Here is a 230,686-nt window from a genome sequence, read left to right on the forward strand (position 1 = left end):
TTGCTGTCGCTACCATCGCCGTGTTGTCCCTTCCAGTCGGTTCGGCGATGGCCGACAGCTTTTGGCGTAACGTCATCTCGTCCGGTGCAACCACCGGTTCGACTTACCTGACGTTCAAGGATCACAAGCTGATCATTGCCGCACAGGACGATGCCGGCAGTTTTGTTGCCAGTGACGGCGGCATCCGCGGCCCGTACCTGGAAGCCGCGATGCAAAAGGTTCGCGCCGACAACCCTGGCCTGCAGGCCACGGACATGGAACTGGCGAATGCGATCCTGGCAAAGAATGCCGTAGCGTCGGAATAAGTTTTACTGATGAACAAAAATGCCGCTCACATGAGCGGCATTTTTTTTGCCTCACAGGGTTACGTGTCTTGTGGTATTTCAGCGGTAATCATCCACGGGCACGCACGCGCAAAACAGGTTCCGATCCCCGTAAACGTTATCCACCCGATTCACCACCGGCCAATACTTGTGCGCCTTGGTGTGCGCGTCCGGTGTCACCGCTTGTTCGATACTGTACGGCCGCTCCCAAACCCCGGTGATGTCGGCCAGTGTGTGCGGCGACCGTTTCAGCGGGTTGTCCTCGGCCGGCCAGTTGCCATTCTGCACCTCGGTGATTTCTGCGCGAATGCTCAGCATCGCCCCGATAAAGCGGTCGAGCTCAGCCTTCGATTCACTTTCGGTCGGCTCGACCATCAAGGTCCCCGGCACCGGAAACGACATGGTCGGCGCATGGAAGCCATAGTCCATCAGGCGCTTGGCCACGTCCTCTTCGCTGATGCCGGTCAGTGCCTTGAGTGGCCGCAGGTCGAGAATGCATTCGTGAGCCACCCGCTCGTTGCGCCCGGTGTAGAGCACCGGGAATGCACCGGACAAATGCAGCGCCAGGTAATTCGCCGCGAGGATCGCCACTTCGCTGGCGTCTGCCAGTTGCGGCCCCATCATGGCGATGTACATCCAGCTGATCGGCAGAATGCTCGCACTGCCCCAGGGCGCCGCGCTGACTGCGCCGTTCTGCGGCAACGGACCGTCAATTGCCACCACCGGGTGATTGGCCACGAACGGCGCCAGGTGTGCCCGCACACCAATCGGCCCCATGCCAGGCCCGCCACCGCCGTGGGGAATACAGAAGGTCTTGTGCAGGTTCATGTGGGAAACGTCGGCACCAATGTCCGCCGGCCGCGCCAATCCGACTTGCGCATTGAGGTTGGCGCCATCCATGTATACCTGGCCGCCATGGCTGTGGATAACTTCACAGATCTCACTGATGCCTTCCTCATACACGCCGTGGGTCGAAGGATACGTCGCCATCAGGCAAGCGAGTTTGTCTCCGGCAGCCGCCGCTTTTTCCTTCAGGTCATCGAGGTCGACGTTGCCCGCTTCATCGCACTCGACGATCACCACACGCATCCCGGCCATTTGCGCCGAGGCAGGATTGGTCCCGTGGGCCGAGGACGGAATCAGGCAGATGTCCCGCGCACCTTGATGACGACTTTCGTGGTATTTGCGGATCGCCAGCAACCCGGCGTATTCGCCTTGCGCGCCGGAATTGGGCTGCATGCAGATCGCGTCGAAACCAGTGATCGCGCAGAGCCAGCGCTCCAGCTCTTCGATCATCAGTGCATAACCGACCGCCTGCTCTTTTGGCACGAACGGATGGAGATTGGCGAACTGCGGCCAGGTGATCGGGATCATCTCGCTGGTGGCATTGAGTTTCATGGTGCAGGAGCCCAGCGGGATCATGGACTGGTTGAGGGCAAGGTCCTTGTTTTCGAGCTGCTTGAGGTAACGCAGCATTTCGGTTTCGCTGTGATGTGCGCTGAATACCGGGTGACGCAGGTAAGGCGAGGATCGCTGCAGTTCGCCAGGGATGCCGGAAGGAAGCGTTTCAGCGTCCAGTTCGTCTACGTTGATCCCATGATCGGCGCCAAGGAACACATCGAACAGTTTGGCAACGGTGGACTCGTCGGACGTTTCGTCGAGGCTCAGACCCAGCTGACCGCGTCCGAGAATGCGCAAATTGATTTGCGCGGCCTGGGCGCTTTCGATGATCGCCGTCTGAGTGCCGCCGACCTCCAGCGTAAGGGTGTCGAAAAAGTGCGTGTTGAGGCGGGATATGCCGTGGCGTTCCAGGCCCGCCGCGAGGATGCACGTCAATCGATGAACTCGCTGGGCAATACGTTTGAGCCCTTCCGGCCCGTGATAGACCGCATAGAAACTGGCGATATTGGCCAGCAGCACCTGGGCAGTGCAAATGTTCGAATTCGCCTTCTCCCGGCGAATGTGTTGCTCACGGGTTTGCAGGGCCATCCGTAATGCCGTGTTGCCGCGCGCGTCTTTCGAGACGCCGATAATCCGCCCGGGAATCGCCCGTTTGTATTCATCGCGACTGGCAAAAAACGCCGCGTGGGGCCCGCCGTAACCCATGGGCACACCAAACCGCTGGGACGAGCCGAACACCACGTCGGCACCCAACTCTCCCGGTGGCGTCAGCAACAACAGGCTCAGCAGATCGGTGGCGACGCAGGCCAGGGCTTGCTGGGCGTGCAGGTGATCGATCAACGGACGCAGGTCGCGAATCTCGCCGTGGGTGTCGGGATACTGCAGCAGCGCGCCGAATACCTGGTGCTGTTTCAAGTTATCCACAGTGTCGATGATCAGCTCGAAACCGAAACCTTCGGCACGGGTCTGCACCACGGAAATCGTCTGCGGATGACAATTTTCATCCACAAAAAACAGATTGCTCCTGGACTTGGCGACACGCTTGGCCAGGGCCATGGCTTCCGCCGCCGCCGTGGCTTCATCCAGCAGCGAGGCGTTGGCCAGCTCCAGGCCCGTCAGGTCGATGGTCAGTTGCTGGAAATTCAGCAAGGCTTCGAGTCGGCCTTGGGCAATTTCCGGTTGATACGGTGTGTAAGCGGTGTACCAACCGGGATTTTCCAGCACGTTGCGCAGGATGACCGCCGGCGTGATCGTGCCGTGGTAACCCATGCCGATCAGGCTGGTCCAGACCTGGTTCTGCTCGGCGTAACCGCGCAACTTGGCCAGCGCGGCTTCTTCGTCGAGGGCGGGCGGCAGGTCGAGCGCCCGGTTCAGGCGTATCCCCGGCGGCACCGTCTGCTCGATCAGCTCGACGCGGCTACCGACGCCGAGGCTGTCGAGCATCGCCTGCTGCTCGGCGGCATCGGGCCCGAGGTGGCGGCGAAGGAAGGCATTGGGGTCGCGTAACTGGCTCAAGGACGGCAACTGGGACATGACGGGCTCTCTCTGGACTGGCGCTCAGCGTCGATGCAACACGGTCAAACCAGCATAGCAGCCACTGCCTCGGAGCCCTTGAAGATCAAAAGATCGCAGCCTTCGGCAGCGCCTACAGAAATACGCATTCCAATGTAGGCGCTGCCGAAGGCTGCGATCTTTTGATCCAGACCTGCCAGGCAATAAAAAGCCCCGACGGATCGGGGCTTTGGGTGACGCTGTAGACTTACTCGCCGATGGCGGCCTTGTAGCCCGCGGCATCAAGCAGCTTGTCCAGATCGCCAGCGTTACTTGGCTTGAGCTTGAAGATCCAGGCACCGTACGGGTCGGAGTTGAGCAACTCGGGCGAGCCGCTCAGGTCTTCGTTGACCGCAATCACTTCACCGGCTATCGGGGAATAGATGTCGGAAGCGGCTTTGACCGACTCAACGACACCGGCTTGATCTTCAGCAGCGAAGACTTTTCCGACTTCGGTCAGCTCGACGAATACCACATCGCCCAAGGCTTCCTGAGCGTGATCGCTGATGCCCACGGTGACGGTGCCATCGGCTTCCAGACGGGCCCATTCGTGACTTTCGGCAAAACGCAGGTCGGCAGGGATATCGCTCATGTTCTGTGTCCTCAAGAAAATTGTCAGCGGTCTTTGCCCGCCAGAAAAGGTTAGATCAAGGTTTTGCCATGGCGTACGAAGGTCGGTTTGACCACTCGGACCGGGTACCATTTGCCACGGATTTCCACTTCAGCGCGGTCGGCAGTCGCCATCGGCACGCGCGCCAGTGCAATCGACTTGCTAAGCGTAGGAGAGAAACTACCACTGGTGATCTCCCCTTCGCCAACATTGGCGATGCGGACCACTTGATGAGCGCGCAAAACCCCGCGCTCCTCAAGGACCAGACCGACCAGTTTGTGTTGTACGCCGCCGGCGCGTTCGGCTTCCAGGGCAGCACGGCCGATGAACTGACGAGCGGCCGGCTCCCACGCAATGCTCCAGGCCATGTTCGAGGCCAGCGGCGAAACGTCTTGATGAATGTCCTGACCGTAGAGGTTCATGCCGGCTTCGACACGCAACGTATCCCGCGCCCCGAGCCCGATCGGCGAAATACCCGCGCCCACCAGATCGTTGAAGAAGCCCGGCGCCTGATCGGCCGGCAGAATGATTTCCAGCCCGTCTTCGCCGGTGTAACCGGTGCGCGCGATGAACCAGTCACCGTCAGGCTGACCTTCGAACGGCTTGAGTAGCTGGATCAGGTTGCCGCGAGACTGGGTGACCAGCTCAGAGATTTTGTGTCGGGCATGCGGGCCTTGTATGGCCAGCATCGCCAGCTCCGAGCGCTCGATGAGCTGCACATCGAAGCCGACAAGATGAGCCTGCATCCACGCCAGGTCCTGATCGCGGGTAGAGGCGTTGACCACCAGGCGATACCCGTCATCGAGGCGGTAGACGATCATGTCGTCGACGATACCGCCGCGCTCATTGAGCATGGTGCTGTACAAGGCACGGCCGGGGCTGTGCAGGCGCTCGACGTCATTGGCCAGCAAATGCTGAAGCCAGGCCTTGGCCTGAGCGCCGCTGACATCGATCACGGTCATGTGGGATACATCGAAAACCCCGCAGTCGCGGCGCACCTGATGGTGTTCCTCGACCTGCGAGCCGTAATGCAGAGGCATATCCCAACCGCCAAAATCGACCATCTTCGCGCCGAGGGCGAGATGAAGGTCATACAGAGGCGTACGCTGTCCCATGGGTTTCTCCTTCCGGGCGTGGCGAGGGTGCGGGCCAGTGCTGCACGGGGTGAAAGCCTTGAATTAGAAGGCTTTCAGCCGATTTCAGCGACCGGGTCTGTAGGACGGACCGCACCGAATGCCGCGCATTGTAGCCTCAAGGTGTAGGACTGACACCTAGGTGTTTCGATGCGCCGAACGTCGAATCAATCCGATGACCGGTAATAACCCGACCAGAACCAGCGTCAACGCCGGCAACGACGCCCTCGCCCACTCGCCTTCGCTGGTCATTTCAAAGATGCGCACGGCCAGCGTGTCCCAGCCAAACGGGCGCATCAGCAAGGTCGCGGGCATTTCCTTGAGCACATCAACGAACACCAGCAGCGCAGCACTCAATGTGCCGGGCAGCAATAACGGCAGATACACTTTGAAAAACAGTCGTGGCCCACTGACCCCAAGGCTACGTGCCGCTTCGGGCAAAGATGGCCGTATTCGCGCCAAACTGCTTTCCAGCGGCCCATAGGCCACCGCAATGAAACGCACCAGATAGGCCAGCAACAAGGCCGACAGACTGCCCAGCAGTAAAGGTTTTCCGGCTCCGCCCAACCATCCCGACAGCGGAATCACCAGCTCGCGATCCAGATAACTGAAGGCCAGCATGATCGACACCGCCAGCACCGAACCCGGCAACGCATAGCCGAGGTTGGCCAGGCTGACACCGGAGCGAATCGCCCGGGTCGGCGCCAGGCGCCGGGCAAACGCCAGCACCAGCGCAACGCTGACAGTGATCAACGCCGCCATGCCGCCCAGATACAGCGTATGAACAATGAGCCCGGCGTACCGCTCATCCAGGTCGAAGCGCCCGCGCTGCCAGAACCACACCACCAGTTGCAGCACCGGAATGACGAACGCGCAGGCAAACACCAGCCCACACCAACTCATCGCCGCCAACGCCTTGAAACCGCGCAGGTGATACAACGCCTTGACCCGCGGCCGCTCGTTGCTCGCCCGATTGGCACCCCGGGCACGGCGCTCGCCGTACAGCACGAGCATCACCACCAACAGCAACAGACTGGCCAATTGCGTGGCGGTGGAAAGGCTGAAAAAGCCATACCAGGTTTTGTAGATGGCGGTCGTGAAGGTGTCGAAATTGAATACCGACACGGCACCGAAATCCGCCAGGGTTTCCATCAGCGCCAACGCAACGCCAGCACCAATGGCCGGCCGCGCCATCGGCAGGGCGACTCGCCAGAACGCTTGCCACGGCGATTGCCCCAGGACTCGCGCCGCTTCCATCAAGCCTTTGCCCTGCGCGAGGAACGCGGTGCGTGCCAACAGGTAAACGTAGGGATAAAAGACCAGCACCAGAACGAGGATGACACCGCCCGTGGAACGCACTCGCGGCAAACGCAGGCCGGTGCCGAACCATTCGCGCATCAGGGTTTGTACGGGACCGGAGAAATCCAGCAGGCCGACGAAAACGAAAGCCAGCACGTAGGCGGGAATGGCGAACGGCAGCATCAACGCCCAATCCAGCCACTTTCTGCCGGGAAACTCACAAAGGCTGGTGAGCCAGGCAAGACTGACGCCCAACAGCGTGACACCGACACCGACGCCGAACACCAGGGTCAGCGTGTTGCCCAGCAGCCGCGGCATCTGGGTGTCCCAGAGGTGCGACCAGATTTGATGATCGATGGCTTGCCAGGACAGCAACAAAACGCTGAGGGGCAGCAGGACCAGCGCAGCGATGGCGAAGACCAGGGGATACCAGCGGCGTTGGGCGGGGTGGGCCAAGGAGGTCTCTCGCAGGGAAATCGTGAAGTGTAGGGAAAACGCAAAAAGATCGCAGCCTTCGGCAGCTCCTACATTGGGATGGTGTACACCCGGTAGGAGCTGCCGAAGACTGCGATCTTTTGCTCTTTAAAGCCGCAGACTCAGTTCCAGCCAGCTCGATCCATCAAGCGAATCGCTTCGGCCTGACGTTTGCCGGCGACTTCCACAGGCAACGTATCGGCGACGAACTTGCCCCAGGCGGCGACTTCCGCGGACGGCGGTACCGCAGGATTGGCCGGGAATTCCTGGTTCACGTCGGCAAAGATCTTCTGCGCCTCAGGCGTGGTCATCCACTCCACCAGGGCCTTGGCGGCTTCCGGATGCGGCGCGTACTTGGTCAGGCCGATGCCGGACAGGTTCACATGCACGCCACGATCACCCTGATTCGGCCAGAACAGCTTCACCGCCAGATCGGGCTTCTGCTTGTGCAGACGGCCGTAGTAGTAGGTGTTGACGATGCCAACGTCGCATTGGCCGGCGTTGATTGCTTCCAACACCGCGACATCATCGGAGAATACGTCGGTGGACAGGTTGTTGACCCAGCCCTTGAGGATCTTTTCGGTTTTCTCGGCACCATGCACTTCGATCATGGTGGCAGTCAGGGACTGGTTGTAGACCTTCTTCGCCGTACGCAGGCACAGGCGACCTTCCCAATTCTTGTCGGCCAGACCTTCGTAAGTGCTCAACTCGCCCGGCTTCACCCGCTCCGTGGAGTAAGCGATGGTCCGCGCCCGCAGGCTCAGGCCGGTCCAGGCATGAGAAGCCGCGCGGTATTGCAGCGGAATGTTGGCGTCGATGGTTTTCGAGGTGAACGGTTGCAGGATGCCCATCTGCTCCGCTTGCCACAGGTTGCCGGCGTCGACGGTCAGCAGCAGGTCGGCGGTGGCATTCTCGCCCTCGGCCTTGATGCGCTGCATCAGCGGCGCTTCCTTGTCGGTGATGAACTTCACCTGCACACCGGTTTTCGCGGTGTAGGCATCGAACACCGGTTTGATCAGCTCGTCGATACGCGAGGAGTAAACCACCACCTCGTCAGCGGCCTGGGTGGCAGTGCTGCCGATCAGGGTCAGGGCGAGTGCGGTCAGTAGACGCTTCGGTGCCAACATGTGAGCGATCTCTCGATTGGAAAAGTAAGACCAAATGATAAGGACTCACATTTAGGTTCTCAATCGATCAGTTGGCGGAGAAGTTACCAGATGTTGCATGGCATGAGACATGGGATCGTTTTACCGGCCCCTTCGCGGGCAAGCCCGCGATGAGGCCATCAGCCGCAGTGAAAATATCAAGCCTTGGCAAGTGCCGGCAAATCCCCGATCAACCCCAGCGCCTCACGCACAAACAACGCCTTGGCCTCCGGCATCTGGTCAATCATCTTCAACCCGGCATTACGCAGCCAGCGCACCGGCAACGGATCTGCCTGGAACAACCGCTCGAAGCCTTCCATCGCCGCCATCAACGCCAGATTGTGCGGCATGCGCCGACGCTCGTAGCGGCTCAGCACTTTCACGTCGGCCAACCGTTCGCCACGCTCTGCCGCTTGCAGCAGCACTTCGGCGAGCACGGCGGCATCGAGGAAACCGAGGTTCACGCCCTGCCCGGCCAACGGGTGAATGGTGTGCGCCGCATCGCCGATCAGCGCCAGGCCTTCAGCCACGTAGCGCTTTGCATGGCGCTGGCGCAGCGGCACGCACAGCCGTGGATCGGCGCTTAGAACCGAACCCAAACGGCCCTCAAAGGCTTGCTCCAACTCGCGACAGAAACCTTCATCATCCAGCGCCATCAAGCGTTCGGCCTCACTCGGCGTGGTCGACCAGACGATCGAACACCAATCCTGCCGACCGTCCCGCTCCAGAGGCAGAAACGCCAATGGACCATGATCGGTGAACCGTTGCCAGGCCGTCATCTGGTGGGGTTGTGAGCTGCGCACGCTGGTGACGATTGCGTGGTGCAGATAATCCCACTCGCGCGTGGCCACGCCGGTCAGGCGCCGCACCGCCGAGTTGGCACCGTCCGCCGCGATCACCAAAGGCGCACGCAAGGTGCGACCATCGGCCAGGGTCAGCAGCCAGTCGTCACCGGAGCGGCGCATTTGTTCCAGACGCGCATTGGCCAGCATTCCCAGGTCGCAGTCGTGCAAGCGGTCGAGCAAAGCATCCTGAACCACGCGGTTCTCGACGATATGCCCGAGCACCTCGGCGTGAACGCTGGAGGCCGAGAAGTGGATTTGCCCGGTGCCGCTGCCGTCCCAGACGTGCATGTCGGTGTAAGGACTGCTGCGCCGGCTGGCGATGCCATCCCAGACCCCCAGCCGTTCGAGAATCCGCTGGCTGGCGGCCGACAAGGCGCTCACTCGCGGTTCGAACGGCGCCTGCCCGTCGAAGGGTTTGACGCTCATCGGGCTGCCGTCCAGCAGCAGGACTTCCAGCCCGCTGTCCTGCAACGCCAGCGCCAGGGCGCTGCCGACCATTCCGGCCCCGACAATCAGCAGATCTGCGCGCATTTCCATGCTTTAAGCCTGTCTCGCTTGCGGCTTGAGCCGCACGTAAAGGGTTTTCCGGACACGGGCCACCAGGGTGCCGGCGCCGTCGTGGATATCGACCTGCAATTGCGGCAGGTATTTTTCGCCGTTCGCCGTTTGTTGGCGGATCTCGTCGAGCAAGGTTTCGTCGATCCTGAAACTGGCGAACACCGGACCTTTGCCCGGCGAGATGAAATCGATGTCCGCCGCTTTGTCCCAGACGATGAACCGACGGCCGAGGTTTTCCATCAACATCAACATATAGAACGGATCGACCATCGAATACAGGCTGCCACCGAACTGAGTGCCGACGTTATTGCGGTTGTACCAGCCCAACCCCATGGACACCTTGATGTCCCGGAAGTCATCGCTGATGTGCCGCACGCGGACCCCGGCGCCAAGGTACGGCGGGTAGAACGTCATGAACCAGCGCAACAATCGTGCCTTGCCGAACCGGCTCGTCAACCACTCAAGCATCGGGACGCGTACCCAGGCCCATGGCCTGCCGGGCGAACCAACGCTTGGCCGGTGGCAGCAGATCGAGTCCGAGCAGGCCGATGTTTCGGCCCAGCGAGACCAGCGGTTGAGTACTGCCGAACAACCGCGTGACCTGATCGGAAAATCCCACGGTCAGGTTTTGATCCAGACGCTGACGCTCGCGGTAAGCCTGCAAGGTCGCAAAGTCGCCGGGGGCTTTCTCGCTCGCGAGCAGCGCATCCGCCAACGCCTGCGCATCTCGCAGGGACAGGTTGAAACCCTGGCCGGCAATCGGGTGCAGGCTGTGAGCGGCGTTGCCGAGAATCGCCAGATGCGGACGCACCTGCTCTTCGGCTTCAATCAGTGTCAGCGGGTAAAGATGCCGCGCGCCGACCTGTTTCAAGGTGCCGAGGCGATAACCGAACACGCCCTGCAATTCGCTGAGGAAACTGCGTTCATCCAGGGCGGCCAGCCGTTGCGCGTCCATGCCCAGACGGGTCCAGACCAGGGCACAGCGGTTTTCCGGCAGCGGCAACAACGCCATCGGGCCATCGTCGGTGAAACGTTCGAAGGCCATGCCGTTGTGCGCTTCGCTCGGGGTGATGTTGGCGATCAGCGCACTCTGGTTGTACGGGCGTTGTTTGATACCAATCCCCAGTTGCTCGCGCAGGCCGGAACGGCCGCCATCCGCCAGCACCGCGAGGTCGCATTCCAGGGTGGTTTCATCATTGAGGGTCAGGCGATAGCCATCGGTCAGCGGCTCCATGCGCGTGACTTCCGCCGGGCAGCGCCAGGTGACCACGTCCTTGTCCAGACCTTGCCAGAGGCATTGGCCGAGCCAGGCGTTTTCCACCACATAGCCCAGCGCCGGCACGCCCTCTTCCATCGCCGACAATCGCGCGGTGGAGAAACGACCACGGTCGGAGACGTGGATCTGCTTGATCGGCTCCGCGCGGCGGGAGATTTCCTGCCACGCGCCCAACCGTTGATAAATCTGCTTGGCGCCGTAGGACAACGCCGAGGACCGGGCATCATAGCTCGGTTGGTAGGTGTGGCCGGGGGCAAACGGCTCGATCAGCACGATCTTCCAGCCGCGAGCCTTGGCCCCGGCCTGCAGCGCCAATGCCAGGCTCGCGCCGACCAGGCCGCCACCAATGATTGCAAGATTGATTCGACTCATGCCGCTTTTGTCCGCGCTTCAGCCATCAAGGCCTCGATCTCGGCGACCGTTTTCGGTACGCCGCTGGTCAGGATTTCACAGCCGGTTTTGGTGACCACGACGTCGTCCTCGATGCGCACGCCAATGCCGCGCCATTTCTTCGCTACGTTCTGGTTGTCCGGGGCAATGTAGATCCCCGGCTCCACGGTCAGCGCCATGCCGACTTCCAGCACGCGCCATTCGCCGCCGACCTTGTACTCGCCGACGTCATGCACATCCATGCCCAGCCAGTGGCCGGCGCGATGCATGTAAAACGCTTTATAGGCTTCGCTGGCGATCAACTCGTCGACGTCGCCCTGCAACAAACCCAGTTTCACCAGCCCGGCAGTGATGACTTTAACCGTGGCTTCGTGCGCCTGGTTCCAGTGTTTGTTCGGGGCGATTTCGGCAAATGCCGCTTCCTGGGAAGCCAGCACCAACTCGTAGATCGCCTTCTGTTCCGCGGAATACTTGCCGTTGACCGGCCAGGTGCGCGTAATGTCGCTGGCGTAGCAGTCGATCTCGCAACCGGCGTCGATCAGCACCAGATCGCCGTCCTTGAGCACCGCGTCGTTCTGCTGGTAATGCAGGATGCAGCTGTTGCGCCCGGCCGCGACGATCGAACCATAGGCCGGCATCTTCGCCCCGCCCTTGCGGAACTCGTAATCGAGCTCGGCTTCCAGACTGAACTCATGCAACCCGGCCCGGCAGGCCTGCATCGCACGGATATGCGCCTGAGCGGAAATCCGCGCGGCTTCGCGCATCACCTTCACTTCTGCCGCCGATTTATACAGACGCATGTCGTGCAGCAGATGATCCAGGGCAACGAATTCGTTCGGCGGCTGGGCGCCGAGGTGCGCCTTGGAGCGGATCACGTTGATCCAGTCCATCAGGTGCCGATCGAATTCCGGATTGCTGCCCATGGCCGAATACACCCGGTCGCGGCCTTCGATCAGGCCCGGCAGGATGTCGTCGATGTCGGTAATGGGGAAAGCATCATCAGCACCGAAGTCGCGGATCGCGCCTTCCTGACCGGCGCGCAGGCCGTCCCAGAGTTCTCGCTCGGCGTTGCGTTCACGGCAGAACAGCAGGTATTCGCCATGCTCACGACCCGGCATCAGCACGATAACGGCTTGCGGCTCAGGGAAACCGCTGAGGTACTGGAAGTCACTGTCCTGGCGGTAAACGTGCTCGACATCGCGATTGCGGATGGCAACCGCGGCGGCGGGCAAAATGGCGATGCTGTTGGGTTCCATCTGCGCCATCAAGGCCTTGCGGCGACGGCTGTATTCCGATTTCGGGATATGAATCATGGGCAGATGGCTTTTCCTGGCTCGCGATTAATGCAACGACGGTTTGGCGGCAGCCGGCGCGTCCGGCTTTTTGGTTTCGGAGAACAGCAGCAGCGGTGCGACGCGCAGGTACTCCATGACTTCCATGTAGTCGCTTTCGCCATCGTCGGACTCTTCCAGCGCGTCTTGCACCTGGGCGATGGCCGCCAGATCCTGCAACACTTCGGTGGCCTCGGTGCTCAGCATGCTGCTGTCACGGCAGTTCAGGCCGAAACCGCTGAGGAAGCCCTGGCACCATTGGCCCAGTGCCGCGGCACGATCAGCCAGCGGCTCGTCATCGGTCGGCAGCAGCAGAACGACGGTCACGTCGTCGCCGGTGAGCTCGCCCTTGACCATCTCTTGCAGGCCGATCAAGGCATTGCGAACGTTGTCTTGCGGCTCGCCTTCTAGCAGCTCGGCGGCATCGACCAGCCAGCCTTCGGCATCGAAACCGGCACCGGCGCAGCTGCGGCCGAGCAGCAGGCCATGCAGTTCGGCAGGCGAGACGTTATGACCGCTGGAAGTCAGCAGGGTGGCGAAGGCTTTGTACGGGGAATTCTGAATGGGCATGGGCAGCTAGGCGCCAGACGGCGCTATGTCTAGAATGAAGGCCTTGTATCCTACATCGACAGACTCGCCAAGACTATTAAAGGCTGTCCGCCAGCTACCACCCATCAGATGAATCTCAGTGGACAAAATGGAAGACACCGACCTGCAAGCGCTGATGGCCAGACTCGAACTGCTAATTAGCCGAGTCGAGCAACTTAAGAGTCAAAACGGACTCCTACTAGCTCAGGAAAAGACCTGGCGCGAGGAACGCGCGCACCTCATTGAAAAAAACGAAATCGCGCGGCGTAAGGTCGAATCGATGATTTCGCGCCTCAAGGCCCTGGAGCAAGACTCATGAGTTCAAGCAATAGCGTTACCGTGCAGATCCTCGACAAAGAATACTCGATCATCTGCCCCCAGGAAGAGCGCAGCAATCTGGTGAGCGCTGCCCGTTACCTGGACGGCAAGATGCGTGAAATCCGCAGCAGCGGCAAAGTCATCGGCGCCGATCGCATCGCCGTGATGGCCGCGCTGAACATCACGCACGACCTTCTGCATAAGCAAGAAAGTCCGGATGTACAGGTCAGCGGCTCGACCCGTGAGCAGGTTCGCGACCTGCTGGATCGCGTCGATCTGGTGCTTGCCACCGATCCGGACGTCACCAAGGGCTGATTCGCCGGACCGCTTGGGTTATACTCGCAGCACTCCCTGGGGTGCTTGCCAGTTGACCACGTCCCTGAGCCGATTCGCACTACCCTGGAGGCTGCACGTTGGGCTGGTGTGCATGTCCGCTAGACGGAAAGCCTTAAAGCCTACTGCATCTTCCACCTTGAACTTTCGGGTTCAAGGGCTAAGTCAGCAGCGGTTCATCCGGGGAGCCTGATTCCAGTCCGATGCCGGTTCAATACCGGCATCGGCTTTTTTACGGGTACGCTTTGTGTACCCGCACTGCCGAAGCCAGAATCCATGACCGAACCTGCGCTGCTGCCCCGCCCGCAACTTCGACGCATGCTGCGCAAGGCCCGCCGCGCACTGACACCCAGTCAACAGCGCCAGGCCGCTCGCGGGCTGTACAAGCAATTGTCCCAGCAGCCGTTGTTTCGGCGCGCAAAACATATCTCCCTGTACCTGCCCACCGACGGTGAAATCGACCCGCGTCTGTTGCTGCGCGCCGCGCAACGTCGAGGCAAGGCGACTTATTTGCCGGTGCTCAGTGCTTGGCCGCGAACCAAAATGGTGTTCCAGCGAATTCGCCCCGGCGAAAAACTCAGGCCCAACCGTTTTCGCATTCTCGAACCCCGGCACAACCTCGCCCGGCAACGCAAAGTCTGGGCCCTCGACCTGGTGCTGTTGCCGTTGGTGGGATTCGACGATGTCGGCGGGCGACTCGGCATGGGTGGCGGTTTTTACGATCGAAGCCTGGCGTACCTGGCGCGACGGAAAAACTGGCGCAAGCCGACGCTGTTAGGGCTGGCCCATGAATGTCAGAAGGTCGAACGATTGGCTCAAGCGAGCTGGGATGTGCCGCTGCAAGGAACGGTGACGGACAAGGCCTGGTATTACGCAGGCTAGACGCCACTGGAATCAGCGGCGTCGAAAAGCAGGTTCAGCGTTTGAAGGCCGACGGCTGTTGTTGCTGCGCGATTTCAACCGGCGCATCGGTCTTGTTGTTCCACAGGCTTTGGGCATAGCCCGTGGTCACGACGCCAAGGCCGAACAAAATAACCAATATCCATAGTAAATCCGGTTTGCGTTTCATCGATTGCCCCCCAAAGGCACATCAACACGATGACAGCAGCGGTTTCCGTTGTAGGTGTAGGCCGTGCAGCAGCGTCAAGCTTAGAAGGCCGGCATTTTGCGACAACGTGAACCGACACGCAAACGCTGGCGTCAACCGACTGTCGGTTTGTCATAAAATTGCCCGACAACTTGCCCACCCGATTCGCAAGGAGCAAAAACCATGGCCTATTGGCTGATGAAATCCGAGCCCGACGAACTCTCGATCAAAGGTCTGGAGAGGCTTGGCAAAGCGCGCTGGGACGGGGTTCGCAACTACCAGGCGCGGAATTTTCTGAGGGCCATGGCGGTCGGCGACGAGTTCTTCTTCTACCATTCCAGCTGCCCTGAGCCCGGGATTGCCGGGATCGGCAAGATTGTCGAAGCGGCCTATCCGGACCCGACCGCACTGGAGCCCGAGAGTCATTACTACGACCCGAAGGCCACCGCCGAGAAAAACGCCTGGAGTGCGATCGATGTGGCCCACGTCGAAACGTTCACGAACGTCCTGAAACTCGACTACCTGAAACAGCAAACCGCGCTGGCCGAGATGCCCCTGGTGCAGAAAGGTTCGCGGCTGTCAGTGATGCCAGTAACCGCCGAGCAATGGGCGGCGGTCCTCGATTTACGTTAAATAAGGCAGAACCACCCGGTCATTCTCTTTTCCCCGCCCAATAGGGTTAGGCTTGACCCTCAGTTGACTGGCATCAAATCGCCTTGGCGTTTGATCAGCCAGACTAGGACGTAACATACGCAGGATGCTCGCATGTCTACGCACAGCCGCTCTTCGATTTTTTTTGCCGGTTCTTTAATGGTTCTGCTCCTGGCCGCCGGCGGTTTTGGCTACTGGAAGTCGATGCATGACCGTCTGCCCGAAGGCCTGTATGTCGGCAACGGCCGCCTCGAAGCCACCGAAGTGCAGATCGCCAGCAAAACACCGGGGCGACTGGCCGAGGTGCTCGTCGACGAAGGCGACAAAGTCACCAAGGGCCAACTGCTGGCCCGGATGGACACTCGCACCCTTGAAGCCCAACGCCGCCAGGCGGAAGCAGAAGTGTTGCGCACCCGGGAAAACCTCGCCGCCGCACAAGCCAACGTGCAATTGCGCCTGAGCGAACAACTGCTCGCTCAACAGGAACTCAATCGCTCCCAGACGCTGTTCAAGCATGGTTTCGTCAGCGGTCAGATCATCGATCAACAGCAGGCGCGTATCGGCACCGGCAATGCCGCCGTCGCCGCCGCTCGCGCGCAAGAGTCCGCGGTGGGTGCGGCGATTGGCGCCGCTCAGGCACAAGTCGCACAGTTGACCAGCGAAATCGATGACAGCAGTTTGCGAGCCCCCATCGACGGGGTGATCCAGCTGCGCATGGCCGAGCCCGGCGAAGTGTTGGGCGCCGGCGGGCGCGTATTGCTGCTGATCGACCCAAACGATCAATACATGAACCTCTACCTCCCGGCCTCCGTAACCGGGCGCTTGGCCGTTGGCGACGAAGCGCGGATTTTGCTCGATGCCCTGCCTGATCACCCATTGCCGGCAAAAATCAGCTTTGTGGCAGCCAAGTCGCAATTCACCCCTAAAGAAGTCGAGACTCGCGACGAGCGGCAAAAACTGGTATTCCGCGTCAAGTTACGCCTGACTGATCCCAGCGCCCTGCCCCAGGCCAAACCCGGCATGCCCGGTGCCGGCTATGTGCGCACCGCCTCTGTTGGCTGGCCGGCCAATCTGCAATGACCGAACTGGCGGTTCATGCGACCGGCATCAATCATCGCTACGGCAAACAACAGGCGCTGAGTGATATCGCGTTCAGCCTGCCCGCCGGGACCCGTTGCGGCCTGATCGGCCCCGATGGCGCCGGCAAATCGAGCCTGCTGGGGCTGATCGCCGGGGTGAAAACGCTGCAGCAAGGACAATTGGAGGTGCTCGGCGGCTCGATCCAGGATCGTCGCCATCGCAACACCCTCTATGCGCGCATCGCCTTCATGCCCCAAGGCCTGGGCGGCAACCTTTATCCAGAGCTGTCGATCAGCGAGAACATCCACTTTTTCGCTACCCTGTTTGGCCTGTCAAAAGCCGAATGCGATCAGCGCATGCGCAATCTGTTACTGGCTACCGACCTTCTGCGTTTTGCCGATCGCCCCGCCGGCAAACTGTCCGGCGGCATGAAGCAGAAGCTGGGCCTGTGTTGTGCGTTGATCCATGAGCCGGACCTGCTGATCCTCGACGAACCGACCACCGGCGTCGACCCCTTGTCCCGTCGACGTTTCTGGGAGTTGGTAGACGATGTGCGGCGTCAGCGGCCGCAACTGACACTGCTGGTCGCCACCGCGTACATGGAAGAGGCCGAGCAGTTTGAACATTGCCTGATGCTCGACGGCGGCAAGCTGATTGCCACGGGCTTGAGCAAGGAATTGGCGGCAGTCACCTCGAGCGGCAAACTCGACGAAGCCTTCACCCACTATCAGGGCGACAGTACCCACGACAATCAGCCCCTGGTAATTCCGCCTCGAACCGGCACCACCTCCGACATCGCCATCGAAGCCCACGATCTGACCCTGCGTTTCGGCGACTTCACGGCTGTAGACAACGTCAGCTTTGCCATCGGTCGCGGCGAAATTTTCGGCTTCCTCGGCTCCAATGGCTGCGGCAAGACCACCACCATGAAAGTCCTCACCGGGCTGATGCCCGCCAGTGAAGGCAGTGCCACGCTGCTGGGCAACCCGGTGAACGCCAAGGACCTGGCCACCCGCAAACGGGTCGGGTTCATGTCCCAGAGTTTTTCGCTGTATGGCGAACTCAGCGTGCGGCAGAACCTGGATTTGCACGCACGGCTGTTCGATCTGCCAAAAACCGACAGCGCGCAACGCATTGACGAGCTGATCCAGCGCTTCAATCTGGGCAGTGTTTGCGATCAACAGTCCGGGGCGTTGCCTTTGGGCTTGCGCCAACGGCTGTCACTGGCGGTGGCGGTGCTGCATCGTCCGGAAGTATTGATCCTCGACGAACCGACTTCCGGCGTCGATCCGGCGGCACGGGACGACTTTTGGCGACTGCTGATCGAGCTGTCGCGCGAGCAAGGCGTGACGATTTTCCTCTCCACTCATTTCATGAACGAAGCCCAGCGTTGCGATCGCATCTCGCTGATGCACGCTGGCAAAGTGCTTGCCTGCGATACGCCAGCAGCGCTTCAACAGCAGTACAAGGGCGAGACGCTGGAAGCTGCATTCGTCACGTGCCTGGAACAGGCCCAGGACACCCCTGAGCCTTCAAAACCTTCAGAGCCTGCGAATGCGCCCGCCATGCCGGCGCTGCCAACCAAGGATCGCGGTTTCAGCCCAGGACGCCTGTGGGCGGTGGCGAGTCGTGAAGGTAAGGAACTGCTGCGCGACAAAGTGCGGATGGCCTTCGCCCTGCTGGGGGCCATTTTCATGATGGTGATTTTCGGCTACGGCATTTCTCTGGACGTAGAGCAACTCGCCTTCGCCGTCTATGACCAGGATCAGACGCCACAAAGCCGCGCCTATCTGGAAGCCTTTCGCGGCTCTCGGTACTTCGACGAGCAGCCCCCCATCCGCGATGCCAAAGAGCTGCATCGCCGCCTGCAGCGCTCGGAAATCAAACTGGCGCTAGAGATTCCACCCGGTTTTGGCCGGGATCTGTACGCCGGGCGTCAACCGGCCGTGGCAGCCTGGCTCGATGGCGGCATGCCGTTTCGCGCCGAGACCAGCCGTAACTACGTCGAGGCGGTGCACCAGGCCAATATCGAACAACTGGCCGAACAGAGCAGCCCCGCGCGGAACCGGCCAGCCGCCGCCCGACTGGAAACCCGCTTCCGCTACAACCAGGACGTGGTCAGCGTCAACGCCATCGGCCCCGGGGTCATGGCGCTGATCCTGGCGTTCATCCCCGCCATGCTGACGGCGCTGGGCATCGTGCGCGAGAAGGAACTGGGGTCAATCACCAACTTCTATGCCACGCCGCTGACCCGGCTCGAATTTCTGCTGGGCAAACAGGCACCGTATCTGGCTGTCAGCCTGATCAACCTCGCGGTACTGGTCGCGATGAACCGATGGCTGTTCGGGGTGCCGTTCAAGGGCAGCTTCCTGACGCTGACCTTCGGCGGGCTCCTTTATGTGCTGGCGACAACCAGCATGGGCCTGTTGATCTCGGCATTCACCCGAACCCAGATCGCCGCCATTCTCGGCACCATGATCATCACCAGCCTGCCGACCATCCAGTTTTCCGGACTGATCGTGCCGCGCTCATCCCTCGAAGGCGCGGCGGCAGTAATGGGGATGCTGTTTCCAGCCGGTTACTTCCTCGACATCGCCGTCGGCACGTTTACCAAAGCGCTGGACCTGCGACAGTTATGGCCGCAATGCCTCGCATTGTTCGGGTTCTTCCTCGCATTCACCGGGCTCAGCCTGGTCATGCTGAAAAAGCAGGAGGTCTGATGCATAAGCTCGCGCACATCCTGCGCCTGGGTCTCAAGGAACTCACCAGCCTGCGGCATGACAGCGTCCTGCTCCTGTTCCTCTTTTACGCCTTTACGGTTGCGATCTACATGCCGGCGGCGGGCTCGGTGATCGGCGTGCATAACGCCAGCGTGGCCATCGTCGACGAAGATCACAGCCTGCTGTCGCGACAACTGACGCAGGCGCTGCAACCTCCGGAATTCCAACGCCCGGTCCCGCTGCCATATGAGCAACTGGACCAGGTCATGGACAGTGGCCAGTACACCTTTGTCATCAATGTACCGGCGAGTTTTCAGACGGATCTGCTGGCCGGTCGTCAACCCGCCGTGCAAGTCAACGTCGACGCCACCGCCATGAGTCAGGCGTTCATGGGCGCGGGCTACATCGGACGAATTTTCCAGCGCGAATTGTTGAATTACAGCGGCCAGAGCGATGTGGCGAGTAAAGCACCGGCGCTGCTGACCACTCGCGCGATGTTCAACACCAATCTGGAAGGCGGCTGGTTTCTGGCGGTGATCCAGATCGTCAACAACATCACCATCCTTGCCATCATCTTGACCGGCACCGCACTGCTGCGTGAACGCGAACACGGCACCCTCGACCATTTACTGGTGCTGCCGCTGACGGCACTTGAAATCATGCTGGCGAAAATCTGGAGCAACATGCTGGTGGTGGTGCTGTGCACCTGGCTGTCGCTGGAGGTCATTGTCAAAGGCGCGCTGGGCGTGCCGCTGGCCGGCTCCCTGAGCCTGTTTCTGCTGGTGACCGCGGTTTACCTGTTCGCCAGCACGGCGCTGGGGATTTTTCTCGCGACCCTGGCTCGCTCAACGCCCCAATTCGGTCTGCTGGCGATTCCAGTGATCATCCCGATGTTGCTGCTGTCCGGTGGCAGCACGCCGCTGGACAGCATGCCGCAATGGCTGCAGTGGGTGATGCAGGGCTCGCCGTCGACGCATTTTGTCAGCCTGAGCGCCGCGATACTGTTTCGCGACGCCGGCATCACTGTCGTCTGGCCCGATTTGCTGGCGCTTACGGCCATCGGCCTGCTGTTTTTCGCGATTGCGCTGATGCGGTTTCGCAAGAGCCTGGCGTCCTGAGAGACCGTGTCGCCCCTATTGCGAGATGGCTCGCGAAGAGGCTCCCCCGACGGCAAAGGACTTACTGAATGATGAGGTTGTTGAACAACAAATCCTCAACCACCGGCTTGCCGGTTTCATCGTTCATGATCTGCTGGGTCTGCTTCAACGCTTCCTGACGCAGCTTTTCCTTGGCCTCGACGTTGTTCATCGCCTCGGTCGTCTGCTGGGCAAACAGCGCCACCAGCTGATTACGAATCAGCGGCTCGTTGGCTTTCACCAGCTGGGTCGCTTCATCGCCCGTCACCCGCAGTGCCACATCAGCCTTGTAGACCTTGAGCTTCGGCGTGCCGTCCAGCCCATAGTTACCCACGAACGGCGGGCTCAGGGTGATGTAGTTAACCTTTGGGGCTGCACCTTCTTTGGCTTCTTCAGCCACTGCTGCCACAGGCAGAGACAGGGCCAGCAACAACATGATCCACGCTTTCACAATTCGCTCCTTATCCGGTTTGCGGCCTAGCATAACGACCCGCCACGCAAGCACAAGCTTATGGCTGACTATCAGGGCGGGGCATGCTCGTTGACCCGTCGACTCACACACCTACACTTATCGGCCATCACTCCCAAAGGAATAGCCCTGATGAAAGCCGTGCTGTGCAAAGCCTTCGGCCCTGCCGAATCGCTGGTGCTGGAAGAGGTCGCCAGCCCTGTCGCGAAGAAGAATGAAATCCTACTGGAGGTGCACGCCGCCGGGGTGAATTTCCCGGACACGCTGATCATCGAGGGCAAATACCAGTTCAAGCCGCCCTTCCCGTTTTCCCCGGGTGGCGAAGCGGCCGGCGTGGTCAGCGCAGTGGGCGAGAAAGTCAGCCACCTGAAAGTCGGTGACCGGGTCATGGCGCTGACCGGTTGGGGCAGTTTCGCCGAGCAGGTCGCCGTTCCAGGCTACAACGTGCTGCCGATCCCGCCCTCCATGGACTTCAACACCGCCGCGGCTTTCAGCATGACGTACGGCACCTCGATGCACGCGCTCAAGCAACGCGGCAACCTGCAACCGGGTGAAACCCTGCTGGTGCTGGGTGCGTCCGGCGGTGTTGGCCTGGCCGCCGTGGAAATCGGCAAAGCCATGGGCGCCCGCGTGATCGCCGCCGCCAGCAGCGCCGAAAAGCTAGCGGTGGCCAAGGCTGCGGGCGCCGATGAACTGATCAACTACAGCGAAACCAGCCTCAAGGACGAAATCAAACGCCTGACCGACGGCCAGGGCGCCGACGTGATCTACGACCCGGTCGGTGGCGACCTGTTCGACCAGGCCATCCGCGCCATTGCCTGGAACGGCCGGTTACTGGTGGTCGGCTTCGCCAGCGGGCGCATTCCGGAATTTCCTGTGAACCTCGCACTGCTCAAGGGCGCAGCGGTGGTTGGCGTGTTCTGGGGTTCGTTTGCTCAACGCCAGCCGCAGGACAACGCGGCGAACTTCCAGCAGCTGTTTAGCTGGTTTGCCGAGGGCAAGTTGAAGCCGCTGGTGTCGCAGGTGTATCCGCTGAGCAATGCGGCGCAAGCGATCAATGATCTTGGCCAGCGCAAGGCGGTCGGGAAAGTGGTGGTGCAGGTTCGCTGAATCGTAGCAGGATGCAAAAAGGCCAGAACAACTGATGAGGTTGCTCTGGCCTTTTCGATACATGACTGGATAACAGACATCGCTCCAGGTTTTCAATCAAAGCAACTCGCGAATTTCCTCCGGTAGAAAACGCACATACCGTGACGCCTGATGCGTATTACAACGCCGAATAATCGAAGGCACGCTCTTGTTGAGTTTAGCGATGAGCTCCAGACGTCTCGCCTCCGGCAATTGCGTAGGGGCAAGAGAGTGGGTCAGGTAACTGCGCGTCCAGCTGAACACCGGCATGTCCACCCACGAGTAGTCTGCAAGCCGCAGTGCTGCCTTGGCGACCTCACCACAACTCAACTTTTTCAACTCCTCGTTGGCATGAATCGGCATCTTGTCGTCCAGCCTGAACACCATCGGCGCGACCACCTGGATTTGCGCGGGTCGCTCGATGGAAACCTCCCAAGGCTTGTATCGCCATTGGCTCACCGCCGTTCGGGAGGCTTCGACAAGGTCGGGATGAGCGTCCTTTGAAGCCTCTACCTGATTCACCGATCCGTCGGCATGGACGGTAAAACTGACATTCAGCGCGCCGGTTATACCGCTTCGGGAAAGTGCTACAGGGTAAACCGGCTTGGGATTGTTCTCCGGAATCAGGAACACCTCGCCAGCCCTGACTTCGATGGACAAAACCAACAAAAGCACACACAAAAACCACCGCATAACTCCCACTCCTTCGCGACTGAAAAGCCAGATCTGGCAACCGCAGAAAGGTTAAGGCTCGATGATTTTTTACATAACGCCATGGCTTCCCCTTTAGACGCAGGACGTTTCCCAAAGCCCTGCCCTACTCCGGACAAAAGCACGTCATCAAGGATCGTCAGGTAACAATTCCCACAGCGCCCTTCATTTATACCTGAGCGACATGTTCGTAAAAGAACATGTGATCTCCAACATTTCCGCTGTTTCGTCGATGCGAACCAGTGCTATTTTCGGTAACGAAACTGTAACATTCGCATCCGCAGTCAAAACAAGAAAACTGGAGCTCTTGAATGTTTGCTTTCTTTCGTCCTGCCGCACATCAGGCTCCATTGCCTGAAGAAAAAATAGACAGCGCCTACCGACGTCATCGCTGGCAGATCTTCGCCGGCATCTTCATCGGCTACGCGGGTTACTACCTGCTGCGCAAAAACTTCTCCCTGGCCATGCCCTATCTGATCGAGGAGGGTTACACCCGCGGTGAGCTGGGCCTGGCGTTGTCGGCCATTGCTATCGCCTACGGCTTGTCCAAGTTCCTGATGGGCATTGTCTCCGACCGTTCCAACCCGCGTTTCTTCCTGCCATTCGGCTTGCTGGTTTCGGCCGGTGTGATGTTCATTTTCGGTTTCGCGCCCTGGGCCACGTCCAGCGTGACCATCATGTTCATCCTGCTGTTTATCAATGGCTGGGCGCAGGGCATGGGTTGGCCGCCGAGTGGACGGACCATGGTGCACTGGTGGTCGCAGAAGGAACGCGGTGGCGTGGTGTCGTTGTGGAACGTGGCGCATAACGTGGGCGGTGGCCTGATTGGTCCGCTGTTCCTGCTGGGTATGGGCCTGTTCAATGACTGGCACGCAGCGTTCTATGTGCCGGCTGCAGTGGCCATGGCCGTCGCGGTGTTTGCTTTCGCCACCATGCGTGACACGCCGCAATCGGTCGGCCTGCCACCGATCGAGAAGTACAAGAACGATTACCCGGAAGGCTACGACGCCAGTCACGAAGAAGAATTCAGCGCCAAGGAAATCTTCGTCAAATACGTGCTGCGCAACAAAATGCTCTGGTACATCGCAATGGCCAACGTCTTTGTCTACCTGCTGCGCTACGGCGTGCTGGACTGGGCACCGACCTACCTCAAGGAAGCCAAGGGCTTCAGCGTGGACAAAACCTCGTGGGCGTATTTCCTCTACGAGTGGGCAGGTATTCCCGGGACACTGTTGTGCGGCTGGATGTCGGACAAGATCTTCCGTGGCAACCGTGGCCTGACCGGCATGGTGTTCATGGCGCTGGTGACCGTAGCGACACTGGTGTATTGGCTCAACCCGGCCGGCAACCCGACGGTCGACATGATTGCGCTGATCTCGATCGGTTTCCTGATCTACGGTCCGGTGATGCTGATCGGCTTGCAAGCGCTGGAACTGGCACCGAAGAAGGCCGCTGGTACGGCTGCGGGCTTCACCGGTCTGTTCGGTTACCTGGGGGGTTCGGTCGCGGCCAGTGCAGCCATGGGCTACACCGTGGACCATTTCGGCTGGGACGGCGGTTTCGTCTTGCTGATCGGTGCGTGCCTGCTGGCGATGGCGTTCCTTGCGCCAACGTTGTGGCACAAGCAGATCGCCAGTCAGACCCGCGAAGCCATCGCCTGATCGCTTTTTGATTTGCAGCGCTTGAGCCGCGCCTCCAGATTCCGGTCTGGCATGGCGTGGCTACGCAGGGCGTTGGCGGTCTGCTCGACATAATCGCGAGTGGTGCCGTAACGCCCGCAAGCGTTTTCGAACACGTGGCTCAGTACGTGATCCGGCAAGTTGCCGGCGTAGCTGGGCAGGTGTCGCTCTAACACGAATCCCAATGCCTGAACCTGGCTTCCGTCTTCGAGACGGCAGTTGAGCCAGTGTGGGCGATAGGACGGGAATGGCATTTCGCGTTGCCATAATGCATACAGCGAAGCTTCGAGTTGCTCTTCAGGCAAACGATAAGCGAAGCCGCTGCAAGAGCCGCCGCGATCCAGGCCAAACACCAGCCCTGGCACTTCCGGCGTGCCGCGATGTTCGTGGGACCACAGATACAAACCGCGATGATAGCCATGCACCCGACCGCGAACGCGTTCAACTGCCGCGCATTCAGGGCGCCAGATCAGCGAGCCATAAGCGAACAGCCAGACCGGCCCACCCTTGTGGCGCGCCATGGTCGACTGCATCGAACTGAGCAATTGTTCGTGTGTAAGCTGCGGCCCCAGATCGAGCCGCGGAGGATAAGCCAGATTCATGAAAGCAGATTCAATGGCGCTCATGGCGAATAGCGTTCAGCTCCCCGCGGGTGATGATTACTTAATAGAACGCACCGCTGTAACAATAAGGCACATATGTTTTAAGGCAATTTAAGTGCCATGGCACAGTTTTAGATAATTGCCTGAATGACATATAACCTACCGGCATTTATATAAATTTATAAATACCGATCGGCTATATATGAAGTTATAACGATTGAACGCGCGGATCAATATCGCGATTCAAGCGCGCGGCGCGTACGCAAACACATCCGCACGCATCTGATGAGCATCCATCCCCGCTTCCACCAGCGCATCCAGCGTGCCGTAGACCATTGCCGGAGAACCGCTGGCGTAGACATGCAGCGCTTTCAAATCCGGGAAATCCTCACACACCGCCTCATGCAGCATCCCGCAGCGCCCCGGCCAGCCACATTGATCGCTGACGACTTTATGCAGGAACAGATTGGGCAGTTTCAGCCATTCATCCCAATGTTCGATCTCATAAAAGTCTTCGGGACGACGCACCCCCCAATACAGATGCACCGGATGCTTGAAGCCCGAAGCCCGGCAATGTTCGATCAGGCTGTGGATCTGGCCCATGCCCGTACCCGCAGCGATCAACACCAACGGCCCATCCGGCAATTCCGCCAGGTGGGTATCACCGAACGGCATTTCGATCCGCACCATCGGATTGCGTTGCAGCTGTTCGATCAGGCTCAGCGCACTGCTTTCGCGCGCCAGTACATGGATTTCCAGATCGCGCCCGCTGTGGGGCGCCGAGGCCAGGGAGAAAGCGGACTTCTCGCCGCTTTCCCGCTCGATCATCAAATACTGACCGGCGTGATAACGCGGCGGCTTGCCCGCCGGTGCGCGCAGGCGCACGCGCCAGGTGTCGCCGCCGACGTCCCTGCACTCAATGACCTGACATGACAAGCTGCGCACCGGCAATTCTCCCTGCGCAAGCACGCCATCCCACAGCACGATGCAGTCTTCCAGCGGCTCTGCTATGCAAGTGTAGAACTCGCCATGGTCGCGCACATCGCCGGCCTGTTCGACCCGTCCTTCCACCAGCAGCGCGGCGCACACGTGGCAATTGCCGTTGCGGCAGCTTTGAGGGCATTCATAGCCCAGACGGCGTGCGCCATCGAGAATCCGCTCGCCGGGCAGAATCTCAAGCACCGCTCCGGAGGGCTGCAAGGTTACACGCATCAATCTATTCCTAACTGATTCCAGATGGCATCGATCCGCTGGGTCACGGCATCATCCTTGACGATCACCCGGCCCCACTCGCGCGTGGTTTCGCCCGGCCATTTATGCGTGGCATCGAGCCCCATTTTCGACCCCAGGCCGGAGACCGGCGAGGCGAAATCGAGGTAGTCGATCGGCGTGTTGTCGATCATCACCGTGTCGCGCTTGGGGTCCATGCGCGTGGTGATGGCCCAGATCACGTCGTTCCAGTCCCGTGCATTGATATCGTCATCCGTGACAATAACGAACTTGGTGTACATGAACTGTCGCAAAAACGACCAGACACCGAGCATTACCCGCTTGGCATGGCCGGGATACGACTTCTTCATGGTCACGATGGCCATGCGGTACGAGCAACCTTCCGGCGGCAGGTAGAAATCGGTGATCTCCGGGAACTGCTTCTGCAGGATCGGCACGAACACTTCGTTCAGCGCCACGCCGAGGATCGCCGGTTCATCCGGCGGACGACCGGTGTAGGTGCTGTGGTAGATCGGTTTGATCCGATGGGTAATGCGCTCGACGGTGAACACCGGGAAGCTGTCGACTTCGTTGTAGTAGCCGGTGTGATCGCCGTAGGGACCTTCGTCGGCCATTTCGCCGGGATGAATCACACCTTCGAGGATGATTTCGGCGGTGGCCGGCACTTGCAGGTCGTTGCCGCGGCACTTCACCAGTTCGGTGCGGTTGCCACGCAGCAGGCCGGCGAACGCGTATTCAGAGAGGCTGTCCGGCACCGGCGTTACGGCGCCGAGAATGGTCGCCGGGTCGGCGCCAAGCGCTACAGACACCGGGAACGGCTGGCCCGGATGCTTCTCGCACCACTCGCGGTAATCCAGCGCGCCGCCACGGTGACTCAGCCAACGCATGATGACCTTATTACGGCCGATCACTTGCTGACGGTAGATGCCGAGGTTCTGGCGGTCCTTGTTCGGACCCTTGGTGACGGTCAGGCCCCAAGTGATCAGCGGGGCGACGTCGCCGGGCCAGCAGGTCTGCACCGGCAGCATCGCGAGATCGACGTCTTCGCCTTCGATGACCACTTCCTGGCACACCGCGTCTTTGACGACCTTGGGCGCCATGGCGATGATCTTGCGGAAGATCGGCAGCTTGGACCAAGCGTCTTTCAGGCCTTTCGGTGGCTCGGGCTCCTTGAGGAACGCCAGAAGCTTGCCGATCTCGCGCAGTTCGCTCACCGCTTCGGCGCCCATGCCCATGGCCACCCGCTCGGGGGTGCCGAACAGGTTGCCCAGAACCGGGATGTCGTAGCCGGTGGGGTTCTCGAACAACAGCGCCGGGCCTTTGGCCCGTAGCGTGCGGTCGCAGACTTCCGTCATCTCCAGCACTGGAGAGACGGGAATCTGGATGCGTTTCAACTCTCCGCGCTGCTCAAGTTGCTGCACGAAATCCCGAAGGTCCTTGAATTTCATTGAAGATGCCACCCCGAAAATAGGCGTACATCCTACCTGCTCTGGCGTTAAAACAGCACGATCAATTGTGATTTGCACCCAGCAGCATCGGCGTAAACAGCGGGCTCAGCCGGGCGCTGCCAGTGTCCGAGAGATGATCCTCATCCTTGTACTTCGAATGCCCATTGACCTCGATGCCGCAGACGTTGTCCGCACACATCAGTGGCGTTGGGTCAATGACGTGCACGCCGGGGTCGGCGGCGCTCATCGAATCGAACAAGCCGCCGAGAAAATGCTGGCGAGCCAGGTGCTCATCGAGCGGGCGCCCCAGTCCGTCGGCCGAACGCCCGATCCGGGCAAGACTCGTCAGCCGGCTGATGGCGCCCTTGCGCTGCAGCGGCACTTCCTTGAACAGCCAGACTTGCGCGCCCGTAGCCCTGATCGCCGCCACCCTCGCTTCGATCGCCGAAGCCATGCGCGCCTCAGCCTGAGCCGTATTGTCGCGGGAGTTAAGCAAGACCTTTTTGTCGCCGTCTTCACGACCGTAAACGTAAAGACTCCAGTTGGATGCCAGCACCACGTCCTTGATCTGCAGGCGACGAACCTGCTCCATGGTCTGTTCGTTGAAGTCCTTGCAGCGCTGGCGCGGGTCATCGCTGAGGACCGGCGGACAGGCGCTCATGCTGTAAAGCCACACCGAGCGACCCTCGCGCCTGGCGCCACTTTCAATGGCTGGCATCAACGCCGCGGCATGGCTATCGCCCCAGACCAGTCGGGTGGCCGGGACCTCCTGATTGCCACCGAGCAGACAGGCCTTGTCGAACGTCTTGTCCTTGGTCACCAGCATGCATTTCATCTGCCCGGCGCGCCATTCCCTGGCCTGCGCATATTCCAGCGCTTTGCCGCTCAGACGCTGGGGGAAACCCTCCTGCGAACGCACGACGGAGCCCGTCACCGCGAGGACAGCCATCGCCATCAAGCCGCCGACCAGCACGGGTTTGCGTCCGGCCAGCAGGCGTTTATCACGGAACGGCAGCTCGACGAAGCGCCAGCTCAACCAGGCCAGGCCCAGCGCCAGCAGTATCCAGCCTGCAGCCTCCCAGGGCTGAATACCGTCGATCGAAATGGCATTGGCATAGACGTAGACCGGCCAATGCCACAGATAGAAGGAATAGGAGAGCAAACCGATCCAGACGAACACGCGAGCACTCAACAGCTGGCCGGCCCAGGTCGAACCCTGCCCGCCCGACCAGATCAGCGCGGTGGCACCGAGTACCGGCAACAACGCTGCCCAGCCTGGAAACACCGTCCCCCGGTCAAACGTGAACACCGCCAGTAGCACAGCCGCCAACCCGGCAGCACCCACAGACTGAGCGAGCCAGGGTCGAACAGCGTGTTTGCGCGCAGGCAGGACCGCGAGCATCGCGCCGCATAACAACTCCCAGGCACGCGTTGGCAGCGAAAAGAAAGTGAAGTCGGGTTTACGATCGATATATGCGATGTTCAGCCCGAAGGAGATCAACAGCACAGCAAACAGCATCCAGCGCCAATGGCGAACATGGCGCATCAACAACACCATCAACAGCGGAAAGAAGATGTAGTACTGCTCCTCAACGGCCAGGGACCAGGTATGAAGCAACGGCTTCAAATCCGACGCCGGCTGGAAGTAACCGTCTTCGCGCATGAACAGAATGTTTGAAATGAACAGCGCCTGATAACGCACCGTCCTCCCCAGCTCGGAGAAGTCCTTGGCGGTCAGCAATAACCAGCCCAGTGCCAGTGTGACCAACAGCACCACGCTCAGCGCCGGAATGATGCGTCGTGCACGGCGCGCCCAGAAATCGACGAAGCTGAAACGCTGCGCACTGATCTCACGGAACAGGATGCTGGTAATCAGGAACCCGGAAATGACAAAGAAAACATCAACGCCAACGAAGCCACCGCTGAACGTGCTGAAACCGAAGTGAAAGAGCACGACCGGAATAACGGCCAGAGCCCGCAAGCCGTCAATGTCACGGCGACTGCCAAATGTATGCATAACGTCCCTTGTCGTATCCGATACAAAACCGATTCGAAAGGGACATCGCGGCGAGGTGAAAGTTATCAATCAAGACACAAATCTCATGCACAAAAAAAAAGCGCCCTGTTCGGGGCGCTCTTTTTTGCAGCGGACTGCGTGTTACTTGCGTTTCATCGACAGGAAGAACTCGTCGTTGGTCTTGGTCGTTTTCAGCTTGTCGACCAGGAACTCGATGGCGGCGATTTCGTCCATCGGGTGCAGCAGCTTGCGCAGGATCCACATGCGCTGCAACTCGTCGTCGGCGGTCAGCAACTCTTCGCGGCGAGTGCCGGAACGGTTGATGTTGATGGCCGGGAAGACGCGTTTTTCAGCGATACGACGATCCAGCGGCAGTTCCATGTTGCCCGTGCCTTTGAATTCTTCGTAGATCACTTCGTCCATCTTCGAACCGGTTTCAACCAGTGCGGTGGCGATGATGGTCAGCGAACCGCCTTCTTCGATGTTCCGCGCAGCGCCGAAGAAACGTTTCGGTTTCTCCAGGGCATGGGCATCGACACCACCGGTGAGCACTTTGCCGGAGCTCGGGATCACGGTGTTGTAGGCGCGAGCCAGACGGGTGATGGAGTCGAGCAGGATCACTACGTCTTTCTTGTGTTCGACCAGGCGCTTGGCCTTCTCGATCACCATTTCGGCAACCTGCACGTGGCGGGTCGGCGGCTCGTCGAACGTCGAGGCAACCACTTCGCCGCGCACGGTGCGCTGCATTTCGGTCACTTCTTCCGGACGTTCGTCGATCAGCAACACGATCAGGTGAACTTCAGGGTTGTTACGTGCGATGTTCGCCGCGATGTTCTGCAGCATGATCGTTTTACCGGCTTTCGGCGGTGCAACGATCAGACCGCGCTGGCCTTTGCCGATCGGGGCGCACAGGTCGATGACACGACCGGTCAAGTCTTCGGTGGAACCGTTGCCGGCTTCCATCTTCATGCGCACGGTCGGGAACAGCGGGGTCAGGTTCTCGAAGAGAATCTTGTTTTTCGCGTTCTCGGGACGATCGTAGTTGATCGTGTCGACCTTGAGCAGCGCGAAATAACGCTCGCCTTCCTTCGGAGGGCGGATCTTGCCAACGATGGTGTCACCGGTGCGCAAGTTGAAGCGGCGGATCTGGCTCGGCGAGACGTAGATATCGTCCGGGCCGGCGAGATAGGAAGCGTCAGCGGAGCGCAGGAAGCCGAAGCCGTCCTGGAGAATCTCCAGCACGCCATCACCGGAGATTTCCTCGCCGCTTTTAGCGTGCTTTTTGAGCAGGGAGAAAATCACGTCCTGCTTGCGCGAACGGGCCATATTTTCTATGCCCATCTGTTCGGCCAATTCGAGCAGTTCGGTAATCGGCTTTTGCTTGAGTTCAGTCAGATTCATATAGGAATGACGTAATCATTTATGGAGGGGGGGAAATTAAGCTTTTGGCTTAATGAGGCCGCGCCGCAGAGAAGGCGACAGGATCGCGTACTTATTCGAAAAGGAGTGCGTCGGCGACGGCTAGCAGGGGGCAATGGAGAAACCAGTGCGGGGCCGAATGTACCACCTGAGTTTCGGAGCGTCTAGCCCTCAATAACGAAAAAGCCCCGCAATATGCGGGGCCTTTTTTCGGACACTTTACAGCGACGCTTAGATGTTGGCGTCGAGGAAAGCCGCCAGTTGCGACTTCGACAGTGCGCCGACCTTGGTCGCTTCAACGTTGCCGTTCTTGAACAGCATCAGGGTCGGGATGCCACGCACGCCATGCTTGGCCGGGGTTTCCTGGTTTTCGTCGATGTTCAGTTTGGCAACGGTCAGCTTGCCTTTGTAGGTTTCAGCAATCTCGTCCAGAACAGGAGCGATCATTTTGCAAGGGCCGCACCATTCAGCCCAGTAGTCGACCAGTACAGCGCCTTCGGCCTTGAGTACGTCGGCCTCGAAGCTAGCGTCGCTAACGTGTTTGATAAGATCGCTGCTCATGGAAGTCTCCAGGTTGTAAGCAAAAAAACGTGGCCCATCATAGCCGCCCTTCCTTCGTTCAGGAAGGTGCAGATGATTGAGTCTCGCTATGGTGGTGCATGAGTTTGGGTATAGCTCAAGTCAGGACGTGGCGGGAGCAACGAAGGCAATCCCGGTGCGCAGGGCGGCGTTGCGCACATGTTCGTGCATGGCCTTCTGCGCCGCGCCGGACGAGCGCCGGGCCAGCGCGCGGAGTATTTTACGATGCTCCTGCCAGGTTTCCATGGCTCGCTCTGCCCGGATGAACGGTAGCTTCTGGCTCTCCAGAAAGATGTCGGCGCTGGCGCTGAGAATGCTCAGCATCGCCTGATTGCCGCTGGCCAGCAGGATGCGCCGGTGGAATTCGAAGTCCAGGCGTGCCGCCGCCTCAAAATCGCCCACCTTCAATTCATTGCGCATCGCAGCGACGTTGTCCTCCAAAGCATCGAGCTCATCGGTGCTCAACGTCACTGCAGCCAGCCCGGCGGCAAAACCTTCAAGGGCATAGCGCAACTGGAAGATGTCCAGCGGCGAAGCCTGGGCCGCGAACGGCCAGCCCGGCGTCGCATCGAATCGCGGCAATTCCACCGGTGCCTGCACGAACACGCCCTTGCCCGGCTGAATGCTGATCACACCCAACGCACTCAATGACGACAACGCCTCGCGCAACGACGCCCGACTCACCCCCAACTGCACCGCCAGGTCACGTTGCGAGGGCAAGGCATCCCCCGGCCCGAATCCTTGCTCGGCGATCAATTTGCGGATGGCTTGCAGCGCCACTTCAGGTACGGCTCGGGAGATCGAGTTCATGGTTTTCAGACGAACCAGGCGAATGAGCGGCTAGTTTTAAAGCTATTCGCGGCGCCCGGCAAGTCGTGCCCCACCGGGGTTCGGCGATGACCAACGATGCGCTATCGGAGTGCGAAACGCTGCGCGACTGTTCAGACCAGTAAGACCGTACAACGCCAGCAAAACCGTGGCTTCGCACCGCTAAACCCCGATGTTGGCATGGCCCGTGCTCTGTCGATCCGCAGAAATCATTCCTCGCCGATCCGGAGATTTGCCATGACCCTGCGTTACAGCGCCCTCCTCGCTTCCCTGTTTGCCAGCCTGATGCTGAGCCAGATGCCCGCCCACGCCGACGGCCTGGACGAGGTGGTCAAGCGCGGCGTCCTCAAGGTGGCCGTGCCTCAGGACTTCCCGCCGTTCGGCTCGGTCGGTCCGGACATGAAACCCCGCGGCCTCGATATCGACACCGCGAAACTGCTGGCCGACCAGCTCCAGGTCAAACTTGAGCTGACGCCGGTCAACAGCACCAACCGCATCCCGTTCCTCACCACCGGTAAAGTCGACCTGGTGATTTCCAGCCTCGGCAAGAACCCCGAGCGCGAGAAAGTCATCGATTTTTCCAGCGCCTATGCGCCGTTCTACCTCGCTGTGTTCGGCCCGCCGGACGCCGATATCAAAGGCCTGGACGACCTCAAGGGCAAAACCGTCAGCGTCACCCGTGGCGCCATCGAAGACATCGAGCTGACCAAGGTTGCCCCCGAAGGCGTGACCATCAAGCGCTTCGAGGACAACAACTCGACCATCGCCGCCTACCTCGCCGGCCAGGTCGACCTGATCGCCAGCGGCAACGTGGTGATGGTGGCGATCAGCGAGAAAAACCCGAAACGCGTGCCGGCACTGAAAGTGAAGCTCAAGGATTCGCCGGTCTACGTGGGTGTGAACAAGAACGAGCCGGCGTTGCTGGGCAAGGTCAATCAGATCCTCGCCACTGCCAAGACCGACGGCGCGCTGGAAAAGAATTCACAGACCTGGCTCAAAGAGCCGCTGCCGGCCGATCTCTGATCGTCGCTCGGGAGACTCGATATGTCTTATCAGTTCGACTTCATACCGGTGGTGCAAAACACCGACCTGCTGTTGCGCGGTGCGCTGTTCACCCTTGAACTGACGGCCATCGGCGCGGTGCTCGGCGTGGGCCTGGGCATCGTCGGGGCGCTGGTGCGGGCCTGGAACATCCGCCCGTTCTCGGCGATTTTCGGGGTCTACGTCGAGTTGATCCGCAACACGCCGTTTCTGGTGCAGCTGTTTTTCATCTTCTTCGGTTTGCCATCGCTGGGCGTGCAGATTTCCGAATGGCAGGCCGCGGAGCTGGCCATGGTGGTCAACCTCGGGGCTTATTCCACCGAGATCATCCGCGCTGGCATTCAAGCGATTCCCCGTGGGCAACTGGAAGCCGCTGCAGCGTTGGCGATGACCCGGCTCGAAGCCTTCCGCCACGTGATCCTGCTGCCAGCGCTGGGCAAAGTGTGGCCGGCGCTGAGCAGCCAGATCATCATCGTCATGCTCGGCTCGGCGGTCTGCTCGCAGATCGCCACCGAAGAACTGAGTTTTGCCGCCAACTTCATTCAGTCGCGCAACTTCCGCGCCTTTGAAACCTATGCCCTGACCACATTGCTTTACCTGTGCATGGCGCTGCTGATCCGTCAGTTACTGAACTGGATCGGCCGTCGCTACATAGCAAGGAGCGGCCAATGAGCGATTTCACCTTCTGGGACATCGTGCGCAACCTGCTCACAGGCCTGCAATGGACGCTGGCGCTGTCGCTGGTGGCGTTTATCGGCGGCGGGTTGATCGGCTTGCTGATCATGGTCATGCGCATCTCAAAGAAAGCCCTGCCGCGCAGTTTCGCCCGCACCTACATCGAGCTGTTTCAGGGCACGCCGCTGTTGATGCAGCTGTTTCTGGTGTTCTTCGGTGTGGCATTGGCCGGCCTGGAGATTTCGCCGTGGATGGCAGCGGCGATAGCCCTGACGCTGTTCACCAGCGCTTACCTGGCGGAGATCTGGCGCGGTTGCGTCGAGTCTATCCCCCACGGTCAGTGGGAAGCCTCGTCAAGCCTGGCACTCAACCCGCTGGAGCAACTGCGCTACGTGATCCTGCCACAAGCCTTGCGCATCGCCGTGGCACCGACCGTGGGCTTCTCGGTGCAAGTGGTCAAAGGCACCGCCGTGACCTCGATCATCGGCTTCACCGAGCTGACCAAGACCGGCGGCATGCTCGCCAACGCAACCTTCGAACCGTTCATGGTCTACGGCCTCGTGGCCCTCGGTTACTTCCTGCTCTGCTACCCCTTGTCCCTCAGTGCGCGCTACCTGGAAAGGAGACTGCATGCCTCTGCTTAGAATTTCCGCCCTGCATAAATATTACGGCGACCACCATGTGCTCAAAGGCATCGACCTGAGCGTCGAGGAAGGCCAGGTGGTGGCGATCATCGGCCGCAGCGGCTCGGGCAAATCGACGTTGCTGCGCACGTTGAATGGCCTAGAGTCGATCAACGACGGGGTCATCGAAGTCGATGGCGAATACCTCGATGCCGCCCGCGCCGACCTGCGCAGCCTGCGGCAGAAAGTCGGGATGGTGTTTCAGCAGTTCAACCTGTTCCCGCACCTGACCGTGGGCGAAAACGTGATGCTCGCGCCCCAGGTGGTACAGAAAGTGCCCAAGGCCAGAGCGGCGGAGTTGGCGCGGGAGATGCTGGAACGGGTCGGGCTCGGCGAGAAGTTTGATGCCTTCCCGGATCGGCTGTCCGGCGGGCAACAACAGCGCGTGGCGATTGCCCGTGCGCTGGCGATGTCACCCAAGGTGTTGCTGTGTGACGAGATCACCTCGGCGCTGGACCCGGAATTGGTCAATGAGGTGCTGAGCGTGGTTCGGCAATTGGCCAAAGAGGGTATGACGCTGATCATGGTCACCCATGAAATGCGCTTTGCCCGGGAGGTTGGGGATAAGTTGGTGTTCATGCATCTGGGGAAGGTGCATGAGGTCGGGGATCCGAAGATTCTGTTCGCGAATCCGCAGACGGCGGAGCTGGCGAATTTCATTGGTACTGTGGAAGCGACAGCCTGAAAGCTCTTTAAGGTCTGTGATGGCCTCATCGCGGGCTTGCCCGCGATTGACCGCGCTGCGGTCATCTACAGGGTTGCGCAGGATCAAGGGTTTGAACACTGCGCGTTGGCGTCAGCGTTTGATCGTGGCACGATGTCTGGGTTATCGACCGAGACCCCCTGACCATGCCGCAATCCCAAGCCAAGAATCTGTCCCTGATCGCCGCAATCGACCTGGGCTCCAACAGCTTTCACATGGTCGTGGCCAAGGCCCAGAACGGCGAAATCCGTATTCTCGAGCGTCTCGGGGAGAAGGTCCAGCTGGCCGCGGGCATCGACGAAGAGCGCCAGCTCAGTGAAGAATCCATGCAGCGCGGGCTCGATTGCCTCAAGCGCTTCGCCCAACTGATCAACGGTATGCCCCAGGGCGCCGTGCGGATCGTCGGCACCAACGCCCTGCGTGAAGCCCGCAACCGCAACGAATTCATCCACCGCGCCGAAGAAATCCTCGGTCACCCGGTAGAAGTCATCTCCGGCCGTGAAGAAGCGCGCCTGATCTACCTCGGTGTGTCCCACACCCTCGCCGACACCCCGGGCAAGCGCCTGGTGGCCGACATCGGCGGCGGCAGTACTGAATTCATCATCGGCCAGCGCTTCGAACCGCTGCTGCGCGAAAGCCTGCAAATGGGTTGCGTCAGCTACACCCAGCGCTATTTCAAGGACGGCAAGATCACCCCGGCCCGCTACGCCCAGGCGTACACGGCGGCGCGGCTGGAGATCATGAGCATTGAACACGCCCTGCACCGCCTGACCTGGGATGAAGCCATCGGCTCCTCGGGCACCATCCGCGCCATCGGCCTGGCGCTGAAGGCCGGCGGTCATGGCTCGGGCGAGGTCAACGCCCAGGGCCTGGCCTGGCTCAAGCGCAAGCTGATCAAACTCGGCGACGTCGAGAAAATCGACTTCGAGGGCATCAAGCCTGACCGCCGGGCGATTTTCCCGGCCGGCCTGGCCATTCTCGAAGCAATCTTCGATGCCCTCGAACTCCAGCGCATGGACCACTGTGAAGGCGCCCTGCGCGAAGGCGTGCTCTATGACCTGCTGGGCCGTCATCATCATGAAGACGTCCGTGAGCGCACGCTCAGCTCGCTGATGGAGCGTTACCACGTCGATCTGGAGCAAGCGGCGCGGGTCGAGCGCAAGGCGCTGCATGCCTTCGATCAGGTGGCCGAGGATTGGGATCTGGATGACGGCGTCTGGCGCGAGTTGCTGGGCTGGGCCGCCAAGGTCCATGAAGTGGGCCTGGACATCGCTCACTATCAGTATCACAAACACGGTTCGTACCTGATCGAGCACTCGGACCTTGCCGGGTTCTCCCGCGAAGACCAATTGATGCTCGCGCTACTGGTGCGCGGCCACCGCCGCAATATTCCCAAGGACCGGTTTGCCGATTTTGGCGACGATGGCATCAAGCTGATTCGCCTGTGCGTACTGCTGCGCTTTGCGATCCTGTTCCATCACATCCGCGGCACCCAGGAAATGCCTCAGGTGGTGTTGCACGCCAATGGCCACAGCCTGGATGTGCAGTTCCCGGAGAACTGGCTGGACGAAAACCAGCTGACCCAGGCCGACTTCGCCCTGGAAGCGGAGTGGCTGACGCGGGTCGGTTTCACCCTGAACGTCCGCTAAAAACCCGGAGCGAACACAATCCCTGTGGCGAGGGAGCTTGCTCCCGCTGGGGTGCGAAGCGCCCCCAAAAGAGGGACTGCTGCGCAGTCCAGCGGGAGCAAGCTCCCTCGCCACAGGCATCTCGCTACAAACAAAAATGGCGATCCGCAGGGATCGCCATTTTTTATGCAGCGTGCAGGGTCAACGCACAGCCAGAATCGGACTGCCCAACCGCTCCAGCAACGTGGCCTGCGCACTGCGCGGGTTCTGGTTGCCGGTTGGCGTGTTGCGGATGTAACGACCGTCCGCCTGCAGGCTCCAGCTGTGAGTATTGTCGGTCAGGTAAAGCTCCAGCTCTTTCTTGACCCGCATGATCAGCTTCTTGCCTTCCACCGGGAAGCAAGTCTCGACGCGCTTGTCGAGGTTGCGCTCCATCCAATCGGCACTGGACAGGAACATCTGCTCGTCACCGCCATTCAAGAAGTAGAAGACTCGCGTGTGCTCCAGGAAGCGACCGATGATCGAGCGCACGTGGATGTTGTGCGAAACCCCGGCGATGCCTGGACGCAGGCAGCACATGCCACGCACCACCAGATCGATGCGCACGCCTGACTGGCTGGCCTTGTACAACGCACGGATGATCTTCGGATCGGTCAGCGAGTTGAACTTGGCGATGATATGCGCCGGTTTGCCATCGAGGGCGAACTGAGTCTCACGGGCAATCATGTCGAGCATGCCCTTCTTCAACGTGAACGGCGCGTGCAGCAGCTTCTTCATGCGCAGGGTCTTGCCCATGCCGATCAGCTGGCTGAACAGTTTGCCGACGTCTTCGCACAAGGCGTCATCGGAGGTCAGCAAGCTGTAGTCGGTGTACAAACGGGCGTTGGCGGCGTGGTAGTTACCCGTACCCAAGTGGGCGTAACGCACAATCTCGCCGGCCTCGCGACGCAGGATCAGCATCATCTTGGCGTGGGTCTTGAAGCCGACCACGCCGTAGATCACCACCGCACCGGCCGCCTGCAGACGGCTGGCCAGTTGCAGGTTGGACTCTTCGTCGAACCGCGCACGCAATTCGATCACCGCAGTGACTTCCTTGCCGTTACGCGCCGCATCCACCAGCGCATCAACGATTTCCGAGTTGGCGCCGGAGCGGTACAGCGTCTGACGGACCGCCAGTACATGCGGGTCCTTGGCAGCCTGGCGCAGCAAATCGACGACAGGCGTAAACGACTCGAACGGGTGCAGCAGCAGGATGTCCTGCTTGCTGATCACGCTGAAAATGTTCTCGCTGTTCTGCAGCAGTTTCGGGATCTGCGGCGTGAACGGCAGGTATTGCAGCTCGCGCTGACTGTCGAGGCCGGTGATGCTGAACAGACGGGTCAGGTTGACCGGGCCGTTGACCTGGTACAACTCGGTCTCGTGCAGGTTGAACTGCTTGAGCAAGTAATCGGACAGGTGTTTCGGGCAGGTATCGGCCACTTCCAGGCGTACCGCGTCACCGTAGCGACGGGAGAACAGTTCGCCGCGCAGGGCGCGGGCCAGGTCTTCCACGTCTTCGGTGTCGACGGCCAGGTCGGCGTTTCGGGTCAGGCGGAACTGGTAGCAGCCCTTGACCTTCATGCCCTGGAACAGGTCATCGGCGTGCGCGTGGATCATCGACGACAGGAATACATAGTTGTCGCCAGTGCCGCCGACTTCTTCCGGGACCTTGATGATACGAGGCAACAGACGCGGCGCCGGGATGATCGCCAGACCGGAATCGCGACCGAAGGCGTCGATGCCTTCGAGCTCGACGATAAAGTTCAGGCTCTTGTTCACCAGCAACGGGAACGGGTGCGTCGGGTCGAGGCCGATCGGGGTGATGATCGGCGCGATCTCGTCGCGAAAATAACGGCGAACCCAGGTCTTGAGCTTAGTGGTCCAGTAACGGCGACGGATGAAGCGGACCTGATGTTTCTCCAGTTCCGGCAACAGAATGTCGTTGAGGATCGCGTACTGGCGGTCTACGTAACCGTGCACCAGTTCGCTGATCCGGGCCAGGGCCTGGTGCGGTTGCAGACCATCGGCGCCGGCCTGTTCACGGGCGAAGGTGATCTGCTTCTTGAGGCCGGCCACACGAATTTCGAAGAACTCGTCCAGGTTGCTGGAGAAAATCAGCAGGAACTTCAGCCGCTCCAGCAACGGGTAGGACTCATCCAGCGCCTGTTCCAGTACGCGGATATTGAACTGCAGTTGCGAGAGCTCGCGATGGATGTACAGGCTGCTGTCATCCAGGCCTGGAACGACAATCGCTGGCGCCGCCGGCGCGGTTTCGACCACCACCGCGGGCGGAGCAGGCTCCAGCACCGGCGGGGTTTCGGCGATCTGCTCCACCACAGGTTGAGCCTCTTGTACTGCAACTTCAGTGAGTCCTTCGGTATTCATCGAATGTTCCTGGGAGGGCTATTTTTGCTCTCGTAACAGTTGAGCAGCACGAACGGCAAAGTAAGTCAGGATGCCATCAGCGCCTGCACGTTTAAAAGCGGTCAGGGATTCGAGGATAACCCCTTCGCTCAACCAGCCATTCTGGATCGCCGCCATGTGCATGGCGTATTCACCGCTGACCTGATAGACAAAGGTCGGCACTTTGAATTCTTCCTTGACCCGGTAAAGGATGTCCAGGTACGGCATGCCTGGCTTGACCATGACCATGTCCGCGCCTTCTGACAAGTCCGCCGCCACTTCGTGCAGGGCTTCGTTGCTGTTGGCCGGGTCCATCTGATAGGAGGCCTTGTTGGCCTTGCCCAGGTTCAGCGCCGACCCCACCGCATCGCGGAACGGGCCGTAATAGGCGCTGGCGTACTTCGCCGAATAGGCCATGATCCGCACGTTGACGTGATCGGCCAGTTCAAGGGCTTCGCGGATCGCCTGGATGCGACCGTCCATCATGTCCGACGGGGCCACCACCTGAGCGCCGGCTTCGGCGTGGGACAGGGCCTGCCTGACCAGCGCATCGACGGTGATGTCGTTCTGCACATAGCCTTCTTCGTCGAGGATGCCGTCCTGACCGTGGGTGGTGAACGGGTCCAGCGCGACGTCGGTGATCACGCCCAGTTCAGGGAACTGCGCACGCAGCGCGCGGGTGGCGCGCTGGGCAATGCCCTCGGGATTCCAGGCTTCGGCAGCGTCCAGCGACTTGAGTTCGGGCGGCGTGACCGGGAACAGCGCCACGGCCGGAATGCCCAGCTCGACCCACTTGGCCGCTTCTTCCAGCAACAGGTCGATGGTCAGGCGTTCAACGCCAGGCATCGAGGCCACCGCTTCACGACGGTTTTCACCCTCGAGCACGAACACCGGCAGGATCAGGTCATCGACGGTCAGGACGTTTTCACGTACCAGTCGACGCGAAAAATCATCACGTCGGTTACGACGCAGACGGGTTCCTGGGAACAAACGGTTGGCGGGGGTAAAGCTCACGGCAGACTCCTGAGCCCGCGCTAACGGGCGAGCGTGACAGTTATAAGCGGCCATTATGACCAACGTATTACAGTTATGTGCACCCCTGTGACAGGTAGTCGCATTCCATTGTCCTTGTAGGAAATGTTCACGTCGAGACACATTTGGACACTTTCATGAATGTGCACGAAGGGTTAGGCTGCGCGTTCATTTCGCCAGCACCCAGACAATGCTCCAACAACTTCTGCATGACTTCGGCTACTTTGCCCTTTTTCTCGGCACGTTCTTCGAAGGCGAAACCATTCTGGTGCTCGCGGGCTTCCTCGCGTTCCGTGGATACATGGACATCAACCTGGTGGTGGTCGTGGCTTTTTTCGGCAGCTATGCCGGCGATCAGCTGTGGTACTTCCTGGGACGCAAGCACGGCCGCAAGCTGCTGGCGCGCAAGCCACGCTGGCAGTTGATGGGTGATCGGGCGCTGGAGCACATCCGCAGGCATCCGGACATCTGGGTGCTGAGCTTCCGCTTTGTCTACGGTTTGCGCACGGTGATGCCGGTGGCGATCGGCCTGTCAGGCTATCCGCCAGGACGTTACTTGCTGCTGAACGGGATTGGTGCCGCGATCTGGGCAAGCGCCCTGGCCGCCGCCGCCTATCACTTCGGCGCGGTGCTCGAAGGCATGCTGGGCAGCGTCAAGAAGTACGAGCTATGGGTGCTCGGCGCCCTGCTGGTGCTGGGCGTCGTGCTGTGGTTGCGCCGACGCTTCAAGAACGCCCGTCTGGCGAAGCAGGTCTACGCCGACGAGCAGGCCTTGAAAGCCGAACAGGCCAAGGCCGCCGAGGTCAAGACGCCAACCGAGTGATGCGGTTTCTGCAACAGTAGAGACCGATCCCGCTGAGCAGGCTGTAACTCAGCAGGCCGACCCAGCCCACCGCGCTGGCCGGCCACAGCCCCACCAGCGGCGCCAGCCACACCAGCGGCACATTCGATGCCAGGCGCAGCAGCTCCAGCTTCAACGCCCACGGGCGATTCTCCAGGGCCACGCCCAACGTAAACAAACCCAAGGCCACCGCACTCCAGCCGAGCACCAATGCGGAGGTCGGCAGATGCGGCTCGAAGTTCATCAAGTAGCTGCCCAGCGCGATGTAGACGCAGAACTGCAACAGGACGTAAACCTGCTGACGCCCATCCAGCGGTACTTCGAATTTGCGAAACTGACTCAGGTCCGGTTTGTTCATCGGGTACTTTTGCGCCACGTCCGCCGGCCGCCAACCGGTGCGCATGAACCAGATCCGCAGCTTGTCCCAGGTGCTTTCAGCCCGCCGCGCGTCCTCCCAGAGCTGCGCGTAAACCTGCACGTTTGCCCATAACGGATTCCAGCTCGCCAGTGGCGTGGTCACGCCGAAAATCACCGGCTCGTTGTCGTCTTCTTCCTGGAACGAGCCAAACAGACGGTCCCAAATTATGAACACCCCGCCGTAGTTGCGATCCATGTAGAGAGCGTTCTGTGCATGGTGGGCCCGATGATTGGAAGGTGTGACGAAGAACCACTCGAACCAGCCGAGCTTGGGAATGTGCCGCGTATGCACCCAGAATTGGTACAGCAGATTCAACGCGGCGACGCTGATGAACACCAGCAGCGGCACGCCGAGCACGGCCATCGGCAGGTAGAAAATCCAGCTCAGCAGAAACCCGGTACTGGTCTGGCGCAACGCTGTGGAGAGGTTGTAGTCCTCGCTCTGGTGATGCACCGAATGCGCTGCCCAGAGGATATTGCGTTCGTGACCCATGCGATGCAGCCAGTAGTAGCAGAAGTCATAGAGGACAAAGGCAAACACCCAGACCCAGACACTGTCGGCCGAGAGCTCGAACAGTGCCAGGTGCTTGAGGGCAAATGCGTACGTCACCAGCCCCACACCCTTGGTCAACAGGCCCGTCGTGGTGGACAGCACGCCGGTGCTGATGCTGTTGATCGCGTCGGCCACCCGATAATTGCTCACCCCGCGCCAGCGGTCGGCCAGCAGTTCGACGGCAATCAGCACAAAGAAGAACGGCACCGCATACAGAATGAAGTCCATGACGCGCCCTGATCGGAATCTTGAGGACAGATCCTATGTTTAGCCGCGAATTAACCCTATGGCAACGAGTGACAAATTAGTGGACATTTAACGCCATGAATCTGGAGAAAAACCCATGAGCAAAAAAATTGCAGTGATCCTTTCCGGCTGTGGCGTCTACGACGGCGCCGAGATCCACGAGAGTGTGATCACCCTCCTGCGCCTGGACCAGCGTGGCGCTCAGGTGCAGTGCTTTGCCCCCAACATCGCACAGCTGCATGTGATCAACCACCTGACTGGCGAAGAGATGCCCGAATCACGCAATGTGCTGGTGGAGTCGGCGCGGATCGCCCGGGGCAATATCAAGGATCTCCGTGAAGCCGACGTCGAAGACTTCGACGCGCTGATCGTGCCCGGTGGTTTTGGCGCGGCGAAAAACCTGTCGAACTTCGCGATCGAAGGCGCCGGCTGCACCGTTCAACCGGAAGTCCTGGCGCTGGCTGAAGCGTTTGCCGAAGCGGGTAAACCGGTCGGGCTGATCTGCATCTCCCCGGCACTGGCCGCGAAGATCTATGGGCCGGGCGTGACCTGTACCATCGGCAACGATACCGACACTGCCGCTGCGATGAACAAAATGGGCGCGACCCACACGGACTGCGCGGTGACTGACATCGTTGAAGACAAGGCGCGCAAACTGGTGAGCACGCCGGCGTACATGCTGGCGCAATCGATCAGCGAAGCCGCGTCCGGCATCAACAAACTGGTCGACCGCGTCCTCGAACTGACCCACGAAAACGACGCCTGACGGATGGCATAAGGAGCTTTTGTGGCGAGGGAGCTTGCTCCCGCTCGTTTTGGGTCTGCTTCGCACCCCAGCGGGAGCAAGCTCCCTCGCCACAGGAACAGGGTCCGTTCAGGGCTTGCGCGTTAGCCGCGTAAGAATCCGGTCCAGCGCATTGGCAAACGCCTGCTTCTCCCGCTCGCCAAACGGTGCCGGCCCGCCGCTCATCTGCCCCTGTTCACGCAAGTCGGTGAACAGGTTGCGCACCGCCAGCCGATCACCCATGTTCTGCGCGTCGAACTCCTTGCCCCGCGGGTCCAGCGCTGCAACGCCTTTTTTCACTAGCCGGTCGGCCAGTGGCACGTCGCTGCAGATCACCAGCTCGCCGGGCACCGCGTGCTCCACCAGATAGTCGTCCGCCGCATCCGGGCCACTCGGCACCACAATCAGCTTCACCAGCGCCAACCCAGGCTTGATCTGCGGCTGCCCCGCCACCAGCACCACTTCGAACTGACGCTTGAGGGCGAACTTAACCACCAGATCCTTGGCCGCCCGAGGGCAGGCGTCGGCATCGATCCACACACGCATTGGGTTTGACCTCTCCAAAAAAATCGCGAGCAGGCTCGCTCCCACAGGTTATACGCCATCCTGTGGGAGCGAGCCTGCTCGCGATTGTGAGCGCAGCGAATGCTTTCAAGAAACAGACACCCGCCGCTTCTCCGCCATCCAGCTACGCCCATACAACACAATGATCGCAATGATCGCCACCGCCTGAGCACTCAGCGAATACGCATCAGCATGGATGCCCAGCCAGTCGAACTCAAAGAACGGCACCGGCCGCGTGCCGAAGATACCGGCTTCCTGCAATGCCTTCACGCCGTGACCGGCAAACACCACCGACAGTGCGCACAGCAACCCGGCATTGATGCTGAAGAACAGCGACAGCGGCAGTTTCGCCGAGCCCCGCAGGATCACCCACGCCAGGCCCACCAGCAGCACCAGCGCCGTGGCACCGCCAGCCAATACCGCGTTATGCCCCGCTGGTCCCGCCTGCAACCACAAGGTCTCGTAGAACAGGATCACCTCAAACAACTCGCGATACACCGAGAAAAACGCCAGCGTCGCAAAGCCGAAACGTCCCCCGCCGCCCACCAGGCTGCTCTTGATGTAATCCTGCCAGGCCGCTGCGTGGCGACGGTCGTGCATCCACACGCCGAGCCAGAGCACCATAACCGCGGCGAACAACGCCGTCGCGCCTTCCAGCAATTCACGCTGCGAGCCGCTGACGTCGATCACAAACGCCGCCAGCGCCCATGTTGCCAGACCGGCCACCAGCGCCAGGCCCCAACCGACGTTGACACTGCGCACCGCCGATTGCTGGCCAGTGTTGCGCAGGAACGCAAGGATCGCCGCCAGCACCAGAATCGCTTCCAGACCTTCGCGCAACAGAATCAGCAGACCGGAAATGTAGCTCAGGGACCAGCTCAAACCATCACTGCCGAGCAGGCTGGCAGATTCTTTCAACCTGGCTTTGGCCGCGTCCAGACGTTTCTGGACCTCGGCCACCGGCAGGCCGTCCTGCAACGACTGACGGTAAGCCATCAGGGATTTTTCAGTGTCTTTGCGCACGTTGGCGTCGACATTGTCCAGGGAGCTTTCGACCAGCTCGAAACCTTCCAGGTACGCCGCTACCGACAGGTCATAGGCCTGATCGTGATCGCCGGCGCGATAGGCCGCGACGCTTTTGTCCAGTGTTGCAGCGGTGTAGTCGAGCAATTGCGCCGGGCCACGCTTGACCTGCGGCGGTTGCGAACGCTGGGCGCGGAAGGTCGCTGCCGCTTGCGGGCCTTCGGCGGCCAGCACTTCCGCCGGGGTCTGACGGGCGAGGTCGGCGATGTTGTAGGTTTTATCGGATGTTGCCGCGGCCGGATCAGCACTGAAACTGGCGATGTAAGTGGCGAGGTCCCAACGCTGACGGTCGTCCAACTGATCGGCGAAGGCTGGCATGTCGGTGCCTTCCACGCCCATCCCCAAGGTGTTGTAGATCGCGTAGAGGCTCAATCGGTCCTGGCGCGCGACATCGCGCAGATTGGCCGGCGGCGGCGTCAGACCGACACCGGCCGGGCCATCGCCGGCCCCGGCATCGCCATGGCAGACCGAACAATGCTGGGCGTACAGCGGCGCCCCCCGGGTCGGGTCCGGCGTAATGATCGGCGCCTGACTGACTTCATAAGCCACGGCCAGCTTCGCTCCCAGCTGCCGAGCCTGCCGGGCGACGTCTGCGCCGTTCTGACGAGCGGCGATGGCGCTGTGCAGCGTGCTGACGCCCTGCTCCAACCCAGCCTTTTCCGCTTTGTCCGGCATGGCGGCGATCAAGCCTTGCAACACCTTGGTAAATTCCAGTTGCTCGCGGTACTCGGATTCATTGATGACCTTGCCCGCTTGTACCGATTGCGGGTAGTCCGCACCGATGTAATCGAGCAAATGCAGCGCTTGCGGCGCGCCTTCCACGGTGTCGGCCAGCAGATGGGAACTGCACAAGGCAAACAGTGGCAACACCAGCCAGGCCAGGAAACGGGACGGGGCAGTCATGAATGAATCTCAATTGGAAATACGAAGTAACACATTGTTCACTTCGAATGACTTTCGCTCAAGCTTTGTTGTGTGAAACGCCGCATGAAGCCTCGATTTTCGTCGCTGCCCGATGATGGCACTTTCTATAAAAACGCAACTAAAAAGCCATTACGTAGCCACCATCCCTGTTTATAATGCCGCGCCTGTAATTGATCGACATGGCACTCAAGCTCCTCTGCTCATGAGGAATTGGCAGGACGCCCGTCTGCGCCGATAGGTCTCAACAGCCCGACCAGCAAGCACGGCTGCATACATTCAGGGAAGAAGTACTATGGCCTCCCGCGCCTTAACCTTGATCGCGCTCAGCGCTGTCACTTTGCTCTCCGGCTGTTCGGCATTCCGCAACTACGACTCGGAACTCGCACAAACCAACCAGCAGCTGGCTTCCGGCAATGTCGACGCCGCGCTGACCCTGCTGGAAAAGAACAACACCGGCGAAGACAAGGACCTGCTGTATTACTTCGAGAAAGGTGAACTGCTGCGCGCCAAGGGCGACTTGTCCGGCAGCCAGAACGCCTGGACCAGCGCCGATACGGTGGTCGGCCAGTGGGAAGACGCGGTCAAGCTGGATACCGGCAAGTACCTCGCTCAGTTCGGCAGCTTCCTGGTGAACGACAAGGTCCGTCGCTACGAAGGCTACGACTACGAAAAAGTCATGCTGACCACGCAAATGGCCCTGAACCTGCTGGCCGTGAATGACTTCGACGGCGCGCGCACCGCGATCAAGAAAACCCACGAACGTGAAGCGGTGATCGCCGACCTGCGCGACAAGGAATACCTCAAGAGCGAAGAGGAAGCCGAGAAAGAAGGCATCAAGACCGAATACAAGGACCTGCAGGGTTACCCGGTCGCCAGCCTCGATGCGCCGGAAGTGGTCGGCCTGAAAAACAGCTACCAGAGTGCGTTCAGCCATTACCTGGCCGGCTTCGTCTATGAAGCCCTGGGTGAAAAAGACCTGGCCGCGCCGGGTTATCGCAAAGCGGCCGAACTGCGCCCGAACACCCCACTGCTGGAACAGGCACTGAAAGACCTCGACAAGAAAAACGCCAAGGACGAGGACAGCGACATCCTGATCGTCGTGCAAAGCGGTCTGGCGCCAGCCCGGGATTCGATCCGCGTGCCCCTGCCTCTGCCGATCAGCGGCAATGTGGTGATCACCCCGCTGTCGTTCCCGATCATCAAGCCTGATACCTCCACCGCCACGCTCGCCCAGATCGGCGTGGACGGCCAGCAGCTCAACCTGACGCAACTCAACAGCATCACCGCCATGTCCCGCCGCGCGCTGCGTGACGACATGCCGGGCATCATCGTGCGCACCACCGTACGCGCCGTAACCAAAGGCATCGCGCAGAAGAAAATCAACGAAACCAACCCGCTCGCGGGACTGGCGGTCGGTATCACTTCAGCCGTGCTCGAGGGTGCCGATACCCGTACGTGGCGCACGCTGCCGGACAACACCCAGGTGGTGCGCCTGCGCCTGAAGAAAGGCGAGCACCAGGTCACGCTGCCAAGTGCGGTCGGCGGTTCGGTGGTCAAGGTCACCGTCGATCAACGCTATCAGGTCATCAGCCTGCGTGCCGTGGGCAACCAGGTGTTTGCCAGCGGCCTGGCGGCTCACGTCGTCTCGAGCAGCACCCCGACGGCTGTGGCCAGCCTCAAACAACCTTAAGAACGGAGTCTTTACATGCGTTTCAAACTCATCGCTGTCGTCGCCCTGGCCTTGCTGGCCGGTTGCGCCACACCGCCGCCACCTGAGCCAGGCAGCGCCGCCAGCAAAGTCGTGGCCATGGGCAAGTTGAAGAACATTGTGGTGGGCGCCATGCGCGTCGCCCGGGAAAACGGCTTCATGACGGTCAATGTGCAGCTGAGCAACACCAGCTTCAACAACAAGACCTTCTACTACCGCTTTGCCTGGCTCGGCCCAGAAGGCTTCCCGATTGCCGAAGAAGAAACCTGGAAAAGCCAGATGATGTACGGCGAGCAGACCAGTTTCATCCAGGCCATCGCGCCCACCGCCAAAGCCGTGGATTTCCGCCTCGAAATCAAAACGCCTTAACACCCTATTCGATCAGTTTTAGAGAGCATTCCCATGTTTGCACGTTTTTCGTTCATCGCCGTTATCGCCCTGCTGGCCAGCGGTTGCGCCAATACCTCGCCTACCCTGGGCAGCAAAAACATCAGCTACGGCGACACCAAGGCCGTGGAAACCGTGACCAACGAGTTCGGCTCCACCGACCTGCAGATGATTGCCGAGTCCATGACCCGCTCCCTGGCACAGTCCGGCATTCTGCAAGGTCGTCCGGTGGTTCAGGTCTACGACGTGAAGAACAAGACCAGCGAATACATCGACACCCGTGAAATCACCACCAGCATCAAGACCCAGCTGATGAAGTCCGGCACCGCCCGTTTCGCCAGCGACAACACCGCGATGCAAAGCCAGGTTGACCAGCTGAAGCTGCAAAACCAGAGCGGCCTGTACAAGAAAGCCACTGTGGCCAAGACCGGCAACATGATCGCCGCCAAATACCGTCTTGAAGGTTCGATCAGCTCCATCGTCAAGCGCAGCAGCGACTACAAGGACGTCTTCTACAAATTCAGCCTGCAATTGATCGACGTTGAAAGCGGTCTGGCCGAGTGGATGGACGAGAAAGAGATCCGCAAGACCACGGAGCGTTAATCGATGCGCGCATGGATTGGCATGATGGCCCTGGCTTGTGCGTTCAGCGCGCAGGCGGCCCCGAAAGTCGCGGTAACGGACCTGGCGTATCAGGAGCGAGTGGAACAATACATCCACATCGTTTCGGCCCAGAGCAATCACCGCGAGAGTTACTACAGCGCCAGCGGTTCTTCGAGCTACAACGAAATCGAGGCCACCTACAGCTACATCGAGCAAGGTGAATTGCGTAAATTCACTGGCGACATCAAGGGCGAGATATTGCGCACCGGCATGTTTCAGCTGGTGCAAGGCACGCCGTATACCGCCTCGTCCAAGGGTGATGTCTATGACGTGATCAAACGGATCAAGGCCGGCAACTTCAAGGGTGCCGACTATGTGCTGTTCGGCACCGTGTCGGACATTGATTTCACGCGCGACGTGACCGAGCTGGCCAACACCGACAGCCATTCGGCCGTGTTGGGCCTGACCCTGGTGGCGGACTTCAGCCTGATCAACACCCGGACTTTTGAAATCACCTCGGCGTTCACAGCGATGGGCGAAGGTCAGGACACCAAACTGGTGAATGGCCGGGACATCAAGGTTTCGCTGAACCGCCCACGGGTGGTTCGTGACGTGTCCAAGGCGCTGGGTGAAGACGTGGCCGGGCAGTTGAGCCAACAACTCGGTGGCGGTGGTTACGAGCAGCCGGGGCAAGCCCCGTTGCGCAACAACTTGCCACGGGATACGGCGCCGGTGATTTTGCGCTGAATCCCGGCTGCCCCAGTGTGGCGAGGGAGCTTGCTCCCGCTGGGCTGCGAAGCGGTCCCAACCTCATGCAAGCGCTTCGCACTTGAGCGCGAGCAATGGGTTTGCGACAAACTAAAAAGGCGACCTCGCGAGGTCGCCTTTTTTGTGGTTGCGAGCTTTAAACCGCGGCTTTGCGCAGCGTCGCCATGAACGCCGCCGCGCCAATAAACAGCCCGGCAAAGGTGCGGTTCATGCGTTTTTGCTGCTTGGGCGTGCGCAACAAGCGCAGCACCTTGGACGCCAACCCGGTGTAACCGGCCATGACAATCAGATCCACACAGACCATGGTCACGCCGATGATCAGGTACTGAGCCAGCAGCGGCGCATGCGGGTCAATGAACTGCGGCAATACCGCGAGCATGAACACCAGGGCCTTGGGGTTGCTGATGTTGACCAGAAAACCGCGGAACACCAGCGCCATCGGCTTGCCGATCTGGCGCACGGCCGCGTCGTCACTCATGTCGCTCGGCAGCGCGCGCCATTGCTTGATCGCAAGATAAACCAGGTACGCCACGCCGAACCATTTGATCGCATAAAACGCAGTGGCCGATGCCGTGAGAATCGCGCCAACACCGGCACCGACAATCGCGATCTGCACCGCCAGGCCCAATTGCAGGCCCAGGGCATTCCAGTAACCGCGCCAGAAACCGTATTGCAGACCGCTGGACATCGACGCAATGGCGCCGGCACCGGGAGACAGGCTGATCACCCAGCAGGCGGCAAAAAACGCCAGCCATGTTTGAAGCTCCATCGCACACCTCGACTCAGACTCGTGACAGACGTCTAAGCTAATGCGGCTTGGGGCCGATGACTACCGTTTTTTTTGCAGGATAGTGCGGCTACCGACCAGCGTCTTATGACTCGCGCAGGCGATGCGCCAGGCAGCGGACGCCTTACTTTTCGAAACCGCCGGACGAGAACACGTCCGTACCACGCCAGCGTCGAACCGAGCGCTGGAAGAACAGGCTATTAGGCACCTGCACCATCGCGCTGCCGGTGCCGAGCTCTTCCGCTTCGATCAACGTGGTGTAGAGCAGATTGATCGCCACCACCCGGCCTTTGACGCCAGGCTTGTCAGTGGTGTCCACCAACTCGACCACGTCACCGATACGGAACGGCCCGACGGTAAAAATCAGGATCGCGCAGAGCAGATTGGAGAGCACGCTCCACATGGCGAAAAACGCCACTGCGGCCACCGCAACGAAACCGGACAACGCGGTCCAGAGCACTGTGGCCGACACGCCCAGGCGCTCCAGCACGAAAATCAGCGCGCTGCCCATGATCAGCCAGCGCAGACCGCCGCGCAGCGGCATCAAGAACTGCGGCGGAAAGGGATAGCGCTCGCCCAATCGAGTCAGGCATTTAGCGACGACGCGCTGAGCGATATAACCGGCCAGCAGGATCAACAGAATTTGTACGACCAGCCAGATCGGCTCGACCCACATCGCCGGCAACGGTAGCTTGAAGGCTTCCATCAGGACAGCGCCTCCAGCTCCGCCTGCATGCTTTCGAGCAATTCCAGCGCTTCCATCCAGGCTTCTTCCAGCTCGGCTTCGCGCACCTTCAGCCTGGCTTGCTCAGCCAGCAGATCACGCAGGTCGTTCTTGCGCGCCGGTTCGTAAATGTCGCTGTCGCCGAGGCGGGTGTCGATCGTCGCCAGTTTCTCGTGCAGCTTGCCCAGCTCGGCTTCGAGCTTGTCAGCCTCGCGCTTGTGCGGCGCCAGTTGCTGACGCAATGCGGCGGCGGCCTGACGCTGGGCTTTCTTGTCAGTCTTGTCCGGATTGACTGGCGTATTGCTGACCGGGGCATTGCGCTGACGATAATCGACCAGCCAGCGGGCATAGTCTTCCAGGTCACCGTCAAACTCCTCGACCTTGCCGTCCGCCACCAGATAGAAGTTGTCGGTGGTGCTTTTGAGCAAATGACGATCGTGGGAGACCACCAGCACTGCACCACTGAACTCCTGCAGGGCCATGGTCAGCGCCAGGCGCATTTCCAGGTCCAGGTGGTTGGTCGGCTCGTCGAGCAGCAGCAGGTTCGGTCGCTCCCAGGCGATCAACGCCAGGGCCAGGCGAGCTTTCTCGCCACCGGAGAAATTCAGCACCGGCTCGTCGATACGCGCACCGCGGAAGTCGAAGCCGCCGAGGAAGTCGCGCAGGGTCTGTTCGCGCTCCGTCGGCGCCAGGCGCTGCAAGTGCAGCAACGGGCTGGCCTTCGAGTCCAGGGAATCAAGCTGATGCTGGGCGAAGTAACCGACGACGGTGTTTTCGCCGCGGGTCAGTCGACCGGCCAGCGGCGAGAGTTCACCGGCGAGGTTTTTGATCAGGGTCGATTTACCGGCGCCGTTGGGGCCAAGCAAACCGATGCGCGCGCCAGGGGTCAATTGCAGCTTGACCTTCTCCAGCACGGCTTTGTCGCCGTAGCCCAGACGGGCATCGGACAGGTCGATCAGCGGGCTGGAAATCTTCGTTGACTCGCGGAAGACGAAGTCGAACGGCGAATCGACGTGAGCAGCGGACAACTCTTCCATCCGCTCCAGCGCCTTGATCCGGCTCTGGGCCTGGCGGGCCTTGGTCGCCTGGGCCTTGAAGCGGGCGATGTAGCTTTCCATGTGCGCACGTTGCGCTTGCTGCTTCTCGTAGGCCTGCTGTTGCTGGGCCAGACGCTCGGCGCGGGCACGCTCGAAAGCGCTGTAACCACCGCGATACAGGGTGATCTTGCGTTGATCGACGTGGGCCACGTGATCGACCACGGCGTCGAGGAAGTCCCGGTCGTGGGAAATCAGCAGCAAGGTACCGGGATAGCTTTTCAGCCATTCTTCGAGCCAGATGATGGCGTCGAGGTCCAAGTGGTTGGTCGGTTCGTCGAGCAGCAACAGGTCCGAGGGGCACATCAACGCCTGCGCCAGGTTCAGACGCATCCGCCAGCCACCAGAGAAATCTCCTACCTGGCGATCCATCTGCTCGTTGGTGAACCCCAGGCCGGCCAGCAGCTTGCGGGCGCGGGCATCGGCGGTGTAACCGTCGGCGCTGTCGAGTTCCGAGTGCAGGCGGGCCTGAGCGGCACCGTCATGGGCCGCTTCGGCGGCGGCGAGGTCACGTTGCACCTCGCGCAGGCGCAGGTCGCCATCGAGCACGTAGTCGACCGCCAGGCGTTCGAGCGTCTCGATTTCCTGGCGCATGTGGGCGATGCGCCAGTCGGCCGGCAGGAAGCAGTCACCCGAGTCCGGGTGCAGCTCGCCCCGAATCAAGGCGAACAGGCTCGATTTGCCGGCGCCGTTGGCACCGATGAGGCCGGCTTTGTGGCCGGCGTGCAGGGTCAGCTCGGCGTCTTCTAGCAGACGTTGCGGGCCACGCTGTAAAGTCAGGTTCTGAAGTCGAATCATAATGGCGGCGGAGTCTACCAGCTTCGCTCGCAACTGGCGCGAGTAGCACTATGTCCTCTGACCTGTGGAGCTTTTCCCTTGGCACTTACGCCCGTCCCGGCGTTGAAGCCGCGTGCCTGACTTTGCAGTCGGCGGGGGTGAATGTGTGCCTGTTGTTGTGTGGCCTGTGGCTCGGACAGCGCGGAGTCGCCTGCAACGGGCAACGATTGCAGCAGCTGCGAAACGTGGCCGAACCTTGGGACACGGAAGTCGTTCGACCGCTGCGCGCCTTGCGCCTGCAATGGAAAGCCATCGCGACTGAAGATGCCGAACTGGATGCGTTACGCGAACAAGTGAAAGTGCTGGAGCTGGAAGCCGAACGGCATCTGTTGTTGCGACTGGAGCGATCGGCGCAAAGTTGGCCGCAGGATGAGGCGACCGATTTATCGGCCTGGCTGGAGGGTGTGGCGGCGGACGCCGCACACCTGGACCGCGACGCGCTGCATCAGCTGCGCGCCGCGGTAACCGGCACTTAGGAAGCGCTGGTTGGGGTGGTGCTGGTGCTCGACGGCGCTACTGGCGTTGGCGCAGTGGTGGCTGTCGAGGTAGAGGCTGCTGGTGCAGGAGCGGCCGAAGCGGATGGCGCTGGCGTCGCTGGTTTGGCAGCAGGAGCCGGGGTTGGCTTGGCAACGGCGGCCGGTTTTTTCACCGCTGGTTTGGCAGCGGCTGGTTTTGCGGCTGTCGCTGGTTTGGCGGCGGCTGGCTTGGCAGCAGCAGTTTTTACAGCTGGTTTTGCCGCCGATTTAGCAGCCGGTTTAGCGGCTGGCTTGGCAGCGGTTTTTGCCGCTACTGGTTTTGCGGCAGGCTTGGCAGCAGGTTTCGCGGCGGCGGTTTTGGCGGCTGGTTTGGCAGCTGTCGTTTTCGCCGTAGCAGGTTTGGCAGCAGCGGTTCTTGCAGCCGGTTTAGCGGCCGCGGTTTTCGCCGCAGCAGGTTTGGCAGCGGCGGTTCTTGCAGCCGGTTTAGCCGCCGCAGTTTTCGCTGCAGCAGGTTTTACCGCCGCGGTTCTTGCAGCCGGTTTAGCGGCTGCAGTTTTGGCAGTGGCTGGCTTGGCGGCAGGTTTGGCAGCGGCTGTTTTCGCTGCCGGTTTTGCAGCGCTGGCAGCGACCGTTTTTTTCGCAGCCGGTTTAGCGGCGGTTTTTGCTGCGGCTTTCACCGGAGCCTTTGCAGCAGGCTTGGCCGGTGCCTTTGCAGCAGCCGGTTTGGCCGCGGCTTTCTTGGCAGGGGCCGCAGCAGGCTTGGCCGAACGCAGGGACAACGCCTTGCCGACAGCCTCTTGTACACGACCGACGCCCTGGGCCAGTTTCAGGCTTTCTTGAGCATCGCGCTTGAGTTGCAGAATGTAGGTGCGGGTCTCGGACTGACGATCCTTGAGGGAGTCGAGCAAGTCTTCGAGTTGCTTCACTCCGTCCTTCGCCTTGGCTTGTGCCTTGGCCTTGCCGGCCGCCGCAGCGTCCTGCAATTTGGTGCGGGATTTGTGCAATTTCTCCTGCGCTTTTCCGCGCTGCTTTTCCAGTTTGGCGAGCAATTTTTCAGCATCAGCCAAGGCTTGTGAACAAGCGGTTTCCAAATGCTCGAGCAAGCTGCCCGAGAGTTGTTGGAGTAAGTGCAACGGGGTATTTACAGGCTTCTTGGTGGCCGACATGGTTTACCTCCTGGCTGACGTGGGTGCGGCTCATACTAGACCTCTGCTGCTACCGCCGCTAGGGCATGTTGACAGTATCGAAAGCGCTGCGTTGCAACGGATCGAAAATCTTCCGGGCTTGCGTAAAACAAGTTCACTGTCGCACGCATTCACACTGGCATAATCTGCCGCATCTCAGGTCGGAGAGTGCCGATGTCGCGCTACCTTTTTTTATCGCTGTGCGTGTTTTTTTCCGTGGCTCAGGCCGCCGAAAAAACCACCGAAAATGAAGCTCACGATCTCGCGTACAGCCTGGGCGCAAGCCTCGGTGAGCGTCTGCGCCAGGAGGTTCCCGATCTGCAACTTCAGGCACTGGTCGAAGGATTGCAGCAAGCCTATCGAGGCAAACCGCTGGCCCTGAAAGACGAGCAGATCGAACAGATTCTGGCCGAGCATGAAGCGCAGGTTGCCTTGCAACAGAGTGAGCCGCAGAGCGAAGTCGCCCTCGAAAAAGAAAAACGTTTTCTCGCGGAAGAAAAAGCCAAACCCGGTGTTCGTGAACTGGCCGATGGAGTATTGCTGACGGAGTTGGTGCCAGGCACCGGCGCGAAAGCCGGCCCGAATGGCAAGGTCCAGGTCCTGTACATCGGTCGACTTCCCGACGGCACCGTGTTCGATCAGAACAGTCAGCCGCAGTGGTTCAGTCTCGACAGTGTGATCAGCGGATGGCGCAGCGCCCTGCAAAACATGCCGGTCGGTGCGAAGTGGCGATTGGTGATTCCATCGGCACAGGCTTATGGCGCCGACGGTGCCGGCGACTTGATCGATCCATTCACGCCGCTGGTATTCGAAGTCGAATTGCGCGGGGCCACCGGCTGAACAACGCAAACGAAAAACGGCGCGCATAAGCGCACCGTTTTTTTGAGGGTGTTACCGGAAGGGGTTCAGGCTTGAACCGAATCCTCTTCCTTGTGAGCCGTGTGCAGCACCTCGATCAGGCAGTCTTCCAGTTCGAAGCGTTCGTGCAACAGGCCACCCAGCTCCTTGAATTTCTCTGCCACGCACTTGCCTGCATCGCACAGGTCGTTGAACGCAAGCAGCTTCTCGGTGATGACGTCGATACGCGGGTAGATCGTCTCGGCCAACTCGAGGCCGCGAGTGTCGCCAAACGCCTTGGCTTCGCCCGTTAGCTGTTCGTAGATCTCGAAGTGCCCGGCAGACACGTAATCGACCAGCACGCCGCAGAATTCCTGCAATGGCTTGCGGTTCTCGCCCAGAGCTTCAGGCTTGGCGCCGAGAGCATCATAGGCCCGAACCAGTTCGTGACGCTCCTGCAACCAGCGATCGATCAGCAGATGCACTCCACCCCAGCGTTCCTGAGCATTCTGACAACTTTCGAGCATGGTGATCTCTCTTCCCTTGTGGGTCATGCTGCCCTACACCTGTCGCACACTTGAAGATCAAGAATCGGCCAGGCAGAGCGTCATTCGAGCAACATAATTCCAATGACACGTGCGGGCCAGATTATGCCCGCGCGACTGTGGCTTCAAGGTACGCAGGAGATAAAGTTCATACAAGTGTTTAATCGCCCGCCAGCGCGGGGTGCGACGACTCGCCGCTGAGCGGTCGCCGGCAGGCGATCCAGACAACGCGTAGCAGCTGCTGAATACTGAGAATTGTCATCGCGACAAAGAACAACAGGCTCCACTCCGGCAAGCTCAGGTCGAACAGCGTCCATGAAATCCGTGCACAGTCGGCCGTGCCGTTGAACATTTGCTGCACAACATAAACCCAGGGATTGCTTGCGAACAGATCGGCCAGATCCGGCGAACACGTTGACAGCTGTTGCAGCGGGTCGCCTTGCAGCAACACCTGGCGCCACGCCGTCACTGTTCCCGCCAGGCTGCACAGCAAACCCAGCAGCCAATACAGGGAAGAACCCAAACGGCCGGGCCCATGCACCGAAGCCATCAGGCAGACACCCGTGAGTAACGCCAGACACATCCGCTGCAACAGGCACATGCCGCACGGCTGGAGGCCGACCGCATATTCCAGGTAATAGGAAACGCCCAAGGCCAGGGCGTCGGCAACGAAAACCATGAAAAACAAGGAGCGTGAGCAGGCCAACGACATGGCTTTTCCGTACCAGTAGAGACAAGTGGTTACGGTAGAGGAAAGCGCGCCAGCCTTACAAGACGGGTCAGCAGGGACACTTCAACAGAAGTGTAGGGAATTCCCGACAGAGTTGAGAGGATCAGATGTAGTCCTCTGTAGGACTTTGTTACCAACCGACCAGGACTGTAAGAATTAACGTCTTTTTGGCGAGGGAGCTTGCTCCCGTTCGATTGCGCAGCCATGGTAAATCAAAGGGTTGCTTCGCAATCAGGCGGGAACAAGCTGCCTCGCCACAGGCTTCAACAGCAGTTAGCTTTTAGACGGCTGCAGGCACCGGCAACGGCGCTGCCAACAAACGCTCATCCAGCAAGCCAAGGCCTTCCTGGAACAACTGATTGCTGCGCTCGGTGTCACCCAGTTGTGCCAGCAATCGCGCCAGCTCCGCACAGGCTTCCGGGTTGCGCTGCACGCGCAGGCTGCTTTCCAGATAGTCCCGGGCCTTGCCCCACAGACTGTTTTGCAAACACAGGCGACCCAGGGTCAGCAACAGACTCGGGTCGGCCGGATGGTTCTTCAGCCAGCCCTCGGCGGTTTGCAGCTGACGGGCTGGATCACTACCGCGAACCAGTCCGTAAAGGCGGGCCAGATGGCTGTCGTAGTTGCGCTTGAGCGCCGTTCGCAAGACCTCTTCGGCCTCGATCTGGGCGCCGATTTGCCGAAGCTGCTCGGCATACGCCAACACCAGTTGCGGTTCCTGGCGCTGTGCCGAAGTGAGTTGCTGCCAGGCGCGGTTGAGCGATTGCAATCCGACGGTTCCGTCTTCTTCGCGGTGCGCCGCCAGGGACAGGTTTTCCCCCCAGGCCCGGCGTTCCAGTTCGGCCAGCTCGGCCGGCGGCAGGACCTTGTCCTTGCGCAGCTCCGGCAGCAGGCGAATAACGGCCGACCAATCACCGCGCTGTTGATGCAAACGCTGCAACTGGCGCAAGGTCTGGACGTTATGAGGGTGACGCTCATGCATCGCCTGCAAGGTCACCAGGGCGCCATCGGTGTCGCCGCGATCGGTCTGCAGTTGAGCGTGACTCAAGGCGATCGCCAACTCGGCCTGGGGCTGGCGCTCCAGCGCACGCTCCAGCAAGTTGTCGCTTTCCTCGTAGTGGCCTTGCTCGTTGGCAGCGCGAGCAGCGCCGAGGTAGTAAAGCAGTGGCTGGCGCTCGGCTTCGGCGGCGCGATGCAAATGACGCTGCGCGCTGGCCCAGCGACCTTCGGCCAAGTCCAGCTGACCGTGTTCGATCGCCACTTGCACCCGACGGCTGCGGTTGCGCCGCGACCAGGGATTGACCACGCCACTGGACGTCATGACCAGTTCGATCAACGCCTTGATGCCCCAGAATACCAGCCACAACACCGCCACCAGGGCCAGGGTTGCCCACAGGCTCGATTCGAAACGGAAGCTCTTGTAAGCGATCAGCACGTAGCCGGAATGCTCGGCAATCGCCAACCCCAAAGCGGCGGCAGCGGCGATGACCAGAAACACGATCACATAGAGGCGCTTCATGGCGTGGCCTCCGGCAGAGTGTTTGCGGCAGGCTTGGCCATGGGTTTGATCGAATCCTCGGCGTTGACATTACGTCGCTCGAGATAGCCCTGAACCGCGCTCAGCGTGGCGGTCAGATCCGGCGTGACCACGGTAACCGGCTGCTTGCTCAGTTCGCCAACCTGCTCGAGCATCACTTTGCTCTGCGGGTTGTCCGGATTGAAGTTGCCTTTGAGCACGTCCCGCGCTTCGGCCAACGCCTGGGTGTAAACCGCAGCCTGACCGTTGAGTGCCGCCCACTGCGCCTGCTCCAGCGCCAGGCTCAGGGCCAGACGCACCTGGCTCAGGCTTTGCCCTGCCAGCAATGGACGTACATTTTTGTCAGCGTTGAAATCGATGCGGATGTAACGCGAGATCTGATCCCACCACTGCGCCCAGCGACTGGCGCCGTCGCCATCGGCGGTCAGGCCCAGCAGGGATTCGCCGCGGTCCTTGTACTCGGGTGCGAGCTCGGTGAGGTTGATGACTTGATCGCGCAGCGCCCCCAGGCGCAGGAAAAGGCCAGTGCGATCCGGCTGTTCGGTGCTGCGCAAGGCGACCAGGGTTTTCGCCACTTGCTCGCGAGCGGCAAAGGAACCCGGGTCGTTCTGTTCACGAAGAATTTCGTCGGCGCCCTGCACCAGGGCCTGAGCGCTGCTGATGTCCTGCAACGCCGAAAGTCGCAGGCTGGCCAGGCGCAGCAAGTGTTCGGCCTCGGCCAGACGCCAGTCCTTGCGGCTCGCGCCGAGGACGGTTTCCAGACGTTGATTCAAACGTTGCTGATCGCCTTGCAGTTGAATCACCAGACGGCTTCGAGCGTCCAGTTCTTCGGCGGCTGGCATTTGCTCAAGGCGCGCACTCAGGCGCTGCTCATTCAGCTTCAGGCTTTGCGCCTGATCGTTCAACGCCTGCACCTGGCTCAACTGCTGCTGCGTATTGGCTTGCAGGTGACGCACCTGCCAGACACCCCAACCGCCCACCGCCACACCGGCGGCGCCCAACAGCAACGCGACTATTGCCAGCCCATTGCCTCGGCGCTGCTCGGCAGCAGGTGGCGCAGTTTCAACCGGAGTTTCAACCGGCGCATCAAGCACTGGCTTCACGTCATCTTTAGGCAAGGCTGTTTCGTTCACGTATCCATCCTTTGCATTAGAGAACGGGTTCGGGATGCTCCCGTAACGCCGTCAGCAAAGCCGCGGCACTGGCGCCACGACAATCCACAACTGTTTGGGCTCCGGCGGCACGTGCCAGCTCGGCAACCCTGGGGCTTGGAACAAACAACGGCAACCGCGCCAATTGCGGCCAGGCAGCGCCGGCCAATCGATGCAGGTGCTCAAAACCCTGTCCACTGCTGACCACCAGTCCGTTCAAGCGTTCCGCCTTGATCCGCTCTGGCAGTACTGCTGGCGGGTATTGCGGCAGATCGCGGCGGTACAGCTCCAGATACTCGACACTAGCACCAAGCTCGCGCAAACGCTCAGCAAGCAACTCGCGCCCGCCCTCTCCGCGCATGATCAATACCCGTGGATCGGGCGGTGCGACAGCCTCGCGCAACGACGCAAGTTCCAGCAAGGCTTCGCTGTCATCACCCTCGGCCGGAAAACTCACGTCCAATCCGTGGTCATCGAGAATCCGTGCAGTCGCGGCGCCCACGCTGAACCACTTCTGGCGTGGTGGTTGCGGCCAGTATTGACTGACCAGCTCCACCGCGATTCTGGCGGCCGGCTTGCTGACCACGATTACCGCGCAGTACCGATCCAGATGCTGAATCACCTCGCGCATTGTGTCAGAGGCAGGAATCGGTTCAATTTCCAAAAGCGGCAAACTGCTGCTGAAAATCCCCGCTTCGGCCAAAATCTCGCTCAGCGCCGCCGACTCATCCGCGGGACGCGTCAGCAGCAGGCGCCAGCCCGTCACTCGTGACCTGCCTCGCCGTAGACCGCTTTCAGAATGTCATTGGCGCCCTGGTTCAGCAGGTCTTCGGCCACTTGCACACCCAAGGCCTCGGCATCGCTGCGCGGAGCACGGGCCTCGGCGCTGAGCAGCAGGCCGCCGCTCGGATCGCCCACCAGACCGCGCAACCAGATCTGCTCGCCTTCCAGCACGGCGTAACAGGCGATCGGCACCTGACAGCCGCCATTCAAATGTTTGTTGAGCGCACGTTCGGCCGTCACGCGGGTGGCGGTGTCCTGATGGTGCAGCGGTGCCAGCAAAGCGTGGATTTCGCTGTCGACGGAGCGGCATTCGATGCCGACAGCACCCTGGCCACCGGCCGGCAGGCTGTCATCGACGCTGATGGCAGAGGTGATTCGATCTTCGAAGCCCAGACGAATCAGGCCGGCAGCCGCGAGAATGATGGCGTCGTATTCACCGGCATCAAGCTTGGCCAGACGCGTGTTGACGTTGCCGCGCAGGAAACGGATTTCCAGGTCCGGGCGACGGGTCAACAACTGGGCCTGACGGCGCAGGCTGGAGGTGCCGACAATGCTGCCTTGCGGCAGTTCGTCCAGGCTGGCGTAGGTATTGGAGACGAATGCATCACGCGGGTCTTCTCGCTCGCAGATGCAAAACAGGCCGAGGCCTTCGGGGAAGTCCATCGGCACGTCTTTCATCGAATGCACGGCGATGTCGGCTTCGTTCTCCAGTAGAGCCGTTTCCAGTTCCTTGACGAACAGACCCTTGCCGCCGATTTTCGACAGCGGTGAGTCCAGCAGTTTGTCGCCACGACTGACCATGGGCACCAGCGTCACGAGCAGACCCGGATGGGCCGCTTCAAGACGGGCTTTGACGTATTCGGCCTGCCACAGGGCGAGAGCACTTTTGCGGGTGGCGATGCGGATTTCGCGAGAGGACATGGATCAATCCGTACTGAATAGATACGGCGGATAATAACAGCTCAGCCAAATCCACTTTGACTTGTATCAGGTATTGCCTGGCCTCCCTGGCCCCGGATGTCCGGCAATCGGGTGATAAATTCGCCTGAGGATGGCGAATTAAAGCTGTTGCATCATTTTGCGCACGCCGGCCACATGACGCCGGCTGACGATCAGGGCGTCGCCGTTCAGGCCTTTGAGGAACAGCTGAAAGTGTCCCAGAGGCGTGCGTTGCAGGCGCTCGATGCGTTCGCGGGCGACCAGGGCGTTGCGGTGGATGCGCACGAATCGGTCACCGAATTCATCTTCAAGGGCCTTGAGCGGTTCATCCAGCAGCACTTCGCCGCCTTCATGGCGCAAGGTCACGTATTTATGGTCGGCAATAAAGTAGACCACCTGACCCAACGGGATCAGCTCAATACCCTTGCGGGTACGCGCGCTGATATGGCTGCGAGGGCCGCTACCGGTTTCGGCGGCGGGACGGGTCAAAGCCGCAAGCTGGACACGATTGGGCCGCTCGGCTTTTTTCAATGCTTCATGCAATTGTTCTGTACGCACAGGTTTCACCAGATAGCCTACGGCGCTGGCCTGTAAGGCTTCCACGGCAAATTCATCGGGCCCTGTGCAAAACACCACGGCTGGCGGGGTTTCACGTTCGCATAACCGTGCAGCCACTTGCAGGCCGTCGAGGCCTGGCATGCGGATATCGAGCAACACGATATCCGGCTTGTGGCTGTCGATCAGTGCCAACGCTTCTTCGCCGTTCGTGGCGCTGGGCTCCAGGACACTGTATCCCTCGAGTTCGCCGACCATTCGGCTCAGGCGCTCGCGGGCAAGGGGTTCGTCATCAACGATCAGGACATTCATATTGCGCTGGATTCCTGCGTGAGTCTCGCACAAGGATAGCGTAGACAAGTGGAGTGACGTCCGTCACCGCGATCCACGCTAAGACTAGCGCGAGGGCCAAAAAGTGCCGCCCGTCCGACCGCTAAATTTTTATTTGCCGGGCAATCGGCGGTTGGCGAGGCATCGCCGTAGGGTTTGCTGATACACAATACGAACACCCCCTCTGCTTATAGTCCGCTGCAGCGCCGAGAAGTGCGCTGATCCTACTGTCCAACTGTAGACGGTTGCCGGGACGTTATTACTCAATTGAAAAATATCGTTGCGCAATTCCGGTCAGGCTGGCTTCGAGCATAGGCCGGGACATGAGAAAAAAACGTATCGACCAGTGTCAGCGACAGGATTGGCAACCCTGTTATTATCCGCGACAGCTTTCAACGCCATCTTTCTTCAGCCGATACGAGCGAATTCATGAGCACTGACAAGACCAATCAGTCCTGGGGCGGCCGCTTCAGTGAACCCGTCGACGCCTTCGTCGCCCGCTTCACCGCCTCCGTCACCTTCGACCAGCGCCTGTATCGCCACGACATCATGGGCTCGATCGCCCACGCCACCATGCTGGCCAAGGTCGGCGTGCTGACCGATGCCGAGCGCGACAGCATCACCGATGGCCTGAAGACCATCCAGGGTGAAATCGAGGCCGGCCAGTTCGACTGGCGCATCGACCTCGAAGACGTGCACATGAACATCGAGGCGCGCCTGACCGACCGCATCGGCGTGACCGGTAAAAAGCTGCACACCGGCCGCAGCCGTAACGACCAGGTCGCCACCGACATCCGCCTGTGGCTGCGTGACGAGATCGACCTGATCCTGGCGGAAATCACCCGCCTGCAAAAAGGCTTGCTGGAACAGGCCGAGCGCGAAGCCGGCAGCATCATGCCGGGCTTCACCCACCTGCAGACCGCACAGCCGGTGACATTCGGTCACCACATGCTGGCCTGGTTCGAAATGCTCAGCCGCGACTACGAGCGCCTGGTCGACTGCCGCAAGCGCACCAACCGCATGCCTTTGGGCAGCGCCGCACTGGCGGGCACCACTTACCCGATCGACCGCGAGTACACTGCGCAACTGCTGGGCTTCGATGCCGTGGGCGGCAACTCGCTGGACAACGTGTCCGATCGTGACTTCGCCATCGAGTTCTGCTCGGCCGCGAGCATCGCGATGATGCACTTGTCGCGTTTCTCCGAAGAGCTGGTGCTGTGGACCAGCGCGCAGTTCCAGTTCATCGATTTGCCGGACCGCTTCTGCACCGGAAGCTCGATCATGCCGCAAAAGAAAAACCCGGACGTGCCGGAACTGGTGCGTGGCAAGACCGGCCGCGTCTTCGGCGCGCTGATGGGCCTGCTGACCCTGATGAAAGGCCAGCCACTGGCCTACAACAAGGACAACCAGGAAGACAAGGAGCCGCTGTTCGACGCCGCCGACACCTTGCGCGACTCGCTGCGGGCTTTTGCCGACATGATCCCGGCGATCAAACCCAAGCACGCGATGATGCGCGAAGCGGCCCTGCGCGGTTTCTCCACCGCCACCGACCTGGCCGACTACCTGGTGCGTCGTGGCCTGCCGTTCCGTGATTGCCACGAGATCGTTGGCCATGCCGTGAAGTACGGCGTGGAAAGCGGCAAGGACCTGGCGGAAATGAGCCTGGAAGAACTGCGCAAGTTCAGCGACCAGATCGATCAGGACGTGTTCGCCGTGCTGACGCTGGAAGGTTCGGTGAACGCCCGTGACCATATCGGCGGGACTGCGCCAGCGCAGGTCAAGAAGGCTGTGGCTCGCGGTCAGGCGTTGCTCGCCAGCCGTTAAGCCGCCAAAAGCTTCGCGAGCAAGCCCGCTCCCACACTGGGTCTCTGGTGTTCACAAAGTATGTGTTCACCATCAATCCAGTGTGGGAGCGGGCTTGCTCGCGAAAGCGACCTGAAGGACGCTACAAATCTACTTCTTGGACGCGACCATCGCCATGAACGCTGGCATCGCCGCTTCCTTGTCCGCTGCAATCCGCTGCACGTTCGGGTTCTGCTCCAAACGCTCCAGCAGTGCCCGGGCCGCTGGCATTTCAGCCAACAAATCCAGGTCGAACAGCTTCTTCGCTACCGCACAGGCCAGCGGCACGCTGTACAGAAAGTACAGATCTGCAATGCTCAGGCTGTCGCCCGCGACATAAGGGGCAAACTTGCCGTGCCGTCCCAGCGAGGCAAAACCCAGCAGCAACTCGGCCTTGGTCTTGTCCTTGATCGCGTCCGGCACCTTCATGCCGAAGAATGCTTCGCCATAACAGGCGCGCCCCGGCAACTCGATGTACAGCTCGATTTCCTTGGCCAGTGCCAGGACCTGCGCCCGCTCGAAGGGATCGCCCGGCAGCAGCGGCGTACCTTTCTGGCTCTGCTCGATGTATTCGAGAATCACCGCGGTTTCATTGATGAAACCTTGCTCGACACCCAGCACCGGGACCTTGCCGCGCGGACTGATTGCCAATACCTCGGGGCTCGTGCCCGCATAAAACGGTACTTCTTCGAACGGCAGACCTTTCTCCAGCAACGCCAGTTTCACCATGTTGTAGTAGTTACTGACGGAAAATCCATAAAGCTTGAGCATTACAAAGCCTCCAGGCCGTGCGGGGTGGGCAGTGCCTGCTTTATAGAACGCCAGGGCGTTTCTTGCCAGCAGCATCATGGCGCTGAATGCAGGTAAACTGACCGCCTTTCCTTGAGGAGCCTGCCATGAGCGAGCCAACCCCCGACAACAACCAGGACGATATCGACGAAGAAGAATTCGCCGAAAACACCCTGGTCGAAGCCATCGAAAACCAGATCGAAAGCGACAATCCGCCTGCCGCCAAGGCCACCTTCAACAAGTTGACCCTGGTGGGTTACGAACGTGAAGAAATCCTCAACCTGATGGCCCACGTTCTGGCGGTGGAAATCGACGCGATCCTCGAAGAAGACCGCGCATTCAACACCGAATGGTACGAAGCGGCGCTGCGTGCCCTGCCAGAATTGCCGCCGGAAAAGAAGTAACCCTTCATTGCCGGATGGGGCTTTTGTGGCCAGGGAGCTTGCTCCCGCTGGATCGCGCAGCGGCCCCAAAAGCTTTACGGCTGCTACACAGCCGAGCGGGAGCAAGCTCCCTCGCCACAGTTAAGCCCCCCTCAGCAAGCTTCCCCTCAGCAACACCCCACACAATTTGTCACCCATCATTCCTGCCTTCCTCCAGCCCCTGACTACACTGGTACGCACCCCGCTGCCGCACCACCCGCCGGGGAATGCCTCCCAAGGTGAAAAACCCTGTCGCGAGCACTGGACATGCCGCACGAGTGGGATCACCTTAGGGGCGCTGTCGTCCAATTCCTAGAAAGTCTGGAGTCCTTATGTCGCTTACCCCTGAGCTGGTTGCCGAACTGGAAATCCTCGCACTCTTCAACCTGGACAGTTCCCAGGAAGGTTTGAAAATTCATCAGACCGCTGCCCCGAAAGCCATTGCTGCCGCTCAACGCCTCTTCGCAAAAGAACTGATCGACCAGCCTGATGGCGGTTATCTGACCAGCCTGGGTCGAGACGCCGCGCAAAACATACAAACCGTCCTGACCATTCTGAGCGTCCCGGAAACCGCCTGAGCACCACCGCATCGCCCACGGAAACCCCTGCTACGGGATTTCCGCGGGCACACTTCGTTGCATGCCGTCGCCCAGCGATAAAAATCTGACGTCAAAAAACAAAATCCGCTTAAACGTCCCGCGACCGAGGCGCTAAACTGCCCTTCATTCTGAGACCTCCCACGTCCGAGCCCTGCGAGCCGGTTTGAGCTGACATGACCCGCACCCATGAAATCCGCCCTGATCTGGACGAGGGGATCGACCGCAAGGTTCTCAGCCAGCTGCGCGCACGCTTTTTAAAACTCAACGAGGGCCGCATGGCCCGCGCCATGGAAGGGCTGTCGACCCGCCAGCAAGGGGTATTGACCCTGCTGCCGCTGTTTTTCCACGTCAATCATCCGTTGTTGCCGGGTTACGTTTCGGGCAGCACGCCCGCCGGGCTATCGAACTTCGAGCCCGACGCCAATGCCCTCGCCGAAGCCCAACGCCTGACCCGATCGTTTTCCTACAAGCCGCGCCACGGCAGCAATCCGCCGCGACCGATTCACGGCCTGTTTCTGATGGGCAGCCTCGGCACCCTCGCCCAGGCCGATCAGAGCGACATGGACGTCTGGGTCTGTCACGCACCGGACTTGAGCGAAAGCGAACTCAACGAGCTGCGTAAAAAATGCCAGTTGCTGGAAACCTGGGCCGCGAGCCAGGGCGCCGAAGCGCATTTCTTCCTGATCGACCCGGCGCGCTTCGTGCTCGGCGAGCGGGACAATCAACTGAGTTCGGAAGACTGCGGCACCACCCAGCACTACCTGCTGCTGGACGAGTTCTATCGCACCGCCATCTGGCTGGCCGGACGCACGCCGATCTGGTGGCTGGTGCCGGTTTACGAAGAGGCCGCCTACGACCGCTACACCCACGCGTTGCTCTCCAAGCGGTTTATCCGCGCGGACGAAACCCTTGATCTGGGACACCTGGCGTACATCCCCCCCGGCGAATTCATCGGTGCAGGACTCTGGCAGTTGTTCAAGGGTATCGAGTCCCCCTACAAGTCGGTGCTCAAGCTGTTGCTGACCGAGGTCTACGCCAGCGAACACCCCAGGGTTCAGTGCCTGAGCCTGCGATTCAAGCAAGCTGTGTTCGCCAATCGGCTCGACCTCGACGAGCTGGATCCGTACGTCGTGGTCTACCGGCGCATCGAGGAATACCTCACTGCCCGTGGTGAACCGGAGCGTCTGGAGCTGGTGCGCCGTGCGCTGTACCTGAAGGTCAACCGCAAACTCACCGGCAGCAGTCGCACCCAGAGCTGGCAGCGTTCGTTGCTTGAACGCCTGGCCCACGAGTGGCACTGGGATCATCGTCAACTGGCCCTGCTCGACAGCCGCAGTCAGTGGAAAGTCCGCCAGGTCAGCACTGAGCGCCGGGCGTTGGTCAACGAACTGAATTACAGCTACCGCTTCCTGACCGAGTTCGCCCGCAGCGAACAAACCGTCAGCCTGATCAACAAGCGCGACCTCAACGTGCTGGGCCGGCGCCTGTACGCGGCGTTCGAGCGCAAGGCGGACAAGGTCGAATTTATCAACCCCGGCATCGCCCCGGACCTGGCCGAAGACACACTGACCCTGGTGCACGCGCCCAACAAGAAAGAATCGGGGCAAACCCAGTGGGGCTTGTACAACGGCAGCCTGACCGCCCACGAGTGGGAGCACTTCGCGCCGATCAAGCGCAGCCGTCAACTGCTGGAACTGCTGACCTGGTGCCATCGCAACGGCGTCATCGACAGCAGCACCCGACTGGCGTTGCATCCCGGCGAGAGCGACCTGAGCGAGTTCGAACTGTTCAACCTGCTCGGCAGCCTGCAACAGAGCATCGCCCTGCCGCTGCCCACCGTCGCCGAAGAACCCTTGTTGCGCGCCAGCGTGCCGACCGAGGTGCTGATTCTGGTGAACGTCGGTGTTGACCCGCTCAAGCATCACCGCGACCTGAACATTCTGATGACCACCGAGCGCACCGACTCCCTGAGTTACGCCGGGGTTCGGGAAAACCTGGTACTGACCCTCGATCAGGTCACGCTCAACAGCTGGAATGAAGTGCTGGTCAATCGCTTTGACGGCCCTCACGCCCTGCTCGACTGCCTGCGCGATTACCTCAATAACCTGCCAAGCGGACCGCGACAGCCAAAATTGCGCGTGCGTTGCTTCTGCCATAACCGCGCGCAATTTATCGCGCAGCGGGTCGAAGAAGTGATCGACACCGCGCAGAACCTGCTGCTGAGCAAACTCAATCATCGCTACCTGATTCAGGTCCAGCAGCATTACCACGTGCTGGAACTGGTGCCAGGGCAGGTCAATCACGTCGCCCTCGCCACCCTGCCGGCACTGTTCGATTACCTGGGCGAAGAACTGGCAAGCTACAGCCCGCTGCACCTGGACCCGATGGCGCTGGAAGATCAGGACCTGGCGCTGATTCTGCCCATGGGCCAGCCAGACTGTATTCAGGTGTTCTACCGGATTCACGACAACCAGGCCGATCTGTACGTGATGGATGAATTCAACGCCTTGTGGCAGCAGTGTTTGCCCTATCACGACGAACAAAGCCTGCTGGTGCCGTTGCAACGCTTCCTGCAATCGATCCAGTACCGGCGCGATGCCTTGCTGCCGATGGACGCTGCCCAGCCATTGAGCCTGGACACGCTGTATTACCAACTATTGCCATCCGGCCCTGGGCGAGCCCGCCGGGTCGAGCCCAAAAACCCACCGCAAACCCCGGTCAACAAACCGTTCTACGACGTGCAGGCAATCGTCGGCAAAGCCGCACCGGGCGAAGTGCACGTCACGTTGTATTGCAATCAGCGGGAATTTTCAGAGCTGGAGCATGGCGAGCAACTGTTCAGTGTGGTCGCCCGGGAAATTGTCGAACAGCGCCGCGAGACCGAACGCTATCGCTGCTACATCACCGACCTGGACCTCTCGGGCCTGCTCGGTGATGGTCAGAGTTCAAGCAATTTGTATTTGCGCTACAAGGCCGATCTGGAGCGCGCACTGAACGACGCGCTCGAGTTGGTCTGAAGAAAAGCTTATTCCGGGAAGTCGCCGCCATGGGCGGGCTGCGATTCGACTGCCAGCAGGGTCAGTTTCAGAGTCTTGCCGCCAGGTGCCGGCCAGTCGATGTGCTGGCCGACCTTCAGGCCCAGCAGTGCGCTGCCGACAGGCGCCAGAATGGAGATCTTGCCTTCGTCAGCGTTGGCATCCTTTGGATACACCAACGTCAGGTGATAGTCCTTGCCGCTGCTTTCTTCACGGCAATGCACACGGGAATTCATGGTCACGACATCGGCGGGCACTTCATCGTGACCGACCAGCGTATCGGCGCGATCCAGTTCGGTTTGCAGCGCGATAACGCCCGGCAGCGTGTCGTCCAGGCTGTCGATCAGGCGTTCCAGACGCTGAACGTCCAGACGAGTAAGGGTGATGGAAGGTGCGGTCATGATAGAGGCAGACTCCTTTCTTCTGCACAGAAAAAGCAAAACCCCGCCAGAAAAAGGCGGGGTTTTCACGAACCTCGATGGGTTGAGGCGTTTCTGGACACTATCACAGCTCAAAAAATATACAAGTGAGGGGCGACCACAGCCCGGCGCAGACTTTGGGAGAGGAGGCTCCCTCGCCACAAAAGCCCTTATGCCAGGGCTTTGCGCTGAACGGCCTGCGCGCAGATGACCCGCCGACGATCATCATCCGCCGAGCGCCATTCGCGGATGTCTTCGACATGGCGAAAACACCCCAGGCAGACCTTCTGTTCATCCAGCCGACACACGCCGCTGCACGGCGAGGGCACCGCCGGGCTGACATTGCTGTAAAGCGGCTTTGGCGGACGAGCGGGGGCAGGCTCAGTCACGATCTCACAGACCTTCGAAATCGAATTCAGCGCCGGCCTGTTGCTTGACGATGCGCTCAAGCATCTCGCCGAGCTGCTCTTCGCTCTTGTCGCACATCCAGCGCTCGCTCTCTTCGTCGTAGTCGAAGTGGAAGCCACCCGATACCGCCGCCAGCCACAGCTGACGCAGGGGCTCCTGGCGGCTGAAGATCAACTGGCTGCCGTTTTCGAACTTGACGGTGAGCACACCGGCCGAGCTCTCCAGATCGATATCCAGGTCGCTCTCATCGAAAATATCCTCCAGCGATTGCTGGGTAGCATCGACCAGATCGTGGAAACGGGCTTCGGTCAAACTCATTGCGGCAACCTCAAAAAGTGTCTGTTCACGCTCAAGCGCCGCAAGATACGGGCGAGCCCCAGTGATTGCAAAGAATAACGACCCAGCACCGATTTAGGTACATCAAACACCGCCCCTGTGGGAGCGGGCCTGTGGTGAGGGGATTTATCCCCGTTCGACTGCGCAGCAGTCGCAAGCACTCCCGATTAGCGAACTGCTGGGGCTGCTGCGCAACCCAACGGGGATAAATCCCCTCACCACAAAGGTTCGCTCCCACAGGGATTGCACCTAACTGGCCAAGCCCCGCCGGACGGGAGCCCGGTCGCATAGGCAAGCTGCCGGGTGGCCGGTATACTCCGGCGCAATTAACGCATTTTCAAGGATTTCGCCATGAAGCGCCTGATCTCTTCCCTTGCTGCGCTCGTCGCGGTTGCCTGTCTTGTGTCGGCCTGTGGTCAAAAAGGCCCGCTGTACCTGCCCGACGAAAACCAGGACCCGGCCGAGCAGGCGCAGTCCTCGCAAAAGCAGCCGTCGAAGGCACACAAGCACGACGTCTACCAATAAGGGAACCGCCATGGACGCTTTTAACTACCGTGACGGTGAGCTGTTCGCGGAAGGGGTTGCCCTGTCCGCCATCGCCGAACGCTTTGGCACACCGACCTACGTCTACTCCCGCGCCCACATCGAAGCCCAGTACCTGGCGTTCGCCGATGCGCTGGCCGGCATGCCGCACCTGGTCTGCTTCGCGGTCAAGGCCAACTCCAACCTGGGTGTCCTGAATGTCCTGGCGCGTCTGGGCGCCGGTTTTGACATCGTCTCCCGTGGCGAGCTGGAACGCGTTCTGGCCGCCGGCGGCAGCCCCGACAAGATCGTGTTCTCCGGTGTCGGCAAGACCCGTGACGACATGCGCCGCGCCCTGGAAGTCGGCGTGCACTGCTTCAACGTCGAATCCACCGACGAGCTGGAGCGCCTGCAAGTGGTCGCCGCCGAGCTGGGCGTTCGCGCCCCGATCTCGCTGCGCGTGAACCCGGACGTCGATGCTGGCACCCACCCGTACATTTCCACCGGTCTCAAAGAGAACAAGTTCGGCATCGCCATTGCCGACGCCGAAGACGTGTACATCCGCGCCGCGCAACTGCCGAACCTCGAAGTGGTCGGCGTCGATTGCCACATCGGTTCGCAACTGACCACCCTGCCGCCATTCATCGACGCCCTGGACCGCCTGCTGGGCCTGGTCGACCGCCTCGGCGATTGCGGCATTTACCTGCGCCACATCGATCTCGGTGGTGGTTTGGGCGTGCGTTATCGCGATGAAGAGCCGCCACTGGCTGCCGACTACATCAAAGCCGTGCGCGAGCGTCTCGACGGCCGCGACCTGGCGCTGGTGTTCGAACCGGGCCGCTTCATCGTCGCCAATGCTGGCGTGCTGCTGACCCAGGTCGAGTACCTCAAGCACACCGAACACAAAGATTTCGCCATCGTCGACGCGGCCATGAACGACCTGATCCGTCCGGCGCTGTATCAAGCCTGGATGGACGTCACCGCCGTGCGCCCCCGTCAAACCGCAGCACGTGCCTATGACATCGTCGGGCCGATCTGCGAGACCGGCGATTTCCTGGCCAAGGATCGTGAGCTGGCCCTGGAAGAAGGCGACCTGCTGGCCGTGCATTCGGCCGGTGCTTATGGGTTTGTCATGAGTTCCAACTACAACACCCGCGGCCGTGCCGCCGAAGTGTTGGTGGACGGTGATCAGGCAGTTGAAGTGCGTCGCCGTGAGACGGTAGCCGAGTTGTTTGCTGGCGAAAGCCTGCTGCCGGAGTAAAACCATGCTGCTGCGTTTTACCAAGATGCACGGCCTGGGCAATGACTTCATGGTCCTCGACCTGGTCAGCCAGCACGCGCACATCCTGCCCAAGCATGCCAAGCAATGGGGCGACCGGCACACCGGCATCGGTTTCGACCAGTTGCTGATCGTCGAAGCGCCGAGCAACCCTGACGTGGATTTCCGCTATCGGATCTTCAACTCCGACGGCTCCGAAGTGGAACAGTGCGGCAACGGTGCGCGCTGTTTCGCCCGTTTTGTGCTCGACAAGCGCCTGACCGCAAAACGGCAGATTCGCGTCGAAACCAAAAGTGGCATTATCGAGCTGGATATCCGCAGCGACGGCCAGATCAGCGTCGACATGGGCGCACCGCGCCTGGTGCCGGCCGACATACCGTTCGTTGCCGACAGTCAGGCGCTGAGCTACTCGCTCGACGTCGACGGCGCAGCCGTTGAACTGGCCGCCGTGTCGATGGGCAACCCGCATGCGGTGTTGCGCGTCACGGATATCAACAACGCACCGGTGCATGAACTGGGGCCGAAAATCGAACATCACCCGCGCTTTCCTGCGCGGGTCAATGTCGGTTTTCTCCAGGTCATCGACCGGAACCGCGCGCAGTTGCGCGTCTGGGAACGCGGTGCCGGGGAAACCCAGGCCTGCGGCACCGGCGCTTGTGCTGCTGCAGTGGCCGCGATCAGCCAGGGGTGGATGGATTCGCCGCTATTGATCGACCTGCCCGGCGGGCGTCTGTCCATTGAATGGGCAGGCCCAGGCCAACCGGTCTTGATGACCGGCCCGGCAGTCCGTGTTTACGAAGGACAAGTACGTCTTTGAGTGAGTCAAACCCATGACCGACAAGCCCCAGGTTCCCGCCCGACAGCCCGACGAATCCCCTTCCGAAAGCCTTGAGGCGGCGGCGATTGCCGCGTACCTGGAGGCTCATCCGGACTTCTTCGTCGAGCACGAAGAACTACTCCCGGCCATGCGCATTCCGCACCAGCGTGGCGACACCATCTCGCTGGTCGAGCGCCAGATGACCATCCTGCGCGATCGCAACATCGAATTGCGCCATCGCCTCTCGCACTTGATGGACGTGGCCCGCGACAACGACCGCCTGTTCGACAAGACACGCCGCCTGATTCTCGCCTTGATGGACGCCAGCAGCCTGGAAGACGTGGTGATCAGCGTCGAAGACAGCCTGCGCCAGGACTTTCAGGTGCCTTTTGTCAGCCTGATCCTGCTGGGTGACAACCCGATGCCGGTCGGCCGCTGGGTGACCCACGCCGATGCGCAAACCGCCATTGGTGGTTTGCTCTCGGAAGACAAAAGTGTCAGCGGCAGCCTGCGCGAGCATGAACTGGACTTCCTGTTCGGTGAAGAGCAGCGCAAGCAGATTGGCTCCACCGCCGTCGTCGCCATCAGCCATCAAGGCATCCACGGCGTGCTGGCCATCGCCAGCCGTGATCCGCAGCACTACAAAAGCTCGGTGGGCACGCTGTTCCTGAGCTACATCGCCGAAGTCATGGGCCGCGTGCTGCCACGGGTCAACAACTCCCTTCGCTCGGTACGCTGATCGTGGAACGGCAACTGGACGCTTACTGCGATCACTTGCGCAGTGAGCGGCAGGTGTCGCCCCACACGCTGTACGCCTATCGCCGCGACCTCGACAAGGTGCTGGGCTGGTGCGTCAAACAGAACATCGACAGCTGGGCCACCCTGGATATTCAGCGCTTGCGCAGCCTGATCGCTCGCTTGCATTCCCAGGGTCAATCGTCGCGCAGCCTTGCGCGCCTGCTCTCGGCCGTGCGCGGGCTCTATCACTATCTGAATCGCGAAGGCCTGTGCGATCACGATCCGGCCAACGGTCTGGCGCCGCCGAAAGGCGAACGACGGCTGCCGAAGACCCTCGACACTGACCGCGCCCTGCAACTGCTTGAAGGTGCGGTGGAGGATGATTTCCTGGCGCGCAGGGATCAGGCGATCCTGGAGTTGTTCTACTCCTCCGGCTTGCGCCTGTCGGAGCTGACAGGACTCAATCTCGATCAACTGGACCTGGCTGACGGCATGGTCCAGGTGCTCGGCAAAGGCAGCAAGACCCGACTGTTGCCGGTGGGTAAAAAGGCCCGCGAAGCGCTGGAGTTGTGGTTGCCATTGCGCGCCATGACCAATCCGGCAGATGACGCGGTGTTTGTCAGCCAGCAAGGTCGGCGCCTCGGTCCTCGGGCCATTCAGGTGCGAGTCAAGGCCGCTGGCGAGCGCGAGCTGGGGCAGAACCTGCACCCGCACATGCTGCGACATTCTTTCGCCAGTCACTTACTGGAATCTTCGCAAGACCTGCGAGCCGTGCAGGAATTGCTCGGCCATTCGGACATCAAGACTACCCAGATCTACACCCACCTGGACTTCCAGCACCTGGCGACGGTCTACGACAGCGCCCATCCACGGGCCAAACGCATTAAGGGCGATGATTCATGACGATCCAATTGATCACCTTCGACCTCGACGACACCCTGTGGGACACCGCCCCGGTGATCGTCAGCGCCGAAGCCATCCTGCGTGAATGGCTGACCGAACATGCACCGAATCTGGGCGCGGTGCCGGTGGAGCATTTGTGGACGATTCGCGAGCGCATCCTGAGCAGCGAACCGGGACTCAAACATCGCATCAGCGCGTTGCGTCGGCGAGTACTGTTCCATGCGCTGGAAGAGGCCGGCTATGACCATGGCCAGGCGTCCGACCTGGCTGATCAGAGTTTTGAAGTGTTTCTGCATGCGCGGCACCAGCTCGAAGTATTCCCCGACGTGGAGCCGACTCTGGAGGTCCTGGCGAAACACTACGCGCTGGGCGTGGTCACCAACGGCAATGCCGATGTGCGCCGGTTGGGGCTGGCGGATTACTTCAAGTTTGCGTTGTGCGCCGAAGACATTGGCATCGCCAAACCGGATGCGCGACTGTTTCATGAAGCGTTGCAGCGTGGCGGCGCGACCGCGCAAACGGCGGTGCATATTGGCGATCATCCGGGTGATGACATTGCCGGGGCGCAGCAGGCGGGGTTGCGGGCGATCTGGTTTAACCCGCAAGGCAAATTGTGGGAAGCGCAGAAGTCGCCGGATGCCGAGATTCGCAGCCTGACCGAATTGCCGGCGTTGCTGGCGCGGTGGAACGCCCAACACTGATCCTGAAAACACCACAAAACCCTGTGGGAGCGAGCCTGCTCGCGATGAGGACTTAACATTCAAAATAGATAGTGGCTGACACACCGCCATCGCGAGCAGGCTCGCTCCCACAAGGGATTGCATCGCCCCGAAAATTTTATCCCTCCCATGAAAAAGCCCGCAGCGACGGCGGGCTTTTTCAGCAAGCAGGAAGCAAGCGCTTAGATAGGCCGGCTGCCGTACTTGTTGTCAGGCTTCTTGGGAGGATCGGCGACCACATTGGCCTCCACTTCCTGCACCTTGCCGCCCTTGGCCAGGAACTCTTCCATGGCTTTGGCCAGGGCATCGCGCTCCTTGTTTTTTGCTTCGACGCTCGGCAGCTCATCGACCGATACCGCAGCCTTGGCCTTTCCTTTGGCGGTCGGAACGGGCGCTTCCCCGCCGTCGTCTTCAACGACGTCGTCGGTCGCAGCTTCCAGGCCTTCCTCGGTTTCGTCGTCGCCTACTTCGAGGTCGTCGTTTTCCAGATCATCGTCGCTCATGTTCTACCTCATGACTTGCGAAAAGCAGATTAGTTATAGCCCAGCTTCACCGTCTGTCGACAGCCGCCGGAAAAATTCGATAACCACTGGTGACCAGCGGTTCATGCCTCTTCACCGTGCAAGGTGGCGAGGACTTTACGGGCACCGCCAAAATCACGGTGCTCGCCCAGATAAACGCCTTGCCAGGTCCCCAACGCCAGTCGGCCTGCCGAAACCGGCAAACTGAGCTGACAGCCAAGCACGCTGGCCTTGAAGTGCGCCGGGAGGTCGTCCAGGCCTTCGTCGTTATGCTCATAGCCGTCTGTTCCTTGTGGGATCAGACGATTGAAAAATCGTTCGAAGTCGCGACGTACCGCCGGATCGGCGTTCTCGTTGATGGTCAACGACGCCGAGGTATGCTGCAGCCACAAATGCAACAGACCGACCCGACACGCCTTGATTTCAGGCAGGCCGGCGAGTAACTCGTCCGTTACCAGATGAAAGCCCCGGGGCCTCGCCCGCAGGGTAATCAGAGTCTGTTGCCACATACAGTTCTCCGCACGTTCGGGGCGCATTCTAGCGCGCTCTGGGAAAAAACAAAGGCCCTAATATTCCTTCAATCATGTAAGCCATTGGCCGCAGAAAAACGCCCGTCGTAAACGCCCTTAAACGTGTACGAAAAAACCTTTCAGCAGGTCCTTCACTGACAAATCCCAGACAAAAAAATGCCCGGCAAGCCGGGCAAATTTTTATGCGCGTGCTTACAAGTTGTAGCCGCGTTCGTTGTGGAGTGCCAGATCGATACCGACGGCCTCTTCTTCTTCGGTGATACGCAGACCCATGACGGCGTCCAGCACCTTGAGAATGATGTAAGTGACGATCGCGGTGTAGATCACCGTGAAGCCCACGCCTTTGCACTGAATCCAGACTTGTGCGGCGATGTCGGTAACGGTGCCGAAGCCACCCAGCGACGGTGCAGCGAACACACCAGTCAGGATCGCGCCGAGGATACCGCCGATACCATGCACACCGAAGGCGTCCAGGGAATCGTCATAGCCGAGCTTGCGTTTCAGGGTGGTGGCGCAGAAGAAGCACACCACGCCCGCTGCCAGGCCGATCACCAGCGCGCCCATCGGGCCCACGGTGCCAGCGGCTGGCGTGATGGCGACCAGACCGGCCACAACACCCGACGCGATACCCAGTGCGCTTGGTTTGCCGTGGGTGACCCACTCGGCGAACATCCAGCCCAGTGCGGCGGCGGCCGTTGCGATCTGAGTCACCAGCATCGCCATGCCGGCCGTGCCGTTGGCTGCTGCAGCGGAACCGGCGTTGAAGCCGAACCAGCCGACCCACAGCATCGCCGCGCCCATCAGGGTGTAACCGAGGTTATGCGGTGCCATCGGGGTGGTCGGGAAGCCTTTACGCTTGCCGAGCACGATGCACGCCACCAGACCGGCCACACCGGCGTTGATGTGCACCACGGTGCCGCCGGCGAAGTCCAGCACGCCCCAGTCCCACATCAGGCCGCCGTTGCCGGACCAGACCATGTGCGCGATCGGTGCATACACCAGGGTGAACCAGATGCCCATGAAGATCAGCATCGCGGAGAATTTCATCCGCTCGGCGAAGGCACCGACGATCAGCGCCGGGGTAATGATGGCGAAAGTCATCTGGAAGGTGATGAACACCGCCTCAGGGAACAGCGCCGCAGGACCGGTCAGGCTGGCTGGCGTGACACCGGCGAGGAAAGCCTTGCCCATGCCGCCGAAGAACGAGTTGAAATTGACGACGCCCTGTTCCATGCCGGTGGTATCGAACGCGATGCTGTAGCCATAAATGACCCACAGAATGCTGATCAGACCGGTAATGGCGAAGCACTGCATCATCACGGAAAGAATGTTTTTGGAACGAACCATGCCGCCGTAGAACAGCGCGAGGCCGGGAATGGTCATGAACAGCACGAGGGCTGTCGAGGTCAGCATCCAGGCGGTATCGCCGGAATTGAGGACTGGGGCCGCCACTTCGTCTGCCGCCAAAGCAAGGCTGGGCATTACGAGGGACAACAGGGCTCCTAGCCCTGCGAATTTACGCAGAGTCATATTGTTTTCTCCTGGGGCGTTGGGTTTGTGGCGGCTTAGATTGCGTCGGTATCGGTTTCGCCGGTACGGATGCGAATCGCCTGTTCCAGATTGACCACGAAGATCTTGCCGTCACCGATCTTGCCGGTGTTGGCCGCCTTGGTTATCGCCTCGATAACCCGGTCCAGATCCTTGTCGTCAATGGCGACATCGATCTTCACCTTAGGCAGGAAATCGACCACGTATTCCGCGCCGCGATACAGCTCGGTGTGACCCTTCTGCCGACCGAAGCCTTTGACTTCAGTAACGGTAATGCCCTGCACGCCGATCTCGGACAACGACTCGCGCACGTCGTCCAACTTGAACGGCTTGATGATGGCAGTGACTAGCTTCATGAAAACTCTCTCCCGAATTGGTGGACTTGCCCCAGGAAAACAAACCCGACTCAAGTCTAAGCGCAGTGCCTGGCTTTGTAACGCATCGTCGGCCTTACCTGCCCGTCCGACGCCAGCTAACCGCTCCGCACGAAACACTTCCCCGTTCCGCTTGGCGCACTGCATTCGTCACAGCGACTGCATCAGTGCATGGGTTACTACCGACTAAGCAGAAAGCTTGCCATCTCGCCAAAAACCCCTGATATCAAGCGCTTGCCTGCCACGGTGGCTTGCTGCGCGCGATTGCACGACGCGTAACGCACAACAACAGTGCGGTGCCGTCCGTCCGCATGCGCGAAAAGCGTGCATCCCTGCGGTCGGGATTGACTATAGACACTGCGTGATACACTGCCCGCCATTGTTTTCAGGACATTTCCCATGCTCGCGCCCAAAGACTTCCTCGACGCCCTGACCGGCACCGCCTCCCGCCTCTTCAGCGGCGACACCCCACTGCCGAAAAGCGAAATCGAAAGCCAGTTCAAGGCGTTGTTGCAGAGCGGGTTCAGCAAACTGGATCTGGTGAGCCGGGAAGAGTTCGATAGCCAGATGGTCGTGCTGGCACGCACCCGGGCACGGCTGGAAAGCCTCGAAGCGAAGGTTGCGGAGCTGGAAGCGAAGCTGAGTCCGCCTGCCGAATAACCCTGCTGACAACGCAGCCCCCTGTGGGAGCGAGCCTGCTCGCGATTAGAGTCACCTCGGTCTACAAGCCTTCCCACACTGGCCAGACCAACCCTGTAGGACCTGTCAAAGGCTGCAATCTTCTGATCTGCCGCCCCGCCACCATCTCGGCAACGTCCTACAAAGATCACCACCGCCGTCCGATAGCGCCGTGAAGCCCAGGCTCCTAAGCTCATTCTCAGCTGAATATTCAGCACTGGGTTTGGCGACCTGGAAGCTTAAGGCGTACGACGACCATCTCTCGAGTCATGGCGGCTGTGCGTGGGAGACCTTCGGGTCTGCCGGGTTCCTTTTGCTCCGGTTCGCCAACCCGCGTACAGCTGCCACCCAATTGTTTGGCGACGATTGACGGCAGCCTCTTTAGCAAAAGGAGCTGTATTAATGAGTTGCGATAACGCTTATCTAGTCCCTCACGTCTTCACCCGCCACAAACTCCACCTCCACGCGCTTTTGATCGAAAACCAGCCGTGGTTCAGCGCCCGAGACCTGGGCCGTCTGCTTCGCCTTTACCTCGACGAACGCGCCGTCCGAAAACTCGATCCCGATCAACATCAATCCGCGCGAGTCGTCATTCACGGCATCCTCGAAAACACCCTGCTGATCAGCGAATCCGGCGTCTACGCCCTACTCGTCTACCACTACTGCCCCGAATACCGAGGCATGCGTGAATGGCTGACCCACGACGTAGTGCCAGCCCTCAGAGATGCCCAACAACCGACGTCAACCGAACGCCCGATTCTGAGCCTGCTGAACTGGCCGGAAATGTCACTGAGTTTGCTGCACTGGAATAACCAGCCGTGGATTCGGCTGCAGGATGTTCCGCTGATGATGACGGAGCGGGAGCAGGCAAGACACCCGGTGGGATCGTGGTGGAAGCGAGCTTCACGAGTATTGCAGTCGCTTTGAGTTTCCGACTACTTGCATCGGCCATCAAACATGCATAACTTCAACGCACGCGAGTGTATCCACTGAGGGTACGCAGGCCTTGGCCTCACCAAAGCCTGCAATCGAAAAACCGTCTCCTCAAGACGGTTTTTTTTCGCCCGCGATTCAGACCAAACCATTCGCAACATCCTGCGAAAATTTGGCGCCTGCGCCGCCACGCTAAATCACCACCTCCCGACTACCCTTCAAAAACCCGCAGGAAGCGGCCCCCGTAAAGCTCAAGGAACGACCATGTCCCTCTCCATCGTCCACAGCCGCGCCCAGATTGGCGTGGATGCGCCCGCCGTCACCGTCGAAGTTCATCTGGCTAACGGTTTGCCATCACTGACCATGGTCGGTCTGCCCGAAGCAGCAGTGAAGGAAAGCAAGGATCGAGTACGTAGCGCGATCATCAATTCAGGCCTGCAGTTTCCGGCACGGCGCATCACGTTGAATCTGGCGCCTGCGGATTTGCCCAAGGACGGCGGGCGGTTCGATCTGGCGATTGCCTTGGGGATTCTGTCGGCCAGCGTGCAGGTGCCGACGTTGACGCTGGACGATGTGGAATGCCTGGGGGAGCTGGCACTGTCCGGCGCGGTGCGTGCGGTGAGAGGTGTGTTGCCGGCGGCACTGGCGGCGCGCAAGGCTGGACGCTCGTTGATGGTGCCTCGGGCGAATGCCGAGGAAGCCTGCCTGGCGTCGGGGCTGAAAGTCATTGCGGTGGATCATTTGCTGGAGGCGGTCGCGCATTTCAACGGTCACACACCCGTCGAGCCTTACGTCTCCAACGGTCTGCTCTACGCCAGCAAACCCTACCCCGACTTGAATGAAGTGCAAGGCCAACTCTCAGCCAAGCGCGCTTTGCTGATTGCAGCGGCCGGGGCTCATAACCTGCTGTTCAGCGGCCCGCCGGGGACCGGGAAAACGCTGTTGGCAAGTCGGTTGCCGGGGCTGTTGCCGCCATTGGCGGAAAACGAGGCGCTGGAGGTCGCAGCCATTCAATCAGTCACCAGTTGCGTCCCTTTAAGTCACTGGCCACAGCGACCGTTCCGCCAGCCCCATCACTCAGCCTCCGGACCGGCGCTGGTGGGCGGTGGTTCGAAACCACAACCCGGCGAGATCACCCTCGCCCACCATGGCGTACTGTTCCTCGACGAACTGCCGGAGTTTGATCGCAAGGTGCTGGAGGTTTTGAGAGAACCGCTGGAATCCGGGCATATCGTGATTTCCCGGGCGAAGGATCGCGTGCGGTTTCCCGCACGCTTTCAATTGGTGGCCGCGATGAATCCGTGCCCCTGTGGATATCTCGGCGAGCCGAGTGGTCGCTGTTCCTGCACGCCTGACATGGTTCAACGCTACCGCAACAAACTCTCCGGGCCGCTGCTGGATCGGATCGATCTGCACTTGACGGTCGCCCGTGAGGCCGCGGCTTTGAATCCCGCAATCAAACCCGGTGACGACACCCTGACCGCCGCCGTTCTGGTTGCCGACGCAAGGGAGCGGCAACACAAACGCCAGGGTTGCGCCAACGCGTTCCTTGATCTGCCGGGCTTGCGCATGCATTGCAAGTTATCCACAACCGACGAAACCTGGCTGGAAACAGCGTGTGAACGGCTGACCTTGTCGCTGAGGTCAGCCCATCGATTGCTCAAGGTTGCGCGCACCCTGGCGGATCTTGAACACGTCGATCGCATCACCCGTGAACATCTGGCTGAAGCGTTGCAGTACCGGCCAACCACCCACTGAAGCTCTACTCTTTGGTGAGATCCACTAACGGCGCCTGCCTCACCTCAGTCTCCCGACCACCCTGAATCTCTGTGACACGCTTCAGCGCGTTATCCACAGCGCTCTTGTCCGCCAGCAAGCTGTAGTTGATCCGGAATTGCCTGTGTTCGTTTGGCGCAATTGTCGGCACTAAACCGAGTGGCCGCTGATACCGACGGTTGTAGGAAAAACTTGTCCCCGGCTCCAGCCCGGTGACGTAGCCCTGGCCTTGGGTATCGGTGTTTTTCCACAGGGAAAACACGGGCAGCGTTTGTGTGTTGAAACCGACCGAAACGCCCAGGCTGCCCGCCTTGTTATGCAGTACCGTCAGCGTATCGCCCTTGGCGTCGGCATACGGCACGACGTTGTACACCGTCTCGTCGTAATCCTTGGTTGGCGCGCGATAGGTCTGCCAGTCCGGCAGTTCCGCTTTCGCTTTGTCGTTGAACGGCGACACTTGTTTCACCGGCGCGGCGAAGCGGGCGCCCTGCTCGAGAAACGGGGTGCTGAAGTTACTGTGGTACAGCGCCTGGTATTCCTTCGGGTAGTCGCCGTTGTTGGTCAGGGTGTCATTGAGGCTGAAGCTCGCACTGCCAGGTTCGGTGACCAGTTCGGTCGCGACAGAGAAGTCGACTTTCTTGAACGCCTGCTCTTTCAACTCGCCGCGCAGGCTGATGGCGTACGGCGGTTTTTCGTCAATGTGCAGGGTGACTTTACTGGCCGGGATGTTGGCAGCGCGACCATGCAGGGTCAGTAATTCGCCGTTGTCCATGCCGGGGTGGCCGACCCACTCGTAGCCGCAGCGGGTGACCAGCTCGTTGAAGCCTTCCAGCCAGCCCAATCCACCACGACCGTTGAGTTCGATGAAGGATGGATTGACCACTTCCTTGACCGGCGAATCCCAGCCCATGCGCACATTACCGACCGAGGCCTGCAGGACGTTCATCCCGCGGGTCGGCACCACTGAAAGCTTCATCGTGCCGTTATCGATGTCGACAATGCTGACCCCCTCCTGCCGCCCACCGTGCAGAGTTCGCAGGGTGACGGAAAAGGGTTTGTCGGTTTTCACCCCGAGTTGCTGGCTGGTGATTTGCCAGTTCTGGGCAGCCTTGTCGGTGTCGAGAAGGACGTAATCCCAGGCCATCGCATGGGACGCGGCAGAGAACGCACTGAGGGCGACGATGAGTTTGAGCGGAGTCATGGCGGGAGCCTTTATTGGAGTTGTGCCATTTTTATAGACTTGCTGAAACGTTTCATCAAGTTAAAAAGTGCAGACAAAGCCAAGAAGACCGCTTGGAGATAAATGATTCGCGAATGTGCGGCAAATCGAAAAGGGGGTCGATCCTTTCGCGAGCAAGCCCACACATTAGGTTGCAGGTGAACACAGCATTTGTGAACACCTGAGGTCAACTGTGGGAGCCTGCTCGCGATAGCTATTTCAAAGGCACCTCAACGAAACCGGTCAACCTCTTGGCGCAAATCAGCCGCCAGCTTCTCCAGTTCCTTGGCAGTCACCGCCAGGTTCGACACCACTTCCCGCTGCTCACTGTTCGCCAACGCAATGCTTTGCAGGTTGCTGCTGAGCAATGTCGCGGTGCTGCTCTGCTCCTGGGTCGCCGTGGTGATCGCCGCGAACTGCTGGCCAGCCGAGCGACTTTGCTCATCGATTCGCGCCAGGGCCGACGCGACGTTGGCGTTGCGCGACAGGCCTTCCTGCATCAGCACATTGCCCTGTTCCATGGTGCTGATAGCGTTGCCGGTTTCCTGCTGGATGCTTTGGATCATCCCGGAAATCTCATCGGTGGCCTGGCGAGTACGCGATGCCAGGTTGCGCACCTCGTCAGCCACCACCGCAAATCCACGCCCCTGTTCACCGGCACGCGCCGCTTCGATGGCGGCGTTGAGCGCCAGCAAGTTGGTTTGCTCGGCAATCGAAGTGATCACCCCGACAATCCCGCCGATTTCCTGAGAGCGCTGACCCAGGGTGTTGATCACCGTGGCGGTGCTGTTCAGTGCGCCGGCAATTTGCTCCAGGGACGAGGACGCTTCATCCATCGATGTACGCCCAATCTGGGTTTGTTGTGCGTTTTCCTGAGCCAGACGTTGAGTGCTGCCCATGTTGTCGGCGATGTTCAGCGAGGTGGCGCTGAATTCTTCCACGGCGCCGGCCATGCTGGTGATTTCGCCCGACTGCTGTTCCATGCCTTCATAAGCGCCACCCGACAGACCCGACAGCGCCTGGGCACGACTGTTGACCTCTTGCGAGGCCTTGCGGATGTGCTCGACCATTGTCGACAGCGCCTGGCTCATCTGGTTGAAGGCGCGGGCCAGTTGACCGATTTCGTCGTTGCTCGACACGTTCAAGCGCACGCTCAGATCACCGGCGCCCAAGGCTTCGGCCTGACGCACCAGATCACCCAGCGGTGCGAGCTTACTGCGCAGCAACCAGACAGCCGAGCCCACGGCGATCAACATCGCCAGCAGACTGCCAATCGCCAATTGAATGCCCACGGCCCAGGTCACAGCACGGATTTCACTTTTCGGCATGCTCGCCACGACCGACCACGGCCCGCCTTCAAAGGGCACGGCAATGCTGTAGAAGTCTTCGGACGTGTCGCTCCAGAACTCACCTTTACCCGGCGTCTTGGCCAGGCTGTTGATCGACTTGACCGCTTGCTCCGGTGCTTGCACACCCGCGATTGGCACCAGCCATTTGTTCTGCTCATCGAGCAGCGCCAAAGAGCCGGTCTGCCCGATGCGGAAGCGTGTGAGGTTGGCGAACTGCGCGTTCTGAGCGTCGGTGTAATCGAATCCTACGTACAACACGGCAATGACCTTACCGCTGCTGTCGCGCACGGGGGTGTACTGCGACATGTAGAAGCGTTCGAACAGCAACGCCCGACCTACATAATTCTGCCCCGCCAGCAAACGTGCATAAGCCGGGTTCGCGTGATCGAGCAAGGTGCCGATGGCGCGGCTGCCGTCCTGTTTAGTGACGTTCGTACTGACTCGAATGAATTCATCACCGCTGCGCACGAACACGGTCGCAACGCCCGCGGTCATTTGCTTGAACTCGTCTACTTCCTTGAAGTTGTTATTCAGCACTTCGCTGCCCAGGTGCAGGCCCGGGGTCTGCGTGCCCGCCACGGCCACCGGCTCGTCCGGGTGCACGCTCAGGCCTGCGCTGAAGCGCTTCTCGAACAGGCCGGCCAGGCGCTGGGTACTTTCACGCAACGTACCGTGAAACGTACTCAGCTGGTCGGCCAGCAAGCGGGCTTCGCTGGCCAGGTGCTCTTCGCGGGTAGCGAGGTTGGCAGAGTCCAGCGAGCGCAAGGCAAACACGGTGCTGCCGCTGATGACAATCGCCAGAATAACGGCGAGCGCAAGACCAAGCTGTGAGGCAATCCGGGCACGAGGTTGAGACATGACAGCTCCTGGCCAAGTGACCGGATCGTCATTGATCGGCTGCTCGGCAAATTTTCTAATAATGGGAATTGCATCGAACCTGCACGAAGGTTCCATCTGCAGATTTTCGGCGGCAAACCTGAATACTTGAGTAATAAGCGAGGATATGGCTCAAAGCCTCTATCTCGCCGGCTCTAACGATTCAGCTCAGGTGCTCGACATCCGGCAGTTTCATCGCCTGGGCTTCGCCTTGGAGGAAATCGCTGAGACGGCGCAAACGTTCACCTCCGGGACGTGTTTTCGGCCAGACGAGGTAATAATGCTCACCGCTGGCGACGGCAGTCGGCCACGGCAAACTCAGACGACCCTGCGCCACATCCTCGGCCACCATCAAAAGATCGCCCATCGACACGCCATAACCCCGGGCGGCGGCAATCATCCCCAGCTCAAGCGTATCGAACACCTGCCCGCCCTTGAGCGACACCTGTTCGGTCAGCCCCATGCGCTCCAGCCAGTTGCGCCAGTCACGCCGGTCAGGCGTCGGGTGCAGCAGTTCGGCATTGGCCAGGCGTTCGACATCCCAGGGTTGATCTTTCAGAAGATTCGGCGCGCCCACCGGAATCAGCTCCTCGGGGAACAGGAAACTCGCCTCCCAGTCCGGTGGAAAATGCCCGTTGCTGAGGATCACGGCACAGTCGAACGGCTCGTGGTTGAAGTCCACCGAGTCGACGTCCATCCAGGCGCTGGTCAGTTGCACCTCGTTGCCCGGTTGCAGATGGCGGAAACGGCTGAGCCGCGCCAGCAGCCAGCGCATGGTCAGGGTGGATGGGGCTTTCATGCGCAGGATGTCATCTTCGGCGCGCAAGGTATTGCAGGCGCGTTCGAGTGCCGTGAAGCCTTCGCGGATGCCCGGCAGGATCAGCCGCGCCGACTCGGTCAGTTGCAGATTGCGACCGCTGCGGTGAAACAGCCGACAGGCAAAGTGCTCTTCGAGCGTACGAATGTGTCGACTGACCGCACTCTGCGTAATCGACAACTCTTCGGCCGCACGGGTAAACGAGCTATGCCGCGCCGCCGCTTCGAATGCACGAAGGGCATACAAGGGAGGAAGACGACGGGACATGCGGAAAGCTCCTATAGCGCAATGGCGTCAACTTATCAGAATCTCCGCAGGATGAGTTTTAATCATGCCATCCATCCTTTTTATCCCTTTGTGCAAACCCCGCAGAGCGCCGAGAATCGACGCTTTCCCTGTTCTCTTTGAGCGTCGAGCGTGATGACCATGCAGCATCCAGCGCGTATTGAACTCTGGGCCATCCTGCGGCTGGCGGGGCCGTTGATTGCCTCGCAGTTGGCGCATATGTTGATGGTCCTCACTGACACCTTGATGATGGCGCGGCTGAGCCCCGAAGCACTGGCTGGCGGCGGACTCGGCGCGGCGACGTATTCGTTTGTGTCGATTTTTTGCATCGGCGTGATCGCGGCGGTCGGCACCCTGGTGGCGATCCGTCAGGGCGCGGGCGATATCGTCGGGGCGGCGCGACTGACCCAGGCCGGCCTGTGGCTGGCGTGGTTGATGGCGTTGGTCGCCGGTTTGCTGCTGTGGAATCTCAAACCGGTGCTGCTGATGTTCGGCCAGACTGAAACCAACGTTCAGGCAGCCGGGCAATTCCTGTTGATCCTGCCGTTCGCCCTGCCCGGCTACCTGAGTTTCATGGCCCTGCGCGGTTTCACCAGCGCTATCGGCCGGGCGACGCCGGTGATGGTCATCAGCCTCGGCGGCACGGTGGCCAACTTCGTGCTCAATTATGCGTTGATCACCGGGATGTTCGGCCTGCCGAAAATGGGCCTGGTGGGCATAGGTCTGGTCACGGCGATTGTGGCCAACCTGATGGCCGTGGCGTTGGCGCTGCATATTCGGCGGCACCCGGCGTACGACGCGTATCCCTTGCGCCAGGGTCTTTCGCGGCCAAACCGGCAGTACTTGAAAGAGCTGTGGCGTCTCGGCCTGCCGATTGGTGGCACTTACGCGGTGGAAGTCGGGCTGTTTGCCTTCGCGGCGCTGTGCATGGGCACCATGGGCAGTACGCAACTGGGCGCGCATCAAATCGCGCTGCAGATCGTCTCGGTGGCGTTCATGATTCCGGCGGGGCTTTCCTATGCGATCACCATGCGCATCGGCCAGCATTACGGCGCCGGGCAGCTGTTGGATGCGCGACTGGCCGGACGGGTCGGGATCGCGTTTGGCGCGGCCGCAATGCTCGGCTTCGCGATGGTCTTCTGGCTGCTACCCAATCAGTTGATTGGCCTGTTCCTGGACCACAACGATCCGGCCTTCCGTCCCGTCATCGAACTGGCTGTGAGCCTGCTGGCGGTGGCGGCGTGGTTCGAGCTGTTTGACGGTACGCAAACCATCGCCATGGGCTGCATACGTGGGCTCAAGGACGCCAAGACCACGTTCCTGGTCGGGCTGGGTTGCTATTGGTTGATTGGCGCGCCTGCCGCCTGGTGGATGGCCTTCCATTTGAACTGGGGACCGACGGGCGTCTGGTGGGGATTGGCGCTGGGCCTGGCGTGCGCGGCGGTGAGCCTGACGCTGGCGTTTGAGTGGAAGATGAAGCGGATGATTCGGCGGGAGCCAACACCTCAGGAAGGTTTCCGGATGGCTCAACCTGACTGAAATCCCCTGTGGGAGCTTTTGTCGCGAGGGCGCTTGCTCCCTCGCCACAAAAGCTGCGTGTTAAACCACGCCTTCCAGCGCCGGCTGCTGATTGCTGCCGAAACTCAAGTAATCCACCAGCTCCGCCAACGGCAACGGCTTGCTGATCAGATACCCTTGCACCTGATCACAGCCAAACCCGCGCAACAGGTCCAGCTGCTCCGGCGTTTCCACGCCCTCGGCAACCACTTCAAGATTGAGGTTGTGCGCCAGATTGATCATGGCGTGGACCAGTTTGCGATTCTCTTCGCGCCCCTCCATCCCACCGACAAAACTCTTGTCGACCTTCAGCAAGGCAATCGGCAGGCTGTTGAGGTGCACGAACGACGAGAAGCCGGTGCCAAAGTCGTCGAGCGAGAACCGCACGCCCAGACGCCCGAGGGCATCCATGGTCTGCTTCACCAGATCGCTGCGACGCATGACCGCCGTTTCGGTCAGTTCGAATTCCAGCCATTGCGCCTCGACACCGCGCTCGGCAATCAGCCGGCTCAGGGTCGAAAGCAACTGGCTGTCCTGAAACTGCCGGAACGACAGATTGATCGCCATGTGCAACGCCGGCAGACCCAGCTCGCGCAGCGCCTGCATGTCGCGCAGCGCGCGGGAAATCACCCAGTAACCGAGCGGCACGATCAAACCGCTTTGCTCGGCCAGAGGCACGAATTCGCTCGGCGGCAGCAAGCCACGTTCAGCGTGACGCCAGCGCACCAGGGCTTCGAGGCCGACAATCTGGCCGTCTTCGAGGTTCAAGCGTGGCTGGTAATGCAGTTCCAGCTCATCGCGACGCAACGCCCGACGCAGCTCGCTTTCGAGGTCGGCCATGCTGCGGGCATTGCGATTGATGCGTTCGTTGAAGATGTGAAAGGTGCAGCCTTGAGTGCTCTTGGCCTGCTGCATGGCGATGTGCGCGTGCCACATCAACGGATCGGCGCCGGCCTGGGCGCGGGCGTGGGCGATGCCCAGACTGGAACCGATCAACAGGCTTTCGCCGTCGACCCAATAGGGCTCTGCCAGTGCCTCGGTGATTCGTTCGGCCATCCACTCGGCGCGTTGCGGCGCGCGGCGGGTGTCGATCAGCAGGGCGAACTCATCGCTGCCCAGCCGCGCCAGTTGATCGCTCGCCTCGAGCTGGCTTTTCAGCCGCGCGACCACTTGCAGAATCAACCGGTCGCCAGCCTGATGGCCGAGGGCGTCGTTGGCGTGGCGGAAGTTGTCGAGGTCGAGGTGACCTAAGGCCAGGCCGCGGCCTTCGTTTTCTGCCAGTCGCGCGGCCAGCAGGGTCTGGAAACCCTGGCGGTTGGCGATGCCGGTCAGCGGGTCCTGTTCGGCGAGGCGCTGCAGGGTGTTTTCCAGCACGCCGCGCTCGCGCACATGGCGCAGACAACGGCGCAGCATGCCGGGGTCGAGATGCTCGCGCACCAACCAGTCGCTCACGCCATCGGGCGGCAACAGCGGCTCGTGCTCGAGCAGCAACACCGTCGGCAAATTGCAACGGCCCGGCGCCGGCTGAAGGGCCGGGATCGTCAACAACACCGCGCTGCGGTTGTCATCGAACAGAGTGCTGACCGATTCCCAGCTTGGAGCGCTGATGAGCACGGCCGAGCTCCCCATCGGAGCCAGACACTCGCGCAACAACGCTGCCCACGCTGGCTCTTCGGCCAGTAGCAGCAAACGCAAGGGTTCGACAGGCGTAGACAAGCTAGCTCCCTAGACTCTGCAATGATGTAGGCGGCGGGCATTATGCCGTGCCGATAACCAATGACCAAATGACATCAGTTATCAAACGATACCTTTGTATCCGGAATTACGAACATTAGACGCAAATTCACCGCGCATCCTGCGTGAAAGTAACAAAACCGGCAAATATAGATAGCGTGTTGCGTCACAAGTCGGAGAGAGCAGCACAATTCGCTGAGCCTGTTAAAATGCCGGCCCATTTCGTGACTGACTCCTGAATTTACGTATGTCCCGACTCAATCCCCGGCAGCAAGAAGCCGTGAGCTACGTCGGCGGCCCTCTTTTGGTGCTCGCCGGCGCGGGCTCCGGCAAGACCAGCGTGATCACGCGCAAGATCGCGCACTTGATCCAGAACTGTGGCATCCGCGCCCAGTACATCGTCGCCATGACCTTTACCAACAAGGCCGCGCGCGAAATGAAGGAACGGGTCGGCACCCTGCTCAAGGGCGGCGAAGGCCGTGGCCTGACCGTGTGCACCTTCCATAACCTGGGCCTGAACATCATCCGCAAGGAACACGTGCGGCTGGGCTACAAACCGGGCTTCTCGATTTTCGACGAGACCGACGTCAAAGCCCTGATGACCGACATCATGCAGAAGGAATACGCGGGCGACGACGGCGTCGACGAGATCAAGAACATGATCGGCTCGTGGAAAAACGACCTGATCCTGCCGGCCGAAGCCCTGGAAAACGCACGCAACCCCAAGGAGCAGACCGCCGCCATCGTCTACACCCACTATCAGCGCACGCTCAAGGCGTTCAACGCGGTGGACTTCGACGACCTGATCCTGCTGCCGGTGAAACTGTTCCAGGAACACGCCGACATCCTCGAAAAGTGGCAAAACAAGGTTCGCTACCTGCTGGTGGACGAATACCAGGACACCAACGCCAGCCAGTATTTGCTGGTGAAATTGCTGATCGGCACGCGCAACCAGTTCACCGTGGTGGGCGACGACGACCAGTCGATCTATGCCTGGCGCGGCGCCCGCCCGGAAAACCTGATGCTGCTCAAGGACGATTACCCGTCCCTGAAAGTGGTGATGCTGGAGCAGAACTACCGCTCCACCAGCCGCATCCTGCGTTGCGCCAACGTGCTGATCTCGAACAACCCGCACGAATTCGAAAAGCAGTTGTGGAGCGAGATGGGCCACGGCGACGAGATCCGCGTGATCCGCTGCCGCAACGAAGACGCCGAAGCCGAGCGCGTGGCCGTGGAGCTGCTGACCCTGCACTTGCGTACCGACCGGCCCTACAGCGATTTCGCGATTCTGTATCGCGGTAACTACCAGGCCAAGCTGATCGAGCTGAAGCTGCAGCATCACCAGATTCCGTATCGGTTGTCGGGCGGCAACAGCTTTTTCGGACGTCAGGAAGTGAAAGACCTGATGGCCTACTTCCGCCTGATCGTGAACCCGGATGACGACAACGCCTTCCTGCGGGTGATCAACGTCCCACGCCGGGAGATCGGTTCGACCACCCTGGAAAAGCTCGGCAACTACGCCACCGAAAGAAAAATCTCGATGTACGCCGCCACCGACGAAATCGGCCTGGGCGAGCATCTGGACACGCGTTTCACCGATCGCCTGTCGCGCTTCAAGCGTTTCATGGACAAGGTCCGCGAGCAGTGCGCCGGCGAAGACCCGATCTCGGCGCTGCGCAGCATGGTCATGGACATCGACTACGAGAACTGGCTGCGCACCAACAGCTCCAGCGACAAGGCCGCCGACTACCGCATGGGTAACGTCTGGTTCCTGATCGAGGCGTTGAAAAACACCCTGGAGAAAGACGAAGAAGGCGAGATGACCGTCGAAGACGCCATCGGCAAACTCGTCCTGCGCGACATGCTGGAACGTCAGCAGGAAGAGGAAGACGGCGCCGAAGGCGTGCAGATGATGACCTTGCATGCCTCCAAGGGTCTGGAATTCCCTTACGTGTTCATCATGGGCATGGAAGAGGAAATCCTCCCGCACCGCTCCAGCATCGAAGCCGACACCATCGAAGAAGAACGTCGGCTGGCCTACGTTGGCATTACCCGCGCGCGCCAGACGCTGGCCTTCACCTTCGCCGCCAAGCGCAAGCAATACGGCGAAATCATCGACTGCGCACCGAGCCGTTTCCTTGATGAATTGCCGCCGGACGACCTGGCTTGGGAAGGCACCGATGACACGCCGGTTGAAGTCAAAGCCGTTCGCGGCAATACCGCATTGGCGGATATACGGGCGATGTTAAAGCGCTAGAATTGAGCACTTTTCAACCAAACACTTTTTGACAAGCTAGGCGCACACAGCGCCAGTAGAGGAACGCTTCATGGAAGCACTGCACCAGAAAATTCGCGAACAAGGCATCGTGCTTTCCGATCAGGTCCTGAAGGTCGACGCCTTTTTGAACCACCAGATCGACCCGGCGCTGATGAAGCTGATCGGCGACGAGTTCGCTGCGCTGTTCAAGGACTCGGGCATCACCAAGATCGTCACCATCGAAGCTTCGGGCATTGCCCCGGCGATCATGACCGGCCTGAACCTGGGCGTACCGGTGATTTTCGCCCGCAAGCATCAGTCCCTGACACTGACCGAAAACCTGCTGTCGGCGACCGTTTACTCGTTCACCAAGCAGACCGAAAGCACAGTGGCGATCTCCCCGCGCCACCTGACCAGCAGCGATCGCGTGTTGATCATCGATGACTTCCTGGCCAACGGTAAGGCGTCCCAGGCGCTGATCTCGATCATCAAACAGGCCGGCGCGACCGTGGCGGGCTTGGGGATCGTGATTGAGAAGTCGTTCCAGGGTGGGCGTGCGGAACTGGATGCGCAGGGTTATCGGGTTGAGTCGCTGGCTCGCGTTCAGTCGCTGGCGGGCGGTGTCGTGACCTTCATCGAATAACCCGCTACACCGCATTTCCCCTGTGGGAGCGAGCTTGCTCGCGATGAGGCCATAAAGCCCAACAGCAATGTTGGCTAGCAGGCTCGCTCCCGCGGCGATTGAGTGGTTACTCGGGCAATTAGATTTCAAGCCTTTGGAAGATCCATTCGATAACCCGCCCCCGGCGCCCCTTCATGCATCGCTGCCTGAATGTCCGCATACAAGGCATTCGCCTCAGCGGTAGTGATTGATCGCGAACAATCACGCAGCACCACTCGCAGGAGTACATTCTCCTGGCCCGGTAGCAGCCCTAGGCGCTTGATTGCTTGTGCGGGTAAATCCGAGAACGCCCAGCGTCCCTTGACCTGCATCTCCTCGATCCAGTCAGAGCAGTCACCAGCCGCCTGCAACATCCTCTCGGTCAGCACCTCTTCGCTTAACCCCGGCGTAACCGCCAACGAGATGTCACGAGCAATCGACGGCAAACGCGATACTGCCGTCCATGGCTTCAGATCATGCATCTGCGCCTGCACTCGCACGTTCTGATCGCGTAGCAAGCGAATATCCGGGATGCCCTTGCGCAGCATTGTCAGGCGATCCAGCCCCATCCCCAGCGCCAGCCCCCCATGACGCAGCGGGTCTATTTTCAAGCGCTCCAACAAAGATCTCGCAATACGACCGCACTCCAACACTTCAACTGGAGCACAGTCATTCAACACATTTACTTCAATTCCGCCCTCCGTGTAGTGATGCGGACTATTGCTGTAGACCCAAGGTTTATCGGGAACGGCGGACTTGAGAATATCGCTGACCAGGCGCAACAGATGTTCATGCGTCGACATATCCGGATCACCCAGCACCCAAATATCCATTTGATGCGGTTCTGCGCAATGCCAACGATCCCGACTATCGCGACGGAAAGTAATACCCGGTGCGGCCAGCAAAATAGTCTGCCCCGGTTGCCGCACTTGCGCCGCTCGCTGAAGCGCTGCCGGAATCTGACTGGTGGTTTGCGTTCGCAACAGCGAGCACTCATCGACCCAACGGGTGTGTTCACTCCCGAGCGTGACTTCTGTCGGATCATAGCCGAGCAAACCGTAATTTTCTTCAGCAGACACAATACGCGGCCCAGTCTGTAACTGTGCTTTAGGCCAGCCTTTTTCAGCGAGTCCTTCCAGGACTTCATGCAGCAGCAGCCGGACGGCGTGATTGGGATTGTTTGTTTCGGTTAGATCAACGAGCAATAAGGCCTGATGGACAGACGTATCTGACAGATATTTCTTTGATGCGCGCACTATATAATCCTCTATCTACAGTTAATATCGAGCCAGAAAACGAAGCCCATAAATAAAGCTAACTACACAAACTCACCCACAACAACATAAAAAATTAAAATATCAAACTTTCAGAATAAGACTACAGATGCGCCCCACACAAATAACCGCATCACATCCTCCGAGAGTCGTGACAGATGAATATATTCTAAAAAATGCCTAGCAAGACACTTAACGCACCCAAAAAATCCTGTATTAATTAGTCCACTCCCAAGCAGCTCGGGGAGCAAACTAAAAATTGAAAAAGGATGATCATATGAAAAATGAAAAAGTCGTCAAAGAAAAGCTTAACCGGATCACTTCTGGCCCGGATAATTTTGGGTGGGCACCGTTGGCCTGGGCTCACACTGAGTAAATGATACCAATGCGCGGTAAGTGTTCTTTCCGCGCATTGGAAAAACCAGGAGAATTTTATGTCACCAACGAATATGATATCGACACTCTTCGGCCGTGAAGAATTATTAATTATTTCGGACTCAAATGACTTCCTCAGAGAGTGTGCGTTGCAAGGATTCAACACAGCCAATATTTTTGAGCTAAAGAAACTACCAAGAAACAGTATTGTTTTTTCTTTTAGCAATGACGCCGCAAAAATGACGTTTGACCTAGCAAAAAATACAGAAAGCAAAAGAAGCGTTTTCTGCGCAACTCAAGTGTTCGAACCCACTGTAGCTACTGCGCTTTATAGCCTTAAGCTTTTGCTGAGTAGCAATTTTGAACATGCCTTATGCACACAGCGATCTGTGTTAAACATGCTCAATTCACATGATTTCTTTTTTCTTTCTGGTAACGACGCCGACGCGCAGGTCTCCATTTTTCCGCACGCCCAGCCTTACGCACTACTTGCCGAAGACGTGTCTCACGATTTTGTTCAGTCCGTAGCAGAATTTTTCGAAGTTCATTACGCACACATGAACCCACAAGAGCCCTGCCCATTTTCTTTTACCGGAACATTAAAAATCGCGGGTATATTGACAGTGCTCAGAAAACCTAACCCGACCCTACCAGAGGGCCTAAAAACTTCACTTAATTGGCTGAGCAATCGAATTTCGAAAGAAGGTGCAGTGTTATCAATTAAAGACAACACCATCATCTCACTAAAAATAAAAAATGAAGAGCAAATAAAGCTTTTAGATCTTGCGGCTGGTGCTCGAGGACTTAAGCTGACGGAGTTTGCCATCGGGGTAAACGAGGCTATCTCATCGAATATCGATTACAAAACAAACTCACAAATGAATGAAGGCATCAGTGGAGTTCACTTAGCTATTGGTGATGGGTCTTCCGGTTATCACATAGACTTCCTTAGTCCATCTGTGAACGTAAGCCCAATACACTAGCTAATTAAGTGGTATCCCACGAAAGTAAAAATACCTGTTCTATTCCTCCTGTCTCAAAAATGTGGCCGGCGGCGTCGTGACCTTCATCAAGTAATCTGCCACACCGCATTTCCCCTGCTGGCGATGGCGTCGTGTCAGTCAAAATCTTCATGACCGACAGACAGCCATCGCCAGCAGGCTGGCTCCCACAGTTGGTTTTGCGTTGCGTGTTATGGCGCGGTGGCCTTCAGGCCGGTGAGCAGCAGGCGCTGGAACAAATCCTCTTTCAACCCCTCCGGGTTGGTCAGTTGCATCCGCTCCAGATGCTCGGGAAACGATTCAGGCTCTGGCGCATCCAGAGCGGCCTTGCCCAACTCCAGAATCTCCGTCAGCTTGAACTTGCTCTTCAGCCAGTTGAGCGCCCGCAACAAGTCCCGCTCCTCCCCAGTGAAATCACACCCCAGCGGATACTCCGGAAACAACTGCGGATGCCGCGCCTGAATCGCCTGTAGACGCTCTGGCCTGTTGTCGGCAAAACGCGGATCAATGCGGAAATTTTTCGGCAATTTACCTACGTCCTGCGCCTGTTCGATCAACCCCGACTGGAAGCGTGAATCGCTGATGTTGAGCAACGCCTCGATCACCGCCGCATCGGTCTTGCCGCGCAAATCGGCGATGCCGTATTCGGTGACGACGATGTCGCGCAGATGCCGCGGGATCGTGCAATGGCCGTACTGCCAGACGATGTTGGAACTGACCTCCCCGCCTGCCTCGCGCCAGCTTCGCAGCAACAGAATGGAGCGCGCGCCCTCCAGCGCATGGCCCTGGGCGACAAAGTTGTACTGCCCGCCGACGCCGCTGAGTACCCGCCCGTCTTCGAGCTGATCGGCCACACCGGCGCCAAGCAACGTCATGGTAAACACGGTGTTGATGAATCGCGCATCCAGGCGTTGCAAGCGTTTGAGTTCTTCCTGACCGTAAAGCTCGTTGATGTAGCTGATGCGGGTCATGTTGAATTCGAGCCGCTTGCTTTGCGGCAACTCACGAAGGCGCTCATAGAAACTGCGTGGCCCGAGGAAAAATCCGCCGTGCACCGAAATGCCGTCGATCTGCGCAGCCTCGTCCAGGGTGCCGGCATTGGCCTGTTGCTGAGTGGGCACGTCCGGGTAGACCTTGCGCCGCACGATCCCGGCATCGGCCAGCACCAGCAAGCCGTTGACGAACATTTCGCTGCAACCGTAAAGGCCCTTGGCGAAGGGCTCGATTCCGCCTTCACGGTCGATCAACTGCGCCCACTGGCTGAGATTCACGTCCGCCAGCAGCGCTTTGTAACCCTCGTTGTCAGCCTGTCGCGCCAGCAACGCAGCTGTCAGCGCGTCGCCCATGGCACCGATGCCGATCTGCAAAGTGCCGCCATCGCGCACCAGCGTGCTGGCGTGCAGGCCGATGAAGTGATCCTGGAAACCCACCGGCATGTTCGGCGTCGAGAAAAGCGTGGTGGTGTCCTTCTCATCGATCAGCAGGTCGAAGGCATCGATACCGATTTCCGCATCACCGGGCATGTACGGCAAGTCGTTGTGCGCCTGGCCCACGAGCAGGATCGTCTCCCCCGCTGCCCGGCGTTTCTCGATCATCGGGAACAGGTCGAGGGTGATGTCCGGGTTACAGCTCAGGCTGAGGCGATCGGGATGCTCGCTGTGACTGGCCACCAGTTGCGCGACCAGGTTCAAACCGGCGGCATTGATGTCCCGCGCGGCGTGGCTGTAGTTGCTGCTGACGTAATCCTGCTGAGCGGATGCGCTATGCAGCAGGCTGCCGGGCTGCATGAAAAATTGATGAACGTGGATGTTGGGCGGCAGGTTGTCCTTGTGCAGGCCCGCGAGGAAATCCAGTTCCGGATAGTCACCAAACACCCGTTCGATGAAGGGTTCAAGGAAGCGCTTTTGCAAACCGTCGCCCAAGGAAGGACGGCCCAGGCACAGCGCGGTGTAGATCGTCAGCTGCCGCTCGGGCAGTTGCGCCACGCGTTGATACAGCGCGTTGACGAAGTGGTTGGGTTTGCCCAGGCCGAGGGGCAGGCCCATGTGGATGTGCGCCGGCAACCGTGCCAACACATCATCGACCGCCTGTTCGATAGAACACAACTGCACCATCTGATCCTCCCTTACATTCCGTGAGTTGGGGTTGGACCGATCGTGCCGTGTCTTTGCTGCAATGAACAGCCTCGTGCGGCAAATCGCAGGCACAAAAAAGCCGCTCGAAAGCGGCTTTTTCGCGAAAGATGCAGGCGTATTACAGGCCGGACATCTCTTTGATTGCGCCTTTCAGCTCGTCGTCGGTGCAGTCGGCGCAGGTGCCTTTAGGCGGCATCGAATTGATACCGGTGATAGCTTTGGCCAGGATGCCGTCGAGGCCGCCCTGGTGATCGGCGCGCTCTTTCCAGGCCGCTTTGTCGCCAATTTTCGGCGCGCCCAGCAGGCCAGTACCGTGGCAAGCATTGCAATGCTTGGCAATCACGTCTTTAGGTGCCTTGGCACCGCCGCCTCCGCCAGCAGAGGCAGCCACTTCCATCCCCTTGCACTCTTTACCCTGAACGCAAACCTGGCCGACTGGCTCAAGGCGTTTGGCAATATCGTCGCTGGTCGCAGCTTGAGCGCTGACAGCCCATAGGGCCAATACGGTTGCTGGTGCAGCCAGCATTTTCATAATTAGATTCACGCGTTCACCCTCAATGGTGGCTAGTCACGCCTACGGCCACGGTTCGCAGGCGGGCGCAAGTATAGCGGTAAGCCCGCCGCACTGAAACAACCCCAAAGTCGAAGGGGTCTTGTTGCGCCGCGGAAAAACCCTTTGGGTGTCGCTGCCGTGCGGGCAGGACGCCTCTTCTCTTAGAAATTCGCCGGCGTGGCTGCGCTGATTAGCCGCGCCGGCGCATCGAACGGATTACGGAAGCGATGTGGCTTGGTACTTTCAAAGTAGTAGCTATCGCCTGCTTCAAGCACAAAAGTTTCCAGCCCGACCACCAGTTCCAGCCGTCCTTCCACCAGAATCCCGGTTTCCTCGCCCTCATGGGTGAGCATCTCGTCACCGGTATCGGCGCCTGGCGGGTAGATTTCATTGAGGAAGGCGATGGCGCGGCTCGGGTGCGCCCGGCCGACCAGTTTCATGGTCACGGCACCATCGGAAATATCGATCAGCTCGTTGGCCTTGTAGACGATCTGAGTCGGTTTTTCCTGCAGGATCTCTTCGGAAAAGAACTCGACCATGGACATGGGAATCCCGCCCAGAACCTTGCGCAGCGAACTGATCGAGGGACTGACGCTGTTCTTCTCGATCATCGAAATGGTGCTGTTGGTGACGCCCGCGCGTTTAGCGAGTTCACGCTGCGAAAGACCTTTGAGCTTACGGATGGATTGCAGTCGTTCACCGACGTCCAAGCTTGCGCCTCCAGGATTCAGGTTGTAGGAATATTGAGCGTTATCATGGCGACAGCGTTCAGTATTTACAACACTTTGGCCTGAATCCCGTGCGGCGAGGCGACTTCCGGTGCGCAGTGTTTGGGCTTAAGCCCCGGAATAGAGCAGCGGTACCCGGCGCAGGTTGCAAAAGATCTGGTAAGGAATCGTGTCAGCCGCTTCCGCAACCGTGCTGGCGAGCACATTTTTGCCCCACAACTCGACGGTCGAGCCGAGGCCGGCTTGCGGCACATCGGTCAAATCCACGCAGAGCATGTCCATCGACACCCGGCCGATCAACTGGCTGCGCTGACCGGCAACCATCACCGGTGTACCGGTTGGCGCGTGACGCGGATAACCATCGGCATACCCCATGGCCACCACGCCCACACGCATCGGTTTTTGCGTGATGAATTTTGCGCCGTAACCGATCGGCTCCCCAGCCGGCAGCTCACGCACGCAAATCACCTTCGATTCCAGGGTCATCACCGGTTGCAGGCGGGAGGCTACCGCGTTGGCTTCTTCAAACGGCGTGGCGCCGTAGAGCATGATGCCCGGGCGTACCCAGTCGCTTGGAATCTGCGGCCAACCGAGCACCGCCGGAGAGTTACGCAGGCTGATCTCGGCGGACAAACCCTGACGCGCCGCTTCAAATACGGCCACTTGCTCGGCACTGGCCTGACTGTGCAGCTCATCGGCACGGGCGAAGTGACTCATCAGCACGATCTTCGCGACCTTGCCGCTCGCCAGCAGACGTTGATAACCCGCCTGGTAATCCTTCGGATGCAGGCCGACCCGGTGCATGCCCGAGTCAAGCTTGAGCCACACCGTGATCGGCTTGCTCAGCGCGGCTTTCTCGATGGCTTCGAGCTGCCACAACGAATGCACCACACACCAGAAATCATGCTCGACGATCAGCGCCAGTTCATCGGCTTCGAAAAAACCTTCCAGCAACAACACCGGCGCCCGAATGCCTGCGGCCCGCAGTTCCAGAGCCTCTTCGATGCACGCCACGGCAAACCCGTCCGCCTCGCCCTCCAGCGCCTGGGCGCAACGCACTGCGCCATGGCCGTAGGCATCGGCCTTGATCACCGCGAGGGCCTTGGCCCCTGTGAGTTCTCGGGCGATTTGGTAGTTGTGACGCAGGGCTTGAAGGTCGATCAGGGCACGGGCTGGACGCATGGCGGCAGGCTTCTAGGCGGTCGTGGAAATAAAAACCGGCGCTGGCTGACGGCGTTAACCGCCCACAGCACCGGGAGAGGGATCTTTCTGACAGGCTTATGGCAGAGCGGCTACAACCGACAGCTCTACCAGGATTTCCGGTTCGCACAGCTTCGACTCAACCGTTGCACGGGCCGGGGCGACGCCTTTTGGCAGCCACTTGTCCCACACCGTATTCATGCCCTCGAAGTGCGCATCGATATCTTTCAGGTAAATCGTTACCGACAGCAAATGGTGCTTATCGGTACCCGCCAGATCGAGCAATCGCTCGATATTGGCGAGGGCTTCGCGAGTCTGTTGTTCAATCCCGGCGTTCATGTCATCGCCGACCTGCCCGGCCAGATACACCGTACCGTTGTGAGCGACGATCTGACTCATGCGCTCATTGGTGAGCTGGCGCTGGATTGCCATGTTTTGCGGACTCCTGGAGTTTGCTGCCATAACGGGAAATATCGAGGCCTTCGGCGCTGATCTGTGGCGTTTTCTTCGCCATCAGGTCGGCCAGCAAACGGCCGGAACCGCACGCCATGGTCCAGCCGAGCGTACCGTGCCCGGTGTTCAGGAACAGGTTGCTGAACGGCGTTGCGCCAACAATTGGCGTACCGTCCGGGGTGGTCGGACGCAGACCGGTCCAGAAACTCGCCTGGGCCAGATCACCGCCCTGAGGATAAAGGTCGTTGACGATCATCTCCAGGGTTTCGCGCCGACGCGGGTTCAACGACAGGTCAAAACCGGCTATTTCAGCCATGCCGCCGACACGGATACGGTTATCGAAACGGGTGATCGCGACCTTGTAGGTCTCATCGAGGATAGTCGAAGTCGGGGCCATCGCCGGATTGGTGATCGGCACGGTCAGCGAGTAACCCTTGAGCGGATACACCGGGGCGCGGATGCCCAGCGGCTTGAGCAGTTGCGGCGAGTAGCTGCCGAGTGCCAATACATAACGGTCAGCGGTTTCCAGCTTGCCGTCGATCCATACACCGTTGATGCGATCACCGGCGAAGTCGAGCTTCTGAATGTCTTGGCCGAAGCGGAATTCCACACCAAGGTTCGTACACATCTCTGCGAGTTTGGTGGTGAACATCTGGCAATCGCCAGTCTGGTCGTTCGGCAGGCGCAGGGCACCGGCGAGAATGTCGGTGACGCTGGCCAGGGCCGGTTCAACGCGGGCAATACCGGCACGGTCGAGCAGTTCGAACGGCACGCCGGACTCTTTGAGTACGGCGATGTCTTTCGCGGCGCCGTCGAGCTGAGCCTGGGTGCGGAACAATTGAGTCGTACCGAGGCTTCGGCCTTCGTAGGCAATGCCGGTTTCGGCGCGCAATTCGTCGAGGCAGTCACGGCTGTACTCGGACAGGCGGACCATGCGCTCCTTGTTCACCGCGTAACGGCTGGCGGTGCAGTTGCGCAGCATCTGCGCCATCCACAGGTACTGGTCGATGTCGGCGGTGGCCTTGATCGCCAGCGGTGCGTGACGCTGCAGCAGCCACTTGATGGCCTTGAGCGGCACACCCGGCGCGGCCCACGGCGAGGCATAACCCGGCGATACCTGCCCGGCGTTGGCGAAACTGGTCTCCATGGCCGCAGCCGGCTGACGGTCCACCACCACCACTTCGAACCCGGCACGCGCCAGATAATAAGCACTGGTGGTACCGATGACGCCGCTACCCAAGACCATAACGCGCATTTTCATATCCCTCATCGCGGCGTGCCGCTGACGTTTGTAGTTCAGACCGTAGATGTGGGCAGTTTAAAAAAGATTAGCCAGTGCTTTTCACTATATAAGCACCTATATTTGGCGACAATTCTCGGCAAAAACGCTTTTCACGGAGGCGCATCCCCTATGCGTACCAACACTCAGACCAAACGTGAGCTGGACAAGATCGACCGCAACATCCTGCGGATCCTGCAAGCCGACGGGCGCATTTCCTTCACAGAGCTTGGGGAAAAGGTCGGGCTCTCGACCACACCCTGCACCGAACGGGTTCGGCGCCTGGAGCGCGAAGGCATCATCATGGGCTACAACGCCCGGCTGAATCCGCAGCACCTCAAGGGTAGTCTGCTGGTGTTCGTCGAGATCAGCCTCGACTACAAATCCGGCGATACTTTCGAAGAGTTCCGACGTGCGGTGCTGAAACTGCCCCACGTGCTGGAATGCCATTTGGTGTCAGGGGATTTCGACTACCTGGTGAAGGCGCGGATTTCCGAGATGGCCTCGTACCGCAAGCTGCTGGGCGACATTCTGCTCAAGCTGCCGCATGTGCGGGAATCCAAGAGCTATATCGTGATGGAAGAAGTTAAAGAAAGTTTGAGTTTGCCGATTCCGGATTGAGCCTTTGTGGTGTCTGTTCAGACCTCATCGCTAGCAGGCCAGCTGCTCCCACAGGTGGACTTCAGTGGACACACATTCTGTGTACGACACAGAACCATTGTGGGAGCTGGCCTGCTAGCGATTACAGGCGACTCGGTCTTCCTTCAGACGAGCACCTGCCGGGTAGAAGCCATGTACTCATGAATCTGCTTCTCCACCCGCGGATGAATCAACTCAACCGGCCCCCGCCCATTCGGGCACGGCAGCGTCTTGGTGGTGCCAAACAACCGACAAATCAGCGGCCGCTCGTCATACACCGTGCAGCCGTTCGGCCCAAGGTGCACACAGTTCAGCTCATCCATCGCCGCATCCTGCTCGGCGCGGGTCTTGCGCGGCAGGCGGGACATTTCTTCGGGTGATGTGGTCACCGGCCCACAGCAGTCATGGCAGCCGGGCACGCACTCGAACGAGGGGATCTGCTGGCGCAAGGTGCGGATTTTCTGACTGTTGCAGCTCATCGAAACGGTAGTCCAAAGCGGAATAGAGCGGGATTCTGCAGCAAAAGTGTCGATCCAGACAGCCACAACCGACCAGTGTTGCCCGCGCCAGAAGGTCCGGCTTATGCTCCGTCAAATTTTCTAGACACAAGACTCAGGATGACGCGCATGAATGCCCGCGCCCAGCACATTGCTTCCTATTACGCCGCCAGCAGCCTGCCACAGCCCGATTACCCGGTGCTTACGGAGGATTTGGTGGCCGATGTGTGCGTGATCGGTGGTGGGTTTTCCGGGCTGAACACCGCGCTTGAGCTGGCAGAACGCGGCCTCAGCGTGGTGCTACTCGAAGCGCAAAAGATTGGCTGGGGCGCCAGCGGCCGCAACGGAGGGCAGCTGATTCGTGGCGTCGGTCATGGGCTCGATCAATTCACCAACGTGATCGGCGCGGACGGTGTGCGTCAGATGAAACTCATGGGCCTGGAAGCGGTGGAAATCGTCCGACAGCGGGTCGAGCGTTTTCAGATCCCTTGCGACCTGACATGGGGTTACTGCGATCTCGCCAACAAGCCTCGCGACCTGGAAGGTTTCGCCGAAGACGCCGAAGAACTGCGCAGCCTCGGCTACCGCTACGAAACCCGTTTGCTGCAAGCCCATGAAATGCACTCGGTGGTGGGTTCCGACCGCTACGTTGGTGGCCTGATCGACATGGGCTCCGGGCATCTGCACCCTCTCAACCTGGCCTTGGGCGAAGCTGCCGCCGCGCAGGAATTGGGCGCGAAGTTGTTCGAACAATCGGCGGTAACCCGCATCGATTACGGCCCGGAGGTGAAGGCCCATACGGCTCGAGGTTCGGTTCGCGCGAAGACGCTGGTGCTGGGCTGTAATGCCTACCTTAACCAGCTCAACCCCGAACTCAGTGGCAAGGTATTGCCCGCCGGCAGCTACATCATCGCCACCGAACCCTTGAGCGAAGAACAGGCGCACGAACTGCTGCCGCAGAACATGGCGGTCTGCGATCAGCGGGTGGCGCTCGATTACTACCGGCTCTCGGCGGATCGACGCTTGCTCTTTGGTGGCGCCTGCCACTACTCAGGTCGCGACCCGAAGGACATCGCCGCGTACATGCGGCCGAAGATGCTGGAGGTTTTTCCGCAACTGGGTGGGGTGAAAATCGATTATCAATGGGGCGGGATGATCGGTATCGGCGCCAACCGCCTGCCGCAGATCGGCCGGCTCAAGGGTCAGCCGAATGTGTATTACGCCCAGGCTTATTCAGGTCACGGGGTGAATGCCACGCACCTGGCAGGCAAGTTGCTGGCCGAGGCGATCAGTGGGCAGCAGGGTGGTGGGTTCGATCTGTTTGCCAAGGTGCCGCATATCACCTTCCCCGGCGGGAAGCATTTGCGCTCGCCGCTGTTGGCGTTGGGGATGTTGTGGCACCGGATGAAAGAGTTGGTCTGAACCCTGTAGGCGCTGCCTTCGGCAGCGCCTACAGGGGATCGCGTTTAGGCTTCAGATCCTCCAGAAAGACTTAAGTCCCTCCTCCCGCGCCTGCTCCCGACTCAACCCGACATCCTTCAATTGCTCCGGCGTCAGATCGAGCAACGCCTTGCGCGTGTGCAGACGATGCCAGAACAGGCCCCAGCGACTCAGGCCGGACGGTGCGTTGCGCATAATCGCTTCCCGCGCACCGTTTTTTTGCCCTGCCGCCAGTTCCTGACTGCGTAACGCCAGCCGCACATCGCTCAAGCCGTTCATTTTGATTGCTCCTGTTTACTTGGGTAGCCAGAGCTTTCATGATGCGTGGACGGCGAAAAGCATTACAGATTCAACTTGTCAGTATTAACTCCATACAGATTTCGCGTTTTAGCCTCTGAATCATGATTTTTTACCTGATCTGTACTGGTTAAGCGAATCACCCACACCGAGACTGCGCCATGACCCTTTACGTCAACCTCGCCGAATTGCTCGGCACGCGTATCGAACAGGGCTTCTATCGCCCCGGTGATCGGCTGCCGTCGGTGCGGGCGCTGAGCGTCGAGCATGGCGTCAGCCTGAGCACGGTGCAGCAAGCCTATCGGGTGCTGGAAGACAACGGCCTGGCGATGCCGAAACCCAAATCTGGCTACTTCGTTCCGGTCAGTCGTGAACTGCCGGAGTTGCCGGCGATCGGTCGCCCCGCCCAGCGCCCGGTGGATATTTCGCAATGGGATCAAGTGCTGGAACTGATCCGTGCAGTACCGCGCAAGGATGTAGTGCAACTGGGCCGCGGTATGCCAGACATCACCACCCCGACCATGAAACCGTTGCTGCGCAACCTCGCCCGCATCAGTCGGCGGCAGGACATGCCCGGTCTGTATTACGACAACATTCACGGCACCCTCGAACTGCGCGAACAGATCGCCCGCCTGATGCTGGATTCCGGATGCCAACTGACCGCCAACGACCTGGTGATCACCACTGGCTGTCACGAAGCGCTGTCCACCAGCATTCGCTCTATCTGTGAGCCAGGTGACATCGTCGCGGTGGACTCACCCAGCTTTCACGGCGCGATGCAGACGCTCAAGGGCCTGAATATGAAGGCCCTGGAAATCCCCACCGACCCGCTGACCGGGATCAGCCTCGATGCGTTGGAACTGGCTCTGGAACAATGGCCGATCAAGGCCATACAGTTGACGCCCAACTGCAACAACCCGCTGGGCTACATCATGCCGGAATCGCGCAAACGTGCGTTGTTGACGCTCGCACAGCGTTTCGACGTGGCGATTATCGAGGACGATGTGTATGGCGAACTGGCCTACAACTACCCGCGTCCCCGCACGATCAAATCCTTCGACGAAGACGGCCGGGTCCTGCTCTGTAGTTCATTTTCCAAAACGCTGGCGCCGGGTTTGCGCATCGGCTGGGTTGCACCGGGCCGGTATCTGGAGCGGGTGCTGCACATGAAATACATCAGCACCGGCTCTACGGCGCCGCAGCCGCAGATTGCCATCGCCGAATTCCTCAAAGCCGGTCACTTCGAACCGCATTTGCGGCGGATGCGCACGCAATACCAGCGCAATCGCGACATGATGATCGATTGGGTCAGCCGCTATTTCCCCGCCGGCACCCGCGCCAGTCGCCCGCAAGGCAGTTTCATGCTCTGGGTCGAACTGCCTGATGGTTTCGACACCCTGAAACTCAATCGCGCCTTACACGACCAGGGCGTACAGATTGCCGTCGGGAGCATCTTTTCGCCCTCGGGCAAGTACCGCAATTGCCTGCGGATGAACTACGCTGCCAAGCCAACACCACAGATCGAAGACGCGGTGCGCAAGGTCGGCGCTGCGGCGATCAAACTGCTGGCGGAAAATGACAGCTTCACGGACTGACTTTTTACCGGAATCCAGCGTCCATATGCGGACACCTGCCGCCAATCGGAACGATCCTACGTGAGAGTCAGACAGCCCCTGCTCGCTCTTCTGCTACTGGCCTCGCTCCTGGGCGGTTGCGCCAGCTTCGACGTTCAACGCGAGCCCAGTCAGGCGCTGCCCGCCAGTGATTCGGCATTCGGTCGATCGATCCAGGCCCAGGCCGCGCCCCATGAGGGGAAGTCCGGTTTTCGCCTGCTGTCCAATAGCGGCGAAGCCTTCATGGCCCGTGCCGAGTTGATCCGCAACGCCCAAAGCAGCCTCGATTTGCAGTACTACATCGTCCACGACGGCATCAGCACCCGCATGCTGGCAGAGGAATTGCTCAAGGCGGCCGACCGTGGCGTGCGCGTGAGAATCCTGCTCGACGACACCACCAGCGACGGCCTCGACTGGATCATTGCGACCCTGGCGGCGCACCCGCAGATCCAGATCCGCCTGTTCAACCCGTTGCATCTGGGCCGGGCCACAGGCGTGACGCGAACCATGGGCCGGCTGTTCAACCTGTCGCTGCAACACCGGCGCATGCACAACAAGCTGTGGCTGGCGGACAACAGCGCGGCCATCGTCGGTGGCCGTAACCTGGGGGACGAATATTTCGATGCCGAGCCCAACCTGAACTTCACCGACATCGACATGCTCGGCGTCGGGCCAGTTGCCGAGCAGCTTGGCCATAGTTTCGACCAGTACTGGAACAGTGCGCTGAGCAAGCCGATCGATGAATTCCTGTCGAGCAAACCGACGCAAAAGGACCTGCAAAATACCCGCACCCGCCTGGAAGAGTCGCTGGAAGAGACGCGCAAGCAGAATCACGCGCTGTATCAGCAGCTGATGACCTACACCACAAACCCGCGCATGGACATCTGGCGCCGGGAGTTGATCTGGGCCTGGAACCAGGCGTTGTGGGACGCACCGAGCAAGGTCCTGTCAGACGGCGAGCCTGACCCGCACTTGCTGCTCACCACGCAGTTGGCGCCCGAGCTCACCGGCGTCAGCAAAGAGCTGATCATGATCTCGGCATACTTCGTACCGGGGCAACCGGGGCTGGTTTACCTCACTGGCCGCGCCGATGCCGGGGTCTCCGTCAGCCTGCTGACCAACTCGCTGGAAGCCACCGACGTCCCGGCGGTGCACGGCGGGTACGCGCCCTATCGCCGGGCGCTGCTGGAACATGGCGTGAAGTTGTACGAATTGCGCCGCCAGCCCGGCGAAGGCGGCGGCAGCGGGCCGCATATTTTCTACAGCAAGTCCTACCGTGGTTCCGATTCGAGCCTGCACAGCAAGGCGATGATCTTCGATCAGCAGAAATCCTTCATCGGCTCGTTCAACTTCGACCCGCGCTCAGTGTTGTGGAACACAGAAGTCGGCGTGCTGGTGGACAGCCCCGAACTCGCCGCGCATGTGCGCACAGCGGCGATGGAGGGTATGGCGCCGCCCCTCAGTTATCAGGTGAAGCTGGAAAACGACCGGATCGTCTGGGTGACCGAGGACGACGGAAAAATGCATACGCTGACCAAGGAGCCGGGCAGCTGGTGGCGCCATTTCAATGCGTGGATGAGTACCGCGGTCGGCCTGGAACGGATGCTCTGACAGACGACACACCCCCCGCGGGACAGTCCGTGGCGTCAGGCAGGCTCGGCGACCGTACCGAATGCACCTTCGCGCATCAGCAAAATCACCAGCCCGAACGCACCAGCCGCCATCAAAAGAGGCAACGCGTGCCCGCTGATCCACTGACTGCCAGCCCCGGCAGCCAACGGTCCGACCAGACAACCAATGCCCCATAGCTGCGCGATATGCGCATTGGCGCGCACCAGCGCGTCGTCGCGATAACGCTCGCCGATCAGGATCAGTGACAAGGTGAACAAGCCCCCGGCACTGGCGCCGAACAGTACCCACAACGGCCAGATCAGCAACGTGTCGATCAGCAACGGGATTGCCAGACTCGACAGCATCAGCACCACAGCACAACCGGTGAACAACGTGCGTCGCGACAGGCGATCCGCCAACGCACCAATCGGCAATTGCAGCAAGGCATCACCGACCACCACGGTGCTGACCATCGCCAAGGCTATCTCAGTAGTGAACCCCTGACGCAGGCAATAGACCGGCAACAAGGTCAGGATCATCGCCTCGAACGCCGCGAACAGCGCCACACCCCAGGCAATCGCCGGCAGTCCTCGGCAGAAGCGCCACAAGTCGCTGAAGGTCACGCTGCAGGCTTCACTGGTGGGTGCGCCGCTGCGACCCAGCAACAGGAACGGCGCCACCGTGAGCAAACCGACGCCGACCCAGAAGCCATAATCGTGTTCGGTGCCCAGAACGCCCAACAGCAACGGCCCGGCCAACTGACTCAGCGCATAGCTGCTGCCGTACAGTGCCACCAGTCGGCCACGCCACTGCTCGACCACCAGCTGATTGATCCAGCTTTCGCCAAGAATGAAGACCAGCGTGAGGATCACACCAATCATCAATCGCAGCACCAGCCACACCGGATAGCTCGGCAACAGCGCCAGCAACCCGATGGATACCGCCCCGGCCCACAAGCACAGGCGCATCAGATTGGCCGTGCCGAGACGCGCCGCCAGATGACTGGAGATTTTCGCCCCCAGCAACACACCAATCGCCGGCATCGCGGCCATTACGCCGATGGCAAACGAACCGTAGCCCCAGCCTTCCAGGCGAAACGATACCAGCGGCATGCTGACGCCCAAGGCCAGGCCGACACTCAAGACAGACGCCAACACGGCGAAATAAGTCGCCCAACGCATGTTCCACGCTCCTGTGGATATCTTTATGTACAACACAAAACACTGTGGGAGCGAGCCTGCTCGCGATGACGGAGCAACATTCAACATTTTCGTCGACTGTTACACCGCTATCGCGAGCAGGCTCGCTCCCACAAGGGATCTGCGTCGTTCGGGAGGACTGTTACTTATAGGCCTCCCTTAACGGCTTACAACTTGATCCAGGTCGCCTTCAGCTCGGTGTACTTGTCGAACGCGTGCAGCGATTTGTCGCGACCGTTGCCCGACTGCTTGAAGCCACCGAACGGTGCGGTCATGTCGCCGCCGTCGTACTGGTTGACCCACACGCTACCGGCACGCAGCGCACGGGCAGTCAGGTGAGCCTTCGAGATGTCCTTGGTCCACACCGCGGCGGCCAAGCCGTAAGGCGTGTCGTTGGCAATCGCGACGGCTTCTTCGGCAGTGTCGAAAGCAATGACCGACAGGACCGGGCCAAAGATTTCTTCCTGAGCGATTTTCATCGCGTTGCTGACGCCGTCGAAAATCGTCGGCTCAACGTAAGTGCCACCGGTTTCCTGCAGCGTGCGCTTGCCGCCAGCGACCAGTTTGGCGCCATCGGCGTGGCCGGATTCGATGTAGGACAGCACGGTATTCATCTGCTGCGTATCCACCAGCGCGCCGACGTTGGTCGCCGGGTCCAGCGGGTTGCCTGGCTTCCAGGTTTTCAGGGCTTCGATCACCAGCGGCAGGAATTTGTCCTTGATCGAGCGCTCGACCAGCAGACGCGAACCGGCGGTGCAGACCTCGCCCTGGTTGAAGGCGATGGCGCCGGCGGCGGCTTCTGCGGCAGCTTGCAGGTCCGGAGCATCGGCGAACACGATGTTCGGGCTCTTGCCACCGGCTTCAAGCCAGACGCGCTTCATGTTCGATTCGCCGGAGTAGATCAGCAGTTGCTTGGCGATCTTGGTCGAACCGGTGAACACCAGGGTGTCGACATCGTTGTGCAGGGCCAGAGCCTTGCCGACGGTGTGACCATAACCCGGCAGCACGTTCAGCACGCCTTTCGGGATGCCGGCCTCAACGGCCAGCGCAGCGATGCGGATGGCGGTCAACGGCGATTTTTCCGACGGCTTGAGAATCACCGAGTTACCGGTGGACAGCGCCGGGCCGAGTTTCCAGCAGGCCATCATCAACGGGAAGTTCCACGGCACGATGGCGCCGACAACGCCCACCGGCTCGCGGGTCACCAGACCCAGTTGATCGTGCGGGGTCGCGGCGACTTCGTCGTAGATCTTGTCGATGGCTTCGCCGCTCCAGCTCAGGGCTTGCGCCGCACCGGGAACGTCGATGTACAGGGAATCGCTGATCGGTTTGCCCATGTCCAGAGTTTCAAGCAGGGCGAGTTCTTCGGCGTGCTGTTTCAGCAGGCCGGCGAAACGGATCATGGTGGCTTTGCGTTTGGTCGGCGCCAGGCGCGACCAGACGCCGGAATTGAACGTGGCACGAGCGTTTTCAACAGCGCGCTGGGCATCGGCGGCGTCACAGCTGGCGACTTTGCCCAGCAGACGGCCATCGACCGGGCTGATGCACTCGAAGGTCTCGCTGGAGACGGCATCGGTGTATTCGCCATTGATGTAGGCGCGGCCTTCGATCTTCAGATCGCGAGCCCGTTGTTCCCAATCGGCACGAGTCAGGGTGGTCATTCGAGTGTCCTCCTCTTATTGAATACGAGCGCCCCGCGTTCTTCGCGGACGTCCCCAGGAATTCTGCCCGGCCAGCCTGCAATTCGGCCCAAGGCAACCGCCACCCTAAACCAGTGACCGGGGTTGTTTCAATATATTTGACATAAGGTCGTTAAACGGCCTTGCGGTGTTCATTTTAATAAACATAGACTTTGGGCTTTCCAGCACCTTTCCAGCCACTCGCGCCGCAATCACGGGGGATAACAACAATGAGCATCCAGAACATCGTCGACTTCAGCCAGGCCGCTACCGAGCCCGAGCGCTACAGACCGGACCAGGCGAAAATCTTGAAGGGCGACCCTGAGCAGGTGGTTTACAACCACTACAACAGCCCGTGTGGCCAGTTGAATGCGGGCGTATGGGAAGGCGCGGTTGGCCAGTGGCACGTGAACTTCACCGAGCATGAATACTGCGAAATCGTTCAGGGTGTTTCGGTGCTGCGCGACAACGATGGCAACAGCAAGACCGTGCGTGCGGGTGATCGCTTCGTGATCCCGGCCGGGTTCCGCGGCACCTGGGAAGTGCTGGAGCCGTGCCGCAAGATTTATGTGGCGTTTGAACAGAAGGCCTGAGGATGTGTGTTGTCTGAGCTGGGCAACAACAAATTCAGGCAACAAAAAAGGCCCGTATCTCGCGATACGGGCCTTTTTCGTAAGAGGGAAAAATCAATTACTTGATTTTGCCTTCTTTGTAGATCACGTGCTTGCGAACAACCGGATCAAATTTCTTGATCTCGATTTTGTCCGGAGTAGTGCGCTTGTTCTTGTCGGTAGTGTAGAAGTGACCAGTACCGGCGCTCGAGATCAAACGAATCAATTCACGCATGATTATCTCCCTTAGATCTTGCCAGCTTTGCGGATTTCGGCCAGCACGACAGTGATGCCACGCTTGTCGATGATACGCATGCCTTTGGCAGATACGCGCAGACGCACGAAACGTTTCTCTTCTTCAACCCAGAAGCGGTGATGCTGCAGGTTCGGCAGGAAACGACGACGGGTTTTGTTGTTTGCGTGGGAAATGTTATTCCCAGTCACCGGACCCTTACCGGTAACTTGACATACTCTCGACATGCCTCAGCCCTCTAAAACCACATGCCCAACCCGGCATGGGTTGGCCGCTTAATCTCTCAGTCATTTGGCGCCAGGCGCCGCGTTTCTTTAGAGGTCTTACCGGCTACACCTACAGTGAAGGAACCGGGCCCCTAGAAAAGAGCGCTGCTTTATACCAGAAAGACTGGGGTGCAACAACATTCCGTGTGCACGGACTTGATAAAAACCCCGTTTTTCTGGCTCCGAGCGCCTTGGATAAAGGCTGTCGTCGATAAAGACCGCTCGTCGCAGAGAATCGGCAAACTGGCCTGTTCAGGGTTTTCCTCGGCCGGCATTCACCGAAAACGATCGCATATAGTCCTCTTAAAATGAAAAAGGGGATAGTCATTTGCAAAAGAGCCCACTAGGGTAAGACGTTTCCAGACTGCACTTGCAGATGGGCCTTCGATCTGTAAAGGAATCCGACCATGCGCCTCGCTGCCCTACCGCTGTTGCTCGCCCCGCTTCTACTGAGCCCGCTGGCCCATGCTGCCGCCCTGAGCGTCTGCACCGAGGCCAGCCCGGAAGGGTTCGACGTGGTGCAATACAACTCGCTGACCACCACCAACGCTTCGGCCGACGTGTTGATGAACCGTCTGGTGGACTTCGACACGGCCAGCGGCAAAGTGGTCGCCGGCCTCGCGGACAGCTGGGAAGTCACCCCCGACGGCCTGACCTACGTGTTCAAGCTGCATCCGCAGGTGAAATTCCACCGCACCGAATACTTCAGCCCTACGCGCGACCTGACCGCCGAAGACGTGAAATTCAGCTTCGACCGCATGCTCGACCCGGCCAACCCTTGGCACAAAGTGGCACAGAGCGGCTTCCCGCACGCGCAATCGATGCAGCTACCGGCGCTGATCAAGAAGATCGACGCGCTCGACCCGCTGACTGTGCGCTTCACCCTCGACCATCCGGATTCAACCTTTCTGCCGACCCTGAGCATGGGCTTCGCTTCGATCTACTCCGCCGAATATGCCGATAAACTGCTGAAAGCCGGTACGCCGGAGAAACTCAACAGCCAGCCGATCGGCAGCGGCCCCTTCGTGTTCACGCGGTTCCAGAAAGATGCCTCGATTCGCTATAAGGCCAACCCGGACTACTTCCGTGGCAAGCCTGCGGTGGACCCGCTGATTTTTGCCATCACCCCGGACGCCAACGTCCGACTGCAGAAGCTGCGCCGCAACGAGTGCCAGATCGCCCTGTCGCCCAAGCCACTGGACGTACAAGCCGCGCTGAAAGAACCGACGCTGAAAGTGGAAAAGACCGACGCGTTCATGACGGCGTTCGTCGCCATCAACAGCCAGCATCCACCGCTGGACAAGCCTGAAGTACGGCAAGCCATCAATCTCGCGTTCGACAAGGCCAGCTATGTCAAAGCCGTGTTCGAAGACACCGCCGAAGCCGCCAACGGCCCGTACCCGCCCAACACATGGAGTTATGCCAAAGGCTTGCCGGGCTACGCGTACGACGTGGAAAAAGCCAAGGCATTGATGGCCAAAGCCGGGCTCAAGGACGGTTTCCAGACCACCATCTGGACGCGCCCATCCGGCAGCCTGCTCAACCCGAACCCAAGCCTCGGGGCGCAGATGCTGCAATCGGATCTCGCAGAGATCGGCATCCAGGCCGAAATTCGCGTGATCGAGTGGGGCGAAGTGATCCGCCGCGCCAAGGCAGGCGAACACGACCTGCTGTTCATGGGCTGGGCCGGCGACAACGGTGACCCGGACAACTTCCTCACGCCGCAGTTTTCCTGCGCGGCGGTCAAGTCCGGCACCAATTTCGCTCGCTACTGCAATCAGGATCTGGACAAGCTGATCAGTGCCGGCAAGACCACTTCCGAGCAAGGCGTGCGCACCAAGCTTTATGAACAGGCCCAGGCGCAGATCCAGCAGCAGGCGCTGTGGTTGCCGCTGGCCCACCCGACGGCCTTCGCGCTGATGCGCAAGGGAGTCGAGGGGTATTCGGTCAGCCCGTTTGGTCGCCAGGATTACTCCAGGGTCAACCTCAAGTAACGCTCGGAAACGCTGCGCAAATGCTTCTCTGTGGCGAGGGAGCTTGCTCCCGCCGGGCTGCGCAGCGGCCCTGAAGATCCTGTGAGCGCTGCGCACTCAAGCGGGAGCAAGCTCCTTCGCCACAGAGCCCGTCCCCAGCCCTACATCCACCCATACTCGGCCATTGAAAGCGGCTCGCCGTCACCAATGATGAAATGGTCCAGCACCCGCACATCAATCAATTCCAGCGCCTCTTGCAGGCGTTTGGTCAGCGTGCGGTCGGCCTGGCTGGGGTTGGTGTTTCCCGAGGGATGGTTGTGGCAGAGGATCAACGCGGCGGCGTTGTGCGCCAGGGCGCGCTTGACCACCTGCCGTGGATGAACGCTCGTGTTGTCGATCGAGCCGCGAAACAACGCTTCGAAGGTCAGCACCTGATGCTTCGAATCCAGAAACAGGCAGCCAAACACTTCGTGAGGCTCGTGCCGAAGCATCGACTTCAGGTAATCACGAACGGCCTGGGGATTTTCCAGCGCCGGCTTCTGACGCGCGCGCTCGGCCAAATGTCGCCGCCCCATTTCCAGAATCGCCTGCAACTGAGCGAATTTCGCCGGACCGAGCCCTAATTGCTTGCTGAATGTTGCTTGATCGGCTTCCAACAGCGAACGCAGGCTGCCAAATTGGCTCAACAAGTGTCGCGCCAGATCCACCGCACTTTTACCGGCCACCCCGGTGCGTAAAAAAATCGCCAGCAGCTCGGCATCCGAAAGGCTCGCCGAGCCCAACTCCAGTAATCTCTCCCGCGGCCGCTCCGCCGCCGGCCAATCCCGAATACTCATAACACCTCCCTGGTCTGTGGGCGCCGCTGTTCCGTAGCGGTCGCTGTGATATCGTAGCCCATCTTTTTTGCGGGCGATTTCACTCCTGGGGAGGGGGTACCGCCACGCAGTCATCAACGAAATGAAAGGCAGACCTATGCAGCGGCTGTATCGGAAACGCATCGTTCTGGGCGTCGGCGGCGGTATTGCCGCCTACAAGAGCGCTGACCTGGTTCGCCGCCTGATCGACCAGGGCGCCGAAGTGCGCGTGGTCATGACCCGTGGCGGCAGCGAGTTCATCACCCCGCTGACCATGCAGGCCCTGTCCGGCCACCCGGTTCATCTGGACCTGCTCGACCCGGCGGCCGAAGCCGCGATGGGCCATATCGAGCTCGCCAAGTGGGCCGACATGGTGCTGATCGCCCCCGCCACTGCGGACCTGATCGCCCGCCTGGCCCAGGGTATTGCCGACGATCTGCTGACCACACTGGTGCTGGCCACCGACGCCGTGGTCGCCGTAGCCCCGGCGATGAACCAGGCCATGTGGCGCGACCCGGCCACCCAGGCCAACCTGCAAACCCTCGAAAGCCGCGGCATCAAAGCCTTCGGCCCGGCCTCCGGTAGCCAGGCCTGTGGTGACGTCGGCCTGGGCCGCATGCTCGAAGCCGTCGAACTCGCGCAATGCGCGGCGGACTGCTTCCAGCGCCAGGCGCTGACCGGCAAACACGTGCTGATCACTGCCGGCCCGACCCAGGAAAACATCGACCCGGTACGCTACATCACCAACCACAGCTCCGGCAAAATGGGCTTTGCCCTGGCCGAAGCGGCGGTTGAAGCCGGCGCCCGCGTGACTCTGATCACCGGCCCGGTGCACCTGCCAACCCCGGATCGCGTCACGCGCATCGACGTGGTCAGTGCCCGCGACATGCTCGCCGCTTGCGAAGCCGCGATCCCTTGCGACCTGTTCATTGCCTCGGCAGCGGTCGCGGACTACCGCCCCGAAGTCGTTGCCCCACAGAAACTCAAGAAAGACCCTACGAACGGCGACGGCTTGCTACTACAAATGGTGCGTAACCCAGACATCCTGGCCACCATTGCCACCCGCCCCGACCGTCCGTTCAGTGTCGGTTTTGCCGCCGAAACCGAACACCTGCTCGACTACGCTGCGCGCAAGTTGAAAGACAAAAACCTCGATTTGATCGTCGCCAACGACGTAGCCAACCCGAGCATTGGCTTCAACAGCGAAGAAAACGCCTGCAGCGTGATCGACCGGGAGCTACACGCCACACTTTTCGCCCAGACCAGCAAGAGCAAGATTGCTCGCCAGCTGATCACTTTTATCGCCGAACGTCTGAACCAGGTTTAATTTACATGCACGCTTTGCAAGCCAAGATCCTCGACCCCCGCATCGGTACCGAATTTCCGCTGCCGCAGTACGCCACCCCAGGCTCCGCCGGCCTCGACCTGCGCGCCATGCTGGAAAAAGACACCGTGATCAAGCCGGGCGAAACCGTGCTGATTCCGACGGGCCTGTCCGTCTACATCGGCGATCCAGGTCTGGCCGCGCTGATTCTGCCGCGCTCCGGCCTGGGCCATAAGCACGGCATCGTGCTGGGCAATCTGGTCGGCTTGATCGACTCCGATTACCAGGGTCCACTGATGGTGTCGTGCTGGAACCGTGGGCAGACCGACTTCAACATGGTGGTGGGCGAGCGTTTGGCACAGTTGGTTTTGGTGCCAGTGGTTCAAGCGCATTTCGAGATGGTCGAAGAGTTCGTTGAAACCCAGCGCGGTACGGGCGGTTTCGGGCATTCCGGCAGCCATTGATCGGATAGACGGCGACCCTGTGGCGAGGGAGCTTGCTCCCGCTGGGTTGCGTAGCAACCCTTAAATACTGTGAGTGCTCCGCACTCAAGCGGGAGCAAGCTCCCTCGCCACAGGATGCTGAAATCGCACAGCCGTCATCTGCAAGGTTTACTACTGAAAACCAAGGCATTGACCGGCCAGATGCTGACTGAAACCGGTGTCATGGCCTTTTCGCACCACGAACTCTCTGTGGAAAACGTCGTCATACCCTTCAGTTCGAACCCGCCAAAGCGTTCTTCGCGTGCAGGTCCAGCCACTTTCGAGATGGAGCATTCCTACAGATGAACACCCCCGCCCAAGTCGCACCCAAGTTCCCTGACAGCATTTTCCGCGCCTACGACATTCGCGGCACCGTCCCGGAATTCCTGAACGCTGAGACCGCTTACTGGCTCGGTCGCGCCATCGGCGCCCAGAGCCTGGCCGAGGGCGAACCGAACGTTTCCGTTGGCCGTGACGGTCGCCTGTCCGGCCCGGAACTCGTCGAACAACTGATCAAAGGCCTGGCCGAGGCTGGTTGCCATGTCAGTGACGTGGGCCTGGTGCCAACGCCGGCGCTTTACTACGCCGCCAACGTACTGGCCGGCAAGTCGGGCGTGATGCTCACCGGTAGCCACAACCCGTCGAACTACAACGGTTTCAAGATCGTCATCGCTGGCGATACCTTGGCCAACGAACAAATCCAGGCCTTGCACGACCGCCTCAAGACCAACAACCTGAGCAGCGGCAAGGGCAGCATCACCCAAGTCGAAATCCTCGACCGCTACAACACTGAAATCGTCGGGGACATCAAACTGGCTCGCCGCCTGAAAGTCGTGGTCGACTGCGGTAACGGTGCGGCCGGTGTGATCGCTCCGCAACTGATCGAAGCGCTGAACTGCGAAGTCATCCCGCTGTTTTGCGACGTCGACGGCAACTTCCCGAATCATCACCCGGACCCGGGCAAGCCTGAAAACCTTGTCGACCTGATCGCCAAGGTCAAGGAAACCAACGCCGACATCGGCCTGGCCTTCGACGGCGACGGCGACCGCGTTGGCGTGGTGACCAACACCGGCAGCATCGTCTACCCGGACCGCCTGCTGATGCTGTTCGCCCGCGACGTGGTGGCGCGTAACCCGGACGCGGAAATCATCTTCGACGTCAAATGCACCCGCCGCCTGACGCCGCTGATCAAGGAATACGGCGGTCGTCCGCTCATGTGGAAGACCGGTCACTCGTTGATCAAAAAGAAAATGAAACAGACCGGCGCCCTGTTGGCCGGCGAAATGAGCGGGCACATTTTCTTCAAGGAGCGCTGGTTCGGTTTCGACGACGGCATTTACAGCGCCGCGCGACTGCTGGAGATCCTGAGCAAGGAAAAATCCACGGCGGAAGAGCTGTTTGCGACCTTCCCGAACGATATTTCTACGCCGGAAATCAATATCCATGTGACCGAAGAGAGCAAATTCAGCATCATTGATGCATTGCACGACGCGAAGTGGGGCGAAGGCGCCGACCTGACCACCATCGACGGCGTGCGAGTCGACTATGCCAAAGGCTGGGGCCTGGTGCGCGCGTCCAACACCACACCGGTGCTGGTGCTGCGCTTCGAGGCCGATGACGAGGCTGAATTGCAGCGCATCAAGGACGTATTCAAAGTCCAGTTGAAGCGTGTTGCACCTGATCTCCAACTACCGTTCTGATTCACCCGGAGCCCTGAATGACCCTCGAACGCGAAGCCGCCGCCAACACCGCCAAGGTCCTGTCCGAAGCGCTGCCTTACATTCGCCGCTATGTCGGCAAGACGCTGGTGATCAAATACGGCGGCAACGCGATGGAAAGCGAGGAGCTGAAAACCGGCTTCGCCCGCGACATCGTGCTGATGAAAGCCGTGGGCATCAACCCGGTGGTGGTTCACGGCGGTGGTCCGCAAATCGGCGACCTGCTCAAGCGTCTGTCGATCGAGAGCCACTTCATCGATGGCATGCGCGTGACGGATGCGCAAACCATGGACGTGGTGGAAATGGTCCTCGGTGGCCAGGTGAACAAGGACATCGTCAACCTGATCAACCGTCATGGCGGCAGCGCCATCGGCCTGACCGGTAAAGACGCCGAGCTGATTCGCGCGAAAAAACTCACCGTGACCCGCCAGACCCCAGAGATGACCCAACCGGAAATCATCGACATCGGCCAGGTGGGCGAAGTGGTCGGGATCAACACCGACTTGCTGAACCTGCTGGTAAAAGGCGACTTCATTCCGGTGATCGCGCCAATCGGCGTCGGTGCCAACGGCGAGTCGTACAACATCAACGCTGACCTCGTGGCCGGTAAAGTCGCCGAGGCGTTGAAGGCTGAAAAGCTGATGCTGCTGACCAACATCGCTGGCCTGATGGACAAGTCGGGCACGGTTCTGACCGGCCTGACGACTCAGCAGGTGGACGATCTGATCGCCGACGGCACCATCTACGGCGGCATGCTGCCGAAGATCCGTTGCGCGCTGGAAGCGGTTCAGGGCGGCGTGGGCAGTTCGTTGATCATCGATGGTCGGGTACCGAATGCGATTCTGCTGGAGATCTTCACCGATACGGGTGTGGGTACGTTGATCAGCAATCGCAAGCGTCACTGATTCAAAAACGTTAAAAGATCGCAGCTTTTGGCAGCGCCTTCGGATGTAAGAAAATTCCGTAGGCTCTGAAGAAATCTGCGATTTTTTTTATGGGCATAGGAAATGCCTGACCTGATTCAGCGAAACGCCTGACATCGCTCAGGAATCAATCTGCATAGGATCTTCCCTGTATCCACAGGAGGACTCCCTCATGAAAAAAGATTACGTTCCTTACGGCAGCGATGTTTCCCCAGGTACTTACGAGTGTGTCGACTGCGGCCACCAATATTCGAATCAGGCCAAAACTTCGATGCCGCCGTGTCCACAGTTTCGTAAAACCGTGCATTCGCGCTATGGCTGGAAAATTCTCACCGGCCAAGGCGACGCAGTGAAGGATCCCTATCCGGAGAAATCGGAAAAACCTGGAATCAAAAGCGCCGAGGTCATCAAACCCGCGAGCAAAAAATAACCTCGCGGACGCCCCCGATCCAGAAAAAAACCCCGATCAGCCTGACTGAGCGGGGTCTTTTTTCGCCTGCGATCCCTGAGGGAGCTGCCGTTATACGCCGAATTGGGCGCGGTAAGCTTCTACAGCTGGCAGGTGCTGCTTGAGCTGCGGATCGTCAGCCAGGAATTCCAGCACCTGATTCAGCGAAACAATGCTGATCACCGGAATGCCGAAGTCACGCTCCACTTCCTGGATTGCCGACAACTCACCGTTGCCACGCTCCTGACGGTTGAGGGCGATCAGCACGCCCGCCGCCTTGGCGCCGTCCTGGGAAGCGATGATCTGCATCACTTCGCGGATCGCGGTGCCAGCGGTGATCACGTCGTCGATGATCAGCACGTCACCGGTCAACGGTGCGCCAACCAGGCTGCCGCCTTCGCCGTGGGCCTTGGCCTCTTTACGGTTGAAGCACCATGGCAAATCACGGTTGTGATGTTCAGCCAGGGCCACCGCAGTGGTCGCCGCCAACGGAATGCCCTTGTACGCCGGGCCAAACAGTACATCGAACGAAATACCGCTCTCGACAATGGCTGCCGCGTAGAAACGACCCAGCTGCGCAAGGGCGGAACCGGTGTTGAACAGACCGGCATTGAAGAAGTAAGGACTGGTGCGCCCGGACTTCAGGGTGAACTCACCGAAGCGCAAAACGCCGCGATCGATGGCAAAACGAATGAAATCGCGCTGATACGCTTGCATGAAAAAAACCCCAAATACCACGGATTTAGCTAATTAGGTTGACGCCGTGTATCATACACGCACGCGATTTTTGGGGCCATTTATGCGGATCATCAGTGTGAACGTCAATGGTATTCAGGCTGCAGTGGAGCGAGGTTTGCTCAGTTGGCTGCAAGCACAGAATGCCGACGTCATCTGCCTGCAGGACACCCGCGCCTCCGCCTTTGAACTGGACGATCCAGCCTTCCAACTGGATGGCTACTTCCTTTATGCCTGCGAAGCCGAAGTTCCCGCCCAGGGTGGCGTGGCTTTGTATTCGCGGTTGCAACCGAAGGCAGTCATCAGCGGTCTCGGGTTCGAGACGGCCGACCGCTACGGGCGCTACCTGCAAGCCGATTTCGACAAGGTCAGCATCGCGACCTTACTGCTCCCTTCGGGGCAGAACGGCGATGAAGACTTGAACCAGAAGTTCAAGCTAATGGACGATTTCGCCCGTTATCTGGATAAACAGCGGCGCAAACGTCGCGAGTACATTTACTGTGGCTCGCTGTACGTGGCGCAACAGAAGCTGGATATCAAAAACTGGCGCGACAGCCAGCAATCCCCGGGCTTCCTGGCACCTGAGCGTGCCTGGATGGACGAGATTGTCGGCAACATGGGTTATGTCGATGCCCTGCGCGAAGTCAGCCGGGAAGGTGACCAGTACAGCTGGTGGCCGGATAATGAGCAGGCAGAAATGCTCAACCTGGGCTGGCGCTTCGATTACCAGATACTGACCCCGGGCCTGCGCCGCTTTGTACGCAGTGCGCGCCTGCCACGTCAGCCACGGTTCTCGCAGCATGCTCCGCTGATCGTTGACTACGACTGGACACTGACTATCTAGTTTTCGCTGACACGAAAACCTGCTGACCGGTGAACGAAAATGCCCGTATCGAAAGATACGGGCATTTTTCTTATGGGTTATCCCTTCACGCAGCAGCGAGGAATGGCAGCGCCAGATACAACTTGATCACGATCACATTAATGATGTCGATGAAGAAAGCACCCACCATTGGCACCACCAGAAACGCTATCTGCGAAGACCCATAACGCTGCGTCACCGCTTGCATGTTTGCGATGGCAGTTGGCGTTGCACCCAGTCCAAAACCGCAATGCCCTGCCGCCAGAACGGCGGCATCGTAGTTACTGCCCATCATTCTGAATGTCACGAAAATCGCAAACAGCGCCATGACCAACGCTTGCGCAGCGAGGATGATAAAGATCGGCAAAGCCAGTGCGGCCAGATCCCACAGCTTGAGCGACATCAGAGCGATCGCCAGAAACAGCGATAAGCTGACATTCCCCAACACGGAAACTTCACGCTCAAACACCTGATACAAGCCAAGCGCTGATAGCCCGTTCCGTAAAATCACCCCCACGAACAAGACGCAAACGAACGTCGGCAGCTCAAATGCAGTTCCTTGGAGCTGACCATTCAGGAGAGAACCCACCAGCAAACTGACCGCGATCAGAGCGAGCGTCTCGACAAACGAAAATGGCGTGATCGAGCGCTCTTTGTTCGGTTGCTCAAACCCCCTTGGCAGCCGTGGCTTTTCTTGCGTAAGACCGGGCACCTGGACACGCTTGATGAGCAGGCGAGCGACCGGACCACCAATCAAACCGCCCAACACCAGGCCGAACGTCGCAGAGGCCATCGCGAGCTCGGAGGCAGAAGCCAGACCGTACTTCTCACTGAACACCGTTCCCCACGCAGCGCCTGTACCGTGACCGCCCGCCAGGGTTATCGAGCCTGTCAGCAGGCCCATCAACGGATCGAGTCCCAACGTTTTTGCCAGCGCGAGGCCCATGGCATTCTGGACCACCAAAAGCGTGGTGACCGCCAGTACAAAGATTCCCACTACGCGCCCGCCTTTCTTCAGGCTGGCGAAGTCTGCACTCAAGCCGATGGTGGCAAAAAATGCCAGCATCAAGGGCGTTTGCAGTGAGGTGTCAAACCGGACGTCAATATCGAGCCCCCGCAAAGCCAGGAGAAGCAGAGCAACCACCAGGCCGCCTGCTACAGGCTCAGGGATATTGTAGTTACGTAAAAAACCGATTCGTGTGACCAGCCCGCGCCCCAGTAACAGTACTAAAGAGGCGGCCACAAGTGTTCCATAAAAATCGAGCTGAACCATTGGGATTATTCTTTGATATATATTCAGGGGCGAACTTTTTACCTGGACACGCCTCTTGAACAGGTTGATTTATCAACGCTGGTTAGTTTTGGATTCAAGGACCGTCAATGGTCAGAATATATCGAAATATTTCTTGATAAATATTACTTGGCGCAACTCTATCAACCGCCAAGTCAGATTGCCAAGCTCATACACGGCACTGAAGCTTTACAGTTGTGACTAAAAGTGTAAGGGAGATAGTTATACAAGTGTAAATCTGGGCAGAGGCTTAGCCAGTCGGGCACGCATCTTTTACATCGGGAGAAAGTTTCAACTTTAAAAAAAGAAAAGTCCTACACGGCAGGGTAATTAATTTCAAGTTTCGGTGCACTGCGTTTTGCCGCTGAATTTTAAATGTGAAAGCGGGCTTGCTCGCGAAAGTGGTGTATCACTCAACTTAAGTGTTGAATGATAAGCCGCTTTCGCGAGCAAGCCCGCTCCCACATGAATTACGTGCTACTGGCTACTTGATCAACCGCCAAGTGAACGGATACCGGTACGGCACGCCCTCATTGGCTTTCACGCCAGCAATGATCGTCAACACCAACGCACCAATCGCCACCAGCCCAAACAGGAAGAACCCGATGATCACCACCATCAGCAAGAAGCAGATGGCGGAGGCAATGGCGACGGTGATCTGGAAGTTCAGCGCCTCCTTGCCCTGCGCATCGACAAACGGGTCCATCTCGCGCTTCATCTGCCAGAGAATCAGCGGGCCGATCAACGTGCCGAACGGAATCCAGATTCCCAGCAAGGCGGACAGATGACAAAACATTGCCCACTGCCGAACCTCTTTGCTCGGGGTGGGAAGCAGCTCTTGCTCGTCACTCATTATGTCCTCCTTGTCTGGAATGGTTCCGGTCAGTCAGCCAGTGCAGCCTTTTGCAATTCGAAGATTTCGGTCATGCCTTTCTTCGCCAGCTCCAGCATGGCATTCAGCTCTTCAGGCTGGAACGGCGCACCTTCGGCGGTGCCCTGCACTTCGATGAAGCCACCGGTGCTGGTCATTACCACGTTCAAGTCCGTCTCGGCAGCCGAGTCTTCCAGGTAGTCGAGGTCGAGCACAGGCTCGCCCTGATACATGCCCACCGAAACGGCCGCGATCATTTGCTTGAGTGGGTCGCCGCCTTTCAGGCCGCCACGCTTCTTGATGACTTTCAAGGCATCGACCAGTGCAACCATGGCACCGGTAATGGACGCCGTGCGGGTGCCGCCGTCAGCCTGGATCACGTCGCAGTCGACGTACAGGGTAACGTCGCCCAGCTTGGACATGTCCAGCGAGGCGCGCAGGGAACGACCGATCAGGCGCTGGATCTCCAGGGTCCGGCCGCCTTGCTTGCCACGGCTCGCTTCACGCTGGTTACGCTCGCCGGTGGCGCGCGGCAGCATGCCGTATTCGGCGGTCAACCAGCCTTGGCCCTGGCCTTTGAGGAAACGCGGCACGCCGTTTTCAACGCTGACAGTGCAGATGACTTTGGTATCACCGAACTCGACCAGTACAGATCCCTCGGCGTGTTTGGTGTAGTTGCGGGTAATGCGGATCGAGCGGAGCTGATCGGCAGCGCGACCACTTGGACGTTTCATAGGGAATACCTGTACGGAGGACGGAAAACTGCCGAGCATTATAGAGCCGCGCGCCAAGACTGGGCACTTCTAAAAAAGCCGCCCGACGATTGAAGGGCCTGGTTTGAGCTTAGAACAGCGCTTAACCGACGGCCTGCAGCCCTTTGTCACACCGTGTGTTTGGGCGCATCCGCCCCACTGCGCTACAATCCTGCGCCTTTGCTGCCTCTTGGCTTCAATTCACAGATAGCGGGTCCGCGAAACCTTGGGTAACGCATGGACCTGCATTGCGAGGTACCTCCATGGTGCACAGCATGACCGCCTTCGCCCGCGTCGAAAAAGCCGGCGCCCAAGGCACCCTGAGCTGGGAACTGCGCTCGGTCAACAGCCGCTACCTGGAACCCCACCTGCGCCTGCCCGAGTCGTTTCGCGACCTCGAAGGCGCGGTCCGCGAGGCACTGCGTCAGGGCATCTCCCGAGGCAAACTCGAGTGCACCCTGCGCTTCACCGAAGAAAACACTGACAAACCCCTGCAAGTGGACCGCGAGCGCGCCGCGCAACTGGTTGCGGCCGCCGAAACCATCGCAGGCCTGATCAAGAATCCGGCGGCGCTGAACCCGCTGGAAGTGCTGGCCTGGCCCGGCGTTCTGGTCGGCGACGCCAGCGACCCGCAAGCCTTGAATGCCGAAGCGCTGGCACTGTTCAACGAAGGCCTGAAAGAACTCAAGGCTGGCCGCGAGCGCGAAGGTGCGGAGCTGGCACGGTTGATCAACGATCGCCTGACCTCCATTGAAGAAGACGTGGTGACCCTGCGAGAACTGGTTCCGCAGATGCTCGCCACCCAGCGCCAGAAAGTCCTCGACCGCTTCGCCGATATGAAAGCCGAGATGGACCCGCAGCGCCTGGAACAGGAAATGGTCATGCTCGCGCAAAAGAGCGACGTCGCCGAAGAACTGGATCGCCTGAGCACTCACATCATTGAAGTTCGCCGGGTGCTCAAGTCCGGCGGTGCTGCCGGTCGGCGCCTGGACTTCCTGATGCAGGAACTCAACCGCGAAGCCAACACACTGGGCTCCAAAGCCTTCGACCCGCGCAGCACACAGGCAGCGGTCAACCTCAAAGTGTTGATCGAGCAGATGCGCGAACAAGTGCAGAATATTGAGTAAGGCAAACCCGACATGACCCACAGCACCGGCACCCTGTACATCATTTCCGCCCCTTCGGGCGCGGGCAAGAGCAGCCTGGTCAAGGCCCTGACCGACACCAACCCGGAGATCCGCGTATCGATTTCCCACACCACCCGTGCCATGCGCCCGGGTGAAGTGGACGGCGTGAACTACCACTTCGTGAGCCGCGAAGCCTTTGTGAAGATGGGCGAACACGGCGATTTTCTGGAGCGCGCCGAAGTATTCGGCAACTTCTATGGCACCTCGCAAAGCCATCTGCAGCAAACGCTGGACGAAGGTCACGACCTGATTCTGGAAATCGATTGGCAAGGCGCCGAACAAGTGCGAAAGCTGATGCCTCAGGCGCGTTCGATCTTCATTCTGCCGCCATCGCTGCAAGCCTTGCACCAGCGCCTGACCCACCGTGGCCAGGACAGCGACGAGATCATTGCGGGCCGGATGCGTGAAGCCGTCAACGAAATGAGCCACTATGTCGAGTACGACTACCTGATCATCAATGACGATTTCTCCCACGCACTGGATGACCTGAAGGCGATTTTCCGTGCCAATCAATTGCAACAGAAGCGCCAACAGGTGCGTTTCGGCATGTTGCTGGCTGAATTGCTGGGCTGAAACAGCTCTTCCCAAAACCGCTGCAAGGGCTTTACATTGGCACTTGCAGCGCGTTGAAGGGCTTGGTCAAAAAATCAGCGCTTCCCTAATCGCTGGTGATTTTTTAAACTGTTGAGTCCGCTCGCCCAACCGGGCAGCGCGCATATTGCATTCGCTCCGAGGAATACCATGGCCCGCGTAACCGTTGAAGACTGCCTAGAACACGTGGAAAACCGCTTTGAGCTGGTCATGCTCTCTACCAAGCGTGCCCGTCAACTGGCCACAGGCGGCAAAGAGCCACTGGTTCAGTGGGAAAACGACAAGCCTACCGTTGTAGCCCTGCGTGAAATCGCCGAAGGCCTGATGAGCTACGAGTTCATCGCCAACGCTGAAATCGTCGAAGACGAACCGCTGTTCGCAGCGTTCGAGGACGAGTCCAACGAGGCCGTCTAAGCCTATGCCTGGTCGACGTAGCACGGCGCGGGGTCACAACGAACGGCAGGAGTCATCATGCCGAGCATAGACGCCCTCGCCGATCGCTTATCGACCTACCTCGGCAAGGACCAGGTCAACCTGGTCCGCCGAGCGTACTTCTACGCCGAACAAGCCCACGACGGCCAACGCCGCCGCAGCGGTGAGGCGTATGTCACGCATCCTCTTGCCGTGGCCAATATTCTTGCCGACATGCACATGGACCATCAGAGTTTGATGGCCGCGATGCTGCATGACGTGATCGAAGACACCGGTATTGCCAAGGAAGCGCTGCAAGCGCAGTTCGGTGAAACCGTGGCCGAACTGGTCGATGGCGTCAGCAAGCTGACCCAGATGAACTTCGAGACCAAGGCCGAAGCACAAGCCGAAAACTTCCAGAAGATGGCCATGGCCATGGCGCGCGACATTCGCGTGATCCTGGTCAAGCTCGCCGACCGCCTGCACAACATGCGCACGCTGGAAGTCCTGTCTGGCGAAAAACGCCGGCGGATCGCCAAGGAAACCCTGGAAATCTATGCACCCATCGCCAACCGGCTGGGCATGCACGCCATTCGCATAGAATTCGAAGACCTCGGCTTCAAGGCGATGCACCCGATGCGTTCCGCACGGATCAACCAGGCGGTCAAGCGCGCCCGGGGCAACCGCAAGGAAATCGTCAACAAGATCGAAGAGTCCCTCAGCCACTGCCTCGCCATCGACGGTATTCAGGGTGAGGTCAGCGGTCGTCAGAAACATCTCTACGGCATCTACAAGAAAATGCGCGGCAAGCGTCGGGCCTTCAACGAGATCATGGACGTCTATGCGTTCCGTATCATCGTCGACAAGGTCGATACCTGCTACCGCGTGCTGGGTGCCGTGCATAATTTGTACAAACCGTTGCCGGGTCGCTTCAAGGATTACATCGCGATCCCCAAGGCCAACGGCTATCAATCGCTGCACACCACGCTGTTCGGCATGCACGGCGTACCGATCGAGATTCAGATCCGCACCCGTGAAATGGAAGAGATGGCCAACAATGGCATCGCCGCCCATTGGCTGTACAAATCCAGCGGCGACGAGCAGCCCAAAGGCACTCACGCCCGCGCCCGCCAGTGGGTCAAAGGCGTGCTGGAGATGCAGCAACGCGCCGGCAACTCGCTGGAATTCATCGAGAGTGTGAAGATCGACCTGTTTCCGGACGAGGTCTACGTGTTCACGCCCAAAGGCCGGATCATGGAGCTGCCCAAAGGCTCCACGGCAGTCGACTTCGCTTATGCGGTGCACACCGACGTCGGCAACAGCTGCATCGCCTGTCGGATCAATCGTCGTCTCGCGCCGCTGTCCGAACCGCTGCAAAGCGGCTCCACGGTCGAGATCGTCAGCGCTCCCGGCGCACGGCCGAATCCGGCGTGGCTTAACTTCGTGGTCACCGGCAAGGCGCGGACGCATATCCGTCATGCACTCAAACTGCAACGCCGCTCCGAATCCATCAGCCTGGGCGAACGCCTGCTGAACAAAGTGCTGAATGGCTTCGACAGCTCGCTGGAAAAAGTTGCGGCGGAGCGCGTCAAGGCGATGCTCACCGAGTACCGTCTCGAACTGATCGAAGACCTGCTCGAAGACATCGGCCTGGGTAATCGCATGGCTTACGTGGTCGCCCGCCGCCTGTTGGGCGAAGGCGAACAGTTGCCAAGCCCGGAAGGCCCGCTGGCGATTCGCGGCACCGAAGGTCTGGTCCTCAGTTACGCCAAGTGCTGCACGCCGATCCCGGGCGACCCGATTGTCGGTCACCTGTCCGCAGGCAAAGGCATGGTCGTGCACCTGGACAACTGCCGCAACATCAGCGAAATCCGCCACAACCCGGAAAAATGCATCCAGCTCTCGTGGGCCAAGGATGTCACCGGCGAATTCAACGTCGAGCTGCGCGTCGAGCTGGAACACCAGCGTGGCCTGATCGCACTGCTGGCCAGCAGCGTCAACGCGGCCGACGGCAATATCGAAAAAATCAGCATGGACGAGCGCGATGGTCGCATCAGCGTGGTTCAACTGGTGGTCAGCGTGCACGACCGCGTGCACCTGGCCCGCGTGATCAAGAAACTGCGCGCACTGACCGGGGTGATTCGCATCACCCGCATGCGCGCCTAAGCCAACCTATTACAAGGAGTCATTCATGACCAAGACTGTTATCACCAGCGACAAGGCCCCGGCCGCCATCGGCACTTACTCCCAGGCGATCAAGGCGGGTAACACCGTCTACATGTCGGGTCAGATTCCTCTGGACCCAAAAACCATGGAACTGGTTGAAGGCTTCGAGGCCCAGACCGTCCAGGTGTTCGAAAACCTGAAAGCCGTGGCCGAAGCCGCTGGCGGTTCGTTCAAGGACATCGTCAAACTGAACATCTTCCTCACCGACCTGAGCCACTTCGCCAAGGTCAACGAGATCATGGGCAAGTACTTTGACCAGCCATACCCTGCCCGCGCCGCCATCGGTGTAGCCGCCCTGCCAAAGGGTTCGCAGGTTGAAATGGATGCCATTCTGGTCATCGAGTAATACGTCCGGCGCAGCCCCTGGGCTGCGTCGATTCTGTTTTGAAAGGATTCCACCATGCGCCAAGCGCTAGCCCTCTCGCTGGTCGCCCTGTTCTTGGGCGGATGTGCCAGCAACCCTGCCGACCGTGACATCAGCGGCACCTGGATCAATCAGGTGGCGATCGACGCTGCATCCAAAGGCGGCCCACTGCGTGAAGCGCTCCAGGCCTATGGCCCGAACCTGGAATGGGACGTCAACACCAAGGCCGGGCAGGCCCGCTACACCAACGGTTTTGAAAATGTCGACGGCAAGCTGCTGGGCGAGGAGTCCGGCGCCTGGAAAGTCGACTTCTATGGCAGTTCCGCCAGCGAGCTGAAGCGTGACGGCAAGCAACTGAGCCAGATCGCCAGCGACAACGAACCCGCACAGGTCTTTGACCGCGCCCTGATCCCCGTACCGGATGGCGCGCCGATGGGTGCGAGCTTCGAACGCGCGCTGTATTCAGCCTACATGGGTGGCAGCTGGAAAGTCGTCAGTGGCCCCGGTGAAGGTAGCACTGTGCAATTCCAGGCCGACGGCCAGGTGACCGGTCTGCCGGGCGCGGATCGCTATGCACTGTGTCTGGCCGGCGATTGCGCGTCGATGAGTGGCGGCGACGACAACATGTGGCTGCAACTGAACGGCCAAGGCAACACGTGGATCTTTGCGCGCAAGGGCAAGGAACTGGAGATCCTGCAGGCAGTGAACACCGCACAGGCGGATGAAATGCCTCAGTTCACGCCGGGTCAGCGCAAATGGTTGCTGGAAAAACAGTAACCCGATCTTAAGACCACCAAAAAACTAATGTGGGGGCGGGCTTGCTCGCGAAAGCGGTGAAACAGTCAACGATGATGTTGAATGTTATGGCGCCTTCGCGAGCAAGCCCGCCCCCACATTTGGTTTGTGGTGACAGGGGTCAGCAGCGGCCTTCGAGAATGGCGGCGTAACCTTCACGATAGCTTGGGTACTTTGGCGTCCAGCCCAAGGCCTTCGCCCGTGCATTACTGCACCGTTTGCTACCTGTGCGCCGCACGCTCGCATCCTCGGACCATTCAGTCACGCCCAGATATTCACGCAACCAGTCCACCACTTCGGCCAGCGGTGCAGGCGCATCGTCGACACCGATATAGATGTCATCCAGCGCAACACCACGCCGATCCGCCTCAAGCAGAAACGCCATCAGCCCCGCCGCGTCATCCGCGTGAATGCGGTTGCCGTACAGCGGCGGATCGATCGCCACGCGATAGCCGCGACGAACCTGAGTCAGCAGATATTCACGGCCCGGGCCATAAATACCGGTCAAACGCACGATGCTCGCCGGGATGCCACTGTTGAGCGCCACTTGCTCCGCCTCCAGCATCAGTCGACCTGAATAGCCGGCAGCGATGGTCGGCGATGTTTCGTCGACCCACTCGCCCTCCTGCTGGCCATAAACACTACTACTGGAAACGAACAGCAAGCGATTGGGCACCTGCCCATAGTCGCCCAGCCACTCAAGCACGTGCTCCAAGCCCTCGACATAAGCGGCGCGGTAACCGGCTTCATCGTGATCGGTGGCGGCCGCGCAATACACCAGATAGTCCACCGCACCAACCGGCCAGGTGTGCGGGCAGTCTTTGTTGAACAGGTCGCCGGCAACACCGATCACCCCATTGGGCAGGCGCGAGACGTCACGTCGCAGGCCGTGAACCTCCCACCCTGCAGCCAGCAATTGTGTGGCCAGACGACTGCCGACGTCGCCGCAGCCGGCGATCAAAACAGATGGCGCGGACATCAAAAAACTCCTATCGGAAAGCCACAGACTAGCGCCGGCAATGGACGAGCGGCTAGCGATGAAGGAAAAAAAGATACTCTATTACTTTTGTTAACAAGAATTACTTGCAATAATGCCCACCACTTTTGTTCTCGGCCTTCGAGGCCTGGAAGAACATTTACCGTCTTTTTCTCTCAGGTCCGGCCAGCATGACACGCAATCAATTCCTCGCTTCGCCAACCAAACGACCTCGCGCCTGGAGCGCGGTGGCCGCCCTGCTGCTCAGCCTGATGCTGGCGCCAACCGCCACATTTGCTGACGCACAAGCGCCGGCTACCCCAGCCACCCAGGCCGCGGCCGCACCTGCTCCAGCCGATCACGCCGCACCGGTGGCCACCGACCCGGCCCAGGCAGTAGACACCACTGCCGAAGACGCTCCTGAAGTCCTCGAAGCCGACAACTCCCTGGGCATGGCCCATGACCTGTCGCCGTGGGGCATGTATCAGAACGCCGACATCATCGTGAAAATCGTGATGATCGGCCTGGCTATCGCGTCGATCATCACCTGGACCATCTGGATCGCCAAGGGTTTCGAGCTGATGGGCGCCAAGCGTCGTCTGCGCACCGAAATCGTCCACCTGAAAAAGGCCACCACCCTCAAGGAAGCCAGCGCGTCTGCCACCAAGGCAGGCACCCTCGCCAACTTGCTGGTGCATGACGCGCTGGAAGAAATGCGCCTGTCGACCAACAGCCGCGAGAAAGAAGGCATCAAGGAACGTGTCGCCTTCCGCCTCGAGCGTCTGGTCGCAGCCTGTGGTCGCAACATGAGCAGCGGCACCGGTGTACTCGCCACCATCGGCTCTACCGCGCCGTTCGTGGGTCTGTTCGGTACCGTATGGGGCATCATGAACAGCTTCATCGGCATCGCCAAAACCCAGACTACCAACCTTGCCGTCGTGGCCCCCGGCATTGCCGAAGCCCTGCTGGCGACGGCGCTGGGCCTGGTGGCCGCGATTCCAGCCGTTGTGATCTACAACGTCTTCGCCCGCTCCATCGCCGGCTACAAGGCGCAAGTGTCCGACGCCTCGGCAGAAGTCCTGTTGCTGGTCAGCCGCGACCTCGACCACCAGCCTGAGCGCAGCTCGCAACCGCACATGGTGAAAGTGGGGTAATCGGCCATGGGCCTGCATTTGAAAGAAGGCGCAGACGACGATCTGGCCGAGAACCACGAAATCAACGTCACGCCGTTCATCGACGTGATGCTGGTGCTGTTGATCATCTTCATGGTGGCCGCTCCGTTGGCCACCGTGGACATCAAGGTCGACCTGCCCGCCTCCAGCGCCAAACCGGCGCCACGGCCAGAGAAACCGGTGTTCCTCAGCGTCAAGGCTGACCAGCGCCTGTTCCTCGGCGAAGAAGAAGTGAAGGCCGAAGCCCTCGGCGCCACCCTCGACGCCAGGACCCAAGGCAAGAAAGACACGACAATCTTCTTCCAGGCCGATAAAGGCGTGGACTACGGCGACCTGATGAGCGTGATGGATAACCTGCGTTCCGCGGGCTACCTGAAGGTGGGTCTGGTCGGGCTTGAGACGGCAGTCAAGAAATGATCACGACGCGCCATAAGCTGACGCGTTACAGCGGGAGCCTGGCCGTGGTGCTGGGCGTCCATGCAGTGGCCATTGCGCTGGCGATGAACTGGACCGCACAACCACCCATCGAGCTGCCACCGCAGGCGATGATGGTCGAGCTGGCGCCGGTTCCTGCCCCGCCACCACCGGCACCGCCAAAGGTGATAACGCCGCCACAACCACCCGCGCCGGTGGAAGAACTGCCGATCCCGAAACTGGCCGAAGTGCCGAAGGCAGAAATTACCGTACCGAAACCGGTCAAACCCAAGCCGAAGCCTCAGCCGCCCAAGCCTGTGGAGAAAAAGCCGGAGCCGCCGAAGGAAAAACCGTCCGAGGAAAAACCGAGCGACACGCAACCGACCCAGGCACCGACGGAAAAATCCGCACAACCGGCACCGGGCCCATCGCCCGCACAGCAGGCCGCCAAGGCCAGCTGGCAAGGGACGCTGCTCGCTCACCTGGCCAAGTACAAAAAGTACCCGGCCAGTGCCCAGGCGCGGGGCAAGGAAGGCTTGAACCGTCTGCGTTTCGTGGTGGATGGCGAAGGTAACGTGCTGTCGTTCGAACTGGTGGGCCGCTCCGGCAACGCCGATCTGGATCGGGCGACCCTGGAAATGATCAGACGTGCCCAACCGTTGCCCAAGCCACCGGCCGACATGCTGAACAACGGTTCCATCGAAATCGTTGCACCGTTTGTTTATTCGCTCGAACGTCGCCGCTAATCCAACGCTGAACCAGGGTGGGAGTGGGCTTGCTCGCGAAGGGGCCGTATCAGATGACATCAATGTTGGATGACACACCGCTATCGCGAGCGAGCCCGCTCCCACAGGAGATCTTCAGCGAGCGAAATACCTGCAAAAGGCACCCGAAAGGTGCCTTTCGCATATCCGCCAGCGGCAAACCCGCATTGCCCGGTGTCGCGCGACACACTCTCTCTGATAACGTGCGTCTATCGATTGCAGCCGGTATGCTTGGCCCGCAACTTCATGGACGCTCGCTATGACTCTTACAGAATTACGCTACATCGTTACCCTCGCCCAAGAGCAGCACTTCGGCCACGCGGCCGAGCGTTGCCACGTCAGTCAGCCGACCCTGTCGGTGGGCGTGAAAAAGCTTGAAGACGAACTCGGTGTGCTGATCTTCGAGCGCAGCAAGAGTGCCGTGCGCCTGACCCCGGTCGGCGAAGGCATCGTGGCCCAGGCACAGAAAGTCCTGGAACAGGCCCAGGGCATCCGCGAACTGGCCCAGGCCGGCAAGAACCAGCTGACCGCCCCGCTGAAAGTCGGCGCGATCTACACCGTCGGCCCGTACCTGTTTCCGCACCTGATCCCGCAACTGCACCGGGTCGCCCCCCAGATGCCGTTGTACATCGAAGAAAACTTCACCCACGTGCTGCGCGACAAACTGCGCAACGGCGAGCTCGACGCGATCATCATCGCCCTGCCGTTCAACGAAGCCGACGTGCTGACCTTGCAGCTCTACGACGAGCCGTTCTACGTCCTGATGCCGGCCCAGCACCCGTGGACGCAAAAAGAATCCATCGACGCCGCCCTGCTCAACGACAAGAGCCTGCTGCTGCTGGGCGAGGGCCACTGCTTCCGCGACCAAGTGCTGGAAGCCTGCCCGACGCTGACCAAAGGCAACGACGGCGCCAAGCACACCACGGTGGAATCCAGCTCGCTGGAAACCATTCGCCACATGGTTGCCTCGGGGCTCGGGATTTCGATCCTGCCGCTCTCGGCAGTCGACAGCCACCACTACGCCCCCGGCGTGATCGAAGTGCGGCCACTGACACCGCCGGTGCCGTTCCGCACCGTGGCCATCGCCTGGCGAGCGAGCTTCCCGCGGCCGAAGGCGATTGAAATCCTCGCTGACTCCATTCGCCTGTGCTCGGTGGCCAAACCGCCCGCGCCAGTAGTTGCGGCTTAAGTCGCTGTCATGACCGAGTTGTCGCAAGTGTCGGTAACGGCACTCAAGGGTGTCGGCGAGGCCATGGCCGAGAAACTGGCCAAGGTCGGCCTGGAGAATCTTCAGGACGTGCTGTTCCACCTGCCGCTGCGCTATCAGGACCGCACTCGTGTGGTGCCGATCGGCCACTTGCGACCCGGACAGGACGCCGTGATCGAAGGCACCGTCAGCGGCGCCGACGTGGTCATGGGCCGTCGCCGCAGCCTGGTCGTGCGTTTGCAGGACGGCACTGGCGGGCTCAGCCTGCGCTTCTACCATTTCAGCAACGCCCAGAAAGAAGGCCTCAAACGCGGCACACGGATTCGCTGCTACGGCGAAGCGCGGCCCGGTGCGTCGGGGCTGGAAATCTACCACCCGGAATACCGCGCCATCACCGGCGACGAGCCGCCGCCCGTGGATGAAACCCTGACGCCGGTCTACCCGCTCACCGAAGGCCTGACTCAACAGCGTTTGCGCCAACTGTGCATGCAAACCCTGACGATGCTCGGCCCGACCAGCCTGCCCGACTGGCTGCCGACCGAACTGGCGCGGGACTATCAACTGGCGCCGCTGGCCGATGCGATCCGCTACCTGCATCACCCGCCGGCCGATGCCGACGTCGACGAACTCGCCCTCGGTCATCACTGGGCCCAGCACCGTCTGGCCTTCGAAGAACTGCTGACCCATCAACTGTCGCAGCAACGCCTGCGCGAAAGCATGCGTTCCCTGCGTGCGCCGGCGATGCCGAAAGCCACGACGCTTCCGGCCAAGTATCTGGCCAACCTGGGGTTCGCACCGACTGGCGCCCAACAGCGCGTCGGCAACGAAATCGCCTACGACCTCAGCCAGCACGAACCGATGCTGCGGCTGATTCAGGGCGACGTCGGCGCGGGCAAAACCGTGGTCGCCGCCCTCGCCGCGCTCCAGGCTTTGGAGGCGGGTTATCAAGTCGCGTTGATGGCCCCCACCGAAATCCTCGCCGAGCAGCACTTCATCACCTTCAAGCGCTGGCTCGAGCCGCTGGGCATTGAAGTCGCGTGGCTGGCCGGCAAGCTCAAAGGCAAGAACCGCGCGGCTGCGCTCGAGCAGATCGCCAGCGGCACACCGATGGTGGTCGGCACTCACGCGCTGTTTCAGGACGAAGTGAAGTTCAAGAACCTCGCCCTCGTGATCATCGACGAACAACACCGCTTCGGCGTGCAGCAACGCCTGGCATTGCGACAGAAAGGCGTCGGCGGGCGGATGTGCCCACATCAGCTGATCATGACCGCCACGCCGATTCCTCGAACGCTGGCCATGAGTGCCTACGCCGACCTCGACACTTCGATCCTCGACGAACTGCCGCCCGGCCGAACGCCGGTGAACACGGTGCTGGTCACCGACACCCGGCGCGTCGAAGTCATCGAACGGGTGCGCGGCGCCTGTGCCGAAGGGCGTCAGGCCTATTGGGTGTGCACGCTGATCGAAGAGTCGGAAGAGCTGACCTGCCAAGCGGCGGAAACCACTTTTGAGGACCTCACCGCCGCCCTCGGCGAGTTGAAGGTCGGACTGATCCACGGGCGCATGAAGCCCGTCGAAAAAGCTGCTGTGATGGCCGAGTTCAAGGCCGGCAACCTGCAACTGCTGGTCGCCACCACCGTGATCGAAGTCGGCGTCGACGTGCCGAACGCCAGCCTGATGATCATCGAAAATCCCGAACGCCTCGGCCTTGCGCAGCTGCACCAGTTGCGCGGCCGCGTCGGCCGAGGCAGCGCCGCCAGCCATTGCGTGCTGCTCTACCATCCGCCGCTGTCGCAGATTGGCCGTCAGCGTTTGGGCATCATGCGCGAGACCAACGACGGGTTTGTCATCGCGGAAAAAGACCTCGAACTGCGCGGCCCCGGCGAAATGCTCGGCACGCGTCAGACCGGCCTGCTGCAATTCAAGGTCGCCGACCTGATGCGCGACGCCGATCTTCTTCCCGCCGTGCGCGACGCCGCCCAGGCATTGCTGGAGCGCTGGCCGGATCACGTCAGCCCGCTGCTCGACCGCTGGCTGCGCCATGGGCAGCAATACGGCCAAGTGTGAGCACCGTCGCAGATTCTGGACGATGCCTTTAGACAAGCTGGTTATACTCCTGCAATTGTTTGAATACGGATACAGACCATGACTGAAGCTGCCCTCGTCCCCGAAACCCCGCACGCTCCGTCTGTTATTCGGCTGCTGCTCGCCAAACTGGGCATCGCCTACGAAGAAGTCCTCGACCACCACGGCCTGAACGCCTCGCGCAAAGTGCAGGCGGTATTGCTCGACGACGCCGTCGGCGCGCTGATGGTGCTGTTTCCGCAGAGCCAGTTGCTCGACCTCAATCGTCTCGCCGAACTGACCGGTCGCCGCCTCGCTGCCGTGTCGACCGAGCGCCTGGAAAAAATGCTCGGCAAACACAGCCTGAGCCTGCTGCCCGGCCTGCCGGCACTGACCAGCTCGCCGTGCCTGTACGAAGAAAGCCTGCTGCGCGAACCGAAGTTGCTGATCAACTCGGGCGAGCCGGGCGTATTGCTGGAAATCACCAGCGAAGCCTTCAAGACCATGCTGACCAAGGCCAGCGCCGCCAACTTCGGCGAAAACCTGACCAGCATCCGCCCGAACCTCGACCGCCCCGACGATGACCGCGAGGAAATCACCCAGGCCGTCCAGGCGTTCACCGCTCGGCGCATCCAGCAACGCCTGGAAGCCACCATCGAAATTCCGCCGCTGGCCGAGACCGCACAGAAAATCATCAAACTGCGCGTCGACCCCAACGCCACCATCGACGACATCACTGGCGTCGTCGAAACCGACCCGGCCCTGGCCGCACAAGTGGTGAGCTGGGCGGCATCGCCGTACTACGCGTCGCCGGGCAAGATTCGTTCAGTAGAAGATGCAATCGTCCGCGTGCTGGGTTTCGACCTGGTGATCAACCTGGCGCTGGGACTGGCCCTGGGCAAAACCCTCAGCCTGCCCAAAGACCACCCGCAACACACCACGCCGTACTGGCAGCAATCGATCTACACCGCCGCCGTCATCGAAGGCCTGACCCGCGCCATGCCCCGTGCCCAGCGCCCGGAAGCCGGCCTGACCTACCTTGCCGGCCTGCTGCACAACTTCGGCTACTTGCTGCTCGCGCACGTCTTCCCGCCGCACTTCTCGCTGATCTGCCGCCACCTGGAGGTCAACCCGCACCTGTGCCACAGCTTTGTGGAGCAACACCTGCTGGGCATTAGTCGTGAACAGATCGGCTCATGGCTGATGCGCTACTGGGACATGCCGGACGAACTGGCCACTGCGTTGCGCTTCCAGCACGATCCGAGCTACGACGGCGCCTACGCTGAATATCCGAACCTCGTGTGCCTGGCGGTGCGCTTGCTGCGTAGTCGCGGCATCGGCTCCGGCCCGGATGAAGACATCCCGGATGCCTTGCTTGAACGCGTAGGTTTGACCCGCGACAAAGCCAACGACGTCGTCAGCAAAGTCCTCGAAGCTGAAGTGCTGCTGCGTGAACTCGCGTCGCAATTCACCCAAGCCTAAAAGCATCGCGAGCAAGCCTCGCTCCTACAGGATTTTGGTGATCCCTGTAGGAGCAAGGCTTGCCCACGAAGAATCCCCCCCAATCCAACTGAACCACCACACCCCCTGTGGCGAGGGAGCTTGCTCCCGCTCGACTGCGCAGCAGTCGCAACCCCAGCCAACGCGGTGTGCCAAATACAACCAAGGTCTCAGGCTTTAGGGCCGCTCCGCAGCCCAGCGGGAGCAAGCTCCCTCGCCACAAAAGCCCCCTCACCCAGTCTTGATCAAGGTTCTCAAGCCTTGGCCTTCGCCTTCCGCGGCTTCAAATACTTGGTCAACCCCTGAAACCAGATCACCAGCGCCGGATTCCCCTTGATCTGAATCGACTTGTCCTGAATCCCCGTCATAAACGCCAACTGCTTGTTCTTCGCCTGCATCGTGGCAAAGCCATACGCTGCATCCTTGAACGCAATCGCAAACGCCGGTTCGGCATACACACCCGACTTGCTGGTAATGCGCTGATCCTTCACAAAGAAATGCCGCGCCACTTTCCCGTCCAGGGTCTGTAGCTGGAACACCAATTCCTTGTCACCCAACTGCTGCTGAAACGCAGGATTTGTCCGACTGGCCTTACCCATCAACAAACCCAGCATCCACAGAAGAAAACGAAATTTCATACGTGCAGCCTCAAGAGAAAAATGAACGGCCGGCGCAGTGTAGCGGCTTCGAGCAGGAACGCCACTGTTGTGCAGTGTTAGAAGAAGATGCCGGTATTTTTGACGCTGATGACTACCAAGTCATTGACTAAACGTCGATGTTTAAAAGCCGAGGACTTTTGATCTTTCTACGCTCGGTTCTATCGGACATTTCCTTCAACACGTGGCGCTGTTCATGAACTAGGCATCTCTAATCTTCATCGATAACCTTTGCTCGTTGCCGCGAAATCGGCGACCGGATGTGCAAGTCCGAAACCGGAGAAAAATTTCATTAACTCCAAGGATTTACACCAATGACCAATCCGACGCCCAATGTTCCCGAATACGAGACCACATCCCCCTACGAATCCTTCGATTCCAAAAAACTCCACGAAGCCGCCGAGCGCGCCCTCGACCATCACCTCGGAACACATCCTGATAAAAAATCCAAACGTCGCAATGGCGACCTCTTCAGCGTCTGCCCCGACATCAACACTGAAACCCTCCTCGCCAACGCCTCGGAAGACCTCTTGTCCATCAGCGCCATCGCCGCCGACCTGGCCGACGGCGTGGAAGGCTCACGCCGCTCCGTAGCCCTGGCGCTCAGCCGCATGGCCGACGGGGTGCATTTGCTGGTTGAGCGAGCGCTGGATCATCTGGATGAACCGGAAATGGCGGCGATTTTCGCCAAGCAACAAAGCCGAGTCAGCTGACCTGTAGGAGCCGGCTTGCTGGCGATGGCGGCGCATCAATCGACGTAAAAAAGGGGACTTGGCGTCCCCTTTCTCGATAATCCCTAACTCGACAGCCTGTCTCGGGCAGCGAGTTCAAACCTGTCATTTTTTTAGCGGTTCATGGGTAACTGAAAACGCATTCGTACAGCGCAATAGGCGAGGTCTTCGCGCAACATGCGGAAACTCATGTCGCACTGCGCATCGGCGTATTGCTTCCAAACCGGATCGTCGAATTCAACTCCGCCTAGCAGGTTGATCGAGGCCTTTAGGCCGTTTTCTCGATCCGGCCCTGCCATCAGCGATGCAGCTTTGTAAAAGCCATCATTCGGCATCCCTGTCTGTAGATAAATGAGTTCGCCCAACCGGGCATTGGTTGCACGCGCCAAACACGCAAGCTTCTCGATTGGCGCCTCAGCTCCCGGTAAAGCGGACTGATAGATATCTTCGCAATACGTTTCTTTGAAACGCACCCACTTTCTTTGCACGTCGGTCAGTTGCTTCTTGTCTGCGGGAGCCAAACTGGCCATTGCTTTCTTGTATTGCTCATTCAAGACGGCATCGACTTTCTCGAGGCTTTGCTGACCGCAAGTGATCAAATCGGGATTGGTGAAGCTGTCGTGGTTGCAGGTTTCCTGAGCATTCGCCGAGATCATCGACGCCGCTAAAACGAAGCCCGTCAACGCCATCGCAAGCCTCTTAAGTGTTGTGCTCACTGCTGGGCCCCTACGCTACTGCCAAGCTCCAGTTTCTGATTCGCCACAGCCTGCTCGCCCATTACTCCACCGCTCCTTTACTGCGCTCAGCCACTCGATCAGGAATCTTCGACCCCTTGCCCGCGCTGGTCATCAACGAGGCATATTGCTTGTAAGCCTGCGCCGCCCGCACCTTATCTTTCACGCCCCAGTAACTATCCGCGAGATTCAGATAGGCAACTGTTCTGCCGGGGTTTCTGGCAATAACCGCGTTCAACAACTCAATGGATTCTTCGTAATAGCCGGACTCGCCCAATAGAAAACCGACGTCGTTAGACCAGCTTGGCGATTGAACGAAGTCATACTTTTGCGCGATGTAACTGTGCGGATAGCAGTGGCCTTCGCCCCCATCCATCAGAAAATTCGCCATCACCGTCGAAACGGCCTCTTTCTGCCCTTTTCGATACAGCACCAGCGCTTGGTCGAGCTGGTACGCGATATCCGACATCATCAGTTTTTTGTAGCCCTCGGCGGGTCGCTTAACGTGCAGGTCATGCAACTGCTCAAACACCTTGCGCCCATCGAACGACGACAACGAGGTTTCGCCGATCATGCTTTTGGGTACTTCTTCAACACTGACTACCGAGCGATCACAGGACTCGTTGTTGGTTACCTGCACTAGGCTACTCAGCTCAAACTGTTTTGAGTTTTTGTTGTAGCGGAACACCAGATTGAAGTTGTAAACGCCGTTATCTTCTTCGTTACTGACCAGCACAAGCGCGTCCCCTGCTTCAGCGGAAGACTGCTTGACTGACACGGGCTCCCCTTGCATATCGACAACCGTAAGCACACCTGCCGGACTGTTGATCACGTTGATACTGAAGCCTTCACTCATGGCCGCCGAGTATTGGCTTTTGATTAACGGTATCGCTTTGGATGTATCCAGCAGAATGTCGTCGCTGGCCCCAGGCTCAGGCGCGATCAGCAGTCGGTGATAAGCTTCATCGGTATCACCAGTCAGCACAAACACGTTTTGACGTGATGCATCACCCATTAAACTGACCGGAATCTTCCTGATAACCTGCGGAGTAGCGAGCGCAGGCGAAAGCAGCAGAGTGACATAGCAGACTAACGCGCAAACAAAGCACAAAAAAAAGCGTTTCACTGTCTTCAATTCCATAATTCAATCAGTTGAAATTCCCGCGACAAAGGAACGCAGTCTCCCGAGAGACTGTATATAAATAACGCCACCCTTACTAATTCAAACGTTCCTCAACTCTCTTAGGAACCTTACTTGCAACACCTTTCTTCCTCATCGCCTTTCGATATTCAGCATAGTACGGCTTCGCCTCATCATGCTTTCCAAGTACCCAGAGAGAATCAGCAACATTAAGTTTCAAGGGCACTCTATCCGCCGCAACAGCCAACAAACGATTATAAATTTGCATTGCCAAAAGGTGCTCGCCACCTTGGGCAAAGTAGAACGCAATGTCATTATATTCAGATATATTTTTTTCAGGTGGATAGCACGCCATATAGGAGGCAATTCCCATGAAAACAGAGTCTCTTAATGCACTAGCGCGCGACTCATTCTCAGACACGCCAACCACATCAGAGATTAGTTGCTTCGGAGAAATTCCCCCATTAGAAAATTCGAAAACCCCTCCTTCCGCACTTTTCCATTTGTTGTCCAGCCATGCGCCGTCACATTGCTGAACTGAACCCACATTTTCGACACAGCCAGTTTCCAGCGAAACCATATCGCAGTATACCGGAGAGGAAACTATTTCACTCCCTTCCCCATCGACTACTTCTCCGGTATTTGTTCGCTGCACTATCACATATTTTTTATCGCCAGAGACAAGACCTATATCTGAGCTTGCAACGACTCCATTCTCATAACCCGCCAATTGAGTTGGGAGCGAGTATATGCTGAACCCATCTGTGGAGCCTTGATATTGCACATCATTCCACCCCCCATACTTCTCTTCATAATATTTAAAGCTTAAAGAACAACCTTTAAAACCAACAATTTTCAACGGCGCTGTATTTCCATAACTCGTATCAGTGAGCAAAAACACCAAACATGTGATCACACAGCACTTATTAAACATTTACTGCCACCTTTAAAAATGTGGGACAGACTTATTTTATCCCCAACTACAAAACCAAATTCACCCCTCCGACTAACTGTTATTTATCACCAGGTTCAACGTAATAAGTCTCAGCGTGCTTAAGCAACGACAGAAAGCTTCTCCTCAACTCATTAGTTTCCTTTTCCTCGCCACATGTCTCTATAAAAAAAACATGATTCCTGCCTGCCTCAAATGATGTGGTAAAACAAACGGAACCTAAAAAGTATACGCCCTCTACTCCAGACCAATTGCTACCAGAGTAGAGGTTTGCTTTTGATAGCGGATGCGATCCATTCCCAACTTTCAATCCATCTTTCTCTTGCGCATAATCGCCAGCTATTGCGTCCGCCAGAGTCATATCTTCGCAGCCGACCTTAATATCCCGCACCCTACCGTCTTTATATTTGTATTTAACAATAGTCTCGCCCTCACTTGTTTTCCCAGATGAGAAACCAGCGAAATCTTTTACCTTCATCACACAACCATTGCTTTCAACAACAAGATTCTCTCCAGCGTTCGCCAGAAAAAACGAGGACAATAAATACAAAGCGGCGACTTTAATCACTGTCTCTGCCTCTTAATAAATGAAGAAAAATGGGACAGATTTATTTATCGGCGACCGCACCACAAAGTGCCGAGCGCAACTAAACAAATCCATTCCCTTTTCCCTTTTTCGTTAAAGACTAGAAGAAGCTTCAGAGCGCTCAAATACTCGCGATGGAATTTTCGACTTTTTGTTTACCGACAGCATGAGTTTTTTATATTCAGAATATTGTTTTACGGCATCATTTTTATTGCCAACCGCCCAGTTTGAATCCGCCAAATTCAACCAAGCAACCGCTCTATTTGGCTGAGCAGTTACGATATCTTTTAGAAGCGGGATCGATTCCGCTGCTTGATTATTCTCCTGTAGAAAATAGGCATAATCATTTATCGCTGATACAACTACATCAGCCAATTCTTTGTCAGCCAGCCAAGCAGACTTATAATTTTCCGCATAAGCAGAAAGCCCGATGATCGCCTCCTCTTTTTTTCCTCTTTTAAACAACGACAGAGCATTGGCGTGAGCGAGACCAATCATTTCCGAATAAACAATTTTATGTTTCTTGTCATTGAGCAGAATCTTTCCATAGCGATTAACCAGACTATTATCTAATGCACAAATACCCACATCATCCACATCAGTTATAACTATCGCCGCGGAATCACTCTCAACGTTTATTTTTTTCCCCTGCGCTTGTTCTTCACTATAACTGTTTATGCCCGTGCTGACTGGAAAGAGGTTACCTTTAAAGCCTCCTTCTACAGCTGTTAAACTTGCTGCGATTACGCAACTACCTGACGTAGCCTGCCCATTATCGTTTCCCCCAGCAAGAACTAGCAACGAAGTACGTCCTTGCACCTCCGTTAAAGCTGCACTTCCTGAATCGGAAACGTAAAGCGCCAAACTGTTTTGAGCCATTGAAATACTGGCAAAAAGCACTGCAACAGCAAACATCAAAATATTAGTAGCCGCTTTCATCTTTCAACCGCCCCTGTGCTTTCGCCTTTTTTGAAACAAATCTAATGCCAAGCTTCAGTTTTTTGATTCGCAACAGCCTGCTCGCTTACTACTCCACCGTTCCCTTACTGCGCTCAGCCACTCGATCAGGAATCTTCGACCTCTTGGCCGCGCTGGTCATCAACAAGGCATACCGCTTGTAAGCCTGCGCCGCCCGCACTTTATCTTTCACGCCCCAGTAACTATCCGCGAGGTTCAGATAGGTCACTGTTCTGCCGGGGTTTCTGGCAATAACCGCGCTCAACAACACAATGGACTCATCGTAATAGCCGGACTCACCCAATAGAAAACCGACGTCGTTAGACCAGCCTGGCGATTGAGCGAAGTCATACTTTTGCGCGATGTAGCTGTGCGGATAACAGTGACCGCTGCCTCCATCCATCAGGAAATTCGCCATCACCGTCGAAACGGCCTCGGTCTGCCCTTTTCGATACAGCGCCAACGCCTTGTCGAGCTGTTCCGCGACGTCAGTCATCATCAGTTTTTTGTTGTCACCGGCAGATTTAATGCGCAAGCCAGAGAGCTGCTCAAACACCTTGCGCCCATCGAAAGATGCCAAAGACATTTCACCGATCAGGCTTTCGGGTACTTCTTCAACACTGACAACCGAGTGATCACAGGACTCGTTATTGACGACCTGTAATACATTTTTCAGCTCGAACTGCCTGGAACTTTTGTTGTAGCGAAACACCAGGTTGAAGTTATAAACGGCGTTATCTTCTTCGCTGCTGACCAGCACAAGGGCGTTTCCGGCTTCGGCAGAAGACTGCTTGACCGACACGGACTCGCCTTGCATATCGATGACCTTCAGCACGCCTGCCGGGTTGTTTATTACGCTGACGCTGAAGACATCGCTCATGGCCGTCGAGTATTGGCTCTCGATCAACGGCAATGCCTTGGAGGTATCCAGCAGGATGTCGTCACCGGTGCCGTGTTCAGGTGTGATCTGCAGACGGCGGAAGTCTGCCCCAGCATCACCGGACAGCACAGACACGTTTTGACGGGACGCATCACCCAATAAACTGGCCTGTTGCTGTTTGATCACCGTTGGCTGATGGGCGCTGGAACTCGGCTGCACGACCTCACCCGTACTCAGCGAAACTGTTTCTTTCAAGGGAAGCGCGCAGCCGGAATCACACGCCATCTTCAGAAACTCAGGCTCGTCAGTCCCCTCGAACACATAAGTTGACGCGCCATTGCGTTGCCCGTCGCTGTACACCGGGACACTGACCGCCAACGAACCGGTGGCCGAAGATGCAGGGGGTTGATCCGTAACCGTTACCACGCTGGCTTCAACGTCCTTGCAAAGGGTGTTGATGGCGGAATCCAGAAGCCCCTGCCCCGCTCCAGCAACCAACTTCGCATTGGCCGGACGGCAGTCATAGCCATGCCAGTACGGGCCAATCTGTGTAGAGATATCCAAGGAAAAAATATAGATATGGTTCAGGACGATCTCTTTACCGTCATAGCTGAAAACCACCCAACGGCGCGATTTGGCCGAAGAGTAATTCTCACTGTCCAGGATGTACTGTCTGCCGGATCGATACAGCGCGTTGGTAAACATCGCGCCAGTGTCTTCCGGGGCATCGAACAATCGCTTTCCTGAGTTGGCATCTAAAATATAGCCGTCTGCATTCAAAGCGACGGAACAACTGCCGGGCGTCTTGCCGTAAGGCTCACAGATCGTTGCGTGTGGAAGAACAAACTCAGCGGCGCCAGCGCCAAAACTCAACAGCGCCATCAGGTACATTGAAATCTTCAAGGTATGCAGCTTCACCACTGACACCCCTTCTCGGGAGAAAACTCAATCTGCGGGTGATGCTCAAACCCATAGTGTTTCTTGCTTTTGGCATTGGTGTACGCCATGCCGTAAATCAGCGCCCCTTGACGGACCATGACATATTCGCCCGTGACTGCGCCGCCAACGACCTCGACCCACGTGGTGGTAGTGGTGGATTGAAAAGGTCGGCCGTCGGACATTTCTTCTTGCTCGGTACTTTTGTAAACCAGCGGGATCGACTCTTTGGACGTCGCATACTTGGCCCCCGCCCCGCTCCACTTGGCGGCATGATCACTGTAGGCCCTGAACTCCAACTTTATGTCCTTGCCCTCCTGGGATCGAAAACAGGAAATTTCCGTTTCCACTTCGCTGTGAGCGAATGCGGGGAAGGCCAATAACATCAGCATCACTAACTTTTTCAAAGACAACTCCCTTTGCCAAATCGCTTATGAATCGGTGATTTTCAACAGCCGGAATTCGTTGTTCACAAACTCGTAATAGCGAGTTCGGTCGCGGTTCTTCAGCCGTTTACCCTTCATATCTTTTTCGGTATTGGCGGTGATGCCGGAGACGATGATCAAGTTGCTGTCGGGCTGGTAAGACAGCGTCAGCAAGTTGCCGTCGTAGGCATTGGGCAGACCCGTCGCGACCTCGCCGGTCTGCGCGTCCAGCACCTCGACACACATCGTGCTGCCACCACAGCCCACCCTGTGCAGAACGTAGTGCCCCGCGAAATTGACCTTGCCGGCGAGGGCTTGTGCTCGCGCTTGATCCATCCATTGGTTGCTGTTTTCCTGGGGCGCCAGGGCTTGGTTTGGACCAGCAAACACTTCGGTGACGGTGACGTCCGTGAAGGATGGATCGGCGGCGAAAGATAAAGAGGCTGCACCGGTCAGGATGCAACCCAATAAAATCGACAGTCCTTTCATGTTGTAACTCCTGAGCAAACCGATTATTCCCATTGGCAGCCTTTCTCCAAAGAGACTTCGGTGGCTGTATAAAAAAAACCGTATTCCTTTCCGCTCGACTTATTCGTGTAGCTCATCGAAACGATCATCCCCCCCTGACTCACCATTTCGTATGTACCCGTCACCTTTCCCTCAAGCACTTCAGACCATGTTCTTGTGAGCTCCCCTGGCCTATCCGGGCTCACTTCTTCAGATTGGCTGTCGGTTAAAACCAGAGGTATCGGAACACCGGATGACGCGTACTTAACAAAGCCACCCTCCAACTTGTTCGTAGTGTCGTAGTAGGTTCGAAGCTCGAATTTCACAGGGCTCCCGTCACCCATTTCAAAACACAGATTCTCCGACACAACCTCGCAGTGAGCCGTCAACGGCAACACGCCAATCACCAACAGCAGCAATCTTTTCACTTCAAATCCCTTGAAATAACCCGCCATTCAAATCGAGAAATCCTGCCGAGCATGTAGAGGGAATAGCTTTGCAGCGTGGCGCCGAATAGAGCGAGCCACCAGACTTGTTGCGCGCGGGGCGGTGGGTACGGCGTCGGCAACCCAGAGGGCTTTTCCGACCGTCACTAAAGCCGTCAATCCCGCTTAAGTACCTATTAGCCTGAATCAACTGATTGGGGATCAACTTACCATTGCTATGTCGCGCATAGGCATAAACTTGATACAGCGTACCGTAGGCCCCCATGCCTCTATGGTTAATTTCCCAAGAAACCAAAACAAAGACATTCTTTACATCCTGAACCGGATAAAAAAATATCGACTCGACCTTAGGCGGCGAACCAGCAACATCATATTTATCAACCAACTGTCTAGCCGATACTCCATCGTTATTTTTCACATCGAGGACTAGAGACACGGGATACTCTGCATCTCCCGTTTCCAAAACCAATAATTCCGCATTTTCGACAACAGTTGTTTTATAGGGGCCATCTATTACCGCTCCCCGCAGATAGAGGCTATCATCCTGCGCCACGGAAACCCTACAGAAGATAAATACCAATAATACAAAACAAAATTTACGCATCGTCCTTTTTGCCTCTCCTCGTTGTAAAAACTAATTTTTGCTAGGCGTAATGGCCTCAAATGACGCCTTTATATCAGATAACTTAGGATCACTTCTCAGGTTAGACCTAGGTATACATGCAGAAAATTTAACCGTGGTATCTTTCACACCCTTCAACCCATAGAAACAGTCGAACCACAGGCCTGTTTTGTCTAACGAAAATCTATTCTTGGCAGCAGCGACGTCTCCATCAGAGTTCCAAATCATAAAAGGAGACATTATTACTCGGACGGCAGCAGAACCCGATGCAGAGGGATGAACAAGATCTACCGAGCCCGTCTCAGACTCTTGATACAATACCTCGTCAACGGCATAGTTGTATATATACTTACCATGACGATCAAAACGTCCGGACATACTCAAACTCTTATCAAACTCAACCGGCTCTACAATAAAAACGTTCTCCTCAGTCAGTATATCCGGATTTAAATTAACGTTCGAGACCAAGTCCCCATAGCAAACCCCATTCTCAGCTCTCACGTTCAATTTAAAACCAGGAATCTCCGGAATTACAACTCCACACATATCCAGAGACTCGGTCTGAGCCACCGACGAAAGCGTAATGAAAGACAAGCCACCAAACAACATGAACAACACTTTCATTATAACGATCTCTTATGATAAGCGATCAAAGGAAAGAGACCAACTCTGATAGAGAAATAGCATGAACAAATGGGGGCAGATTTATTTATCAAAAGTCAAATTCATCTCACAAATAAATCCGTCCCCTTCACACCCCTTTACGCCTGTTAAGCGCATTAGTGCGTATCACAGCTCGGCCCACTGAGCGCTTCACCGTCAACATTAAACTTACATACCTCAGTAATGTCTGCGCCCTGTGTTAGAGACATAAGAGTTAGAGTGAATAAAAGTTCATTATTGGAAAACTCTCCTTTTTCCAGCACAACCTCCGAGAAATCAGTGTTGAAGCTTTTTCCAGAAATACTGCAAAAATCCATTGAGTTACTGGCAGCACCTTTGCCGCCTGGCTTTAGGACCTGAATTTTTATGCAAGGACTGCCCAGCGACTGATAGTAGCGAACCAACTTACCAGAAATGACAGCCGTATCGGCTTTATATATATTTACAACTGGATCTTTTTCATCCGCTGCCAAGGCGCAGCAGGAAAAAGCCAAACCTACCAACACCATTAAGTTTTTCATTTCTCACCTTATAGATAATTTTTACGCCTAGTAAAGCGATCTAACGGAACATTTGACCAATTGTTTTGATTGGACATAACAGACTTCAATTCAGCCCTATTGTTTTGAACGCAATTGGGCGGCGGTGATCGTTCGATCGGCCGCGTCGAATGCCAGCGCCGTTCGCAGGGCAATTTGTCGCGTGCCGAGCCACGCAAAGCGCCGTCGAACAGACGCTCCAGCGCAATCCCATGCTGATGAAAACGCGTTGATCAGCAAGGGCGGAGGTCAGGGAAAATGGGCATCCGAGGAAGGTTAAGTAAGTGCCATTCAAATCTGTCCCCTTTCGCTTTTCTAATTCGACAACTTCAAAAGCCGGTGTACCAACGTCTCGCCGGGACTCCAATCACGCAGAGTCGGCAACAACCCCTTGTTCCGGCTTTTTTCATAATCATCCGCGCCGTCCGGAACGACCAACTCATCCCACACGAAATAGACATTTGCAGCGACACCCGTCTTTACGTAGTACTTGGGCGATTCCCCCCGCGAATCCGTTTCGAAATAGGCAGGAAGCGGATTATCTGAAAACACCATCGCCGCGTTCACGTGAGTCACGGGTGAGTCTGGGCCAGCGAGAAACCTGACCTGAACAACCAAGGTAGGAGGGAATACCGACATCCAAAGGTCATCGACTTGCCCGAGGTCCACGACACCCGGCAAAACTGGAGCAAGCAGGGTGATATTCGTCAAATCCCATTCGTCTCCACCCGCACGTAGAGACATGACGGGTTCCTGATCAGAAAAATCGCGAATCTCCTGGGTTACCAGCGCAGCCGCTGCTTTGGAAGAGTCGATTGCCGTGATAACGCCTGTGCCGTTGTTATCGCTCCCCGTGTCCCCGCAGGCGCCGAGTAGAAGGAAAGTGAAGAACCAAAAGAAATACTTCATAGTGCGTGCTACTTTTTCCTTAACTTTTATATAGAAATCCTGTAATGCCGACTTGATATCAGTGCCGCCGGCGATACAGTTAAGTCCGCACTCCCCTTGTAAGATTTTAATGGAGTGCTTTTATCGAAGGATCCTTATAACTTGAATTAACGTCGATACCCGCATCCCTCGCCTTTGTCTCAAGCTCATCTCGCTGTTTCTTATATTTTAAAAGCAGATCAGGTAACAAATCTGTCCAGCGCGTCTTATCGGATTCCTTACTAAACTCAGATACCCAATACTCACGTTCGCTCATGAATTTCAAAGAGATCAAATAGGTGCCTCGCTGCGTTGGATCCGAATCAGAGTTACGACGCCATGCCTTCAGGGTCAAATAATTGCCATCACTATAAAAATTCCAATCATAACAATCGTCGACCTTTAACCATTGGTCTATATTCATCTTGTAGTCAGGATCAAGCCATGGATGGCTTTTTACATAAACGCCAAGCACATCGCCGGGATTCACTATTTTTTCCGCCTGCGAGCCTGGGATGCGCGGATCGTATGGTGCAAAGTAATGTTTCCAACCTGACGCTTTAATTTCTTTTATCAGGCTATATAAAAACGCCTGATTTTCTTCATGCTGACTATTGTCTGGAAGACCTCGAACCATCAATTCAAGATTTTCTATATCACCCCCAACATCACCATCAATCGACGTTTTCACATCTGTAACGTGTTCAATTTTTAACGATTTATTAACAATCACAGTAGGAAGGTCCGCATCTGCAGCCGACTTGCTAATTTTGTACCAGCACATATTTACTTGCGGCATGCACTCTTTTCGAAATTCCACTGGGCTTTCGGACAATACTTTTGTCATCGCTTCTGACAATTTAATTTCGATTACAGCAGTCGTGCCGGCCATACTATTACTCCTGGTATCTTTTTCATCACCGCATGCGCTAAGCAGAAAAAATAATAAAATAAAAAACATCTTCATTTTTGATTTTTCCAACTGGCGATTGTTTCAATCTCACCTTCCATATACGTTAATTTTTTATCCATCAGTTCGTGATACTGACCGGCAATAGCAGTAATAAATACCATTCGTTCGCGCTCATTGTATAAGTTGCCATCTTTCATCTGCACTCTCAGCTCCGGATCTTCAACGTCACACGCCGTACTAAAGGCGGCGGCGCGGACTGGCACAAAAGGTGCCCATTCAAACGCGGCCTGGACCTTCAATGTCGTCTGGAAAAAATAGTCGTTATAGATTAATGGCTGCAGTATTCTGCGCTGCTCATGATCCGCAATAGCAAGCAATGATTTTAGTTGCACAGCCCTTCTAGCTGAGCCACTGGCTATGGTTTCAGATTCACGATACGGTCAAATCCCTTCTTTACATCAGGCGTTAAAGAAAGATTTTTTAATACAGGCAGAGCCTCCTCTGCCCAAGGCAAACTGTCTATGTTCATCTGCACTTGTGCATCACAGCTTTTCGCATTGCGAACGGGCGCACAATCCTCAAATTGCTCTGGATACTTCTTGTAAAACCAATGCCACACAAAGATGTCCTGAAACAGCCAGAAATTGCCTTTCCCAAGCCCTTTCTTGCCAATTCTTAGTGGCGGTTGGCCAACAGGGGGTATTCCAATGGTCAGGTAAGGCTCGGCAGGAATGAAATCCAATCCGCACCTAACCTGTTTACTGGCAAAGGCAGCCAGGCCCATCCAATAAAACCGACCGTTCAAATCCGGTTTCCCATCTTCGCCGCGCTCCAGGTAGAACTCGGCGTAAGCAGCTGCGATACGCGCAGCCCGAGCACCAAAATCTGAAACCAAAACCATTTTTGTCGATTTGGAGAAAAAGCTCTTCTCCGGCACGCTTAATCGACTGATTGCTTCCTGCTGTCCCATTGTCCACAGCTTGTCGCACTTCAAGGCAACGTCTTGAACAGAGCAACTCTGATTATTGGTTTTAAACGTAGCTACGGGTGCGCTCATTTATTCCTACTCGCTTCGTAATCATCAGAACCTGGCGGCACAATCAGTTCGTCCTACATCAGATGGATTTCTGCGGTCTCGGCAGTGTCCGTTTCGATACGAGGATGAAGGCCGTCTGCATTGCTTTTGGAAATTTTCGGAGCAACTGAGGAAGGGACAATAACTGCAGCCTTCACGGATTTGATGGGTTTTCCAAGCCCTGTCAAAAAGCGGATCTGCTCGTCGAACTTCTCACTATTGGCAGTACCGGCTTTAAGCGTATTCCCCGCCCGAGCCTGATCCGCAATCAACGGCAAGTCCGGTACCAAAATACCAATCCCCGTCCCACTCCCACTCCCCGCCGCCCCACCGGCATTAAAAACTTCACCGTCTTGGCCGACCACAGAACCATAGATAGCCTGACTAACCAGCAACGTTTTCTTGTCAGGGCTTAGCCAGCCGTCATCTGTATCAACACCAACGTCGGCAACGTAGAGCGAAAAAGCTTTATCCTTCGCGGTAAACAAGGCCGTCGCCGACTCTGCAACGGGTCTGCTCCATGACTTTGTCTTCAGCGTCAATGTGTGCCCGTCGACTCCAATTATTTGGGTTTCCTTGGCAAAAGTACTGGCTACGGTACACAGGCTGACGATAATCAGCGCGCACTTACGGCTGGCCATACCGTGGGGCTTTTTTCGTCCGGATGATTCGGGGTAGTGCGTTGTTGTATGCTCACTCGAAAGCAATGCTCATCAAAAAACGGAACTAAAAAGGAACAGATCTATTTACCGGCAGCTAGCCTACCCGCAATAAATCCGCCTCTATTTTACCCTTTTTTTCACAAACTTACCTGAGAACAAACCGACTTGCTGTCACCACCCGCCAATTAAGTCTCCCTATCGAACCAAGCAATACTTTTAAATAAGATATATCAGCCTCATAAAATGCATTGCACTGCGAAACAACTACATAATTTGAATCTATCTGCTTCTCGAGAGTAGTGCAAACTACGCCTGCTCCTTCCTCTCCACCTTGCCCCTCATATACGACATCCTTCATATCCAACAACTTCCAACCTGTTTCCGCAAACTTCAGTTTCGCCGCAGCGGATGCATCATCATAGTGCAGAATTGCTTCTGGATAGGGCAATTCAATAAAGTTATTGTATCGCGGCTGAGCTCCATCCCCCACAGCCTTCAACACCAAACCAAAATCATCACCACTTACAATATACGTAGGTAAGTTTTCAAGATTCGTTTCATAAGAAGGTTGACCAGATGGCGTCAACTTCAATATATTCAGGCCGTCTTTCTGCGTACAGCTGACAAGCTTAAGTTTAAATCGTAAATCGTCAAATGCACAATTCCGCTCCTCAGCACATGCTGAAATCGAAAAAAGCACGACACAGAACAAACCTAACGCAGAGATGTTAACTTTATACTTTGTCACTTAACACGCTCCACATAGACACAAGTGCATTTTGTCTTTCGACATCATGTTCTGGAGTACTATTGAAAAGTGGGGACAGATTTATTTATCGACAGCCAAATCTGCTTTACAAATAAATCTGCCCCTTTTCATTTTTAGTGGCCAGATCAATAGATTGGCATCTGAAATCGCATTCTCGCCATACATCTCCCTGGCATTTCCCCATACAACTTCTGAGTCATGGCGCAATTTTTTTCCGCATACTCTTTCCATGCAGGGCCAAAGTCTACATCCCCTGCAACGTAGTCAACTGCTTTGGCGTAATCCATGGCAGTAGCTTTTTCGTTGACAACTGAAACCGCCTTGTAAAAACCATCTCCAATTACACCGGTACGGAGATATATGAGTTCACTCAAGCGAAAACTTGTCAGCTGTTTCATGCAGGAAAGCTTTTCTATCGGAGCTTCTTCACCAGAAGCCCCGTCGCTTTCGTCATTGCAATATCCATCTTTCAACTTAATCCAGTTTTTTTGCGTGACCAGCAATTCAGACTTTAATGATCCATCTAACTCCGACGCTAATACCTTGTACTGTTCATTAAGAACTTTATCAACTTTTACAAACACTGCCTGCGAGCAGGTAACAATCTCCTGATTCGTTAAACTTTCAGAATTACATTTTACATCCGCCACTGCAAAACCCATCGAAACGGATAAAATAGAGAGAACAGCAAACGACTTATGAATTATTTCCAGCAGTTGCATTTTAGTGCCTCCTCAAAAAAAACCGCTTCTTTTTCGCGTCTTGTCACCAAGCCAGCAGTTTCAGGCGCATCCTCCCAAAGCCTTTTCATACTGCGAAGACGTGAAGGAATCAACTCTGGTTTATCGCTATCAAAATCTTCTTTTATTTGTTTCATTTCTAGACGTGCTAACGTTTTGGCAGGAGTGCTGCCGCTTAACGCATTACCTCTATTTACAACGAGGGAAAGCAACACACCCTGACAGTCTGGATGTAAATTTATCGCTTTAGGGTACACATTCACAACCTGCTGCGCATATCGTCTCTTCATAATGACAGCAAGCTTAAGCGCGTTATCTTTATTTATCGATATAGAACTCACATTATGGACAAAGTCTCTTGCATCTTGGCCTTTTTTACCTAACGCCCCTTTCAAACTTTCGATTTCACTTTCTGTGTAGAGATCTGTAAGCTCAGCATCTACCGTAGCCGCAGTTTGCTGCCCAAGATCATACCCATAACCGATTGTCACGCCACTACCATTATCGGCCAAAGCATACGGATGCTCTCTATACGCTTCCGTCGCCAAAAGAAACTCGAACAGCTTCTTGGAAACTACATAAGGCCCAACCGTCGTTTCCAAAGTGTAGACTTCCGATTTACACTTTTCAGGACATCCAGACTGGAAATTCCCCAACAATCCAATGGGGTTAATATGTTGGACGCTCGCAGCGCTGGTGATACCGCTGACTCCTACTAGTTTATCCCACCAACTCAAACGTTCAATCCGCGCCTTTTCCTCAACCCACCCCTTATGCGGGTCTGAGTCGCTGTGCCCCATCAGTTCATCGAGGGCGTCCCACTTATCCCTTTTGAACTGCCACTCGCTCTCATAACGAGTAACCATCTGAGAGATTGGTTGAGAAAACCAAGGCTTACTTAATGCTTCTTTTATTTCCGATGGGTTAAGTTTTTTATCGCCATTCTTATCGAGAATTTTATACAACCGCTGTTTCGCAGGTCCGTCGTTAGCGGTCCCGACATTCGGTAGGTAAGTCGCGCGCTCTTCTTCACTTAAACTTTCCTGTGCATGCAGGAATGCAGCCAGATGATCTTCATTACTGACGGTTTCCTCGATAAAAGTGAAACCTTCCCACTCAAACGGCGAATGACGTGTCAACGTGATATCTGGCTCCGCAAACCAGCCGTTGATTTCGTTGCCCTCCGCATCTCCGAGTAATCCATCCAGACGCCACCAAAGCGTGTAGGTCGTGGTCCCCGCCATAACAATAGGTACTTTGATTTTCTTCTCGGCAGGCAATGCTTCAAGGACTCCGACAGGAACCAAATAGTCAGAACCGACCTTTTTGTGTGCATCGGTCACTTTAGGTGGGTTCGTTGCGCTCATGCCTTGTACGTGAGTAATCAATGGGCTGTCTTTTGGAATCTTAAGCAGTGTCTTTTCCTTTGCCGGCAAGCTAGCAGCCTTGGACTTGCTCAACTCTGTAAATGCCTTGACGTCCTCGCAGCTGAAAACTTCCAGGTGCAACAGGTTCTTGGAAGCAGGATCAGAGTGGTTCTGATACTTCCCTACATGACCAATCAGGCTCCCAGCTTTTACAGGGAATGGGCGCTCCAGGACATGGACCGCATTTTTTTCTGCCGGCTCACTTTTTGTCTCAAGAAGCCCTTCCCAGATAAAACCAAGCACGCCGTTGGCTGCGGTCAACGCAGGACGGGGATTTCCACTGACGATTTCCAATAGCTTCTGATATTTTCCGCTTGTTCCGTCATTGCCGATCTTCACTTGAGTTCCAATCGGCAAAATGGATGTTGTAGCACTCGATTGGTTGGCCGCAGCATGCACGGCGAGGCCTTTTTGAGGCGGAGTCATCGCGTCTTTGGCAGCACTACCGATGACGTAACTATTGGGTGTAGTACCCGCTGTCATTTCTTTTTTGAAGACCCAACCGGTTCCCGACGGAAGGCTGGCATCAGCGGGTGTGACACTCACAACCTTGAGCCACCCATGATCCTCTTCGCCTGTTTCTACAACGGTGCCTCGGGGCAATACGGCCAATACAGTGCCATAGCCAGGTTTACCCTTCTGCTCCTGACGAACCCTCAATCCAAGGATTTCGTCTTTCACTGTAGATTTAACCTGCCAAGTTCCACCGCTCCAGAAGGCCGGTCGGCCCAAGGCAGGGGTTTCGTTGTATGTCTTCCAATCTAACAAATGCATGTAAAGACTAAAAAAGGTGAGACTGGGCTGCGGGGCCGCTGCTGCTGGTTGCGCGCCAGCAGCAGGTGCTGGCGCAGGAGGGGCGGGAACCTCGAGACGATGCTTAACCAACACAAAGCCAGTTGAAAATACCGAGTGCGAGGAGCCGAAATCAGATTTTGGATAGGTCTCATCAATCCGATAAGCCACAACCTCACCATCAGCGATGCATCTGACTTCAGTCAGATCCTTCACCAATCCAGTGTCCTCATCAAAGTGAACACCGCCGTGCCAAAGGCCATTCGCCCCTAATGGGTAGTAACCATCTTTTGCCTTGGCTAGCGCCTTATAGAACTGCTGCGGATCGGTCGCTTCTGCAGCCCCAACTTTCAGCGGATACGCCCATTTCTCAACTTTGCTTGTTGTTGTCTCAGTCATTACCAATTACCTGAATTCTGTCCCTGGTGGCTTGGTTGCCGTCTATATCGATTAGCCAGAAAAATTGAGCATCCGTTTTGGCTTACGCTTGATCTGCTCCTCAGGCGCATTCATCAACGCCTGATCCATCAAACTCCCCGCCTTATCCTTATCCGCCGCCCCCGGCAACACCGGTGGCTTAATCCCGATCCCAGTCCCCGAGCCCGCCGCCCCACCCGCATTGATCTTCACAATCGGCCCAACAACCGTCACACCACCGCCATCCAGCTTGATAAAGCTGCCACCACCCAAGATGGTCAGCTCCGAACCCGCCTCGATAACAATCTTCGCCCCAGCCTTCAGATGAATCTCTTTCCCAACACTAGTCAGCTGCGCAGTCCCCAACTTCACATGCTGGTTCTGCCCAATCGTCAGGTGATCATCCACCCGCGCCTCAACCTTACGGTCGGACACAGTGGTGCGGTGCTCCTCGGCCTTCAGCTCGGTGTAGGTGTTCTTCACCACCGTATCGTGGCGTTCATTGCCAACGCGAATCTTCTGATCATGCTCAATGTTTTCATCCCAATCCCGCTGGGCATGGATGAAGATCTGCTCCGCGCCTTTCTTGTCTTCAATCCGCAGTTCATTGAACCCGCCGCCCCCCGGTGAGCTGAGCGTTTTGAAGACGCTGCGGGTTTTGTTCGCCGGCAGGTCGTAGGGAACCTGGTTTTCCTTGTGGTACAGGCAACCAGTCACCAGCGGTTGATCGGGGTCGCCTTCGAGGAAGGTGACGAGGACTTCCATGCCGATGCGCGGGATGACGATGGCGCCGTAGCGGTCGCCGGCCCAGCTTGAGGAGACGCGCATCCAGCAGCTGGTTTTGTCGTCGGCCTGGCCTTCGCGGTCCCAGTGGAATTGCACTTTGATGCGGCCGTACTGGTCGCAGTGGATTTCTTCGCCGGCGGGGCCGGTGACTTTGGCGGTCTGGCTGCCGAGTACGCGGGGCTTTGGATGTTCCAGCGCCGGGCGGTAGAACACGTCCCACGGGGTGGCGAGGAAGCGGTTGCGGTAGCCCTGGTGGAAGTCGTCTTTGTTGTCGGTGGTGTCGCTGGTCACCGATTCTTCGAGGACTTGCGGCTGTTTGCCTTCGTGGACGATTTCGGTGAGCAGCCAGAGGTCGTTCCACTCGGTGCGCGGGTGGTCGGACATTTCCAGGAAGTGGCCGCTGATCAGGCGGGTCTGGTCGCCCTTGCCTTCGGCTTGCTGGTAGTCGGCGCGGTGGCGTTCGAGGGCGCGCTGGCTGAGGAATTTGCCGCGCGCGCGGTCGAGGAAGCGGCCGGGGTAGTCGTAGTCTTCGAGGTCGGGTTCGTCGCTCTGGACATCCGGTTTGTAGGCGGCTTCGAGTTGCAGGCGTGGTTTTTCAAAATCGTAGTCGCGGCGGGTGGTGCGGCTGGTGCGGGTTTCCAGGCGCAGTTTGAAGCCTTTGATCACCGGTTCGTCGGCGACCATGCCGCTGCCTTGCACATAGGCGGTGGGCTGGCCGAGTTTGGGGAACACGGTCTGGTCGTCGCCGAACACCAACAGGTGCGCTTTTGCGCTGTGCTGGAAGTGGTAGTGAATGCCTTCTTCTTCGCACAGGCGCTGGACGAAGTGCAGGTCGGTTTCGTCGTACTGCACGCAGTAGTCGCGGTCCGGGCACGGCTGGCTGAGCTGAAAGTTGTAGGCGTTGCCCTTGATGCCGTGTTCTTCGAGGATCAGCGCGATGATTTTCGGCGCGGACATCTGCTGGTAAATGCGCTGGTTGGTGCGGTGATGCAGGTATTGCAGCTGCGGCACCAGGGAGATTTTGTAGCGGGTCAGGCGTTTGCCGGCGTCACCTTGGGCGACGCGGTAGATCTGGCCGTGGATGCCGGAACCCTGCGGATCGAATGCGAGGAACGCCTGCTTGTGCAGGAGTTTTTCCAGGTCCAGATCGGGGTTTTCGCTGACCAGTTCAATGTCGAAGCGATACGGCTGGCTGATGCCTTCGGTGCCGGTGAACGACAGCACTTGCAGGTCGCCCACGTAGTCTTCGACAGTCAGGCTGAAGTGGGTTTCGTTAGCTGAGTTGAACATTGCTTGCTCCCTGTTCGGTAGTCATCCGTTACGCCCGAAGTCGCAGACGTTGCAGCAAAGACGAAGTGGCGCCCATGGCGTCACGCAATTGGGCGGCGGTGATCGTTCGATCGGCCGCGTCGAATGCCAGCGCCGTTCGCAGGGCTGGCCAGCAGTGTTTCGGTAGATTCCGAGGCGAGTGCAGTTCGCGGTCGAGGTGCGCGTCACGGGCCTCGGTCGAAGGCAAGCGCCGGAACGGGTGTTTGCCGCCCGCCAGTTCGTAGAGCACGCAGGCCACACCATAGACGTCGGCGCTGGCTGACAACGGCTGGCCTTCGAGCAGTTCGGGGGCGGCGTAGCCCGGGGTCCAGGCGTTGAAGCGGTCGCGGCTCAGGTGTGGCAAGCCAGGGAGGATGCCCTCCTCGGCCTGGCCCAGGCCGAAGTCGAACAGGCGCACGCCCTCTTCGCTGAGCATCACGTTGCTCGGTTTCATGTCGCCGTGCAGTACGCCGCGCGCGTGGGCGTAGGCCAGGGCGTCGAGCAGCGGCAGCGCGATGTCGCGCAGTTCTTTCCACGGCAGGCCCAGGGGCCGCTCGCAGAGCAGTTTGTCCAGGGTCAGCCCACGCATGAGTTCCATGGTGATGAAGGCGCGCTGGCAATCGGTGTCCACTTCAAAGGTGTGCGGTCGCAGCACGTTGTCGTGGCGCAGTCGTCGGGTCAGGGCGAACTCGCTGTAGAGCAAGGCGCTGGCGTCCGGCGATTCGGCAAATTCTTCGCTGAGGATTTTCAGCGCGATGTAAGGGTCGGGATCGCCGAACTGTTCGCTCAGCAAGTCCCGTGCGCGGTAAACCGCGCCCATGCCGCCGGCACCGAGCAGGCGCTCGATGCGGTAACGGCCTGCGAGCACGTCGGGCATTTCGCCGACACTGGCCTTTGTAGGCGCCAGCGCGGGCTCTGCTTTATGCGATTTAGCAAACGCAAAGTAAGTCAAGTTACTGTCTTGCTCTTCGCTCACCAGCAGGTCGTCGAGCGGCAGCATGGGTTGAGTCATTGGCGGATCACCACGGCAGTCAGGTTGTCGCGGGCCGAGCCACGCAGAGCGCCGTCGAACAGACGCTCCAGCGCGACGTGTGGCGCGGTCAGGCTCAGGGCATTGCCCAAGGCATCAGTGCTCAGCCCGTTGTACAAACCATCGCTGCACAACAGAAACGCATCGCCGGGATAGACCTCGAGTTCCAGCACGTCCAGCGTCAACTGCTCGGCCGCCCCGACCGCACGGGTCAAGGCGTGGGCGGAAGGATGCGCACGGGCGTCTTCGAGACTCATGTGTTGCTCGTCGATGAGTTGCTGTTGCAGTGAATGGTCCTTGGACAGCTGATACAAACGCTGGCCGCGCCACAGGTAGCAACGGCTGTCGCCGGCCCAGATGCAGGCCGCGCGATTGCCGTCCACCAGCAGCGCCACCACGGTGCTGCCCATGATGCTGTCGTGGCGCCCGGCGGTGACGGTCAACTCCTGACCCAGGCGGCGATTGAGCCAGTGCAGGCACTGGCGAATGCCTTTGAGTCGTTCGTCGAAGTCATCCTGCGCCGGCAATTCCGCCAGGCTGGCGACGATCAACTGGCTGGCAACATCGCCACCCTGATGACCGCCCATGCCATCCGCGACCACCCACAGCCCCTGCTGTGGACAGTCGAGAAAAGCATCTTCGTTGCGCGCCCGAACCTTGCCGGCATCGGTACGCGCAGCGCTGCGCCAGGGACTGGCAACCAGCATCAGAGCTGCACCGGCATACGGAAGGTGCGCAGCACACCCATGTCGAACGGGTTTGGCGTGCGCTGGCTCGACAGCAAGTAGTTGGCGCGCAGGCCACCCACGTCAGCTTTCAGCACCAGCACATCACGACCGCTCAGGTACTCGGTCTGCATCAGGTCGAACAGGCGAAACAGCGACCACGGGCCGGTGTTCTTCTCGATGCCAATCGGGCGGCCGGCCATTTTGTCGAGGACCAGGCTGGTGCGACCGTCTTCAGCATCGGTCGGCCATTTGAACGACACCGGCACGATCGGGCCGTGGCGGTACTCGATGGTCTTGTCGCCGAACTTGAACTCGGAACGGCTGACCGCTGGGTCGAGGGTGTACGGCTCCAGTTTGAACTGCACTTGCGGCTCGGCCGGGTTGATCGAGAAGAAGCTCTGGCGAATCACTTGTGCCGCGGCCATCTGGTCGAGGTAGAGCTTGGAGATCGGCATGCTGTGACCGTCGATGCTGCGCAGACGGTAGTTGCCTGGATCGCCGCTCACGAACGGACGCATGTAGGTATCAAAGAAGCGATCGGCAATGCCCTGCGCCTTGAAGAACTCGCGGAAGTCGCTGATCGCCACGTCGCTGGTGCTGTGGGCGCTGAACGGATAACGCTTGTTGATCGCCTTGCCGTAGAAGCTGTACAGCTCGCTCTGATAACGCTGGTTCAGGTACTGGTAGGAATCGTTGAGCACCAGACGCCAGGTATCTTCGGCCAGCACGTTGAACCACACGCTGACCGGGCGCGGCAGACGGTTTGACGCATTGCGCAGGTTGCTCAGCGCATCACGCTGGCCGCTCATGCGGGTCTTGGCCATTTCGAATGCAGCCTGCTCCGGCGCACTGGCACGCGCCAGGCTCGCCAGTTGCATTTGCAGGTCGTTGAGCGCATTCAGTGCCGGGGTCAAATCAGCGGCCGGGCCGTTGTTGTCATCCAGCAAACGGTGCAGCGGTTCGAAGCGGCGTTGCAGGGATTTCTTCGCCGTGTCCGGCAGGTTTTTGACCGCTGCCATGTCCGAGGCTTTGTCCGCTGCGGCAGACGCCAGTTTGCCCAGCTTGCCCAACTTGCCTTTCTGCTCGCCCAGTGCGGCGGCGGCATCAGCCGCTTGATCGACCGCCTCGGCTTCCACCGGGAACCGGGTGTTCTCACGCACTTCCACCAGCAGTTGCAGCACCGGCGAGTTGGCCGAAGTCAGGCCCGCCAGTTGCTCGGCGCCCTCGCTGAAGTCGCTGATCGCGGGCAGTGCAACCTGGCCCACGGCTTCGCTCCAGAAGTTGGCGTAGTCGCGGAAGTACAGTTGCTCCAGTTCGACCATCAGGCGACGCAAGTCCATGCCGCTGATGCCCGAGCCTTCGCCCAGCACCCAGTTGTCACGCAGGATGTCGGTGACCAGCGCGGAGCCCTGGACCGAGAAATACTGCTGATAACCCTGTTGGGTGTAGAAGCCCGGGATCACGTATTCGGTGCCGACAAACAGCGCACCCTGCGGGCCCAGGTGTTGGCTCAAACGGTATTCCGGCAGGTTGCGGGCCTGCTCGCGCAGCATCCGGTAAACCACGTTGGCCAGCGATTCGCTGCGCAAGACCTGACGCGCCTGCGCCACCAGTTGATCGTTCAGCGGGTAGATAAACGGCTGCTTCAGCAAACGCTCGAAGTGGGTGTTCAGACCGTTCTGCACCGCGGTGTTCCCGGCGTAACGCTGGGACCATTCGGTGGCGACCCAATCCTTGAGCCACGGGCTGTCACGACGGTCTTCCATGTTCAGCATCAGGTACGCACGCAGGCTGTTGAGCAGGCGTTCGCGGTCCTTCATGTTGGCGCGGATCTGCCCTTCCAGCAGGGTCGCGACTTTTGGCAGCAACTGCGTTTCGAGCTCGCGCTCGTAAGCTGCCTTGACCACCGGATTGACGTCTTCGCCCTGATACAGACCGCCGCGTTCGTGGTACGACACGTCACCCTTTTTCGGGAAAACCTGCGTCGCCGCGTAGCTGGTGTCGAGGGGCTTCAGTACGGCCATGGAGTCATCACGCGCGGTCAGCGCCGAGCGTTGTTGCGTCCAGGTTTGCGCCAGGTTGCGCAGGTTTTCCAGACGCTCATAGTTCGCCGAGAAACCGCCTGCCCACAGCAGACCAAACAGGCCCAACGCCGCCAAAGCACCGACGTACAACGCACGCTGGCCCCAATGGATGCGACTGCGTTCGCGCTTGTCCAGACCGGCCAGATCGGCCTCGGGGAAGATCACCCGGCTGAGCAAGTGATGAATGAACCGCGAGCGGCCACTGCGCAGGGTTGGCAACACGCCGGAGTTGATCCCCAGATTCGCGCCGATGCCGGCGGTGGTCTGGTCCATTTCCTGGGTCAGGTGCGGTGCGCTGGTCAGGTAGAAACCGCGCAACTGGCTGACACGCTGATAGCGGTTGCCAGTGAACGCCATGTCGACGAACAGGCACAGGCGCTCGCCGATCTGCCCCAGTTGATGCGGGAAATCGAGGATGCGGCCACGGCGCTGGGTGTCTCGCTCCTGGTGCATGCGCATGATCACCTGACTGTTCAGGCGACGCAGCAGCTCTTCGAACTCGGCGCGCAGGACGGTGACGTCGGTGCCGCTCTGCTCTTTGCGGAAGCTGGTGCCGAGCACCTGATCGCTTTCTTCGCGGGTCAACTGATCGAAGAACTCGTCGAAACCGAGCAACTGGTCAGCCTTGCTCAGCACCAGATAAATCGGCACATCAACGTGCAGTTTCTGATGCACGTCTTGCAGGCGCGCACGCACTTGGCGAGCCAAAGTGTCCAGATCCTGCTCGGTGTCGCCCAGCAGCATTTCCACCGGAATGGTCACCAGCACGCCGTTCAACGGACGGTTGCGACGACGCTTGCGCAGCAGGTCGAGCAAAGTGCTCCAGGCGCTGCCGTCAACTTCGGCGTCCGGCTGGGTCAGGTAACGCCCGGCGGTGTCGATCAGCACACCGTGGTCGGCGAAATACCAGTCGCAATGACGGGTGCCGAGGGTATCGCGGGTCAGTTTGCGGTCGATCTTGTTGATCGGAAACTCAAGGCCCGAGAAGTCCAGCAGGCTGGTCTTGCCGCTGCCCTGCGGGCCGATCAGCAAGTACCACGGCAAATCACTGCGCCAGCGTTCGCTGCGGCCGCGATACAGGCTCGAGGTCTTCAGGGTTTTCAGGGCGTCCTTGAAACGCTCCTTCAACTCCTTCTGCTCTTCGTCGATCTTCTCTTCGCGGCGGATACGGTCCTGACCGTCTTCAGTGTCTTCGACCGCTTTCTTGCGCACACCGGCGCGCCAGCTGACGAAGACCATGGTCAGGCCCCAGATCAGGAACAGCACACTGATGGTCAGCAGGCGGGAGGTCGAGCCTTCCCAGAACTTGTAGTCATTGACCGCCAGCAGCGGCCCGACGAACCACACCAGCAGCGCGACGAACAGCACCAGCAGCAAGGTCCAGACCCAGGTCTGACGCACGAAGGCGCCGACTTTCTTGAAAAACTTTTTCATCACACGTCCCTGTTTACGGCTGCGACTGCGGCTGGACCGCGGCGGAATCCAGCGGCTGATAAGGTTGCAGAACGGTGTCGCGCTGCTCGCCCAAGACCCAGGCGAAACCCGAATACATCACCACCAGGCAGATCACGGTGAACAACACCACCATCCACGCCGGCACGATGCGCACCAGGCTGCGGCGCTGATCGTTCAAGCCTTCCCAATGCGGCGACAGTTCGCGAGGCACGTCGCCGCGCAGCTGACGAATCTGCCGATACAAGGCATCGCGGATGCCTTCGAGTTCGAGCATGCCGCGCGCCTGCACGCGGTACTTGCCTTCGAAACCGAGGGACAGGCACAGGTACATCAGCTCCAGCATCGGCAGGTGCTTGACCGGGTTTTTCGACAAGCGATCCAGCAACTGGAAGAACTTCTCGCCACCGAAGGTTTCGTTGTGGAAGCTGCTGAGCAGGCTCATCTGCGACCACTCGCTTTCGTTGCCCCACGGCGTGGTCACGACGGCTTCGTCGACCACGGTGCAGAGCACGTAACGGGCGGCCATCACCTGGCTGCTTTCGGCGCCGTTGTGCAGTGCGCGCACTTCAAACAGTTTCAACCCGGCAGTCAGGCGCTCATTGAGCGCGTACATGTCTTCGCGGGTGTCGCTGTGTTTGAGGCGCACCACTTCCGACAACAGGTCGGAACCGGCGGCCACCAGCGAATTGAGGCTGATGTTGAAGGACTCCGCCGGACGCAGGCGTGCGGCGTAGATCATCCGTTCTTCGAGCTGTTCGAAACGCGGCGGTGCAGCGAAGTCAGTCAGCGGACTTTGCGCCGGGCCGTGGCCCTGGCGGTCGAGCAAGACGGTTTTATCGTCCTGATGGTGTTCCATGTCCTTGATCATGTCGGTCAGTTCCTGATGGCCCAGAATTTCAGTTCAAGCTCGGCGAATTCGCCGGACACGTGGAACGCGAAGCCGCCGGAGCGCTCGAGTTGTGCCAGGTCTTCGGAACTGAGTTCGAGGATGAAATAGGTTTTGTTGGAGTGGAACGCGATCTGCCGCGGGGCCACCGGCAACGGTTTGACCTTGATGCCCGGCAGATGCAGGTTGACCAGTTGGCGGATGCGCTCCACCGGGCCGACCTTGAGGTGCGCCGGCAAACGATGGCGCAGTTCTTCGGAATCGCAGTTGGCACTGGCCGCGAGCACGAACGACGCCGAGCCCAGTAGTTTGTGGTCGTGCAACGGCGAGACGATGATCCCGTACTGACGCGCTTGCAGGACCAGCTCGATGGCGTGCTGTTCGAGCACCATCGACAGCACCTGACGAATCGCTTCCATCAGTTTGCGGAAGCTCGCGCCCTGGTCGCTGTGCTGGTAACGGCTGTCCAGGCGCGGACGTTTGCTGTCGCTGGAGAAGGTCGCCAGATCGCCGAGCATGGTCAGCAGCGTGCGGTACAACTCTTCCGGGTGAACCTGCTCCAGGCCGAGGTAGTGACGCAGCAGCAGCTCGGTGCGGTTGATCAGTTGCAACATCATGAAGTCGCCGACTTCCGCGCCGCCGACCTTGCCGTTGGAGCGGATGCGCTCGGCAATGGTGTCGCCCCGGTGACCGAGCATGCTGATCACTTCTTTCAGGCACGACAGCAGGTAGCTGGAGGAATGCGCCTGAATGTAGGTCGGCACGAAATCCGGATCGAGGCTGATCACGCCGTCGGGCGTGGTATCCAGCACGTCGCAGATCTTCAGCTTCACATAGGCCTGATCGCTCTGCTGCTCGCCGAGCAACAGTTTGAAGTCCGGGCGGCCGCAGCTGACCTGGCTGGCGGAATCGTCGCCGGCGTTGGAGTCGGCGACTTCGGCTTCGTACGCGGTGTAGCGCGCCAGCACGTCGGATTGCTCCGGACGGCGGGACTCGATGTGGTTACCGGTCACCAGTGGCAACGCGAGGTAGATCGGCGTGTTGCCGGTGTTCGGCGGCACGTCCAGCGCCAGCGGCTCGGTGTTACCGCCGAGCTCGAACAGGCTGCCGTCCGGCAGGATCCCCGAGGCCTGGCTGATCACCAGTTTGCCCATGTTGAGGAACTGCAAATCGATGTCGAGATTCAGGAAGCCCCAGGTGTAGCTGCCCAGCAACTGGGTGCGGGTCTTCATCTGGTGGTCGTAGTAGCGATCGTTGTGCTGGAAGTGCTGCGGGCGCAGCAGCATGCCTTCCTGCCAAATGACTTTATGGGAATTCATGATCAGTCATCCGCCTTGGCGAGCGTTTCGTTGCTGTTGCGAATACCGGCCTGATCGAGGGTCAGGTCAGCCTCGGTGACTTCCACCGGCGTGACTTGCACCGTGTAGCGCCATTTGGTTTCCGGCAGGTCGCGGTAGGCCGCGAGGATCCCGACGTAACGGCTGCCCTCTTCCACGCTGAGCTTGAGTTCGATGGTTTCACCCGGACGCAGTTCGAGTTCTTCGCTGGCCACCAGGTCCGGGGCCAGGGATTCCTTGGCGCGCTCGTACAGGCTGAAGAAATCGGCGTTTTCAAAGGTCACCGGGTGCTTGAGCTCGAACAGACGCACGACGATTGGCGAGGGACGCCCGTTGAGGTCCGGGTTCAGCTGATCGCTGCCGGTGAGCTTCAGGTTGACTTTGGTCACTTTGGAATACGGCGACAGCGACGAGCAGCCGGCCAGCAGCACCACGGCCATGAGCACGGTCAGCATCTTGAAAAAAGCGGTCGAGCAGCGAGACATGCGCATCATCCTTGGTGGTCGGTGTGAAGGGTGGAAATCAGGCGGATCTGTTCTTCGTACGCCTGAGCGAAGTCGCGGGCCAGCAGACGCTCGCTCCAGTCATCGTCCTGACGCAGAGCCTGGTGATAACGACCGTAGGCTCTCCAGCGACTGCCGGACGTGGCCAGCAACGGCTTGTTGTCGCGCTCGAACCGCAGGGTCAATTGCTGCGGCGAGAAATGCTCCAGCGTGCCGCGAACGGCGGCGCGGCTGGCGGTCAGCAGCGCAACCTGGTGCGCCTGCAAATCGCGGAACGCGCGAGAAATCGACTGCTCCGCCGGCAACTGGCCGGGCTTGTTCGGCTGCAACAGAATGCCCAGCGCTTCACCGGCATCGACGGCGAACTTCAGCGGGTTTTTGTGGGTGCCCTGCACGGTGGTCTGGGCCAGACGCAGTTCGTTTTTCAGTTCGCTGCGGGTGCGCAGGCTCTGCTGCAAACCGCCGACGCTCTGCTTGAGCAAGCGCGCAGCGTTCAGCGCCAGGGCTTCGCGGGCGTCGTGGTCGAGGCCTTTGAGGTCCACGCCCAGCGCGGCGCCGAAGTGCTCCCAGAAATCTTCGCTCTGACGCTCACGCGCTTTCGGCACCGGGGCGGGCGCAGGTTCGGCCGGGGCGTCGATCAGCTCGGGCACCATCAGGCTTTCCATGTCGATGCGCGCATAGTCGGCGCGTTGACGGGTGTCCTCGATGGCGTTGCTCGGGGAGATCAGCTCGTCGATTTCCGAGTACACGCGCTCTTGCTGATCAAGGGCGTTCAACGGGTCGAGGTCGAGGAACGCGTCGTCCGGAATGATGCTGCCCGCGGCTTGCGGGCGGCCGACTTCCACGTCGAACGTCGCCGGGTCGCGCACCAGCCGTGCACGGATCTCGAAATCACCCAGCACGTAGGTGCTGCCATGCTCGATGCGCATCGGTTCGCCCTTGCGCAGGCGCGCGCCGCTTTCGCCATCCTGGACACCGTTGCTGCTGGTGTCAGTCAGGAAGAACGTCCCTTCGCGAAAGCTGATGTCCACATGGTGATTGGACAGATGACGTTTGCGATCCGGGATGATCCAGTCGCAATCCTCGCCCCGGCCAATCACGCCACCGGCCTGTTTGAAGGTCTTCTGGCACAGTTCCGTGGGCACGAACTGCTTGGTGTTGAGCATTTCGAAAACCAGTTCCATGGTGATACTCCTTGCGGTCACTTGCCGCGATTGACCGCCTGCGGATCACCCAATGGGCGATAGGTGTTGTCGTTGAATTTGTAATTGCCGCTACAGCCGCCGAGGCCGCATAGAACGACGAGGGTCAGCAGGACGGCTTGCCAGTGACGAACAGACATCAGAGGGTCTCCAGGGGTAGACAAAGCACAAAGCGCCGGCCCGGTTGGGCGGCGCTATCGAAAGCAAATGAAATGGGTTGTGGGGCTCTAATACGGTGGTTAGAGCCGATCCCCCGTGGCGAGGGAGCTTGCTCCCTCGCCACTTGGAATGTGCTGGCCTCAGCAAGCATTCCAGCCAGAGTTGTTGGTGGGTAGAAAATGGGCTCAGCCATCGAAATCACCCAAATTGATATTCAGGCGCCCGAGACGGTACAGCAGCGTGCGGCGTGGCAGGCCGAGTTCGCGGGCGGCGAGGGTCTGGTTGCCGTCGTTTTTGCGCAGGCAATCGAGCAGCAGGCTGCGTTCGACCTGCTCCAGGCGTTCGCGCAGGTTCAAGCTGTTGTCTTCCGGCATGGCTTCCATGCGCAGGGAAAAATGCTCGGCCAGCAATTCACCGCCCTCACACAGCAAAACGGCGCGTTCGACCAGGCCTTTGAGTTCGCGCACATTGCCGGGGAAGGCATAACCGGACAGGTGATCCAGCGCCGCATCGGACCAACGCACCGCGTCGCGCTGCAAAAACGCACACGCCTTGTCGGCGAAATGCCGGGCCAGATCGAGGATGTCGCCTTCACGCTGACGCAGGGCCGGCAGTTCGATCGGAAATTGCGCGAGACGGTAATACAAGTCCTCGCGGAATTTGCCTTCACTCACCAGCACCGACAAATCCCGGTGCGTCGCGGCGATGATGCGCACGTCAATCTTGTGGGTGTCGTTGGAACCCAGCGGGCGGATCTCGCCTTCCTGCAACACGCGCAACAACTTGGCTTGCAGCGACAACGGCATGTCGCCGATTTCATCGAGCAACAAGGTGCCGCCATTGGCCGCGTCGAACAGCCCGGCGCGGTCGCGATCAGCACCGGTGAACGCGCCCTTGCGGTAGCCGAACAGCTCGCTTTCCAGCAGGTTCTCGGGGAACGCCGCGCAATTCTGCACAATGAACGCCTGGGACCGACGCGGGCCGCAGTCGTGGATGGCGCGGGCGACCACTTCCTTGCCGGTGCCGGTTTCGCCGCGCAACAGCACGGTGTAAGGGCTGTGCAGGACTTTGCTGATCAGCGAATAGGTCTCGCGCATGGCCTTGCTCTTGCCGATCAGGCCGTAACCACTGGCACTCGGGACGCTGGCCTTGAGCGGTCGTGCATCACCGGTAGGCTGACGCAGACGGTGCAGCAAATGCAGTTGGCCGAGCACAAACGAACCCAGTTGACCGAGGGAATCGGCAAAGCCTTGCAGGTCGATGTGCCGGCGGCTGGCGCACAGCAGCAGACCTTCGACCGCCTTCTGCTGATTGACCAGCGGCACGCACAGCAGCGACTGCCACGGCGTGGCCTGCGGCGGCAGGAAGCTGGTTTCGTGCAGGCTCCCGCTCAGTTCACCGAGGCTCACCACACGGTTCTGGCACAAGGCGAATTGCAGCAGTTGTTCACCGTTGTAATCCGCCGGAAGGCTCGCCGATTCGCGTGGTTGCAGGATGCCGTTCAGGCACTCGGCGTTCATCCCCAGGCAGGTGTGGGTCGCGTCCAGCAAGTACAGCTGCGTCAACTCGCACCCGCTCAGCTCCGCCACCCCGCGCACGAAGTCACCCAGCAGCGCAGCGCCGTCCGCCGCCCGCGACAGGCTGGCGAACTGCGCCAGCAAGGCTTCGGCATACACCAGCGGCTGCGGTACTTGAGTGAACATCACACCCACCTCAGGCGAACTCGCAGGTCACGCTGGCGCCGCCGTCGAGCGTCGCATGGACACGCTTGAGGCTTTCCCCGGTGGCCATCGCATCGAGCAAGCGGTCGGCCACCAGCGGCAGCACATGCAGGTCCAGCAAGTGATCGATCAGGCGTGCGCCGCTGTCGCTTTGGGTGCACCGCTCCGCCAGGTGATCGACGAGGTCTTGCGAGTAAGTGAAATCCAGCTGACGACGGTTCAGGCGCTCGCCCAAACGACCGAGTTTGATTTCGATCAGCTCGCGCAACACCGGACCGCCGACCGGGTAGTACGGCACGACGCGCATACGCGCCAGCAGCGCCGGTTTGAAGTGTTTGCTGAGCACCGGGCGAATGGTTTCTTCGAGCACTTCGGCGGTGGGTCGTGCGCCGTTTTCGCAGAGCTCGCTGATGCGGTCGCTGCCCAGGTTCGAAGTCATCAGGATCAGCGTGTTGCGGAAATCGATCTCGCGCCCTTCGCCGTCGTTGGCCACGCCCTTGTCGAAGATTTGGTAGAACAGGTTCAGTACGTCCGGGTCGGCCTTTTCGACCTCATCGAGCAGCACAACGGAGTACGGCTTCTGACGCACGGCTTCGGTGAGCATGCCGCCCTCGCCGTAACCGACATAGCCCGGTGGCGCACCGATCAGGCGCGAGACGGTGTGTTTCTCCTGGAACTCGGACATGTTGATGGTGGTGATGAAACGATCACCGCCGTACAGCAAGTCGGCAAGGGCCAGCGCGGTTTCGGTCTTGCCGACGCCGCTCGGGCCGACCAGCAGGAACACGCCGACCGGTGCATCGGGTTTGTTCAGGCCGGCAGCGGTGGCGCGCATCGAGCGGTCCAGTGCGTGAACAGCTTGTTCCTGACCACGGATGCGGGTGCGCAGGTCGGTGGCGAAGCTCGCGACCTTGGCGTTGTGCTCACGGGCCAGTTGCGCCAGCGGTACGCCGGTCCAGGCGCTGATCACTTCGGCGACCAGGCGCGGGCACACTTCGAAGCTCACCAGACGTTCTTTGACCTGCAACTCGGTCAAGGCTTTGTGAGTTTCGTTGAGCGCGGTTTCCAGAGTTTCGACGCTTTGCGCTGCGTCCACCGGCAGTGTTTCGATGACGGTGCCTTCGGCATCTTCTTCAACCGTGACAGCAGGCTCGACGGGCGCGGTTTCGCGGGCCTTGGCCAGTTGCTGGCGCAGATCCAGCAAACGCTCGGCCAGTTCTTTCTGTTCGGTCCACAGCGTTTCGAGGGCGACCATTTCGTCTTCGGCCTTGGCCAGGCGATCTTCCAGAGCGCCCAACGCTTCGTGATCGATCAGCAGACCGGCTTCGGCATCACGACGCAGCGCCTGACGTTGACGCCCCCCTTCAGCCAGTTCGCCGCGCAGGCGCTCAAGGCTTTCCGGCGCAGCGGCGAGGCTGATGCGTACGCGGGCGCACGCGGTGTCGAGCACGTCGACGGCCTTGTCCGGCAGCTGACGACCGGCGAGGTAACGGGCGGACAATTCGGCCGCCGCCACCACCGCGTCATCGCGCAGGTAAATGCCGTGGCTCTTCTCGTAAACCTGAGCCAGGCCACGGAGGATGGTCACCGCTTCGCTGACGGTCGGTTCGTGCAGTTGCACCGGTTGGAAACGACGGGCCAGGGCCGGGTCTTTTTCGAAGTACTTCTTGTACTCCGCCCACGTGGTGGCAGCGATGGTGCGCAACTCGCCACGGGCCAAGGCTGGCTTGAGCAGGTTGGCCGCGTCGGAACCGCCGGCATTGCCGCCCGCGCCGATCAGCGTGTGGGCTTCGTCGATGAACAGGATGATCGGTTTCGGCGACGCTTTGACTTCATCGATGACGCCTTTGAGGCGACGTTCGAATTCACCTTTGACGCTGGCGCCGGCCTGCAACAGGCCCATATCCAGCGACAGCAACTCCACGCCTTTCAACACTTGCGGCACTTCACCAGCGGCGATGCGCGAAGCCAGGCCTTCGACGATCGCGGTCTTACCGACGCCAGCTTCACCTACCACAATCGGGTTGTTCTTGCGGCGACGGGCGAGGATGTCGACCATCTGCCGGATCGCGCCATCGCGGCACAGCACCGGGTCGAGTTTGCCGTCGCGGGCCTGTTGGGTCAGGTTGTGGGTGAAGCGCTGCAGCAGCGATTCGCCGGGTACAGCGGGTTTGCCCGTCGCCGGTTGTTCTTTCTGCGACAGGGCGAATTCTTTCAGGCGCTCGATGTTCAGTTTGGACAGCAACGACTGGTAGCGGCTGCCGGCGTAGCGCATCGGGTTGCGCAACAGCGCGAGGATCAACGCGGCTTGCTCGACCTGGCTTTGGCCCAGTTCAAGGTTGGCCACCAGCAACGCATCCTGCAGCCACTGCACCAGTTCCGGGGCGAACACCGGGTTGCGCGAGGCGCTGTGCTCGACCCGCGATTGCAGGGCGGCGCTCAGTTCACCGGCATCCACTTCGGCGTCTTGCAGCGCGCGTGCGAGCAAGCCTTGCGGGCGCTCCAGCAGGCCCAGCAGCAAGTCTTCGACGAGGATCTTGCTGCCGCCACGGGCGACGCAACGCTCGGCAGAACTTTCCAGATCACGACGGGTTTCGGCGTCCAGCGCCTGGATAAGTTGTTGCAGGTCTACGTTGATCATTGGTCATCTGTCCTTAATGAATTTTGCTGCCCAGGGTCACCACGCCGTCCGCTTTTTCGCGGCCCAGCCAACTGGTCCATCCCAGGCGACAGGCGTTCTGCTCACCGATGCGCAGTTCGCGGATTTCTTCCTGGCGCAATACCAGGCGAATGTCGTAATCGAGTGGGTCACGCAGGGTGAACCGCACCAGCGCGCACAGCGGCTGGTAGCCGAAACCGATCGGCAGGAATTCGTGAAAGCGCTGCCAGTCGAGCTCGCGGATGTGGATGCGGAATTTGCCGCTGCGGTCGCGTACGTGTTCGCCCAGCACCAGGTCTTCGCCGAGCAGGCTGTTGGCGCGGCCCAGCCGATTGCGCTGTTCGTCGAGAATTTCCACACGACGCTCGATGCACTGCTCGATGGTCAGTTCGGCGTGCTTGAAGTAGTAACGCAGCACCGCTTCGATCAGCGCCGCCGAGTGCGCCCGCAAGCTGAGCAACCCGAGGTACGGCAGCAGGCGTTTCCAGTTGAGTTCCTGGGCCTTGCGGATCTCTTCGCCGCCGAGACCGATCAACGCAAACAGCTGCGCGGAGAACGGATCGAGCGCGCCGCTCTGGAAGCTGGCGCGGTAGCGGTACTTGCGCCAGATCGGCAGCATCAGCCGTTGCAGGCGATGGTGAAACAGGTCGAGGAAGTGGCGGGTCGGGTTGCCGTCTTCGCTGTCGCCTAACGCCTGCTCGCCGTAGAACGCCGGCAGCGGCGAACCGGAGCCGACCAGGCCGATCAGGTTGAAGCGCAGGCGCGCGCGCATCTGCCCCTGCTCGTGGAAAAACTCCACACGATCGACGTCGCTGCCGGGGAAACCCAGGCTCGGGTTGGCCTGGAATTCCAGCTGGTCGTACAGGTCGTCTTCGCTCAGATGCGGGTGGGCCTCGCGCAGCCGGTCAACCACCAGCAGCACGGCCTGAAACAGCGAGTACTCGCGTATTCCCCGGGTCAGTCCGCTTAAAGAAGCGGCTGAAGGCCCATACGTGGTGTCCATTGGTACACCTCTCCTTGTGTACTTTTTACCCGCAGCTCGTGGTACGAATTGAGACTGGCGTAAAGCGCGAAAAACTCGTTGAGAACCGAAGCGAACACGAACAGGTCGCCCTCGCCGATATACCCTTCCGGATCGATGGTCAGCTCGGTGCGCAACCCGCGAACCGGCAACCCTCGGTGCAGTCGATCGACATGCTGGTGCTTGATCGACTTGAGCCCGCCGAGCAGGCGTTTGCTGACTTTCTCCGCGTGCTGGTCGTAATAGCGCGGCAGGTCGTAGGTTTCGAGAATCACCTTCAACGCATTGACGTCGGCCAGCGACAGATAGTTAAGCGACATGTTGCTGATCAGCTTCCAGAGGAAGTCGCGGTTCAGCGGCGGCGCGAAGCTCGACGTGGCCGGGGTGATGTTGCGGAAGCTCAGGAATTCCGGCGTGTCCTCGCATGCCATGCTGATGTCGCCGAGCTTGAGCTTTTTGGGCAGATTCTGGTTGGTGCACATCAGCTCGATCGACAGGGTTTCGTGGGCTTCGGTGTGACGGATGCCGAAGCTCAGGTAAGTGTCGAGGCCGTCGTGCAACGAGGACGAACGCTGGCGAATGCTGTAATGCGGGCGGCTGTTGGGCACGTCGAAACTCGGGTCGTGCTCGAAGGACTCGAACGGCACGTACTCCTGATAACCGAGGCCGCCGGGTTTCCAGCCGGTCACGGTTTCCACCGAGAACACGCCGCAGTTTTGCAGATCGAATTCGGCCGGCAGCAGCAGGTATTCGTCTTGCTTGCCGTCGAGGCGAATCGGCAAGGCGTCGTGCTTGAACAGGTTGACGATGGGCGTGCAGTAGAGCTTCACGTTGTCCAGGGTCGGACGCATCCGCATGATGCCGCTCTTGCGAATGTCGAAGCGCAATTCGAGGCCGCGCATTTGCTTGAGCGTGTCTTCCGGCAAGGCTTTGAGCAGGTCCAGACCGTTGATATCAACGAAGAGGAATTTGTCCTGGAAGGCGAAGTATTCCTGCAAGTAGCGATAGCCGCGGAAGGTGTTCAGCGGATACGGGATCAACGCTTCTTCTTCGGCAAACCCCACCGGCTGCACGCGGTCGCCGGGCATTTTGAACGCCATTGGTGTGCCGTTGACGCCGTTGATGGGCTTGCCGGCGCCGTCCAGCGGGATCAGTTCGATGCCTTCGAGGTTGCGCAACAGGCTGAGGTAGAGCATCTGGCTGATGTAGCGCTCGCCAGCGAAGTGCAGGCGCAGACGACTCAGCTCCAGCTCGCCCAAGTGACCATCTGCGCTCATCTCCAGGCGCAGGCTCAACAGCGAACCGTCGCCTTTCACCGAGTAATTCAGTGCGGCCAGATCCAGCGGCAAGACCTCGGTCGGGTAGCAGGTGCGGAAGCGGCAACGCACGTCATCGATCGGCACGCTCTCGACTGGCGTGTCGCGCTCGACCATCAACGCAGGCCCGGAACGCTTCAACGGATCGAACTGCAAAATGCTGAACGCCGGCAGCGGCCGCATGTAGTTGGGCCACAGCAGGTGCATCAGGGAGTGGCTGAGCTCCGGCAGTTCATCGTCGAGCTTCTGGCGCAGGCGACCGGTCAGGAATGCAAAACCTTCCAGCAACCGCTCCACGTCCGGATCCCGCCCGGCCTGACCCAGGAAAGGCGCCAACGCCGGGCTACGCTCGGCGAATCGACGACCTAACTGGCGAAGTGCGGTGAGTTCGCTTTGGTAGTAGTGGTTAAAGGACACGGGGTACCTGCCTGGTAGTGGAACTCATTAAAAAACTGTCCTTTGGATTACGCTCGATATCCGACTTGACCGCTGCATGGCACCTGCAGGTTGGCTTGGGCCAGCGCAATGGCTCATGCGGGGGGTCAGTTTTCAATGTGTACATAAGGGGTGTTGCTGATAAACATATTCAGCCAATGCGATTCCCACTGGGGCATGGCGATGTCGAACGTTTTTTTGTCTCTATTGAAATAGATCCAGGCAATGCCGACAGTTTCGTCATCTTCGGTCACCCTCATATCCAGTGATTGAGTGTCGTACAGAGGTGTACGGTAAACCTCTTGTGGGTTTTGCCTATCAATCACTCTCAAATAAGCCATTCCACCAAGCGTGAGGATCCTCCCAACCCTAACGTTCTCCAAAATATACCGGCCAGAAGGACTGACTACTGTCGAACTGGCTGGATAGTTTTTCATCGTACTGACAACAGAAAACAGCAGCACAGAAAGAGCTACGAGCAACACAACTGCTCGGCGAATACCTTTTCGATGCTTACCAACAAATAAACTGCTGAACCCAGGCATCATTCCCCACTCTCGCTTAACCAAAACAATGGGGACAGCCCCCTTTTTTGCGTTGAGTTAAAAACCCGCACCAGATCAATAATTGCCTCTAAGCCGGAGGCAAATTAGCGTAGTAACTACCGATCAATTCGATTACCGGAATCGACATCAGACATACGAATGTCAAGAACCTGTGAATCCAGTTATTGCGAATTTTTGATGAGATTCCACTGACAGCCAAGAGCAAACAAAGCAATGCCAAACAACCGAAAAAAAGACTGTCTGCAACAACCCCAAGGTAAACGTCAAAATCCATCTCACCCATCCTTTATTGTGAAATCCATCCGACTTACGCCGGCTTCCCGCACATACCGTTAAACTCGAAAAAATTCCAACGAAACAAGTCGAAGTTTTTCAGGTAATCATTTTTAAATGAATTGGCCGACAGATTGTGATAATCCCAACCCACTACAACCTTCTCAAAGTAACCAGACTCAATCGGCATTCCCGCATAACCCTCATTTTGAGGGTCTGCCATGTTTTTTCCCATGACATTTCGGACAGCGGTCCATGGCTGAGTACTCCATCCACCGGTATTTCCCTGCCTGATATCAACTCTAGTGGCGGCCACCTTGAAAGCCATCTGAATGTGGTGCGCCCGGGTTTTCATGGGAATATCGCGAATGAGCGCGAGAATATCGCCAGGTTTCAATACGCCGACTTCTGCAACGGCCACGGTATTCTCGTCAACTCGCTGCATGTCTGGCGCACCATATGTCAACATCACCATTTCCGAAAAACCGTACATGGTCGAACTGTATTTATCATGTTGCTCCGGGTTATAGACTTCCATGTTCTTGTATGTCCTGACACCCGTCTTCAACACAACTGGAAGCCCTCGCTTGCTCGCAAACTCACAGAGCACTCTGAGCGCAAAGTCCTCACAAGTGAATTTGTTATTACTTACCGCACCCTCTCTGTTCCAGTACTGTTCTACCATCAAGCGCTCGATAATGTTCGGAGCCTGCTCGTGGTACTCGGCAATATCTGAATCAGACCAAAATGCAGTTGTCTTCCAAAAAACTTTTAGAACAACTGTCGCGCCCGTTTTTTCCGCTTTCGGGGTCAGATTGACACCGGTAAACTCGATGCCTTTGCTCATAGCCTGCGGTGTAATGACTACGCTCAACTCATCACCCCTTTAATGGCTGCGAAGAAATCGAACTTTTCACCCTCTTTGCCACCGACTAGTTGAGTTCGGCCCATCGCATCAGTGCTACCTGAGATCATTTCACCTTTCGCGTTTCTAATTTGATAGGGAATATCCTGAAGAGGGTTTCCGTCCTGATCTTTCATCACGACATGTTGAGTATGAGAAAACAGCATCAACGGAACCGGCGGAACAAACGGCACCGCCGAATGCGAATTCCCGATAATCACCGTCCCGGACCCAGCCGTAACCTTGTTGCCATGAGTGCCAACAGAACCCACGGTGGCCGCCGGTTTCCCATTAATCAAAACCGTTGTCGCAAGATCGCCAACCATCGCACCACCACACGCCGAGGCATCGCCTTGGCGGGCGGCCGCGAGGCCGTCGAAGAAGACGTCGCCGGAACCGGCGGCGATCGGGTTGGTGCCGTGGCCGGGGAGCGGGCAAGCGGTGGGGTCGGATACGCGGGCTGCGGGTTTGCCGGACATACGAATCTCCTTAGTTGACCTTGACTTGACCGCTGCCATCCAGGCGCGCGGCGAAACTGACCTGGCGCTTGAAACCATCAACTTCCAGCAGGCCTTCGATGCTGAAGGACAGGCGAAGCTGATCGTGATCACGCGGCAGGGAGATGACACGCACATTGCTCAGGCGTGGCTCGTAGGCTTCGATGAAATTTTCGATGGCCAGACGGGCCTGACTCAGGGAGTCGTGCAGGCTCAGGCGCATGTCATTGAGATCGGGTAGCCCGTAATCGGACAGCGTTTGCACGCTGCCCGCACGGGTGCTGAGCATCTTGGCCAGATGGGCAGCCACGGACGCCATGGCGGAAACCTCGCGGCTCCAGCCGACGCGTTTGTCCGCGTCGCCACCCAGGCGTTCGAAAAGGCTGCCGTATCCAGTCATGAGTTAGGCTCCGCTTACTCTTTGTCCAGCTTGCCAACCAGCGACAGGGTGAAATCGGCACCCATGTACTTGAAGTGCGGGCGCACGTTCAGGCTGACGCGGTACCAGCCAGGCTCGCCTTCGACATCGCTGACGATGATCTGGGCAGCGCGCAGCGGACGACGGCCACGGACTTCGGCGCTTGGGTTTTCCTGGTCGGCCACGTACTGGCGGATCCACTTGTTCAGTTCCAGCTCGAGGTCGGTACGTTCTTTCCACGAACCGAGTTGCTCGCGCTGCAGCACTTTCAAGTAGTGAGCCAGGCGGTTGACGATCATCATGTACGGCAGTTGGGTGCCGAGCTTGTAGTTCAGCTCTGCGGCTTTGCCTTCTGCGCTGATGCCGAAGAACTTCGGCTTCTGCACCGAGCTCGCGGAGAAGAACGCCGCGTTGTCGGAGCCTTTGCGCATGGTCAGGGAAATGAAGCCTTCCTCGGCCAGTTCGTATTCACGACGGTCGGAAACCAGAACCTCGGTAGGAATCTTGGTTTCGATTTCGCCCATGCTTTCGAAGTGGTGCAACGGCAGGTCTTCAACCGCACCACCGCTCTGCGGGCCGATGATGTTCGGGCACCAGCGGAATTTGGCGAAGCTGTCGGTCAGCTTGGTGCCGAACGCGTAGGCGGTGTTGCCCCACAGGTAGTGCTCGTGGCTGTTGGCGACGGTTTCTTTGTACACGAACGATTTGACCGGGTTTTCTTCCGGGTCGTACGGGTTACGCAGCAGGAAACGCGGCACGGTCAGGCCAACGTAACGGGAGTCTTCCGATTGGCGGAAGCTCTGCCATTTGGCGAATTGCGGGCCTTCGAAGTGATCTTTCAGATCCTTCAGGTCCGGCAGGCCGGTGAAGCTTTCCAGGCCGAAGAATTTCGGGCCGGCCGCGGCAATGAACGGCGCGTGGGACATACAGGCAACGCTGGACACGTACTGCATCAGCTTCACGTCTGGCGAGCTTGGGGACATGAAGTAGTTAGCGATGATCGCGCCCACAGGCTGGCCACCGAACTGGCCGTATTCAGCGGTGTAGATGTGCTTGTACAGGCCGGCCTGCATCACTTCCGGCGAATCTTCGAAATCGTCCAGCAGGTCTTCTTTGGAGACGTTGAGGATTTCGATCTTGATGTTTTCGCGGAAGTTGGTGCGGTCGACCAGCAACTGCAGACCACGCCACGACGATTCCAGGGACTGGAAGTCCGGGTGGTGGAGGATCTCGTCCATCTGACGGCTGAGCTTGGCATCGATCTCGGCGATCATGCGGTCAACCATGGCTTTCTTGACCGGCTCACCGTTGTTCTGCGGCTTGAGCAGCTCTTCGATGAAGGCCGACACACCGCGCTTGGCGATGTCGTAGGCTTCGTCGTCCGGCGTCAGGCGGGTTTCGGCGATGATGCTGTCGAGAATGCTGTATTCGCCGTTCTCGTTACTCTTTTGCTGCGCTGCACTCGTGCTCATGTTGGCTTCCTTGGCTGATGGAGACTCAGGCGTCCTGGGCTGCGGCGTTCAGGCCCAGCTCACCCAGTACGCGACCGCGGGATTCGTCGTCGGCGAGTACGCCTTCGATGGCTTTGCGGAACGCAGGCGCGTTACCCAGCGGGCCTTTGAGGGCCACCAGTGCGTCGCGCAGTTCCATCAGTTTTTTCAGCTCGGGCACTTGCTCGACCAGCGAGGCCGGGTTGAAGTCCTTCATCGAGTTGACGCGCAGTTTCACGGCCAGTTCTTCAGTGTCGCCTTCTTCCTGAAGACGATTCGGCACGCTCAGCGTCAGGCTCAGCTCTTGCTTGGCCAGCACTTCGTCGAAAGTCATTTTGTCGATGCTGATCGGCTTGCGATCTTCGACTTTGCGTTCGTCCTTGCGGTGGGTGTAGTCACCGATTGCCAGTAGTTTCAACGGCAGTTCAATCTCTTCCTGGGCACCACCGGTGGCAGGTTTGAAGGTGACGTTGATGCGTTCCTTGGGGGCTACCGAGCCTTCTTTGGCCATGGCTTTTCTCCTTGCGGTTGTGGCCCTGGGGCCTATTCGAGTACCACTTCGAGATCGAGGTGGCACAGCCTGCGATAAATCTCTTCCTTGCGTTCACGTACGGCATGGTTCTGCGGCAACAACTCGCAGCAGCTATGCAGTAAATGCAGCACTTCCAGCGCAAGATCGGGCTCCCAGGCGTGCAGGCCTGAGTCCTGTAATGTTTGGTCGAGGGTTTCGAGTTGGGTCTTGGCCAGTTCGTATTTCTTGGCCATGAAGCACAGCCGCGCGAGGGCGAACTGCCAGAAGAATCGGACGCGCCCGCCGTGGGCACTTTGCAGGCCCTGCTTGAGGATTTGCACGGCAGCCTTGAGGCCGTCCTTGCGCAGAATCGGCAGGACTTCTTCCAGGGCCAGTTCCCAGGCCGGCTGGGTGTCGGCGACTTCGACCTTGCGCGGCGCACTGGCGCTTTGCAGGTGCGGCATGACATTGGCGCTGACCCAGGCACGGGTGGCCGGATCGGCGAACGGAGCACCGTCATGGAAACGCAACTCGACGATGCCAGGCAGGCGCTGAACCAAAAGCGCGAAGTGGATTTCCACTTCGCGCATTGCCATGTCGGCGTTCAATGCCTGGAGACATTCCCAGACCATTCGCTGGCCATCGAACCAGAACGGTGCCTTCGCCAGGCTCGCCTCCAGTTCCACCAGCAGGTCGGCGTATTTGCCCTGATCGTAACGGTCCTGATAGGCCTTGAGCTTGTCGGCCGGCAAGCCGCGCAGCACGGTGATCTGTTCAGCGTTGCGTTCAGGGACGGCGTCGATGGGCAACCACAGCAACGTGCGATTGAGGCGCAGGGCGCGCAGGTCGGTGGCTTTTTGCTTGAGCCACCAGGCACACAACGGACGGGCGCTTTCCTGCTGGGCGCGCAGGGCCTTGTGGGCTTCTTTTTCGTTGTCGATCGGCGCGCCGGGCGTTAACAGTTGTGTCGCGACTTGTTTGACCTGAGCCACCGCAGCACCGACCACGCCGGGCTCCGGCTGGTTGTCGGCGGCGCGTTGCACCATGTTTTTCAGGCGGCGGGAGATCGGCAGCAGCAACGGCGCGTCATCGCCCAGATGCTCGGTGCACGCGGCGTCGAGGCCCTCAAGGTGTTCGACCAGCCGCCGGAACATCGGCAACTGCTCTTTGATCGCGATATTTTCAGTCAGCACCTGCTCAAGACGCGGCACCAGCCAACTGATCGCAGCGGAGCGCGTGCGGGCCTTGTTCGGGTGGACATCGGCCCAGTGGCTTTCGCACAGGTAGTGCAGCAAACCGAGGCCGGCGAGCAGGCCTTGAAAGGATTCGCGCTGGTACAGCGCCCAGGTCAGCCAGGCGCCGACGCGCAAATCCTTGGATTGGGTACGCAGCAGGTTTTCGCTGTTTTCACGGATTTTCAGCCAGTCGATCTGACCGCTTTCGTGCATGGACGAGGCTTTGGCCAGCTCACTTTCCAGTGCTTCATATTCGCTCGAGAAGCGAACATCCTCGCCCGCGAAATTCTCTTTGGAAACAGAGACTTTTGCGAGTTCAAGGTAATGAGCAGAAAGTTTGCTTGAGTAGGACATCCATGGCCTTTAGTTTGGATTACGGTCATACGCCCATTGGAATTCCAACGGCGAGGGACGGTAACGAAGAGCTGCGAAGAGTCTCATCCAATTGAGATCGTGCTCTTACAAAGTGGGCGCATCGTACTCACGATGATGGCCACTAGCAAGCACCCGAGTAAACAATAAGACAAAGTGTGTTTATCACTCCTAGGAGATTTCCCTATATATAGCAAGGGAATCCCTGAGATCGGCTCAACTGTTTATTGTTCGGCCAACAGGCCGAAAACCGTTGAGATAGAGCCATCCAGCCTCTCATCCTGAATAAATCCCGTATTCATTGCCTATGCACTCCCTGAGGCGGACGTGAAGCATGCCAAAAATATAAAAGGAAGAATGTAGGAGCCTTCTGAAATGTTACTGATCGCAATGAATAAATCGATGAGTGACAACAGTCGACAAGAAAAGTGCCATCATAATGATGGCATTTTATAATTAACACAAAGTTCCAGAATGGAACTTTCAGTATCACGGAAATTTCATACTTCGCTTCAGGATCCCTCCTACATCAATACTTTGGAGGCCTTGTTAGCGTGCCCGGCATTTTGACGACTTCCTCAAGCCGGACATGGTTCGGTCGTCGCGTTTTTCTCTCTTGGCTTAAGGACGAGCCACTCGAAAGCAAAAGGATAAGCGCATGTTCGCACCCGCCAATGCCGCGCAATTCACCCTTACGATCCCGACGGTTCGCAACGATTTTAAAGTGCTGGCATTTGAAGGCACTGAAACCATCAGCGCCTTGTACTCGATTCACATCGAACTGGTCAGTGAGTACCCGGATTTCGATCTGGAGAGCTTGCTAAACCAACCCGCATTTCTCCAGTTCGGCCTCAACGGCGAAGGCATTCATGGCCATATCGACGGGGTTTTCGTAGGCGATGTCGGCAAACGCCTGACGCGCTATCGCATGAACCTGGTACCAGCGCTACACGACCTGCAGTTCAGTCATGATCATCGGATTTTCCAGGGCCAGACGGCGCCGCAAATCATCGCTCGGGTACTCAAGGGGCACGGCATTCAGGCCGATGCGTTTTCCTTTCACGTCAGAACGAGTCCCGAGCGCGAGTACTGCACCCAATACGGGGAAAGTGATTTTGAGTTCGTACGGCGACTGTGCGCCGAGGATGGCATTGCATGGCATCACCAGCATTCCCGGGAAGGTCATGTGTTGGTGTTCAGCGATGACCAGACCGCCTTTCCAAAATTGGGTGAAACGCCTTATCTGCAAGACGCCGGCATGGTGGCGGAGCATCCGGTCATCAGCCAGTTTTCCATGCGTTACAGCACCCGTCCCAGCAAAGTCACTCGCCGAAACTACGACCCGAAACGCCCAAGCGCGCTGCTGGAAAGTCGCTTCATCGCCGAGTTCAGCCCCGAGCTTGAGGACTATCGTTACCCACTGTTTTTCGAGAATGAAAAACTCGGCAAACAGCTCGCTCGGCAAGCGCTGGAGCGGCACCGCACCGACTATCAATTAGCGGAGGGCAAAAGCGATCAGCCGTGCCTGCGCAGCGGTCACTTTTTCAGCCTGACGGATCACCCACGTGAAACGTACAACGATCTCTGGCTGCTGCTCAGCGTCATTCATTCTGGAAAACAACCTCAGGTGCTTGAAGAGTCAATCACCGACGCTGAGGACGGTTTTACCCAGGGCTACCGCAATAGTTTCAGCGCGATTCCCTGGGACGTGTTTTATCGGCCTCCACTGCCGGCACCACGTCCAGCGCTGGTCTGCCAGACCGCGCGCGTCACCGGGCCCGTCGGCGAAGAGATTTACTGCGATGAATATGGCCGCGTCAAAGTCGAATTCCACTGGGACCGCGCGGAGCACAACACCGAGAAAAGCAGCTGTTGGTTGCGGGTGGCGTCGAGTTGGGCGGGGGATCATTTCGGCGCGGTGACTATTCCGCGCATCGGCATGGAAGTCCTCGTCACCTACCTCGAAGGCAATCCTGACAACCCGCTGATCACCGGTTGCCTGATCAACAAGGTCACGCCGGCGCCCTACCCCTTGCCCGAAAACAAAACCCGAACGGTACTGCGCAGCCACAGCTCACCGCAAACCGGTGGCTACAACGAACTGTCGATTGAAGACCGCGCCGGGCAGGAGTTGATCTACCTGCGTGCTCAGCGGGATCTGGAACAGAAGGTCGGGAACGACAGCCGACTGGACGTGGGGAATGAACGCCAGGAAACCATCAAGGGAAACAGCATCGCGGTGCTCGGCGCTGAAGAACATCGCACGGTCACGGCGGATCGCAAGGTTCAACTCAAGGCCAGCGACTATCTGCAAATTGCCGGGAGTAGCCACAACCGGATTGGCGAAGCGTTGGTGGTTGAGGCTGGTGAGCACGTTCATATCAAGGCTGGCGCCAATCTGGTGCTGGACGCGGGCGCCAGTATTACGTTGAAGGCCGGTGGTCACCACGTCGTGATCGATGCGGGTGGGGTGTTCAGCAGTAGCGAGGTTGAGGTCGGTGGTTCACCGGTGGCGGGGATGGCGGCGCATGCGTTGTTGCCGGGGACGGTGGCGGGGTTGTTGGCGGCCGTTGTGCCTGCGCCGTTGGAAGAGGATGAGCTGGAGGAAGAAGAGGAGGAAGTTGAAGAGGAAGGGATTACGTTGCGAATCGGGGTGTTCTTCGATGGCACGGGCAACAACAAAGCCAACAGCGAAACTGTGGCAGCGTGTTATGCACCGGATGCCAAACTGGAGGAGGCAGCAGAGGAGGTACAGAAGTATTGCGCTGCTTATGGGTATGACGGCAACGGGAGCTCGCCGGACAATAGTTATGGGAATGATGTGAGCAATATCGCGAGGCTCTACGACTTGTATGCAGATCACTCATCCAAACCTATTCCCGTGGACGAGGAAAAAGCATTTTTGCGCATCTATGTGGAAGGTATCGGCACTAAAAGCAACGGCGAAGACTCGTACCACGGCCTGATCACGGGTAGGGGCGAAACTGGCGTAGTTGCCCGTGTTGAACAGACCCCGGCAAAAATTCTGAAGCAAATACGGTTTTTCCAAGAAGGAAACCCAAACGTAGTTGTAGAAAAAATCGAGTTCGACATTTTTGGTTTCAGTCGAGGTGCTGCAGCGGCTCGGCATTTCGCGAACGAAGTACTTAACGGTGAGAAAGGTGTTTTAGCGCAAGCAATACCCGCCGCATCACCGATCTTTTCTCGAAGCTTTAACTGGCGAATAAAAGCAGGAGTTGCCATCAACTTTATTGGCCTGTTCGACACTGTTGCGGCCATCGCCAAGCCTGGTTTTTTTGACTTTACGGTCGCCAATGGCAGAAACCCTGGAGTCAATCTAAGACTCCCTGACGGCTGTGCTGAAAAGATAGTGCACTTGGTCGCGCGAGACGAAGTCCGCGAAAATTTCGCCCTCAACAGCCTAGGTAGTACAGATCTGGTTTTGCCCGGCGTGCACTCAGACCTTGGCGGTGGTTATTTGCCAATAGCCCATGAAAAACTCCTGCTAGGTAAACCTACAACTAGCACCGTGAGTGAGAGCATGGCGGCAACCCGAACCGCCGCTTACCTTTCCGCTGAAAAAGAGGCATTCGCCTGGTATGGAAAAGGTGTCGTTGACGTCGAAGGTCCGCGCAACAATATCAAAGTGGCGTATTGGGAAAGGCTGCTGCCTTATTCAAAGGAGTCAAATGGAACAAATACAGAACAACAGAAAAAGGTTTTTGCAGCTGCCTCCATCGAACGCCCGGTTCGTGGCGAACTGTCGTTGGTGTATTTGCGGATCATGCGTGAATTGGCAGTTCGGCACGATGTGCCATTCAAGCTGATCCCTGATACCCCTGCCCTGCGTTTACCCAAGGAATTAGAGCCTATACACAAAAAGCTCCAGGCATATGCCATTGGTGAAACAACGCTAGAGGGATTGACGCCTCAAGAAAGAGCGATGCTGCGCAGTCGCTACATCCACCTTTCCGCTAGCTGGAACGCAGCTAGAGACTTTGATAGCAGCGATATGAACATCATGTTTATCAACCGGCCTGCCAATGGCGGAAAACGTGTGGTGCATCCTCATGAGTAATTTCCTACGTCACACAAAAATCAGCGCCGGCCTACTTTTAGGTTTGCTGCTGATCGCTTACATACAAAGTTTTGCGCAATCAAGGCACGACGAGCCTTGGTCTCTAGGCTTCGGGGCGCCGGATTACATGGAAGTCTGGATTGAAACAGCGGACGTTGTGGATATCCGCGAGCGTGTGTTTCGTCGCGCTGGCTCTGGGATCGCATCCGTACTAACGCCAAAAGACAACAAGGGGGAGCCCGCTGGCTGGCCCAAAAGTCCCGGCCGAGGTGCCGGTCGTGACGTACTTGGCGCGGACCTGCCTCGTCTGATTTACGTGCGCTGGCAGTCATTGGCAGAACCTCAAACCTACGAGGCTTACATCGTCATTCCCGAATCAGCGCGGGAAATCATGCGCAAACCTGAGAAGGCCTTTTGCAGAGCTGACGGTAAATGGATCACCGACTACCGAGCCGATATCGGGATAGGTTTGGCACCGGGCGGCATTGCTAAAATCTGGCTCGGCGGCCCCTGCTTGAAGTCGATCGAGATTGCTCGGGTAGTGGGTACCATCAATAAGCAAGGTCCCTCTCAGGGGAAAAATGAAGGCCGTTATGCTCTGCCTTTGTCACCGGAGTCCAAAGCCTACATTGAGAAGTTCGGGATTCCTTATGACTCTTGGTAACAACTACCTCGCGGCCTCGCTGCGCATCAAATCGGCCAAACTGATCCTAAAATACGCCGGTCTACTTTTTGGATTGCTGTTGATCGCGACCACACAAGGTTTCGCGCAATCAAGGTACAACGAACCTTGGTCTCTAGGCTTCGGGGCGCCGGATTACATAGAAGTCTGGATTGAAACAGCGGACGTTGTGGATATCCGCGAGCGTGTGTTTCGTCGCGCTGGCTCTGGGATCGCATCGGTACTGACCCCAAAAGACAACAAGGGAGAACCCGCTGGCTGGCCAAAAAGTCCCGGCCGAGGAGCCGGTCGTGACGTACTTGGCGCGGACCTGCCTCGTCTGATTTACGTGCGCTGGCAGTCGTTGGCAGAACCTCAAACCTACGAGGCTTACATCGTCATTCCCGAATCAGCGCGGGAGATCATGCGCAAACCTGAAAAGGCTTTTTGCAGAGCTGACGGTAAATGGATCACCGACTATCGAGCCGATATCGGGATTGGTCTGGCACCGGGCGGCATTGCGAAAGTCTGGCTCGGCGGCCCCTGCTTGAAGTCGGTAGAGATTGCTCGAGTAGAAGGAACCATCAATCCAAGAGGTCCTTATAAAGGTAAGTCCGGCGGCAAACATCGCCCCTTGTCTGAAACATCCAAGGCTTACATAGAAAAGTTCGGAATTCCCTATGGGAATTGGTAAGAAATGTCGAATTTTCGATGGTTAAACATCGCTCGACAGCGCTTGTTTAAAACGCCTCAAGGTTACGTCCTGCAAGCTACAACACCTTGCGTCGTTGCCTACGGCTACGCCAGAATCCGCCGGCTTGTGCGCCTTGGGGCTGGTCGGTAACTTGGTTCGTGTCACTGCTCATCAGTGATCGGGTTTAGTCGCCCGCTGGTAATTGAAGATGCATGAGCATCCGTCAGACAGGTATTCGTGCCTGAGTTTGATGGCGGCTGTGCGTAGGGCACCTTTGGGTGCGCCGGCTTCTTCAATTCCCCGGTCCGACTAACCTGCGCACAGCTGCCACCCCTTCGTTTAGTCGGCGAAGTGGTGTCGGCATCACTCAAGGAATTGAAGATCATGTTCAAGGTCACACCCAACCCGCCAGACGCCGACCCAATCTCCCCCTACGAAAGCCCCGACTCAAACAAACTCAACGAAGCCGCCGAGCGCGCCCTCGACCATCACTTCCCCCCAGCCGAACCCAAGCCACCAAAGCGCAACGGCCAACTCTTCGCTGTCTGCTCCGGCATTAACACGGAAGCCCTCCTCGCCAACGCCTCGGAAGATCTGCTGTCCATCAGCGCTATCGCCGCCGACCTCGCCGACAATGTGGACGGCTCACGCCGCTCCGTAGCCCTGGCGCTCAGCCGCATGGCCGACGGCGTACATTTGTTGGTGGAGCGAGCGCTGGATCATCTGGACGAACCGGAAATGGCAGCAATTTTCGCCCAGCAACAAAACCGCATCAGCTAAACCGCACCCACAAAAAAATGGGCACCCAACCCAGTTGGCGTGCCCATTTCTTATTCCGCTCCCGCGCTACGCGGGAAGTCGGTCGGTGTTACGGATTGACGCTGTCTTTCAACGATTTGCCTGGCTTGAATGCAACGGTGTTGCTGGCCTTGATTTTCACGGGCTCACCGGTTTGCGGGTTTTTGCCGGTGCGGGCTCCGCGGTGGCGTTGCAGGAAGGTGCCGAAGCCTACCAGCGTCACGCTGTCCTTGCGGTGCAGAGCGCCGGTGATTTCTTCGAGAACGGCGTTAAGTACGCGGTTGGCCTGCTCTTTGGTGAGATCTGCTTTTTCAGCAATTGCTGCGGCGAGTTCTGGTTTACGCATTAGTGAAGCCCCTTTGACGGTTTTTTGTTGTTATGTCCGTGCTGTTCTCGTTGGAACAGCGCCCAAAGCGCCGCAGGTGCTCTACTCTGCGGCAGACGGGAGTGAGAATGGCACGCACGGAAGAGCCGCGCCAGTCTCGGCGCGACGTTTGTAGGGGCAAAAGCGGGGTGATTCCGACAGAACGACCGGTATTTACGCCAGCAGCGGTGGAAGTTCTTTGTTCAGTGCGAGTTTTTCCATCACCGCCGTGCCTGTCAGGGCATAACCAAGCAGTTTCCCGGCTGCATCGCGGCATAAAACCTTGAGGTCGGCGCCCTGCCCTTCGACGGTCCACACACCCTCCAGACCTCGTGGCGGCGGTGAAACCACCAACGGACAGACCGGCGTTTTGACGGTGATTGGCATCGCGCCATAGCTCACCGCTGTCGGGTTTCCGGCGAGGGTCTGGGCCAGCGCTCTCGCACAGCTCATGAGGGGCATGACGTACAGCAGGTTCAGCCCATCGACTTCGGCGCAGTCGCCCAAGGCGTAGATATTGGCGTGAGAGGTTTTCAGGTGACGGTCGACCATCACGCCACGATTGACCTGCACACCGGCCGCGGCCGCCAGGTCGATGCGCGGACGCAGGCCGATGGCGGACACCACCACGTCGCAAGGGATGACCTGACCGTCTGACAGATGCGCTTCCAATCCCTCTTCAACACGCTGCAAACGGTTGAGCACCGGCCCGAGGTGGAAACGTGCGCCCAGACTCTCCAGCCCGGCCTGGACCGCAGCGGCTGCCGCCGGGTGCAGCAGCGTCGGCATGACCTGTTCGCACGGTGCAACCAGTTGCACCTCGTAACCGCCGAGGATCAGGTCGTTGGCGAATTCACAGCCGATCAGACCGGCACCGAGCAACAACACCCGACGCTTGCCGGCCGCTGCCGCACGAAAGCGTGCGTAGTCTTCGAGGTCGTTGATCGGGAACACGGCGTCCGCCGCATCGCCTTCGATGGGCACGCGCACGGTTTCGGCGCCCCAGGCCAGGATCAGGTCGCGGTAGATCACCGACTCTTCACCGATCCACAGGCGCTTGTGCCCCGGGTCGATGCCGCTGATGCGCGTGTGGGTGCGCACTTCGGCCTTCAACTGTTCGGCCATGGCGCCCGGTTCGGCCATGCTCAGGCCATCGGCGTCTTTGTTTTTGCCGAAGCCCGTAGAGAGCATCGGCTTGGAGTAGGAGCGTCCGTCATCGGCGGTAATCAGCAGCAGCGGGGTTTCGCTATCGAGTTTGCGAAACTCCCGGGCCAGGTTGTAGCCAGCCAGCCCGGTGCCGACGATCACGACAGGTGCGTTCATTCCTTACTCCTCTCAAATGCCTTAGTTGATTTCGATCATTTCGAAATCCATCTTGCCAACGCCGCAGTCCGGGCACAGCCAGTCTTCCGGCACGTCTTGCCACAGGGTGCCCGGCGCAATGCCGTCATCCGGCCAGCCGTCGGCTTCGTTATAGATCAGGCCGCAGACCACACATTGCCACTTTTTCATTCAGGTACTTCCTCAGGATTCAGGCTTATTGCCGGCGCGAACGGTCGATGATTGCAGCGTTGCCGTCCGGCTCAGGGCGTTTTGTACTGATCGGGCCCGGCAGATGCAAGCCTGTTCGGCGCAATGGCGCGCCGGTTCAATCAAAATCGCCGAGTGACATGGTAAGCTCGCCGCCTCATTTGCTGCCAATAATGACTCACTGTGCCGCACTCAAAACCTCCGTTCTGGCTTCCCCAAAGCCAACTCGCGCCCCTGCCCGACGCTTCTACCCTCGACTGGCTGTTCGACGAAGGCTCGCTGACCCGACGGCTGATCCGCCTGTCGAATGACGGTTTCAGCGTCACGCCATTGTTCGAAGGCTGGCAACCGCTGCGCGCCGACGAATGTGCCGCGCTGGATCTGGCCGAAGGCAGCGAAGGCTGGGTGCGCGAGGTGTATTTGCGCGGGCACGGCGAAGCCTGGGTGTTTGCCCGCAGTGTGGCGGCACGTAGCGCGTTGCAGGGCGACGGTTTGCACATGGACGAACTGGGCAGCCGCTCGCTGGGCGAATTGCTGTTCTGTGATCAGGCATTTCAGCGTCGCGCCATCGAGGTTTGTCACTATCCTCAGGAATGGCTGCCGATCGAGTGCCGGGCACCCGAACTGTGGGGCCGGCGTTCACGCTTCGACCGTGGCGCCTTGAGCGTGCTGGTGGCGGAGATTTTCCTGCCGACCTTGTGGCTCGCCGCCCGCGCCCATCCGGAGACCTGCTGATGTACCAGAGCCTGCTCAAGTCCCTGAACCGCTTGAACCCTCGGGCCTGGGATTTCATTCAGTTGACGCGCATGGACAAGCCGATCGGCATTTACCTGCTGCTGTGGCCGACGCTGTGGGCGCTGTGGATTGCCGGCAAAGGTTCGCCGTCGCTGGCCAATATCGTCATTTTCGTCCTTGGCGTGGTGCTGACCCGCGCCGGCGGCTGCGTGATCAACGATTGGGCGGACCGCAAGGTCGATGGCCATGTGAAGCGTACCGAACAGCGCCCGCTGCCGAGCGGCAAGATCAGCTCCAAAGAAGCGCTGGTGTTCTTTGCATTGCTGATGGGCGTGAGTTTCCTGCTGGTGTTGTGCACCAACGCGGCGACGGTCTGGTTGTCGTTCGGTGGCCTGGCGCTGGCCTTCACTTATCCGTTCATGAAGCGCTACACCTATTACCCGCAAGTGGTGCTGGGCGCGGCGTTTTCCTGGGGGATGCCGATGGCGTTCACGGCCGAAACCGGTGAACTGCCGGCCGCCGCGTGGTTGCTGTGGATCGCTAATCTGCTGTGGACGGTGGGCTACGACACGTATTACGCCATGACGGATCGCGACGACGACTTGAAGATCGGGGTGAAATCCACGGCGATTCTGTTTGGCGACGCGGATCGGGTAATCATCCTGGCACTGCAAGGGTTGGCGTTGGGTTGCTTGTTGCTGGCCGGTTCGAAATTCGAGCTCGGCGGCTGGTTCCACTTGGGGCTGCTGACGGCGGCGGGCTGTTTTGCGTGGGAATTCTGGTACACCCGCGGCAAGGACCGGATGCGTTGCTTCCAGGCGTTTTTGCACAACCACTGGGCCGGGTTGGCGATTTTTGTCGGGATTGTGCTTGATTACTCGACCCGCTGATAAAGCACAAAGCCCTGTGGCGAGGGAGCTTGCTCCCGCTCGAGTGCGCAGCACTCGCAGATTTTGGGTCCGCTTCGCGGCCCAGCGGGAGCAAGCTCCCTCGCCACAGAAATCGTCAACAGGTGCTACATCTTCGGTCCGGAATTGGTGATGACGTGCCAAACGTCCTTCATCTTGTCACCTTCCTTTTGCCCCGGTTTCGTGTCTTTCATGAAGTAGTACAGCGGCTTGCCCTTGTAGGCCCACTGCATCGTGCCATCGTCACGCTTGACGATCGTCCAGTCCCCTTCGGCCTTGGCACCCGCTTCCGCCTTGAACGGCGGCCAGTTTTCCGCGCACTGGCCGGTGCACACCGACTTGCCGCCTGTATCCTTGTCGAAGGTGTACAGGGTCATGCCCTTGTGGTCCGCCATCACACCGTCTTTCATCATCACAGGTTCAGCCGCGAAGGCCATTGATGGCAACGCCAGGGCTGCGGTCAGCATAAGAGCCTTGAAGGAATGCGAGTATTGCTTCATGGAAACCTTCCTTTTGTGGTTGTCAGGATTCGGACTTAGAGCTTAGTTCAGGATCATGACAATCGCCGGGCGACTAAAATACTGTCACACGACTGCAATAATTCCGTTATCTAATGCGGCGCAAGACAGTTAAATGACAAGAGGATTAATGGCATGGTTGGCAGGAGCATTCTGATCGTCGACGACGAAGCGCCCATTCGCGAAATGATCGCCGTTGCGTTGGAAATGGCCGGCTATGACTGCCTGGAGGCCGAGAACTCGCAGCAGGCCCACGCCATCATCGTCGACCGCAAACCGGACCTGATCCTGCTCGACTGGATGCTGCCCGGCACCTCCGGCATCGAATTGGCCCGCCGTTTGAAGCGCGATGAGCTGACCGGGGACATCCCGATCATCATGCTCACCGCCAAGGGCGAAGAGGACAACAAGATCCAGGGCCTGGAAGTCGGCGCCGACGACTACATCACCAAACCCTTTTCCCCACGTGAGCTGGTCGCACGCCTGAAGGCTGTGCTGCGCCGTGCCGGGCCTACCGATGGCGAGGCACCGATCGAAGTCGGCGGCCTGCTGCTGGACCCGATCAGTCATCGCGTGACCATCGACGGCAAACCGGCCGAGATGGGCCCGACCGAATACCGCTTGCTGCAATTTTTCATGACCCACCAGGAACGCGCCTACACCCGTGGCCAGTTGCTGGATCAGGTCTGGGGCGGCAACGTGTATGTCGAGGAACGCACCGTCGACGTGCACATCCGTCGCCTGCGCAAAGCCCTCGGCGATGCCTACGAAAATCTGGTACAAACCGTGCGCGGCACCGGTTACCGCTTTTCTACCAAAGCCTGATCCGGACCTTTCCCGCCCGACAAGCTGACAAGGACGCGCGTTCAAGTGAACCAAAACTGGCATGGCACCCTGATTCGCCACATGCTGCTACTGGTCACCGCCTGCCTGGTGGTCGGCCTGATCACCGGCTACTACGGCTGGAGTCTCGCCGCGGGCCTGGGCCTTTACCTGGCCTGGACCCTCAAGCAATTGCTGCGTCTGCACGAGTGGCTGCGCCTGCACAAACCCGACGAAGCACCGCCGGATGGCTATGGCCTGTGGGGCGAAGTGTTCGACAGCATCTATCACCTGCAACGCCGCGACCAACGCGTGCGCGGGCGCCTGCAAGCGGTAATCGACCGGGTCCAGGAGTCCACCGCCGCGCTGAAAGACGCGGTGATCATGCTCGACACCGACGGCAACCTCGAATGGTGGAACCGCGCGGCGGAAACCCTGCTCGGTCTCAAGACGCCGCAGGACAGCGGACAACCGGTGACCAACCTGGTGCGCCATCCGCGCTTCAAGGAATATTTCGAGCAGGACAGCTATGCCGAACCGCTGGAAATCCCGTCGCCGATCAACGATCGCCTGCGCATTCAGCTGTACATCACCCGCTACGGCAACAACGAACACTTGATGCTGGTGCGCGACGTGACGCGCATCCATCAGCTGGAGCAGATGCGCAAGGACTTCATCGCCAACGTCTCCCACGAATTGCGCACGCCGTTGACGGTAATCTGCGGCTACCTGGAAACCCTGCTCGACAATGTCGAGGACGTGAACCCGCGCTGGAGCCGTGCGTTGCAGCAAATGCAGCAACAGGGCGGGCGCATGCAGACGCTGCTCAACGATTTGCTGCTGCTGGCCAAACTGGAAGCCACCGATTACCCGTCGGACAACCAGCCCGTGGCCATCGACGGCTTGCTGCAATCGATCAAGGGCGACGCCCAGCAACTGTCCGGGCAAAAAAATCAGCACATCACCCTCGAAGCCGACCCGACGATTCAGCTCAAGGGCAGCGAAGCCGAACTGCGCAGCGCGTTTTCCAACCTGGTGTTCAATGCGGTGAAGTACACCCCGGCCGAAGGCAATATCCGTATTCGCTGGTGGGGAGACGAGCAAGGCGCGCACCTGAGCGTTCAGGACTCCGGCATCGGCATCGACAGCAAACACCTGCCGCGCCTGACCGAACGTTTCTACCGTGTCGACTCCAGCCGCAATTCCAACACCGGTGGCACCGGGCTCGGGCTGGCGATCGTCAAACACGTGTTGCTGCGCCACCGCGCACGGATGGAAATCAGCAGCGTACCGGGCCACGGCAGTACGTTTACCTGCCATTTCGCGCCGGCCCAAGTCACCAAAACACGACTTATCAGCACGGCCGATTGATACCGACCGGCACTCGCCACTAGGCAATCGACAAGTCAGCCGCTACATTGGCTGACTTGTGCCTGCCTTTCAGGTGCACTTTTTTCTTTCCTTTCGAATACACGGAACCCGCAAAACTCCATCATGGACCCTTCCCCTGGCTTGACCCTCGCGACACTCTTCGCCGATTTCGGCATGATTCTTTTTGCTCTGATCCTGGTTTTGCTCAACGGCTTTTTCGTTGCGGCGGAATTTGCCATGGTCAAACTGCGCTCGACCCGGGTCGAGGCCATCGCTGAGAAAAACGGCTGGCGCGGGCACATCCTGCGCACCGTGCACAGTCAGCTCGATGCCTACCTGTCGGCGTGCCAACTGGGTATCACCCTCGCCTCCCTCGGCCTCGGCTGGGTCGGTGAACCGGCGTTCGCGCACATCCTCGAACCGATCCTTGAAGCCGTCGGCGTGCAGTCGCCCGAGGTGATCAAAGGCGTGTCGTTCTTCGCCGCGTTCTTTGTGATCTCGTACCTGCACATCGTGGTCGGCGAACTGGCCCCGAAATCCTGGGCCATCCGTAAACCCGAGTTGCTGTCGCTGTGGACCGCCGTGCCCCTGTACCTGTTCTATTGGGCGATGTACCCGGCGATTTACCTGCTCAATGCCAGCGCCAACACGATTCTGCGGATCGCCGGCCAGGGTGAGCCCGGCCCCCATCACGAGCACCATTACAGCCGTGAAGAACTGAAACTGATCCTGCACTCCAGCCGTGGCCAGGACCCGAGCGACCAAGGCATGCGCGTACTCGCCTCCGCTGTGGAAATGGGCGAACTGGAAGTGGTCGACTGGGCCAACTCCCGCGAAGACCTGGTAACGCTGGAGTTCAACGCACCGCTCAAGGAAATCCTGGCGATGTTCCGTCGCCACAAGTTCAGCCGTTATCCGGTGTACGACAGCGATCGCCAGGAGTTCGTCGGCCTGCTGCACATCAAGGACCTGCTGCTGGAACTGGCGGCCCTGGACCACATTCCCGAGTCGTTCAACCTGGCCGAACTGACCCGGCCGCTGGAGCGTGTGTCGCGGCACATGCCGCTGTCGCAGTTGCTGGAGCAGTTCCGCAAAGGCGGTTCGCACTTCGCCCTGGTCGAAGAGGCCGACGGCAACATCATCGGCTACCTGACCATGGAAGACGTGCTGGAAGTGCTGGTCGGCGACATTCAGGACGAACACCGCAAGGCTGAGCGCGGGATCCTCGCGTATCAGCCGGGCAAGCTGCTGGTGCGCGGTGATACGCCTCTGTTCAAGGTCGAACGCCTGCTGGGCATCGATCTGGATCACGTCGAAGCCGAAACCCTCGCCGGGCTGGTCTACGAAACCCTGAAACGGGTGCCGGAAGAGGAGGAAGTGTTGGAGGTCGAAGGCCTGCGGATCATCATCAAGAAGATGAAAGGGCCGAAGATCATTTTGGCCAAGGTGTTGATGCTGGATTAACTGTCGGCAGGGATTTTTGTGGCGAGGGCGCTTGCTCCCGCCGGGCTGCGAAGCGGCCCAACATCCTGCAACCGCGATCCTCCAGGCACACCGCATTCACCGGTTTACGACTGCTGCGCAGCCGAGCGGGAGCAAGCGCCCTCGCCACAGTGGATCGCCATCACCTTCACTGCTTGCCCAACGCAAAGTTGGGCAGCGCCCCCACCGGTTGATTGAACTGGTACGGAATCGACACCAGTCCCAACCCGGTATTGCGCTGTACCACGAAATGCAGGTGCGGCCCGCTGCTGTTGCCGGTATTGCCCGACAGCGCCAGCGGACTGCCCACCGACACCCGCTGCCCTTCGCGAACGCTTACCGACCCTTGCTTGAGGTGCAGGTAAACGCCCATCGTGCCGTCATCGTGCAATATCCGCACGAAGTTGCCCGACGGATCGTTGCCGCGCCCGGTCTGGGCATTCTCGGTTTTCACCACCACCCCGCCTCGCGCCGCGACGATCGGCGTGCCTACGGGCATGGCAATGTCCATGGCGTAGCGATTTCTTGGACCAAAGTGGCTGTACTGTCCATTGGTGCCCTGACTGAGCCGAAACGGTCCGCCACGCCAGGGGAACGGGTATCGATAGGCCATGACAGCCCCTGAGGGGTCGCCCAGGGAGTATTCGAATTTGGGGGTGTATGCCAGCGGCATCTCCGCTTTCGTCGCCGTGAGCAGCGCCAGACGAATGCTGCTGCGCGCCGGCATGACCCGGCGAATCGGCCGGCTCGGCGCACCACTGACGTTTTGCAGCCCGGCGAAACTCAGCTCGATCTCTACTGGCGCATACAGGTCATTGCGCACGTAAACGCTGTCCACGCCCTTCTTCTTCGTGATGACGAGGTACACCTGACGCTCAAGGTGTTCGACCATGCGATCACGAAACGTGAACACCTGGGAGCCCTTCGTGGGGCGGTCGCTATAGGAGACCACGCCATTGGCATCGGTGGATTTGTAAATGGTCATGGCCATGGCCAAAGTGGACGCCATGGACAGACCACAGAAAAACAGCAGGCGCGCAAGCATGGGCAGGATTCTGTCGAGTAAGGCCTGGGGATGAGCCTAGCAGCTGCAATGGACCCGGGTAGTCGGCAGATGTTTCAAAATGGGCAGCTCAGCGGATGTGCGGCAAATTTGAGGGCCCCTTCGCGAGCAACCCCGCTCCCACAGGGGAATACGTTCCAATGTGGGAGCGGGGTTGCTCGCGAAGACAGACTGTCAGGCGACGAAGATCACGCGCCGGGTACGAAATGCTTCTGCGCCGTACCACGTGCTATCAAACGTGAGATGTAATCCAGTTTCTGCGCGTCCTGATCGACAAAGCGGAACGTCAACTGCAGCCATTCGCTGTCGGGTTTCTGCTCATGAGCGACGATAGCGTGCAGGTAACCGTTCAGGCGGGCGACTTCAGCGTTGTCACCCTGCTCCATGTCAAGCACGGCGCTGTCGAGCACTTGCGGCAGCGCATCGGTGCGTTTCACGACCAGCAGCGCTTCCTTGAGGCTCAAGGCCTTGATAACGCATGGCTGAATGCCGTTCGGCAGGCGCAGCTGACCTTGCCCACGACCGCCGGAGGCTGCAGCGGCAGCAACCGGAGCCTTGACGGGCGGGCTGTTGAGCAGACCTCGGGATGGCGCAGCAACCGGGGCGGGGGCCGCCGCGACCACTTCCGCCTTGCCGCCGGTCAATGCGCTCAACGAATCGTTGCCGAACGCCGAGTTCATTTTGGTCGGCGCGCTGTTCATCAAGGTATCGAGCTTGCCGACCTTGTTCAGCGCCTGCTTGACCTTGGTCAGCAGTTGCTCGTTGGTGAACGGCTTACTGACGTAGCCGGAAACACCGGCCTGGATCGCCTGGACGACGTTCTCTTTGTCGCCACGGCTGGTCACCATGACAAAGGGCATGGTCTTGAGGTTGTCCTGCTCGCGGCACCAGGTCAGCAATTCCAGGCCGGACATTTCCGGCATTTCCCAGTCGCACAGGACCAGGTCGAACGCTTCCCGTGCCAGCAATGCCTGAGCCTTCCTGCCGTTGACCGCGTCTTCGATCCGGATCCCCGGGAAGTAGTTGCGCAGGCACTTTTTCACCAGGTCACGAATGAACGACGCATCGTCCACGACCAACACACTGACCTTACTCATCCATCACCCCTTAAAAAAATCCCGGCAAGCATACCGCTTTGCTGATGGCACATTGCCAAAAACCTTCAGTCACGCCGGGACTTTTCGTTCGCGGGTGCTGCTTCGAATTCGTAAGCCCGTAAACAAAAACGCCCGGCCAAAAGGCCGGGCGCTTTACTTGGGCAATCTTACTTATCGTCAACTTCGCCCGGAACATTAGCGGTTTCGCCACTTGTGCCTTCAACTTCTTGCTTCATGCGCTTGAGGCCCAGGTGACGCACATCGGTGCCGCGCACCAGGTAAATCACCAGCTCGGAGATATTGCGCGCGTGGTCGCCGATCCGTTCCAGCGAGCGCAGCACCCAGATGATGCTCAGAACCCGCGAGATAGAGCGCGGGTCTTCCATCATGTAGGTGGCGAGCTCACGCAGGGCGGTCTTGTATTCGCGGTCGATGATCTTGTCGTACTGCGCCACCGACAACGCCAGGTCGGCGTCGAAGCGGGCAAACGCGTCCAGTGCGTCACGCACCATGTTGCGCACCTGGTCGCCGATGTGGCGGACTTCAACGTAACCGCGCGGGGCCTCGCCTTCCTCGCACAACTGGATGGCGCGGCGGGCGATCTTGGTCGATTCGTCGCCAATGCGCTCAAGGTCGATCACCGACTTGGAGATGCTGATGATCAGACGCAAGTCGGACGCTGCCGGCTGACGACGGGCCAGAATGCGCAGGCATTCTTCGTCGATGTTGCGTTCCATCTGGTTGATCTGGTCATCGATCTCGCGAACCTGCTGGGCCAGGCCGGAGTCGGCCTCGATCAGCGCGGTCACCGCGTCGTTGACCTGCTTCTCGACCAGCCCGCCCATGGCCAGGAGGTGGCTGCGCACTTCCTCCAGCTCGGCGTTGAACTGTGCGGAGATGTGATGGGTAAGGCCTTCTTTACTAATCATGTTGGCGTCCTTGGAGCGTCCGGTAAGGTGCGGTGGGGCCGCAGCGTCAGTTCAGTGAGCAACCACAGCTTCCTAGCCGTAACGACCGGTGATGTAGTCTTCGGTCTGCTTCTTCGCCGGATTGGTGAACAGGGTATCGGTATCGCCGAATTCCACCAGTTTGCCCATGTACATGAACGCCGTGTAGTCGGAAACCCGTGCGGCCTGTTGCATGTTGTGGGTCACGATGACGATGGTGAACTTCGATTTCAGTTCGTAGATCAGCTCTTCGACTTTCAGCGTCGAGATCGGGTCGAGTGCCGAGCACGGTTCGTCGAGCAGCAGCACTTCCGGCTCCACGGCGATGGTGCGCGCGATCACCAGACGTTGTTGCTGGCCACCGGACAGGCCGAGTGCCGATTCGTGCAGACGGTCTTTGACTTCGTCCCACAGTGCCGCGCCTTTCAACGCCCACTCGACGGCTTCGTCAAGAATGCGCTTCTTGTTGATGCCCTGGATGCGCAGACCGTAAACCACGTTCTCGTAGATGGTTTTCGGGAACGGGTTCGGCTTCTGGAACACCATGCCGACGCGACGGCGCAGCTCGGCCACGTCTTCGCCCTTGCGGTAGATGTTATTGCCGTAGAGGTTGATTTCGCCTTCTACGCGGCAGCCGTCAACCAGATCGTTCATGCGGTTGAAGGTGCGCAGCAGCGTGGACTTGCCGCAGCCGGACGGGCCGATGAAGGCGGTCACGCGCTGTTTCGGGATGTTCATGCTGACGTCGAACAGCGCTTGTTTGTCGCCGTAGAACAGGCTCAGGCCCGGCACTTCGATGGCCACGGTTTCCTGCGCCAGGCTCAGGCTCTGCTTGTCGCGGCCCAGGGCAGACATGTTAATGCCGTGGGTATGTGCTTCGTGCTGCATGGGAGGCTCCCTGTGCTGACAAATTCGGTTCGGTTTTTGTGGGAGCCAGCCGGCTGGCGAAGGCATCACCGCGGTATCAGAGTTAAACCGCAGTGCCTGAATCGCCAGCAGGCTGGCTCCCACATATAGAAATCAATGCTGCAAATCAGCTATCCAGCGCTTTGTATTTTTCGCGCAGATGGTTGCGGATATAAACGGCCGACAGGTTCAATGTCGCAATCACCAGTACCAGCAGCAGCGCCGTGGCGTACACCAGCGGTCGTGCGGCTTCGACGTTCGGGCTCTGGAAGCCGACGTCATAAATATGGAAGCCCAGGTGCATGATCTTCTGGTCAAGGTGAAGGTACGGGTAGTTGCCATCCAGCGGCAGCGACGGTGCCAGTTTCACCACACCCACCAGCATCAGCGGCGCCACTTCACCGGCGGCGCGAGCCACGGCGAGGATCATGCCGGTCATCATGGCCGGGCTGGCCATCGGCAGCACGATCTTCCACAAGGTTTCCGCCTTGGTCGCGCCGAGGGCCAGCGAGCCTTCACGCACGGTGCGAGGAATCCGCGCCAGGCCTTCTTCAGTGGCCACGATCACCACCGGCACCGCCAGCAATGCCAGGGTAAGGGAAGCCCAGAGCAGACCCGGCGTACCGAAGGTCGGTGCCGGCAGCGCTTCAGGGAAGAACAACCGGTCGACCGAGCCGCCCAGCACATAAACGAAGAAGCCCAGGCCGAACACACCGTAAACGATGGCCGGAACGCCCGCCAGGTTGTTCACGGCGATGCGGATAATCCGGGTCAGTGCGTTCTGCTTGGCGTATTCGCGCAGGTAAACCGCTGCCAGTACACCGAACGGGGTCACGATCATCGCCATGATCAGGGTCATCATCACGGTGCCGAAAATCGCCGGGAAGATCCCGCCTTCGGTGTTCGCTTCACGCGGGTCGTCGCTGAGGAATTCCCAGACCTTGCTGAAGTAGAAGCCGATCTTGGTCATCGTGCCCATGGCGTTCGGCTGGTAGGCGTGAACCACTTTGCCGATGTCGATCACGACTTCTTTGCCGTTGGCATCGCGGGCCGTCAGGCTGTCGCGGTTGAACTGGGCGTGCAGGTCGGCAAGACGTGCTTCGACGTCCTGATAACGGGCGTTCAGCTCGGCGCGGTCGGATTCCATGTCCGCTTGTGCAGCGGCGTCAAGGGTGCCGTTCAGCTCGAGCTTGCGACCGTGCAGGCGGATGCGTTCGAGGCCGGCGTTGATCGCGCCGATGTCGACTTTTTCCAGGGTCTTGAGCTGTGCGGCGAGCTCGTTGACGCGGGCAACGCGAGCCTGCAACTCAGGCCACGCGGCTTCGCCTTCAGCAATGACTTTGCCTTCCTGTTTGACGTTGACCAGATAGCCGTAGAAATTGCCCCACTCGCGACGCTCGATAGCCATGAGTTCTGGCGGAGTGGTTTGGTTAGTCAGCCACTCGCCGACGATCCAGGTGAAGTCGTTGCCGTTCAGGTCACGGTTGCCGACCTTGATCAGCTCGCGGGTCATGAACTCCGGGCCCTCATCGGGCACCGGCAGGCCAGCGCTTTTCAGGCGTTCGCGCGGCACTTCTTCTTTCTGCACGATTTCGCCGATGACCAGGTGATTGGCCTGGCCGGGCACGTCGTAGCTGGCGTGAATCAAATCCGCCGGCCAGAAGTGACCCAGGCCACGCACGGCAATCACCGCGAGCAGGCCAATGGTCATGATGACCGCAATGGACACCGCGCCACCGCTGATCCAGACGCCGGGGGCGCCGCTCTTGAACCATCCATTCAGGGAGTTCTGTTTCACAGACTTCTACCTTTCTTAAAGCGACGAGTATTTCTTGCGCAGACGCTGACGAATCAGTTCTGCGAGGGTGTTCATGACGAAGGTGAACAACAGCAGCACCAGCGCCGAGAGGAACAGCACGCGGTAGTGGCTGCCGCCGACTTCCGATTCGGGCATTTCCACCGCGACGTTGGCCGCCAGCGTTCGCAGACCTTCGAACAGGTTCATTTCCATGACCGGGGTGTTGCCGGTGGCCATCAGTACGATCATGGTTTCACCGACCGCACGGCCCATGCCGATCATCAGCGCCGAGAAGATGCCCGGGCTGGCGGTGAGGATCACCACCCGCGTCATGGTCTGCCACGGCGTGGCACCGAGCGCCAGGGAACCGAGGGTCAGGCCGCGAGGCACGCTGAACACGGCGTCTTCGGCAATGGAGTAGATGTTCGGGATCACCGCGAAGCCCATGGCCAGACCGACCACCAGTGCGTTGCGCTGGTCGTAGGTGATGCCCAGGTCGTGGGAGATCCACATGCGCATGTCGCCGCCGAAGAACCAGTTCTCCATGAACGGGCTCATGTACAGCGAGAGCCAGCCCACAAACAGGATCACCGGGATCAGAATCGCACTCTCCCAGCCATCCGGCACTTTCAGGCGGATGGACTCAGGCAGGCGACTGAAGACGAAGCCGGCCACCAGGATGCCGATCGGCAAGAGCATCAGCAGGCTGAAAATGCCCGGCAAATGCCCTTCTACATAAGGCGCGAGGAACAGGCCGGCGAAGAAACCGAGGATCACCGTCGGCATCGCTTCCATCAGCTCGATCACCGGCTTGACCTTGCGACGCATGCCCGGGGCCATGAAGTATGCGGTGTAGATCGCCGCAGCGACGGCCAGTGGAGCGGCCAGCAGCATGGCGTAGAACGCGGCTTTCAGGGTGCCGAAGGTCAGCGGCGACAGGCTCAGCTTGGGTTCGAAATCGGTGTTGGCGGCGGTCGATTGCCAGACGTATTTAGGCTCGTCGTAGTTCTCGTACCAGACCTTGCTCCACAGCGCGCTCCACGAAACTTCCGGGTGCGGGTTGTCGAGCAGCAGCGGTTGCAGCTTGCCACCCTGCTCCACGATGATGCGGTTGGCCCGTGGTGACAGACCGAAAAGGCCTTGGCCATCGACGACCTGATCCACCAGCAAGGTGCGGTGCGCGGTACTGTGGAACACGCCAAGCTTGCCGGAGGCGTCGAGGGCAATGAAGCCTTTGCGACGTTCTTCGGCGGTGATTTCAACAATCGGCGTGGTGCCCATCTGGAAGGTGCGAATCTGCTTCAGGCGCAGCTCACCATCCGGATCGCGGGCCATGAACCACTGGGCCAGACCACCCTTGGAGTCGCCGAGGATCAGCGAGATACCGCCCACCAGTTGGGTGCTGGCGGTAATTTCGGCATCGCCGTTTTCGAGCAATTTGTAGCGACCATTGAGGCTCTTGTCGCGCAAGCTGAACACGTCGGCTTGCGCACGGCCGTTAATCACATACAGCCACTGCTGACGCGGGTCGACGAAGATGTTCTTCACCGGCTCGGTCATTTGCGGCAGCTCGATGCGCTTCTGCTCGTTGGTGACTTCGCCGGTCATCATGTTTTCTTCGCTGGTCAGCGAGAGCACATTGAGTTGCGAACCGGTGGAACCGACCAGCATCAGGGTCGAATCCGTGGCGTTGAGGCTGACGTGCTCCAGCGCACCGCCCGCTTCGTTCAGCGCGATCGGCGTTTCGCCGTACGGGTATTCGATCGCCGGCGAGATGGTTTTCTTGCCATCCGGATAGCTGACTTTATAGGTGTGACGGAACACCAGCGCCTGACCGTTGGACAGGCCTACCGCGACCAGCGGATGGCCGGGCTGGTCTTCGCCGATGGAGGTCACGGTGGTGCCGGCCGGGATCGGCAGATCGACGCGCTTGAGTTCAGCGCCACTGTCGATGTCAAAAAACAGCGCCTGCCCTTTGTCGGAAACTCGCATGGCGACCTGGTTCTGCTCTTCCAGAGAGATCATCAACGGCTTGCCGGCGTCTTGCATCCAGGCGGGCGTGATGGATTCCTTGGCGGTCAGGTCGGCACCCTGGAACAGGGGGAAGACAACGTAGGCGAGGAAGAAGAAGATCAACGTGATCGCGCCAAGAACGGCAAGGCCGCCCACGAGGACGTACCAGCGGGTCAGGCGATCCTTGAGCGCGCGGATGCGACGCTTGCGTTGCAATTCAGGCGTATTGAAATCAATTCGCTTGGGGGGATTTGTAGTCATGGTGGAATTGGCCAGATCATTCATGCGCACACCCTAGCGATCCTGTATGACAGAAAGATGACAATGCAGTGACGCAGCAAATCCGCCGCCAGCGGGAACTGGCAGTGGACCAAAAAATTGGGGGGGGGTGTAGGAGCAGCCTCGGTTCCCTCGACAGCTCCTACACAGGTCCGGGGTTTACCCCGGACCTAAGGTGTTACTTCTTTGCGACGCTACCGCCTTCTTGCAGACCCAGGTCAGCCAGTGCTTTTGCAGCAACCTTGGCTGGCAGTGGGATGTAGCCGTCTTTCACTACAACTTCCTGACCCTGTTTGGACAGAATCAGTTTCACGAACTCGGCTTCCAGCGGGGCCAGAGGCTTGTTCGGGGCTTTGTTGACGTAAACGTAGAGGAAACGCGACAGCGGGTACTTGCCGTTCAGGGCGTTTTCTTCGCTGTCTTCGATGAACTCGGTGCTGCCTTTCTTGGCCAGGGCCACCGTTTTCACGCTCGCGGTTTTGTAGCCGATGCCCGAGTAACCAACACCGTTCAGCGAAGAGCTGATCGACTGCACGACCGAAGCCGAGCCTGGTTGTTCGTTGACGTTTGGCTTGTAGTCGCCTTTGCACAGGGCTTCTTCTTTGAAGTAGCCGTAGGTGCCGGATACCGAGTTACGACCGAACAGTTGAACCGGCTTGTTGGCCAGGTCGCCCGTCACGCCCAGATCACCCCAGGTTTTCACGTCGGTTTTAGCACCGCACAGACGAGTCGAGGAGAAGATCGCGTCGACTTGCTCCATGGTCATGTGCTGGATCGGGTTGTCTTTGTGCACGAAGACAGCCAGGGCGTCCACGGCAACCGGGATAGCGGTTGGCTTGTAGCCGTATTTGGTTTCGAAGGCCTGCAGCTCGTTGTCCTTCATCTTGCGGCTCATCGGGCCCAGGTTAGCGGTGCCTTCAGTCAGCGCAGGTGGCGCGGTAGAAGAACCAGCAGCCTGAATCTGGATGTTGACGTTCGGGTATTCTTTTTTGTAGTTCTCAGCCCACAGGGTCATGAGGTTGGCCAGGGTATCGGAACCGACGCTGGACAGGTTGCCCGACACACCAGTGGTCTTGGTGTAGCTCGGGATAGCAGGGTCAACAGCGGCAACCGCGTTGGCAGTCGCAACGCCAGCAGCGACAAAAGTCATTGCCGCCATCAAACGCTTCAGTTTCATGCCTTACTCCTAGCAGATAGGGTGTGTTAGTCGGGGCCAAGTATCAGCAGGCCGTGTGAACACTCTATGGCTGAAATATGACAATTGGATGAAAGGCCAGCATTCGAGTTTTTACCGGATAATTCATGCGCCCTGGTCGCCAGCAGGCTGGCTCCCACTTTGGAATGCATTTCAATGTGGGAGCCAGCCTGCTGGCGATTGGGGCCGGTATAGCTACAGACAATTTAGGGATCAGCGCCCCTTCTTCCAGAGATACGCCCCCACCAGGATCCCGACCCCGCACAGAACCGCGACGTAATACGCCGGGCCCATCGGGCTCTCCTTGAGCAGCAGGCTCACGATCATCGGCGTCAGGCCACCGAAGATGGCGTAAGCCACGTTATAAGAGAACGACAGGCCGCTGAAGCGCACCACCGGCGGGAATGCCTTGACCATGACATACGGAACCGCGCCGATGGTGCCCACCAGCAAGCCAGTCAAGGCGTACATAGGGAACAGCCAGTCAGGATGCTCGGCCAGGCTGTGGTAGAAGGTCCAGGAGCTGGCCAGTAACGCAGCACAGCCGAACACGAACACCCGGCCTGCGCCGAAGCGATCTGCCAGGGCACCGGCAATGATGCAGCCAACGCTCAGGAACACGATCGCCACGCTGTTGGACTGCAGGGCGGTGGTCGCCGAGAAGTGGTGAACCGTCTGCAACACGGTCGGGGTCATCAAAATCAACACCACGATGGCAGCGGACAGCAACCAGGTCAGCAGCATGGAAATCAGAATCGCCCCGCGATGGTCGCGCAACACAGCGCGCAGCGGCACTTCTTCGGCCAGGGCCTTGCGCAGTTGCAGTTCGGCGAACACTGGCGTCTCGTGCAGCCAGCGGCGCAGGTAAACCGAGAACAGACCAAACACGCCGCCCAGCAGGAATGGGATCCGCCATGCGTAATCCGCCACTTCCACCGGCGTGTAAAGGCTGTTGATCGCCGTGGCAACCAGTGAGCCCAGGAGGATGCCCGCGGTCAGACCGCTGGTCAGGGTGCCGCAGGCGTAGCCGATGTGCCGCTGCGGCACGTGTTCGGAAACGAAGACCCATGCGCCAGGCACTTCACCGCCAATCGCCGCGCCTTGAATCACGCGCATCAGCAGCAACAGGATCGGCGCCCACATGCCGATCTGCGCGTACGTCGGCAGCAAACCCATGATCAGGGTCGGCACCGCCATCATGAAAATACTCAGGGTGAACATCTTCTTGCGACCCAACAGGTCGCCGAAGTGCGCCATCACAATGCCGCCCAGCGGCCGCGCCAGGTAGCCGGCGGCAAAGATGCCGAAGGTCTGCATCAGGCGCAGCCACTCGGGCATATCGGCCGGGAAGAACAGCTTGCCGACCACCGTGGCGAAGAACACGAAAATGATGAAGTCGTAGAACTCCAGCGCGCCGCCCAGGGCGGACAGCGATAAAGTCTTGTAATCATTGCGGGTCAACGGACGTGCGGGCTGGGTCGGCTGCGCGATGCTCGAGGGCGCTGTGGTCATGGCAAGGCTTCTCTAATAGTCGGATCTGCAACCCCAACAACGCTGGCGGAGGCTTGGGCAGGTCCGGCACGATAGCAAATTGTTCGAAAAAGCACATAGAGGTGCGTATTTGACGGTCAAAATGAGAACCGGACGGTCGTCTCGGAGTCTACCGATCGATATACTCGCGATCTTGAACAGTTTGAAAGGGTTGCTGTGCGAAGACGCTGCTGGCCAACCAGTCGATTTCGCAGAGTTTCCCTTTAGGCGCCTCACGAAAAACGTGACGAACGTAGTATGTTCGGGGCTGAATCGTTTTTCCTTGAGACGGCTATTCACCTGAAGTACCAATGAAGAGTCACGGGTCAGAGGCACCCCCGGCATGATAGAGCTCGAACAAGAAGATCCAATCCCGCAAGGCGACCTGGCCCTGCAAATCACCGCGCTTCCTCGTGAAACCAACGGTTTCGGCGATATTTTCGGCGGCTGGCTGGTGGCGCAGATGGATTTGGCCGGCACCGCAATGGCCAGCAAAGTCGCTGGCGGCCGGGTGGCTACCGTGGCGATCGATCGCATGGCGTTCCTGGTTCCGGTGGCGGTGGGCGCTCAGCTCTCCTTCTATACCCAGGCACTGGAAATCGGCCGCAGCTCGATTCAGATGATGGTCGAAGTCTGGAGCGACGATCCGCTGTCGAGCGAGTGGCGTAAAGTCACTGAAGCCGTGTTTGTGTTTGTTGCCATCGACGGCAGCGGTCGCACCCGTTCGGTTCCGCCACGCGCGCGTTAAACACGGCGACCGTTTTGCGGTCCATAGCTGCCATCGTTCCCGATCGAGAGTTTGCCCCATGAGCACGCCCAACGTTGAAGCCGTAAAACTGGATGAACTGAACTGCTGGCGCATCCGCCACGGTCAGGCCGAATTGCTGGTGGCCCAGCAAGGCGCGCACATCCTGAGTTATCAATTGGCTGGCCAACCGCCGCTGATCTGGCTCAACGACGAGGCTGTGTTCAAGACCGGCAAGAGCATCCGCGCCGGCGTGCCGGTGTGCTGGCCGTGGTTCGGCAACCTTTCGCGCAACCCGCAGAGCGTCCAGGCGATGCGCGTCAGCAACGAACCGCCGACCGCCCACGGCTTTGTACGGGCGATGGACTGGGAGCTGGGCGGCATCGAAACCGAAGGGGAAAGCCTGAAGGTGGAATTTGTCCTGCCCTACCCCGAAGGCGGCTTTCCGGGCTGGCCGCATCAGGTGGATTTGAAGTTGAGCATTCGACTGGATGAGCAACTGCACATCAGCCTGACCAGCCACAACCAGGGCACCGATACCGTCACCATCAGCCAGGCGCTGCACAGCTATTTCGCGGTCAGCGACGTGCGCAATGTGCACGTTGAAGGGCTGGATGGCTTGAATTACATCGAGACCCTGGAAGACTGGAAAACCAAGACCCAGACCGGTGACCTGCGCTTTACCGGCGAGACCGATCGCATCTACCTGAACACCCCGGCGAAGCTGAGCATTGTCGATCCGGCGTGGGAGCGGCACATCGAGCTGACCAGCAGCGGTTCGCGCACGGCAGTGATCTGGAACCCGTGGATTGATCGCGCGGCGGCGTTCAGTGATATGGCAGACGATGGCTGGCAGCGCATGCTGTGCATCGAGACGGCGAATGTGATGGATGATGTGATCACGCTGAAACCGGGCGCCACCCACACCCTCGGTGTGAACATCGCCAGCACACTTCTCTAATCAACACCGCAATACGAACTGTGGGAGCCAGCCTGCTGGCGATGGTGTCATGTCAGTCAACTTGAAAGTGCCTGACGGACCGCTATCGCCAGCAGGCTGGCTCCCACAGTTATTTTGGCTGGCTGCTAGAGATCTGATTCCTGCACCACCCGCACTTTCGCCGCATCCAGCGCATACGCCGCATCGGCCAGATCGTTGTTGACCTTCTCGATCTTCAACGTGCCGGTCACCCAGAGCGGCGTGTAGATATCATCCAGCTTCAACCCTTTCGGATAGCGCACCAGCACCAACTGGTTAGGCGGCGGTGGCGGCACGTGGATGCAGGCGCCCGGATATGGCACGAGGAAGAACAGCGTGCTGCGGCCCTTGGCGTCTGATTCCAGCGGCACCGGATAACCGCCGATACGAATGTTCCTGTCGTTCATCGACGGCACGGTTTTGGTCGAGTACATCACCGCCGGCAAGCCCTTGCTCTGCTTCATGCCACCCTTTTCGGTAAAGGTGCCATTGGCTTCGGGGGAGTTGTGATCGATTTCGGGCATGGCCTCGAGGGCTTTCTGGTCCGACTTGGGCATCAGTTCGAGCCAGTCGGTTTCCGGCAGTTCGCCGGCATGGGCAAGGCCCGAACCCAGTAGAAGAAGAGTCAACAGAAGACGGCGCATGAAGGTGCTCGGCAAGAGAAAGGACGGTAGAACGCCGAGCATTCTAGCCCTCCCTGCGTGCGGCGCAGAGAGGGCTTTGTCGCCTGGATCAGTTCTTTTTGATCAAGCCGTAGATCACCAGCAATACCACGGCGCCAACCAGCGCACCCAGGAAGCCCGCGCCCTGGCCGGCCTGATAGAAGCCCAGGGCCTGACCGCCGTAAGTGGCCGCCAGCGAACCGCCGATACCGAGCAGGATGGTCATGATCCAACCCATGCTGTCATCACCCGGCTTCAGGAACCGGGCCAGCAGGCCGACAATCAAGCCGATAAAGATGGTTCCGATAATTCCCATGGCATTTCCCTCTGATTGGTTGGTCATGCGAAAGACTAGTCAGACTTTCGCATCCTGCCATGAGAGAACGGCGGCCCCTGAATGGTTCCGCCGCCGCCACATGAAACTGTTTATTCGGCGATCAGCGCTTCGACCTTGAGGATCTGTGCCGCCAGTGTCTCGCGGTCTGCACAACGCAGGTTGGCGTGACCGACCTTGCGGCCGACCTTGAACGCTTTGCCGTAGTGATGCAGATGGCAATCGGCGATGGCCAGGACTTTTTCGGTCTCTGGCACTTTGCCGATGAAGTTGAGCATCGCGCTCTCGCCCACCTTGGCCGTCGACCCCAGCGGCAGACCGGCAACGGCCCGCAGGTGGTTTTCGAACTGGCTGCATTCGGCGCCTTCGGTGGTCCAGTGCCCGGAGTTGTGAACGCGCGGCGCAATTTCGTTGGCCTTCAGGCCACCGTCGACTTCAAAGAACTCGAACGCCATCACGCCAACGTAGTTCAACTGCTTGAGCACGCGGCTGGAGTAGTCTTCGGCCAAGGCTTGCAACGGGTGGTCGGTGCTGGCTACGGACAGTTTGAGGATGCCACTGTCGTGGGTGTTGTGAACCAGCGGGTAGAACTTGGTTTCGCCATCGCGGGCACGCACGGCAATCAGCGACACTTCGCCGGTGAACGGCACGAAGCCTTCCAGCAGGCAGGCAACGCTGCCCAGTTCAGCGAAGGTGCCGACCACGTCTTCAGCGGTGCGCAGGACTTTCTGGCCCTTGCCGTCGTAACCCAGGGTGCGGGTTTTCAATACGGCTGGCAGACCGATGGAGGCCACGGCGGCCTCCAGATCGGCTTGCGACTGGATGTCGGCGAACGCCGGGGTGGGAATCCCCAGGTCCTTGAACATGCTCTTCTCGAACCAGCGATCGCGGGCGATGCGCAGGGCTTCGGCGCTCGGGTAGACCGGGACGAACTGCGACAGGAATGCCACGGTTTCGGCCGGGACGCTTTCGAACTCGAACGTCACCAGATCGACTTCTTCGGCCAGCTGACGCAGGTGATCCTGATCGCCGTAATCGGCCCGCAGGTGTTCGCCCAACGCGGCTGCGCAAGCATCCGGCGCGGGGTCCAGGAAAGCGAAGTTCATGCCCAGCGGAGTACCCGCCAGCGCCAACATGCGACCCAACTGGCCGCCACCGATTACACCGATCTTCATCGTCAACAACCTCAGGCGATGCGTGGGTCTGGATTTTCCAGGACGCTGTCTGTCTGCTCAGCACGGAAGGTTTTCAGCACCGCGTGGAACTGCGGGTGCTTGGCGCCAAGGATACTCGCCGACAGCAGCGCTGCGTTGATTGCGCCTGCCTTGCCGATGGCCAGGGTGGCGACCGGAATGCCCGCAGGCATCTGCACGATGGAAAGCAGCGAATCGACGCCCGAGAGCATCGACGACTGCACCGGAACGCCCAGCACCGGCAGGTGGGTCTTGGCCGCACACATGCCTGGCAAGTGGGCCGCGCCACCGGCACCGGCGATGATCACCTCGATGCCACGCGCCTCGGCCTCTTCGGCGTACTGGAACAGCAGGTCCGGGGTGCGGTGGGCAGAGACCACTTTCACCTCATAAGGGATGCCGAGCTTTTCCAGCATATCGGCGGTGTGGCTAAGGGTGGACCAATCGGACTTGGAGCCCATGATCACGCCAACCAGTGCACTCATCGTCGTGCCTCTTCTCTCTGGGCGCCCGCAGGCGCGTCAAAAAACAACAAGCCACGCAAAATGCGTGGCTTGATTGTACGAAAAATGGCCGGACGAACCGGCCGAAGGCCGCGCAGTATACCTCAATGAAGCGGATAAACAGCCCCCGAAACGACCATCTGTCATACGGCACAAAGTGCCGGTTTTATTGACTTGAAGGTCAAGAGCGCACAGAGCCCACCGCCGCCCTTCAGGGCTATAAACCCCTCGCTGACCAATGCGCACAAGAAGTTCCATTTATCACTTTAAAACACCAAGTAATAAATAAGGGATATCAACAAGTTTAGATCCGGAAAAAACTCGTGCTATATATAAAGCGGCACCAAACTAACGTGCCACTTACTTAATCAATGACCCCTCTTAACGCCCTCAACCAAATCACCGAGAGCGATTTTTCCACGAGCCTTGATCATGCACACTTTATTAAAAGCACTACTGACACTTGTCACCACCTTGAGCATCCATATCTGTGCCCATGCAGCAAATGAGAATACACTCAAAGACGATCCTTTTAATCCGATCCGGATTTTCGTCATCTTCCATGACGATGTTCCTGAATCGAAACGAAACTTAACCTACGTTGATCGAATTCGACCCTTTGTCATCGAGTTCAAGCGTATCACTGGCCGCGACATCTCAGTGGTCTTCGATCGGAACCGCCCACCCTATACCAACTTCAACTACAAATCTGACACCCCCCATAAAATGTTTGAAGAGTGGAAAAAGCTCAGCTGGGAATATAAAAAAGAACGACACAAAAACAACGAGTTTTTGTCTTCACGCAATGACCGGATTCTCTTGATCACCAACGATTATATCAATGGCAGTCCGCTAATGGGCGGCATCGGAGGGCTCGCGACTCTACCCGGACACTCCGCGATCGCCTCGTTTGAACAAGGGCAGGCAATAGGGCATGAACTCGGGCATACCTTTAATGCTCGCCATGACGACAGCGAAATTATTTATAACGGATGGTGGTGTGAAACCTTTATGTTCCCGGAATCGTTTGTGCTTCGCTCTAATTGTTATGTTTTTAGCCAAGCAAACGAAAAACGTATCAAGGCCTATGTCGACAGCCTGTATTGAAAGTTCCACGACGGCCCTCTCCCACCCCAACAATGAATAACAACAAGGAAAACCGCATGAAACACATTAAAACCAATCAAGCAAAAAAACCTATACTTTTAATTGTTTTTATCCACGACGACCTGGACGGGTACGATGAAGGAAAACTTTACGACGACCACTTCGCCTGGCTGAAAACCGAGCTTGAGCATATATCCGGTCGTGGCGTCACAATCATCTTCAGCTCTAAAGCCACGTCTCCGGGAATGACCCATTACCATTACAAAAATGAAAGTGTCTACGATTCAGGTCAGGGCTGGAAAGCAATGGTTAAAGAGTTTACTTCGAAGGTGGAGGAGAGCCGCCCTTATGATCCAGACCTCAATAAATTCCTCTTGTTAACTCGCAGCCCAATCAACAGCAGCGTTGCCGGCGCCGCGATCGAAAAAGGCCAGAGTGGAATCGCTTCGATATTTTATTACATGGCACCCGCCCACGAGGTGGGCCACATGTTCGGGGCCACCCATGACGATGCAGACGTGATCTATGACGGCTGGTGGCATGACACGGTAATGAAAGCTGACTGGGCGACCACGTTTCGTGGCAATGCCTACCGTTTCAGCGACAAGAACCGAGAGAATATTCGTCACTACCTCGATCAGTTCGACTGAAACACCGGTGAGCTGATCATCGGGTGCGAGCCTTTCGCATGGGCTTGCACCCGACTCAGGAAGCGGGGCTAGCCGCCCCGCCTTCCAGCTTGCGCCACAACAATCGCACGTTCGCCTTGCGCACCAGTGCGCAGCGGTAAAGACGAATCTCCAGCGGCACATGCCATTGCGGGCCGCCACAGACCACCAGTTCACCACGAGCCAATTCGGCCCGTACGCTCAGTTGCGGGACCCAGGCAATCCCCAACCCTTCCAAGGCCATGCTTTTCAAGCTGTCAGCCATGGCGGTTTCGTACACCGTGGTAAACCTCAGCGCACGCTGGCGCAGCAAGCCGTTCACCGAACGTCCGAGAAACGCTCCGGCGCTGTAGGCCAACAAAGGAACGCTGGCTTCGCCCTCCAGATCGAACAGCGGCTTGCCATTGGCATCCGCCGCACACACCGGCAGCATTTCCGTGTGCCCCAGATGCAGTGACGGAAAGATCTCCGGGTCCATCTGCATGGCGGCGTCAGGGTCATAGAACGCCAGCATCAGATCGCACCCGCCTTCGCGCAATGCATGCACCGCGTCGCCAACGTTGGTCGCCACCAGCCGTGTAGCAATGTTCAAACCTTCATTACGCAACTGCGCGATCCAGCGCGGAAAGAAGCCCAATGCCAGGGAGTGGGCGGCGGCGACCTGCATCACTTCACCCTGCCCGCCTTCCAGATGGTGCAGGTGGCGCAGGACTTCGCCGAGCTGCTCGACCACGGTCCGTGCGGTGACCAGGAACAACTGCCCCGCCGCCGTCAACTCGACCGGCGTGCGCGAACGGTTGACCAGTTGCAGCCCCAGTGCGGCTTCGAGGCTGCGGATCCGTCGGCTGAACGCCGGCTGCGTCACGAAGCGGCGTTCCGCAGCTTGGGAGAAGCTGCGGGTGGCGGCCAGGGCACTGAAGTCCTCAAGCCATTTACTTTCCAGATTCATCACGTCCTCCCGGACACGCACCAAATTAGGTCACACGCTCGCCGCACACACGGCGTCACACGGGCATTATGCCGAATATGCATAGGCCAGTGTTTAACAGCATTGGCCGAAAACTCTCCACAAGCCTAGCATTTGCGGTGTTCCGGCACAGACCGGGTCCATATCGAGATGATTTCTATCATGTCCTCCGCTGCATCTTTCCGCACAGAAAAAGACCTGCTTGGCGTACTCGAAGTACCGGCTCAAGCGTATTACGGCATCCAGACCCTGCGAGCGGTGAACAACTTCCGTCTCTCCGGCGTTCCGATTTCGCATTACCCGAAGCTGGTTGTCGGCCTGGCCATGGTCAAACAAGCCGCCGCTGACGCCAACCGCGAGCTGGGTCACCTGAGCGAAGCCAAGCACGCTGCCATCAGCGAAGCCTGTGCACGATTGATCCGCGGCGATTTCCACGAAGAGTTCGTGGTGGACATGATTCAAGGCGGCGCTGGCACTTCAACCAACATGAATGCCAACGAAGTCATCGCCAACATCGCGCTGGAGGCCATGGGTCACCAGAAGGGCGAATACCAATACCTGCACCCGAACAACGACGTGAACATGGCGCAGTCGACCAACGACGCCTACCCGACCGCGATCCGCCTGGGTCTGCTGCTGGGCCACGACGCGCTGCTGGCCAGCCTCGACAGCCTGATCCAGTCGTTCGCCGCCAAGGGTGAAGAATTCAGCCACGTTCTGAAGATGGGTCGTACCCAGCTGCAAGACGCCGTGCCGATGACCCTCGGCCAGGAATTCCGCGCTTTCGCCACCACCCTGGGCGAAGACCTGGCACGCCTGAAGACACTGGCACCAGAACTGCTGACCGAAGTGAACCTGGGCGGTACCGCGATTGGCACCGGCATCAACGCCGACCCGCGTTACCAGCACCTGGCCGTTCAACGTCTGGCGACCATCAGCGGTCATCCGCTGGTACCGGCGGCCGACCTGATCGAAGCCACCTCCGATATGGGCGCGTTCGTACTGTTCTCCGGCATGCTCAAGCGCACCGCGGTCAAGCTGTCGAAGATCTGCAACGACCTGCGCCTGCTGTCCAGCGGCCCACGCACCGGCATCAATGAAATCAACCTGCCAGCGCGTCAGCCAGGCAGCTCGATCATGCCTGGCAAGGTCAACCCGGTCATCCCGGAAGCGGTAAACCAGGTGGCCTTCCAGATCATCGGCAACGACTTGGCGCTGACCATCGCGGCCGAAGGCGGCCAGCTGCAACTGAACGTGATGGAGCCGCTGATCGCCTTCAAGATCTTCGACTCGATCCGTCTGCTGCAACGCGCCATGGACATGCTGCGCGAGCACTGCATCACCGGCATCACCGCCAACGAAGCCCGCTGCCGCGAACTGGTCGAGCACTCGATCGGCCTGGTCACCGCGCTGAACCCGTACATCGGCTATGAAAACGCCACCCGCATCGCCCGTATCGCCCTCGAAAGCGGCCGCGGCGTGCTGGAACTGGTGCGCGAAGAAGGCTTGCTCGACGAAGAAATGCTCGCCGACATCCTGCGCCCGGAAAACATGATTGCTCCGCGTCTGGTGCCGCTTAAGGCCTGAACCGACGCATCAGTAGCACCGCTCACCAGGTCGAGGGACTAGACACCTCTCACCTTTTGAGGGCTTGGGGTTTATTCCCCAGGCCCTTTTTTTTAACTCTTTGGCAGTAAATCAGAATGTCTGGGGGCTGAGAAATGTGGGCGCGGGCTTGCTCGCGAAAGCGATGTGTCAGTCACTATAAATAGTGGATGTCAGACCGCATTCGCGAGCAAGCCCGCTCCCACAGAAAAGCAGATCCCGCATAAACCCGGCGCCGGTAACGTCGGGCGTTTCAAAGGCTTCGTTTCGATGCTTGCACCACAACCGTGCAGACGGACGGCACTCTCCTAGGTATAGTGCCGCCCCTCTTCGCGTGAGCGGTCGTCGGTAACGAGGCCCAAACCCATGCGAAACCCGAACTAATAACAAACCCGCAATATGAAATCGGGACGAAACGTCGCCTCGCCTGTTTTGCCGTGCGCAAACCGGTGTAACGCGATGTTTCCGACCGCCCAGCATTTGCCTACACAAAAAACAGCGAGGAATAATCCATGCTCGAAGTCATTAACGACTTCCTCTCAGGGAAAGTACTGATCGTGCTCATTGTCGGGCTCGGTAGCTACTTCACGATCCGCTCGCGTTTCGTTCAATTGCGTCACTTCTTCCACATGTTCGCGGTGTTCCGCGACAGTCTCAAAAGCAGCGCCGGCCAACTCAGCTCGTTCCAGGCCCTGATGCTCAGCCTCGCTGGCCGCGTCGGTGCAGGCAACATCGCCGGTGTCGGCATTGCCGTGACCCTCGGTGGGCCAGGTGCGGTGTTCTGGATGTGGGTGACCGCACTGGTCGGCATGTCCAGCAGCTTCTTCGAATGCTCCCTCGGCCAGCTCTACAAACGCGCCGACGCTGACGGCACTTACCGTGGCGGCCCGTCCTATTACATCCAGCACGGTCTGCAGAAACGCTGGTTGGGCATGATCATGGCGTTCCTGTTGCTGGTGACTTTCGGGTTCGCGTTCAACGGCCTGCAATCCCACGCTGTGACGCACTCGCTGAACAACGCGTTCGGCTTCGATACCACCTGGACCGGCCTGACCCTGGCAGTGTTGCTGGGTCTGGTGTTCATCGGCGGGATCAAGCGCATCGCCAAGGTCGCTGACCTGTTGGTGCCGGTGAAAACCCTGGTGTACATCGGCGTGACCATCTATGTGATCGTGCTGCAATTCGACCACGTACCGGCGATGCTGATGACCATCGTCAAAAGCGCCTTCGGTCTCGACCAGGCCTTCGGCGGCCTGATTGGCAGTGCCATCGTCATGGGCGTGAAGCGTGGCGTGTTCGCCAACGAAGCGGGCCTGGGCAGTGCGCCAAACGTGGCAGCCGTGGCGTCGGTTGAACACCCGGTGGCACAAGGCGTGGTTCAGGCGTTCAGTGTGTTCCTCGACACCTTCGTGATCTGCACCTGCACCGCCTTGCTGATCCTGCTCTCGGGCTTCTACACCCCGGGCTTCGAAGGCGATGGCATTGCCCTGACCCAGAACTCGCTCGCCGCTGTCGTGGGCGACTGGGGCCGGATGTTTATCTCCGTGGCATTGGCGTTGTTCGTGTTCACTTCGATTCTCTACAACTACTACCTGGGCGAGAGCAACCTGCGCTTCCTGATCGGTGAAAACCGCAAGGCGCTGATAGGCTACCGCGCACTGGTACTGGTGTTGATCTTCTGGGGTGCGATCGAGAACCTCGGCACGGTGTTCGCGTTTGCCGACATCACCATGACCCTGCTCGCGTTCGTGAACCTGATTGCGCTGTTCCTGCTGTTCAAGGTCGGCATGCGCATCCTGCGCGACTACGATGACCAGCGCGCTGCCGGGATCAAGACTCCAGTGTTCGATTCGAGCAAGTTCCCGGATCTGGACCTGGACCTGAACGCCTGGCCAGCCAACCCGCCAGCCGCCGCCACCAAGGCAGAAGCTGAAGCGCAAGGCGTACCCGCAGCGCAACGCTGATCGGTGAATGACGGGCGCATCCCCTGCGCCCGTCGGTTAAAGTGCACAACCTGTGGGAACGAGCCGGCTCGCGATGGCGGTATGTTAGACACTAATGTGTCAACTGACAGTCCGTCATCGCCAGCCGGCTGGCTCCCACATGCCATCTCTTGCGGAGACTTCCCCATGGTTCCCAATTCCTTTCCTGCCGCCCAGCACGTCATGGTGCTCTACACCGGTGGCACCATCGGCATGCAAGCCAGCGAACACGGCCTGGCACCGGCATCCGGTTTCGAAGCGCGGATGCGCGAATACCTGCACAGCCAGCCGGAACTGGTGGTACCGCAGTGGCGCTTTCGCGAGATGTCGCCGCTGATCGACAGCGCCAACATGTCTCCGGCGTATTGGCAGCAACTGCGCGAGGCCGTGGTCGATGCCGTCGACGTACAGGGCTGCGACAGTGTGCTGATCCTGCACGGCACCGACACGCTGGCTTATAGCGCTGCGGCCATGAGCTTTCAATTGCTGGGCCTGAACGCCCGCGTGTGCTTTACCGGTTCGATGCTGCCGGCCGGCGTGACCGACAGCGATGCCTGGGAAAACCTCGGCGGCGCGTTGGTGGCGTTGGGTCATGGCTTGGCACCGGGCGTTCATCTGTACTTCCATGGCGAATTGCTGGATCCGACCCGTTGCGCGAAAGTCCGCAGTTTCGGTCGGCATCCGTTCAAGCGCCTGGAGCGCCAAGGCGGCGGAGCGAAGGCTTCTTCACTGCCCGCCGCGTTGAACTACAACCAGAGCAAGCAGCTGGCGAAAGTTGCTGTGTTGCCGCTGTTCCCCGGCATTGGCGCCGAGCAACTCGATGGCGTGCTGAACAGCGGCATCCAGGGCCTGGTGCTGGAGTGCTACGGCAGCGGCACCGGGCCGAGCGACAACCCCGAGTTTCTTGCCAGCCTCGGTCGCGCGCGGGACAACGGCGTGGTGGTGGTTGCGGTGACGCAGTGCCATGAAGGTGGCGTCGAGCTGGATGTCTACGAGGCGGGCAGTCGTTTGCGTGGCGTCGGCGTACTTTCGGGCGGCGGCATGACCCGTGAAGCGGCGTTCGGCAAGTTGCATGGGCTGCTGGGTACGGGGCTTGGCACCGATGAGGTCCGCACCCTGGTGGAGCTGGATCTGTGTGGCGAATTGATCTGAGGCACGGGGCTGGCTTGCAACCTTGTGCGAGCCTTCCTACCCGTCGCCGTCAGGAAGGCTTGCCCTGTCGCTTGAGTCTATAGATGGAAAAACACCTGTTTGGCCATCGTAGGGCTAATCTCACCGCGCCATATGCTGGTCACAGCGTGGCCAGCGGCCTGTTGATCCTTCTGAAAATTCAGACCCAGGCGGCGCTGCGCGGCCGTTTTCAGATGGGCCTTGATAAAGGAATCTGGCGCAGCCACCTTTGTCCGGTAGTGAAAATGTGCATACCACAGCACATTGTTGTCGGTGTCGCGGATCTCGTATTCCTGCAAAAAATCAGTGCCTTTACCCGCAGAGCTGTCGGTTCGCCCGCCGATCTTGCGGATGCTTATCTCTTCCTTCCCCAACAGATATTCCACCGCACCCGCGGTCGGGTTCCTCAATTTGTACATTTCAATACGTGTTTGCTGTGCCAGTTCCCGAAGACGCGTGGCAGCCTCCCTCAACTGATCGACGGCTGGCTGTAACGACTCTTCACCCACCGGCCGGGTCAATTGCTCAATATTGGCGGCTGCGGCATCAAACGGGTCAGCCTGGTCCATGATGAGGCTCTCTACATCGGCCGGCGAATGAGTGGTTTTGGACATCCGCCTGGCGTCGGCCACCTTCCTGTCGTATCCGGCCAAGAGCTCTCGCGCATTTTTCTCCAGTTTCTTGAGCTTCCTTTTGGCCCGAACACTCAGCTCCGCGCCCCCCAGCAGCCGTAGGCGGAAATCGAAGCTCCAGCGACCCTGCTCGTCGCTTTTGAGCCAGGGCCCCCTCAACAGCGAACCCTTCGGATCAGTGATCACCGCACCCTCCAATGTGGGTGAAACCCGAAACCAGTCATCCTCGACGCAGGCATACCAGTAGCCATCTTGCCGATAAAGCCCACGAAACTCGCCGGAATTGACCAACCCACTTTCGCGCGGCGGCGCCGGGAGCTTGAAGGTGTCCAGTTTGGCCAGTTGCCGCGCTGACAACTGGCCTCGCGCACCGGTCCAGCCATAAAAGAGCCTCGTTTTCCCTTTGACAGGAACGGCTGAGGCAGGCCGCGTGAGGTTATTGGCGAGCTGGATACGCTGTTCCAGCGCGGTTTCGCGGACAACGCCAGACACTTCGGCACGCGCAATGGAACGCACGGGGGACCCCGAATGCACCAATATCAAGGCCAGGTTCATCAACACATCGGCCGCCGCTGACCATCGACTGTCGGGATGCTCGCTTTGGACAAACACTTCAACGCTTTTCGTGAGTTGCACCAACAGACCCATGGCTGCAAACGGGCCGTCCAATAGTGGCTGTAGCAGGTTGAACAATGCCCACCCGAAGTCCTTTAGTTGATCCCAACGGGCCTCCGAGTTCGACACGGAATCATCCTTGGCCCGCTTGATCAGTGCCTGGGCGCAAGCCCGGTACAACGCGCTGAACACGTCCTCAGACAACGCCTCGCTGGCGAGCGAGACACGTTGTGGCAGGAGCGCGTCGAAGCCACCGAAAACGACCCGTCCCACATGGGGTTCCACAAAGCCGCCGTTGGCATAGACGTGGTGAACGGAGGGTGCAAGCCCGGCCAGCACGCTGCCCTGCAACGGCGGGTCCTCCTGAATCGCACTTAACAGAGCTGCCCACGAGACAAACTCGAGCATTGGCTCGACCGAAGCAGGCCGGTAGAGAATGTATGGCCCGCGTCCAAGCGCCTGCGGGCCGATCACAAACATGTTCAAGACGTAGTCCTTTCTGGAGTCGGCTCCAGTCTGGAATCCCAGCGGTCTGACCACCATGGCCTGTCCCTCGACCTGACGATCGAACGCGTCGGGTTGCAGGGCGGCGACAACCTGCCGATAGGCCAGATCCGTCAGACGATTGCGGATTCTCAGCTCCAGCGCCAACAGCGGCAGCTGAATGCACATGCTCGCGTGAAACTGTTCTCGTCGCTGCTCGAACTCCTGAGGGACGTCCAGCAATTTGCGCTGCAACATGTCGGGATAACGCTGGCCAAGATCGGCGCGATTGGTCAGTTCCCTCAAATAGTCATAGGTCAGCCACAGCGGTGGTTCGCCGCTGCGATAAAGAATCTGCGCTGGAACCCGGGGCAAGGCGCCGACATTTTTCACCGCCAATTGGGCAAATGCCGAGCGGGTTGATTGGTAGCGAGGCTCGGGGAATGGCGGGTCGATGATTTCGAATGCCGAGTTCTCCAATCGCTGCTGCACCACCTCGATATCGCGCACTCTAACAGGCCTGCGGGCCGGATCGTCCTCGACCATCAGCGCCTTCAATGCCTGCTCGGCGTACTCATGAATCGGCACGATGCCCGACAGGAATGAAGTACCGGTACGATTGCGGGCCGCCAGCGTGGCCAACAGCCTGCTGTAAGCAGCGCGCTGCACCGGACTGGCTTGCTTGAGCCATGACGGCAACAAGCCCTTGAGGGTGGACAACCGGGCTTCATGACCTGACCGAAAGGCACCGAGCAACGTCGTCGGGCTACTGATCTGCTCCAACCGTCGCTCGAGCGTCGGCAAATCGACGAAGACCGCGGGCTTGATCGTCGCGATAACCTGCAACTGACGCTCGAGAAGGCTCAGGGTCAGTGCGTCGAAAATGTCATGTTCAGCCCAGTAGTTGCTAAGTGACAGGCGCTGGCGTGCACCAAACCATGATTGCGTCATGGCTTCCTCGGAGCTGAACACTTCGATTCCGCCGGTCAATGTGAACAGCAACGCAATGGTTCGCCCTTCCACTTTGCGGCGCATCGACAGGACCAGTACATCATCCGGCATCAAGGTGCTGGAGTCCTCGCACACGAGTGTCACGGCAGCCTCGGTCGCCGCATCGCCCTGGGCTGTTTCGCGCTGGGCATTATCGGGGTAATCAAGCACGCCCTGGACCGTCAGCAGTGCATCACCGGCAAGTGCCTGAGAAGCCATGCGCAGTTGCTCTTGAAACAGGTTGCGAAGTTGTTGCCAGGGACTGGCGTCGCCCTCGTTCGATTGGCTCCAGAAGGCTGCCAGCTCTTGTTGATAGCACTCCAGCAAATGCGGCCCCCACTCGTCGAGCACCTCCAGGATTTCGCTCAACTCGACGTCAATGGCTGAAGGCGTTTCTACGTTGGCGTACCGTGAAAGAAAGCTCTCGTCACTGAATACTCTGCAACTGCCCTTCCAGTAACTTTCGAGCAAAAGATCCGTCAGTCCATGGCTTTGATAACTGGCAAAGCTTGACCCTGTCGGGGTTTCACTCCGCCGAGGTTCGAGAACGACAGCGGTGGCCACCGGGATATCGAAGCCGGGAAACCGGTCATCAAGGACTTGTTGCAAGGTCCTTCGTGCCGTTTCTCGCAAGGTCGGTCGATCGGCAAACAGGTGCAAAATGCTCAAGGCCTGTGAAACCACCTCGGCGTCCGGACGCAGCGGACGCAGCGGACGCAGCGGACGCAGCGGACGGGAAACGGTTGGTGTAACGTCTGAAGATGTCAAGATTCAGGTCCATCCTTGGGTACATGAAAATGTCGTAAAGACAGCCAACGCATGGGCGTGACAGTCATGACCAAGGTAGGGGCCTTGCAGGCATTGGAGGCGTTAACGGGATACTACTTCTGTTACCAATGGTTTCGCCGGACCTGTCGAAACCCTATCGATCAGGCACACAACTTGCTCCCATTCCAGCAACTCAAGAATGGAACATCCCATGCTCCACTCCCATCTCACCACCCTCAACGCCGTCTCGCTGATCCTCAACACCTTCAAGGCCGAAGGCTTGTCCAGTGAGGCGCTATTGGCCGGCAGCGGCATCAGTGCGGCGGATCTGAACCGCGCCGACACACGCATCACCACCAATCAAGAGATGCAAGTCTGCGCCAACGCTGTCGCACTCAAGCGTGACATCGGCCTGGAACTGGGTCGGCGGATGCACGTGTCCTGCTACGGCATACTCGGCTATGCACTGCTGACCAGTGCCACCTTCGGTGACGCTTTGCGCCTTGCGATGCGATATCCGGCGTTGCTGGGAACACTTTTCGAACTGAGCCTGGAGGAGGATGGCAAGCGTGTCTGGTTCGTCGCGGCCGATTATCGTGAGAGCCCGGCGATGGCCGTGTTCAACGCCGAGTTCTGCCTGGTTTCGCTCAAGGTCATCTGCGACGACCTACTCGGTCATCCGCTGCCACTGCTCGCTGCTCGCTTCGAACACGCCGCGCCCGACTACGAAGCGACCTACGCCGAACACTTCAACTGCCCGCTGCATTTTGAAGCACGGGACAACGCCTTCGCCTTCGACAAGCACTGGCTCGACCAGCCCTTGCCGTTGTCCGATGTGATTACCCATCAAGCCATGGCCGAACGCTGCCGCAAGCAGAACGTCGAGTTCACCGGGCGCCAGGCGTGGCTGGGGCGAATTCGGCAACTGCTCAGCGCGCAACTGAATGCCGCGCCTGGGTTGGAGGGCCTGGCCGAGCAGATGAATTGTTCGGCGCGAACCCTGCGTCGGCACCTCAAGGACCTAGGCTGCAGCTACCAGGAACTGCTCGATGAATTGCGCTTCGAACAGGCCAAGCTGTTGCTGTGCGAGGATCAGTTGCCGATCTATCAGATCGCCGAGGCCCTGGGCTTCAGCGAGACCGCGAGTTTTCGCCATGCCTTTGTGCGCTGGAGCGGAGTAGCGCCGAGCCAGTTCCGCCCGCAGCACCGCCCCTTGTAGGCGCTGGCTTGCCAGCGAAGAGGCCAGTGCATCTGACTCGGCTGTAATGCCGCCTTCGCGGGCAAGCCCGCTCCCACAGAGTCTGCATTCCATGCGCCACGCCAGGGCCTGGCGCATTAAAAAGGGGCGAATTTCGGTCAGATTTTTTGGCCATATAAATCCCCTTTTGGCCTTTCCTGCCGTTCTCCGAATCGCCTTCCGCCGCAAGACTGTAGCCAACCGATTCAGCCTGCGGAGAACAAGAAATGCTGACGATCTACTCGGACGATCACCACCTGCACCACGGCCGTTGTGAATTGATAGACGGGCAACTCAAGCCCTGCTTCGAAATGCCTTCGCGTGCCGACCACGTACTGGCACGGGTGAAAAACCAGAACCTGGGCCCCGTCGAAGCGCCGAAGGATTTCGGCCTCGACCCGATCGCGCGCATCCACAGCCGCGACTACCTCGACTTCTTCAAAGGCGCCTGGGCCCGTTGGACCGAGTTCAACACCGACGGCGACTTGCTGCCCTACACCTGGCCGGCCCGTACCTTGCGCGCCATCAAGCCCACCAGCCTGCACGGCCAGCTTGGCTATTACAGCTTCGACGGCGGCGCCCCGATCACTGCCGGCACCTGGCAAGCGGCGTACAGCGCAGCGCAAGTGGCGCTCACCGCCCAGGCAGAAATCCAGCGCGGCGCACGCAGTGCTTTCGCGTTGTGCCGTCCACCGGGACACCACGCCGCCAGCGACTTGATGGGGGGTTATTGCTACCTCAATAACGCCGCTATCGCCGCTCAGGCTTTCCTCGATCAGGGCCACAAGAAAGTCGCGATCCTCGACGTCGACTACCACCACGGCAACGGCACGCAATCGATTTTCTACGAACGCAGCGACGTGCTCTTCACCTCGATCCACGGCCATCCGGAAGCCGAATTCCCGTTCTTCCTCGGTTATGAAGACGAGCTGGGCGAAGGCGCGGGTGAAGGCTTCAACTTCAACTACCCTTTGCCCGCCGGCAGCGGTTGGGACATTTGGAGCGCGGCACTGGAACACGCCTGCAAAGAGATCGAACAATACGGCGCCGACATCGTTGTCGTGTCCCTGGGCGTCGATACGTTCAAGGACGATCCGATTTCCCAGTTCAAGCTCGACAGCCCGGATTACCTGGCGATGGGCGAGCGTATTGCGAAGCTCGGCGTGCCGACGCTGTTCGTGATGGAAGGCGGTTACGCGGTCGAAGAAATCGGCATCAACGCCGTGAACGTTCTTGAAGGTTTTGAAAGCGCTCAATGAGGAAACAACAATAATGAACAGACTCAAGCGTCTTATCGTCCCCGCCCTGTGCGCCACGGTGCTCAGCGGGGCCGCTCACGCCGAAGAGCGAACGTTGCGCGTCTACAACTGGTTCGACTACATCACCCCCAAAGCGCTGGAAGACTTCAAGGCGCAGAACACCCAGACCAAACTGGTCTACGACATCTTCGACACTAACGAAGCGCTGGAAGCCAAACTGCTGACCGGCAACTCCGGTTACGACGTGGTGGTGCCGTCCAACGTGTTCCTCGCCAAGCAGATCGAGGCCGGCGTTTTCCAGCCGCTGGACCGCAGCAAGCTGCCGAACTGGAACCACCTCGATCCCAAGCTGATGAAGCTGATCGAAGCCAACGACCCGGGCAACAAATTCGCCGTGCCGTACATGTACGGCACCATCCTGATCGGCTTCAACCCGGACAAAGTCAAAGCCGCGCTGGGCGCCGACGCGCCGGTGGACAGTTGGGACCTGATCTTCAAGGAAGAAAACATCAGCAAGCTCAAGCAGTGCGGCGTCGCCCTGCTCGACTCGCCGTCGGAGATCCTGCCGCTGGCCCTGCAACACCTCGGCCTGGACCCCAACAGCAAGAAGCCGGCGGACTACGCAAAGGCTGAAGCGCTGCTGATGAAAATCCGCCCGTATGTCACTTACTTCCACTCCTCCAAGTACATGGCCGACATCGCCAACGGTGACATCTGCGTCGCGGTCGGTTATTCCGGCAGCTTCTCCCAGGCCGCCAACCGCGCCAAAGAGGCCAAGAACGGGGTCATCGTCGACATGCGCTTGCCAAAAGAAGGCGCGCCGATCTGGTTCGACATGCTCGCGATTCCGAAGGGCGCGAAGAATACCGAGGACGCCTACACCTTCATCAACTACCTGCTGCAACCGCAGGTGATTGCGCCGGTCAGCGACTTCGTCGGTTACCCGAACCCGAACAAGGACGCCACGGAAATGGTCGACCCGGCGATCCGCAACAACCCGAACCTGTACCCGACCGAAGCGGCGATGGGCACGCTTTACACCCTGCAACCGCTGCCGCGTGATGCCGAACGTGCGCGCACGCGAGCCTGGACCAAAATCAAGTCAGGGACCTGAAACCCCTTGAAAACCGAAGACCCGCCGTGATGCGGGTCTTTTTTTGCCTGCGATATTTATGTACCGCCAGGCCTGTGAGGTCGCCCGATACCGTCACCTGATCAGCGCTGCGCAATCAACAGCGGCGCATCCTCAATCAGGAGACGACCATGCCCGACACCGCTTCCCCGAGTGCAGATAACATACTGACCCAACTGGTCACCGGTCCCTCGATCAGAGAGGTTGCAGCGACTGCATTGGGGCCTGCACTCAACGCGCTTTATCCGCCGTTGAAGATTGACCCGACGCTCGCCACGGTCGTCACTCCGACCTGGGTCGAGACCGGCGGCGATGTCGTGTCCGGCAGTAATCTGTATGAATCGCTTACCGATGTGTTGGTGCGGATCGGGTTGTCGGGTTCGACGGTGACACTCATCGACGGTGAACATTTCCTGACCCTGCAACCGGGCGTTGACCCGCCGGCTCAACTGCCGGTAAACATTACGGCCATCGGATCGCTGATCAATACGCTCGCTTCGCAGCTGTTCATTGCCTACCAGCAACAGCAACTTGATTACTGGAATCAGGAGACAAGCGCTTCGACCCCGCGCTGGCATCAGCTCTCGCAAGCGCTGCAGGACATCTGGAACCTCGATGAGGCCACGGACTGGGATGCCGACCAAAAAGCCATGGCCCGTGCCGTGTTCACTCATCCCGATCGGGCCACACGGCGCCAACACGACAAGTACCTGACCAAGGCCTGCCTGATCGACACAGAATGCACAGCAAACGCGGTGACCGAACATCTGCGGGTTCTGGATATCGCTGTTTTCGTGGGCACACTGGATACCCGAACCCTGGTCCTGACGCACTCGATTGCCGAAGGCTTCAAGCACTACGACTCTGTTGCGGCGCTGGGTGCCGCATTGTTTGCCCATCCTGGGTCGTCAAGTACCGGGCAGACGCTGCAATGGCGTCTGTACGAACCCGAAGGCAATTTCTTTCATCACCAGGCATGTGCGCTGATCGCACTCGAAGCCGAAGCCATCGGTGCCTTCAACTCCTTTCAGAACGCTGCACCCGCGAGTCTTTCACCGCAGATCAGCGCGGCAGCAAAAAGCTTCACGGAATTTGAAGCCCTGCCCTCGTCACGCTTCAACAAGGTTCAGGGGTTACTGACAGGCTGGTTGAACAACGCATTGTCAGCGGACCTGACCCGTTACAGCCGACACCTGATGGACCTGGCGCAGTTGCGGGAGCAGGACGCTGGAAAAACCTTCGACGAAGGCATCGCCGCACTGCCCGAATTTGCCCTGCAAACCTTGCGAGAACAGATGATCAAAGATCATCCAGCGGCTGCGAGCCTGAACCTTGAGGACGTGCAAATCAGCATCACCAGCGTCGTTGTCCTGGGCGCTGTCGTGATACCCGGCAAAACGCAGACCGTCACGCTGTCGCTGATCGAACTGGCGTTGCAAAACCTGATTGCCGTTCCGCTGGGTAACAAGACGGTGCAGTACAAAAACGGCGACCCGGTGCCCGTCTGGATGACGCCCGCCTACCTGGAGAACCTCGTCACCCAGGTGGATATCGGCGCGGTTTACCCGGCACTGATCAAGCGCAAGCTGCTTGATGACTCGCAAGAAACAGTGCGCCGACAAGCGCTCTATACGCGTCATTTACGCACCCAGTTGCCCTTGCAGGCGCTGCAACACAAGATGCGCGGCGAAGCCGGTATCGATGAACGAGGCTACCAGTACGTCAACGCGGCCCTGCAGCAAAACGCGGCCGAGCGCCGAGTGAACGGACAGGAGATTGTCATTCGCCCGTTGGCCTTCATCGCCGGCAATCGCTCCGACAGCAAGGTCGACGAAGTCGCCAACATGTTCGTCATCGGTCCGAAGTCCGCTGATCAGGGACCCTGTCTGCTCTACCGGCCATTGCTCGTCCCCTCGCTGACGCAGTACCCGAACGAGGCCAATCTGCTGTATGCGATCAAGCACGAAAAGTCCCTTCGCCAATCGGTTCTGGCGTGGCTGGCCGACGACGTGCGCTTCAACTATTCCCAGTATGTGTTTTGCGGTGAATTGCCTTCGGTCTGGACCCTGACCCAGTTGCTGGTCGATCCCACGTCAGCGCTGGGCAAGATGGGCGCGGTGTCGCTCAGTGCGGCAGCCCTTGATGACGTTTCACTGGCGCCCCTGTTCAAAGCCAACGCCAATGCCATGATGACCCTGGCTGACCGGCAATCGGTGTCCAACGCGCAAGCCCGCTGGGCGACGCTCAAGCATGGCGCATGGATGCTGTTCAACGTCGCCCTGCCCTTTCTTGGTCGCACTGCCGGGGTTGCCGGGTGGATCTGGCAGATCATGGACGACTTGCAGGCAATCACGGAGGCCAAAGAGAACGAAGACAGCGAATCCGCCTGGTCCGCCCTGACCGATTTGCTGTTGACGCTCGGCATGGTGCTGGCCCATCGAGCGGCCTCTCGCCATAAACCCGTCACGCGCCTGATCGAGAAAGTCGAGCCGCCGGTCACGCCGCCAATCAAGCCAGCGCACAAAATCACGGTCACTCGCCTGCCCGACCTCGATCAACTGCCTCATACCCATGAAACGTCTTTGCACGCCGTCGCTACGCTGCCGCCTGTCGCGTTGGGCACCTTGCTGGATGAACTGGAGATCGCCGAACCCAAGGGAATGGCCGTCGCCTCCAGCGCGCCCGGCCCTCACCAACATCTCAGCTCACTTAACGGAAAATGGTATGCGAAGGTCGGCCAACGATGGTTCGAAGTCACGCTCAACGACAATCACGACGTGCAGATCACTGACTCACGCCTGTCCCCCACGCGCGGCGGGCCGTTGTTGGTCAAGAACGCCAAAGGCGAATGGTTTATCGATACGCGGCTGAGACTGAGGGGCGGGGGCAAGGAGAGGCAACGGCTGGAACAGCAAAACAAGGAGCGCCTGGCTGAACTGAAACAGCAAATGATCGCGTTCGAGGGCCAGACCAAAAGTCGGGAAACAGAACTCAAGGAAGCCGAAAAAAAAGCGCAGGCGCCTACGGCAACCGACAACCATCGTCGCCTGTACCTTGAAATGCTCGACGCGCAGATGTCATTCATCAGCGCCAACATTGAACAGATGAAAGCGTTCAATGCTCGCGAAGCCATTCCCAATTACCGAAAAGCGATGATCAGCCGCCTGGATTTCCAGTTATCGCTGCTGGAAAAATGGTTCAACCACCAGCGCCCTGTTTTCGACAATCAGATGCGTCTCTCCCTCGATCTGCTCGACACACAGCGAACGGAAGACACGCAGACCGCCCGACAGACCTATCAACTCACGAGTGATCTGACCGCCGGTTACATCGAGAAAATCGAATTCGCGCAATCACGCTTCGAGCAACTGAACCTGCTCGGCAAAGAAGCCGTGGAAGTGATCCGTGACGTCAAGTCCAACATGCCGCCGTTCGATTTACAGGACCTCAAACTGTTCCAGATCACACTGGGCCAGGAGTTGTGCCTCGATACTTCTGTTGCAGCCACACACGAAGCACGCCCGGCGCTGGAGACCGTAGTCGAAAACGCAGCGCTCGCCATTCAGGCTTCACTGGATCTGGCCGGCGACGACGATGTGTTGCGTTTGCCGGAGCGAATCGAAGGGCTCAGTGATCTGGTGGAGCAACTCGCGATCACCGATCAGCGCATCATCGATCTGCCTGGCGAGTTTCCCGGTCAGTTCCTGCAATCACCGCTCGACCTGATGCGCCAACGTATCGACGCGTTTCAAAAAAACACGGTGAAGCACCTGGCGAGCCTGTTGCGCGAGCGACAGGCGCTTGAGCCGCAACCGGGCCCTTCCCGCCTGCCGGTCGTTCCCGCCAAGCGCATCATCAAGACTCGTTACAACGGCACGGTGGTCGGCCAACTCCGCGCCGACTCTGCGGCGGACGGATCAGAACTGATCGACGTTACGTCGACGCTGACGGGCAAAGTCATTTCGACGTTTCATGAGAAAACCCCAGGGGTATGGGTTGAAAGAGTCGCCGCGAAAGCGGTTCCTTCCGTCGTTATCCCACCGGATTTGGATGCAAGCATTGTTCAGGGTCAGGCATTGCTGGACGGGCTGGAGACGTTCATTCGCCGAACGGACGCCCATTCAAAAGGGCCGCGGCGAATTCCCGTGGAAATCGAGGAAATGTTCCATCAGCAGGCCCATCGATTGCAGGAGGTCGCCAAGGCCATCGACGAAGCGCTGATTTCCAGCAACGCCATCGATGGCGGTCCGGGATCGGCCGTCACACTGGCCAAACAACTCAATGACGCAGCAATCCGGCTCTACAGCCAGGGACGCACAACGCGAATCAGCATGACCAAGCTGCAGCCGCCTACGGCAGAGCGTGTTCAGTGGCTGCAAAGCGAAGGTCAGGTCGACATCGTCAAGAACCCCGGCCGGCGGTTGCTCAAAAACCGTAAAAAAGACTACCTCGAGGAATACGAAATTCGTGACCACACCAGCAAAAATGTTCTGTGGTATGCCCACTTTCACTATTCAGAGCCCGCATCGCCTGCACAAACTTTCACCGCGGCGCATCTGAAAACCGTGCAGCAACGGCTGCTGGGCGGCGCGTTCGAAGCTCGCAGTGCGAATGACGATCTCCATGCGATCTCGATCTATCGCAGCGAAATCAGTCCACAACTGGCAACAACACTGTTCTTCGCAAAGGTGCCGCCATCGGCGTCAAAATCGTAAGTCTTGCGTCGTTGAACCGTCACCGCTTAACGGCGCCAGACCTTTTCCAGTCGCCCGAGTGCGGTACTGATGGCCGCCTCGGGCACGGCCGCGAAACCCAGGACCAGCCCGGCACGCTGGTCCACCGGTTGCTGCGAATCCGACAGCCAATAGCTGCTCAGCGGGTTGATCTCGACATCGACGCTGGCGGCTTTTTCCACCAGTTCGTACTCGCGGGCCTGTGAATCGACAGGCACCGTCATATGCAACCCTGCCGCAACACTCGGCAGGCTGCCGATGCCCGGGATGTTCTGCGGCCAGCCGGCCAACAACGTATTGCGTCGGCTCAGGGCCGCACGGCGCATACGGCGGATGTGCCGCTGGAAATGCCCGGCGGCCATGAACTCGGCCATCACCGCTTGGGTGCTGACTTCGGAATGCCGAACGTCCACCGCTCGCCGTTGAGAAAACGCCTGCACCAGTGCGGGCGGCAACACCAGGTAACCCAGGCGCAACGCCGGGAACGCGACTTTGCCAAAGGTCCCGACGTACAAGACCCGGCCCTGTCGATCGAGTGCCGCCAACGGCGCCAGGGGGGCGCCGCTGTAACGGTATTCGCCATCGTAGTCGTCCTCGACGATCCAGCCCTGGTTGCGCTCTGCCCAAGCGAGCAATTCAAGGCGTCGCGCCAGGCTCATCACCACCCCGGTCGGGTATTGATGCGAAGGCGTGACGTAGGCCAGCCGACAATCGCTAAGCCGGGCCAATTCAGTACAGTCGATGCCCTCACTGTCCACCGCCACCCCATGCAATTTCGCACCGGCCACCGCGAACGCATGACCCGCCGCCCGATACCCCGGATTTTCAATCGCCACCCCGTCGCCCGGCTCCACCAGCAGCTGTGCACAAAGGCTAATCCCCTGCTGTGCACCGCTGGTGATCACTATTTGCTCAGCCGAACACTGCATTCCTCGCGAACTGCGCAAGTACGCCGCGATCATGCCGCGCAATCGTGCATCGCCTGCTGGATCGCCATAACACAACTGCTGCAAATCCGGTTTACGCCAGAAAGCCGCATTCAGCTTGGCCCAGACCTCGAAAGGAAACAGATCGAATGCCGGAACACCCACCCGAAATGCGCGAGGCGGACCACTCGGCGGCAGGGCCAAATGGTTCTTGTCAACGCGCCCCAGCGCCCCACTGTGGATAACTTTACTGGATGAAACCACAGGTAAATCCAGCCAATTTGTGGATAAGACTGTTGATAACCCTGTGGAAAACCCTGTGGATACTTTTGTGGATAGTTTTTTTGCCGGGAGTACGGATTGCGGTAATTGCGCGACATAGGTTCCGTCACCGACGCGCCCTTCGATAAACCCTTCGGCATAGAGCTGATCGTAAGCCCGCACCACGCTGTTGCGGGAAATCGCCAGTGCTGCCGCCAGATCGCGGCTGGCCGGCAATCGCGTGCCGCTGGCCAATCGCCCGTCAAGCACACGCAAGCGCAACGCTTGGTAGAGCTGACGACTCAGGCCCTGACGGCGATCAAGTTCGATACCCGCAGGGTTGAACGACAAGGAAAGCGGCGCATCCGTCATGACAATGGACCTATGAAATTCGTCATTAATGGCTCTTACAACAGACCAATAGCCTGCCTAGGATGAAGGCATTCGCCAAGGAGTTTTTCCATGTACAACCCCAGCGGCTTTGCCATCAAAGATCTGGACGATCTGCAGCAGCAGATACTCGGCACCCGCCTCGCCCTGGTCGTTACCCACGGCGAGCAAGGCCTGCAAGCCAGTCATCTGCCCCTGCTGTTCCGCCCGGACCAAGGTCCGAACGGCACCCTCTACGGCCACTTCGCCCGGGCCAATCCACA

211 protein-coding genes, 1 other RNA gene and 3 pseudogenes (2 of these 215 only partly in view) are annotated in these 230,686 nt (G+C 59.0%); 87 read left to right on the forward strand and 128 right to left on the reverse strand.

All coding sequences use genetic code 11. The features are described from left to right. Positions 1-305 carry the 3' portion of a DUF2388 domain-containing protein gene (locus ACM1ZW_RS07505; RefSeq protein WP_017341376.1) on the forward strand. Its footprint begins 13 nt before the window's first position, so only the last 305 of its 318 coding nucleotides appear in the window; its start codon lies off the left edge, out of view; its stop codon occupies positions 303-305. 78 nt (positions 306-383) lie between these two features. On the opposite strand, the gene gcvP is transcribed toward ACM1ZW_RS07505, so the two are convergent. The 10 genes from gcvP to ACM1ZW_RS07555 form a co-directional block, all read right to left on the reverse strand. Next, positions 384-3,257: an aminomethyl-transferring glycine dehydrogenase gene (gene gcvP / locus ACM1ZW_RS07510; protein WP_416740370.1), complete on the reverse strand. Its 2,874-nt coding sequence runs from the start codon at positions 3,255-3,257 to the stop codon at positions 384-386. A gap of 226 nt (positions 3,258-3,483) precedes the next feature. After that, entirely contained in the window at positions 3,484-3,867 is a 384-nt protein-coding gene (gene gcvH / locus ACM1ZW_RS07515) for a glycine cleavage system protein GcvH (protein ID WP_017341378.1), read from the reverse strand. 50 nt (positions 3,868-3,917) lie between these two features. Continuing rightward, positions 3,918-5,000 carry a glycine cleavage system aminomethyltransferase GcvT gene (gene gcvT, locus ACM1ZW_RS07520; RefSeq protein WP_017341379.1) on the reverse strand — a complete coding sequence of 361 codons (1,083 nt, stop codon included), beginning with the start codon at positions 4,998-5,000 and terminating at the stop codon, positions 3,918-3,920. Positions 5,001-5,156: 156 nt separating this feature from the next. Then, a complete protein-coding gene (locus ACM1ZW_RS07525) occupies positions 5,157-6,773 on the reverse strand; it encodes an ABC transporter permease (RefSeq protein WP_017341380.1) in 1,617 nt (538 codons plus the stop codon). A 140-nt stretch (positions 6,774-6,913) separates the two neighbouring features. Then, the gene (locus ACM1ZW_RS07530) at positions 6,914-7,918 is read right to left on the reverse strand and encodes an extracellular solute-binding protein (RefSeq protein WP_017341381.1); all 1,005 of its coding nucleotides are present in this window, start codon (positions 7,916-7,918) and stop codon (positions 6,914-6,916) included. A 176-nt stretch (positions 7,919-8,094) separates the two neighbouring features. Then, positions 8,095-9,312, reverse strand: a complete 1,218-nt coding sequence (locus ACM1ZW_RS07535) for a 2-octaprenyl-3-methyl-6-methoxy-1,4-benzoquinol hydroxylase (protein WP_193393011.1) — start codon at positions 9,310-9,312, stop codon at positions 8,095-8,097. A gap of 9 nt (positions 9,313-9,321) precedes the next feature. Beyond that, the gene (locus tag ACM1ZW_RS07540) at positions 9,322-9,807 is read right to left on the reverse strand and encodes a DUF4442 domain-containing protein (protein ID WP_017341383.1); all 486 of its coding nucleotides are present in this window, start codon (positions 9,805-9,807) and stop codon (positions 9,322-9,324) included. Continuing rightward, positions 9,800-10,987, reverse strand: a complete 1,188-nt coding sequence (gene ubiH / locus ACM1ZW_RS07545) for a 2-octaprenyl-6-methoxyphenyl hydroxylase (RefSeq protein ID WP_414877921.1) — start codon at positions 10,985-10,987, stop codon at positions 9,800-9,802. Before ubiH ends, ACM1ZW_RS07540 begins: the two co-directional genes overlap by 8 nt. Next, on the reverse strand, positions 10,984-12,318 hold the full coding sequence (gene pepP / locus ACM1ZW_RS07550) for a Xaa-Pro aminopeptidase (protein ID WP_416740371.1): 1,335 nt from the start codon (positions 12,316-12,318) through the stop codon (positions 10,984-10,986). The genes ubiH and pepP overlap by 4 nt, the downstream gene beginning before the upstream one ends. A 27-nt stretch (positions 12,319-12,345) precedes the next feature. After that, complete coding sequence (locus ACM1ZW_RS07555) at positions 12,346-12,906, reverse strand: YecA family protein (protein WP_017341386.1); 561 nt, start codon at positions 12,904-12,906, stop codon at positions 12,346-12,348. A gap of 127 nt (positions 12,907-13,033) precedes the next feature. Here ACM1ZW_RS07555 and ACM1ZW_RS07560 point away from each other — a divergent pair, with 127 nt between their 5' ends. The 4 genes from ACM1ZW_RS07560 (at position 13,034) to ACM1ZW_RS07575 (ending at position 14,457) form a co-directional block, all read left to right on the forward strand. Then, on the forward strand, positions 13,034-13,243 hold the full coding sequence (locus ACM1ZW_RS07560; RefSeq protein ID WP_007942437.1) for a TIGR02449 family protein: 210 nt from the start codon (positions 13,034-13,036) through the stop codon (positions 13,241-13,243). Next, positions 13,240-13,557, forward strand: a complete 318-nt coding sequence (locus ACM1ZW_RS07565; protein WP_017341388.1) for a cell division protein ZapA — start codon at positions 13,240-13,242, stop codon at positions 13,555-13,557. Before ACM1ZW_RS07560 ends, ACM1ZW_RS07565 begins: the two co-directional genes overlap by 4 nt. Positions 13,558-13,587: 30 nt before the next feature. After that, a non-coding RNA gene (gene ssrS, locus ACM1ZW_RS07570) (6S RNA) lies at positions 13,588-13,766 on the forward strand. An 85-nt stretch (positions 13,767-13,851) separates the two neighbouring features. Continuing rightward, positions 13,852-14,457 (forward strand): 5-formyltetrahydrofolate cyclo-ligase, encoded by a 606-nt coding sequence (locus ACM1ZW_RS07575; protein ID WP_414877922.1) that lies wholly within the window; start codon positions 13,852-13,854, stop codon positions 14,455-14,457. Positions 14,458-14,491: 34 nt separating this feature from the next. On the opposite strand, the gene ACM1ZW_RS07580 is transcribed toward ACM1ZW_RS07575, so the two are convergent. After that, positions 14,492-14,644, reverse strand: a complete 153-nt coding sequence (locus ACM1ZW_RS07580) for a hypothetical protein (protein ID WP_017341390.1) — start codon at positions 14,642-14,644, stop codon at positions 14,492-14,494. Between the two features lie 201 nt (positions 14,645-14,845). On the opposite strand from ACM1ZW_RS07580, the gene ACM1ZW_RS07585 reads away from it, so the two are divergent. The 4 genes from ACM1ZW_RS07585 (at position 14,846) to ACM1ZW_RS07600 (ending at position 20,231) form a co-directional block, all read left to right on the forward strand. After that, positions 14,846-15,295, forward strand: coding sequence for an EVE domain-containing protein (locus ACM1ZW_RS07585; RefSeq protein ID WP_414877923.1), 450 nt, complete (start codon positions 14,846-14,848; stop codon positions 15,293-15,295). A gap of 132 nt (positions 15,296-15,427) precedes the next feature. Next, positions 15,428-16,393, forward strand: a complete 966-nt coding sequence (locus ACM1ZW_RS07590) for an HlyD family secretion protein (RefSeq protein WP_414884745.1) — start codon at positions 15,428-15,430, stop codon at positions 16,391-16,393. Further along, on the forward strand, positions 16,390-19,113 hold the full coding sequence (gene rbbA / locus ACM1ZW_RS07595; protein ID WP_414877924.1) for a ribosome-associated ATPase/putative transporter RbbA: 2,724 nt from the start codon (positions 16,390-16,392) through the stop codon (positions 19,111-19,113). Before ACM1ZW_RS07590 ends, rbbA begins: the two co-directional genes overlap by 4 nt. After that, positions 19,113-20,231: an ABC transporter permease gene (locus ACM1ZW_RS07600; RefSeq protein WP_017341394.1), complete on the forward strand. Its 1,119-nt coding sequence runs from the start codon at positions 19,113-19,115 to the stop codon at positions 20,229-20,231. Before rbbA ends, ACM1ZW_RS07600 begins: the two co-directional genes overlap by 1 nt. A gap of 61 nt (positions 20,232-20,292) precedes the next feature. Here the strand turns inward: ACM1ZW_RS07600 and ACM1ZW_RS07605 are convergent, their stop codons facing one another. Next, positions 20,293-20,700: a flagellar basal body-associated protein FliL gene (locus ACM1ZW_RS07605; RefSeq protein WP_031319172.1), complete on the reverse strand. Its 408-nt coding sequence runs from the start codon at positions 20,698-20,700 to the stop codon at positions 20,293-20,295. 150 nt (positions 20,701-20,850) lie between these two features. On the opposite strand from ACM1ZW_RS07605, the gene ACM1ZW_RS07610 reads away from it, so the two are divergent. Continuing rightward, on the forward strand, positions 20,851-21,828 hold the full coding sequence (locus ACM1ZW_RS07610; protein ID WP_416740372.1) for an NADPH:quinone oxidoreductase family protein: 978 nt from the start codon (positions 20,851-20,853) through the stop codon (positions 21,826-21,828). 96 nt (positions 21,829-21,924) lie between these two features. Here ACM1ZW_RS07610 and ACM1ZW_RS07615 read toward each other — a convergent pair whose 3' ends face one another. After that, complete coding sequence (locus ACM1ZW_RS07615) at positions 21,925-22,539, reverse strand: energy transducer TonB (RefSeq protein WP_414884748.1); 615 nt, start codon at positions 22,537-22,539, stop codon at positions 21,925-21,927. Between the two features lie 329 nt (positions 22,540-22,868). Here ACM1ZW_RS07615 and glpT point away from each other — a divergent pair, with 329 nt between their 5' ends. Then, positions 22,869-24,218, forward strand: coding sequence for a glycerol-3-phosphate transporter (gene glpT / locus ACM1ZW_RS07620; protein ID WP_017341398.1), 1,350 nt, complete (start codon positions 22,869-22,871; stop codon positions 24,216-24,218). Here the strand turns inward: glpT and ACM1ZW_RS07625 are convergent. From ACM1ZW_RS07625 to ACM1ZW_RS07655, 7 genes are all read right to left on the reverse strand, one after another. Beyond that, positions 24,194-24,862: a gamma-glutamylcyclotransferase gene (locus ACM1ZW_RS07625; RefSeq protein WP_017341399.1), complete on the reverse strand. Its 669-nt coding sequence runs from the start codon at positions 24,860-24,862 to the stop codon at positions 24,194-24,196. The two genes, glpT and ACM1ZW_RS07625, sit on opposite strands and share 25 nt — an antisense overlap. Before the next feature lie 219 nt (positions 24,863-25,081). Continuing rightward, complete coding sequence (locus tag ACM1ZW_RS07630) at positions 25,082-26,050, reverse strand: CDP-6-deoxy-delta-3,4-glucoseen reductase (protein WP_017341400.1); 969 nt, start codon at positions 26,048-26,050, stop codon at positions 25,082-25,084. Continuing rightward, positions 26,050-27,516, reverse strand: coding sequence for a 4-hydroxy-3-polyprenylbenzoate decarboxylase (gene ubiD / locus ACM1ZW_RS07635; protein ID WP_017341401.1), 1,467 nt, complete (start codon positions 27,514-27,516; stop codon positions 26,050-26,052). The genes ACM1ZW_RS07630 and ubiD overlap by 1 nt, the downstream gene beginning before the upstream one ends. Before the next feature lie 61 nt (positions 27,517-27,577). Further along, entirely contained in the window at positions 27,578-29,533 is a 1,956-nt protein-coding gene (locus ACM1ZW_RS07640) for an acyltransferase family protein (protein ID WP_416740373.1), read from the reverse strand. Positions 29,534-29,674: 141 nt separating this feature from the next. Then, positions 29,675-30,934, reverse strand: a complete 1,260-nt coding sequence (rho, locus tag ACM1ZW_RS07645) for a transcription termination factor Rho (protein WP_007942421.1) — start codon at positions 30,932-30,934, stop codon at positions 29,675-29,677. Between the two features lie 249 nt (positions 30,935-31,183). Further along, a complete protein-coding gene (gene trxA, locus ACM1ZW_RS07650) occupies positions 31,184-31,513 on the reverse strand; it encodes a thioredoxin TrxA (RefSeq protein ID WP_003206727.1) in 330 nt (109 codons plus the stop codon). Positions 31,514-31,633: 120 nt separating this feature from the next. Next, entirely contained in the window at positions 31,634-32,341 is a 708-nt protein-coding gene (locus ACM1ZW_RS07655; RefSeq protein ID WP_017341403.1) for a FadR/GntR family transcriptional regulator, read from the reverse strand. 255 nt (positions 32,342-32,596) lie between these two features. Between ACM1ZW_RS07655 and ACM1ZW_RS07660 the strand changes: the two genes are divergently transcribed. From ACM1ZW_RS07660 to ppx, 5 genes are all read left to right on the forward strand, one after another. After that, positions 32,597-33,382 carry a transporter substrate-binding domain-containing protein gene (locus ACM1ZW_RS07660; protein WP_416740374.1) on the forward strand — a complete coding sequence of 262 codons (786 nt, stop codon included), beginning with the start codon at positions 32,597-32,599 and terminating at the stop codon, positions 33,380-33,382. Positions 33,383-33,403: 21 nt separating this feature from the next. Further along, a complete protein-coding gene (locus ACM1ZW_RS07665) occupies positions 33,404-34,072 on the forward strand; it encodes an amino acid ABC transporter permease (RefSeq protein WP_416740375.1) in 669 nt (222 codons plus the stop codon). Then, on the forward strand, positions 34,069-34,719 hold the full coding sequence (locus tag ACM1ZW_RS07670; RefSeq protein WP_017341406.1) for an amino acid ABC transporter permease: 651 nt from the start codon (positions 34,069-34,071) through the stop codon (positions 34,717-34,719). The genes ACM1ZW_RS07665 and ACM1ZW_RS07670 overlap by 4 nt, the downstream gene beginning before the upstream one ends. Then, positions 34,706-35,443 carry an amino acid ABC transporter ATP-binding protein gene (locus ACM1ZW_RS07675; RefSeq protein ID WP_017341407.1) on the forward strand — a complete coding sequence of 246 codons (738 nt, stop codon included), beginning with the start codon at positions 34,706-34,708 and terminating at the stop codon, positions 35,441-35,443. The genes ACM1ZW_RS07670 and ACM1ZW_RS07675 overlap by 14 nt, the downstream gene beginning before the upstream one ends. Positions 35,444-35,607: 164 nt before the next feature. Continuing rightward, positions 35,608-37,110, forward strand: a complete 1,503-nt coding sequence (ppx, locus tag ACM1ZW_RS07680) for an exopolyphosphatase (protein ID WP_017341408.1) — start codon at positions 35,608-35,610, stop codon at positions 37,108-37,110. A gap of 180 nt (positions 37,111-37,290) precedes the next feature. Here ppx and ppk1 read toward each other — a convergent pair whose 3' ends face one another. Both ppk1 and hemB read right to left on the reverse strand, forming a co-directional pair. Continuing rightward, positions 37,291-39,513 carry a polyphosphate kinase 1 gene (gene ppk1, locus ACM1ZW_RS07685; RefSeq protein WP_416740376.1) on the reverse strand — a complete coding sequence of 741 codons (2,223 nt, stop codon included), beginning with the start codon at positions 39,511-39,513 and terminating at the stop codon, positions 37,291-37,293. Between the two features lie 18 nt (positions 39,514-39,531). Continuing rightward, the gene (gene hemB, locus ACM1ZW_RS07690; RefSeq protein ID WP_017341410.1) at positions 39,532-40,545 is read right to left on the reverse strand and encodes a porphobilinogen synthase; all 1,014 of its coding nucleotides are present in this window, start codon (positions 40,543-40,545) and stop codon (positions 39,532-39,534) included. Between the two features lie 208 nt (positions 40,546-40,753). Between hemB and ACM1ZW_RS07695 the strand changes: the two genes are divergently transcribed. Continuing rightward, positions 40,754-41,386 (forward strand): DedA family protein, encoded by a 633-nt coding sequence (locus tag ACM1ZW_RS07695; protein ID WP_414877931.1) that lies wholly within the window; start codon positions 40,754-40,756, stop codon positions 41,384-41,386. Here ACM1ZW_RS07695 and ACM1ZW_RS07700 read toward each other — a convergent pair. Beyond that, positions 41,367-42,602 carry a sterol desaturase family protein gene (locus ACM1ZW_RS07700; protein ID WP_416740377.1) on the reverse strand — a complete coding sequence of 412 codons (1,236 nt, stop codon included), beginning with the start codon at positions 42,600-42,602 and terminating at the stop codon, positions 41,367-41,369. The genes ACM1ZW_RS07695 and ACM1ZW_RS07700 overlap by 20 nt on opposite strands. 115 nt (positions 42,603-42,717) lie before the next feature. Here ACM1ZW_RS07700 and elbB point away from each other — a divergent pair, with 115 nt between their 5' ends. Next, the gene (gene elbB, locus ACM1ZW_RS07705) at positions 42,718-43,386 is read left to right on the forward strand and encodes an isoprenoid biosynthesis glyoxalase ElbB (RefSeq protein ID WP_017341413.1); all 669 of its coding nucleotides are present in this window, start codon (positions 42,718-42,720) and stop codon (positions 43,384-43,386) included. 108 nt (positions 43,387-43,494) lie between these two features. On the opposite strand, the gene ACM1ZW_RS07710 is transcribed toward elbB, so the two are convergent. Next, positions 43,495-43,950 (reverse strand): YaiI/YqxD family protein, encoded by a 456-nt coding sequence (locus ACM1ZW_RS07710; RefSeq protein WP_017341414.1) that lies wholly within the window; start codon positions 43,948-43,950, stop codon positions 43,495-43,497. Positions 43,951-44,055: 105 nt separating this feature from the next. Next, positions 44,056-45,954 carry an FTR1 family protein gene (locus ACM1ZW_RS07715; RefSeq protein WP_416740378.1) on the reverse strand — a complete coding sequence of 633 codons (1,899 nt, stop codon included), beginning with the start codon at positions 45,952-45,954 and terminating at the stop codon, positions 44,056-44,058. Between the two features lie 313 nt (positions 45,955-46,267). Between ACM1ZW_RS07715 and ACM1ZW_RS07720 the strand changes: the two genes are divergently transcribed. From ACM1ZW_RS07720 to ACM1ZW_RS07735, 4 genes are read left to right on the forward strand one after another with little or no spacing between them, the layout of a single operon-like run. Continuing rightward, on the forward strand, positions 46,268-47,665 hold the full coding sequence (locus tag ACM1ZW_RS07720; protein WP_017341416.1) for a COG3014 family protein: 1,398 nt from the start codon (positions 46,268-46,270) through the stop codon (positions 47,663-47,665). Between the two features lie 15 nt (positions 47,666-47,680). After that, positions 47,681-48,052: a YcfL family protein gene (locus ACM1ZW_RS07725; RefSeq protein ID WP_017341417.1), complete on the forward strand. Its 372-nt coding sequence runs from the start codon at positions 47,681-47,683 to the stop codon at positions 48,050-48,052. 33 nt (positions 48,053-48,085) lie between these two features. Next, on the forward strand, positions 48,086-48,673 hold the full coding sequence (gene lpoB / locus ACM1ZW_RS07730; protein ID WP_017341418.1) for a penicillin-binding protein activator LpoB: 588 nt from the start codon (positions 48,086-48,088) through the stop codon (positions 48,671-48,673). A gap of 3 nt (positions 48,674-48,676) precedes the next feature. Further along, positions 48,677-49,420 (forward strand): hypothetical protein, encoded by a 744-nt coding sequence (locus ACM1ZW_RS07735; RefSeq protein ID WP_017341419.1) that lies wholly within the window; start codon positions 48,677-48,679, stop codon positions 49,418-49,420. Between the two features lie 157 nt (positions 49,421-49,577). On the opposite strand, the gene rhtB is transcribed toward ACM1ZW_RS07735, so the two are convergent. From rhtB to ACM1ZW_RS07750, 3 genes are all read right to left on the reverse strand, one after another. Next, positions 49,578-50,210 carry a homoserine/homoserine lactone efflux protein gene (rhtB, locus tag ACM1ZW_RS07740; RefSeq protein WP_017341420.1) on the reverse strand — a complete coding sequence of 211 codons (633 nt, stop codon included), beginning with the start codon at positions 50,208-50,210 and terminating at the stop codon, positions 49,578-49,580. Between the two features lie 142 nt (positions 50,211-50,352). Next, positions 50,353-50,934 (reverse strand): mechanosensitive ion channel family protein, encoded by a 582-nt coding sequence (locus ACM1ZW_RS07745; protein WP_017341421.1) that lies wholly within the window; start codon positions 50,932-50,934, stop codon positions 50,353-50,355. Next, positions 50,934-52,844: an ATP-binding cassette domain-containing protein gene (locus tag ACM1ZW_RS07750; protein WP_017341422.1), complete on the reverse strand. Its 1,911-nt coding sequence runs from the start codon at positions 52,842-52,844 to the stop codon at positions 50,934-50,936. The genes ACM1ZW_RS07745 and ACM1ZW_RS07750 overlap by 1 nt, the downstream gene beginning before the upstream one ends. Before the next feature lie 50 nt (positions 52,845-52,894). Here ACM1ZW_RS07750 and ACM1ZW_RS07755 point away from each other — a divergent pair, with 50 nt between their 5' ends. Then, a complete protein-coding gene (locus ACM1ZW_RS07755; protein WP_416740379.1) occupies positions 52,895-53,359 on the forward strand; it encodes a TIGR02444 family protein in 465 nt (154 codons plus the stop codon). On the opposite strand, the gene ACM1ZW_RS07760 is transcribed toward ACM1ZW_RS07755, so the two are convergent. After that, positions 53,356-54,525, reverse strand: a complete 1,170-nt coding sequence (locus ACM1ZW_RS07760) for an AlgP family protein (RefSeq protein WP_416740380.1) — start codon at positions 54,523-54,525, stop codon at positions 53,356-53,358. The two genes, ACM1ZW_RS07755 and ACM1ZW_RS07760, sit on opposite strands and share 4 nt — an antisense overlap. 192 nt (positions 54,526-54,717) lie before the next feature. Between ACM1ZW_RS07760 and ACM1ZW_RS07765 the strand changes: the two genes are divergently transcribed. Beyond that, positions 54,718-55,383 carry an FKBP-type peptidyl-prolyl cis-trans isomerase gene (locus ACM1ZW_RS07765; protein ID WP_416740381.1) on the forward strand — a complete coding sequence of 222 codons (666 nt, stop codon included), beginning with the start codon at positions 54,718-54,720 and terminating at the stop codon, positions 55,381-55,383. A 65-nt stretch (positions 55,384-55,448) separates the two neighbouring features. Here ACM1ZW_RS07765 and ACM1ZW_RS07770 read toward each other — a convergent pair whose 3' ends face one another. From ACM1ZW_RS07770 to ACM1ZW_RS07805, 8 genes and pseudogenes are all read right to left on the reverse strand, one after another. After that, a complete protein-coding gene (locus ACM1ZW_RS07770; protein ID WP_007899333.1) occupies positions 55,449-55,907 on the reverse strand; it encodes an Rsd/AlgQ family anti-sigma factor in 459 nt (152 codons plus the stop codon). A 178-nt stretch (positions 55,908-56,085) separates the two neighbouring features. Further along, positions 56,086-56,637, reverse strand: coding sequence for a disulfide bond formation protein B (locus tag ACM1ZW_RS07775; RefSeq protein WP_414877939.1), 552 nt, complete (start codon positions 56,635-56,637; stop codon positions 56,086-56,088). Between the two features lie 298 nt (positions 56,638-56,935). After that, the gene (locus ACM1ZW_RS07780; protein WP_414877940.1) at positions 56,936-58,174 is read right to left on the reverse strand and encodes a heme biosynthesis protein HemY; all 1,239 of its coding nucleotides are present in this window, start codon (positions 58,172-58,174) and stop codon (positions 56,936-56,938) included. Continuing rightward, positions 58,171-59,325, reverse strand: a complete 1,155-nt coding sequence (locus ACM1ZW_RS07785) for a uroporphyrinogen-III C-methyltransferase (protein WP_017341428.1) — start codon at positions 59,323-59,325, stop codon at positions 58,171-58,173. Before ACM1ZW_RS07785 ends, ACM1ZW_RS07780 begins: the two co-directional genes overlap by 4 nt. A gap of 16 nt (positions 59,326-59,341) precedes the next feature. Beyond that, a complete protein-coding gene (locus ACM1ZW_RS07790) occupies positions 59,342-60,109 on the reverse strand; it encodes a uroporphyrinogen-III synthase (protein ID WP_017341429.1) in 768 nt (255 codons plus the stop codon). Continuing rightward, positions 60,106-61,047: a hydroxymethylbilane synthase gene (gene hemC / locus ACM1ZW_RS07795; protein ID WP_017341430.1), complete on the reverse strand. Its 942-nt coding sequence runs from the start codon at positions 61,045-61,047 to the stop codon at positions 60,106-60,108. Before hemC ends, ACM1ZW_RS07790 begins: the two co-directional genes overlap by 4 nt. A gap of 138 nt (positions 61,048-61,185) precedes the next feature. After that, positions 61,186-61,932 (reverse strand): LytR/AlgR family response regulator transcription factor, encoded by a 747-nt coding sequence (locus ACM1ZW_RS07800; RefSeq protein ID WP_017341431.1) that lies wholly within the window; start codon positions 61,930-61,932, stop codon positions 61,186-61,188. Further along, positions 61,929-62,135: pseudogene (locus tag ACM1ZW_RS07805) on the reverse strand (sensor histidine kinase); the annotation flags it as partial. The gene ACM1ZW_RS07800 and the pseudogene ACM1ZW_RS07805, both read right to left, overlap by 4 nt. Before the next feature lie 244 nt (positions 62,136-62,379). Between ACM1ZW_RS07805 and argH the strand changes: the two are divergent. Next, a complete protein-coding gene (argH, locus tag ACM1ZW_RS07810; RefSeq protein ID WP_017341432.1) occupies positions 62,380-63,774 on the forward strand; it encodes an argininosuccinate lyase in 1,395 nt (464 codons plus the stop codon). Positions 63,775-63,903: 129 nt separating this feature from the next. On the opposite strand, the gene ACM1ZW_RS07815 is transcribed toward argH, so the two are convergent. Beyond that, entirely contained in the window at positions 63,904-64,563 is a 660-nt protein-coding gene (locus ACM1ZW_RS07815) for a glutathione S-transferase family protein (protein WP_416740382.1), read from the reverse strand. Between the two features lie 125 nt (positions 64,564-64,688). On the opposite strand from ACM1ZW_RS07815, the gene ACM1ZW_RS07820 reads away from it, so the two are divergent. The 3 genes from ACM1ZW_RS07820 to ACM1ZW_RS07830 all read left to right on the forward strand — a co-directional run bounded on the left by ACM1ZW_RS07820 (position 64,689) and on the right by ACM1ZW_RS07830 (position 68,619). Next, positions 64,689-64,985 (forward strand): hypothetical protein, encoded by a 297-nt coding sequence (locus ACM1ZW_RS07820; RefSeq protein WP_017341434.1) that lies wholly within the window; start codon positions 64,689-64,691, stop codon positions 64,983-64,985. A gap of 350 nt (positions 64,986-65,335) precedes the next feature. Then, a complete protein-coding gene (locus tag ACM1ZW_RS07825) occupies positions 65,336-65,581 on the forward strand; it encodes a TIGR02647 family protein (RefSeq protein ID WP_017341435.1) in 246 nt (81 codons plus the stop codon). Between the two features lie 194 nt (positions 65,582-65,775). Next, positions 65,776-68,619 (forward strand): class I adenylate cyclase, encoded by a 2,844-nt coding sequence (locus tag ACM1ZW_RS07830; protein WP_416740383.1) that lies wholly within the window; start codon positions 65,776-65,778, stop codon positions 68,617-68,619. Positions 68,620-68,627: 8 nt separating this feature from the next. Here the strand turns inward: ACM1ZW_RS07830 and rnk are convergent, their stop codons facing one another. The 3 genes from rnk to cyaY all read right to left on the reverse strand — a co-directional run bounded on the left by rnk (position 68,628) and on the right by cyaY (position 69,782). Then, a complete protein-coding gene (gene rnk, locus ACM1ZW_RS07835; RefSeq protein WP_017341437.1) occupies positions 68,628-69,038 on the reverse strand; it encodes a nucleoside diphosphate kinase regulator in 411 nt (136 codons plus the stop codon). A gap of 188 nt (positions 69,039-69,226) precedes the next feature. Then, the gene (locus ACM1ZW_RS07840) at positions 69,227-69,445 is read right to left on the reverse strand and encodes a DUF1289 domain-containing protein (RefSeq protein WP_017341438.1); all 219 of its coding nucleotides are present in this window, start codon (positions 69,443-69,445) and stop codon (positions 69,227-69,229) included. Between the two features lie 4 nt (positions 69,446-69,449). Then, positions 69,450-69,782, reverse strand: a complete 333-nt coding sequence (gene cyaY, locus ACM1ZW_RS07845; RefSeq protein ID WP_017341439.1) for an iron donor protein CyaY — start codon at positions 69,780-69,782, stop codon at positions 69,450-69,452. 369 nt (positions 69,783-70,151) lie between these two features. Between cyaY and lptM the strand changes: the two genes are divergently transcribed. The 6 genes from lptM to ACM1ZW_RS07875 are packed head-to-tail and all read left to right on the forward strand — an operon-like array spanning position 70,152 to position 74,760. Then, positions 70,152-70,325 carry an LPS translocon maturation chaperone LptM gene (lptM, locus tag ACM1ZW_RS07850; protein WP_017341440.1) on the forward strand — a complete coding sequence of 58 codons (174 nt, stop codon included), beginning with the start codon at positions 70,152-70,154 and terminating at the stop codon, positions 70,323-70,325. A 10-nt stretch (positions 70,326-70,335) separates the two neighbouring features. Then, entirely contained in the window at positions 70,336-71,583 is a 1,248-nt protein-coding gene (gene lysA, locus ACM1ZW_RS07855; protein ID WP_017341441.1) for a diaminopimelate decarboxylase, read from the forward strand. Between the two features lie 4 nt (positions 71,584-71,587). Continuing rightward, positions 71,588-72,418, forward strand: coding sequence for a diaminopimelate epimerase (dapF, locus tag ACM1ZW_RS07860; RefSeq protein WP_017341442.1), 831 nt, complete (start codon positions 71,588-71,590; stop codon positions 72,416-72,418). 13 nt (positions 72,419-72,431) lie between these two features. Then, on the forward strand, positions 72,432-73,157 hold the full coding sequence (locus tag ACM1ZW_RS07865) for a DUF484 family protein (protein ID WP_017341443.1): 726 nt from the start codon (positions 72,432-72,434) through the stop codon (positions 73,155-73,157). Between the two features lie 2 nt (positions 73,158-73,159). Then, a complete protein-coding gene (gene xerC, locus ACM1ZW_RS07870) occupies positions 73,160-74,059 on the forward strand; it encodes a tyrosine recombinase XerC (protein ID WP_017341444.1) in 900 nt (299 codons plus the stop codon). Continuing rightward, complete coding sequence (locus ACM1ZW_RS07875) at positions 74,056-74,760, forward strand: HAD family hydrolase (protein ID WP_017341445.1); 705 nt, start codon at positions 74,056-74,058, stop codon at positions 74,758-74,760. The genes xerC and ACM1ZW_RS07875 overlap by 4 nt, the downstream gene beginning before the upstream one ends. A 200-nt stretch (positions 74,761-74,960) precedes the next feature. Here the strand turns inward: ACM1ZW_RS07875 and sutA are convergent, their stop codons facing one another. The 4 genes from sutA to glnK form a co-directional block, all read right to left on the reverse strand. Beyond that, a complete protein-coding gene (gene sutA, locus ACM1ZW_RS07880; protein ID WP_017341446.1) occupies positions 74,961-75,281 on the reverse strand; it encodes a transcriptional regulator SutA in 321 nt (106 codons plus the stop codon). 101 nt (positions 75,282-75,382) lie between these two features. After that, on the reverse strand, positions 75,383-75,808 hold the full coding sequence (locus tag ACM1ZW_RS07885; RefSeq protein ID WP_017341447.1) for a secondary thiamine-phosphate synthase enzyme YjbQ: 426 nt from the start codon (positions 75,806-75,808) through the stop codon (positions 75,383-75,385). Between the two features lie 213 nt (positions 75,809-76,021). Further along, positions 76,022-77,359, reverse strand: a complete 1,338-nt coding sequence (locus ACM1ZW_RS07890; protein WP_017341448.1) for an ammonium transporter — start codon at positions 77,357-77,359, stop codon at positions 76,022-76,024. Positions 77,360-77,394: 35 nt separating this feature from the next. Next, a complete protein-coding gene (glnK, locus tag ACM1ZW_RS07895) occupies positions 77,395-77,733 on the reverse strand; it encodes a P-II family nitrogen regulator (protein ID WP_002555808.1) in 339 nt (112 codons plus the stop codon). 417 nt (positions 77,734-78,150) lie between these two features. On the opposite strand from glnK, the gene ACM1ZW_RS07900 reads away from it, so the two are divergent. From ACM1ZW_RS07900 to ACM1ZW_RS07910, 3 genes are all read left to right on the forward strand, one after another. Continuing rightward, complete coding sequence (locus tag ACM1ZW_RS07900) at positions 78,151-78,411, forward strand: accessory factor UbiK family protein (protein ID WP_017341449.1); 261 nt, start codon at positions 78,151-78,153, stop codon at positions 78,409-78,411. Positions 78,412-78,831: 420 nt separating this feature from the next. Next, positions 78,832-79,356: a Bro-N domain-containing protein gene (locus ACM1ZW_RS07905; protein WP_416740384.1), complete on the forward strand. Its 525-nt coding sequence runs from the start codon at positions 78,832-78,834 to the stop codon at positions 79,354-79,356. Between the two features lie 270 nt (positions 79,357-79,626). Continuing rightward, a complete protein-coding gene (locus ACM1ZW_RS07910) occupies positions 79,627-81,120 on the forward strand; it encodes a YifB family Mg chelatase-like AAA ATPase (protein ID WP_416740385.1) in 1,494 nt (497 codons plus the stop codon). Between the two features lie 4 nt (positions 81,121-81,124). Here the strand turns inward: ACM1ZW_RS07910 and ACM1ZW_RS07915 are convergent, their stop codons facing one another. The 3 genes from ACM1ZW_RS07915 to ACM1ZW_RS07925 all read right to left on the reverse strand — a co-directional run bounded on the left by ACM1ZW_RS07915 (position 81,125) and on the right by ACM1ZW_RS07925 (position 85,666). Further along, on the reverse strand, positions 81,125-82,339 hold the full coding sequence (locus ACM1ZW_RS07915; RefSeq protein ID WP_416740386.1) for an aldose 1-epimerase family protein: 1,215 nt from the start codon (positions 82,337-82,339) through the stop codon (positions 81,125-81,127). Between the two features lie 248 nt (positions 82,340-82,587). Continuing rightward, positions 82,588-84,564, reverse strand: coding sequence for a methyl-accepting chemotaxis protein (locus tag ACM1ZW_RS07920; protein WP_017341453.1), 1,977 nt, complete (start codon positions 84,562-84,564; stop codon positions 82,588-82,590). 181 nt (positions 84,565-84,745) lie between these two features. Beyond that, positions 84,746-85,666 carry a LysR substrate-binding domain-containing protein gene (locus ACM1ZW_RS07925; RefSeq protein ID WP_017341454.1) on the reverse strand — a complete coding sequence of 307 codons (921 nt, stop codon included), beginning with the start codon at positions 85,664-85,666 and terminating at the stop codon, positions 84,746-84,748. Between the two features lie 159 nt (positions 85,667-85,825). Here ACM1ZW_RS07925 and ACM1ZW_RS07930 point away from each other — a divergent pair, with 159 nt between their 5' ends. Further along, a complete protein-coding gene (locus ACM1ZW_RS07930; protein WP_414877948.1) occupies positions 85,826-87,223 on the forward strand; it encodes a NorM family multidrug efflux MATE transporter in 1,398 nt (465 codons plus the stop codon). Positions 87,224-87,283: 60 nt separating this feature from the next. Here ACM1ZW_RS07930 and ACM1ZW_RS07935 read toward each other — a convergent pair whose 3' ends face one another. Next, positions 87,284-88,957, reverse strand: a complete 1,674-nt coding sequence (locus ACM1ZW_RS07935) for a putative bifunctional diguanylate cyclase/phosphodiesterase (protein ID WP_017341456.1) — start codon at positions 88,955-88,957, stop codon at positions 87,284-87,286. A 265-nt stretch (positions 88,958-89,222) separates the two neighbouring features. Between ACM1ZW_RS07935 and rep the strand changes: the two genes are divergently transcribed. Further along, positions 89,223-91,232: a DNA helicase Rep gene (gene rep / locus ACM1ZW_RS07940; RefSeq protein ID WP_017341457.1), complete on the forward strand. Its 2,010-nt coding sequence runs from the start codon at positions 89,223-89,225 to the stop codon at positions 91,230-91,232. Between the two features lie 70 nt (positions 91,233-91,302). Continuing rightward, positions 91,303-91,875: a xanthine phosphoribosyltransferase gene (locus ACM1ZW_RS07945; protein WP_010465159.1), complete on the forward strand. Its 573-nt coding sequence runs from the start codon at positions 91,303-91,305 to the stop codon at positions 91,873-91,875. A gap of 125 nt (positions 91,876-92,000) precedes the next feature. Here the strand turns inward: ACM1ZW_RS07945 and ACM1ZW_RS07950 are convergent, their stop codons facing one another. Continuing rightward, on the reverse strand, positions 92,001-93,149 hold the full coding sequence (locus ACM1ZW_RS07950; protein WP_414877949.1) for a hypothetical protein: 1,149 nt from the start codon (positions 93,147-93,149) through the stop codon (positions 92,001-92,003). 452 nt (positions 93,150-93,601) lie between these two features. Between ACM1ZW_RS07950 and ACM1ZW_RS07955 the strand changes: the two genes are divergently transcribed. Continuing rightward, entirely contained in the window at positions 93,602-94,525 is a 924-nt protein-coding gene (locus ACM1ZW_RS07955; protein WP_017341461.1) for a hypothetical protein, read from the forward strand. A 209-nt stretch (positions 94,526-94,734) separates the two neighbouring features. Here the strand turns inward: ACM1ZW_RS07955 and ACM1ZW_RS07960 are convergent, their stop codons facing one another. The 6 genes from ACM1ZW_RS07960 to dadA form a co-directional block, all read right to left on the reverse strand. Next, positions 94,735-96,657, reverse strand: coding sequence for an acetyl-CoA hydrolase/transferase C-terminal domain-containing protein (locus ACM1ZW_RS07960; RefSeq protein ID WP_416740387.1), 1,923 nt, complete (start codon positions 96,655-96,657; stop codon positions 94,735-94,737). Positions 96,658-96,796: 139 nt separating this feature from the next. Then, positions 96,797-97,210, reverse strand: coding sequence for a c-type cytochrome (locus tag ACM1ZW_RS07965; protein ID WP_017341466.1), 414 nt, complete (start codon positions 97,208-97,210; stop codon positions 96,797-96,799). Between the two features lie 182 nt (positions 97,211-97,392). Next, a complete protein-coding gene (locus tag ACM1ZW_RS07970; protein ID WP_007947433.1) occupies positions 97,393-97,941 on the reverse strand; it encodes a cupin domain-containing protein in 549 nt (182 codons plus the stop codon). Between the two features lie 126 nt (positions 97,942-98,067). After that, positions 98,068-99,141, reverse strand: coding sequence for an alanine racemase (alr, locus tag ACM1ZW_RS07975; RefSeq protein WP_414884766.1), 1,074 nt, complete (start codon positions 99,139-99,141; stop codon positions 98,068-98,070). 96 nt (positions 99,142-99,237) lie between these two features. Then, a complete protein-coding gene (locus ACM1ZW_RS07980) occupies positions 99,238-99,591 on the reverse strand; it encodes a RidA family protein (RefSeq protein ID WP_017341468.1) in 354 nt (117 codons plus the stop codon). Next, positions 99,563-100,867, reverse strand: a complete 1,305-nt coding sequence (gene dadA, locus ACM1ZW_RS07985) for a D-amino acid dehydrogenase (protein ID WP_031319174.1) — start codon at positions 100,865-100,867, stop codon at positions 99,563-99,565. Before dadA ends, ACM1ZW_RS07980 begins: the two co-directional genes overlap by 29 nt. Before the next feature lie 156 nt (positions 100,868-101,023). Here dadA and ACM1ZW_RS07990 point away from each other — a divergent pair, with 156 nt between their 5' ends. Next, positions 101,024-101,512, forward strand: a complete 489-nt coding sequence (locus tag ACM1ZW_RS07990) for an Lrp/AsnC ligand binding domain-containing protein (RefSeq protein WP_003177284.1) — start codon at positions 101,024-101,026, stop codon at positions 101,510-101,512. A 143-nt stretch (positions 101,513-101,655) separates the two neighbouring features. Here ACM1ZW_RS07990 and ACM1ZW_RS07995 read toward each other — a convergent pair whose 3' ends face one another. Beyond that, complete coding sequence (locus tag ACM1ZW_RS07995) at positions 101,656-102,009, reverse strand: YkgJ family cysteine cluster protein (protein ID WP_007947437.1); 354 nt, start codon at positions 102,007-102,009, stop codon at positions 101,656-101,658. Between the two features lie 147 nt (positions 102,010-102,156). On the opposite strand from ACM1ZW_RS07995, the gene ACM1ZW_RS08000 reads away from it, so the two are divergent. Next, positions 102,157-103,449: an NAD(P)/FAD-dependent oxidoreductase gene (locus ACM1ZW_RS08000; protein ID WP_416740388.1), complete on the forward strand. Its 1,293-nt coding sequence runs from the start codon at positions 102,157-102,159 to the stop codon at positions 103,447-103,449. Positions 103,450-103,500: 51 nt separating this feature from the next. On the opposite strand, the gene ACM1ZW_RS08005 is transcribed toward ACM1ZW_RS08000, so the two are convergent. Beyond that, a complete protein-coding gene (locus tag ACM1ZW_RS08005; RefSeq protein WP_017341471.1) occupies positions 103,501-103,746 on the reverse strand; it encodes a DUF1127 domain-containing protein in 246 nt (81 codons plus the stop codon). Positions 103,747-103,925: 179 nt separating this feature from the next. Between ACM1ZW_RS08005 and ACM1ZW_RS08010 the strand changes: the two genes are divergently transcribed. Beyond that, positions 103,926-105,359, forward strand: a complete 1,434-nt coding sequence (locus tag ACM1ZW_RS08010) for a PLP-dependent aminotransferase family protein (protein WP_017341472.1) — start codon at positions 103,926-103,928, stop codon at positions 105,357-105,359. A gap of 60 nt (positions 105,360-105,419) precedes the next feature. Further along, positions 105,420-106,988 carry a phospholipase D family protein gene (locus tag ACM1ZW_RS08015; RefSeq protein WP_017341473.1) on the forward strand — a complete coding sequence of 523 codons (1,569 nt, stop codon included), beginning with the start codon at positions 105,420-105,422 and terminating at the stop codon, positions 106,986-106,988. A 35-nt stretch (positions 106,989-107,023) separates the two neighbouring features. Here the strand turns inward: ACM1ZW_RS08015 and ACM1ZW_RS08020 are convergent, their stop codons facing one another. Both ACM1ZW_RS08020 and ACM1ZW_RS08025 read right to left on the reverse strand, forming a co-directional pair. Beyond that, positions 107,024-108,169 carry an MFS transporter gene (locus ACM1ZW_RS08020; RefSeq protein WP_017341474.1) on the reverse strand — a complete coding sequence of 382 codons (1,146 nt, stop codon included), beginning with the start codon at positions 108,167-108,169 and terminating at the stop codon, positions 107,024-107,026. Positions 108,170-108,354: 185 nt separating this feature from the next. Next, entirely contained in the window at positions 108,355-109,848 is a 1,494-nt protein-coding gene (locus ACM1ZW_RS08025) for an aldehyde dehydrogenase (protein ID WP_017341475.1), read from the reverse strand. A gap of 248 nt (positions 109,849-110,096) precedes the next feature. Here ACM1ZW_RS08025 and ACM1ZW_RS08030 point away from each other — a divergent pair, with 248 nt between their 5' ends. Then, a complete protein-coding gene (locus ACM1ZW_RS08030) occupies positions 110,097-110,459 on the forward strand; it encodes a cupin domain-containing protein (protein ID WP_017341476.1) in 363 nt (120 codons plus the stop codon). A 97-nt stretch (positions 110,460-110,556) separates the two neighbouring features. On the opposite strand, the gene rpmG is transcribed toward ACM1ZW_RS08030, so the two are convergent. Both rpmG and rpmB read right to left on the reverse strand, forming a co-directional pair. Further along, the gene (gene rpmG / locus ACM1ZW_RS08035; RefSeq protein WP_007894709.1) at positions 110,557-110,712 is read right to left on the reverse strand and encodes a 50S ribosomal protein L33; all 156 of its coding nucleotides are present in this window, start codon (positions 110,710-110,712) and stop codon (positions 110,557-110,559) included. 11 nt (positions 110,713-110,723) lie between these two features. After that, positions 110,724-110,957 carry a 50S ribosomal protein L28 gene (gene rpmB, locus ACM1ZW_RS08040; protein WP_007894701.1) on the reverse strand — a complete coding sequence of 78 codons (234 nt, stop codon included), beginning with the start codon at positions 110,955-110,957 and terminating at the stop codon, positions 110,724-110,726. A 446-nt stretch (positions 110,958-111,403) separates the two neighbouring features. Here rpmB and ACM1ZW_RS08045 point away from each other — a divergent pair, with 446 nt between their 5' ends. Continuing rightward, a complete protein-coding gene (locus tag ACM1ZW_RS08045) occupies positions 111,404-112,990 on the forward strand; it encodes an ABC transporter substrate-binding protein (protein ID WP_017341477.1) in 1,587 nt (528 codons plus the stop codon). 140 nt (positions 112,991-113,130) lie between these two features. Here the strand turns inward: ACM1ZW_RS08045 and radC are convergent, their stop codons facing one another. Then, positions 113,131-113,805: a RadC family protein gene (gene radC, locus ACM1ZW_RS08050; protein WP_017341478.1), complete on the reverse strand. Its 675-nt coding sequence runs from the start codon at positions 113,803-113,805 to the stop codon at positions 113,131-113,133. A 136-nt stretch (positions 113,806-113,941) separates the two neighbouring features. Here radC and coaBC point away from each other — a divergent pair, with 136 nt between their 5' ends. From coaBC to ACM1ZW_RS08075, 5 genes and pseudogenes are all read left to right on the forward strand, one after another. After that, positions 113,942-115,150, forward strand: a complete 1,209-nt coding sequence (gene coaBC / locus ACM1ZW_RS08055) for a bifunctional phosphopantothenoylcysteine decarboxylase/phosphopantothenate--cysteine ligase CoaBC (RefSeq protein ID WP_017341479.1) — start codon at positions 113,942-113,944, stop codon at positions 115,148-115,150. 5 nt (positions 115,151-115,155) lie between these two features. Beyond that, positions 115,156-115,611 carry a dUTP diphosphatase gene (dut, locus tag ACM1ZW_RS08060; protein ID WP_017341480.1) on the forward strand — a complete coding sequence of 152 codons (456 nt, stop codon included), beginning with the start codon at positions 115,156-115,158 and terminating at the stop codon, positions 115,609-115,611. Positions 115,612-115,952: 341 nt separating this feature from the next. Further along, positions 115,953-117,329 (forward strand): annotated as a pseudogene (locus tag ACM1ZW_RS08065) (phosphomannomutase/phosphoglucomutase); the annotation flags it as partial. 17 nt (positions 117,330-117,346) lie between these two features. Continuing rightward, positions 117,347-118,252 (forward strand): acetylglutamate kinase, encoded by a 906-nt coding sequence (argB, locus tag ACM1ZW_RS08070; RefSeq protein WP_008007602.1) that lies wholly within the window; start codon positions 117,347-117,349, stop codon positions 118,250-118,252. A 190-nt stretch (positions 118,253-118,442) separates the two neighbouring features. Beyond that, positions 118,443-118,700 carry a hypothetical protein gene (locus ACM1ZW_RS08075; protein WP_017341483.1) on the forward strand — a complete coding sequence of 86 codons (258 nt, stop codon included), beginning with the start codon at positions 118,443-118,445 and terminating at the stop codon, positions 118,698-118,700. Positions 118,701-118,790: 90 nt separating this feature from the next. Here the strand turns inward: ACM1ZW_RS08075 and pyrE are convergent, their stop codons facing one another. Further along, positions 118,791-119,435 (reverse strand): orotate phosphoribosyltransferase, encoded by a 645-nt coding sequence (gene pyrE / locus ACM1ZW_RS08080; RefSeq protein ID WP_017341484.1) that lies wholly within the window; start codon positions 119,433-119,435, stop codon positions 118,791-118,793. Between the two features lie 82 nt (positions 119,436-119,517). Between pyrE and ACM1ZW_RS08085 the strand changes: the two genes are divergently transcribed. Next, positions 119,518-120,297, forward strand: coding sequence for an exodeoxyribonuclease III (locus tag ACM1ZW_RS08085; protein WP_008030595.1), 780 nt, complete (start codon positions 119,518-119,520; stop codon positions 120,295-120,297). Between the two features lie 85 nt (positions 120,298-120,382). On the opposite strand, the gene gltS is transcribed toward ACM1ZW_RS08085, so the two are convergent. The 3 genes from gltS to rph all read right to left on the reverse strand — a co-directional run bounded on the left by gltS (position 120,383) and on the right by rph (position 123,211). Next, complete coding sequence (gene gltS / locus ACM1ZW_RS08090; protein WP_017341485.1) at positions 120,383-121,588, reverse strand: sodium/glutamate symporter; 1,206 nt, start codon at positions 121,586-121,588, stop codon at positions 120,383-120,385. A gap of 502 nt (positions 121,589-122,090) precedes the next feature. Continuing rightward, complete coding sequence (locus ACM1ZW_RS08095) at positions 122,091-122,459, reverse strand: DUF4870 domain-containing protein (RefSeq protein ID WP_017341486.1); 369 nt, start codon at positions 122,457-122,459, stop codon at positions 122,091-122,093. A 29-nt stretch (positions 122,460-122,488) separates the two neighbouring features. Next, the gene (gene rph, locus ACM1ZW_RS08100) at positions 122,489-123,211 is read right to left on the reverse strand and encodes a ribonuclease PH (protein ID WP_010465211.1); all 723 of its coding nucleotides are present in this window, start codon (positions 123,209-123,211) and stop codon (positions 122,489-122,491) included. Positions 123,212-123,492: 281 nt separating this feature from the next. Here rph and ACM1ZW_RS08105 point away from each other — a divergent pair, with 281 nt between their 5' ends. From ACM1ZW_RS08105 to ACM1ZW_RS08130, 6 genes are all read left to right on the forward strand, one after another. After that, positions 123,493-124,356: a YicC/YloC family endoribonuclease gene (locus ACM1ZW_RS08105; RefSeq protein WP_253433788.1), complete on the forward strand. Its 864-nt coding sequence runs from the start codon at positions 123,493-123,495 to the stop codon at positions 124,354-124,356. A gap of 12 nt (positions 124,357-124,368) precedes the next feature. Continuing rightward, on the forward strand, positions 124,369-124,989 hold the full coding sequence (gmk, locus tag ACM1ZW_RS08110; protein ID WP_017341488.1) for a guanylate kinase: 621 nt from the start codon (positions 124,369-124,371) through the stop codon (positions 124,987-124,989). A 168-nt stretch (positions 124,990-125,157) separates the two neighbouring features. Then, positions 125,158-125,421: a DNA-directed RNA polymerase subunit omega gene (gene rpoZ, locus ACM1ZW_RS08115; RefSeq protein WP_003177259.1), complete on the forward strand. Its 264-nt coding sequence runs from the start codon at positions 125,158-125,160 to the stop codon at positions 125,419-125,421. Between the two features lie 57 nt (positions 125,422-125,478). Continuing rightward, positions 125,479-127,584, forward strand: a complete 2,106-nt coding sequence (gene spoT / locus ACM1ZW_RS08120; RefSeq protein WP_017341489.1) for a bifunctional GTP diphosphokinase/guanosine-3',5'-bis pyrophosphate 3'-pyrophosphohydrolase — start codon at positions 125,479-125,481, stop codon at positions 127,582-127,584. 25 nt (positions 127,585-127,609) lie between these two features. Beyond that, entirely contained in the window at positions 127,610-127,990 is a 381-nt protein-coding gene (locus ACM1ZW_RS08125; protein WP_003229509.1) for a RidA family protein, read from the forward strand. Between the two features lie 54 nt (positions 127,991-128,044). Beyond that, the gene (locus ACM1ZW_RS08130; protein WP_017341491.1) at positions 128,045-128,785 is read left to right on the forward strand and encodes a hypothetical protein; all 741 of its coding nucleotides are present in this window, start codon (positions 128,045-128,047) and stop codon (positions 128,783-128,785) included. A gap of 139 nt (positions 128,786-128,924) precedes the next feature. Here ACM1ZW_RS08130 and ACM1ZW_RS08135 read toward each other — a convergent pair whose 3' ends face one another. Continuing rightward, entirely contained in the window at positions 128,925-129,782 is an 858-nt protein-coding gene (locus ACM1ZW_RS08135; protein WP_017341492.1) for an SDR family oxidoreductase, read from the reverse strand. A gap of 188 nt (positions 129,783-129,970) precedes the next feature. On the opposite strand from ACM1ZW_RS08135, the gene exbB reads away from it, so the two are divergent. The 6 genes from exbB (at position 129,971) to ACM1ZW_RS08165 (ending at position 136,882) form a co-directional block, all read left to right on the forward strand. After that, the gene (gene exbB / locus ACM1ZW_RS08140) at positions 129,971-130,933 is read left to right on the forward strand and encodes a tonB-system energizer ExbB (protein ID WP_416740389.1); all 963 of its coding nucleotides are present in this window, start codon (positions 129,971-129,973) and stop codon (positions 130,931-130,933) included. Between the two features lie 6 nt (positions 130,934-130,939). Then, on the forward strand, positions 130,940-131,368 hold the full coding sequence (exbD, locus tag ACM1ZW_RS08145; protein WP_017341494.1) for a TonB system transport protein ExbD: 429 nt from the start codon (positions 130,940-130,942) through the stop codon (positions 131,366-131,368). Next, positions 131,365-132,111 (forward strand): energy transducer TonB family protein, encoded by a 747-nt coding sequence (locus tag ACM1ZW_RS08150; protein ID WP_017341495.1) that lies wholly within the window; start codon positions 131,365-131,367, stop codon positions 132,109-132,111. The genes exbD and ACM1ZW_RS08150 overlap by 4 nt, the downstream gene beginning before the upstream one ends. Before the next feature lie 277 nt (positions 132,112-132,388). Continuing rightward, on the forward strand, positions 132,389-133,318 hold the full coding sequence (locus ACM1ZW_RS08155; protein ID WP_017341496.1) for a hydrogen peroxide-inducible genes activator: 930 nt from the start codon (positions 132,389-132,391) through the stop codon (positions 133,316-133,318). Positions 133,319-133,327: 9 nt separating this feature from the next. Further along, on the forward strand, positions 133,328-135,403 hold the full coding sequence (gene recG / locus ACM1ZW_RS08160; protein ID WP_017341497.1) for an ATP-dependent DNA helicase RecG: 2,076 nt from the start codon (positions 133,328-133,330) through the stop codon (positions 135,401-135,403). Between the two features lie 78 nt (positions 135,404-135,481). After that, on the forward strand, positions 135,482-136,882 hold the full coding sequence (locus ACM1ZW_RS08165; RefSeq protein ID WP_017341498.1) for an aminoacyl-tRNA deacylase and HDOD domain-containing protein: 1,401 nt from the start codon (positions 135,482-135,484) through the stop codon (positions 136,880-136,882). Positions 136,883-137,154: 272 nt separating this feature from the next. Here the strand turns inward: ACM1ZW_RS08165 and ACM1ZW_RS08170 are convergent, their stop codons facing one another. Continuing rightward, complete coding sequence (locus ACM1ZW_RS08170) at positions 137,155-137,538, reverse strand: hypothetical protein (RefSeq protein ID WP_038980709.1); 384 nt, start codon at positions 137,536-137,538, stop codon at positions 137,155-137,157. Positions 137,539-137,870: 332 nt separating this feature from the next. Between ACM1ZW_RS08170 and ACM1ZW_RS08175 the strand changes: the two genes are divergently transcribed. Next, positions 137,871-138,269, forward strand: a complete 399-nt coding sequence (locus ACM1ZW_RS08175; RefSeq protein WP_017341500.1) for a DUF6124 family protein — start codon at positions 137,871-137,873, stop codon at positions 138,267-138,269. Positions 138,270-138,400: 131 nt separating this feature from the next. On the opposite strand, the gene ACM1ZW_RS08180 is transcribed toward ACM1ZW_RS08175, so the two are convergent. The 40 genes and pseudogenes from ACM1ZW_RS08180 to tssA form a co-directional block, all read right to left on the reverse strand. Next, entirely contained in the window at positions 138,401-138,976 is a 576-nt protein-coding gene (locus ACM1ZW_RS08180; RefSeq protein ID WP_017341501.1) for a lysozyme inhibitor LprI family protein, read from the reverse strand. Positions 138,977-139,064: 88 nt separating this feature from the next. Then, the gene (locus ACM1ZW_RS08185) at positions 139,065-140,162 is read right to left on the reverse strand and encodes a tetratricopeptide repeat protein (RefSeq protein ID WP_050558267.1); all 1,098 of its coding nucleotides are present in this window, start codon (positions 140,160-140,162) and stop codon (positions 139,065-139,067) included. A gap of 76 nt (positions 140,163-140,238) precedes the next feature. After that, the gene (locus ACM1ZW_RS08190; protein WP_416740390.1) at positions 140,239-141,096 is read right to left on the reverse strand and encodes a tetratricopeptide repeat protein; all 858 of its coding nucleotides are present in this window, start codon (positions 141,094-141,096) and stop codon (positions 140,239-140,241) included. Positions 141,097-141,175: 79 nt separating this feature from the next. Further along, positions 141,176-141,682, reverse strand: a complete 507-nt coding sequence (locus ACM1ZW_RS08195; RefSeq protein ID WP_414877958.1) for a hypothetical protein — start codon at positions 141,680-141,682, stop codon at positions 141,176-141,178. Between the two features lie 111 nt (positions 141,683-141,793). After that, positions 141,794-142,639: a tetratricopeptide repeat protein gene (locus ACM1ZW_RS08200; protein WP_017341505.1), complete on the reverse strand. Its 846-nt coding sequence runs from the start codon at positions 142,637-142,639 to the stop codon at positions 141,794-141,796. A gap of 88 nt (positions 142,640-142,727) precedes the next feature. After that, positions 142,728-144,455, reverse strand: coding sequence for a tetratricopeptide repeat protein (locus tag ACM1ZW_RS08205; protein WP_416740391.1), 1,728 nt, complete (start codon positions 144,453-144,455; stop codon positions 142,728-142,730). Further along, positions 144,452-144,880, reverse strand: coding sequence for a hypothetical protein (locus ACM1ZW_RS08210; protein ID WP_414877959.1), 429 nt, complete (start codon positions 144,878-144,880; stop codon positions 144,452-144,454). Before ACM1ZW_RS08210 ends, ACM1ZW_RS08205 begins: the two co-directional genes overlap by 4 nt. A gap of 24 nt (positions 144,881-144,904) precedes the next feature. Further along, the gene (locus ACM1ZW_RS08215; protein ID WP_017341508.1) at positions 144,905-145,387 is read right to left on the reverse strand and encodes a hypothetical protein; all 483 of its coding nucleotides are present in this window, start codon (positions 145,385-145,387) and stop codon (positions 144,905-144,907) included. A gap of 23 nt (positions 145,388-145,410) precedes the next feature. Beyond that, on the reverse strand, positions 145,411-145,860 hold the full coding sequence (locus ACM1ZW_RS08220) for a hypothetical protein (RefSeq protein WP_017341509.1): 450 nt from the start codon (positions 145,858-145,860) through the stop codon (positions 145,411-145,413). Between the two features lie 11 nt (positions 145,861-145,871). Beyond that, a pseudogene (locus ACM1ZW_RS08225) lies at positions 145,872-145,971 on the reverse strand (cell division protein); the annotation flags it as partial. A gap of 514 nt (positions 145,972-146,485) precedes the next feature. Then, complete coding sequence (locus ACM1ZW_RS08230; RefSeq protein WP_416740392.1) at positions 146,486-147,097, reverse strand: hypothetical protein; 612 nt, start codon at positions 147,095-147,097, stop codon at positions 146,486-146,488. Between the two features lie 155 nt (positions 147,098-147,252). After that, positions 147,253-147,657: a hypothetical protein gene (locus tag ACM1ZW_RS08235; RefSeq protein WP_144425200.1), complete on the reverse strand. Its 405-nt coding sequence runs from the start codon at positions 147,655-147,657 to the stop codon at positions 147,253-147,255. A 333-nt stretch (positions 147,658-147,990) separates the two neighbouring features. Then, positions 147,991-148,584: a hypothetical protein gene (locus ACM1ZW_RS08240; protein WP_416740393.1), complete on the reverse strand. Its 594-nt coding sequence runs from the start codon at positions 148,582-148,584 to the stop codon at positions 147,991-147,993. Between the two features lie 106 nt (positions 148,585-148,690). Next, positions 148,691-149,569 (reverse strand): hypothetical protein, encoded by an 879-nt coding sequence (locus ACM1ZW_RS08245; RefSeq protein ID WP_416740394.1) that lies wholly within the window; start codon positions 149,567-149,569, stop codon positions 148,691-148,693. Next, on the reverse strand, positions 149,566-149,907 hold the full coding sequence (locus ACM1ZW_RS08250; RefSeq protein WP_416740395.1) for a DUF2515 family protein: 342 nt from the start codon (positions 149,905-149,907) through the stop codon (positions 149,566-149,568). Before ACM1ZW_RS08250 ends, ACM1ZW_RS08245 begins: the two co-directional genes overlap by 4 nt. Positions 149,908-149,930: 23 nt before the next feature. Beyond that, positions 149,931-150,572, reverse strand: coding sequence for a DUF2515 family protein (locus ACM1ZW_RS08255; RefSeq protein ID WP_416740396.1), 642 nt, complete (start codon positions 150,570-150,572; stop codon positions 149,931-149,933). A 53-nt stretch (positions 150,573-150,625) separates the two neighbouring features. Then, entirely contained in the window at positions 150,626-151,231 is a 606-nt protein-coding gene (locus tag ACM1ZW_RS08260) for a hypothetical protein (RefSeq protein WP_017341522.1), read from the reverse strand. Positions 151,232-151,397: 166 nt separating this feature from the next. After that, positions 151,398-152,000: a hypothetical protein gene (locus ACM1ZW_RS08265; protein ID WP_416740397.1), complete on the reverse strand. Its 603-nt coding sequence runs from the start codon at positions 151,998-152,000 to the stop codon at positions 151,398-151,400. A gap of 146 nt (positions 152,001-152,146) precedes the next feature. Then, entirely contained in the window at positions 152,147-152,743 is a 597-nt protein-coding gene (locus ACM1ZW_RS08270) for a lysozyme inhibitor LprI family protein (protein WP_017341524.1), read from the reverse strand. After that, positions 152,725-155,379, reverse strand: coding sequence for a pesticin C-terminus-like muramidase (locus ACM1ZW_RS08275; RefSeq protein WP_416740398.1), 2,655 nt, complete (start codon positions 155,377-155,379; stop codon positions 152,725-152,727). Before ACM1ZW_RS08275 ends, ACM1ZW_RS08270 begins: the two co-directional genes overlap by 19 nt. A gap of 51 nt (positions 155,380-155,430) precedes the next feature. Beyond that, entirely contained in the window at positions 155,431-157,473 is a 2,043-nt protein-coding gene (tssI, locus tag ACM1ZW_RS08280; RefSeq protein WP_416740399.1) for a type VI secretion system tip protein TssI/VgrG, read from the reverse strand. A gap of 28 nt (positions 157,474-157,501) precedes the next feature. Then, positions 157,502-158,503 (reverse strand): serine/threonine-protein kinase, encoded by a 1,002-nt coding sequence (locus tag ACM1ZW_RS08285; RefSeq protein ID WP_416740400.1) that lies wholly within the window; start codon positions 158,501-158,503, stop codon positions 157,502-157,504. Next, positions 158,500-159,228, reverse strand: a complete 729-nt coding sequence (locus tag ACM1ZW_RS08290) for a PP2C family protein-serine/threonine phosphatase (protein ID WP_017341528.1) — start codon at positions 159,226-159,228, stop codon at positions 158,500-158,502. Before ACM1ZW_RS08290 ends, ACM1ZW_RS08285 begins: the two co-directional genes overlap by 4 nt. After that, positions 159,228-162,767: a type VI secretion system membrane subunit TssM gene (gene tssM, locus ACM1ZW_RS08295; RefSeq protein WP_017341529.1), complete on the reverse strand. Its 3,540-nt coding sequence runs from the start codon at positions 162,765-162,767 to the stop codon at positions 159,228-159,230. Before tssM ends, ACM1ZW_RS08290 begins: the two co-directional genes overlap by 1 nt. Before the next feature lie 13 nt (positions 162,768-162,780). Then, positions 162,781-163,656, reverse strand: a complete 876-nt coding sequence (icmH, locus tag ACM1ZW_RS08300) for a type IVB secretion system protein IcmH/DotU (RefSeq protein WP_416740401.1) — start codon at positions 163,654-163,656, stop codon at positions 162,781-162,783. A 5-nt stretch (positions 163,657-163,661) separates the two neighbouring features. Next, on the reverse strand, positions 163,662-164,993 hold the full coding sequence (gene tssK / locus ACM1ZW_RS08305) for a type VI secretion system baseplate subunit TssK (protein ID WP_008030656.1): 1,332 nt from the start codon (positions 164,991-164,993) through the stop codon (positions 163,662-163,664). Between the two features lie 2 nt (positions 164,994-164,995). After that, positions 164,996-165,496, reverse strand: coding sequence for a type VI secretion system lipoprotein TssJ (gene tssJ / locus ACM1ZW_RS08310; protein ID WP_017341531.1), 501 nt, complete (start codon positions 165,494-165,496; stop codon positions 164,996-164,998). Between the two features lie 5 nt (positions 165,497-165,501). Next, complete coding sequence (gene tagH / locus ACM1ZW_RS08315; RefSeq protein ID WP_017341532.1) at positions 165,502-166,698, reverse strand: type VI secretion system-associated FHA domain protein TagH; 1,197 nt, start codon at positions 166,696-166,698, stop codon at positions 165,502-165,504. Between the two features lie 17 nt (positions 166,699-166,715). Further along, on the reverse strand, positions 166,716-166,856 hold the full coding sequence (locus ACM1ZW_RS08320; protein ID WP_008030659.1) for a hypothetical protein: 141 nt from the start codon (positions 166,854-166,856) through the stop codon (positions 166,716-166,718). A 204-nt stretch (positions 166,857-167,060) separates the two neighbouring features. Beyond that, positions 167,061-168,578, reverse strand: coding sequence for a sigma-54 interaction domain-containing protein (locus ACM1ZW_RS08325; protein ID WP_017341533.1), 1,518 nt, complete (start codon positions 168,576-168,578; stop codon positions 167,061-167,063). 10 nt (positions 168,579-168,588) lie between these two features. Continuing rightward, positions 168,589-171,237, reverse strand: coding sequence for a type VI secretion system ATPase TssH (gene tssH / locus ACM1ZW_RS08330; RefSeq protein WP_416740402.1), 2,649 nt, complete (start codon positions 171,235-171,237; stop codon positions 168,589-168,591). A 13-nt stretch (positions 171,238-171,250) separates the two neighbouring features. Beyond that, positions 171,251-172,258, reverse strand: coding sequence for a type VI secretion system baseplate subunit TssG (tssG, locus tag ACM1ZW_RS08335; RefSeq protein ID WP_031319179.1), 1,008 nt, complete (start codon positions 172,256-172,258; stop codon positions 171,251-171,253). Next, positions 172,222-174,009 carry a type VI secretion system baseplate subunit TssF gene (tssF, locus tag ACM1ZW_RS08340; RefSeq protein ID WP_017341536.1) on the reverse strand — a complete coding sequence of 596 codons (1,788 nt, stop codon included), beginning with the start codon at positions 174,007-174,009 and terminating at the stop codon, positions 172,222-172,224. Before tssF ends, tssG begins: the two co-directional genes overlap by 37 nt. A gap of 125 nt (positions 174,010-174,134) precedes the next feature. After that, the gene (locus ACM1ZW_RS08345; RefSeq protein WP_193393004.1) at positions 174,135-174,575 is read right to left on the reverse strand and encodes a hypothetical protein; all 441 of its coding nucleotides are present in this window, start codon (positions 174,573-174,575) and stop codon (positions 174,135-174,137) included. A 325-nt stretch (positions 174,576-174,900) separates the two neighbouring features. After that, positions 174,901-175,740 (reverse strand): hypothetical protein, encoded by an 840-nt coding sequence (locus tag ACM1ZW_RS08350; protein WP_238588307.1) that lies wholly within the window; start codon positions 175,738-175,740, stop codon positions 174,901-174,903. Continuing rightward, complete coding sequence (locus ACM1ZW_RS08355) at positions 175,737-176,249, reverse strand: PAAR domain-containing protein (RefSeq protein ID WP_017341540.1); 513 nt, start codon at positions 176,247-176,249, stop codon at positions 175,737-175,739. Before ACM1ZW_RS08355 ends, ACM1ZW_RS08350 begins: the two co-directional genes overlap by 4 nt. Positions 176,250-176,259: 10 nt before the next feature. Continuing rightward, positions 176,260-176,667, reverse strand: coding sequence for a type VI secretion system baseplate subunit TssE (tssE, locus tag ACM1ZW_RS08360; protein WP_008150080.1), 408 nt, complete (start codon positions 176,665-176,667; stop codon positions 176,260-176,262). Between the two features lie 14 nt (positions 176,668-176,681). After that, complete coding sequence (gene tssC / locus ACM1ZW_RS08365; RefSeq protein WP_017341541.1) at positions 176,682-178,157, reverse strand: type VI secretion system contractile sheath large subunit; 1,476 nt, start codon at positions 178,155-178,157, stop codon at positions 176,682-176,684. A gap of 25 nt (positions 178,158-178,182) precedes the next feature. Beyond that, a complete protein-coding gene (tssB, locus tag ACM1ZW_RS08370; RefSeq protein ID WP_010465292.1) occupies positions 178,183-178,686 on the reverse strand; it encodes a type VI secretion system contractile sheath small subunit in 504 nt (167 codons plus the stop codon). A 32-nt stretch (positions 178,687-178,718) separates the two neighbouring features. Further along, positions 178,719-180,275: a type VI secretion system protein TssA gene (gene tssA / locus ACM1ZW_RS08375; RefSeq protein WP_416740403.1), complete on the reverse strand. Its 1,557-nt coding sequence runs from the start codon at positions 180,273-180,275 to the stop codon at positions 178,719-178,721. Between the two features lie 676 nt (positions 180,276-180,951). On the opposite strand from tssA, the gene tssI (ACM1ZW_RS08380) reads away from it, so the two are divergent. From tssI (ACM1ZW_RS08380) to ACM1ZW_RS08395, 4 genes are all read left to right on the forward strand, one after another. Beyond that, a complete protein-coding gene (gene tssI / locus ACM1ZW_RS08380; RefSeq protein WP_416740404.1) occupies positions 180,952-184,371 on the forward strand; it encodes a type VI secretion system tip protein TssI/VgrG in 3,420 nt (1,139 codons plus the stop codon). Then, on the forward strand, positions 184,364-185,035 hold the full coding sequence (locus ACM1ZW_RS08385; RefSeq protein WP_416740405.1) for a DUF2931 family protein: 672 nt from the start codon (positions 184,364-184,366) through the stop codon (positions 185,033-185,035). Before tssI (ACM1ZW_RS08380) ends, ACM1ZW_RS08385 begins: the two co-directional genes overlap by 8 nt. Continuing rightward, positions 185,022-185,726 (forward strand): DUF2931 family protein, encoded by a 705-nt coding sequence (locus tag ACM1ZW_RS08390; protein WP_416740406.1) that lies wholly within the window; start codon positions 185,022-185,024, stop codon positions 185,724-185,726. The genes ACM1ZW_RS08385 and ACM1ZW_RS08390 overlap by 14 nt, the downstream gene beginning before the upstream one ends. Positions 185,727-186,110: 384 nt before the next feature. Continuing rightward, positions 186,111-186,506, forward strand: coding sequence for a DUF6124 family protein (locus ACM1ZW_RS08395; protein ID WP_416740407.1), 396 nt, complete (start codon positions 186,111-186,113; stop codon positions 186,504-186,506). A gap of 88 nt (positions 186,507-186,594) precedes the next feature. Here the strand turns inward: ACM1ZW_RS08395 and ACM1ZW_RS08400 are convergent, their stop codons facing one another. The 3 genes from ACM1ZW_RS08400 to ACM1ZW_RS08410 form a co-directional block, all read right to left on the reverse strand. After that, on the reverse strand, positions 186,595-186,870 hold the full coding sequence (locus ACM1ZW_RS08400; RefSeq protein ID WP_003213368.1) for an HU family DNA-binding protein: 276 nt from the start codon (positions 186,868-186,870) through the stop codon (positions 186,595-186,597). A gap of 192 nt (positions 186,871-187,062) precedes the next feature. Further along, positions 187,063-188,211, reverse strand: coding sequence for an NAD(P)/FAD-dependent oxidoreductase (locus ACM1ZW_RS08405; protein WP_414880365.1), 1,149 nt, complete (start codon positions 188,209-188,211; stop codon positions 187,063-187,065). A 21-nt stretch (positions 188,212-188,232) separates the two neighbouring features. Next, positions 188,233-188,400 carry a rubredoxin gene (locus tag ACM1ZW_RS08410; RefSeq protein ID WP_007954349.1) on the reverse strand — a complete coding sequence of 56 codons (168 nt, stop codon included), beginning with the start codon at positions 188,398-188,400 and terminating at the stop codon, positions 188,233-188,235. 201 nt (positions 188,401-188,601) lie between these two features. Between ACM1ZW_RS08410 and ACM1ZW_RS08415 the strand changes: the two genes are divergently transcribed. Both ACM1ZW_RS08415 and ubiA read left to right on the forward strand, forming a co-directional pair. Continuing rightward, a complete protein-coding gene (locus ACM1ZW_RS08415; protein WP_017341548.1) occupies positions 188,602-189,153 on the forward strand; it encodes a chorismate--pyruvate lyase family protein in 552 nt (183 codons plus the stop codon). Continuing rightward, complete coding sequence (gene ubiA / locus ACM1ZW_RS08420; protein ID WP_017341549.1) at positions 189,153-190,043, forward strand: 4-hydroxybenzoate octaprenyltransferase; 891 nt, start codon at positions 189,153-189,155, stop codon at positions 190,041-190,043. The genes ACM1ZW_RS08415 and ubiA overlap by 1 nt, the downstream gene beginning before the upstream one ends. Positions 190,044-190,168: 125 nt before the next feature. Here ubiA and ACM1ZW_RS08425 read toward each other — a convergent pair whose 3' ends face one another. Then, positions 190,169-190,561 carry a hypothetical protein gene (locus ACM1ZW_RS08425; protein WP_017341550.1) on the reverse strand — a complete coding sequence of 131 codons (393 nt, stop codon included), beginning with the start codon at positions 190,559-190,561 and terminating at the stop codon, positions 190,169-190,171. A gap of 153 nt (positions 190,562-190,714) precedes the next feature. On the opposite strand from ACM1ZW_RS08425, the gene phoB reads away from it, so the two are divergent. The 3 genes from phoB (at position 190,715) to ACM1ZW_RS08440 (ending at position 194,236) form a co-directional block, all read left to right on the forward strand. Beyond that, complete coding sequence (phoB, locus tag ACM1ZW_RS08430; RefSeq protein WP_007896474.1) at positions 190,715-191,404, forward strand: phosphate regulon transcriptional regulator PhoB; 690 nt, start codon at positions 190,715-190,717, stop codon at positions 191,402-191,404. Positions 191,405-191,485: 81 nt separating this feature from the next. Then, positions 191,486-192,772 (forward strand): phosphate regulon sensor histidine kinase PhoR, encoded by a 1,287-nt coding sequence (phoR, locus tag ACM1ZW_RS08435; RefSeq protein ID WP_238588334.1) that lies wholly within the window; start codon positions 191,486-191,488, stop codon positions 192,770-192,772. A 123-nt stretch (positions 192,773-192,895) separates the two neighbouring features. Continuing rightward, on the forward strand, positions 192,896-194,236 hold the full coding sequence (locus tag ACM1ZW_RS08440) for a hemolysin family protein (protein WP_017341552.1): 1,341 nt from the start codon (positions 192,896-192,898) through the stop codon (positions 194,234-194,236). Positions 194,237-194,402: 166 nt separating this feature from the next. Here the strand turns inward: ACM1ZW_RS08440 and ACM1ZW_RS08445 are convergent, their stop codons facing one another. The 8 genes from ACM1ZW_RS08445 to ACM1ZW_RS08480 form a co-directional block, all read right to left on the reverse strand. Continuing rightward, entirely contained in the window at positions 194,403-195,299 is an 897-nt protein-coding gene (locus ACM1ZW_RS08445) for a peptidoglycan DD-metalloendopeptidase family protein (protein WP_416740408.1), read from the reverse strand. Positions 195,300-195,505: 206 nt separating this feature from the next. Next, a complete protein-coding gene (locus tag ACM1ZW_RS08450; RefSeq protein ID WP_017341554.1) occupies positions 195,506-196,414 on the reverse strand; it encodes a response regulator in 909 nt (302 codons plus the stop codon). A 167-nt stretch (positions 196,415-196,581) separates the two neighbouring features. Next, entirely contained in the window at positions 196,582-197,343 is a 762-nt protein-coding gene (phoU, locus tag ACM1ZW_RS08455; protein WP_017341555.1) for a phosphate signaling complex protein PhoU, read from the reverse strand. A 72-nt stretch (positions 197,344-197,415) separates the two neighbouring features. Next, a complete protein-coding gene (gene pstB / locus ACM1ZW_RS08460) occupies positions 197,416-198,249 on the reverse strand; it encodes a phosphate ABC transporter ATP-binding protein PstB (RefSeq protein ID WP_017341556.1) in 834 nt (277 codons plus the stop codon). Between the two features lie 145 nt (positions 198,250-198,394). Continuing rightward, complete coding sequence (gene pstA / locus ACM1ZW_RS08465; RefSeq protein WP_017341557.1) at positions 198,395-200,065, reverse strand: phosphate ABC transporter permease PstA; 1,671 nt, start codon at positions 200,063-200,065, stop codon at positions 198,395-198,397. A gap of 15 nt (positions 200,066-200,080) precedes the next feature. Further along, entirely contained in the window at positions 200,081-202,114 is a 2,034-nt protein-coding gene (locus tag ACM1ZW_RS08470; RefSeq protein WP_193393012.1) for an ABC transporter permease subunit, read from the reverse strand. 421 nt (positions 202,115-202,535) lie between these two features. After that, positions 202,536-203,534, reverse strand: a complete 999-nt coding sequence (locus tag ACM1ZW_RS08475; RefSeq protein ID WP_414880363.1) for a phosphate ABC transporter substrate-binding protein PstS family protein — start codon at positions 203,532-203,534, stop codon at positions 202,536-202,538. A gap of 231 nt (positions 203,535-203,765) precedes the next feature. Continuing rightward, entirely contained in the window at positions 203,766-205,064 is a 1,299-nt protein-coding gene (locus ACM1ZW_RS08480) for an MFS transporter (protein ID WP_017341560.1), read from the reverse strand. Positions 205,065-205,425: 361 nt separating this feature from the next. Between ACM1ZW_RS08480 and ACM1ZW_RS08485 the strand changes: the two genes are divergently transcribed. Then, entirely contained in the window at positions 205,426-205,830 is a 405-nt protein-coding gene (locus ACM1ZW_RS08485; protein ID WP_007896491.1) for an acyl-CoA thioesterase, read from the forward strand. A gap of 58 nt (positions 205,831-205,888) precedes the next feature. Further along, positions 205,889-206,788: a D-hexose-6-phosphate mutarotase gene (locus tag ACM1ZW_RS08490; RefSeq protein WP_414880362.1), complete on the forward strand. Its 900-nt coding sequence runs from the start codon at positions 205,889-205,891 to the stop codon at positions 206,786-206,788. A gap of 125 nt (positions 206,789-206,913) precedes the next feature. Here ACM1ZW_RS08490 and ACM1ZW_RS08495 read toward each other — a convergent pair whose 3' ends face one another. The 4 genes from ACM1ZW_RS08495 to purE all read right to left on the reverse strand — a co-directional run bounded on the left by ACM1ZW_RS08495 (position 206,914) and on the right by purE (position 209,480). Further along, positions 206,914-207,450: a DUF3299 domain-containing protein gene (locus ACM1ZW_RS08495; RefSeq protein ID WP_031319184.1), complete on the reverse strand. Its 537-nt coding sequence runs from the start codon at positions 207,448-207,450 to the stop codon at positions 206,914-206,916. A gap of 88 nt (positions 207,451-207,538) precedes the next feature. Beyond that, positions 207,539-207,784, reverse strand: coding sequence for a GlsB/YeaQ/YmgE family stress response membrane protein (locus ACM1ZW_RS08500; RefSeq protein ID WP_017341563.1), 246 nt, complete (start codon positions 207,782-207,784; stop codon positions 207,539-207,541). A gap of 110 nt (positions 207,785-207,894) precedes the next feature. Beyond that, positions 207,895-208,977 (reverse strand): 5-(carboxyamino)imidazole ribonucleotide synthase, encoded by a 1,083-nt coding sequence (locus ACM1ZW_RS08505; protein WP_414880361.1) that lies wholly within the window; start codon positions 208,975-208,977, stop codon positions 207,895-207,897. 11 nt (positions 208,978-208,988) lie between these two features. Next, the gene (gene purE, locus ACM1ZW_RS08510; protein ID WP_017341565.1) at positions 208,989-209,480 is read right to left on the reverse strand and encodes a 5-(carboxyamino)imidazole ribonucleotide mutase; all 492 of its coding nucleotides are present in this window, start codon (positions 209,478-209,480) and stop codon (positions 208,989-208,991) included. 450 nt (positions 209,481-209,930) lie between these two features. Between purE and ACM1ZW_RS08515 the strand changes: the two genes are divergently transcribed. Together ACM1ZW_RS08515 and ACM1ZW_RS08520 are read left to right on the forward strand one after the other, a co-directional pair. Beyond that, positions 209,931-210,605 carry a hypothetical protein gene (locus ACM1ZW_RS08515; protein WP_416740409.1) on the forward strand — a complete coding sequence of 225 codons (675 nt, stop codon included), beginning with the start codon at positions 209,931-209,933 and terminating at the stop codon, positions 210,603-210,605. Between the two features lie 56 nt (positions 210,606-210,661). Continuing rightward, positions 210,662-211,255, forward strand: a complete 594-nt coding sequence (locus ACM1ZW_RS08520; protein ID WP_017341567.1) for a hypothetical protein — start codon at positions 210,662-210,664, stop codon at positions 211,253-211,255. 55 nt (positions 211,256-211,310) lie between these two features. Here the strand turns inward: ACM1ZW_RS08520 and ACM1ZW_RS08525 are convergent, their stop codons facing one another. Then, a complete protein-coding gene (locus ACM1ZW_RS08525; RefSeq protein ID WP_017341568.1) occupies positions 211,311-212,222 on the reverse strand; it encodes a LysR substrate-binding domain-containing protein in 912 nt (303 codons plus the stop codon). 180 nt (positions 212,223-212,402) lie between these two features. On the opposite strand from ACM1ZW_RS08525, the gene aspA reads away from it, so the two are divergent. The 3 genes from aspA to ACM1ZW_RS08540 all read left to right on the forward strand — a co-directional run bounded on the left by aspA (position 212,403) and on the right by ACM1ZW_RS08540 (position 216,979). Further along, entirely contained in the window at positions 212,403-213,827 is a 1,425-nt protein-coding gene (gene aspA, locus ACM1ZW_RS08530; protein ID WP_017341569.1) for an aspartate ammonia-lyase, read from the forward strand. A gap of 530 nt (positions 213,828-214,357) precedes the next feature. After that, entirely contained in the window at positions 214,358-215,809 is a 1,452-nt protein-coding gene (locus ACM1ZW_RS08535) for an alanine/glycine:cation symporter family protein (protein WP_017341570.1), read from the forward strand. A gap of 165 nt (positions 215,810-215,974) precedes the next feature. Then, on the forward strand, positions 215,975-216,979 hold the full coding sequence (locus tag ACM1ZW_RS08540; protein ID WP_017341571.1) for an asparaginase: 1,005 nt from the start codon (positions 215,975-215,977) through the stop codon (positions 216,977-216,979). A 77-nt stretch (positions 216,980-217,056) separates the two neighbouring features. Here the strand turns inward: ACM1ZW_RS08540 and ACM1ZW_RS08545 are convergent, their stop codons facing one another. After that, positions 217,057-220,485 carry a dermonecrotic toxin domain-containing protein gene (locus tag ACM1ZW_RS08545; protein ID WP_416740410.1) on the reverse strand — a complete coding sequence of 1,143 codons (3,429 nt, stop codon included), beginning with the start codon at positions 220,483-220,485 and terminating at the stop codon, positions 217,057-217,059. 211 nt (positions 220,486-220,696) lie between these two features. Here ACM1ZW_RS08545 and ACM1ZW_RS08550 point away from each other — a divergent pair, with 211 nt between their 5' ends. From ACM1ZW_RS08550 to ACM1ZW_RS08565, 4 genes are all read left to right on the forward strand, one after another. Beyond that, positions 220,697-221,704, forward strand: coding sequence for an AraC family transcriptional regulator (locus ACM1ZW_RS08550; protein WP_017341573.1), 1,008 nt, complete (start codon positions 220,697-220,699; stop codon positions 221,702-221,704). A gap of 245 nt (positions 221,705-221,949) precedes the next feature. Then, positions 221,950-222,981, forward strand: a complete 1,032-nt coding sequence (locus ACM1ZW_RS08555) for a histone deacetylase family protein (protein WP_416740411.1) — start codon at positions 221,950-221,952, stop codon at positions 222,979-222,981. A gap of 13 nt (positions 222,982-222,994) precedes the next feature. Next, positions 222,995-224,095, forward strand: coding sequence for a polyamine ABC transporter substrate-binding protein (locus ACM1ZW_RS08560; protein ID WP_017341575.1), 1,101 nt, complete (start codon positions 222,995-222,997; stop codon positions 224,093-224,095). Positions 224,096-224,244: 149 nt separating this feature from the next. Beyond that, positions 224,245-228,828: a hypothetical protein gene (locus tag ACM1ZW_RS08565; RefSeq protein WP_416740412.1), complete on the forward strand. Its 4,584-nt coding sequence runs from the start codon at positions 224,245-224,247 to the stop codon at positions 228,826-228,828. A 26-nt stretch (positions 228,829-228,854) separates the two neighbouring features. Here the strand turns inward: ACM1ZW_RS08565 and ACM1ZW_RS08570 are convergent, their stop codons facing one another. Beyond that, a complete protein-coding gene (locus ACM1ZW_RS08570) occupies positions 228,855-230,405 on the reverse strand; it encodes a PLP-dependent aminotransferase family protein (RefSeq protein WP_414880356.1) in 1,551 nt (516 codons plus the stop codon). A 90-nt stretch (positions 230,406-230,495) separates the two neighbouring features. On the opposite strand from ACM1ZW_RS08570, the gene ACM1ZW_RS08575 reads away from it, so the two are divergent. Then, a protein-coding gene (locus tag ACM1ZW_RS08575; RefSeq protein WP_414880355.1) for an FMN-binding negative transcriptional regulator crosses the window boundary here: on the forward strand, positions 230,496-230,686 show its 5' end (the start). Its footprint extends 433 nt past the window's final position; only the first 191 of its 624 coding nucleotides appear in the window; its start codon is at positions 230,496-230,498; its stop codon lies off the right edge, out of view.

It is taken from the genome of Pseudomonas sp. NFX71, from assembly GCF_048079215.1.
In the GTDB taxonomy this organism is placed as follows: Bacteria; Pseudomonadota; Gammaproteobacteria; order Pseudomonadales; family Pseudomonadaceae; genus Aquipseudomonas; species Aquipseudomonas fluorescens_B.

Coding starts and splice junctions, on each gene's coding strand:
- gcvP (WP_416740370.1), bottom strand. CDS start 3,257: ATGTCCCAGTTGCCGTCCTTGAGCCAGTTACGCGACCCCAATGCCTTC.
- gcvH (WP_017341378.1), bottom strand. CDS start 3,867: ATGAGCGATATCCCTGCCGACCTGCGTTTTGCCGAAAGTCACGAATGG.
- gcvT (WP_017341379.1), bottom strand. CDS start 5,000: ATGGGACAGCGTACGCCTCTGTATGACCTTCATCTCGCCCTCGGCGCG.
- ACM1ZW_RS07530 (WP_017341381.1), bottom strand. CDS start 7,918: ATGTTGGCACCGAAGCGTCTACTGACCGCACTCGCCCTGACCCTGATC.
- ACM1ZW_RS07535 (WP_193393011.1), bottom strand. CDS start 9,312: ATGCGCGCAGATCTGCTGATTGTCGGGGCCGGAATGGTCGGCAGCGCC.
- ACM1ZW_RS07540 (WP_017341383.1), bottom strand. CDS start 9,807: ATGCTTGAGTGGTTGACGAGCCGGTTCGGCAAGGCACGATTGTTGCGC.
- ubiH (WP_414877921.1), bottom strand. CDS start 10,987: ATGAGTCGAATCAATCTTGCAATCATTGGTGGCGGCCTGGTCGGCGCG.
- pepP (WP_416740371.1), bottom strand. CDS start 12,318: ATGATTCATATCCCGAAATCGGAATACAGCCGTCGCCGCAAGGCCTTG.
- ACM1ZW_RS07555 (WP_017341386.1), bottom strand. CDS start 12,906: ATGCCCATTCAGAATTCCCCGTACAAAGCCTTCGCCACCCTGCTGACT.
- ACM1ZW_RS07560 (WP_007942437.1), top strand. CDS start 13,034: ATGGAAGACACCGACCTGCAAGCGCTGATGGCCAGACTCGAACTGCTA.
- ACM1ZW_RS07565 (WP_017341388.1), top strand. CDS start 13,240: ATGAGTTCAAGCAATAGCGTTACCGTGCAGATCCTCGACAAAGAATAC.
- ACM1ZW_RS07575 (WP_414877922.1), top strand. CDS start 13,852: ATGACCGAACCTGCGCTGCTGCCCCGCCCGCAACTTCGACGCATGCTG.
- ACM1ZW_RS07580 (WP_017341390.1), bottom strand. CDS start 14,644: ATGAAACGCAAACCGGATTTACTATGGATATTGGTTATTTTGTTCGGC.
- ACM1ZW_RS07585 (WP_414877923.1), top strand. CDS start 14,846: ATGGCCTATTGGCTGATGAAATCCGAGCCCGACGAACTCTCGATCAAA.
- ACM1ZW_RS07590 (WP_414884745.1), top strand. CDS start 15,428: ATGTCTACGCACAGCCGCTCTTCGATTTTTTTTGCCGGTTCTTTAATG.
- rbbA (WP_414877924.1), top strand. CDS start 16,390: ATGACCGAACTGGCGGTTCATGCGACCGGCATCAATCATCGCTACGGC.
- ACM1ZW_RS07600 (WP_017341394.1), top strand. CDS start 19,113: ATGCATAAGCTCGCGCACATCCTGCGCCTGGGTCTCAAGGAACTCACC.
- ACM1ZW_RS07610 (WP_416740372.1), top strand. CDS start 20,851: ATGAAAGCCGTGCTGTGCAAAGCCTTCGGCCCTGCCGAATCGCTGGTG.
- ACM1ZW_RS07615 (WP_414884748.1), bottom strand. CDS start 22,539: ATGCGGTGGTTTTTGTGTGTGCTTTTGTTGGTTTTGTCCATCGAAGTC.
- glpT (WP_017341398.1), top strand. CDS start 22,869: ATGTTTGCTTTCTTTCGTCCTGCCGCACATCAGGCTCCATTGCCTGAA.
- ACM1ZW_RS07625 (WP_017341399.1), bottom strand. CDS start 24,862: ATGAGCGCCATTGAATCTGCTTTCATGAATCTGGCTTATCCTCCGCGG.
- ACM1ZW_RS07630 (WP_017341400.1), bottom strand. CDS start 26,050: ATGCGTGTAACCTTGCAGCCCTCCGGAGCGGTGCTTGAGATTCTGCCC.
- ubiD (WP_017341401.1), bottom strand. CDS start 27,516: ATGAAATTCAAGGACCTTCGGGATTTCGTGCAGCAACTTGAGCAGCGC.
- ACM1ZW_RS07640 (WP_416740373.1), bottom strand. CDS start 29,533: ATGCATACATTTGGCAGTCGCCGTGACATTGACGGCTTGCGGGCTCTG.
- rho (WP_007942421.1), bottom strand. CDS start 30,934: ATGAATCTGACTGAACTCAAGCAAAAGCCGATTACCGAACTGCTCGAA.
- trxA (WP_003206727.1), bottom strand. CDS start 31,513: ATGAGCAGCGATCTTATCAAACACGTTAGCGACGCTAGCTTCGAGGCC.
- ACM1ZW_RS07655 (WP_017341403.1), bottom strand. CDS start 32,341: ATGAACTCGATCTCCCGAGCCGTACCTGAAGTGGCGCTGCAAGCCATC.
- ACM1ZW_RS07660 (WP_416740374.1), top strand. CDS start 32,597: ATGACCCTGCGTTACAGCGCCCTCCTCGCTTCCCTGTTTGCCAGCCTG.
- ACM1ZW_RS07665 (WP_416740375.1), top strand. CDS start 33,404: ATGTCTTATCAGTTCGACTTCATACCGGTGGTGCAAAACACCGACCTG.
- ACM1ZW_RS07670 (WP_017341406.1), top strand. CDS start 34,069: ATGAGCGATTTCACCTTCTGGGACATCGTGCGCAACCTGCTCACAGGC.
- ACM1ZW_RS07675 (WP_017341407.1), top strand. CDS start 34,706: ATGCCTCTGCTTAGAATTTCCGCCCTGCATAAATATTACGGCGACCAC.
- ppx (WP_017341408.1), top strand. CDS start 35,608: ATGCCGCAATCCCAAGCCAAGAATCTGTCCCTGATCGCCGCAATCGAC.
- ppk1 (WP_416740376.1), bottom strand. CDS start 39,513: ATGAATACCGAAGGACTCACTGAAGTTGCAGTACAAGAGGCTCAACCT.
- ACM1ZW_RS07695 (WP_414877931.1), top strand. CDS start 40,754: ATGCTCCAACAACTTCTGCATGACTTCGGCTACTTTGCCCTTTTTCTC.
- ACM1ZW_RS07700 (WP_416740377.1), bottom strand. CDS start 42,602: ATGGACTTCATTCTGTATGCGGTGCCGTTCTTCTTTGTGCTGATTGCC.
- elbB (WP_017341413.1), top strand. CDS start 42,718: ATGAGCAAAAAAATTGCAGTGATCCTTTCCGGCTGTGGCGTCTACGAC.
- ACM1ZW_RS07710 (WP_017341414.1), bottom strand. CDS start 43,950: ATGCGTGTGTGGATCGATGCCGACGCCTGCCCTCGGGCGGCCAAGGAT.
- ACM1ZW_RS07715 (WP_416740378.1), bottom strand. CDS start 45,954: ATGACTGCCCCGTCCCGTTTCCTGGCCTGGCTGGTGTTGCCACTGTTT.
- ACM1ZW_RS07720 (WP_017341416.1), top strand. CDS start 46,268: ATGGCCTCCCGCGCCTTAACCTTGATCGCGCTCAGCGCTGTCACTTTG.
- ACM1ZW_RS07725 (WP_017341417.1), top strand. CDS start 47,681: ATGCGTTTCAAACTCATCGCTGTCGTCGCCCTGGCCTTGCTGGCCGGT.
- lpoB (WP_017341418.1), top strand. CDS start 48,086: ATGTTTGCACGTTTTTCGTTCATCGCCGTTATCGCCCTGCTGGCCAGC.
- ACM1ZW_RS07735 (WP_017341419.1), top strand. CDS start 48,677: ATGCGCGCATGGATTGGCATGATGGCCCTGGCTTGTGCGTTCAGCGCG.
- rhtB (WP_017341420.1), bottom strand. CDS start 50,210: ATGGAGCTTCAAACATGGCTGGCGTTTTTTGCCGCCTGCTGGGTGATC.
- ACM1ZW_RS07745 (WP_017341421.1), bottom strand. CDS start 50,934: ATGGAAGCCTTCAAGCTACCGTTGCCGGCGATGTGGGTCGAGCCGATC.
- ACM1ZW_RS07750 (WP_017341422.1), bottom strand. CDS start 52,844: ATGATTCGACTTCAGAACCTGACTTTACAGCGTGGCCCGCAACGTCTG.
- ACM1ZW_RS07755 (WP_416740379.1), top strand. CDS start 52,895: ATGTCCTCTGACCTGTGGAGCTTTTCCCTTGGCACTTACGCCCGTCCC.
- ACM1ZW_RS07760 (WP_416740380.1), bottom strand. CDS start 54,525: ATGTCGGCCACCAAGAAGCCTGTAAATACCCCGTTGCACTTACTCCAA.
- ACM1ZW_RS07765 (WP_416740381.1), top strand. CDS start 54,718: ATGTCGCGCTACCTTTTTTTATCGCTGTGCGTGTTTTTTTCCGTGGCT.
- ACM1ZW_RS07770 (WP_007899333.1), bottom strand. CDS start 55,907: ATGCTCGAAAGTTGTCAGAATGCTCAGGAACGCTGGGGTGGAGTGCAT.
- ACM1ZW_RS07775 (WP_414877939.1), bottom strand. CDS start 56,637: ATGTCGTTGGCCTGCTCACGCTCCTTGTTTTTCATGGTTTTCGTTGCC.
- ACM1ZW_RS07780 (WP_414877940.1), bottom strand. CDS start 58,174: ATGAAGCGCCTCTATGTGATCGTGTTTCTGGTCATCGCCGCTGCCGCC.
- hemC (WP_017341430.1), bottom strand. CDS start 61,047: ATGTCCTCTCGCGAAATCCGCATCGCCACCCGCAAAAGTGCTCTCGCC.
- ACM1ZW_RS07800 (WP_017341431.1), bottom strand. CDS start 61,932: ATGAATGTCCTGATCGTTGATGACGAACCCCTTGCCCGCGAGCGCCTG.
- argH (WP_017341432.1), top strand. CDS start 62,380: ATGAGCACTGACAAGACCAATCAGTCCTGGGGCGGCCGCTTCAGTGAA.
- ACM1ZW_RS07815 (WP_416740382.1), bottom strand. CDS start 64,563: ATGCTCAAGCTTTATGGATTTTCCGTCAGTAACTACTACAACATGGTG.
- ACM1ZW_RS07820 (WP_017341434.1), top strand. CDS start 64,689: ATGAGCGAGCCAACCCCCGACAACAACCAGGACGATATCGACGAAGAA.
- ACM1ZW_RS07825 (WP_017341435.1), top strand. CDS start 65,336: ATGTCGCTTACCCCTGAGCTGGTTGCCGAACTGGAAATCCTCGCACTC.
- ACM1ZW_RS07830 (WP_416740383.1), top strand. CDS start 65,776: ATGACCCGCACCCATGAAATCCGCCCTGATCTGGACGAGGGGATCGAC.
- rnk (WP_017341437.1), bottom strand. CDS start 69,038: ATGACCGCACCTTCCATCACCCTTACTCGTCTGGACGTTCAGCGTCTG.
- cyaY (WP_017341439.1), bottom strand. CDS start 69,782: ATGAGTTTGACCGAAGCCCGTTTCCACGATCTGGTCGATGCTACCCAG.
- lptM (WP_017341440.1), top strand. CDS start 70,152: ATGAAGCGCCTGATCTCTTCCCTTGCTGCGCTCGTCGCGGTTGCCTGT.
- lysA (WP_017341441.1), top strand. CDS start 70,336: ATGGACGCTTTTAACTACCGTGACGGTGAGCTGTTCGCGGAAGGGGTT.
- dapF (WP_017341442.1), top strand. CDS start 71,588: ATGCTGCTGCGTTTTACCAAGATGCACGGCCTGGGCAATGACTTCATG.
- ACM1ZW_RS07865 (WP_017341443.1), top strand. CDS start 72,432: ATGACCGACAAGCCCCAGGTTCCCGCCCGACAGCCCGACGAATCCCCT.
- ACM1ZW_RS07875 (WP_017341445.1), top strand. CDS start 74,056: ATGACGATCCAATTGATCACCTTCGACCTCGACGACACCCTGTGGGAC.
- sutA (WP_017341446.1), bottom strand. CDS start 75,281: ATGAGCGACGATGATCTGGAAAACGACGACCTCGAAGTAGGCGACGAC.
- ACM1ZW_RS07885 (WP_017341447.1), bottom strand. CDS start 75,808: ATGTGGCAACAGACTCTGATTACCCTGCGGGCGAGGCCCCGGGGCTTT.
- ACM1ZW_RS07890 (WP_017341448.1), bottom strand. CDS start 77,359: ATGACTCTGCGTAAATTCGCAGGGCTAGGAGCCCTGTTGTCCCTCGTA.
- glnK (WP_002555808.1), bottom strand. CDS start 77,733: ATGAAGCTAGTCACTGCCATCATCAAGCCGTTCAAGTTGGACGACGTG.
- ACM1ZW_RS07900 (WP_017341449.1), top strand. CDS start 78,151: ATGCTCGCGCCCAAAGACTTCCTCGACGCCCTGACCGGCACCGCCTCC.
- ACM1ZW_RS07905 (WP_416740384.1), top strand. CDS start 78,832: ATGAGTTGCGATAACGCTTATCTAGTCCCTCACGTCTTCACCCGCCAC.
- ACM1ZW_RS07910 (WP_416740385.1), top strand. CDS start 79,627: ATGTCCCTCTCCATCGTCCACAGCCGCGCCCAGATTGGCGTGGATGCG.
- ACM1ZW_RS07915 (WP_416740386.1), bottom strand. CDS start 82,339: ATGACTCCGCTCAAACTCATCGTCGCCCTCAGTGCGTTCTCTGCCGCG.
- ACM1ZW_RS07920 (WP_017341453.1), bottom strand. CDS start 84,564: ATGTCTCAACCTCGTGCCCGGATTGCCTCACAGCTTGGTCTTGCGCTC.
- ACM1ZW_RS07925 (WP_017341454.1), bottom strand. CDS start 85,666: ATGTCCCGTCGTCTTCCTCCCTTGTATGCCCTTCGTGCATTCGAAGCG.
- ACM1ZW_RS07930 (WP_414877948.1), top strand. CDS start 85,826: ATGCAGCATCCAGCGCGTATTGAACTCTGGGCCATCCTGCGGCTGGCG.
- rep (WP_017341457.1), top strand. CDS start 89,223: ATGTCCCGACTCAATCCCCGGCAGCAAGAAGCCGTGAGCTACGTCGGC.
- ACM1ZW_RS07945 (WP_010465159.1), top strand. CDS start 91,303: ATGGAAGCACTGCACCAGAAAATTCGCGAACAAGGCATCGTGCTTTCC.
- ACM1ZW_RS07955 (WP_017341461.1), top strand. CDS start 93,602: ATGTCACCAACGAATATGATATCGACACTCTTCGGCCGTGAAGAATTA.
- ACM1ZW_RS07960 (WP_416740387.1), bottom strand. CDS start 96,657: ATGGTGCAGTTGTGTTCTATCGAACAGGCGGTCGATGATGTGTTGGCA.
- ACM1ZW_RS07965 (WP_017341466.1), bottom strand. CDS start 97,210: ATGAAAATGCTGGCTGCACCAGCAACCGTATTGGCCCTATGGGCTGTC.
- alr (WP_414884766.1), bottom strand. CDS start 99,141: ATGCGTCCAGCCCGTGCCCTGATCGACCTTCAAGCCCTGCGTCACAAC.
- ACM1ZW_RS07980 (WP_017341468.1), bottom strand. CDS start 99,591: ATGGCAATCCAGCGCCAGCTCACCAATGAGCGCATGAGTCAGATCGTC.
- dadA (WP_031319174.1), bottom strand. CDS start 100,867: ATGCGCGTTATGGTCTTGGGTAGCGGCGTCATCGGTACCACCAGTGCT.
- ACM1ZW_RS07990 (WP_003177284.1), top strand. CDS start 101,024: ATGCGTACCAACACTCAGACCAAACGTGAGCTGGACAAGATCGACCGC.
- ACM1ZW_RS07995 (WP_007947437.1), bottom strand. CDS start 102,009: ATGAGCTGCAACAGTCAGAAAATCCGCACCTTGCGCCAGCAGATCCCC.
- ACM1ZW_RS08000 (WP_416740388.1), top strand. CDS start 102,157: ATGAATGCCCGCGCCCAGCACATTGCTTCCTATTACGCCGCCAGCAGC.
- ACM1ZW_RS08005 (WP_017341471.1), bottom strand. CDS start 103,746: ATGAACGGCTTGAGCGATGTGCGGCTGGCGTTACGCAGTCAGGAACTG.
- ACM1ZW_RS08010 (WP_017341472.1), top strand. CDS start 103,926: ATGACCCTTTACGTCAACCTCGCCGAATTGCTCGGCACGCGTATCGAA.
- ACM1ZW_RS08020 (WP_017341474.1), bottom strand. CDS start 108,169: ATGCGTTGGGCGACTTATTTCGCCGTGTTGGCGTCTGTCTTGAGTGTC.
- ACM1ZW_RS08025 (WP_017341475.1), bottom strand. CDS start 109,848: ATGACCACCCTGACTCGTGCCGATTGGGAACAACGGGCTCGCGATCTG.
- ACM1ZW_RS08030 (WP_017341476.1), top strand. CDS start 110,097: ATGAGCATCCAGAACATCGTCGACTTCAGCCAGGCCGCTACCGAGCCC.
- rpmG (WP_007894709.1), bottom strand. CDS start 110,712: ATGCGTGAATTGATTCGTTTGATCTCGAGCGCCGGTACTGGTCACTTC.
- rpmB (WP_007894701.1), bottom strand. CDS start 110,957: ATGTCGAGAGTATGTCAAGTTACCGGTAAGGGTCCGGTGACTGGGAAT.
- ACM1ZW_RS08045 (WP_017341477.1), top strand. CDS start 111,404: ATGCGCCTCGCTGCCCTACCGCTGTTGCTCGCCCCGCTTCTACTGAGC.
- radC (WP_017341478.1), bottom strand. CDS start 113,805: ATGAGTATTCGGGATTGGCCGGCGGCGGAGCGGCCGCGGGAGAGATTA.
- coaBC (WP_017341479.1), top strand. CDS start 113,942: ATGCAGCGGCTGTATCGGAAACGCATCGTTCTGGGCGTCGGCGGCGGT.
- dut (WP_017341480.1), top strand. CDS start 115,156: ATGCACGCTTTGCAAGCCAAGATCCTCGACCCCCGCATCGGTACCGAA.
- argB (WP_008007602.1), top strand. CDS start 117,347: ATGACCCTCGAACGCGAAGCCGCCGCCAACACCGCCAAGGTCCTGTCC.
- ACM1ZW_RS08075 (WP_017341483.1), top strand. CDS start 118,443: ATGAAAAAAGATTACGTTCCTTACGGCAGCGATGTTTCCCCAGGTACT.
- pyrE (WP_017341484.1), bottom strand. CDS start 119,435: ATGCAAGCGTATCAGCGCGATTTCATTCGTTTTGCCATCGATCGCGGC.
- ACM1ZW_RS08085 (WP_008030595.1), top strand. CDS start 119,518: ATGCGGATCATCAGTGTGAACGTCAATGGTATTCAGGCTGCAGTGGAG.
- gltS (WP_017341485.1), bottom strand. CDS start 121,588: ATGGTTCAGCTCGATTTTTATGGAACACTTGTGGCCGCCTCTTTAGTA.
- ACM1ZW_RS08095 (WP_017341486.1), bottom strand. CDS start 122,459: ATGAGTGACGAGCAAGAGCTGCTTCCCACCCCGAGCAAAGAGGTTCGG.
- rph (WP_010465211.1), bottom strand. CDS start 123,211: ATGAAACGTCCAAGTGGTCGCGCTGCCGATCAGCTCCGCTCGATCCGC.
- ACM1ZW_RS08105 (WP_253433788.1), top strand. CDS start 123,493: ATGGTGCACAGCATGACCGCCTTCGCCCGCGTCGAAAAAGCCGGCGCC.
- gmk (WP_017341488.1), top strand. CDS start 124,369: ATGACCCACAGCACCGGCACCCTGTACATCATTTCCGCCCCTTCGGGC.
- rpoZ (WP_003177259.1), top strand. CDS start 125,158: ATGGCCCGCGTAACCGTTGAAGACTGCCTAGAACACGTGGAAAACCGC.
- spoT (WP_017341489.1), top strand. CDS start 125,479: ATGCCGAGCATAGACGCCCTCGCCGATCGCTTATCGACCTACCTCGGC.
- ACM1ZW_RS08125 (WP_003229509.1), top strand. CDS start 127,610: ATGACCAAGACTGTTATCACCAGCGACAAGGCCCCGGCCGCCATCGGC.
- ACM1ZW_RS08130 (WP_017341491.1), top strand. CDS start 128,045: ATGCGCCAAGCGCTAGCCCTCTCGCTGGTCGCCCTGTTCTTGGGCGGA.
- ACM1ZW_RS08135 (WP_017341492.1), bottom strand. CDS start 129,782: ATGTCCGCGCCATCTGTTTTGATCGCCGGCTGCGGCGACGTCGGCAGT.
- exbB (WP_416740389.1), top strand. CDS start 129,971: ATGACACGCAATCAATTCCTCGCTTCGCCAACCAAACGACCTCGCGCC.
- exbD (WP_017341494.1), top strand. CDS start 130,940: ATGGGCCTGCATTTGAAAGAAGGCGCAGACGACGATCTGGCCGAGAAC.
- ACM1ZW_RS08150 (WP_017341495.1), top strand. CDS start 131,365: ATGATCACGACGCGCCATAAGCTGACGCGTTACAGCGGGAGCCTGGCC.
- ACM1ZW_RS08155 (WP_017341496.1), top strand. CDS start 132,389: ATGACTCTTACAGAATTACGCTACATCGTTACCCTCGCCCAAGAGCAG.
- recG (WP_017341497.1), top strand. CDS start 133,328: ATGACCGAGTTGTCGCAAGTGTCGGTAACGGCACTCAAGGGTGTCGGC.
- ACM1ZW_RS08165 (WP_017341498.1), top strand. CDS start 135,482: ATGACTGAAGCTGCCCTCGTCCCCGAAACCCCGCACGCTCCGTCTGTT.
- ACM1ZW_RS08170 (WP_038980709.1), bottom strand. CDS start 137,538: ATGAAATTTCGTTTTCTTCTGTGGATGCTGGGTTTGTTGATGGGTAAG.
- ACM1ZW_RS08175 (WP_017341500.1), top strand. CDS start 137,871: ATGACCAATCCGACGCCCAATGTTCCCGAATACGAGACCACATCCCCC.
- ACM1ZW_RS08180 (WP_017341501.1), bottom strand. CDS start 138,976: ATGGCGTTGACGGGCTTCGTTTTAGCGGCGTCGATGATCTCGGCGAAT.
- ACM1ZW_RS08185 (WP_050558267.1), bottom strand. CDS start 140,162: ATGGAATTGAAGACAGTGAAACGCTTTTTTTTGTGCTTTGTTTGCGCG.
- ACM1ZW_RS08190 (WP_416740390.1), bottom strand. CDS start 141,096: ATGTTTAATAAGTGCTGTGTGATCACATGTTTGGTGTTTTTGCTCACT.
- ACM1ZW_RS08200 (WP_017341505.1), bottom strand. CDS start 142,639: ATGAAAGCGGCTACTAATATTTTGATGTTTGCTGTTGCAGTGCTTTTT.
- ACM1ZW_RS08215 (WP_017341508.1), bottom strand. CDS start 145,387: ATGAAAGGACTGTCGATTTTATTGGGTTGCATCCTGACCGGTGCAGCC.
- ACM1ZW_RS08220 (WP_017341509.1), bottom strand. CDS start 145,860: ATGGCGGGTTATTTCAAGGGATTTGAAGTGAAAAGATTGCTGCTGTTG.
- ACM1ZW_RS08230 (WP_416740392.1), bottom strand. CDS start 147,097: ATGAAAGTGTTGTTCATGTTGTTTGGTGGCTTGTCTTTCATTACGCTT.
- ACM1ZW_RS08235 (WP_144425200.1), bottom strand. CDS start 147,657: ATGAAAAACTTAATGGTGTTGGTAGGTTTGGCTTTTTCCTGCTGCGCC.
- ACM1ZW_RS08240 (WP_416740393.1), bottom strand. CDS start 148,584: ATGAAGTATTTCTTTTGGTTCTTCACTTTCCTTCTACTCGGCGCCTGC.
- ACM1ZW_RS08245 (WP_416740394.1), bottom strand. CDS start 149,569: ATGAAGATGTTTTTTATTTTATTATTTTTTCTGCTTAGCGCATGCGGT.
- ACM1ZW_RS08255 (WP_416740396.1), bottom strand. CDS start 150,572: ATGAGCGCACCCGTAGCTACGTTTAAAACCAATAATCAGAGTTGCTCT.
- ACM1ZW_RS08260 (WP_017341522.1), bottom strand. CDS start 151,231: ATGGCCAGCCGTAAGTGCGCGCTGATTATCGTCAGCCTGTGTACCGTA.
- ACM1ZW_RS08270 (WP_017341524.1), bottom strand. CDS start 152,743: ATGCAACTGCTGGAAATAATTCATAAGTCGTTTGCTGTTCTCTCTATT.
- ACM1ZW_RS08275 (WP_416740398.1), bottom strand. CDS start 155,379: ATGACTGAGACAACAACAAGCAAAGTTGAGAAATGGGCGTATCCGCTG.
- tssI (WP_416740399.1), bottom strand. CDS start 157,473: ATGTTCAACTCAGCTAACGAAACCCACTTCAGCCTGACTGTCGAAGAC.
- ACM1ZW_RS08285 (WP_416740400.1), bottom strand. CDS start 158,503: ATGACTCAACCCATGCTGCCGCTCGACGACCTGCTGGTGAGCGAAGAG.
- ACM1ZW_RS08290 (WP_017341528.1), bottom strand. CDS start 159,228: ATGCTGGTTGCCAGTCCCTGGCGCAGCGCTGCGCGTACCGATGCCGGC.
- tssM (WP_017341529.1), bottom strand. CDS start 162,767: ATGAAAAAGTTTTTCAAGAAAGTCGGCGCCTTCGTGCGTCAGACCTGG.
- icmH (WP_416740401.1), bottom strand. CDS start 163,656: ATGATCAAGGACATGGAACACCATCAGGACGATAAAACCGTCTTGCTC.
- tssK (WP_008030656.1), bottom strand. CDS start 164,993: ATGAATTCCCATAAAGTCATTTGGCAGGAAGGCATGCTGCTGCGCCCG.
- tssJ (WP_017341531.1), bottom strand. CDS start 165,496: ATGTCTCGCTGCTCGACCGCTTTTTTCAAGATGCTGACCGTGCTCATG.
- tagH (WP_017341532.1), bottom strand. CDS start 166,698: ATGGAACTGGTTTTCGAAATGCTCAACACCAAGCAGTTCGTGCCCACG.
- ACM1ZW_RS08320 (WP_008030659.1), bottom strand. CDS start 166,856: ATGTCTGTTCGTCACTGGCAAGCCGTCCTGCTGACCCTCGTCGTTCTA.
- ACM1ZW_RS08325 (WP_017341533.1), bottom strand. CDS start 168,578: ATGTTCACTCAAGTACCGCAGCCGCTGGTGTATGCCGAAGCCTTGCTG.
- tssH (WP_416740402.1), bottom strand. CDS start 171,237: ATGATCAACGTAGACCTGCAACAACTTATCCAGGCGCTGGACGCCGAA.
- tssG (WP_031319179.1), bottom strand. CDS start 172,258: ATGGACACCACGTATGGGCCTTCAGCCGCTTCTTTAAGCGGACTGACC.
- ACM1ZW_RS08345 (WP_193393004.1), bottom strand. CDS start 174,575: ATGATGCCTGGGTTCAGCAGTTTATTTGTTGGTAAGCATCGAAAAGGT.
- ACM1ZW_RS08355 (WP_017341540.1), bottom strand. CDS start 176,249: ATGTCCGGCAAACCCGCAGCCCGCGTATCCGACCCCACCGCTTGCCCG.
- tssE (WP_008150080.1), bottom strand. CDS start 176,667: ATGACTGGATACGGCAGCCTTTTCGAACGCCTGGGTGGCGACGCGGAC.
- tssC (WP_017341541.1), bottom strand. CDS start 178,157: ATGAGCACGAGTGCAGCGCAGCAAAAGAGTAACGAGAACGGCGAATAC.
- tssB (WP_010465292.1), bottom strand. CDS start 178,686: ATGGCCAAAGAAGGCTCGGTAGCCCCCAAGGAACGCATCAACGTCACC.
- tssA (WP_416740403.1), bottom strand. CDS start 180,275: ATGTCCTACTCAAGCAAACTTTCTGCTCATTACCTTGAACTCGCAAAA.
- tssI (WP_416740404.1), top strand. CDS start 180,952: ATGTTCGCACCCGCCAATGCCGCGCAATTCACCCTTACGATCCCGACG.
- ACM1ZW_RS08385 (WP_416740405.1), top strand. CDS start 184,364: ATGAGTAATTTCCTACGTCACACAAAAATCAGCGCCGGCCTACTTTTA.
- ACM1ZW_RS08390 (WP_416740406.1), top strand. CDS start 185,022: ATGACTCTTGGTAACAACTACCTCGCGGCCTCGCTGCGCATCAAATCG.
- ACM1ZW_RS08395 (WP_416740407.1), top strand. CDS start 186,111: ATGTTCAAGGTCACACCCAACCCGCCAGACGCCGACCCAATCTCCCCC.
- ACM1ZW_RS08400 (WP_003213368.1), bottom strand. CDS start 186,870: ATGCGTAAACCAGAACTCGCCGCAGCAATTGCTGAAAAAGCAGATCTC.
- ACM1ZW_RS08405 (WP_414880365.1), bottom strand. CDS start 188,211: ATGAACGCACCTGTCGTGATCGTCGGCACCGGGCTGGCTGGCTACAAC.
- ACM1ZW_RS08410 (WP_007954349.1), bottom strand. CDS start 188,400: ATGAAAAAGTGGCAATGTGTGGTCTGCGGCCTGATCTATAACGAAGCC.
- ubiA (WP_017341549.1), top strand. CDS start 189,153: ATGTACCAGAGCCTGCTCAAGTCCCTGAACCGCTTGAACCCTCGGGCC.
- ACM1ZW_RS08425 (WP_017341550.1), bottom strand. CDS start 190,561: ATGAAGCAATACTCGCATTCCTTCAAGGCTCTTATGCTGACCGCAGCC.
- phoB (WP_007896474.1), top strand. CDS start 190,715: ATGGTTGGCAGGAGCATTCTGATCGTCGACGACGAAGCGCCCATTCGC.
- phoR (WP_238588334.1), top strand. CDS start 191,486: ATGCTGCTACTGGTCACCGCCTGCCTGGTGGTCGGCCTGATCACCGGC.
- ACM1ZW_RS08440 (WP_017341552.1), top strand. CDS start 192,896: ATGGACCCTTCCCCTGGCTTGACCCTCGCGACACTCTTCGCCGATTTC.
- ACM1ZW_RS08445 (WP_416740408.1), bottom strand. CDS start 195,299: ATGCTTGCGCGCCTGCTGTTTTTCTGTGGTCTGTCCATGGCGTCCACT.
- ACM1ZW_RS08450 (WP_017341554.1), bottom strand. CDS start 196,414: ATGAGTAAGGTCAGTGTGTTGGTCGTGGACGATGCGTCGTTCATTCGT.
- phoU (WP_017341555.1), bottom strand. CDS start 197,343: ATGATTAGTAAAGAAGGCCTTACCCATCACATCTCCGCACAGTTCAAC.
- pstB (WP_017341556.1), bottom strand. CDS start 198,249: ATGCAGCACGAAGCACATACCCACGGCATTAACATGTCTGCCCTGGGC.
- ACM1ZW_RS08470 (WP_193393012.1), bottom strand. CDS start 202,114: ATGCAAGACGCCGGCAAGCCGTTGATGATCTCTCTGGAAGAGCAGAAC.
- ACM1ZW_RS08475 (WP_414880363.1), bottom strand. CDS start 203,534: ATGAAACTGAAGCGTTTGATGGCGGCAATGACTTTTGTCGCTGCTGGC.
- ACM1ZW_RS08480 (WP_017341560.1), bottom strand. CDS start 205,064: ATGACCACAGCGCCCTCGAGCATCGCGCAGCCGACCCAGCCCGCACGT.
- ACM1ZW_RS08485 (WP_007896491.1), top strand. CDS start 205,426: ATGATAGAGCTCGAACAAGAAGATCCAATCCCGCAAGGCGACCTGGCC.
- ACM1ZW_RS08490 (WP_414880362.1), top strand. CDS start 205,889: ATGAGCACGCCCAACGTTGAAGCCGTAAAACTGGATGAACTGAACTGC.
- ACM1ZW_RS08495 (WP_031319184.1), bottom strand. CDS start 207,450: ATGCGCCGTCTTCTGTTGACTCTTCTTCTACTGGGTTCGGGCCTTGCC.
- ACM1ZW_RS08500 (WP_017341563.1), bottom strand. CDS start 207,784: ATGGGAATTATCGGAACCATCTTTATCGGCTTGATTGTCGGCCTGCTG.
- ACM1ZW_RS08505 (WP_414880361.1), bottom strand. CDS start 208,977: ATGAAGATCGGTGTAATCGGTGGCGGCCAGTTGGGTCGCATGTTGGCG.
- purE (WP_017341565.1), bottom strand. CDS start 209,480: ATGAGTGCACTGGTTGGCGTGATCATGGGCTCCAAGTCCGATTGGTCC.
- ACM1ZW_RS08515 (WP_416740409.1), top strand. CDS start 209,931: ATGCACACTTTATTAAAAGCACTACTGACACTTGTCACCACCTTGAGC.
- ACM1ZW_RS08520 (WP_017341567.1), top strand. CDS start 210,662: ATGAAACACATTAAAACCAATCAAGCAAAAAAACCTATACTTTTAATT.
- ACM1ZW_RS08525 (WP_017341568.1), bottom strand. CDS start 212,222: ATGAATCTGGAAAGTAAATGGCTTGAGGACTTCAGTGCCCTGGCCGCC.
- aspA (WP_017341569.1), top strand. CDS start 212,403: ATGTCCTCCGCTGCATCTTTCCGCACAGAAAAAGACCTGCTTGGCGTA.
- ACM1ZW_RS08535 (WP_017341570.1), top strand. CDS start 214,358: ATGCTCGAAGTCATTAACGACTTCCTCTCAGGGAAAGTACTGATCGTG.
- ACM1ZW_RS08540 (WP_017341571.1), top strand. CDS start 215,975: ATGGTTCCCAATTCCTTTCCTGCCGCCCAGCACGTCATGGTGCTCTAC.
- ACM1ZW_RS08550 (WP_017341573.1), top strand. CDS start 220,697: ATGCTCCACTCCCATCTCACCACCCTCAACGCCGTCTCGCTGATCCTC.
- ACM1ZW_RS08555 (WP_416740411.1), top strand. CDS start 221,950: ATGCTGACGATCTACTCGGACGATCACCACCTGCACCACGGCCGTTGT.
- ACM1ZW_RS08560 (WP_017341575.1), top strand. CDS start 222,995: ATGAACAGACTCAAGCGTCTTATCGTCCCCGCCCTGTGCGCCACGGTG.
- ACM1ZW_RS08565 (WP_416740412.1), top strand. CDS start 224,245: ATGCCCGACACCGCTTCCCCGAGTGCAGATAACATACTGACCCAACTG.
- ACM1ZW_RS08570 (WP_414880356.1), bottom strand. CDS start 230,405: ATGACGGATGCGCCGCTTTCCTTGTCGTTCAACCCTGCGGGTATCGAA.